Below are 230,686 nucleotides of genomic sequence, written 5' to 3' on the forward strand. Positions count from 1 at the left end.
AGTAAATGGTGAAACTATTTCAGTACTTGATGGTGTAAGTGCTTCACAATCAGGATTAAATGCAGGAACATATACAGCAAAAGCTTCTGGAAGTGATGAAAACTATAATCTAACATTTAAAGATGGAAGTTTAACAATTGAAAAAGCCAATGCAACAGTAACAGCAAACTCAGATACAGTAACTTATAATGGTTTAACACAAACAGTATCAGGATTTACAGCATCAGGATTAGTAAATGGTGAAACTATTTCAGTACTTGATGGTGTAAGTGCTTCACAATCAGGATTAAATGCAGGAACATATACAGCAAAAGCTTCTGGAAGTGATGAAAACTATAATCTAACATTTAAAGATGGAAGTTTAACAATTACTCCTAAAGCAATAACAGTAAGCGCAGATGATTTAACAAAAGTATATGGACAAACAGATGAAACATTAACATATACAACAACTGGATTAGTAGGAGAAGATACATTAGTAGGAAGTTTAAAAAGAGCAGCTGGTGAAGATGTTAGTGACTATAGAATTTCACAAGATACAACTTTAACGAACTCAAACTATACTGTAATATTTACAGATGGGAAATATACAATAACTCCAAGACCTATAACATTAATTGCAAATGAGACTTCAAAAGTATATGGAGGATCAGAAGTAGATTTAAGTGCAAGTGTAAGTAATACAAATGGATTAGGCTTAGCTTCATTTGATTCTATAAATGATATTATTGGAATACTTTCAAGAGAAAGTGGAGAAGATGTAGGAAGTTATGATGTTCTTTTAGGAAATGGAGAAAAAGCTAGTAATTATTCAATTTCTTATAATAGTGATAATAATTCATATACGATTACTCCAAGTACAACAAATTTGGCAAACGTATCAATACCAGATACAATAATACCAGTACCTACAAACAATAACCCAATTATTGTATCAAAACCTGAACAACAAGAAGTGGCTTCAAGAGTAATTACATTAAGTGAAATAAGAACAAGTCAAGATACTACGCAAGTAAATGAAAGTTCTCAAACACCACAAGATATAAGAGTACCTCTTTCTAGAAATTCTGTAATAGAATTAGTAAATGGAGGAGTTAATCTTCCTCAAGGTGTTGATCAACAATTCTTTGTTTCATCAAATGAAACTGAAGAAAACTAAAAGAATAAGGAAATAAAAATGAAACAAATAAATAAAATAATAACAATATCAGTTCTAAGCTCTTCTATTCTTTTAGGAGCAACTATCCCAAATATAGGTGATATTCAAAAACAAGTAGAACCTCCAAAAGATTTAATTAAGCCAAAAGAAACTCCACTAATAGAATTAGGTGGAGTTAAAAAATATGCTGCACCAATGAAAGATGATAAAAGTGGAAGAACAATCTTTGTAAAAAGCTTTAAAATAGATGGAGCACTTCATGTAAATGTAGATAAATTACAAAAACTAATTTCTTCATATACAAATAAAGATTTAACTTTCAATCAAATTCAAGAAGTAACAAGTGTAATCACAAAAGAGTATAGAAATCAAGGTTACTTTGTTGCCCGTGCATATTTACCCGTGCAAAATATAAATAAAAATAATGGAGTAATCATAATTGCAATTATTGAAGGAAGTTATGGAAAGTTTAAACTTGAAAATAATTCAAAAGTAAAAAACTCTACTGTTCAAGGAATGCTTGATAATGCAAAGCAAAGAGATAATGTAATTTCGACAAATACATTGGAACGAGCAATGCTTATTATAAATGATACACCAGGTGTAGTTGTAACTGCTGCAGATGTAAAACCAGGTAAAGAGGTAGGAACATCAGATTTTGCAATTACAACACAAGAAGGTAGCTTATATAACGGATATGTAGTAGCTGATAATACAGGAAGTAAATATACTGGTAAAAATAGACTAATGGCAGGGGTTGATTTTAACTCTCCATTTAATATTGGTGATAAAATTTCATTATCAGGATTAGTTTCAAATGGAGCTGATTTAAAAAATGGAAGAGTAGCTTATAGCTTACCATTAGCATCAAATGGTTTAAAAGGAGAAATATCTTATTCTCAAACAAACTATTCACTTGTAAAAGACTATGAAGCATTAGATGCATTAGGTACTTCAAAAACTTTAGATGCAACAATAACTTATCCAATAAAAAGAACTAGATTAGAAAATCTAAACTTATCTTTAAATATTGCTAATAAAGATTTAAAAGATGAAGTAAGAAGCACAAGTGTTATTACAGAAAAAGATACTCAATCTTTAAACCTTGGTTTGGATTATGATAAAAACTATTTAGCATTTGGGAAAAATACACAATCACAAATAAATCTAAACCTTACATACGGTAGATTAAACTTTGATAATGCAAGTGATAAAATATCAGATGAAGCAGGAGCAGATACAAATGGTAATTATTCAAAAGTAAATATAGAACTTTCAAATACAATAGCATTAACAAATAAATTAACATTTGATTCATCTTTAAAAATGCAATATGCACTAGGAAATAAAAACCTTGATGGAAGTGAAGACTTCTCAATTGGTGGTTCCAATGGTGTTAAACTATATCCTAATGGTGAATTAAGTGCAGAAAATGGTTATTTGTTAAACCTTGAAGCAAAATATAGATTACCAAATCTAAGTAAACTATCAAATACTGTAGGAATATTTTATGATAGAGGAAAAGCTTTTATGTCGGATAACAAGGTAGACTTTGAAGCGAAATCGTTACAAGATGTTGGAATTGGATATTATGCTTCTTATGATAGTTTTTTCGGAAAACTTCAAGTAGCATGGAATACAAATAGCGATGATATAACTAGTGAAGAAAATAGAAATTCTAGGATTTTATTTCAAGGTGGCTTAAGTTTTTAAGTAATTAAAAGTAAGTAAGAAAGTAAATCCTTACTTACTTTAAAATTTGATATATAAAAGTACTATAATTATTCTTTATTAATTATTTAATATAATCGTGATAGAATCAAAGGAAAAAGGCTTTGTCATGAAAAATAATTTTTATCTTATTTTGTTTTGTTTACTAACACAATTATCACTAAATGCTCAAGAATTAAGAATAAGTGTTGATCAATTATCAGAAAACATTACTGATTACAAAATTATTGATGTAAGGAATCATGAGGATTTTTCTTTTAGTCATATAAATAGCTCTCTAAATTTTCCTGTTTCCAAAAGTTATGAAAATAAAAAAGTTGATGGTAAAATTGTTAAACCAAACAAAATGCAAACTCTAATAAGAGATTTAGGATTAAATGTTGATGATAATATAGTTATATATGATGATGGTATTTTTTATGATGCAGCTAGAGTATTTTGGACTTTTGAAGTTTATGGATTTAAAAATGTAAAATTACTTAATGGTGGTTTTGATACATGGGAAAAGAAAGAACTTTCTGTTTCTTCTGAAATATCAAAGGTTAAACCAAGTAATTATATAGCTTCAATTAATAATAAAAGATTATCTACAAAATTTACAACACAAATTGCTACAAAAAACCCAAACCAAATTGTTATTGATGCAAGAGGCTATAACTCTTTTATAGGTAAAGAATCAGTAGCAAAGAGATTTGGTCATATACCAAATGCAATACATATACCAGCTAATTACAATTTAGAAAAAGAAAATGAATTATTAAAATTAAAAGAAGTTACGACATTAAAAGAGTTATACAAAGATGTTAATAAAGATAATAAAATCGTAATATATTGTAAAATAGGAAGAGTTGCAGCTACTAACTATTTTGCATTAAGAGAGCTTGGATACAACGTTTCTAATTATGATGCTTCATGGAAAGAATGGGGTAATGATATAAATTTACCAATTATAAATAAATCTAAAGTACTAAATTAAATGTGGAATCGATTTAGAATAAAAACACAATTAATTGTTTTTATGACTCTAATTGTAATTGTTGTGGAAGCTAGTACCTTATTTTTTATATTAAATGTACAAAAAAAAGAGAATCAGAAGAATGCTCTTTCGCAAACTAATGCAATTACTCAATCTTTAAATAATGACCTTCTAAATTTTATATTAAACCCAAATGCAGATGTTTTATCTGATATAACATTTAGATTATCAGCATTTAAAGAAATAAGTGGAGTTATTCTTTATGATGAAAATAAAAAAGCAATTTTCCAATATGGAAATACAAAAGAATTAATAAAAGAAGAATTGTCTATTTTTGAAAAAAAGACTATATTTAGAGATGAACATCTTTTTGTAAAAAAAGACATATCTGCAGATAATTATACCTTAGGGTTTGAATTGATTAATGTTGATTTATCTTCTTTTAAACAGAAAGAAAAACAAATCACTTACACCCTACTCGCAATATTTCCTTTGGCCTTACTTTTTGGATTTATACTAAGTTTATTTTTAAGTAAAAGTTATATAAAACCATTTATAGAACTATTAGATGCAATAAGAAAAAGTGACCCTACTAATAATAAAATTACTGCAGTTAGTACTAATGCAAATAATGAAATTAAAGAGCTATTTGATGGCTTTAATTTACAAATGGAACAAATAGGAAAGTCATCTAAAGAGCTAAAAATTCAAGCTAGTCATGACCAACTAACAAATATTTATAATCGTTTTTTTATGAAAGAGGAACTCCTAAATGCTTTAAAAAATGATAATCCAAATATTAAAGGATACAACTACTTACTTATAAATCTAGATCAATTTAAATTAGTAAATGATTCAGCAGGATATCAAGCTGGTGATGAACTACTAAAAATGATAGTGACTCATTATCAAGCAATCCTACCAAAAGATACACCTTTTGGTAGAATCGATGGAGATACCTTTTCGGTACTTTTAAAAGATTCAAATGAAAAGTTTGGAAAAAAATTTTTAGAAGAAAGTCTAAAAAGACTCCATGATTTTAGATTTTCATATAAAGGTGAAACATTTAGTGTATCTGCTTGTATCTCACTTGTATTTTTTAAACCTTTTGAATTTACGCTAAAAGAGCTTTTAAAAGCAAGTACAACTTCTCTTTATACAGCTAAACAAAAAGGACGGGGTAAATCACAAATCTTTGACCCAAGTGATGAAATTGCAAAAAGAGTATCTATGGAAATTGATACTGCAAAACTTATAAAAGAAGCACTAGCAGATGGTCCAGCTAGATTTGAACTTTTTGCACAAGATATAGTTCCACTACAATATAACACAGATAAGATAAGTTATGAAATACTTATACGTATGTGGGATAAAGACAATAACTTCATACCACCTGATAGTTTTCTTCCAACAGCTGAGAGATATCAACTTATGGCAGATATTGATATGCATGTTTTATGGACATATCTTGAAACTGTAACAAAAAATAAAAACCATATAGAAAAGCTACACTCTGCACATATAAACTTAGCAGGTTCAAGTCTAAATAACCCAGACTTTCAAGCAAAAGTAAAAGAAGCTATTGAACATTTTGATTTTCCTTGGGATAAACTAGAATTAGAGATTACAGAGAGTTCAGCAATTGGTAATTTTAATATGGCAAATGAGTTTATAACATGGCTTAAAGAACAAAATATTGGACTTGCTCTTGATGATTTTGGTACAGGTATGGCTTCATTTGAATATCTTAAAAGTTTACCATTTGATGTAGTAAAAATAGATGGAAGTTTTGTAAAAGATATGCATACTGATCCTATAGACAAAGCGGTAATTAAATATATTCAAGAAATTGCACAACTTAAAGGTCAAGAAACAGTTGCAGAATATGTTGAGACAAAAGAGGATGTTGAAGAATTAAGAGCTCTTGGTATAACTTATGGACAAGGTTACTTCTTAGGAAAACCTAGAGCTTTAAATTCATGGCTTAATTAAATAAACAAATTGACTATTAGAAAATTAACACCTTTACTTACCTAAAGTAAAGTAAGAATACTTTAAGTCTCATGAGATTATAATTCCTTTTATTAAAAGGATAATTTATGAGTAAAAAAGTATTAATATTAAATGGACATCAACACTATGATGTTGTAGCAAAAGGTGAGTTAACTCAAAACTATATTGATTATGCAAAAAGTTTTTTTGAAGAAAATGGTTTTGAAGTAAAACATACTCATATTGAAAAAGGTTATGAAACTAAAGAAGAGTGTGATAAGTTTCAATGGGCTGATTATATTTTATTTCAATATCCAGTTTATTGGATGAGTCTTCCTTGGATTTCAAAGAAATATATAGATGAAACATTTACTCAAGGTGTTCACTATACAAGTGATGGAAGAAGTAGAAGCGATGCTTCAAAACTTTATGGAAGTGGTGGCTTGCTACAAGGTAAAAAGTATATGCTATCTTTAACTTACAACTGTCCCGAATCTGCTTTTAACAATAAAAATAGTTTATTTGATGGTTTATCATTAGATGAAGCGCATGTTGCTGTTCATAAAACATTTCAATTTTGTGGATTAGAGCCTTTAGAAACTTATGCTGTTCATGATATTTTTAAAGGTGATTTAGATTTAGAAAAAGAATTAACTAAATTTAAAAATGTACTAACAAAAAACTTTTTAGAAAAATAGGAATAGTCATGAATCAATCTAATAATAAAATTATAAATCAACTAAGTCAAAGAAAATCTATAAGACAATTTACAGGCCAAAGTGTAAGTAATGAAGACCTTGATCTTATTCTAAAAACAGCTCAAAGATGCCCTACTTCTATAAATGGCCAACAAATATCACTTGTATATACAAGAGATAAAGAAAAAATAAAACAACTAGCAAAAATTTGTGGTGGACAATTACAAGTTGAAACAGCTGATGTATTTATAACTATAGTTGTAGATTTTAATAGAACTAGTTTTGCAGTTGAACAAGCAGGTGAAGTACAACAAATTGATAAATCAGCAGAAGGTGTTTTAGTAGGTGCTGTTGATGCAGGTATTATGCTAAATGCAATTCAAATATCAGCAGAATCATTAGGATATGGAACTACTGCTATTGGTGCTGTTAGGAACGATCCTGAAGCTATGATTGAGTTATTAAATCTTCCTGCAAAAACTTTTCCAATAGTAGGAACAACAATTGGTTTTGCTACAAAAGAAGCAAAAGAAGCTCCTTTAAAACCAAGAGTTCCACTAGAAAGTTTTGCTTTTGAAGATACTTATAATGATAAAAAAGTTAAAGATGGTGTTTTAAAATATGAACAAGATATGAAAAAATATAGAGAAGAAAATAATATGGATTATCTTCAATCTTATTGTACACAAACAGCAACTTATTATAAAAATATTTATTTTAGAAAAATAGCCCAAAACTATGAAAAACAAGGTTTTGTATTTAAAGATTAAGAGAGTTTTACTCTCTTTATAACTCAATATTTTCCTGTGTAATTATCCTCATACTAGGAAACTCTAGAGCACAAAGTCTAGGGTTTCTAATCCTATCGTTTGTTTTATAGCAGCCTAAATCTATTGCGCAACTGTATTTAGTTATTATTGGTTCTTCAAATATTGTATGTCCGTAAACATTGAATATATCTTTATTATCATAATCTTTATATCGACTCCAAAGTAGTTGGATTTTAAAAAGTTCTTTTTCTTTTTTATTTTCTCTACGTCTTAAATGCCATTTTCTACCGATACAGGAATGAGAAACAACTAAATATCTCCCATCTGTAGTTTTATAATCTTTGTACTCTTTATATAAAGGTAATTTTTCGAGAAACTCTATTTGTTTATAAAATTCTTCTTTTGAAGTATATGAATTTAATGTTTGTTCTCCACCTGTTTTAAAAAGCCATTTGGCTAAAGATGGATTATTTCTATCATTTTCAAGCATAGGAGCGTGGTCTATAAATACTTGCTCATGATTTCCTAAAACACAATCGTAGTTATTATTCATAATCAAGTTAATAACATCACAAGAATTTTTTCCTCTATCTACTAAATCTCCTACAAAACATATTTTTGATTTTTCTTTATTTGGAAACTTTTTAATCAAAGCTAATAAACTTTTATAACAACCATGAACATCACTTATGATATAAATATTTTCATCCATTTTATTTCTTTTTTTTTGGAATTTTAATTGTAAACTTTGAGCCTATATATTTTTTGTTTTCATATTCAAATTTTTCATTATCCTGTGTTAAGAAACCACCTAAGTTCTTAATTATATTTAAACTCATATATAAGCCAACACCAGTACCTTTTACTTTTGTGGTAAATCTTGCATCAAATATTTTATCTGCAATATTTTTAGGAATTCCTCCTGCATTATCTTTTATACAAAGAACAATAAATTCATCTTCTTCATAAGTATTTATAAATATATATTTAAATTTTTCATTCTTTGTTTCAAGTACTTCAATAGAATTATTAACTATATTCATCAAAACTTGAACCAATTCATTTTCAATACTTGTAATTTTAATATTTTTAATATTTTTTATAATTTCAATATCTACATTTTGTAGTCTTGCTTTTAAAATAACTAATAGTTTATTTATACTATTTTCAATGAAAAAGTCTTTTTCTTCTTTATCATCTTTAAAAAAGTTTCTAAAGTCTTCAATAGTTTGAGATAGATATTGAGAAGATTGATTTATAGTCTCAAGAGAAGTAATAAGTTCTTTATCATCTAATATATTCATCTCTTTTTGCATTTTACATCCCGTTGCAGACATTGAAATAATACTAAGTGGCTGTCTCCATTGATGAGCGATATTATCAATCATTTCACCCATTGCAGCTAATCTTGATTGATATAGTAACAATTGTTCTTTATCTCGTATATCACTTACATCTATTATTACACCGATTTTTTGTTTAACCTCATTTTTCTCATTATAAGAGAAAACTCTTTCATAACCATGTAAAGTAAGCCATCGAGAATCTTTAGTTCTCATTCTATATTCTATTTCATAGGTATCTTCTTTTCTAGCATTTTTAATTTTTTTATTATGTAAAAATAGTTTTTTGCTATCAGAAGGATGAATCAAATCATTAAAGGAATCTTTTTCAACTTTATTTAACTCATCTAAAGAATATCCAAGTAACGTTGAAACATTTTTATTTATATAAATGTTTTTTTTCTTTTCAAAATCATAAACATACATCAAAGCAGGAGTTGTATCAGCTATAGCTTTGATAAAAGCTTCTTGTTCTAAGTGCTTAGATATGTCAATTACTGATGTAATATAATATCTTTTATTTTTAGAAAATACATTTTTTGCAACCATAAAAGCATCAAAAATAGTTCCATCTTTTCTTTTAGCTTTAAACGTAGAAAGATATTCTCCATCCTCTTTAATTGTTTGAATAATAGCACTTGGTATGTTAGGATCAGCACAAAATAAATCAGGGGAAGTACCAATAATCTCTTCTTTATTATCATAACCCCACATTTTTACATATGCATCATTTACGTATGTAAATAATTTATTTTCGTCTACAATTGAAGTTGCTGATAAAGATTGTTCATGTAATAATAACTGTAATTCAAGTTCCTCTTTATCCTGCTTTTCTTGAGTAACCTCACGTACGATTACCATAATATTTTCATTGTCAGATAATAGTGCCATACGTGATTCATAGTGTTTGATTTTATTTTCTAATTCAATTTCATAATTAAAAATTGATAATTTTTTTTCTTTTAATAAAGTCTGTATTTTTTCATAAAAAAGCTGTCCTAAATTATTGGGTAAAACATCTTGCATACGTTTTTGTAAAAAAACTTCTTTTGGAACATACAACTTAGAGCTTTCTTGTGCTCTATAATCAATAATCGTGCCATCTTTTTTTGTAATAAATAAAATATCAGGAAGTACTTGAAAAATTGAGCTAATTAGTTTATCATTGTTTTTAAATTCACTCTTTCGTTCATGCATTTTTAAAAATATATAAAATAAAACTATTGTAATAAATATAAAGCTCAAATCTTTATATGTTTGGTAAGTATTAAGATTTATAGAGTCATCAGTAAAAGAGGCTAGTAAATTATCAGAAAAAACAAGCCACAAAATACTAAATAATATATAATAAATAAGCACTAAAGAGGTAGAAAACTTATCATATTTTAATTTCATTGCATAAATCCTATTTTTTATACACTAATAATACAATAAATTAGCATATAAAATAGTAAGATACTCTATTTTTTATTACTATATATTATCCTCCCTATATAGAATAATAAGTTCATTGAAAAATCACTTCTTTATTTATCAACTTTATAGTAAGAATTCAGTATTATGTTTAAAATTTATATAGAACAAAAAGTTTAAAAGGATTATTAATTTTGAAAAAGAATAATAATATTAAAAAAATATCAAATTACGCAATAGTTGGTGGACTAGGAGCTATTTTAGTATCAGGTCTAGTTGGATGTGAAGATAAATCAAATAATCAACAAAACTTTGAACAAAGTGAAGCTTTTGGAAATGCAAGTCAAAGACAAGCAGCTTTCGTAATTATAGAAGAATCAAAAGATGGTAAATATGCTATCGTTGATGAATTCCCTGCATCTAAAACTACAATTGTTTTAAGAAAACCAGATGGAACTGAAAGAATTCTTACAAAAGAAGAAATTGATAAATTAGTTAAATTAGAAGAAACAAAAATTGATAATGGAACTTCAGGATTAACTAATCCCAACTCAGAAGAAGCTAGTGCTGGTATGGGTCTTGGTGGAGTTTTAATGTCTTCAATAGCAGGAGCTATGTTAGGTTCTTATATTGGAAACAAACTATTTGGTAACCAAAACTACCAAAATCAAAGAAAAGCACAATATAAATCTCCTCAAACTTATAGTAAATCAAAAAGTTCATTTTCTAAAGCAGCATCAACAACTAATAAATCAAGTGCTTCTAAAAAAAGTGGATTCTTTGGAAATAAAAGTTCTTCAAGTACAAAATCTAGATCTTCTTTCTTTGGTGGTTAAAAAATGAATCTATTAAAATTAGAACCATTAACAGATGAATACTTAGAATCAATAGGTTTTAAATGGCATACAGATGAAGATAATACTTCTTATATAGCAAATGAAGTAGTAGAAGTAAGCGAAGATGAAGCAAATGCTTTTTATGAAGCTACAAACGAATTATATGATATGTTTTGTGAAGCAGGTGAATATGTAATTGAAAATGATTTATTTCATGAAATAAATATTCCTTTTAATCTAGTTGAAACTATCAAAGAGTCTTGGGAAAATGACGTTCATTGGCATCTATACTCAAGATTTGATTTAGCAGGTGGACTTGACGGAAAACCTATTAAATTGATTGAATTAAACGCTGATACTCCAACTTCTCTTTTTGAAACTGCTATTATTCAATGGGCTTTATTAAAAGCAAATGGTTTAGATGAGGCTAGTCAATTTAATAATCTTTATGATGCCTTAAAAGATAACTTTAAAAGAATCATCACTTTAGATTCAGATATTGAAAAATTTGAAGAATATTATAAAGATTTAGGGTGGAAGATATTATTTTCTTCAATATCCTCTTCTGATGAAGATGAAAATACAACTAAACTTTTACAGCATATTGCAACAGAAGCTGGTTTTAATACTGACTTTGAACATATTGATAAAGTTGAATTTAATGACGAAGGAATTTTTAAAGATGAAGAAAGCTTTGAATTCTGGTTTAAATTAATTCCTTGGGAAGATATTGCTATTGATGAAAGTGAATTAGCTCTTATTTTAGCAGAAATTATAAAAGAGAAAAAAGCAATTATTTTTAATCCTGCTTATACTTTAATGTTCCAATCAAAAGGTTTTATGAAAATTCTTTGGGACTTATATCCAAATCATCCTCTTTTACTTGAAACTTCTTTTGAACCTTTAGAAGGGAAAAAACAAGTTGAAAAAAGATGTTTTGGAAGAGAAGGTGCTAATACTAAAATTATAAATGAAGATGGAAGTATTGATGTTGAAACTCCAGGTGAATATGAAGGTCATAAAGCAATTTATCAAGAGTATGTAGAGCTAAATACAGACTCAAATGGAGTAACTTACCAAGCTGGCGTATTTTATGCTTATGAAGCTTGTGCTTTAGGATTTAGACGTGGTGAAAAGATTTTAAATAACACTTCTAAATTTGTAGGTCATATAGTAAAATAACTAAGATTTTCTTAGTTATTTACTCCATTTTAAAAGTAAATATTTATTTACTTTAACTCTCTAAATTTTTAAAAACTCCTGAAAATAGATTTAATACTAACTTTTTAAAGTAAATAAATTTTTACTATTATTCTAGATGTCATACTAAAGTCATATTGCAAAGACATAATTTTACATAATTTATAAAAACAGGAGTACCTCATGTTAAAGATATTATTAATACTTTTAGGTCTTAGTTCTATTGCTTTTGCATATACAACAGTTAGTGAAGCAAATCAAGACTTGATTTTTACGATGATAGCTTATGGAAAAGAAAGTAGTGTTTATTTAGATGAAGTTTTTGTTGCCTTACAAACAAAATTATTTAAAAATACTTATTTAGGAATTATTGTAATTATTCCATTAATTTTTTTAGTTCATTATCTAATCATTGGTCCAAAGAAGTTTAGTCATAAGGGGAAAAAGTATTATATATTTTCTTTATTTAATAGGATAATTCATGGTATCTCAGCTGTATCATTTATGATTTTAGTTCCAACTGGTTTGATTATGATGTTCGGTTCATACTTTGGTGGTGGAGAATTTGTAAGAATTTCTAAAGATCTTCATGCAGTTTCAAACTTCTTATTTATGATAAGTGTTATTCCTATGTTTGTAATGTGGGTTAAAAATATGTTATTTACAGGTGATGATATAAAATGGTTTATGATTTTAGGTGGATATTTATCTAAAGAGAAAAAACCAATTCCTGCTGGAAAATTTAATGCTGGTCAAAAAATGTGGTTTTGGGTATGTACAATAGGTGGTATCGTAATGATTTTTACAGGTATTACAATTTATGTGCAAGATTTAAACTTAGGTATTTTAGCTATGTTTGGATTTACTAAAATTGAAATGTTAAGATATTGTATTATTGTACATAATATTGTAGGTATGGCTATGGTTGCACTGTTTTTTACACATGTATATATGTCAATGTTTGCTATTAAAGGTGCATTACAAAGTATTATAAATGGATACAAAGAAGAAGAGGAAGTGAAGATTTTACATAGTTCTTATTATAAAGAATTAGAAAAAAGCAATATAAAGTAACTAAGGGATTTCCTTAGTTATTTAATAAGGTTTATTCAATATCTTCTTTATAATTTCGCAACTGATCTAACAATAATTCAAAACATAATTCTAAGACTTTTAAATTTTTTAAAAGTAACATAGGCTTATGTATTAAAACTGTTTTACCCTCACCTAATTCAACATTTCTAATATCTATTTCACCATCAATTAATACTAAATCAAATCTAACTTTATCATTTGAAAAGCTTAAAGATATTGGTAAATAATACTCTTTGTCATTATCATCTAAATACCAATTAGAACCTTTTTGTATCATTACATTTGGCATAGGAGAATTATAAACTATATGTTCATTCATATGTTTATTGAAAATGATTTCTTTCAAAGTTAAAGGGTTAATAAGTTTTGTATTTAAGTTTTTCTTTACTCTTTTATACATCGCTTTCCATAATAAAGAATTAGTTCTTTTTGTTGAATCCAAATGAAATAAGGCTTCATCATCCAAATAATATATTTTAGTCATAGCTTTTTATGTACTCTTTCATTAAAGAAAAATCTATAGTATCTTTTATTTTAATATCCAAATCCATTAAATATAAATTCTTGATATTAAATTTTTCAAGTTTTACTAAATCTTTTCCTGTTGTTAAAATTTGATAATTTTTATATTTCTCTCTTAGCTCATTTATTTCATCTTCTAAAAAAGTATGATGATCAGGATATGCTAAGAGCTCAGTATTCTTTGGTAAAAACTCTAAAAGTCTTTTTGGTTTTGAAATAGCAGTTAAAACAATAACTTTTTCGGCTAAAGTAACTTCTTTATCATCTTTTTTAATAGTTATAATTCTATTAAAATCCCTACTCTCTTTTAATTCTAAATCTGCATAAGAATATAAACCTTTAGGTTCTCTATATCCACCACTTGGAAGACAATAAAAATTTGTTGGTTCATCTTTTGGTCTTAATAAAATATTAAATTTTTTAATATTATATTTTGAAAATCCATCATCTAAAAATACAATTTTACAATTCAATTCTTTTGCTTTTAAAATAGCTTTACTTCTATCTTCACTAACAATTACAGTAGCCTTAGGTAGTGACTTTGCTAAAAGCATAGCTTCATCTCCACTAATACTTATATCTTCTAATATTTTACCTTGCTTTGAGATTACATATAAACCTTTTGAAGCTCTTCCGTAACCTCTTAAAATTATACAAGAGTTTTCATATGAACTTGCAAGTTTAATTGCAATAGGAGTTTTTCCACTTCCACCTACTATTATATTTCCTATAGAAATTACAGGTATACCAAAATCTCTTTGCTTTGCAAAAGTACGTTTTGTTAAAATAATAAGTATATAAATAAAAGTAAGGGGAAGTAAAAGGTAAGCTATTATTTGCTGAAAAGCATTTGGAAAGAAGAGATAATCTTCAATCCATAAGTAAAGTTTTTGTTTCAAAGCAGATTAAATCCACTCAGAAGCTACATCAATAACTTGATCACAAACATAGTTAACTTCATCGTCTGTAAGACTTGCATACATTGGAAGTGATAAAATTTGTTGATAGTTATTCAGCGCATTTGAAAATGCAGTAATTTTTATAGAATACTTTGTTTTATAATAAGAAAGTAAATGTAATGGAATATAGTTAAGTCCAGTAGCAACTCCTCTATCTTTTAAAGCTCTAGCAAAAGCATCTCTATTTCTTGAAACTTTTACAATAAACTGAGTGAAAATATGTTCATCTTTATATGAAGGTATTTCTATATGCTTAACCCCTGTTAATCTTTTTTCATAAAGTTTAGCTATTTCTTTTCTTCTTTTAATAAATTTTTCAGTTTTATTCAACTGTGCAAGCGCGTAAGCTGCATCTAATTCAGATAAATCATATTTGTGTCCAATATCAACTACATCATATACATAATCCAAGTTTCCATAACTATCATAAGTTGTTGTTAAGGCATGAGTTCTAAGAAGTTTTGCTCTAGTTGCTATTTGTTCATTATTTGTAATAATAATACCTGATCTTGAAATTGCATATTTACTATTTGATGGATTTGTAGAGAAGATAGTCATATCAGCTCTTAAATTCCCTACTTTCTTTCCTTTATACATAACACCAAGTGCTGATCTACAATCTTCAATTAAAATAATTCCATACTTTTGAGCTATATCATAAATTCTATCTAAATCAGGAGTTTGTCCTGCGACAAAAGTGATGATTGCACCTCTTAATTTTTTCGATTCATTTGCAGCTAAGGCTTTTTCAAACTTGTCAACATCAATATTCATATCTTCCATATTAATATCTATAAATACAGGTTCAGCATCAAAATGTCTTACAACTTCAGGTAGATTAACAAAAGAGTTTACAGACATTAAGATTTTATCTCCTCTTTTAAGTTTTATTGCACTTAAAGCAAGATGAATAGCAGCAGTTGATGTAGCAGTAGCAACTGCATATTTAGAACCTATAAATTTAATCATATTTTCTTCAAATTCAATGGCTTTTGATAAGTCATCTTTTGATTCTAATACGCTTCTAATTTGAGTTAATTCTTCATTATCTAAAGATGCTTTATAAATAGCAATATCTCTTTTCATTATTTTAGCTCCACCTAATATTTGCAATTGTTGGTAATTTACCTTTAAAGGCATTTGATTTCATTCTATATTCTAACATATCTATTAGTTTACTTTCAAAACCTAAAGATATTAATTCTTCTTTAGATTTTTTCTCATCAACAAAAAGTTTTAAAGCGTCATCCATTTGTTTATATGAATATCCAAGTTCATCTTCATCACTTTGACCTTCCCATAAATCAGCACTTGGAGCTTTTGTAAGAATTGAATCTACAACACCTAATAGTTTTGCAAATTCAAATTCATCACTTTTATACATTTCTCCAATTGGATTAATAGCACAGGCAATATCTCCAAAAATAGTTCCATATCCTAATAATAATTCACTTTTATTTGAAGTTCCAACTACCAAAGATTTTTCACGAGAAGATACATCATATAAAACTGACATTCTCATTCTTGCAGAAAAGTTTCCTATTCTTAGTTTATCTTCATCCATATTATTTATAAAAGACTCAACCATAGGTGCGATTGAAATAATTTCATATCTAATATCGAACTTCTCACAAAGTTCAACTGCGTGGTCTGTTGAGCTTTGTGAAGAGAATTGAGATGGCATTAAAACACAGTTTAATTTATCTCCAAAAGCTTCTTTACATAATACTGCTACAACAGCAGAGTCTAGTCCACCTGATAATCCAACTGTAACTTTTTCTAAACCAGATTTTTTAACTTCATCTTTTAAGAAGTTTATTAATTGTATTTTTATATTTGGCCAATTTATCAATTATAATCCTTTATATAATAATTATATCTCATCTTTTTTTGTTTTTTCATAAATCTCATCTAAATATTCACCTGTAATAGCCAATACGTTCTTTTTCCTGCCATTTAATTGACTTATAATATCTTCAAGTTCTTCTTCTTGAAAATATTCAAGATAATTTGGATTAATATCAATTACTTCATCTTTATTAATCTTTAGTAACTCTTTTATTTGGGCTATTAATTCTTCTTTCATCTTCTATTTCTTTACAAATTTATTTACTATTTCATCTAAATAAAGTTCCATTTTTTCAACACCTTTATCATGATTAGCATTGATGCATGACTTACAACAAGTTCCCGCATCGGTTAACTCACCTACTTCTTTTATATCAGAAGCTCCTCTATCTTTTATTGCATGAATAATTTCACCTAATGTTGTATGTTTACAAGTACAAACTTCATATGAATGTTGAAACTTTCTAGCCATTATACTCTCTTACTTTTAATTTCATTCAATATATCCTTACAATATATTTTCTTTTTCATTTTCCCATTATCACCTTCTTTAAAAATACAATGTCTACATTCAGTACCAGCTGTTGTTAAATCTTGGATATCACTTAAAGTTGGTTTATTTCTATCTTCTAATGCAATAATTATTTGTTCAATTGAAACATTTTTACAATTGCAAACTTCATATGAGTTATCAAAACCAAGCATTAGTTTCCTCTATCTTTTTTGATTAATTCATAAGCCTCATTTATTTCTTGAAGTTTTTTTGTTGCTTCATCAATTATATTTTGAGACTCGCCTCGTCCAGACATAATATCAGGATGATGTTGTTTTACTAATTTTCTATAATTTTTCTTAATAAGCATATCATCATCACTAGCTTTTGATTCTAAAACTTCGTATGCTTTTTCTAAAGAAAGTGCATTTGATGAGGCTTGATTTGAATAAAAAGCTTCAAAAGTATTGATTAAATTATCAAAATCATGTTTTTTAATTTTTAAAGCATTTGAAATATCCTCAACAATCATTCTCTCAGTTGGTGAAAACTCTTTATCTATAAATGCAAGATTTAATAAATACTCCATAATTTTAACACGTTTAGAATAATCAAACTTTGTTAAAGTGTATAAACTTTGACAAATATCTAAGGTATTATCAAAACTCTCTTTTTGTTCTTTATATAATATTTTTAATTTTTCTCGTACCTCTTCATTATTTTCAAAATGACTTGAAATATCATTAAAAGTGTGTTTTAATAATTCAGCTTCTAGTTCACATACTTTTCCATCTGCTTTTGCAACTTTAGCCATTAAAGCTATTAATAAACCTGCTTCATGATTTAATAAATCACCATCGAAATTTTCTTTATATTTTAAATTAATATTTTTAAACTTTTCTGTTTTATAGTTTTTTGCAATTATATATAATATAAACCCAATAATTAGCAATACAATTATTTTCATACTTTTCCTTAAACTTCTAATTTCTCATATTTTTAATGATTTTATCAAAAAGTAAGTAAAACTACAATCTTGGGAATAAATTCATTTATAATTGATTTATATAAGCATGATATAATTTATTAAATTATTCAAAAGGATTGATTATGAAAAAATTGATTATTATTTCCCTCTTAATTTTTAGTTCTACATTGTTTGCAGATACTAATATTGGAGTAAGAATTCAAGCACCCATAGGAAATAGCGTAAATGTAAATTTAGATTTTAAATCTGACAACCATAGATATGATAAAAGATATAAAAATTTTGATTACCAAAGAAATGGATATTATGATGATTATGGATATTTTTTTGGATATTTTGATAGTAGAGGATATTTCTACAATAATATATTTTTTACCTATAACAGTAAATACAGATATAAAGATAGAATAAATCACAAAAGAAATTTTAGTCCAAAGCATGTTCATTATAGACCTTATAAATATCACAAAGTAAATAATTGGAATAAAGCTAGAAATTATAGAAAAGAAAATCAAACAATTTATGGTAAATATTATGATAGAAATCATCACAGAAGAAATAAATAGAAATTAATTAATATTTTTGCTCAAATTAGATAAAATCTCAATCTTAAATATACACTGGAGTTATATAATGTTTGGAATGGGCTTTATGGAAATCTTTCTAATCGCAATTGTTGCGATTATTGCACTTGGACCTGATAAATTACCTACAGCTATGGTTGAAGTAGCAAAGTTTTTGAAAAAGTTTAAATCAGGTGTTGATGATGCTAAATCAACTCTTGATAATGAATTAAATATAACAGAGTTAAAAGAAGAAGCAAATAAATTTAAAGCTCAAATATCAGACACAAAAATGTCAATGACAAGTAGCTCTAAAGTAAATTTAGGTCTTGATGATATTATGAATGATGACTTAAAAAGTGATAAACCAAAAATTAAAAAAGAAAAAAAGAAAAAAGTTGAGAAAACTGAACAAGTTGAAAAGATAGAAGAAAGCACAAAAGAAGAAAATCCAGCTAATAAATTTAAAGTTAATTTTGAGGATAAAAAGAAAGAGGAAAAAGCTTAATGTTTGATGATTTAAAACCACATATTGCAGATTTAAGAAAAAGGTTGATGATCTCTGCATTATCACTTTTTGTATTTTTTATAGCATGTTTTTTCTTTTATGAACCAATTTTAACATGGATGATGGTTCCAGTTGAAGCGGTACTTCCACCTGATTCAAAAATGGTTGCAGTTGAAATTCAAGAGACATTCTTTACAGCACTTAAAGTTGCATTCTTCTCAGGATTTATACTTTCACTTCCTGTAATATTCTGGCAATTATGGCTATTTTTAGCACCAGGACTTTATGAGCATGAGAAAAAACTTGTTGTTCCTTTTGTATTCTTTGCAACACTAATGTTTTTAATTGGGTCTTCTTTTGCTTACTATGTTGTTGTACCTTATGGTTTTGAATTCCTTGTAAACTTTGGTTCTGCTGTTGTTACAATCTTACCAAGTATTGGTAAATATGTTGGCTTCTTTACAAAACTATTATTTGGTTTTGGTATTGCATTTGAATTACCAGTAATAACATTTTTTCTAGCCAAAATTGGTCTTGTTGATGATAAAATGTTAAAAGATTTCTTCAAATATGCAGTTGTTATTATTTTTGTAGTAGCATCACTTCTAACACCTCCTGATGTAATAACACAATTTTTAATGGCTGGACCATTAATTATTCTTTATGGAGTATCAATTTATATTGCTAAAGTTTTCAATCCGGCACCTGTTGATGAAGAAGATGACTTTGATGATTTAGATGAAGAGAGTGATGAAAACGAAGATTTAGATGAAATAGACTTTGATAACGAAAAAAAGAGAAAATAAAATATATGTTAGACCCTTTAAAAACTTCAAGCTATGACTATTTTTTACCAAAAAAGCTCATAGCTTCAAAACCCGTATCCCCAGCAGACAGTGCAAAACTTTTAGTTTATAATCGAGCTACAAATACAATCACTCACTCTACATTTAAAAACCTTATGGATTTTTTACCTGAAAATATATCAGTTTTTTTAAACGATACTAAAGTTATAAAAGCAAGAATATTTGGTAAAAAAGAATCTGGTGGAAAAGTTGAGTTATTATTAAATAAACCTCTTTTTATGGACAGATATTTAGTAATGATTAGAGGGAAAGTAAATATTGGTATGGTTTTATATTTTGAAGAAAATATAACTGTTAAAGTTTTAGAAATAAATGAAGATGGTACTAGAGTAGTAGAGTTTTATCAAAATGAAGAAAAACTAGATTTTTTAACATTAGTAGAAACTTTAAATAAAATAGGACATTTACCACTTCCTCATTATATGAATAGAGAAGATAATGAAGAAGATAATACAAATTATCAAACACTTTTTGCAAAAAATTATGGAGCAGTTGCAGCTCCAACTGCATCATTACATTTTACGCAAGAGCTATTAGAAAAAATAAATGATAAATTTGAGGTAAACTATTTAACTCTTCACGTAGGAGCAGGTACTTTTAAACCAGTTGATGCAGAAGATATTTTAAGCCATCCAATGCACAGTGAATATTTTGAAATAGGAAGAGAAGCAAAAGAGTCTTTAGATAAAGCTTCTAAGGTTCTAGCAGTTGGTACTACTGTTACACGAACAATTGAATATTATGCAAGAAAGAATATGATTGCAGGTGAATGTGATTTATTTTTAAATCCTTCTAATGAACCTATAAAAGTTGATCATTTACTTACAAATTTTCATCTACCAAAATCAACACTTATTATGCTAATTGCATCATTTGTAGGATTAGAAAAAACACTAGAGATATATGAAGAAGCTATAAAAGAAGAATATAGATTCTTCTCTTATGGTGATGGAATGTTAATAATATAAAGAGGAATTTACAAGATGGCACATTACGTACTATTTGATACGGAAACTACAGGTAATAAAGACGACGATAGAGTTATTCAATTTGGTGCAATGATAATTGACCAAAAAGGAAAAGTTGAAGCATATGATGAATTTTGTTCTACTGATGTTGGAATAAAAATTGAAGCTATGGAAGTACATAACATTACACCTGATATGATTGAAGGTAAAGTAACTGCTACGCAAACAACTTTTTATAAAAAACTTGAAGAGTTAAATTCAAATGAAAACTACCTAATTGCTCACAATATTGCTTTTGATATGGGTATGATAAAAAAAGAAGGTTTTGTTAATAACTATAAAGAAATTGATACTTTAAGATGTGCAAAACACTTATTTTCAGACCTTCCATATCATAGATTACAATACTTAAGATATGCACTTGATTTATATAAAGTAGAAAAGGCAGAAGCAGCAAAACTTGGTATTACAATAAAAGCTCACGATGCATTAGGTGATGTTTTAGTAATGAAACTATTTTTATCAAAACTAGTTGGAAAATGTAGAGAAATTTATCCTGATTATAATCCAATGGAAAAACTAGTAGAACTTACAACAACTCCTGTATTTATAAAAACATTTAAATTTGGAAAACATAAAGGCAAAGACGTAGCAGAAGTTGCAAAAGAAGATTCAGGATATTTAAACTGGATGAGAACAAATATGGATTTAGATGAAGATTTAAAATATACACTTGATAAAGTTTTAGGAAGTGCAAACCCTTACTAAAACTAGCATAATTTTATTTGAAGTATATATATAAATAAGATTATATAAATTTCATATAAATTACACTATAATTTCTTAAAAAGGTAATTTAGTGAATAGATTCTCAAGAATTGGTTTTATCCTCGCAGCTGCTGGATCTGCTGTAGGGTTAGGAAATATATGGAAGTTTCCTTATGTTACAGGTGAATATGGTGGTGGAGCTTTCGTAATAGTTTATTTACTAGCTATTTTATTTATAGGTCTTGTTGTTTTTTTAGCAGAAGCTGTAATTGGACAAAATGCACAAGCAAATGTTGCAACATCATTTATTCAAACATCAAAATCTAAAAACCCCAAATGGAAATTTGCAGGAATTATTATTATCACAGGATTAATAATATTATCTTTTTATTCAGTTGTTTTAGGTTGGATATTAAATTATGTTTTTACTTCCTTTTCAGCTCTTCCAACTGATGCAAAAACTGCTGGTTTAGCTTTTGAAACATTAATATCAAAAGATATAGGACTGCAACTATTTTATCATACTCTAATAGCTGGAACTGTTATTTATATAGTTTTAAAAGGTATTAAAGATGGTATTGAAAAAATAAATCTAATTTTAATGCCTTTATTAGGGATAATTCTATTTGGTCTATTATTATATGCATTATCTCTTGATAGCTTTACAAAAGCTCTTAGTTTTATGTTTACACCTGATTTTTCAAAGATAGATGAAAATGCATTACTTGCAGCTTTAGGACAAGCCTTCTTTACTCTTTCTTTAGGAGTTGGTACTATTATGACTTATTCAGCTTCACTTGATAAAGAAGTAAACTTTGTAAAATCTTCTATTCTTGTGGCAATTGTAGATACTTCAATTGCCATAATAGCTGGACTTATAATCTTCTCATTTCTTTTTGAAGCTGGAGCACAAAGTGCAGCGGGACCGGGACTTGTATTTATATCATTACCTGTAATTTTCTCAGGATGGGGAATATTAGGACAAGTTATTGCTGTTTCATTTTTCATTGCACTTGTCTTTGCAGGTATCACATCTGCTGTTTCTATGATTGAACCATCATTAATGTATTTTATTGAAAGATTTAATATGACAAGAAGAAAAGCTACTATTTTATGTGGTGGGACTTTTTATATTTTAGGTATTGTTGCATTACTTTCAATGTCTACTAAATATGGAGCTGATTTAACTTTCTTTGGGAAAAATGCTTTTGATTTAATGGACTTTATTACATCATCAATTATGATGCCACTTGCTGCAATTGTGACTTGTATTTTCTTAGGATATTATGTTGATAAAGATTTACTTGAAGAAAAGTTTTTAAAACACACTACAAAATTTGTATTTAATATTTGGTATATATTAGTTAAATATATTGTGCCATTTGTTATATTAATATTGTTATTAAATAAATTGGGAATCTTAAAATAAAGAGAGAAATAAAAAAAGTAAGTAGATTTTAATCTACTTACTTAGAAAAACTTACAGAATTGTAACGTTTTGAGCTTGAGGTCCTTTTTGACCTTCACCGATTTCGAAAGACACTTTTTGTCCTTCTTCAAGAGAAACTCTACCATAACCAGTGTTATTGATTTGTCTAAAGTGTACGAATACATCATCGCCACCAGTCTCTTGTTGGATAAATCCAAAACCTTTTTCACTATTGAACCATTTTACAGTTCCGTTAACTTGTTCTGCCATTGCAAAATCCTTATAATTGTAATACACCTTATTTCTAAAGTGGTCGAAAATAAAAAGTAAATACTATCTATATTTCAGTTAATAAAGTATAGCAAAAAAAAATCACAATATCAATATTTTTTCACTTTTATAGCAAAAAAAGGCAATAATTACACTTTTTATGCATAAAAATCGTATATTTTGCTATATTTTGATTAGTTCTTTATATTCATTATTATTAAATCTTTCTTCAAACCATGAAGGAAGTATTTGAGTTAAGAAGGGGTAAGTTATAAGCATATTACAAAAAACATCATATACACAAGAGGCATCTTCACTTGCATATTTAACTTGAATATCAGTTAGATTAACATTTTCCCAGTTTGATCTAGAAATTCTTTTAGATTTTTGTAAGTTTTTATTTAAAAAAAGTAATACACTCTTTTTTGCTCCAATATCATTTGGATATGCCATTTTTGATTTAAACAGCGAACCAAAATCAATACAACATCTAGGTCTTATCCTAAATTCTTGATATAAAGCCGAGTTATCACCATTTAAACCAATCCCTACTTTTACAATATTTCTATTCGTTAATATATTTAGTAAGGGTTTTATATTTCTAATTAAATGAACTTGGAATAAGTAACAATCTGTTGCATTAGACATTTGAATAATTGCTATTGGACTTGGAGGAACACCTTTTTGAAAAATAGGTTTTTGTTCTGTATCAAATCCAAGAATTTTTGAAGTATTTAATTCTAGAACTGCTTCATTCAGACCTTTTTCATCCTTAATAACATGAACTTTTTTATTTTTCATTGTGTAGCTAGGTAAGTTTTCATCTGTATAATTATTGATATTATCTAGTTTTGTAATAAAATCAATTAACTTATATGTTTTCTCATCAAAAGATTCTGACACATTTTCAAAAGCATTTGAAACAGCTTTTTCTATTTCTTCACCAGCTTTAGTACCACAAATTTTCTTTATTAAATCTACTCTACTCTTGTTTATAAATGACTCTGATATATCTATCTTCAAAAAATCTCCAAAATTTATACTTTAATGCAATAATATCTAAAACTATTTAAATAACACGCTTAAGTTCTATATTTATTAACTAGTTTTTAAAAGTCTAAATAAATGGGGCATTAAAAAAGGGAGATTAACATATTTAGTCAATCTCCCTTTTATTCATACTCTAGTTAAATAAGACATTTATTTAACTTATCACTACTACAGTGATTTAAATTATTATATTAGTTTGTAACAATACTAAAAATGTGAAACCTTCGTCATTTGCACCTCCGTATTATTTGTGTATTGACATTATAACATCTTTTTAAATTAAAGTTAGCTTAAATTTAGTATTGTTTTTATAAAATACTAAAAAGGATTATAATGTTTTTAAATACTATTAAAAAAATATTTACAAAAGAAGAGGTATTTGAATGTATCATTTGGGATGGAAAAACAATGAAATATCAAGATCTAACTCAAAAACAAATCGATGAAATAAACAATAACCCAGAATGCAAAGACTGGACAATTACACTAAAAGATGAGTGTTAATAATAATTAAGATAAAATAATATCATGGAATTACTAGATAAAGATGAAAAGGTTTACCTTTTAGAAGAAAATAACTTTGCTTTTCCAAGCTTAGAAATGATGAAGGGAGACCTAGTTGCAATAGGTGGAGATTTTCATCCACAAAGATTAATAAATGCTTATAAAAACGGAATATTTCCTTGGTTTATAGATGAAAATAATTATATCCATTGGTTTAGTCCCCAAGATAGAATGATTCTTTATCCTGATGATTTTAAACTATCAAAGAGTCTAAAGAAAAGTATTAAGAACAAAGGGTTTGTTATCAAATCAAATGAGAACTTTGAAGAAGTGATAAAAAACTGTGCAAATATAAAAAGAAAACATGAAGATGAGACATGGATAAGTGATGAATTTATACAAGCTTATAGTAATCTTTTTGAATTAGGTTATGCATTTTCAATAGAATGTTACTTAGAAGAGAAATTAGTAGGTGGATTATATGGGCTTCTAATTAATGATGTTTTTTGTGGTGAGAGTATGTTTGCAAAAGTAACTGATGCTTCAAAAGTAGCTTTTTATCATTTATGTATGCAAGCAAAAACAAATGGAATTAAAATGATTGATTGCCAAGTTCATAATGATCACTTAGCTTCATTAGGTGCAAAAGAAATAACTAGAAAAGAATACTTTGATATTTTAAAGGTTTAAAATGAAAACTAAACATGATTTAAATGAACTACACAACTTTATTGAACTTATGTCTGATTTAGTTTTTGTAAAAAATATTAAAGGACAATATACTCATGTAAATAACGCATTTCTAAAGTTTATGAATAAAAAAAGAGAAGATATTATTTTTAAAACTGATTATGATTTATTTAGTAAAAAGATGGCTCTTTATTTTACAAAAACTGATAATGAAATATTAAAAAATAAAATAAACAAAGAAAACTTTGAAGATACAGTTATAAGAGAAGATAATACTATCTCTTATTTTGAATCTACAAAACAAATTCTTTATGATTTAGAGGGTAAGGAAGCTGGTTTATTTTGTACAGCAAAAGACATTACTATAAAAAAAGAGTATGAATTAATATATCAAGATAATAAACTACTTTTAGAAAATATTGCAATTGAAAAGAACTTATATAAAATATTAAATAAAATAGTTACTTTTGCAGAAAGTAGAACAAAAGATACAAAATGCTCTATTCTACTACTAGATAAAACTAAACAACATTTAATAAAAGGAGTTGCTCCAAGTCTACCTGCTTTTTATAATGATGCAATTGATGGAATAAAAATTGGCGAAAAAGTAGGTTCTTGTGGAAGTGCTGCCTTTAAAAAAGAACGGGTTATTATTGAAAATATTGACACACATGAAAATTGGCAACCTTATTTAGAATTAACACGAAAAGCAAACTTACATGCTTCTTGGTCACAACCTATATTCTCTTCTAATAATGAAATACTTGGTACTTTTGCTATGTATAATAGTATTCATAAATCACCTTCTGATTTTGAATTAAAATTAATTTTTGCTTATTCAAATATGGCTTCAATTGCCATTGAAAAAGATACTACATATAAAAAGATTATTCAAAATGAACATCAACTTACTCAATTATTTAATAATACTCAAAGTGGATTAATCCACATAAACAAAAATAAAAAGATTATAAAAGTAAATGAACGTTTTATAAATATATTTGGATATGACTCAGTAAATGAAATAATAGGAAAGAATACTAGGGAATTACATTTATCAAAAGAAAACTATAATGACTTTAGAAAAAAATTTATTGAGATATTTAAAGAAAAAAAAGTCATTAATATAGAATACCAATTTAAGAGAAAGGATGGAACAATAATCTGGTGTGAAGTTTCAGGAAAAACTTTAGATAAAACACTTCCTTTTGAATTAGAAGAAGGTATCCTTTTTACAATAAATGATATTTCTTTACGAAAATCTTATGAAATAAAACTAAAAAATAGTAAATTATTAAATAAAAATATTCTAGAAACAATCCCAGATATGATTTGGTTAAAAGATAAAAATGGTGTATATATAACATGTAATCACGAATCAGAGAAGTTCTTTGGAGTAAAAACAGAAGAGATTATAGGTAAAACTGATTATGATTTGATTGATAAGAAAACTGCAGAGTTATTCAAAATAAACGACCAGCTAGCAATGAATTCATTTGATCCTATAATAAACGAAGAATTAATATCTTATGTTTCTAATAAAAAGAAAATATTATTAGAAACTACAAAAACTGCAATGAGAGATAATAATGGAAATATTATAGGTGTTTTAGGAATTGGTCATGATATAACAAAAAGAAAAAAAGAAGTAGAAGAATTAGAAAGATTAAATAAACTATCTTCATCTTTAACAGAATCTCAAGCTACTTTATTATCTTTATTTGATAAAGGTGATTCCGTACTTTTCAAATGGAAAAATAATGCTGATTGGGAAATTGAATATATCTCTAGTAATATTGTAAGATTACTAGGTTATAGTAAAGAAGATTTCATGACTAACAAAATAAAATATGGGAATTGTATCCATCTAGAGGATATAGAAACTGTAAAAAAAGAAGTTACTAATGCACTTGAAAATGATTTAAATTATTTTAAACATGAACCATATAGACTTATACATAAAAATGGTGAAGAAAGATGGATTTTAGACTATTCAGTTTTACAAAAAGATTCAGACAATAAAGTTACTCATTTTATAGGTTATGTAACAGATATTACAGAACAGAAACAACAGCAAGACCTGATTTTTCAACAATCAAAAATAGCTTCAATGGGTGAAATGATAGGAAATATTGCACATCAATGGAGACAGCCATTGTCTATTATTTCTTCAATTGCAACAGCTTCTAAACTTGAAAGAGAATTAGGAGTTTTATCGGATGAACAGTTTGATAAACATATGGAAATTATAAATAAAAACACTCAGTATCTATCAGAAACAATTGATAACTTTAGACAATTTATTAAAGCAGATAGAGAGCTAAGTGATTTTAATTTATCTAGTACAATAAAAAGTTTTTTAAGTGTTATTGATAGTTCAATTGTTAAAAATAATATTAAAGTTCTATTAGATTTAGATGATAGTATTATTTTAGTAAATTATCAAAATGATATGATTCAAGCTTTTATAAATATATTAAATAATTCAGTTGAAGCATTTGAACAAAGTGTAGAAAAAGAAAAATATTTCTTTATTACTACAAAAAAAGACAATAAAAGAACTATTATAAACTTAAAAGATAATGCTGGAGGAATAAAAGAAGAGCTAATATCAAGAGTTTTTGAGCCTTATACTACAAGTAAAAACAAAAGTCTAGGAACAGGATTAGGATTAAATATTACATACAATTTTATTGTTGAAGGTATGAAAGGTGAGATATTTGTTGAAAATACAAATTTTCAATATGAAAATAAAAAATACAAAGGTTGTGAGTTTACTATAATCTTCAATAACTAATTACGATAATTTACCTTTATCTTCACTCCTAATACTTTTGGTTTAGTCATCAAAATATTTATATCTAAAAAAGCTTTTATTTGAGCCAGTTCTTCTCTTTCTTCCATCTTTTTAAAAGCCTTAGATCCTTCAATTACTTTTGCAGCAAAACCTATAGCTTTTTGACCTTTTTCTTGGGCTAAATAAAGAGCACGATTTAAATGAAACTTCTGAGATACAATAATATAATCATCTAAATCAAATACTTCTTTAGCTCGAACAATTGAATCAAAAGTTCTATACCCAAAATAATCCTTTGTGATATATTGTGATGGAACCCCAGCTTTAATTAAATCTCTATACATATTAGTAACTTCATCATAATGATCGCTCTTATCTCCAGAAACAACAATAGCATCAATTTTTTTAGCTTTCCAAAGTTTCACCGCTGCTTGTATACGATAAGTATAAAAATAGTTTTGTTTTCCCTTTGAAACATATTTTGCAGTTCCCAAAACTAAGGCCGCCTTTTTAGCTGGTATTTTTTTAATATCTTCATAAATTTTATACTTACTATCTTCTGCGCTAAGATTTAAAACTCCTATACATAAAAATAAGATAATAAATAGATTTAAAGAGTTTATAGACTTATTTGTTTTTAAACCATTCATTTTGCTCTTCTTTTGTAAGAAAAGTCCAAATTATAATTCGACTAATCTTTTGACCATGTTGCATCTGTATTGTGTCATATGAAACTGGTTTAATTGCATCTAAAGCATCATAAATAAAATCTAAGTTATCTTTTCTTGAAACTATTGTTGTAAACCAAAAACAATTCTTTGCATACTTCTTGCTTTGTTTTATCATAGCTTTTACAAAAGCAACTTCTCCACCTTTACACCATAATTCATTGTTTTTTCCACCAAAATTTAAAGAAGCTTTTTCAATTACAGTTTTTGTAAGATTTTGAACTTTTCTTTTACTTCCAGCTTCAGCTTCTTTTTGTGACTTATGAAAAGGAGGATTACACAAAGTAAAATCAAATCTATCCTCATCTTTAATAATTCCTGTAAAAATACTGTCATAATTTAGTTGCAATCTACATTCAACATTACCTTTTAAAGAAGGATTTGCTTCTATAATTTTTTGTGATGATTCAATAGACTCTTTTTCTATATCACTTCCTACAAAAGACCAGTTATAAACACTATTTCCAACAATAGGATAAATACAGTTTGCACCAATACCAATATCTAGTCCTTTTACTTTTGAACCTATTGGAATTTTATCATCATTAAATTCAGCTAATAAATCAGCAATATAATGAAGATAATCAGCACGGCCAGGAATTGGAGGACAAAGATAACCATCAGGAATTGACCACTTTTTAATACCATAAAAATGTGATAATAAGGCCTTATTTAGAGTTAATACAGCCTCTGAGTTTGAAAAGTCAATTGAGAGTTCATCATATTTATTTTTAGCTACAAAATCACCTAACTTTGGTAAACTTTTGATTAGCTCAGGAAAATCATATCTTTTATTATGTGGATTACGTTCGTGTAACCCTTTTTTGTGTTTTTTATATGCCATATTCTTTATCTTCATAGTTAATTTTTTGTATTGTACTATCATCTTGCTAATTGTGAGTTAATCTATAAAAATATATCTTTGTTTTAAAGTAACTATTTATATAGATATAGTAATATATCACCAGTAATTGCCCGCGTGGAGAAATTGGTAAACTCAGTTGATTCAAAATCAACCGCTTCACGGCTTACCGGTTCGAGTCCGGTCGTGGGTACCACTTTAAATACCCTATTTTACTTTTAGTAAATCTATACTATAATATTTTAAATTATTAAAAAGGATATAGTAACTTATGTTTAAAACAAAATTTCTATTATTATTTATAATCTTCGTATCTTCATTAGCTAATGGAGCAACTAATTATGTTTCAGATGATTTACATACTTTCATACACTCAGGTCCTGGCACTAAATATAAAATTATTGGTAGTGTTAATACAGGTGAGCATATTAAAATAATCCGAAAAGATTCAAATTTTACACTAGTAAAAGACTCAAAAGGTCGCAGTGGTTGGATAAATTCAAAATATGTATCTAATCAACCAGGATTAAAAGAACGTTTACCAAAACTTGAAAATGAACTTATAAAATTAAAAACACAACTAGACGAATATAAAGGGAACTTAGGCTCAAAAGCTAGCCAAGTTACGAACTTAGAAAATACAAATTTAAAGTTAACTCAACAATTAGAAGAAGTTCAAGCACTAAATGATAGTTTAAATGAAAAGCTTGATACTAAGAGAACTGATTTATTGATGCGTTGGTTTAGTTATGGTGGAATGGTTGCAGGTGCTGGTCTTATCTTAGGACTAATTATTCCTTTATTAATTCCAAATCGTCGTAATAAAAGTCGTTGGTAGTTTATATTCACTAAACATTAATCTACTATATTCATCCTATGCTATATTAATTTTATAAAAAAAGGATGATTTATGAAATCTTTTGATTTCTTTAATACACTAATGCCCTCAAGTAAACAGCAGCTTCTTGACAATTGTGAATTTAAAAAAATTTCTCAAGGTATACAACTTTATGCCCAAGGTGATATCTGTAATGGAATACTCTTTCTTACAAAAGGAAGAGTAAGAGTAGTTCGCCAAAATGAAAATGGACAAAGTGTATTACTCTACTATTTTTCTCAAGGAGAACAGTGCAACGTTAACTTTACAAGTTCTTATAATTCAGCTCCTGCTGTTGGTACTGCGATTGCAGAGACAGAACTAGAAGGTTATGATGTACCTGTAGAATTAGTTGCAAAACTTTTTATTGAAGATAAAGACTTCCAAAGATATGTATTTGATCAATATGTAAACCGTTTAGAATCAATGGCTACAATAATTGAAGAAGTAAGATTTTTAAGTTTAGATAAAAGATTACTTCATTGGCTAAAATCTCAAGAACAAAAAGAAATTCATATTTCTCATGAACAATTAGGTGAAATAATTGGAACATCAAGGGAAGTAGTTAGTAGATTATTAAAAAGTTTTGAAAAAAACAATATCCTAAAACTCTCACGAAAAAAGATAGAACTTTTATAAAGTTCTATCTTTTTCTTAATCTATCTATTGAAAATTTATTCAATTCAATAAAATAAGAAAGAATAAAAAAGAATACTGCATATATCATTTGAGAAGACATTACATTCCAGTTTTCTTGTAATCCTGAACCAAATACTAAAAGTACTATTAATAGTCCTCCTACTAAGAAAGCTCTACTTGTAAATAATCCTAAAATCAGTAAAATACCAAGGATTAGTTCAGTAAATGGAATCATATAAGATGAAAAACTAACCATAAATTCTGGCAAAATAGTATTTGAAAATTGCCCTATCATCCATGAATTAAAACCTTCTAAATTTAACATTCGGGCAATACCATGAGTAAGCATATTTACACCCATAGTAAGTCTTAATATCAAATAAGCTAATTCTATTGTTCTTTGTTTTGATTCATTCATAATTACTCCTTTTTAAAATAATGATGATTGGTAATAAATGATATAAGCCCCTGCTACGATAAGGAAAACAGCACTTATTTTTTGCATATGAGGTAAAATAGAATTAATTTTTCTACTTATAAAATCTTTTGCAAAAATTGAACTCATAATTGTGATTAGCATTAATAAACTAATACCAACAAAATAAGCCACAATATAACTCACACCTAAAGCCGTATTAGGTTCACTAAAAGCTTGTGTTGCTACCACTAAAAAAAGTGGGAATAAACATCCTAAAGCACCAATAGCATATGCAATTCCAAAGAAGAAAGCTTCTTTAACTTCATTTTCATGCTTTTTTTGATTCATGTGAATATTTACACTAAAATCTTTTCCAAATAACATTAATATAGCAACTATAATAAGTATAGCCCCTAGTGAAACTGCTACATATTTCATGTAACTTTTTATTAGTTCTGCTGCTAAGACAATAAAACCACTTGCAATTGCATATATAACTAAAATACCTAAGATAGAAAAAAATGCTAATTTTAAACCTCTTAATAAAAGATGAATTTTACTTTGATTTGATACATTATTTCTAGAGATAAAAGATACGATATAAGCAGGAAGAAGTGCAACGGCACAAGGGGCAAAGAATGCAAATACCCCTTGAAGAAATGAAAAGTATATAAAACTATTCATTTCTTAGTGAATCATCTAACAGCTTAGTATAATCTTCTAATGTAAGATGCCCTCTTTCCTTAAATGTAATTTCACCTTTTGAGTTAACCATAATTGTTGTAGCTTGTCCTGTTACTCCAAAATCAACCATAAGCTTTGGATTCCCCGCAACTGAAGGATAAATTAAACCATGTTTTTTTGCTAATTTTGTAAGTACTTCATTTGTATCAGTTGGATCAATACTAATTGATACAAAATTTACTCTATCTTTATATGTTTTATAAACACTATTAATTGATGGCCAGTTTTTTGCACAAGTCGGGCACCATGATGCTGTAAAATATACCAATGTTGGCTTTTTAGTTTCTAGAAAACCATCTAAACTAACTTTTTCACCTGTAATTGTTGTTACTTGAAAATTGGGAGCCATTGTAGGAGCTGCAAACATAGTCCCAATAAATAGCGCTAAACTTAATATTATTTTTTTCATAATTTTCCTTTAAATTTGATAAGATGCAGTAATTATACATAATATTAAAAAGTTTGTATGTGATAAATGTCACATAAGACTTCAAATAGCTTTAGTATGATAAAATCAACCATTAAAACAATATATATTTCAAGGTGTCATTTGTGTCTATTTATACTTTACAATCTTTAGCTGGTGGATTTCTAGATGAAGATTTAGAACATTTTAATAAATTTTTTGATGACTGGTGTATTCAATTTGAAAGTTATGATGAAGCAAAAGATATAGTGGAAACTCTTGCAAATCCAGAGACAATTGATATTGTTGAAATAACACCATTAACTTATCCCAAATATTTCTTCTCAACTTTAAAAGGTACTATTTATACTACACGACAGATTGAAGATAAAATCATCTGTGTTGTGGAACCATATATGGGTTCTAGTTTTAAAATTGCAGTATGTGATCTTAAAACGAAAAGAGTGAAATTATCAAAAACTAGTTATAAAAGTATTCCAAGTGTTGAAGGTGCTTTTGCTAGTTTTACAAGTGAATAACTTATCATTTAATTTATTAGATATAATACTTCAGTTTATTTAAAAGGCAAGATTATGGCATTACAAAAGTGGGAAATATTCCAAGATGAAGCAACAGATTTTTTAAACAATTATTTTAATGCTAACTTTTCAATGGACGGTGGATTAGATGCAACAACATCTTATATAACAGTAAGAGAATCAATTCGACTTATTACAACTATAGAAGCTAAATTTGGGCCAACGCAAGCTGGACAAATAGTACTATTACCAGAAAATGGCAAGTTTATATTTTGCGATAAAAGTAAAAATGAATCAAATAAATATACAGAAGAAATAATAAAATATTTAAATTCAAACTATTCATCATTTGCAGGCTCAAATACTGCAAATATTCATGTTGAGATTCCTAATAATATACTATTTAATTGGGTAAAAACAATATATGAAGATAAAAATGTTGAGTGGATTATATCTTCACAAAAGTTTAATAACTTAGCTTTAAAAGATTTACTTTTTATACCAATAAATGAACTAGAAAACTACTTTGATATTAGCCTAGTATTTAGAAGAAAAAAAACTGGAAATACACAAATTCCAGGTAAAGACATAATAGATTTTAAAGAACAACTGGATGAAATAACAAAAGATTACAAAATAAAAAAAATGAATAACAAATATTTATTAACTACAAGTTCAAGATTATCTGATTTTAATATTGGTAGCAGATATTTAGTTAGTATGACAAATGTAGATTGTCAGTATTATATAAAGAAAAAAGATATAAACACTAACCCTAATATTATGTTTCAATTGAATTTGAAAGATAATATTGAATTTAAGGGTGAGCTTTTTAAAAAAACTTATGACTTATAGTACTGTTAATATTTTATTAATATTGCTTTGTTAAAATTTCTAATATTTTAATAAGGCAAAAAATGAATACTAGTAGTTTATGTAATTATACAAATGATGATTTAGCGAAGTTAATATTAAGATTAATGGTTGGCTTTCTAATGCTTTTTCATGGTATTTCAAAAGTTTCACATGGTGTTGATGGAATGATGGTTATGCTTGGGAACAATGGTATACCAGAGTTTATAGCTTATGGTGTTTATATTGGTGAAATTGTTGCTCCATTGATGTTAATACTTGGATATAGAGTAAAATTAGCTGCAATTATTATGATAGGTATGATGATTTTTATTTTGGCTGTACCATATGCTGATAAGATATTTACACTTACAAAAAATGGTTCTTGGGCTATTGAACTTCATATGTTTTATATCATGAGTTTACTTTCTATATTCTTCTTAGGCGCAGGGAAATATAGTATAAGTAAGAAATAATATTTATTTTATTATTTATTAGAGTTTATTACTTCTATCATATGTCTTATAGTCTTTTTAAAGTATGGATTCCAAGTAAGTCTAGCAAAATATTTGCCCTCTTCTTGTAATCCCCAAGCTGAATACCAAAGTTGATCTTCTTGGCTATTATAAATCTTATCTTGTCCATTTCTATACATTTTAAATTGACTGTTTTTTCCATAAAAGAAGTTGTCTTTTTTAAATAACACACTTAAATGAGAAAAGTTAGCAATATTTTCAGAAGGAATATAAGAAGGTAAATAAGTAATTCTATTATCACTAAAACTCTTATCTTTTCCATACCAAATAAGTTGACTTTTTGGATTTTTAAACTTATTTGTAAAAATTGATACTATATCTTCTGAATTTATAACACTGTCATCTTGGCTAATAGTTATAAATACTGGTTTTGAAAAACTCTTAGAATCAAAAGCCTCTTCAACTTTTTGTAAAGATTTATAGTACAAATTTGAAGCATTCATAGATAAAGATTCATATCTCAAGATATTTTGACTATAGTCATTTTGAAATAACCATGTTTTGAAAAAAGAACCAATTCCAGAAAAAGGTAATAATGTACTTTGATTTGATGAAAATCCAGGTGAAAAAAGCAATAAACCTGAAATATCCTCTTCATTTTGTAAAGCATATGAAGTTACAAGATTAGCTCCTGTTGAAAATCCTCCAAGCCATAACTCATCTACTTCTTTCTCTAATAGTTTTATATGATGTTTTACTAGACTTTCCCATTGATCAAACTCTACGTTTATTAAATCAGCAGGTTTGCTACCATGACCTGTTAGTAAAACAGTTCTTACTAAAAAACCTTGAGAAACTAGTTCTTGTGCTAAATCCTGAAAATAACCAGGCGAATCACCAAGTCCATGAACTAGTAAAATTCCTTTTGATGCTTTTTGGTTAATAGGTTTCTTCTCAAATGGTGAATTTAAAAAAAGTTCTAACTGCGGACTTTTTGTCAAAAATACACGATTGTTTTCTAGCCATCTTTTATTTTCATTTATATATTTTGAAAAATCTTCTTGATCAAAAGAAGGAAGTGTTTTAGAAGAAATATATAAAGGGTTTTCATTATTTGCAAAACAAAAATTAAAAGTTAGTATTAGCAATATAAAAAATTTAGTCAATATTTTTAGCCTTTATCATTTAGTATCTTAGCAACATATCATTCCATTGTGAACCACCATGGCTTGAATCTGATACACCTTGATGAATAAAGCCAAAACCTTGATAAAACTTTACAAGATGATCTTTACAAGTAAGTACCATTCCTTTATGTCTACGATTTTTACTAAACTTAATAAAATGTTTTGTAAGTGCCGATGCATAACCTTGATTTTGATATTTAGGATCAACTGCTAATCCAAATACTGTTTGGTATTCACCTTGAGGACAATGAAGTTTACTATTTGAATAAAGAGCATCAGGAAGTTCTGGAGTATTGTTGATACAACCATTAATATGACCAACAATAATACCATCACTTTCTAATACAAAAAAACATTCAGGAAAAACTGAAAATCGATTTTGAAATGATTCTAATGACGCAGCTTCAGACTCAGAAAAACAAATTCCTTCTATTTCAGCCATACGACTGATATCTTCTTTTAAAGCTTGACGAATTTTGTACATTTAAATTCCTTATTTGTCATTTTAACTCTTTTAGACTTAAAAATTCCGTGTCTCTTATTTATTTTTTCGCTATTATTCTTATTATGATTAGTTAGTAAAAAGGACAAAAAAGTGAAAGTAAATATTCCAGGAAGAGAAGAACTAGAAATTCAAAACATCGTATTTGATTATAATGGTACGATTGCAATTGACGGTAAACTAATTGAAGGTATTAAAAAAAGTATAAATGAACTTTCAAACTCTTTTAAGTTTTATGTAATCACAGCTGATACTTATGGAAGTGTAGAAAAAGAACTTGAAAATACAAAGTGTGAGATTATAAAAATAGCAAAGTCATCTCAAGATATTAATAAGTTAGAATTTATTAAAAATTTAGGCTCTTCTACAACTTTAAGTGTAGGAAATGGACGAAATGATAAATTGATGCTAAAAGAGTCTATTTTGGGTATTGCTATCTTGCAAGATGAGGGTTTATGTACTGAGACTTTGTTGAATTCTGATATTTTAGTAAAATCAATTTTTGATGTATTCTCTTTTCTGAAAGATTTAAATAGATTAATAGCTACATTAAGGAATTAAAGTACTTTATATTTGAACGTAATATCCCTTTTATTTTGAATTGACATTTGTAGCACAATAATGCTGCAATTATTACTTAAAGAATAAGGAGTATCAAATGTCATTAGATGCAACAGTTAGAGCAAGAGTTGATAATAATCTTAAAAAAGATGTAGAACATATCTTTGATGAACTTGGAATTAACACATCACAAGCGATAAATATGTTTCTTAAAAGAGTAAAATACGAAAATGGAATTCCTTTTGAACTAAAAATTCCAAATGATAAAACTATACAAGCCATGGATGAAGCAAAAAATCTTATAGGTGAAGAAACTACACTAGAAGAATTAACAAAATAAATGTTAAGACTTTTTCGTACTAAGACTTTTCTAAAAGATTACAAAAAAGCAAAGCTTACAGACCAACACTATAGTAAATATATTCAATACCTTTCATTATTGATAAAAGAACAAGCCTTACCAGAAGAAGCACTTGACCATGCTTTAAAAGGTGACTATAAAAGTTTTAGAGAATTTCATATTAGTGGAGATATGTTGATTATCTATATAATTGACTAATATTAATTTATTTGTTATAATAGCATTCTAAATTCCTTCGGGACGACCCATCTTTCATGATGGGGTTTAATCAATCAAACTTTTAAATTTATTTTTCATTTTTTCAAAATCTTCTTTTGACATCATTCCTATTTTATTCAAAAGTCTTTTTGTACTAAACAATCTCATTTGAGATAATAATGCAATATTTGTTATCAACTCATTTTTCTTTTGAAATTCAAACTTATAATAATATCTTCCCTCTTTTATTTTAGTAGATAGAGGAATACCAAAAAATATATCTTTATTAAAACCTTTAACTAGTACAATAGGACGAACAAAATTATCACCTTTACCATCTTGTTCATATCCTATATTCTTGCCCATCTTCATATAAAAAATATCTCTATCTTTAAAGCCTACAAATAAGTTTTCATTTTCGACTGATTTTTTAATTTCATTCCAATTGTTATATTTTGAATTCATATATTAGCCTTTATAAATAATAATAATAAACTATTATATATAATTTTTTTAGCTTTTATTTAATGTATTACATTTTGAAAGATAATACTTTTTTGAATAATTTAGTACCCTGTCCCAAGATTTTTAGAAAAGTGGCAATTCATGACCTGACCCCTTTTTTTCTTGACCATGCTTTAAAAGGTGACTATAAAAGTTTTAGAGAATTTCATATTAGTGGAGATATGTTGATTATTTATATAATTGAAAATAACTATTTAAAACTAGTTCGAATTGGAACACATTCTCAATTATTTGAATAATTAAGTATTTTATCTAAGTCATTAAGGGGTTTAATTTTTAAAAAAGTTAAAAATTTAAAGGATGACCTATTTTTATTTTTTAAACTTATTTACACCATAATAATCCAATAAAAATATAGGGAAAGCACTTAAAACAGAAACTCTATTTTCTACATTTATGTATTTTGTTTTTTGATTATTAAATATCTCTAATTGCTCAATTATATTAGTTGGGAAAATAAAAGTATTATTTACAATAAAATTAGCTTTTTTAGAGTTTTCATTAATAATAAAATTCCAATCAGTAAAGCAAAGCTTATCTAAATGCTGCAAATTATTATTACAATTTTGAGATACAATTATTTTATAGTTTTTATTTGATTCCACAACAGTATTTTTAAAATCAATATCATTTTTTAAGTGTTTAATAGCTTCCACCATAGGATAACTAATATATAACTTGCCATAATCACTAGTTTCATCGTTAAATAAGTTAAGCATATATTCAAGTTTTCTATCATCGGCACTTATAGCATGCCCATCATAATCAAAAAATAAGTACAATTCAGAAACTTGATTTCTCTTTATATTTTCTAGTTTTTTATTAGTGTCTTTTAAATTTTCCTTTAACAAAGTAAAAAGTTCTAAATCTTTATCATTTTCCAATTTATTGTATAAACTATAAATTTCACCACAATGAAAACCGTAAACTATAGTATTTGAGTTTTCATTTAAAAAGTATTGCTTTAAATTATTAAAAATTTTTTCTTCGGTTTTTAATCCCTCAAAAACTACTAATATATAATTTTTATTCAAAAGAACCAGCTCTATACATTTTTTCTATATTATGAGCTTCTCGTAACTCTTTATTTGTTCTATCTTTTAATGATGTTATTTTTTTATCATCCATAATAAAATAGCAATCAGGTCTTAAAATATCATTTGAAATATTTGAAGTATTATGTGTAGTTAAAATAACTTGCGTATCGGTCATCGCTTTTAGTTTTTCAACAATAATTTCTGATAAATTATGATGATAATACGCATCAAACTCATCAATAAATACAAATTGACAATTGTTATTTTCCATGACTTTTTGCCACACATAGAACATAGCCAAAGCTCTTGTGCCTGATGATGCAATCGAAAAGAATTCAATCTCTTTATTCTCAAATTTAAAAAAGAGCTGATGATTTTCATCAACTTTTCTTGATATTAATTTACATTTAATTTCAGCTTTATTTAAAAAAGATTCAAAATCTTTTAAGTAATTTTGATTAACTATATAATTAGCATAATTAGAGTGACGTGCTTCCCCTTGTTTAAATCCTATATAAAAGTTATCATCAATATCTTTATAAAGTAACATATTATTTACAAATTCAATAAAATCTTTAAATACGTTATTTTCAATATTTTTTTCCAAAATAGTATTTTTAGATATATATGAAATAATAGAAATATTAGAATCTTGTATATCTTTGTTAAGACTTTCTGCACCTTTTGCAGATGTAGTAAAAATGGAACTTTTATCTTTATTTATATTTATATATATATTACCATTAATAGTAACTTGTTCATTTACTAAAGTTTCATAGTCTTTTTTTGTATATTGGTATTCTACAATATCTTCATCAAATTTAAAAGTAAATTTAAAAGTAGCTTGTGTATCTGAATTATTTGCATTTAGATAATTATTATATTTTTTATGAGCAAAATTTTTATCTGTTAAATGTGATACTAAATCAAATATAGCAAGTCCCAAATTCGATTTACCACATCCATTATGACCATAAATAAGACCTGTATTTATTATTCCATTTTGAATACACTCTTTATTAAATTCAAAATTATTTGTATCACTTAAATCAAATATGAATTTTTCATTAAAATTTTTGAAGTTTGTTATTTCTATTCTTTTTAACATCTTTTACTCTTTTTAGTTTATTAGTTTATTAGAAATATTTTATCGTATATAAGCTAAATTATCCGTAATAAAATTACGGCAATATAATTTTTGTATTTTTATTCCTTACAACTCTACAATACTCTCAAACATCTCTTTAACTTCAATTTCATGACTTATCAAAAATATCTGTCGATACTGTTCTTTTATAGTATGAAAGGCTTCTAGTATTTCTATACGTCTGCTTTCGTCTTGACTTCCAAATACTTCATCAAAAGCTAGGAATCCTATCGTACTTGTTCCACTTAGCTCTGTTAGTGTTTTTGATATGGCAATACGAAGTACTAAATTTGCTAGGTCAATTTCTCCACCTGAAAATCTCTCGATTGGATATTTTTTACCTTCATCATAGATATAGAAATCAAAATCATTTGATACTTCTATATGTTGGTATTTGCCTTTTGTGATTATTGAGTACATTGAAGATGCAAAGCTTGATATCCTTGGAGCTATTTTTGCATTTAATTTTGTTTTAAAATCCCCTAGGCTTAGTTTGATTTTTTCATAGTCTTGCAAGTCATCTTTTTTGATTTGTACTTTTGCTAGTTGTTTATTATTATCATCTAGTGATTGTTGAATTGTTTGGATTTGACCTTGGATTGTGGCCACTTGTACTTTTAGCTTATTTAAAACTGTGATTTTATCTTCTTTTTGTTTTTTAACCTCAGCATATTCTTTTTCTTTTTCTTTATGTTTTACCTCATCATAATCTATAGCTTTATATTCTAACTCTAAGTCATTGTATTTTGTACTTAGGCTTTCTATTGTTTGAGTTGTAGTTTTAAGTTCATCTTTTATCTTATCTAGACGCACTAACATAGTCTCTAAACTTAATACATATTCATATTTTTCTTTTAACTTTTTTTGTTGTTCTATTAGGTTTAAATGAAATGAACTATCATAAGAATACTGCTCTAATTTTGCTAATTCTGCTTTATTTTTAATTCCATGTTTCTTGATTTTTTCAAAGTATTCTTCTTCTTGGATTAAGTCTCTTTTCTTACTTTCTATTAGATTAACTCTCTTTGATAGTTCAAAATGTTCATGGTTTATCTTCTTAAAACGTTCTTCAAGTTCTTCTCTTTGTTTTACAATATTTTCTAGCTGTTCTTTAGATTTTTGAATTTTATCTTTCTTTGTTTGTTCGATTGTACTTTGTAGTGAATCTAATACCTTATCATACTCATCTCTCAAAGGTCTAGTACAAGTAGGACAATTTGAATCTCTTCCAAGTTCTTTTATAGTTTCTATTTGATTCTTTGTATTTGCTATTAGTTTATCTTCACCTGCTATTTCTTGAACTAGTGTTTTTTCTTCTCTTTGTTTTGCATATATCTTTTGCTTTAACTCTTCTATTTCTTTTTCTAAAGCTTCTTCTTTTTGTATTAGCTCTTTATGCTCTTTTGTTTCTTCTTTTAATAAATCAACTTTATGTTTTGATTTAAGATATTGTTCTCTTAGATTTGTTTGCTCTTGAGTTAAGCCCTCTTTTCTTATATGATGTCCTTTTAAGCTCTCCTGCTCTTTTAGTACATCATGTAAGGAAATGTATTCTTCTTTTATACTTTGTAAGCCCTGTAGCTCTTCTTGTCTTTTTACTAAGGTATTTACATCTTCATTTAGTTTTGTTTTGTTTCTTATATGTGAATTTATACTATTTTGCAAAAGCTCACACTGTGATGCGTAGTTTCTTTTCTTTTCTTTTGTACTTTGATGTATTTTTAACTCTTCTTGTATTTGTACTTCTTCTAGTTTTAAACTATTTACTTCTTTAGCTCTTTGTATAGACTCTTTTTCATAATCATTTTTATTTACAGTGTATTGCTCTATATACTCTTTTTTAACCTTTACCTCATCATCGCCAAGTAATACTTCTGCAAAAGCTGTGATTTCTCGCTTTAGGTCCCTACTTTGTTTGATTAGTAAGTCTTCTATAAAATCAATCTTCTCTAAACCTAATAACTTCCTAATCATCTTCTTTCTATCTTCAGGTTTTCTAGTACTTAGGTTTGTTAGCTCTTTTTGTGAAGCAAAGAGTGTATGTAAGAAAGCATCCTTGCTCATCTTTGTTAATGATACAATTGAAGCAGTTACTTCTTTAGCTCCTGTTGTTATAAGCTCATTCTCTTTATAAAACTTTGCATTAGCACTTAAAGCCTTTCCTCTAAACTCTCTACTTACTTTATACATAACACTTTCAAACTCAAACTCTAATTCTACTAAAACTACATCTTTTGTACTTGCATTACTATTTCGTATTACTTCTTTATAGCCTTTATTTTTAAGCTCGCCATATAGTGCAAAAAGTATTGCTTCAAAGATAGTAGACTTTCCACTACCATTTTTTCCTACTATTCCTATAAGTCCTTCTTGGAATTCTAAATAGTAGTTTTCATATCTTTTGAAATTTTCTAGTTTTAGATTAAGCAGGATCATTATTACTCTCCTCGTATATAGAGAAAAGCTCTTTTACTTTTAACTTTAATCTATCATTTTCTTTTTCATCTTTTACATCTTCTTTTATATGCTCTAAAAAATAATCCTCTAAAGATAAAGCCTCTATATCATCTACACTTACATCATTTGTATTTGCTTTAAACTCCCTTTTTATACTAACACTCATAGCATCACTAAATAGCTCTTTTATATCTTTGTTTGATATATCAATAGATTGTAATGCTGATAAGTTAATTAGCTTTACCTCTACTATTGCATCTTTAGTATCAGCTACATCTAAATTAGTAATTGAGTTTTCATAATCTTCGCAATCTATTTGCTTTTGTCGTATGGGTCTTATATCTATTTGTTTATACTCTATATGTAAGGTATTTAATAAATCATTTTCAATATCTAAAACTATAAAACCTTTTTCATTTCTTTTATCATTTAAACTAGTTCGCTCTAAGCTTCCTGAGTAATATACATTTTCATGCTTTCCTACAGATCCAAAACCGTGCCAATGTCCAAGTGCTACATAATCCATCTTAGAAAAGATATACTCTTTGTCTGTTGGATATACCCACTCTCCAAACTCTTGCATCAAATACCAAGCACCAACACTACAATGTAACATCATGATATTTTTCTTTGTACTATCTATATTTTGCTCGCATTTTTCTATTTGACTATTTGCTATTGTTTCATCATTCATATGTGGTAGCGTATGAAATACTATATCTTCAAACTCTATTTTTTTATATTCTTGTTCATATGAAACAAAAATGTTTTTAAAGTTTTCAAATATCTTTAATATTGGTGAACTAAGATTTGTTCTTGGAGTTGAGTGATTACCTGCTATTAGTATAAAAGGAATATCTAAAGCATCTATTTCATTAAACTTTTCAAGTGCATAGGTAATAGCTCTGTTACTAGGAGAACTCCTATGAAATAAATCTCCTGTATGTATTATATAATCTGGTTTGATTTTTTTGATTTGTTCTACTACTTGAGAGAAAGCATCATAAAAATCTGCTTCTCTTTGATTTATGTTGTTTTCATCTAAAATATCAAGGTCGTTATACCCTAGATGGGTATCACTAAAATGTAGTATTTTCACTTTTTTCCTTTTGTATTATATTTTACTTTCTAAAAGTTTTCCATTTTCTACTTTATATACTCTATTAGCTATTTTTTTACAATCATCTAAATCATGTGTAACCATTATAGTAATTAGTTTTCGTTTCTTTGAGATATCTTTTACTAAGTTGAGCATTTTTTCTCTTGTATGTATATCTAGTCCTGTAAAAGGTTCATCTAAAAGTAAAATTGGTTTTTTTCTTATAAGTGATCTAGCTAATGCAACTCTTTGGCTTTGTCCACCTGAAAGAGTTGAAGCTAATTTATCTTCAAAGCCTTCTAATCCTACTTCTTTTAAAATCATTTTTGCTTCTTCTATTTCTTCTTTTTTAGGTTTAAAAGAAGTACTAATACCTAAAAGTACATTTTTAATAACACTTAGGTGTTCAAAAGTATTGTATTTTTGGAAAAGTGTAGTTAGTGGTCTATCTTCTGCACTTAATGTACTAATCTTAATATCATTAAGAGTTATACTTCCACTTAAAGGATTTAAAAAACCTGCTATTAAATCTAGTAGTGTTGATTTACCACTTCCACTTTGACCTATGATTCCTACAATTTCATTTTCTTTTACATATAAAGAAAAATCATAATCATTTTTTATATCATTTTCTTCATAACTATATTTTAGATTGCTGATATTAAGCATTGGTTTTCCTTGTAAAGATTCTTGGTAAAAGTATAAAAATACTAAGTGTTAAAACAAGAAGTATCAAAGCTACCCCTGCTCCATCTTTTGTTTGATATGAACCCATTAGACTATAAAGATACCAAGGTAGTGTTGTTATTTCATCACTTCCAAATAGTGCAATAACTCCTAAATCTCCTAAAGAAAGACAAAAAGAAAGAGCAAAAACATAGAGAACTGATGATTTTAAATATGGCCATTCACAGTAAAGCCATCTTTTACTTCCTTTTAAATTCAAAGAAAAACAAAGCTTGTCATATCTTTGAGCAATATTTAACATAGGTGGATAAAGGATTGAAAGTGCAAAAGGTAATGACATCAAAATATTTGCACATAATACTGAAGCAAAAGCCCAAAGATATAAAGGAGCTTCAAACTTTTGTGAAAATAGAAAAAAGCCTAATCCTAAAATAAGTGAAGGAATTGCTAAGTATATATTTCCAGAGAAAGCTATTAGGATATTTATAAAACTTCTGAACTTTGATTCTTTTATTCTATGGTTAATATTAAAGTTTCTTCTTGTATCACTAATTAAAAGAGCAAAAAACACAGTTAGTATACTAGAAACCGTAGCTATTGATAAACTTGTAAGAAGTGACTTTAAAAATACCTCATCAGAAAAAATCCTTTTAAAATCCGCACCTAAACCATCTACAACAATGGAGATAAGAGGTAAGATAAAAAGAAGTGTTGAAAATGTGATAATAAAGATTTGAAAAATTCTTAATTTTTTTGTTTCATTCCAAGGTATAACTGTACTACTTGTTTTAATATTTGAAATACCTGCTTTAAAGTTTGCAGATAGAAAAACTAACACCATTGTAATACTAAGCTGTATTAATGCCAATTTTAAAGCTAAAGGTATATCAAAATCAAGTTTTACTGCTTCATAAATAGCAACTTCTAAAGTATTATAAGAAGGCGTTCCTCCAAGTGTTAACACTATAGCAAAAGATGTAAAACATAATAAAAATATAGTTGAAGAAATACTTCGTAAAGAAAGTTTTATAGCTGGATACTCTATAAGTCTAAATCTTTGAATAGCTGAGAAGTTTAAACTTTTTGCTAGTTTATATCTTTCTTTTGGAATAGACTCAAATACATGTAATAAACTTCTAGCTGCAAAAGAAGCATTTAGATAAACATGAGCTATTAAAATACCTCCTAAGCCATAAATAGAGTTTTCAAAAGAGTAATCAAAAAGATATAAAAGCGTTCTATTTAACCAACCATTTTGTCCTAAAACTGTAATAATACCAAATACCACTATTAATGTTGGAAGTATAAGTGAAGAAGAAAGAAGTGCTATAAGATAACTTCTTCCTTTAAATGATTTTTGATGAGCTAGCGCCCATGCTAAAAGTGTTCCAATAATAATTGATAAAACAGTTGATAAAAAAGCTTGATAAATAGTGAATTCTATGAGTTCTTGGATTCTATTTGTAATTAAAGATGAGAAGAAGTCATTACTATTTATACTTAAAAATAGTATATAAAAAACTGTAAAAGCTAGAAGTAAAAGGAAGATTGATATAAGACCTCCTGGTATTACAGAAAGTCTGAATCTATTTATATTATTTAATAGCATCTAACCATTCGTTTTGATATTCTTTTCTATTTTGCTCTATTTCTTTATCTTCAAGAAGAAGCATTTTTGAAGGAACACTTAAAGAATCAAAGCCTGCAGGAAGTCCTTTTTGTGTTTTAAGTACTGGATATGACCAGTTTGTAGTTGGAATAATATCTGCAAAAGTTTCACTATTTGTAAACTCTAAAAATTGCTTTGCTAAATCTTTTTGTTTTGATGATTTTAAAATAGCTGAAACTTCAACTTGTCCATAATGGCCCTCTTTAAAATCTGCTGTTTTATAGTTTGTTTTATTTTCTGCAATTATATGATAAGCAGGAGATGTAGTATAGGAAAGAACCATATTAGCTTCACCTTTTAAAAACAAGCTATAAGCTTCAGACCAACCTTTTGTAATTGTGAGTATTCTAGGTGCAAGCTTTTTCCAATAAGCATCAGATTCACTGCCATATATTTTTTTTATCCAAAGTAAAAGTCCAAGTCCTGGAGTTGAAGATCTTGGGTCTTGAATAATGATTTTAAAATCTTTTGGCATTGATAATAACTCATCAAAAGAGTTTGGAACTTTTTTAGTTTTTAAACTATCATAAACAAAAGCGAAATAACCATAATCATATGGTAAAAACTCTTTATCATTCCATTTTGTAGGAAGATTTAATTTTGAAGTATCAATATCATGTTCAATAAATAAATTTGTTTTTCTAGCTATTCCTGCTGAGCTTTTATCTAGTCCTAAAAGTACATCTGCTTTTGTATTTGAACCTTCAAGTTGAATTTTTCTTAAAGCACCAATTGCACTTGAAGTTGAAACAAACTTTACATTACAATTACAAGTCTTTTCAAAAGCTTCTTTTACCTTAGGTGCAGGTCCCCACGAAGCTGTGAATGAATCATAAGTATATACAACTAATGTTGGTTTATTTTCTTCTGCTTGGATTATTGTTGTTAAAAATAAAAGATATAAAAAATATTTTAGTAATTTTGTCATAAAAGCCCCTTTTTATTCGTGTGATTATACAAATATTGATTAAATTCAAACTTAACAAAGAATAGGAATACATAGCTAAAGTTCTGTATTTTCTTTTTTTACTTCTTTAGCTTTTGCTCTTTCTTTTTCTTTTCTTTCTTTTTCTTCTAGTTTTCTTTGTTTTTTATCATTAATTTTTTCCAATAATGCTGAGGTAAAGATACTGCCTGGAATTGCATAAAAGGCGATTCCTAAAAAGCTTACAAAAGTTGTAAGTATCCTTCCCATTAAAGTAACTGGATACATATCTCCATATCCAACTGTAGTGAAGGTAATAACAGCCCACCACATAGTTGTACCCATACTAGTAAAGACCTCAGGTTGTACATCTTTCTCAAAATAATATACTAAAGGTGTAATAGTGATAATTAAAACTAAAAGTGTTATAACAATAAAAATAAATTCTTCTTTTTTCTCTTTTAAAAGTGTTAAAACCAACCCATCAAACTCAGCAAATTTTGCTAATCTAAAAAGTTTAAAAATACGTAAAATACGAAGTGCTCTTAAGAAACCAAAATCTATATTAAAGAAAGTAATATAAAAAGGTAAAATTGCAATTAAATCTATTAACATCATAGGTCTAGTCATATACTTAATTCGTTTAACTCTAGGACTAGAACCAACAGCATAAACTCTTAAAATATACTCAAGTGTAAAAAGAATAACATTCCACATATTTATAATCTTAAAAATATCAAAATATTCAGATAAGTTCTTTTCTGTTTGTAGAAACATTACGATTATACTTATAGCTATATTTAAAAATATCAAAGATTGAATTAATATTCCATACTTATGATTTCTTGGATTTTCAAATATTGTATATAGTTCTTTTTTTATATTCATTTAAACTCTTTTACTGTTTTACTATGTTGTTTTATTCGATAAACTATTATTTGACTTTAATCTTTTAATTTTTAATAGTCTTCTATATGCTTTGAACTGAAAAATAAATCTATACTGTTTATTTCTTTTGAATTTATTTTTTATTTTTGAAAGAAACAGTTTTAACTTATAAAAAAGTTCTTTTGCTTTTTTATAACTTGATGTTGTTTCAAACCATAATAAAAAAGATACAAAAAGTTTTTTTCTTCTATCAAACCAAGGAATTTCAACTAACTTATCATGACCTTCTTCATATAAAACTTTCACGGGAAAAACCATTAGGAACTTAGCCATATAAGACAAAATTGCTAAGATAATATGTCCTTGAATAGTTAGTATTCCAGAATAAACACCAAAGGATTCCATAATTACAAATAAAAAAATAAAGATAAGCAAGACAAAATACTTATTAGCCTTTTGTCTTATATATATTTTAAACTTATCATATATTCTTAAAGAATGTAAATAAGAAAAAATTCTTTTAAAAAGCATATGCCAGAAAAAATCCCAGAAAACAATAATAATAAAGGCTAAAGATAAAAAGATTGTTCTAAAAAACCAATTAGAAACCTTTTTGATTTTTGTTCTTTTACTTTTTTGGGTTTTATAATAATCTATATTTTCAAGTTGAATTTTTGAATCAACTTGCTCATAAATACGTGCAAGCTTTCTTACTATATTTAAGGCAAAATCTAGTATATTTTTTGGTAATAATTCGTAAGAACAAAAAAGAACTAACAAAAAAATTATAAAATAATGTAACATCAAACTCCCAAATATCTTTTAAGTATATAAATATACACTAAAAGCAATCAATAAAACATTTAGTAAAATAAAAGAACTCTTACTTACAATTGAAGCAAAAGATAAAAATATATATAATAAAAAGACAAATAATGAAGTAGAAACATCAAATACGATAAACTCTTTTGCTAAAAAAATCTCTAAATAGCTATCAAAAACTTCTGCAAAGCCAAATATATGCGCAAATAATTCGAGAGGGTAAAAAAAAGTAAAAGCTATAGTAATAAATGGTGAATACAACTGTTCATAAGTAGTATTAGTAAAAAAGTAATGAACTATTGGATTCATAGCAAAATATATCCAAAAGTTAAATAACAAAAGTTTTATTACCATGCTTTTTAATTCATTAAAATATTTTATATAAAGAAAAATATAAAATACTCCAGAAAGTGAAAACCATAAAGAAATAGAAAATATATATTTAGGTAAAAATGCAATTATTATTAAAAAAGTAAGCAGCAGGTTTGTAAAAGAGATTAGTTTTATATTTGAGCGCAATAAAAATATACCTAAAGTCAACATAATAAAAGCTCTAAGCAAAGAAGCAACTATATCAGTTAAAAGTAAATAAAGAAACAAAAGTACTAAAGTGATTAATAATAAATCAAACTTTTTATTTCTATAAGGAAAGTGTCTTTTATGGAAAAAGTCATAAGGAAAATAAATAATCCAATAAATCAAAAAAGATAATACAGATAAATGAAAGCCTGAAAGAGCAATTAAATGAGTTATTCCATAGTTTGCAAAAGTATCTCTTAATTCACTTGACACAGGAATGGCTAAAAACAAGGCATTGAATACTTCTTTAATTTCAGGATTTTGATGATTTTCATTGATTTTTTGTGAAATCTTATCTTTAAAAGTATTATCTCTTTGAAGTTTATCAAAGTAAATATTTTTTGCATAAAAGCCTTTTAAATATGAAATAAAATCTATTCTTTTTGTTAAGAAAGCTATTTCAATCAAGTCTAATTTATTCAAATCATTATCTTTATTTACTGATGTAAAAAACTGAAAATTACTATTTTTTAATCTTAAAACATCCACTTTTTCTTTTTCATAAATATTTACAATCTCAACTTGTGTTTCATAAAGTTCTTCATATACTACTTCTTGATATTTGCTATATTCTATTGAGATATTAATTAGAAATATTATAAATAATATTCCAATAAATGCTAAAAGATTTTTAATTGTTTTTGTTTGTTCTAAAATAACCATCTAAATTATTATAGTCTATTATTTATATGTTATACTATATTTAATAACTTATTTATTTATAATAGGAGTCGACATGAGTGAAAAACTAATTCTAGGTCCTTTATTATCAGTAGAAGCTGATAATAAATACGTTGTGTGTTTTTTAAGTAAAACTGACTTAAATTTTTCTATTGAGTTTAATAATACAATAGTAAAAGCTAATAAATTAACAAAACTAAATAGTGGATATTTTTATAGAGCTGAATATATTATGAAAAGTTCAAAAAAACCAAGAACTGTCAAATACAAAATACTAAATGAAAATGGAATACTTCAAGATATTCATAAAAGAGAATCTTGGGAGTTTTATATTCCTGCAAAAGATGAAAAAGTAAAATTTGCCTATGCCTCATGTAATGGCTTTTCAAGCCCAGACTTACTTGCAAAAATCAATGAACCTTATAAATTATGGGAAGATATAATCTCTATGCATGAAAAAGAAGCTTTTGCAGTTTTAATAATGGGTGGAGATCAAGTTTATGCAGATGAGTTATGGTCAAAAGTTGATGAACTTGAAGAATGGTCTAAACTTAAAATGGAAGCTAAAATAAAGAAAAAAGCTACAAAAGGCATGATTAAACATCTTAATGAATTTTATGAAAAATTATATATAAGAAAATGGAGTGATAAAAATATGTCTTTAGCACTCGCAACAATTCCAACTGTAATGATGTGGGATGATCATGATATATTTGATGGTTGGGGTTCATATCCAAAAGAAATCCAAGAGTGTGAAGTTTATAAAAATATTTTTAATGTTGCAAAGAAATATTTTGAGATATTTCAAATTAGAAGTATTAAAAATACAACTTTGATAAACAAAGATAGAACACATTATTCCTTTTCATTAAAATTTAGAAACTTTCATATTTTAGCCTTAGATAACAGAACACAAAGAAGTATTCAGCAAGTTATGTGTAACTCGCAATGGAATGATATAAACACTTATTTAGACACAAATATCCTTAATGATAATGTATTAGTTTTATCAGCTGTTCCAGTTGTTTATAGAGATTTTTCTTGTACTGAAAATTTAGTTGATTTCTCATCTTGGCAAGAAGAGTTAACTGATGATTTAAAAGACCACTGGAGAGCAAAAGATCATCAAGGGGAGAGAATGCGTTTGATTATGAGATTATTTATGAACATCAAAAAAAGAAAATCTGCAGAAAATAATACAAGAACAGTAATATTATCAGGTGATGTTCACGTAGGCTCGCTTGGCGTTATAAATGATCATTTAAATAATGATAAAATTCATCAAGTTGTATCATCAGGAGTTGTTCATACACCACCATCATATATAGAATGGTTAGGAATAACTGCAATTACAAATGATAAAAATGAATTTTTAAATGAAGATAAAACAATAGAAACATCTATGTTAAAACCAATTGGTTCAGCAAAATATTTAAGAGTAAGAAACTTCGTAACTTTAAATGAAGGAACAGATGAAAAACTTTGGATAAACTGGGTTTGTGATAATGAGGATAAACCTTGTTATGCTTTGAACTAAATATTTAAGAAAAGTTAAAAGAAAGAAAAAAGCCTAAGCTTTTTTCTTCCATATTGACATTTGAGAAACTGAGTGTTGGTATTTTCTATTTGTTTCTTTAATTACAAAAGGAACATCTATAGTTTTAAGTAATTCAAAATCTTTAAGTTCATCTTTTAAAGTATCTAATGTTGAAACTTCTTTATTATCTTTGATATATCCACCAAGCCAGTTTTCTTTTGGTGTATACTCTTCAAGCCATGTATATGGACTTAAAAGAACTAATAAGCCCTTATCATTTACTCTTGAAGGAATATCTTCAATAAATTTTTGAGGATAATATAATCTATCAATTAAGTTTGAACAAAAAATCAAATCATATCCTGTATAATTATCTTTTAAATTACAGGCATCACCTTGCATAAATGAAACTTTTTCTTTTATATCATCTAAACCAAAGTCTTTTAATGAAACTGTTCTTTCATTAAAAATATCACCCTCTTTTTTAATATTAAAAGTTAAAGTATCATATTCTTTTAATTTAACTCCGACATTAATAAAGTTTGCAGAAAAATCAATTCCAGTAACTTCATCAAAAGTTTTAGCTAATTCAAAAGTACTTCGTCCTACTGAACAACCTAAGTCTAAAGCTTTTTTTGTTTCAATATTTTCTAAATATGGTTTTAATAGATCAACTGAGTTAACACAAAAGTTTTTAACACCAAAGTTCTCTTCGCCATAATGAAACTCACAATACTGAGCAATTGACTCATCTGTTTCATAAACATTATTATTTAATTTTGTTCTATATTCGTTATCTGATTTCACGTATCTAAATCCTGCATGTTGGAAGAAATGCTTTCTAAAAGCATATCTTGCTTCTCTTAAGATCTCATTTCCTAAAGAAATAAAAGATCCACCTTTCATTAAAGCATGTCTATCATCAAATGTTGGCGTTGTAAAATCGTCATAAATAGGATGTGTTTGGAAATCATCAAAAGGATACATAGGAGTTATACTCCATTGCCATATATTTCCTCTTACATCATAAAATTCATCAAATTTATATTTATCAACAGGTGATTGATTAAACTGTTTTAATCCTATATTCGCTTCTTTTTCGTTTGCATTTACATAATCAAATAATCTATAATATTCATCTTCACTTGGAAGTCTTACTTCATATCCCAACTTAGCACTTTTATATTTACAAAAAGCCTCTGCTTCATATACATTTATATCCACAGGATAGTTTAATGGCAGAGAAATTACTCTACTTATTTCTCGTAAGTAATACTTACCATCTTCTTTTATCCAAAAAGTTGGGTGCTTAGCTTGAGAAAAATCTAACCACTCTTTTCCTTCTTTTGTAAACAGTTCAGGTTTATTATATCCACCTTCTTTTACAAACTCTAAAAACTCTCCATTTGATACTAAATATTTAGAAGCTTTAAAATCTTTTACCGTAGATTTATGAAAAGAAAATTCATTATCCCATCCATAAAAAATAGGATTTTCTCTATCTTTTTGGATAATTACCTCTCCACCTTTTACATCTAGTAGTTCATTTTGGGGAAATATTTCACTTTCTTCATTTACATATTCAAAAATTTCTTCATCTATTAATCTTTTATTATCAAGTTCACGTAGTAAAACAGAAGATGTTTCAATATGAATATTTTCATGTTCAATTCCCATAAGAATAATCCACATAGGACTTTCCCAATTTATAGGTATTGTAAATTCTATTGTATCAATTAGACTTAAAACCATTTGCTTTACTTCTAATCTATATTTTTTTGTTTCTTCAAGTGTAGGCCAAGTATAATTATTTGATTCTAAATCATCCCATGACATTTCATCAACACCAATTGCAAATTTAGATTCAAACTCTTTATTTACTCTTGTTGTTAAAATATTTGCTAAAGTTAATTTATTTACAAAAAATGTAGCCGTATGACCAAAATAAAAAATCAACGGGTGTCTTAGTCTATTTGGTTGTTTATATATACATTTTTCATCTTTTAATAATTCAAATAGCTTTTCATCTAATTCATAAGTTTGAAGAAAATATTTTTTAATCTCTTCTCTTTTTTCTGCAACAGTACCTTGGTTTAAATTTATAGTATTTTTAATATAGTTCAAAATTTTCCTTAATAATTTTATTACTCTTTAGACTTCTTTTATATATTACTTTCTTATAGTATCAAGGTTTTGTGTATAAAAAGTTAAGTGCTAAACTAACTTTTCTTTTGTAATTACAATTCCATCAGGATCAACATAAATATAATCACCTTCAACAATTTCTACATTATCAATAGTAATTGGCACATTTATTTGTCCTTCTTGAACTGGAATATATTTTTTTGGACAAGTTCCTTTTGCAACTAAACCAACTTTGAAATCTTTTGTTGTAACAGTATCTCTTACATATCCATTTACAATAATTCCTTCATATTTATTATCACTTGCAAATTTCATTAAGTTATCACCTACAACAGCGTAGTATTTCACATCAACATCAACTACTACTATTTTACCATCACCTTTTTTTTCTTTTAATAATTGCGCTAAATCTTTATTGTTTTTATCTAATTTTACTGTAATTGCACTACCTTGAAACTTTACAATTCCACCATATGATTTAAAATCTGGTCCTAAAACTTCTGTCTTATCACTAAACTCATCACATAAATCTGCTGTGAAAAATTCCATATTAATCCTTGTTTTTAAAATAAGATAGATTATCTCATTTTACTATTAATCTATTCTTATTTGTTCACTTTAATTACACAAAAAGGATATAATATTTCTTAGAAAAAAGGAATATCTATGCAAAATATTTATAAATCAATCTTACTTTTACTGTTTTTAGTTTTATTAACAGGATGTGGTTCAAAACAATTAACTGTAAAATCACTTCATCCATCAAAAATTCCAAATGAAAAAATTTATTCACTTTATATAGAGGATTTTTTTAATGATGATATTTATCAAAGTTTAAAAATTCAAAGTAAATTGGCAAATAAAACAATTGAAGGTAAAAAAGTTTTTAGAGTTTTAAATGATTATGGAAATGTTGATGCCGTAGTTCAAGGTTCACTTAATTCGACATTAAACTATTCCACTTATTATGAAGAAGAGATTGATTATAGAAGATGTAGATATTATAGATATGAAGGAAAAAAGAAAACAAAAAGATGCATGAGATACCATGTTCGACTAATTCCATGTGAAAATAGAGAATATACAGTTCAAACTAACCTGAAACTTTTAAAAAAGAATACAAATGAGATAGTGTTTGCAAAAACATATAATAAAACGCGAAATATTCGAGAATGCTTTAGATATCACTATTATCCTTATCATACGATTCCAAGAGATAAAAGAGAAGTAAATATAAAACTTGCATCATTAATAGCTGATGAATTTTTAGACGATATTTCTCCTCATTATGAATATTGGGATATTAATATAATTGAAGAATTAAATGAAGATAGCTTGGTTTTTACAGATGAACAAAGCAGTAAATTTGAAAAAATTGTAGAACTAATGGAAAAAAGAAATCTAGATTTATCTCTAGATGGACTAAATAAATTAAGCCAAGAGCTTGATAATAAAAGTTATGAAGTTCTTTATAATATGGCTTTAATTTATGAAGCAAAAGCAAATTTATATGAAGCAAATAAATTATATAAGCAAGCTAAATACTTTGTAAAAGATTTAGATGATTTATCACTTATAAATAATGGAATAACTAGAACAAAAAAGAATTTAGAAGAAAAAATAAAAGCAAAATCACAATTGCCTTGATTTAACTCTTTTGAAAAGTATAAGTAAACGCACTTCCGATATTTGGTTTTGAATTTACTTCAATTTTTATTTTATTTTTTTTACAAATATTTTTTACAATGCTAAGACCAATCCCAAAACCACCTGTTATTTTATCACCTCGATAATATCTTTCAAAAATCTTTTTAGTATTTTTTATTCCAATACCTTCATCCCAAAAAGCAAGTTTTATTTCATCTTCATATTTTTCTAAAAGTACTTTTATAGTTGAGCTATCTTTTGAGTATTTTATTGCATTTGAAATATTATTATCTATTATTCTAAATAATTCAATTTTATTGAAATTAATCAAAATATTTTTTTTAATACTAGTCTCAATTTTAATATTTTTTGATATTGCTAAATCACTAAAGAACTCTATTCTTTTTTCTAAAAACATTGAAAAATCAATATTCTCTTTTTCATCTTTAACAGCATGTTGTTGCATATAATATTCTAAATCTTCATATATTACAGTCATGTTTTTCAAAGCAGATTTTATTCTCAAAATATACTTATCATTTTTCAATCTTAGTTGTAACATATCTACATTTATTCGAGCAACACCAATTGGTGTTTTTAACTCATGCATTGCATCTTTTAAGAATTCATCTAAATATTGATTTAATTTTCTGTATGGTTCTACACTTTGTTTAATTACAAAAAAAGATGAAAGAAAAATAAAAAAACTAATTGATAAAAGTAAAATAATTGCATTATAAATAACTTGAGAATTATCTATGTCTTTACAAACAATCAAACTATTTGCATTTAATATATTTAAAGCAAGATACTCTTTATAACAAATTTTATCTTTCGATTTTTCGAAATCATTATTAAAACTTCTTTTTTCGTTTTTTAAAAGTGAAAAAATCACCCTATTCTCTTTATCAAAGATTCCAGAACTATAAATATTTGATCTTGGAAAATAAAAAACTGTACTATTCTCTTTCTCAAAATCTTCAATTTTAGAAAATACAGAAGAAGCATAATTTTTTAGATTCATTTTATCTTTTATATTTTGATTTTCAAAAGAAGCATCTAAATAAAAATATATGGGAATAAAAGCTATTAATAAAGTAAGAATTACTTGTATTATTATGTATTTTATTTCATATTTATAGTTTATCAATTTTATATCCTACAAATCTTTTTGTAATTATAAATTCTTTGCTGGTTTTTTCTCTAATTCTTTTTATGCACATTCTAATATCAGAATATGAAATTTCTTTATTTTCCCAAACTTTTTCATGTAAAGTTTCAATAGAGACAAAAAAACCTCTATTTTGAACTAAAAAAGAAACTACTTCACTCTCTTTATTACTCAAATCAATATGTTTATCTTTTTTTAGTAAAAGATTCTTTTTAACATCAAAACTAAAATCTAAAGGGAGTTCTACTTTATCATCTAGAGTTTTAAAACAACTATTTTTAATTAATTGTTCTATTCTAAACTTTAATTCAATCATATCAAATGGTTTTCTAATATAATCATTACATCCAAGTTCATAACCATGACTAAGATTTGAAATATCAGTTAATGATGTTAAAATTATTATAGGAACATTTAATTTTTCTTTTCTTATATTTTCAACTAAAGAAAAGCCATCCATTCCAGGAACTCTAATATCTAAAAGTAATAAATCATAGTTACATTCAAAAACTGCATCAAAAGCATCATCACCATTTTCAAAATCATCTACAAGAAAATCCAATTCTTCTAAAAACTCTTTTATTGATACTTTATATAAATAGTCATCTTCTAATAATAATATTTTCATCATTTTATTATGATCTCTCTTTTTTGTTTTATATTAGAATTTTTCAAATCTGTTTTTGTATTTATCTCACCTAAATATTCATATCTTGGTAAATATTTATAATCTTGTTCATTTTTATCAAAATAAATCATTAACTTACCAATACTTTCTAAATCCATATTCTCTAAAGGTATCTGTGTTACTATTTTATTTTTAATTTCATAATAGAAAAATTCATTTGAAATATAGTTTTTATTTTCTTGTAAAATATGAAAAAAGTTTTTATCATATTCCTCTTTTAAGACAACATAATCATGCAAAAGTTGATTTTTTTTATGATATTGAGCAATTTTTAAGTACTTTTTCTCTAACAAAGGAATTATTTCTATTCCCATATATTTTAAACGATTTTTTAAATCACTATAATCGATAATTACTTCAATAGAACCTATATACTTTTTATTTCTATCAAAAATAGGTGAAATAGCCTTGATATTAAATCTTTTTCCTAATTCATTTGAAACAAAAGGTTCTTTAGTCTCTTTAACCTTTACTAGACCTTTTCTAAACTCTTTTAAACTAAGTCCCAAATCCTCATCTTCCCAAGATCTTACAAATACTTCTAATTCTTTAGTATGAACTTGCACTTGAATATTGTATATATTTGTATAATTTTTAATATTTGAAAGTAATTTTAATAATTCAACTTTTAATTTCTTTTGATCATTTTTTTCTAAAAAATTTACTACATTTTGGTTTTGTGAGAAAAGAATTGATAAAGATAAGGCTTGATTTTTTTGATGTAATAATTCATTTTCAACAAGTTTTATTTTATTAGATACTAAGATGTCAGTTTGGTTTTGTTCTATTATATTGTTGTATTTATTTAAAAAGAAAAGTAGAATCATCATTACAATGATGAAAAGTAATATAAAGTTTCTGTAAGTTTTATTCATGTGTAATTTTATCTAAAAGTAAAAGAGAATATCCTTTGATATTCTCTTTTAAATTATTTTATAATTTTTCCATAAGGTCCAACTTGATGTTCTTTTGTTTCAATATTAGGTCTATAAACATCTGGAGCTTTAACTATTTCATCAGGAAAATCATTATTTCTATTTATTTTTTCTGGTCTATAATGAGAATCTTGATTCATAAATGCAGCTACATTATAAGCTTCTTCATCAGTTAAAATTGGATTTTCATGTGTTGCCCCTAATGGCATATTACTTTTTATAAAATCTGCAGATTTTAAAATTCTATACATTCCTGCACCTTTATTATAAGTATCTTCTGTACCCCATAATGCAGGGAACATGAAGCCATTTGCTTTTCCAGGATTTTTAATTCCTTCTCCATTAGCACCATGACATGAAGCACATTGATTTGCATAAACTATACTTCCTTTTTCAAGATCTGCAGCTTGATTTTTAATCATTTTTCTATCAATTTTTGCTAGACCTCTTCCTTTTAGTTTTCCTCCCCCAGCAACAGGAATACCCATACTTAACCAGTGCATATAAGCTTGCATTGCAGCCATCTCTTTACTTTGTGCAGGAAGCTTATACCCATTCATACTTCTTTCCATACAACCATTAATTCTTTCAACTAAAGTACCAATTTTATTTTCTCTTGGTCTATATTGTGGAAATTCTGCAGTTGTTCCAATAAAAGGTGCAGAATAAGCTTTAGTTCCTGCATCTAAGTGACAGTTTTGACATTGGTTATTATTTCCTGCAAATCTCATTTTTGGATCATCCACTTCAGGACCTATATATTTAGAAGTATGAACAATAAGTTCTCTACCATATTTTACAAGCTCCCCAAATTTATTATCTGGAATATTTTTAACATCAGGAATTATATATTCTAATTTCACATCAGATTTATATCCCTTATTTGATCTCTCTTTAAGTTCTTTTCCATCAAAAGACATTAACGAACTTACACATAATGCAGATAAGCTTGCAATTAAAACTACTTTTTTCATAATATATCTCCTACTTTTTGATTACTGAAAGTATATAATTTATAGGTAACTTGAAAGTAACAAAGCATAATTAAAAAAATTTAATATTTATTATATTTATATATGCTAATATAATTTTAAATATTAAAAAAAGGCAAGAAAAAATGCAAAATAAAAAAGTTGTACTAATATCATTACTAGTTTTACTAGTAGTATTTTTAGGTGGTACGTATATTTTTAAAACAAATAAGACAGAACAATTAATAGCAAATACAAAAGCAAACTATTCAGCACTAATTAGAGAACACTCAGTAATTATTGGAAATAAAGATGCAAAAGTTGAACTAGTAGAATTCTTTGACCCAGCTTGTGAAACATGTGCACAAATGCATCCATATGTAAAAGAGATTATGAAAGAAAAGGAAGGCAATATCAAACTTGTTTTAAGATATGCACCTTTTCATAAGGGTTCTACAAATGCAGTTATATTACTAGAAGCTAGTAAAGAGCAAAATAAATTTATTGAAGTTTTAGAGTTACTATTTAATACACAAAATGTATGGGTAATAAATCATAGTGTAGATTTAAATAGATTATGGGCAGTTGTAGCATCATCTAAACTTCTAGATATGGATAAATTAGTAAAAGATATGAAAGATCCTAAGATTATAGAAATCGTTAAACAAGATATAGAAGATGGAAAAGCTTTAAAAGCTACAAAAACACCAGCTTATTATGTAAATGGTAAGCCTTTAGAAGTATTCGGATTAGACAATTTAAAAGATTTAATAAACTCTGCATTATAAAATACAAATAACTTACATACAATAAATAAGAAACTATTGAATAATTTTTTATTCAATAGTTTTATTATAATTTTTCCTAATTAAACACTAACCATTTTTTAGATAATATAATTGCCTTTAATAAATAATAAACTAAAAATAATTAGGTAGTAAATATATGAAAGTAGTTACAGGAGTTGTAGGTAACGATATACACGTAGTTGCAAATAGACTAATAGATATATCATTACAAGCACGAGGATTTGAAGTATTTAACTTAGGTGTTAATACTTATTTAGAAGAATTCTTTGATGCTGTTATTGAAACAAACGCAGATGTTTTACTTATCTCTTCACTAAATGGTGAAGCTGAGGGTTGGTGTAGAGAAGTTAAAATTTTAAAATCAAAATATGGAAATCTTTTAGATGAGGTTGTATTTATGATTGGTGGTAACTTAGTTGTAGGAACTGGAGCTGCTGAAGATATTGTGCCTAAATTTAAGGATTATGGTTTTGATTTAGTATTTCACCAAGTTGACTTAAATACGGGACTTGATGCATTACAAAAATACTTGAAGGAGAGAGAATAATGAGCTTACTTCAAGAAGAGCGAGAAATTATTGTTCAAAATAAATATGCAGATAACTTTGATTTTGCAGAGATAGAAGAGTTTGTAAAAAATGCTTCAAAAGATTTATTTATTTCGCACAACTTTAAAAATGCTAATAAAATGTTAGTTCAACCTCGTGGTGGTTTTCCAACTTATCAAAAACAATATGATTTATATGAGTTTTTTGTAAATGCAAATGTTGATGTTTTACCTTTAACTATTGATTCAAATACAAGATTAAATGATTATGCAACATCTGCAAAAATGCTTAAGCTTTCTGAAGAAAATGAAGTTGATATGTTAAATGGTTATCCTTTAGTAAATCATGGTTATAAAACTACTAGAAAAATGATTACTCACTTTAATAAACCAGTATCATTAAGACATGGAACTCCTGATGCAAGACTTTTAATAGAAACTGCTATTGCTTCAGGAATCTTTGAAATTGAGGGTGGTCCAATTACTTACCTATTACCCTACTCTAAAAACTTCCCATTAGATAAAGCTTTTTTATATTGGAAATATGTTGAAAGAGTTTGTGCAAATTATTCAAAACTTAATGAACCAATTAATAGAGAATCCTTTGGTCCTTTAACTGCAACACTTGTTCCTCCTTGTGTAACAATTGTAATACAGTTATTAGAAATGCTTCTTTCACTTGAAGAAGGTGTAAAATCCTTTTCTGTATCTTTCTCACAAACTGGTTCTATGAATCAAGATATTGTAACAGGGGCAGTTATTAGAAAAATGGCTAAGCATTACGCAGAAGAAATCGGATGTGGTGACGCATCTGTACATCTTGTATATCACCAATGGATGGGAGCCTTCCCAACAGATAAAAATTTTGCAGAATGTTTAATTAATACTTCAACTGTAATTGCAGCTATGGTTGGTGCTGATAAAATTATTACAAAAACAAGAGATGAAGCATCTGGAATTCCTACAAAAGAATCAAATGCTAAAACAGTTGCAAATACTCAATACACTCTTAGAATGCTTCAAGGTTTACCAAATATTGTAGATAAAGAAGAGGAAGAAATACTAACTGAAGAAGTTATGAGTATTATGGAAGCTGTGTTTAATGACCCTGCTGATACATTATGGAGAAAAGTATTTAACTCTATTAAAAATGGAACGATTGATGTTCCCTTCTCTCCACATATTATAAATCATAATGAAGTAGTAACAGTAAGAGATAAAAATAAAAACATTAGAATTATCAAAAAAGGTAAATTACCAATAAGTGATAGATGTTTTGAATATGAAAAGAAACAATGTGATTTAAATAAAGATGCCTCATCAATAGTAAATGACATCATCCATGATATAGGAATTATGCAATGGTAGAAAATAAACTTTTAATCGATATAGGAAGTACATACTTTAAAGTTGCCACTTCTAACAATGTTGAACAACACTTTAGAGATTTTAACAAAGACATTTATGATGATTTAGTTAGTAAATGTTCAAGTACACTTGAGAGCTTTAAAAAAGAAGAAATATTTATTTGTTCTTCTGCAAATGGTGGATTATCAACATTAGTAATTGGTGTTACTAACTCTTTTTCTTTAAAATATGCTACAAATATTGCATATAATTCTGGTATTAATATTATTGATACTGTTTTATATCAAGAGATAGATAAAGCTTCAGTTCCAAGTGATTTAATTGATGTTGTAATAATTGTTGGTGGAATTAATAGTGTTGATAATATCTTTAAAGAAGATTTATTTAAATATTTAGAAAATGTAAATTATTCAAATGTAGTTTTTGCAGGTTCAAGCAAAGATGCTGAGTATTTAAGTTCACATATAGAAAACTTAGTATTAATTGATAATGTAATTGATAATAAACTCCATGTAGTTGAAGAGCCTTTAAAAGAGTATTTAACTAATCTTTATCAAGCTGATATTATGGGTAAGGAAGATATTAAACATTTATATGATTTAACATCAAATCAAATTTATTCAACTCCTTATATTGTAAATAAAACATTGCCACTAATTGATTCAAAATTTGCAGCTGTTAATCCATTTATTTTAATTGATATTGGAGGAGCAACAACGGATATTCATTATTCTAAAGATTTATCTTATGATAATATTGTTACTTCTAATGAATATGATAGATTAGTATTTAAGAAACTTGGTGTTTTTAAATCAAAAGAATCATTAATTTTTGCAGCTCAAAATAATGAATTTGTATATGAATTATTAGCTCATTTAAAAGTAACTGAAAATATTTTTAATGAAGATACTAATAAAAGTCTACGAATTTTAATGCAACTTGCAATCTTCTTAGTTTTATATAAAGTATCAGAAGTTCATCCTTTATATATCAAACTAAAATTACACTTATTAAAATCTGTTGTATTAACAGGTGGAATTACTAAAGTATTAAGTTTTGAAGAAGTAGAAGATATTATTGCATTTTTCTATAAGAAAATTTTAAACAGTGATATTCATCCTGCAATCATTTTAGATTCAAATTATGATATTTGGACTCTTGGAATAACTCAAAAATAAAGGAAATAATATGTCAATAAATTGTATAAGAACATTAGTAGAAGAAGCAAATATTTCAAATCCAGAAAAAATTGCTTTAACATTTGGACATGAGAAAATTACATATAGCGAATTATTTACTAAAGTAAATCAAATTGCTTATTATTTAGATGAGTTAAATATGCCAAGCAAAAGTAGAATTGGTATTTATTCAAATAAAGGAATAGATCAAGTTATTGCAATACTTGCTATTTTATCAACTGATTATATTCTAGTTCCTTTAACAAAATTACTTAAACAAGAACAAGTAAAATATATAATTGATGATTGTGATATTGCTTGTATTATTACAGATAAAGTAAAACTTGAAACACTTGAAGAAATAAACTTTACAGGTACTGTTATTTCATATGAAACAGCACATAAAGAATTACCATCATTTGAAGAGATTTACAAATACTATAATAAACCTTATGAATGTAATATTTCAGGACATCAAAATGCTGCTATTACTTACTCATTTGGAATAAGTGGAAAACCAAAAGGTATTGTGATTTCACATAGAAACTTTATAGATTCAGCTCGTGTTGTGTCACAATACTTAAAACTAAAAGAAGAAGATGTAATTTCAGGAACACTTGTTTTTAATCTTGATTATGGATTAAATCAAATCTTTTGTTCTTTATATAAAAGAGCAACATTAGCACTTCACAAATTTGTTTTACCTAATGACTTTTTTAATCATATTATAAATGATAAAGTTACAGTATTACCAATTATGCCTATTAATTTAACAGACATGTTTGATGAAGAAGAAAATAGACTTCCAAGTAGTGAATTATTACAAAATGTAAGAATTATTACATCATCAGGTGGTAATGTTACAAATAAAATGATTACAGACGTAGAAGAGTACTTTTCAAATGCAAAATTTTATTCAATGCATGGATTAACAGAAGCATTTAGATCAACATACCTAGATCCAACTCAATTAAAAATAAGACCTGATTCAATAGGAAAAGCTATTCCTGATGTTGAATTATATGTAATTGATGAAGAAGGTAATGAATGTGCCCCTAGAGTTGTTGGAGAGTTAATTCATAGAGGTGGATATATTTACCAAGGTTACTGGAAAGGTCCAAAAGAAACAAAAGAGAGATTTAAATCTGCTCAAATTTTAAAAAATATAATAAATCTTGATGGTGATTTAAATGATGAAATAGTTGTTGCAACTGGAGATTATGTTTATAAAGATGAAGAAGGTTATTTATACTTTGTTTCAAGAAAAGATAATATGATTAAAACTAGAGGATTTAGAGTAAGTCCTCATGAAATAGAATCTGTAGTTTACAAAAATATTTCAGAAATTGAACAATGTGCCGTTTTTTCAATTGAAAATGAAGAGATTGAAGAAGAAATTGTTTTAGTATATAGTGCAAGTAGTGAGATAAGCTCAAAAGAAATTACTTTTGAATTAAAAAAACATTTAGCTTCATATATGATTCCTAGTAAAATTATTTATAAAAAGTCTTTACCTCTTATTCCTTCCGATAAAAATAAAATAAATATTGATGAGTTAAAAAAAGAACTACTCATCAAATAATAAATATAGCGTTTTCCGCTATATTTTATAAAAAAACTTTTTTTATTGATTTACGTCAATTACTTCTAATATAGAATATCATATAATTACAACATAATATAAAAGAAGGAACGAAACAATGAAAAAAATTATAGCATTATCACTTATTACAGCATGTGTTGCACTTGCTAACCCTTACGCAAAATGTGCAGGATGTCATGGAGCTGATGGTGGAAAATCTGCTTTAGGTAAATCAAAAATTATTAAAGATATGACAAAAGCTGATTTTGTTGCTTCTTTAAAAGGTTACCAAGATGGTTCTTATGGAGGTCCAATGAAGGGTCTTATGAAAGGTCAAGTTAAAGGTATGGATGAAGCAACTATGCAAGCAATTGCAGATAAAATTGCTAAGTAATTTTTAATAAACTTCTATAAAATAGTAGCTAAATAATTTAGCTACTATTTTAACTACTTAATTATGTAAATTCAACTCTATCTCTACCTTTATTTTTTGCTCTATATACTGCAAAATCAGCTCTTTGAATCATTTCATTTGCATCTTTACAATCAGTAAAAAAAGAGACTCCCATACTAACACTAATAGAGATATCTCTTATAGAATGATATATTTTTTTTGATTTTATATCTTCTCTCAAATCATTAAGTTTTTGTACAATATGTTTTTTTGTAATAAAACAAAGAATAATAAATTCTTCTCCACCATATCTATAAACTTCACCATTTAATATTTCAGCATGTTTTTTTAACTTCTCAGCAAGATAGACTAAAACCTTATCTCCTGTATCATGACCAAAGGTATCATTTATTCCTTTGAACCTATCAGCATCAATAAATATAGCACTTAAGAAACTTGAATTACTCTGTCTTGAAAAGACTTTCAAATCCTCTTCCATTTTTCTTCTATTATAAATTTTTGTTAAGTGATCTCGATTCATACTATCTTTAAGAAGTTCTTTTTCTTTTAATAATTGCTCAATTAAATTGTCTTTATAGTTTTCTTCTAAGTTTGTGTTCTTCTGTTCTATTACTTTTCCTAAAGTAAATTCAAAACAATCCTTAGAACTTGAATAATCAATTTTTTTACACTCAATTACTAAAGATGGATTATCTTTTCCTAATCCATTTGTGATAGTTAAAGTATCAAATTGTTTTATTGAGTATTCAATCTTATCATTAATAATCTTAGGTTCTAAAAGTACTTTCTTCCAATATTTATTATTTTCCTTAGAAAGAACAGATACTTTTTTTAATAAAATATTTTCAAATAATTCTTTTGAAAGTGAAAACTTATGCATATTATATAATTCCTAAAATAAACTATTGAAACTATATCAAGTAATAACTTAGCTATATATTTAAAAAATATTTTTAAATTATAAACATAAGATTAACTTATATTATTTTCATAAGTATTTAATATAATATATAGTAATATTTATGAAATTTATTTAAGGATTTAAAAATGACTTTAAGAGAAAAATTCTCTCCAATGTGTTTTTTAGCAGCATTAGGTGCTGGTGGTTTATCAGTTTCATTCTTTATGTATTTAATGTTCTTAGTACCACATAAAGGTGCACCTATGGCTACATTTGATTTTGTATATTCACAACTATTAAAAGGTGATTGGCTATCTTTTGTTTCAGCCTTTGCGCTTGTTATGATTATAGCTTTTGCATTTTTGCATTTTAAACTTTTAATTTGGAATACTAAACAATTTAATATGTATAAAAAGTCTGATACTTATAAAGAATTAAAAAACTCAAATGCTGAGATTACTTTAATGACAATACCTCTTACATATACAATGACAATAAACGTATGCTTTGTTTTAGGAGCAGTATTTGTTCCAGGACTTTGGGGAATAGTTGAGTATTTATTTCCATTTGCTTTAATTGGGTTTATGATTACAGGTTTTTATGCTTTAAAAATATTTTTCAATTACTTTTCTAGAATTATAATAAATGGTGATTTTGACTTTACTAAAAACAATAACCTTTCACAAATGATTTCTATTTTTGCTTTTGCAATGGTGGCAGTTGGTTTTGCAGCTCCTGGAGCAATGAGTCATAATATAGAAATAAATGCAATAGGTATTTTTGGTGCCCTATTCTTTACCTCTTTATCTCTTTTATTATTAATAATAAAACTTACAATTGGTTTTAAAAATATGTTTGAACATGGTATTTCTATTGAAGCTTCTCCTTCATTATGGATTATTATTCCAATTTTAACTCTTTTAGGAATTACTGCTGTACGAGTATCTTTTGGGCTTGATCATAATTTTGGTGCTATTGTTGATAAATCTTCGCTATTTACTTTAACTTCTATTATTGTTTCACTTCAAATTATATTTGGAATATTAGGATATAAAATTATGAATCAACTTGGATATTTTGAAAAATTCATAGATTCAGAAGAACGATCTAGTGTATCTTTTGCATTAATTTGTCCAGGTGTTGCATTTTTTGTATTTGGTATGTTTTTTATTAATTTTGGGCTTACTTTTAATGGAATAATTGAAAAATACTCACTTGCATATTTTATAATTATGCTTCCATTTATGTTTGTTCAATATAAAACAGTTATTTATTTTTTTAAATTAAAGAAAAAGTTCTTTTTTTAATAAATAGAAAAATTATAAAATGATACAATCTCTAAATTAAATTTTAGAGGTTATATCATATGATAAAAATAAAAAAACTAAGTAATATTATTCTTCTCTCAACAACACTACTTTTTACTGCCTGTTCAGTAAAAGAGCCTATTATAAAAGTTGAAAAAAGTGATTTAAAAAATACGACGAAATATGCAAATAACAACTTCATAGATCAAAATCAAGAAACAAATAAATACCTAAAAAGATATTTTACTCCATGGGAACAAAATAAAGTTACTTACAGTAAGGAAGAAGCTACTTGGGGCTTTTCATATAAAAATAAAACTGTTTACTTAGAAAACCATAGACTAGCTAGTCAAACATGGTTTGAAAAACAAATAGAGAATTCAAACTTTGATTCATATAATACTCTTTTAAAAAAAGCAATTACATTAAAAAATAGTGATGTAAGGGTTTTCCCAACATCCTCACCTATGTTTTATAATCCATCAAAAGCAGGAGAAGGTTTTCCTTTTGATTATAATCAAAACTCAGCAATTAAAATAAATACACCAATTTTTTTATCTCATTATTCAAAAGATAGAGCATGGGTTTATATGCAATCAAGTACAGTTGGAGGATGGATAAAAACAAGTGATATTGCTTTTGTAAATGAAACATTTATTCAAAACTTTAAAACAGGTTCATATTCAGTTGCTATAAAAGAAAAGTTTCCTATTTACGATAATAGTTTTAGAGAATATGTAAAACTAGCAACTATTTTTCCTAAGTTTGAAGATAAATATATTATTGCAAAAAAAGATTTTCAAAATAACGCAATAATTGCATATATAAATTTAAGTTCACAAAGTGTTCAAAATATGCCTATAAAATTTAACTCAAAAAATAGAATCAAAATTGCACAAGCGTTACTTGATGAACCTTATGGTTGGGGTGGATTATTAAATAATAGAGATTGCTCAAGTTTTACACAAGATTTCTTTGTTCCTTTTGGAAAGTTTATTTCAAGAAATTCAAGAGCACAAACAAAAAATGGGAAATATCATGATATCTCTACTTTTTCTAAAAAAGAGAAAAAAGAATATATAAAACAAAATGGAGTACCTTTTTCTACACTTATTTATTTAAAAGGTCATATCATGTTATATGTAGGAGTTAAAAACAATGAACCTCTTGCTATGCATAATATGTGGAGTGTAAGACTTAAAAATAAGTTTGGAGAAAAATATAGACATATAGTTGGGAAAGCAAGTATTACAACTTTGGAACCTGGGAAAAATTTAAAAGATTTTGATGAAGAAAATAATGTTTTAAGACAAATACTAGGGATCGTAGTTTTATAATCATAACCCCATAAAATAACTAATAAGATTATATGTTATGTGTCTAATCAAAATAAAATAATTTTTTAAGTAAACTTTCAATAAGAATTTTTATAAGGTGAATTTTTATGGAAGAAGAATTAAAATTAACAACTGACTCTTTTTTATTATCAGAAACAGATGAAAAAGGAATTATTCGATATGCAAATGATGAATTTTGTCATTTTGCAGAATATTCACTAGAAGAACTTGTAGGTCAACCACATAATATGGTTAGACATCCTGATATGCCAAAAGCTGCATTTAAAGATTTATGGGAAACTGTTCAAAGTGGAAAACCTTGGAAAGGTTTTGTTAAAAACAAGACTAAACATGGAAAGTGTTATTGGGTTTTTGCAACCATATTTCCTTTTACTTCATGTGATGAAACAAAAGGTTATATTTCTTGCCGACGAATGGCTTCTCAAAATGAGATTGATAAGTATGAAGCTCTATATAAAACAATGAACTAGGAATTATTATGTTATTAGCATTAAAAAGAATATCAGTTGAAAATAAGATGAAGTTACTTGTTCTCTTTCCCTTACTTTTTATTATTGGATTATCAATATACATAACAGTAAGTTCTTATACAAAAGTAAACAAACTTGAAAAAGTAGACAAATTAGTTATTTTAAATACTAAAATTTCATTATTATTACATGAAACACAAAAAGAAAGAGGTGCTAGTGTTGGGTACTTAGGAAGTAAAGGTGATAAATTTAGAGATATTTTAGTAAAACAACGAAACCTTACAGATACAAGAATAAATGAATTTAAAACTTACATAGAAAATTTTTCTTATTATCCTACAAAAGGGAAAGAAAATATAGAAAAAGTAATTAATGAGTTATCAAAAATTCAAGGATTTCGAACAAATATAGACAATTTAGATATAGAAATTAAAAAAGTAATAAATTATTATACAGATATAAATAGATACTTATTAAATTTTGTTGCAAAATCTTCATTAATTGCAGAAAATGAAATAATCATCAAAGATATAACTGCATATTATAACTTTTTAATGTCAAAAGAAAGAGCTGGAATTGAAAGAGCTGTTGGTTCAAATATTTTTGCTAAAAATGCTTTTACGACAGACTTATATTTAAAATTTTTGACTCTAATAAATGAGCAAAATGCTTATATAAATACCTTTTATTTATATGATTCTGGAAAAGAGGACTATGTAAAAGAAAAACTAAACAACCCAATTGTAACAGAAGTTCAAAGAATCAGAAATGTTTTATTATCTTATAATGAAAATAAGAATACTTCATTAAATGTAGATTCTACTTATTGGTTTAATACTATTACAAAGAAAATCAATATTTTAAAAGAAATAGATGATTATCTTTCAAAAAATATTATTAATGATATTTCAACAATGAAAGATAAAGAATATAATCAAATGATATTTATTGCCTCTTTATCACTTTTAATTATCCTTCTTGTTATTACATTTGTAATTCTATTTGTAGGAAGTATTAATAAAGCTATTGAAGAAATTTATTTTGGTATTGAAAATTTTATTAAATACTTAAATAAAGAAAGTAATGAAATAGAACATATAAAACTAGAAACAAAAGGTTCCTTAGGAAATCTTACAAAAATGATAAATACTAATATTGATAGAATGAATAATAATTTAGAAAAAGATTTATTATGTGTAGGAGAAGCTACTATTACACTTGATAAGGTTCAAAAAGGTTATTATGGATGTAGAGTACATTCTGTTGCAGCAAACCCACAAGTTAGTATCTTAGCAAAAACTATTAATAAAATGCTAGATGTTCAACAAAAAGTAATTAATGATATTTTAACAATTTTAGATGAATATACAAACTATAACTATTTAGGTCTTATAGATATTAAAGGTTTAAATGGTGAATCTAAGCAAATGATTGAAGGTATTAATAGCTTAGGTAAATCAATTACAACTATGTTAGTTCAAAACAAATCCAATGGCGAAACTTTACAAGAAGGTTCAAGTCAATTATTAAAAAATGTAGATGAACTAAATAGAGCTTCAAATGATGCAGCAGCAAGATTAGAAGAAACAGCAGCTGCAGTTGAAGAGATTACAAGTAATATTGCCTCAAGTAGTGAAAATATTGCAAAAATGGCAAAGAATGCAAATGAATTAAATGTATCTGCAAATGAGGGAGAAAAGTTAGCAAATCAAACTGTTTCTTCAATGGAGGATATAAATACTCAAGTAAGTGCAATTAACGAAGCTATTTCTGTTATTGATCAAATTGCATTTCAAACAAATATTCTATCACTAAATGCAGCTGTGGAAGCTGCAACTGCTGGTGAAGCGGGAAAAGGTTTCGCAGTAGTTGCTGCAGAAGTTCGAAACCTTGCAAGTAGAAGTGCAGATGCCGCTAATGAAATTAAAACACTTGTTGAAAATGCAACATCAAAATCTAAACAAGGTAAAGATATTGCAGCTTTAATGATTAATGGTTATCATAATTTAAATGAAAATATAACTAGTACTTTATCACTGATTGATGAAGTTGAAAATGCTGCAAAAGAACAAAAGTTTGGAATTGAGCAAATTAGTGATGCTATTAATAGCTTAGATAAACAAACACAAATAAATGCAAATATTGCTAATGCTACAAATGATATTGCAGTTGAAACATCAAGTTTAGCTGATAATGTAGCAGATGCTACAAATGAAAAAGAGTTTAGAGGAAAATAAAGATTTATTAGACTAGATTATAAATAAACTAGTCTAATTTAAATAAAATCTTTTAAAACTTTCTCAAATAAATAATTCGATAAACCATAGGTACATAATATAGATTTAATACAGTTGCCCATAAAATTCCAAAGCCTAAAGATATAGCCATAGGTTGTAAAATCAAAGCTTGACCTGAAGCAAAGAAAATTAAGCTACTAAGACCTAATACTGTTGTAATAGAAGTAAGTAAAATAGGTCTTAATCTCATTTTTGCATATTTTTCTAGCTCTTCCATATTTTTAGCTTTTTTTATAAAGTCCATCATAATAATTCCATCATTAACTATAACTCCAGCAAGTCCTACCATTCCAATCATACTCGGCATTGTAATATTTATATCCATAATTAAATGCCCTATTAAAACACCTAAGATAGATAAAGGAACAGTACTTATAATAATCAAAGGTTTTACTAAAGAGTCAAACATCCACACAAGAGCAATAAAGATTAAAATAATAGCTATTAAAGCAGCTTGCCCCATTTCACTTTGTACTTTTTTATTTTCTTGTTGTTCACCTTTAATATCTAAAGTTACTTTACTTTTTAAGACATTTAACTCTTTATCTAACTTTTCAAAAACTTCAGCTGATGTAATATCACTTAATGATGCTGTTACACTTATAATTTGTTCATTATTCTCTTTAAATATCTGAGAATATGCAGGTACTTTAATAAAATCAACTACTTGAGAAAGTAAAACTTTTTGATTTGAAGAAGTTGTAACTTGGAAGGTATCTAAACTACTTAGCATATCTTTTGATTTACTTTTAAATACAATATCAACAATACCTTCATCATCAAACATTTTTGAATAAGTTGCTTTAAAATAATATGGTCTTAATTCATTTAAAACTGTTTGTTCACTTATTCCTAAATCACTTCCATAAGAGTTTACTTTAAACTTTAATTCATAGTTACCTATTAATGCATCATCTGCAATATTGGATACACCATCAATTGAGTCTAAATGTTCTTTAAGAGATCTTACAGCTTGTGTAACCTTGCTTTTATCCCCTGATATAGCAATTTCAACATCATTTTTTACAATTCCTGCTTGTGGTACAAATATTTTCAATTCATCATAAACACCAGAATTTACATCATCTTTTAAAATCTCTTTTAATTGTTTTTCCATATCCTGAGCACTTGATTCTCTTATCATATTTGAATCATCATATTTAGGTGAAAGATAAGGGTTTATATACTTTTCAAAAATATTAATAGGTGCTCTTTCGTTTAAATTTATAAATAATTGAAAATAAAACTCTTCATAGTGAGGTTGATTTTTACCGTCTAGTTTTAAACCAGTTACAGAAGTAACTGAACTTACTACATTTTTAAAATCAACATTATCCAATATCTTTCTTTCTATATCATAAACTAACTGCTCAGTTTGTTCTATCTTTTTTCCAACTCCAACTGAACCTGTTATATAAACTTGTGTAGAGTCAAAAGCTGGCATAAATTCAAATTTCTGAGATTTAAAAACTATAACACTTGCACCTAAAATAGATACCACCATTAAAAATATTGCTAGATATCTACCTTTTAATAAAAAGTCTAAAATATTTCCATAAAGCTTATAATTAAACTCCCATACCTTATGTGATTTTCTATCTCCTTTACTAACTCTAAGAATCTCTTTTGAATGTAAAGGAAGAAAGAAAAAAGCTTCAAGAAGAGAACTTAAAAGAAGTACAGAAATCATAATAGGAAGGATTTGCATAAATTTACCAGTTTCGCCAGTCATAAGTAAAATTGGTAAAAATGCAAAAATAGTTGTAGCCGTTGCTGTTAAAACAGCTGGATACATTTCCATTGCACCATCCCTGGCTGCTGTAAATTTATCTTTTCCCATTTCGAGGTGTCTATAAATATTTTCACCCACAACAATAGCTTCATCAACAAGCATTCCTAGTGCTATTAAAGCGCCTAAAAGTGAGAGCATATTTAGACTATAACCTAAGTAATCAGCAGCAATTAAACCTATCATAAATGAAGTTGGAATTCCAATTGCAATTACAATAGCAATTCTAATATTTATAAATATTAATAGTGCAATAAAAAGTAAACACAATCCAAATAATATATTTGATACGACAGTATTTAGTCTATTTTTAATCCAAATAGAAGTATCAATATACGTGCTAAACTCTAAATTTTCATATTTTTGTTCAAACTCTTTTGTGATTTCTTTAATTTCTTTAACAAGTTCAATAGCATCACCACTAACACCTTTATTTATTCCAACAGCGATATTTGGTTTAGCATTATAATGTGAGATATCAACTACATCTCCCAAAGAAAATTCAACATCAGCAATATCTTTTAAATAAAACTTTTTACCATCAACTTTGATTAATGTATTTTTGATTTTATCAATATTTTTTTCACCATTAAAAGTAGATAAATAATAGTGTCTTGTGCTATCTTTTATTATTCCTATTGGGAAAATTGAGCTTAAAGATTGAACTGCTTGAATAACCCTACTTTTATCTAAACCATAAGCATTAATTTTTTCATCATTAAAGCTTACAAGTAATTCTTTATCACTTTTCCCAAAAACAGAAACTTGAGATAAGTCTTTTAATTGCATTACTTTTGATTTTACTTTATCAGCAACTTCAAGTAAATATTCCCTTGAATCATCTCCTTTAGAATAAACAGCAACTGTTATTAAAGGAAAAGAGTGTTCAATACTTTTTACAACTGGTTCGTCCATATCAGAAGGAAGATTTGTTTTGATTTTTGAAATAATATCTTTAACATCAGATATTTCATTATCAGCTTTATATCCATCTTTCAAATCAACTTTTATAGTAAAAAATCCATTTTTAATTGTTGATGATATTTTATCAGCGGCACTTAAACCTAATAATTCATCTTCAATATCAGCAACAGCAATCTTATCCAAAAGCTCAGAACTAGCACCCGCATATGAGCCTGAAATAGAAATTGCATCAAGAGAGGAAGGAGGAAATATCTCTTTTGGAATTTTAAAATATGAAAAAATAGCAAGTAAAAAAATAAATAGAAGTAATAAGTGATTTAAAATAGGTTTTCTTAGAGCAAATTCTATAATGCCTTGAATCATTTTACTTCTTTAATTAAAGGATTAAATAAAAGAGAATCAATAATTTGATTTTTAAATTTCATATCTTCTAGTTGTTGTGCGAGGAATTTATTCTCTTCTTGTAATGAAATATAATGGGCATAAAGTTTATTTATATCTTTACTAATATAGTAAATATTATTTCTAAAATATATCTTAGGAAAATATAAAACAATAGCAAAAAAAAGTATTGTAAATACAATTATTAAAGTGTTCAAAGCATTTAATCTAATCAAATTTAAAAATCCTTAATTTAGAACTTCTACTTCTTGGATTTTGTTTAATTTCCTCTTTAGTAGGAATAATTGGTTTTTTCGTAATTACTTTTCCTAAAGCATGATTATTTCCACATTCACATCTAAAAGCTTCAGGTGGACAAATACATGATTTTGTCCATTTTTTAAAATAGTTTTTTACAATTCTATCTTCTAAAGAATGAAAAGAGATAATTGCCACGATACAATTTTTTAATTTTGCAGTTTCAAGTGAATCAAAAAGTCTTGTTAATACTCCAAGTTCATCATTTACTTCAATCCTTATACCTTGAAAAGGAAGAGTTGCTGGATGTATTTTACCTTTGGACATTTTTCTTGATAGTAAAGTTGCTATTTTTTTAGCTGATGTAAAGGGTCTATTATTTACAATTAGAGAAGCTACTTTTTTATATTCTCGAACTTCTCCACATTCTTTGAAAACTCGTTCTAACTCACTTTGAGAATATGTATTTACAACTATTGAAGCATCTAAACTTTGATTTTGATTCATTCTCATATCTAAGGTTTCACTTTCAAAACCAAAACCACGATCAAGTTTATCTAACTGTAAAGAAGAAACACCAATATCAGCTAAAACACCTCTAATATTATATTCTTTAAAGTTATCAAGAACATGTTCAAAATTACCTTTGTTAAATGTAACTCTTGAAGAAAAAGGTTCAAGTCTTTTAGCACAAAAAGCTAAAGCTTCGTCATCTTGGTCATTACATATTAAATTCACAGTTTCATTTTGTTCAAGTAAACCTTGAGTATGTCCACCAAAACCAGTAGTACAATCTATTATATAGCCCTCTTTTATATCAGAAAAAGCATTTAGTGTTTCATTAAATAAAACGGGAACATGAGGTATTTGCATTCAAACAGTCCTTATTAAAATTAGTATATAATACCCAAAAATATATTTAAGGCTTTTTAAAATGGTTGACAAGGCTACAGTTAAACAATTAAGTAATTTATCACTTACTATGTTTAGAAAGAACTTTTTTGGGATTTACCATGGAGCAATTTCTGCAAAACTTGATCAAGATAATTTTCTGATTAATACAAATGATGCGATATTTGATGAAATGAATCCAAACTCATTTTGTACTTTAAATATTAATAAGCAAGATTATAGATGGAAAATAGCAAGTATGGAATCACATATTCATGCAACTATTTATACAAATATTCATGAAGCAAAATATATAGCTTTTGGAATGCCAATTTACACAACAGCATATACTTTTGATCATGATACAATTATTTTTGAAGATTATTTTGGAAAAACTACGTTTAATGAAATTCCAATTTATGATCCAGGAGATTCTGAAACTTGGTATGATAGAAATGCACTTGAAATTACTAAGTACCTAAAAGAGTCATCAAATAATGTAATGGTTATAAAAGGTGTAGGAGCTTATGTATACGATAGAGACCTAAATGAACTAGTAAAAAAGATTGCTATCTTAGAAAATTCATGTAGATTACTAAGCATTAAGACATCATTTTGCTAAAAAATCTTTTATTTCGTTATTAATTAAGTTATTTCTCAATATAAAGCCCTAGTTTTAGCTATTTCAAAGCTTAAATACTATAAAGTTTAATCAAATTTATTTTAATTAAGGAGTTCATTCATGAACAAAGCTGAATTTATTGACGCAGTAGCTGCAAAAGCTGGATTATCTAAAAAAGACGCAAAAGGTGCAGTTGATTCTGTATTAGAAACAATTACTGAAACATTAGTAAAAAAAGAATCTGTAAGTTTCATTGGTTTTGGTACATTTACAACTGCAGATAGAGCTGCAAGAACTGCTAAAGTTCCAGGAACTGATAGAACTGTTGACGTTCCAGCGACTACTGTTGGAAAATTCAAAGTTGGAAAAGCTTTAAAAGAAGCAATTGCAAAAAAATAATTTATTTATTTAAATAACTTAAAAAAGGATCTGTTTTTAACAGGTCCTTTTTTTATATCTAAAATGATTTAATTTAAATACAATAAAAAAAGTATATAATACTTTCCATTCTAAAATAGTCACAATAAATAGTTTTAATAATTTTAAAATGTACTTGATTCAAGGAAAATAATTATGAAATTTACTAAAAAAAAGTTCTTCATATATATAATAAGTATTATATTTATTTTACTATTTACATTATTTATATATTTAATTAAAATACAAGATAATATTAAAGACTATACTATTTATAAAAATCAATTCACAAATCTAATTCATATAGAAAAAGAATTTAACTATTTATTTTCTGAAAAAAATAAAGCAATTAATATTGAAAAAATTGAAAAGCAATTATTAAGTTTTAAAGAAATATTAACTTTATTAAATAATAATAATCTAAAAAAAGATTTTGGAAATAAATTGTTATCAAAACTTAATTTAATAAACTCAGAGTATGAAAAAAGATTAAAACTAATTAAAGATTATAAATCTTCAATAGTTTCCTCTTCAACAGAACAATTAAACTTAAAAAATAACTTATTAGAACAGTCCCAAGAAATATCACTTGAAGACTCAACTATTAGTGCTTCTATATTATTAGATAAAAAACATAATGATTATTTACAAGAATTAGTAGTGATATCCTTTTTATTTTTTATAGCTGCTATTAGTATAATAATAATCTTTATAAGAATATCATTTAAAAATATTAAAATAAACAATGAACTTTTAGCTTTTAAATATGCAGTGGAACATAGTGACAATTCAATAGTTTTAACAGATGAAAATAAAAATATTGTATACCTAAATGAAAATGTTGAAACGAATTCAGGTTATTTAAAAAATGAACTTTTAGGAGAAAACCCAAGGATTTTAGCATCTGGATTAACTGTAGATACAACTTATGTACAAATGAATAAAAGACTTGAACAAGGGTTAAAATGGGATGGAGAATTTATCAATAAAAGAAAAGATGGAACTTTATATTATGAAAAAGTTTCTATTGTACCTATTTTTATAAATGGTAAAATACAAAATTATCTTGCTATTAAACTTGACATAACAAAATATATTAAGCAAAGAGATCAACTAAAAGAGTCATTAATTCTTTTTGAAAATACAGAAGAAGGTATTTTAATTACGGATGAAAAACAAAAAATTATATCAGTAAATAAAGCATTTGAAAAGATATCTGGATATAAAAAAAAGGAACTAATAGGAGAAAAACCTTCTTTATTTAAATCAAATAAACATGATATAATTTTTTATAAAAGAATGTGGGCTAGTATAGAAGAAAATGGTCATTGGAAAGGTAAAGTTTATGACAAAATAAAAGATGGTTCTATTATTCCAACATGGCTTAATATCACAGCAGTTAAAGATAAAAATGGGAAAATTATAAAATATATTTCTATTCATACAGACTTACAAGAAATAATTGATACTCAAGAAAAAGCTGATTATCTTGCATATCATGATAGTTTAACAAACCTACCAAATAGAATTAAACTTGAAGATCATTTATCTCATGTAATTTCAGTTGCAAATAGAGATAATCTTAGTATGAGTATTCTATTTATTGATTTAGATAGATTTAAAATTATAAATGACACTCTTGGTCATCAAATTGGGGATAGACTTTTACAAAATGTAGCCAAAAATATAAAGAGTGTTTTAAGAGATACTGATATGGTAGCAAGAATGGGTGGTGATGAATTTATTGTCGTTCTAGAAACAGCAAGAAATAAAAAAGAAGCAGCTTACGTATGTGAAAAAATCCTTAATATTCTTAAAGAACCAATCAAAATCAAAGAGCATATACTTAATACAAGTGGAAGTATTGGAGTTGCTATGTTCCCTGATAATGGAACAAATATGACAACGCTAATTAAAAATGCTGATACAGCTATGTATCATGCTAAAAGTCTTGGTAAGAACAATTATCAATACTACAATGAAGAATTATCTATTAATATACACAATCAACTAAAAATTGAGCAAGCTTTAAAACACTCAGTTTCAAATAATGAGCTATATCTAAACTATCAACCTCAATATGAATTAAAAACAAAAAAAATCATCTCACTTGAAGCACTAGTTAGATGGAATAGTAAAATAATTGGATTTGTTCCTCCAAATGAATTTATTCCAGCAGCAGAAGATTCAGGAATGATTGTAGAAATAGGAGATTTTGTCTTTGAACAAGCATCTATTGATTTCAAAAAGTTTAAAAAAATCCATAATGAACTTCAATATATAGCAATTAATATTTCTACAATTCAGTTCAAAGATAAAAACTTTATAAATAAAATAAAAGAGATTATAAAAAGAGTTGATATAAAACCTTCACAAATAGAACTGGAGATTACAGAAAGATATATAATGGAATTTAATGAATCTAATATCACAATTCTTGAAGATTTAAGAGCTTTAGGTTTTAGAATGTCTATTGATGACTTTGGAACTGGTTATTCATCTATGAATTACTTAACTAAATTACCAATTGATATTATTAAAGTAGATAAATCTTTTGTAAATGGAATACCAAATGACAATAATAATATGCAAATATCAAAAGCAATTATTGCACTATCAAAAAGTTTAGGCTATAAAACAGTAGCTGAGGGTATAGAAACAAAAGAACAAGAAGAAACACTAATTAGCCTAGATTGTAATATCGGACAAGGATATCTATTCTCTAAACCATTAAACTATGAAGATGCTGTAGAGTTTTTAAAAGAAAGAGTATAAATAAATAGGTAGCTACATAAACTTTTTAGTTTTCCGTGTAGCTATTGCTTCTAAAGGATTTTCCGGCCAGTAATGCTTTTTATATTTTCCTCTTAACTCTTTTCTTACTTCACTATATGAATTTGCCCAAAAGCTTTCTAAGTCATATGTAATTTGTATTGGTCTTAAAGCTGGTGTAAGAAGATGTATTTGTAGTAGAATTTTATTATTTAAAATTTTTGGTGTGATATTTAAACCAAATATTTCTTGAATTTTTACAGCTAATACAGGAGTTTTTATATTTGAATAATCAATATTTATATTTGAACCACTAGGAACTTTAATACTACTTGGAGCTAAATTATCAAGCTTTTGCATACTATCCCAAGGAATCAAACTTTTTAACATCGAAAAAGTATCTATTTGTTCTAAGTGTTTTATTGTTCTTACATTCTCTAAATATGGACCTAAATAGTCACTAATATTTTTTAATAAATTTTCATCATCAAAATATGGCAAGCTTATATCTAATTCAAACTCTTTTTTATTTTCATTAATAAAATTAACTCTTAATATTAAATCCTTTGCTTTTTTATTCCAAGTTAAAAGTTTTAATCCCTCTTTTTTTATTAAATCAATAAATAAAAGAGGATATTTATTATTTGCAATATTTGTACTTATAGATGAAAATATTTCAAGTTCAAAAAAATATGTAACAGTTTTTATATCAAGTTTATTTAACTCTTTCTTATAAGCGATTACATCTTTGTTGTAAATATATGAAGAAAAATATTTCTTTATATCTTCAAATAAAATAATAGAAGCTAGATGAATAATAGAATCTTTTTCTTTTGCATTTATATTAGGAACTACTAAATATTCACTATTGAAAAGTGTATCTTTTAGATTTATAATAGCACCTTTACCATTACTTAGTTTGTATTTATTTTCATTTTTAACTCTTAATTTTGCTAATCTATTTGGATATGCAAAAAGAAGTAAAACTCCTATTAAATTTTTAGCCAAAGACTTTCTTTCATCTTTAATTCTTTTTAATTTTTTTAATTTTTTATAAAAATATTCTGCTTGATTTAAAACTTCTTTCGCTATATAACTATTCGCATTATAAAAATCTTTTTCTTTTAAAACTATATATCTTTCATAAATATCACAAGAAGAGAATTGTTTTGAAAAAATATCTTTTTCAATTAACATAGAAGCTAATAAACAAGCATCATAAGCAAAACCTAATTCATTTGCTTTTAATATCATATTTGCAAACCTAGGATGAATACCTAAAGATATAGCTTCTTTTCCAAAGTTTGTAATATTTTTTTTATCATCTAGCATATTAATGTTTTGCAATAGTTTTGAAGAAGATTCAATAATCTGTGAAGATGGGATATTCAAAAACTTCAACTCTTCAAAATCTTTAACTCCAAAAAAAGCTAAGTCTAAAAGTAAACTTGACAAATCAGCTCTTAGTATTTCAGGTTTACTTGAATCTTCTAAAACCCTATTTTTATGCCATAACTTATAACATTTTCCTTTGCTTAATCTTCCTGCTCGTCCTTCTCTTTGAATTGATGAATCTTGAGAAATAAAACTATATTCTAAATGATCCATATCATTTGAAGGATTATATCTTATTTGTTTTTCCATCCCACTATCTATTACTACTTTTATACCTTCAATTGTAAGTGAAGTTTGAGCTATATTTGTAGATAAAATTACTTTTCTATTTTCGCGATTATATATTGCTTTTTCTTGCCCTTCTTTTGAAAGATTTGAATATAAAGGAAAAACCTTTATCTTTTCAGACTTTAATTTCTCTTCTAACTCTTTTATTTCTTTAACTCCTGCTAAAAAAACCAAGATGTCGCCCTCATCTTCTTTGATTGATTTTAAAATTGTATTTAAAACTATTTTATTTAAATCATTTTTACTAGGATGTTTTATATTTTCAGATAAATATATGTTTTCAACATCATACATTTTTCCTTTACTTGTAATTATAGGAGTATCTTCAAGTAAAAAAACTAATTCTTTTGAGTTTAATGTTGCTGACATAAGCATGATTTTCAAATCATCTCTTAATATTTCCTGTACTTGTAAAGACAAAGCAAGTGATAAATCTGTATATATACTTCGTTCATGAAACTCGTCAAAAATTATTAAAGCAACATTTTCTAAAGCTTCATCACTTTGTATTTTTTTTACTAATATACCTTCTGTTACTACTAATATTTTTGTATTTTTAGAATAACAAGAATCCATTTTTACTTGATACCCTACACTTTCACCTACTTTTTCATTAAGTAATTTTGACATTTGAAAAGCAAGTGCACGTGCTGCCATTCGTCTAGGTTCTAACATGATAATAATCTTATCGTTAAGCCATGTTTCTTTAAGTAAAGAAATTGGTACAAGAGTACTTTTTCCAGCACCTGCTGGTGCTTCTAAAATTAATCTTGCGTTTTTATTTAATACATTTTTTATATCATCTAAGACATCATTTATTGGTAGTTTTTTCATATAAAGTATTATATGAAAATATCCTTATAATCTAACTTTTTTAAACTTTGGTTAAAAATCTTGAAAATTTGGATATAATCGCAAAATATATAAAACAAAGGAATTGTTATCAAAACATTTACTTCTATGAACTTAAATTCTCTATTAATCGATGCGTTAAAAGATTTAGAGTTTGAAAAAGCAACGGAAATACAACAAAAGTCTATACCAATAGCACTAAAGAAAAAAGATATTCTAGCAGCCGCACAAAGTGGTACTGGAAAAACAGCAGCATTTTTATTACCTATTTTAAATGAAATACATGAAAATGAACAAGGACTTAAAGATAAGACTTTAAGAGCATTAATTATTGTTCCAACAAGAGAACTAGCAAACCAAATATCAAAAGTAATTGAAGACTTCTCAAAATACATCAGAATTGAAAAGACTGTTGTATATGGTGGTGTTTCATCTACTACTCAAGCTAAGAAAATTGCTCGTGGATTAGATATTTTAGTAGCAACTCCGGGAAGATTACAAGAGCATATTAGAAATAAAACTGTTGATTTATCTTCTGTTACAACTTTAGTTGTAGATGAAGTTGATACTATGCTTGATATGGGTTTTTTACATGATATTGAAGCAATTTTTCTAGAAGCAAACCAAACTAGACAAATTTTAATGTATTCAGCAACAATGACACAAAATGTTAAAAAACTTGCAAAAGAGTTTTTAAAAGATCCTGTTGTTGTGGAAGTGTCATCTCAAAGATCAAGTGTTAAAAAGATTGTACAACGAGTAATTGAAGTAGATCCAGATAAAAAAGCTGAATTATTATCTTATATTATAGGTTCAGAAAACTACTCACAAGTTTTAGTTTTTGTAAATACAAAAAAAGAAGCAGATGGTTTAGTAGAGCACTTAAATCTTGATGGTTTACCAGCTTCTTGTATTCATGGAGACATTAGACAAACAGCACGGGCAAAAGCTTTAAGAAAATTTAGATCAGGGGATAACAGAGTTTTAGTAGCAACTGATATTGCTGCTCGTGGGATTGATATTCAAATGCTTCCACTTGTTGTAAACTTTGAATTACCAGAAACAGTAAGTGATTATACACACAGAATCGGAAGAACAGGTCGTGCAGGACAATCAGGATTAGCAATTACATTATTAAGTGTAAAAGATTATAAGATGATGAAAGAAATTGAGAAAGAGTTAATTCTTGACTTAGGAAGAGAAACCGTAGATGATTTCGAACCTTCAGAGAAAAAACCTAGAATATTTGTACATAAAAGAAGACCTTTAAGTCAAAAAAAGGGTTTAAAAGATAAATTTGGGAAACCAAAGACTACTAAGAAAACTACACAAAAAGCAAAACAAAAAGTATCTAAAAAAACTACAAAAAGAGATGAAAACAGAAATTTTAGAAAATAAAATATCGTAAAGATATTTTATTTTTATACTACTTTAACTATTTCATATTACTTTCATTCTTTTTAATATCTCATAAGTTTTAGAAACATCATATGTAGCACTATGATATTTTACAGTATCAAAATCAATTTCATAAAAGATACAAGTTTCATCCAATTTGGGGTTTTTAATATTTCCATTTTTATTTAAAGCTTTTACTATTTTTTTGTTCTCTTTCATCGTACAAAAATGATTTTCAAATTTTACCATTCTATTTAAGTGTCTTAATTCAAAAGAGATATTATGTGCTACTAATGTCTCACAATCATCACAAAATTCAACAAAATCTACATCCTCAGTAAAATATGAAGAATAATCCATATCTTTTCTATGTTCTAATATAAGTTCAGGGGTGAGTTTATGTACTTCATATGAATATGGATTTACACTATATCTAGATAGATAATATCTATGGAATTTATCTATTATTTTAAAAACTCCATCTATTTTTTTTAATTTTACAGCTGCTACTTCTATTACATCACCAATATTTTGTGAATTTGTTTCAAAATCTAGTATTATCATATTTTCTTTTTCTTCTTTTTTTATAAATTAATTCTTGTATATTTTTATATTCTAGTATATTTATTGAGTTTAATTCATCTATTAAAGGCTCATATTTCTTAAAAAGTTGCCATATTTTATCTGCATGCTCATATCTTTGCATACTTATTAATTCAAAAAAAGCAAAGGCATTTACAAAAGCTTTTAATATAAATGATTCAGTTCTTGTATTCTTATTATTTTTATACTCTCTCCATAAATCCTCAGTTTTATCATGAGCAATTAGGAAATAATTTTTATTTATTAAAAGTATAATCTCATCTAATTCTTTTTTTATATTCATCAGTAACCTATATAATATACTTTTAATATTATATCGAAGTAATTTTAAAATAATTTCAACAGTTAATAATATTTTAATATTACTAGTTATACAATGTGTAAAGGTAAATAAAGGAGTCACTATGCAAGTAGGAAACAACTCTCAAATAAATGCAGATGTATATTTAAATGCAAATCAATCTTTAAATAGAATTGCAACAGGTATTACATTAAATCAAGCAAGTAATGACGCTTCAAGTTTAGCAATATCAAATAACTTACAAGCTCAGGCAAATGGATATACTCAGGCAATTGAAAATAGTAATTCAGCAATAGCTTTAACTCAAATAGCAGATGGTGCTACTAAAGAACAATCAAGCATTTTAGATAATGTTAAAGAGAAATTGTTACAAGCCTCAACTGACACAACTAGTCAAGAAGGTCGAGATGCTATTTTAAAAGATGTTAAAGGATTATTAGAACAATTTGATAATATTGCTAGTAGTACAAACTATAATGGTAATACTTTATTACAAAATAGCCAAACAGATAATAGTGCAAGTAATGATTTACAATTTCAAGCTGGAAATGAAAATTCTGATATAATTGATTCAACAGGAATTCAATCAAATACAGAAGGTCTTGGATTAAGTGCTCTTTTAAATCAAAATGCTAGTAGTTTTAGTGCAAGCGATGCTAGAGCTTTCTTAGATGATGTGGATGAAGCTATTACGGGATTAAGTGATATAAGAAGCGAATTTGGAGCAGTTACTAATCAATTGGAAAGTTCAACAAGGAACTTATTAACTCAGAAAAATCAAACTCTAGAAGCAAACTCTGTATTTGATACAGATTATGCAAAAGAATCGGCTAATTTTTCTAAACAAAATGTTTTAGCACAAATTGGAGCTTTTGCATCAGCACAAGCAAATAATATAAATCAACAAACTGTTGGAAGATTGCTAAGCTAAAGTATTTTAAATCACTTTAACTCAAGTTAAAACTTGAGTTAAAAGTTTATTGTTTCTGTGATTTTTATTCTATTTTTTCTATGATTTGAAAATTTATGAAATTCTCTATTTTTATAAACAAAATAGTTTTTATATCCTACTAAGACTTTTTGTTTCCCATTTCTTTTATATCTATTATAATTATCACCATAATTTGTAATCTCATATCTTGTATTATTAAAATTCTTTTTATTATGATTTCTATTATCTCTATATTCATATACAGGTTCACTATGCGTTACGTGAGCATGAAAATAAGTTGTATGTTGTTTTGCAAAAGCAAAAGAGCCACATATTAAAAGTGATAGCAATATTTTATTCATTTTGAACTCCTTTTGTAATTAAACTTCAAGAAGTATATTTTTAAATAGTGTACTTATTGTGGAGATTTTTTATTTTAATTTTCCAAAAACTTTGTATTTTTCCCAGTAAATATCTAAGGCTTCATTTAATTTTTCATCACTTAGTTTACTCTTTTTCTTAATACCAAATCTTTTAATAAAAGCTTCAGGCATTATAGTTCTGTCTTTTTCTGGTTTTTTTAAAAAAGAGAACATTGCATTTTTTACATTTTTTTCACTACTATATTTTAATAAATATCTATAAAAGTATTTATCAATTGAAACAGGAAGTTTTTTATGACACTTAATACAATTACTTTCATATATAGTTTTAATCTTTGCAGCTTGTAAAAAAGAAGAAAAAAGAATTATTCCTAGTATTAATTTTGCCATATTACCTCCACTTTTGTTCCTTTTGTAAGTTCAGATTCTACTTTAATATCTAAGTTATACTCTTTAGCTATTAAAGAAACTATATTAAGCCCTATTCCAAAGCCTCCAACACTTTTATCAAACCTTGAATATCTTTCAAAAAGATTTGATAAATTTTCTTTACTCATACCTTTTCCTGTATCTTCTATACTTAAAAGATTATCATTTAATATAACAGTTATTGTTCCCGCAATTTTATTATATTTAATTGCATTTGATATTAGATTATCTATTAGTTTTGATATCTTTTTTACATCAGTATTTAAATAAATATCTTCTTTTATATTTAAAATAAAATTTATTTTCTTAATAGTTGCTAAACTTTTAAAATATTCAACTCTTTGCTCAATTATATTTGATAAGTTTAACTTTTCATTTTGTGATATGATTTTATTATTTAGTGTTAAAAATGTTAAGTCTTCATAAATATTGGATATCGTTTTAGCACCAATATCAATACGATTTATCTTTCTTTTTAATTTTTCATCTAATCTATCTTTATCTATCATTTCAATATTTGTAATAATGGCAGAAATAGGTGTATTTAGCTCGTGAGTAGTGTCTTTAATAAAGCCATCTAATAAATGTAAAGCATCACGCATAGGTTTTAAAAATAGTTTTGAGATAAAATATCCAAGTATTAGCATAAAGACAAAAGCAATAAGAGAGTAAGTAATAATCTCTTTTTTTACTCGAATAAACCATAAATTTTCGTCAGGTACTTCAATAATCACATATTTTGCACCTAAATAGTATGATTCTGGTTCTTTTATAAAATGAATCATTTTATTTGAAATATATGTTACTTTGTCAAACTTTATATCTTTTTCTTTTAGTGTTGAAAAGATAAGCTTTTTATCACTATCAAAAATTGCTGAATTAAAGTGACTAACTCTTGGATAAAATTTATATTTATCAAAATTTACATGTAGATCTTTTATTTTAAAAATAAAATCATTTGAATATTCTTGAAGTATATGACGTTTTTCTTGTAACATTAAATCTTTTTGAAACTTATAATAAGTAAAAGAAATGCCACCAATTATTACAAGAACTAAAAAAGAGTAAAGAAGACTGAATCCAAGAAGGGTTCTAGCCTCGCTCTTGGTTAAATCGATATCCAAGCTTTTTAAGACTAACAATTTTATCTTTTCCTAATACCTTTCTAAGGTTTTTTATATAAGTTCTCAAAGAATTATCACTATATTCTTCATCATATTCCCAAACATAATCATAAATTCTATCATGAACTAAAAGTTCATTTGGATGTTGTAAGAAAAACTTTAAAAGTTTTAACTCTTTAAAATTAATCTTAACAATTTCACCATTTGATATAAGTTCATTTGCAATTGAATCAAAAGTAATATTTTCATCAATCTGTATTAAATCATTTTTCGCAGAGAATTCTCTTTTAATGATTGTTTGAACTCTAATTAGAAGCTCTTTTAATGCAAAAGGTTTTCGAATGTAATCATCACAACCACTTTCATAGCCTTCTTCTAATGAATCCATTGAGTTTAATGATGTAATAAATATTGCAGGTGTTTTATTTCCTTCTTTTCTTACTTGTTTTAAAACTTCAAAACCATTTAAAGAAGGAACATTCACATCTAAGAGTAATAAATCAAAACTATTTTCATAAATAGCAGAAAGAGCATCATCACCATCATAAACACTAACTATCTCATAACCTTCATCTTCAAAATATTCAACAACAGTTTCATTTAAAGTTAAATCATCTTCTAATAATAACAATTTCGTTTTCATTATTTATTCAACTTTGGTAAATTATTTTCATAAGATTTTTTTTCATTTTCACTCATTGTAGAAACTCTAGATTTTAGTTCTTGAACAAATTTATTCTTATTTTCAGCCTTAACATAGCCCATAATTGCGATCAATTCTTGAGTACTCATTTCTGAATAATCCTCCTTAGCAAAAAGAAAACTTATCATAAGTAAAAATAATATTAATGTCTTTTTCATTTTTGATACTTTATTTATTTTATTATTATTATAGCATAACAACTGTGTAATAATTGTTAAAGACCTAAGTATAGCGAAAATAGCATCTTTATATCAATAAAATAGCTCTTTCATAGCATACTAAGAATTACTGTAATTTTTAACAGTTTTTTACTCCTTTTGTCCATTTTTTAATGATATAGTAAGTGAAATCATTCATTTCTTATGTATAATATAGGTATAAACACAACTAATAGATTTAGGATAAATCATGACACAAATAGGAAAACTGTTTAATAAAACACCATATTTAGTAAGAGATATCGATAACACTTATAAAGATATAAAATATGTTGAACAAATTGTAAATACCTTAATAAAAAAATATTCTATAAAAGCAGAAAACATTATAAATATTTTTTCTAATAATAGAGACAATATATTACATTTTCATATCGTAATTAAAACAAATATGCCAAAAGAGAATCTTTGTTTAGAATATCAAAATGAAGATATAGAGTTTACATTTGAGGAATATAAAGAGTCTAAAACTAAAACTAAATACATCAATTCATTTATGTTTATTGAAACATTTAAGCATTTAAATGAAAAAAGCTTAGTTACAGTATTTGATGAAATGATTGGATGTGATGGTAAAAAACTGTTTATCTCAGTTTTAAAAGAGAATTTAAAATTATTTCAACCAAGTTCTAAACATTACTATTATAGAAACATTCTAATTCTTAAAAAAGATATAATTTGTAATACTGCAAATACATTTAGTATTAATACAGATGAATTATATGAAGATTTACATCCAAATGTAATAAAACAAGTTTGTAAAGATTTAAATCTTACTTATAAAAAATTATCTTATGAGTTAGGTTATAAACCTGATACGATTAATAAAGCAGCCTCAACGGGAAAAGTAAGTGATCAATTAAGCAAAGCAATTGAACTTTATTTAGAAAATTTAAGATTAAGAGAACAACTTAAAGATTTTGACGTGATTAAGCAAACACTTCAAAATGTTATAGTTTAAGCTTTTCTAAATATAATTTTACTACAATCAAATGAAAAAAAGAGTCTTAATGTATAAACACTTATTAGCACTAACAGCAATTGCTTTTCTATTTACAGCATGCGGAGAAGAGAAAGCAGAAGAAAAATGGAATTCTTTTATTTATCCTGATAAAACAAACAATAAAAGAAGTATTAAAAGCCCAGTATTTTTCAAAACTCTTCAAGAGTGTCAAAAAGAGTCTGAAAATCAATTAGTAATTCTTAATATTACTGATAATGGTACATATAAATGTGGTCTTAACTGTGAATTTCATGATGGTATGAAACTAGAAGTTTGTGAAAAAATGTTAGCTGCACCTGTAAAATAGTAAGATTTTTTACTATTTTACAATCTCCATAAAAAATAATTTAAATTATTTTTTATACTCTTTATGATATAACTCTACTTATTATTAAAAATAGGAATATAAATGAAAGAGTTAAAGTACTTAAATGTACTATATATATCAAATGGTTTCAATCAAGAAACTATAATAGAATATCTAAATATCAAGGCTAAAGACTTCTTTCTAACTAATGATTTAAATGAGGCATTAAATATATTAAATACAAAGAAAGTGAATATTATATTCTCAGAATACAATAATCTTGAATATTTTAAAGAAGTTAGAAAAAAATATGAAAAAATCCAAATTATAATTATAAGTAATCTAATAGAAAATATACAATTAATCGAAGGAATTAAAATAGGTCTTTTAAAGTTCTTACAAGCACCTATAAAAAAAGAAGAATTAATCTCATCTTTAAAAATCTGTATCCAAACATACGATGCAAATAAATCTAATATTATAAATTTACAAAATGGATATTCTTATGATTACTATAATCAAGTTCTTTTAAAAAATAATAAAATAGTTATATTATCAAAAAAAGAAAATGATTTTTTTAAATTCATGTCAAGCAAAGCTAATAATACAGTTTCATATGAAGAAATTAATAAAAGTATTTGGGAAGGCTCTATGACACATGATGCACTAAGATCACTTGTAAAAGAATTGAGAAAGAAAACATATAAAGATTTAATTAAAAATATTTCAGGAATTGGATATAGATTTAATTTAAATTAAGGTATTTATAGTAAAACTTAACTCTAATTTAATTAAGAAAGACTACTATGAATAAACACATTTCCTTTAAAAATATATTTAAACTACTTTTAGACAATAAAAAGCACCTACTTTTAGGTCAAGCTATAACTTTTATAGCTATTTTAATAAGTATTCCAATTCCTTTAATGCTTCCAATTTTAGTGGATGAAGTATTACTAAAGAAACCAGATTTCTTTATAAATATAATAAATGATACCTTTGGAATTGGCAATGCCTTTTACTATATAGCAATAGTTACTCTAGTTGTTATTCTTCTAAGATTAATTCATTTTGTTTTTACAATAGTAATCACAAAACTTTTTACCTATATTTCAAAATATGTAACTTATAAATTAAGAGTAAAAGTACTAAGTCACTTAAAGTTTGTTAATATGAATGAATATGAAAGCCTAGGTTCAGGTGCAATATCATCAAACTTAGTGACAGATATAAACACACTTGATACTTTTATAATATCAATCGCAAGTAAGTTTGTAGCTTCTGTTTTAACACTAATAGGAGTTGCTATTGTTATAATAGCAATTGACCCAATATTAGGTTTAATGATTCTATTTATTCAACCAATTATTATGCTTTTATCTAAAAAAATATCTAAAAAAACTGGTGCTTTAAAAAAAGAAGAAAACCAAGCAATTGAAGAATTTCAAGATAATGTGGGAGAAACACTAGATTTGTTTGGACAAATAAAAGCAAGTAACAAAGAAGAGTATTTCTTTAATGAAGCTATAAAAAAAGCCAAGAATATCCAAATAGCTTCAAATGAATATAATTATAAAAGCGTTGCTTATGAACGATTATCATTTACTGTATTTTTAATTGCCTTTGAAATTTTTAGAGCAACTGGTCTTATTTTAGTTGAATATAATGATTTATCAATTGGTATGATGTTTGCAATGTTTGGTTATATCTGGTTTATTATGACACCAGTACAAGATATTTTATCAATTCAATACTCATATGCAAGTGCAAATGCTGCAATAAGTAGGATTAATCGAATTTTAGATTTAGATATAGAAAAAAGTGGAGATGAAGAACTTTGTGTTAAAAATAAAGAAGTAAATATCTCAATAAAAAATCTTAACTTCTCATATACAGAAGAAAAAAACATACTAGATGACATCTCTTTAGATATTAATACTGCAGATAAAGTAGCATTAATTGGTGCAAGTGGAAGTGGAAAAACAACACTAGCACAAATAATCTCAGGTTTTTATTCAAAGAAAAATGGTGATATTTTTTATAATGGTGTAAGTATTGAAAAACTAGATAAAAAAAGTTTACGAGAAAATATATTTTTAGTACTTCAAATGCCAATACTTTTTAATAATACATTAAAATTCAACATCACAATGGGAAATGAAAATATAAGTGATGAGCAAATTCATAAGGCTTTAAAAATAGCACAACTTGATGATGTAATAGCAAAAATGACTGATGGCTTAGAGACAAAGGTAGGACGTCATGGTGTTAGATTAAGTGGTGGGCAAAGACAAAGACTCTCAATTGCTAGAATGATAATTGCAGACCCTGCTGTTGTTATCTTTGATGAATCAACATCAGCACTTGATGTTCATACAGAAGCAAAACTATTTATAGCGTTAGAAGAGATTTTAAAAAATAAAACTGTAATTACAATTGCTCATAGATTAAGTACAGTAAAAAATGCAAATATAATTTATGTTTTAGATGAGGGTAAAATCGTTCAAAGAGGTAATCATAAAGAATTAGAAGAGGAAGAAGGACACTATTTAGAGTTTGTTAAAAATCAGTTAATTTAGAAAAAAGGTAAGCTCATAAGCCGAGTTTTGTTTTAAAGACAATAATTTATCTAGCTACTAAATTACTTTAGTAGTCGAGCAAAGACCAAAAATGTGAAGTAAATACCAGGTCTTTTTGCTGCAAGTTGGGTTTACAAAGCACTAATGATTACTCAAAAGTCTGGTGAGCTCTTACCTCACCGTTTCACCATCACCAAAAAATTGGCTGTCTATTCTCTGTTGCACTATCCCTTAGGTTACCCTAGCCATTAGTTAAATGGAACCATACTTCACTGCAGCCCGGACTTTCCTCTTGAATATTTTAATTCAAGCTATTGTCAAGCTTACCTTTTGCGTATTATATCTAAGTTAGCTAAAAATTTACTTTCTAATAATATCGTAGTGTTCAGGTGCAGAAAATTTAAAAATATCGTCATTTATTTCTTTATTTGATATTTGATTTTCAAATTTGATTTCAACACTATTATCCAGTTTATCTTTATATTTAATTATTTCAATTTCATCTGAATCTTTTGACCCTTCTATTAAATAATCAATATCATCAATATTTGCAATATATGAATTTTCATTTATCTTTTTAGATGTGTTTAATAATTTTATTATATTTATTTCACTTTGTAATTGAGTATAAATTGCTTGTTCTAACTCTGGTTCATCTACAATTGCAAAATCATTTAAAATATAAACATTCTTTTCAATTGGTGTTTTATATTTCCATAAAATTTTTCCAGTATTTTTTATAAATACTTCACCTTTATATTCAATAATTTTATTATTAATTGACTTGATACTTTGTGTAAAATCAGCTTTAAAAGTCTCTAATTTTTTAATATCAGCAGCTGCATTAAACGTAGCAAAAAAAACTATAAATACAAATATCATCTTATAAAACATATTTTAACCTTTATTTTTATATAATCTAGCGATTATAACAAAAAGGAATTAATTTTATGTTAAATGTTTTTTCAAAGATTTTTGGTACTAGAAATGATAAAGAAGTAAAAAGATATAGAAAAAGAGCTCAAGAAATAAATACACTTGAAAGTAAGTATGAAGCAATGAGCGATGATGAATTACAAAATAGTTTTAATAAATTAAAAGAACAAGTACAAAATGAAGGAAAATCATTAAATGATGTATTAAATGATTCTTTTGCAATTACGAGGGAAGCTAGTAAAAGAGCTTTAAATATGAGGCCATATGACGTTCAACTAATTGGAGCTATGGTTTTACATGATGGAAGAATTGCAGAAATGAAAACAGGTGAAGGAAAAACACTTGTAGGTTCATTAGCAGTAGCACTAAACGCATTAACGGGCAAAGGTGTACATGTTGTTACAGTAAATGATTACTTAGCTTCAAGAGATGCACAAGAACTAGAACCTTTATATAACTTCTTAGGTTTTAGTGTTGGTGCAATTATTGGTACTTTAAAAGATGATGATTTAAGAAAAGAGCAATATGCAGCTGATATTACTTATGGTACAAATAATGAGTTTGGATTTGACTTCTTAAGAGATAATATGAATTATGATGTTGAAGAAAAAGTTCAAAGAGAACATTCATTTGTTATTGTTGATGAAGTAGATTCAATTTTAATTGATGAAGCTAGAACTCCCTTAATTATAAGTGGACCAACAAATCAAAAAAGTGCAAACTATGCAAGAGCAAATGAAATAGCAATGACTTTAGAAAAAGGTGAGTTAATCGAACCTAAAAAAGCTGATGAAAGACCTATAACAACAGGTGATTTTACAGTTGATGAAAAAAATAAATCTGTTGTTTTAACAGAAGATGGAACTACAAAAGCTCAAGAATTATTTGAAGTTGACAACTTATATTCTTTAGAAAATGCATCTTTATCGCATAATTTAGACCAAGCCCTAAAAGCTAACTATATTTTTGAAAAAGATGTAGATTATGTAGTTAAAGATAATGAAGTAATTATTGTAGATGAGTTCACAGGAAGATTAAGTGAGGGGAGAAGATTCTCTGAAGGTCTTCATCAAGCTTTAGAAGCAAAAGAAGGAGTTTCAATTCAAGATGAATCTCAAACTTTAGCTGATATTACTTTCCAAAATTACTTTAGAATGTATGATAAACTAGCGGGAATGACAGGTACTGCACAAACTGAAGCTACTGAGTTTGCAGAGATTTATAATCTTGATGTAGTTTCTATTCCTACAAATGTACCAGTTACAAGACTTGATAAAAATGATTTAATCTACAAAAGTGAAGCAGAGAAATTTGAAGCTGTTTGTAATAGAATTAAAGCTTTAAATGAAAAAGGACAACCTGTACTTGTGGGTACTGCTTCAATTGAAAAATCTGAAAAATTACATAAAATTTTAAAAGATAAAAAAATACCTCACACAGTTTTAAATGCAAAACAACATGAAAAAGAAGGTAAGATTATTGAAGATGCTGGTCAGAAAGGTGCAGTTACAATTGCTACAAATATGGCTGGACGGGGAGTTGATATTAAGCTTACACAAGAGATTCTTGATCTTGGTGGATTAGTAATTTTAGGGACTGAAAGACATGAATCAAGAAGAATTGACAACCAATTAAGAGGAAGAGCAGGACGGCAAGGTGATGCTGGAGAATCTCAATTCTATTTATCATTAGAAGATAACTTATTAAGAATCTTTGGATCAGATAAAATCAAAGGTATCATGGAAAGACTAGGTATTGAAGATGGAGAACATATTGAATCAAAAATGGTAACACGTGCAGTTGAAAATGCTCAGAAAAAAGTTGAGCAAATGCACTTTGAATCAAGAAAACATTTACTTGAATACGATGATGTAGCAAATGAACAAAGAAAAGTTATCTATAAATTTAGAAATGATTTATTAAGACCAGATTATGATATTGATACTAAACTTAATGAAAATAAATTAGAATATGTACAAACAACACTTTTAAATGCTGAAATAATAGATGGTATGCCAGCTGAAGATTATAATTATGAATATATACTTGCTAAGTTTAAAGAAGAACTTCGATTAATTATTACACTTGAAGATATTAAATCTGAATCTTATGAAGAATTAGAAAAGAAACTTCTTGAAATAATTACAGATGTATATGCTAAGAAAATGGAAATGGCAGCACCTGAACAAAAAAGTGAAATAGAAAGAATTCTTTACTTACAAATTTTAGATAATGCATGGAGAGATCATTTATACTCTATGGATACATTAAAAACAGGTATAGGACTTCGAGGGTATAACCAAAAAGATCCATTAGTTGAATATAAAAAAGAATCATATAATATGTTTATTGAATTAATTTCAAATATTAAACATGAAATTATTAAAGTACTATTTACTATTCAACTTCAAAATCAAGAAGATGCAAAAAAAGAGCAAGAAGCTGTTGAAAAAATGAAAGAACAAATGGAAGAAGCTACTGAAAATATCACTACTAATGTTGCTCAAAAAGAAGTAATGGCAAGTGAAAAGAAAATTGCAAGAAATGACAACTGCCCTTGTGGTTCTGGGAAAAAGTATAAACAATGTTGTGGGAAAAGCGGACCTAAAAGAGGTTTAGCAGCAGGGAACTAATTTGAATAAAAAATTAGTTAATTTTATTGTAAAAAAATATTTACGATTTGACAAAAAAAATCCTTTTATATCTATAAGTGCTATTTTAGCATTTGTAGGTGTAGCTATTGGGGTTATGGTTTTAATTCTTTCTATGGCGATTATGAATGGTACGGCAAAAGAATTTGAAAAAAAACTTTTTACTATGAACTACCCTCTTACAATTTACTCTAAATTTAATAATTCAATAGATAAATCACTTTTAAACCAATTACAAAATAAATATCCCAATTTAAAATTTTCACCTTATATTTCATCTCAAGTAATTGCACAAAGTGGTGAAGATATGAGTGGGGGTATGATTTTTGGAGTAATTCCAGAAAAAGAAGCTTCAATAAATGATATTTATAAAAAAGCCTTAGGTAATTTAGAACTTAGTAAATATGATATTATCACTGGTGTAGGAATTTCTTCTAAACTATTTTTAAACAAAGGAACTAAAACAACTCTATATTTTACATCATTAAATCCAACAGGATTTTCTATGATTCCAAAGATGAAAAGATTTACTTTCCAAAATTCATTTAAATCAGGTTTAAATGCTTATGACCAAGCTTATATGTATACTTCTATTGAAGCTTTACAGACTTTATTAAAAAAGCCTAAAGATACTTATGATGGTATTCATATTTTCTCAAATGATGCTTTTAAAGATATTGAAAAGTTAAAAGAAGATTTAAAAGATACAGGTGCTGGAGTTTTAGGATGGTGGCAACAAAATGGAAACTTCTTCGCTGCAATGAAAATGGAAAAAACAGCCTTATTTATAGTTTTAATGCTAATTATTCTAGTAGCTTCATTAAATATCATATCATCACTTTTAATGACAGTAATGAGCAGAAGAAAAGAAATCGCCCTACTTTTATCAATGGGTGCCTCTAATAAAGAGATTAAATCTATCTTTTTAAGAGTTGGTATAATTATTGGTTTTTCTGGAATTTTGAGTGGGATTGCTTTAGGATTTATTGGGTATTGGGCTTTAGACACTTTTGATATTGTTTCTCTTCCTGCTGATGTTTATGGAACAGCAAAACTTCCACTTGATTTAGCATTAAGTGATTTTATATCTATTGTAATAGGTGCTGCTGTTATTGTAACCTTATCATCATATTATCCAGCAGCAAAAGCTACAAAAATAGATGTTATTGATGTACTAAGAAATGAATAAACCTAATTTTTTTAGGTTTATTTCTTTGGTTCTTCTTTCCCTAAATCTTTTAAAAAGTCTACAAATTCAGAAGGAGATGTTAAAACTCTTTTTGCAATATTTAAAGGAACAGAGAAGGCATCTTTTGTTAAGTTTGTAGATATTTTTGGATTCTCTAAAGGTCCAAAGATATTAACTTTTGTTTCAACTCTTTTATCTTTTCCCAATAACACATAATTTACTATAGGAATAGCTCCTACAATCTTTGAATAATCTTTTAAAAATATCAATTTTACATGTGAATCTAATGTTCCTTTATCTACATCAATAATTCCTGAACCATCAAAATCAATACCATTTCCAACTGTAACTAGTTTTTCAATATTAAAAAGTTTTTTATCTTGATTATAATCAAAAGTTAAGACTCCATCTATTATTCGATATCCTGTTAAATTAAAGCCTCCACTTGTTGTCATACCTACAACTGAAGGAATCGCTAATAAAGGATTAATTAATGCAGGAGAAGTATTTATAAACAATAATAAGTTATTTAAAATTGCTAAATCTTCAACTTTTACATTTTTAAAAATCATTTTTCCTTTTATTGATTCTGATGTACCTTTTGCTAAAAATAATATATTATTACCTTTTAAAATCTCTTTATTAAATATAGTATTAATAAACTCATCACTTATATCATTAGCATAAATATCAATTTCTTTATCTTTTGATTCCTTAAATGTAAAATCTGTTTTTTTATGATTTAAATGAAAATATTTATTCTCATCACGTAATCTTAATGAGAAGCTATCAGCTAAAAATTTGAATTTTTCATTTATTATTATGTTTGAGTTTTTTCCCTCAATATTTAAATCCTTAATTTTACTTTCTTCTTCTTTATTTGTATTTACTAAAACATCATAATCATCAATTTTTATATCTGCTTTATTATTTTGAGAATATTTTAAAATGATCTTTTTATCTAAACTCTCAATATTTACACTATTTTTAGTGTAATCACCTTTTATACTAAGAGAAGACACCTTCTTCCCATCTTTTAGAATTGGTAAATCTAGATTTCTTACATCAGCCCAAAAACTAATAAGCTTTGGCTTTAAAATAGCCTTTGCTGTTTTTAAATTATATACCTCATTATCAAGTTTAAATTTTGCATTTTTAGCATTAATATTTAATAATGGTAAATCGTTATTTGATGATTCTTTTGTATTAATCACTATATCTGTATTATTTAAAGACACAAATATCTCTTTATTTTTAACTTCTACTTTTATGTTATTATCAAGAGAATTTACTTTTACATAATCATTTTTTATTAAACCTTTTACTTTTAATTCTGTAATTTTTTTAGAATTGTTTTCAATTGGAAAATCAAGTCCTTCCATAGAAGAAGTAAAAGAGATATTATTTTCATCTTTAATTTTTAAAGATAAATCCCCCTCTTTTATATTGATTTTTTTTAAAAGGTCTGAATACTCATAGATTGAAGATATTTCATCAATATCTACGTAAATATAATCACTAATTTTAATATCAGTATTTATTGCATCAAGTTTTATATTTACATCATCTTTATAAGAGAAAAATAGTGCTGATTTTTTATTTGTTATATGCACTATTTTATCAGTTTTATCTTCTATTAAAAAAGATTTAATTAAAGCATTTCCTTTTGCACTTGAAGTATTTGTATCAATAACAAAATCTAAATTTGCATGAATCATATTTTTATATTTAATATCAGCATTAGAAATTTTGACTTTTGAATTATCCAAAACTACTGTCGCTTTTGTAGTAGAAAAAGGAAAGTTTTGCAATAAAATATCAGATTTAGAAAGGATAAATTTACCTTTAGTATCCATCTTCTTATTTTTTGCATAGGGAATTATTAATTTAACAGTTGCATTTGTAGTACCTGTTTTTTGGAGTATTGGAAGATTTATATTAAACTCTTTTAATATATTTAATATTCTATTATCTAATTTAGCTTTTTTTGCTTCAATATTTACAACTACATTTCCATTTTTAGAACTTGCTATATTATTAATATGAACATAACTTCCATCAATTTTAATATTATCAAATATAGGTTCTATCAAATCTAAAGTAAGTTTATTATCTTCAAAACCTACATCAATTTGCTTTGTATTGATTTCTTTTACATTTTTATGAAACTTAATTTTTGCATCTTTTATAACAGCTTGACCATATAATGATTTTTCAATTATTTTATTTTTTACTAAATCAAAACTTCCATAAAATTCTTTTAATTGTATTTTTCCATCAACATTATCATACATCCAAGCTTCTGCAACTTTAGATAATCTAAAGAATTTTTTTAAAAATTTTAAACTTTCAAACTCCTGACTATTCAAATAAAAGTTTGCTAACTTTTCATTTATATCTAAAGTTATCTCACCTTGAATATCTTGATAATAATATTCACCTAATAAATCTAATTTTTCATTAAAATAATCAACTTTTACTTTTCCAGTTAACATTAAATCAATATCTTTTAAATATAAAGAATATAAATCAAAAATAACTTGATTAGATACAAAATCTAAACTTGATGAAATATTAATAAATTTATTATCCAAATATAAAGATTCGTCATTTAATGCAATAGTGAATTCATTTCCATCGATTTTTAATCTTCTAACATCAATTTGTTTAAAGAATTTTAAAACAGTAGGAAGTAATTCAATATTCTTTTTTAAGTCTTCATAAGAGTTGTTTACACTAGATTTTTTAGATTTTATTTCTATATTTTCTATGTCTACAATAAGCTTTTTATCAAATTTTATATAGAATTGCGAGATTAAAACATTTCCAAAAGAAAAAGAGTTTATTTTTATGCCCAAAAACAATGCCGAAGATATTAGTACAACAATAAGTAGTAAAAAGAAAAATAGAAGTTTAATTGCCTTTAACATTATAGAGGTTTTCCTTGTAGCTTGTATTATAATTTTATTTTATATAACTATTCCTATGAGTTCAACAAAAGTGTTATTTATTCCTAAAGGTAGTACGAATGATACTGTATTTTACCTAAATAAAACAGGTTACGAACTAAATGTAATTGATAAAGTTATTTTAAGATCTATAGGTTTTATCCAAAGTGGATGGATTAGTATAGATGAAAACAGATTAACAAAAATGGACTTTTTATACAAATTAACAACATCTAAAGCTGCATTAAAAAATATAACTTTAATTCCAGGTGAAACTTCATATGTATTTTTAAAACAATTAGCTAAAGAGCTTAACCTTTCAGAAAAAAAACTACAAGAAGTATATAAAAAGCATTCATATAAATTAGACGGTAATATTCTTGCAGATACTTATTCTTTACCTTATGGAATGAATGAAGATCATTTAATATTTTATTTATTATCTCAAAGTAATAAGAAATATGAAGAATTTTCTAAAAAAATATTTGGCTTATATGATAAGAAAAAATGGTATCACTATTTAAGTTTAGCATCTGTGATTCAAAAAGAAGCGGCAAGCATAGAAGAAATGCCAATTGTTTCAAGTGTAATTCATAATAGATTAAGACGTGGGATGAAACTACAAATGGATGGAACTTTGAATTATGGAAAATATTCCCATGTAAAAGTAACATCACAAAGAATAAAAGAAGATACCTCTTCATACAATACTTATAAACATAATGGTTTACCAAAAAATCCAGTATCAGCAGTTAGTTTAAATGCAATAAAAGCAGCAATTTTTCCTGTTAAAAGTGATTATCTATATTTTGTAAAAGATAATAAAACTGGTTTACATACTTTTTCTAAGTCATATAAAAAGCATGTGAATAATATTAATGCAAATAGAGGTGTAAAGAAAAGTTACACAAAAATAAAAGCAAAAGAGACTCAAATTGATAAAGAAGCTAAAATCATCATGAAGACCGATGTAAAAGAGCAAAAACCGACTTCTATTAAATCACTTTGGGATAATGTAAAATAAGAACTGTGAAAAATTGAAACATACATCTTTTTGATATAAAATTAAACCTAGCTTTAAATAGCTCTAAATTCAATTAGTGCTAATATACATCCAGTATAAAAATTTAAATTTAGGAACTAAACATGTCAAAGATTATTTACACAAAAGTTGATGAAGCTCCAGCTTTAGCAACATACTCTTTCTTACCAATTATTAAAGCTTTTACAAAAAGCTCTGGTATTGAAATGGTTACAAAAGATATCTCATTAGCAGGAAGAATTCTTGCAAACTTTCCTGAGAACTTAAAAGAAAATCAAAAAATCGCTGATCATTTAGCTGAATTAGGTGAATTAACTCAAGATCCAAATGCAAATATTGTTAAATTACCAAATGTTTCAGCCTCTGTTCCACAATTAAAAGCTTGTATTGCAGAATTACAATCAAAAGGTTACGATGTGCCTAATTATGATGCATCACCTGAAATTACTGCACGATATGCAAAAATTACTGGTTCTGCAGTTAATCCTGTATTAAGAGAAGGAAATTCAGATAGACGAGCTCCTGGTGCAGTTAAAAACTATGCAAAAAACAATCCTCATAAAATGGGTGAATGGACAAAAGATTCTAAAACGGATGTTGCACATATGGATCATGGAGATTTTTATGATACTGAAGTTTCTAAAACTTTTGAAGCAGCAGATGATTTAAAAACTACTTTTATAGCAAAAGATGGTTCAAAAACTGTACTTAAAGAATCTTTACCTGTATTAAAAGATGAAATTATTGATGCAACAGTTATGAGTGCAAAAGCTTTACAAGACTTCTATCAAAATGCAATTAATGAAGCTAAAAAAAGAGATGTATTATTATCATTACATCTAAAAGCTACAATGATGAAAGTATCTGATCCAATTATGTTTGGATTTGCAGTTAAAGTATATTTCAAAGATTTAATTGCTAAACATGGTGAATTATTTGATAAATTAGGTGTTAACTTTAACAATGGTTTAGGTGATTTATATTCTAAATTAGAAAATGTTGATGCTGATAAAAAAGCTGAAATTGAAGCTGATATCGAAGCTGTTTATGCAAAACAACCAAGACTTGCAATGGTTAACTCTGCAAAAGGAACTACAAACTTACATGTACCATCTGATGTTATTATTGATGCATCTATGCCTGCTATGCTTAAAGGTGGTGGTAAAATGTGGAATGCCGAAGATAAAGAAGAAGATACTCTTGCAATGATTCCAGATAGATGTTATGCACAATCATTTAAAGCTGTTATTGAAGATTGTAAAAAGAATGGTAAATTAGATGTAACAACAATTGGTACAGTTCCAAATGTTGGTCTTATGGCTCAAAAAGCAGAAGAGTATGGTTCACACGATAAAACTTTCCAAGCTGCTGGTGAAGGTAAAATCGTTGTAACTGATAAAAATGGAGATACTGTATTCTCATTTGATGTAGAAGAAGGTGATATTTTCAGAATGTGTCAAGCAAAAGATGCTCCAATCCAAGATTGGATTAAATTAGCAGTTTCAAGAGCTAGATTATCTAATACTCCTGCTATTTTCTGGTTAGATGAAAATAGAGGTCATGATAGAGAAATGATTAAAAAAGTTAATAAATACTTACCTGATCATGATACAAGTGGTTTAGATATTTCTATTATGAATCCATTAGAAGCTACTACTTACTCTTTAGAAAGAATGAGAAAAGGTCTTGATACTATTTCTGTAACTGGAAATGTTTTAAGAGATTATAATACTGACTTATTCCCAATTTTAGAGCTTGGAACATCTGCAAAAATGTTATCTATTGTACCATTAATGCAAGGTGGTGGATTATTTGAAACTGGTGCTGGTGGATCTGCTCCTAAACACGTTCAACAATTTGCACAAGAAGATTACTTAAGATGGGATTCATTAGGTGAATTCATGGCTTTAGCTGCATCTTTTGAGCACTTAGCAAATACTCAAGGAAATAAAAAAGCACAAGTTTTAGCTGATACCTTAGATAAAGCTACAGGGACTTTCCTTTTAAATGATAAATCACCTGCTAGAAAATTAGGTTCAATTGATAATAGAGGTTCGCACTTCTATTTAGCAATGTACTGGGCTCAAGAATTAGCAGCGCAAAATGATGATGCAGAGCTTAAAGCTGAATTTACTCCAATTGCTGAAAGTATGACTTCTAATGAAGATAAAATTGTATCTGAATTAGTAGCTGGTCATGGTAAAGAAATTGATATGGGTGGATACTACTTACCAAATGATGATTTAGTAAGTAAAGCGATGAGACCATCTCCAACTTTAAATTCAATTATTGGATAAAATAAACAAATTCATTTGTTTTATTTAAAAAGGCAAGACTTAAAAGTCTTGCCTTTTTTTATTTAAAATCAGTATACTTTAATCAAATTAGATTTAATATATAAATAAAACAATATAGAAGGTATAAAAATGAAACAAACATTTGAAGTAGAAAACGTAAAATGTGGTGGGTGTGCTAATACATTGATTTCATCATTAAAAGAAGAGTTTGGTGAAGTTTCAGTAGATTTAGATGTTCATCCAAGAAAAATTACATTAGACTTAGAAAATGAAAAAAAAGATTCTTTAAAACTAAAATTAAGAGCTCTAGGATACCCTTTATCAAGTGATGAGCTCTCTGGTTTACAAAAAGCTACAACAACAGCTAAAAGCTTTGTATCATGTGCTATTGGTAAGGTTAATGTTGCTACAGGGAAAACTGAATAATTAAATAAAAAAATAACTACTTTGATTAAAACTTCATAATCTTTTTCCAGCTTTAAATTCTGGAAAAAGATATGTCTTTTAATTTAAGAAAAACTATAAAATACACAATTAGTAAACTTTTAAATTATAAACTATTATATATAAAGGATTATTAATGAAACTATTGACATTTATTATTACTATCTCAATTTCACTTCTTGTACTGTATATAAGTTTAGAAACATCTAGTACTATTGGTGATATTTTTATTACACCAATTACATATATAGCAACTCTTTTAGAGCAAAATTTTTCTCATTTGCCATATTTTATTCATGCATTATTAATTTTTACTATGGGAGTTTTTTATATATTATTATTTATATTATCTTCAAGGTTTTTTATGAGAAAACTTTTAAGTAACTAACTTTAGATACTTAAAAGCTAAGCTAATTTAACTTCTAATTATTTAAAAATTTTTACCATTAAAGTTATTCTTATTTACATTTTGAACAACATCTAAAGCAATATCATTTGTTTCATTAGCAATTGTATTTGCTTTATCTGCTACTACTGCATTTTCTTGAGTAAATCTATCTAATTGATTAATAGCATCAGAAACTTGAATCATTCCTTGACTTTGTTCTTTAGCAGCATTAGTAACATCATCTATTAACTTATTAGTAGTTGATATTTTTTCTTCTAAAGTAGTAAACCCTTCAATCATTTCTATACTGATTTTTTTACCTATATTTGTTTTATTAGTTGCATTTTCCACTAACTCTTTAATCTCTTTTGCCGCTTCAGCAGATCTATTTGCTAAGTTTCTTACCTCTTGGGCTACAACTGCAAAACCTTTTCCTGCTTCACCTGCAGTTGCTGCTTCAACAGCTGCATTTAATGAAAGAATATTTGTTTGAAATGCAATTTGATCAATAACTGAGATAGATTCATTAATATAAAGAACTGTGTTATTAATATCTTCCATAGCTTTTACAGTGTCACTTGCCAGCTTTTGTCCATCATTTGCAGATGATTTAGTATCATTTGATATATTTGACATCTCTTGAGCTTTTAAACTTGTTTTTTCAATATTACTTGTGATTTCATCAATAGATGCTGCAGTTTCTTCTAAGCTTGCAGCTTGTGATGTAGCATTATTTGATAATGTATTCACATTTTTTGTAAGCTCTTGAGCGCTTAATTGAAGAGAAGTTCCATCTTTTTGATTTGTTTGTAAAATATCAGTAATCATTTTATTCATTTCAATAATCTTAATACCTATATCTCCTGATGTTTTTGGATCTAAGGTTGCTGTAAAATCTCTTTGAGAATATTTTGAAAGAACAGTAGTAAGACTATTTATATCTTTTCCTACCAAAGATTCTAAGTTATTCAACATATCATTTAAAAGATTTTTTAATAACTCAACATTTTCATTTGAAGTTGAACCTTCAATTCTATTTCCCATATTACCTTTATTTACTTCTTTTACAATATCAATTGTTGAGCTAATAATTACTTCACTCTCTTTTTGTTCTTCATTTATTTTAGCTATTGATTTTTCAGATTCAAACTGTAAACGCTTAGCTAATATAAATTGTTCAATAGTTGAAAATACAATATAAGCTAATAAAACCACTTCAATTGCAAACATCACAACATGTAAGATTGTAATTTCCCAACTACATCCATAACTAAAATACATCAGTTGATAACCATTTATATCTATTTTATTTAATTGAATAAAGGTAAATATAATATGCCCAAGTGCAGCTGTAACCGTAGCAGCTAATATTGCAGTTAAATCTTTATATACAGTTAATGCCGCAGCTAAGATAAAGTATCCAAAATGCATTTCAATCATTCCCATATTTTGGATAATCATAATTGAAGGATAACTCATTAAAACAATACCTGCAACTATTCTTGAAACGGCAGTACCTTTAAAAAACTTATATGAAATAAAAGTAATTAATAACAATGGTATACCACTTACAATACCTATTGCATAAGTATTATATGGAATAGAGGAAACTGCTGTAATAATTACAAATAAGACAATAGAAAGTATTAATATATATTTATCGCTTTTAATATAATCAACAGTCAATGCATCTTTTATTTTTACATCTAATTTTCTAGACATTGGGAAAAAAGTAAATAATTTTTCTAACATTAATCATCCTTTAATATATTAGATATATCATTAGTAATCATCTTAAAATCATATGAATTACTTAGATATACATATTTTTGTAAATATTTGTCTTCTTTTTTTTCTAGAAGGTATAAAAAACTTGAATGATTCATTTCTTCTTTATTAAATATTGATTTAGAAAAGCTTACTTTTAATTGACTCGTAACATTTAAAAGTTCCTTTTTATCAAGTACAATTGCATTAAAGTTTTTGTTAAATGAATGAACGTAATCTTTTGTATCTTTAGAGGATACTTCATCAAGCAGGTTTATAAAATATATAGAAACCTTATTCTTATCAACTTCCGAGTAGAGTTGATTAAGTCTATTTAAAGCTAAAACACAAACATCTGGACAATAAGTGTATCCAAAATATAAAAGAACAATAGGCTTATTCTCTTTTTGTAAAAATTTAAAATTTGTTGCTATTTTTTTTTCTACCTTTCCAGTATTATCGAAAAATACCAAAATGGAGTTTATAAGAAAGAACATTAAAAAAGTAATAAGAATTAAAAGTATTCCATATAACTTTTTTGATTTAAATATATTCATATGTTGAAGCCTTTAGAAACAAAAGAAAAATTATAATTGTTTTAATAATTAAATCTTAGCATTATTAGACTTCAAATTCAAGTTTTTGTAAAATAAATAATTTTATCACTATAGTAGATTAGAAATTAGTGTTCCAATATAGTTATTAGCTTCTTCTTTTGTTATACCAAACTCTAAGGCACCTTTTTTTACTTCTGCTTCTTTTAACTTAACTATTGAATTATCTTCATTAATCTTAAAAATAAAATATTTAGTTTGCGTATCATCTGTAATATTAAGTAATTTAGTAAAATTTCCACTTGAATCATTTACCATAGGAATATTAGAATTTATATTTAATTCTTCAAGTTTTCCATCTACTGCTAATTTTTTTATAAACCATGGAGTTTTAGAGATATTAGCAACTAATACTATATCTTTTCTATCCACAGTTTTTAAAGGCTCTATAAGAGATAGTGCATCATGGTTTAACACAATAATATATTTTCTATTTGCATTTTTAAATAAATCATTCTTTTTCATATATCCACCAACACCAATAACCTCAAAATGACTTGGAAATAAAGAAGTGTTTAACTTCATACTTTTATCGATTTTTGTATCTTTACTCGCTTGTTTAGGAGCAGTTAAGTATACTAATATACCAAAACCTATGATTGCTAAAAAAACTATTTTTAAAATATTTGCCATTAATTGTATTCCTATTCTTATAATTATTTTTAATTAAGATTTTCTACTTTTTTGTTTCTTTGCCCATCTTTTAAATAAGCGATATATTGATATTGTGTCTTCAATTTTTTTATTATTTATTATATTTTCAACTAATTCATTTGCTAAATAAGGGGATAATACAAAACCTCTTCCGCCAACACCATTTAAAACATAAAGGTTTTCTATTTTATCTAACATCTCTTCTTTTATATGTGTTCCATTTATTAGATGAGGGAATTTATCAAAACTTTTTTTTGAATCAATTAGTCTCCCAATCATTGGAAAATAATCAGTACTTGAAGCTCTTGCTCCAATTTTAACATCTATAACATTTACATCTTCTAATTTCATAATATCATTTGCTTTAGCTATTAATTCTAGTGAATCCTTATCTGTAATATCTTTTGTATAACACTTAGAACAATCTTTATTCAGGTTTGCAACTTCTACACAATAATTACAAATACTCTTATCACAGTTAAATCTATGATGAGTAGCACCTATTGACACTTTATATAAATCTTTTTCTTTAGTTTTAAAAGCTTTTGAGAGTGAACACTCTTTATGGTAGTTAAAATCAACGCAAGTGCTTGTTGTAATATCTATTTTTTGTCCCCAAACAGCTCTTATATCAAAATATTTTTCTTTGATTAATTCTGTATTAGCACCAGTACAAAGTATTAATTTTTTAGCTTTAATTTCATTGTTTAAAAGCCATGATTCATTTTCGTTAGCTATTGAAATTACATTATAGTTTAACTTCTGTTTAATATCTTTTGTTAGTAATTCACAAATTTCAGAAGGGTTAATCCACGAACCAATATCAAAAAAATATCCATCTTTTAACTCTTTATATTCAAAATCCATATAAGGTTTATAAGAATTAAACTTTTCTCTATCTTCATTATTTTTAGGAATTCTACATACTCCATCATTTGTAAAAGATTTACTATTAACTTCTTTATAAAAAGAAGTAGAAAAGTTTAAAGCTTTTCTTATTAAGTCTTTAAATTTATTAGGCTTACCTAATAATGGTGACAAAAAAGCACCAGCTGCACCACTTGCACCAAAAGCTACTTTATCATTTTTATCAAGAAGTAAAACTGATGCTGAATATTTAGATAAAAAATATGCAGTAGAACTTCCAGCAATTCCAGCACCAATAATTACATAATCATATTCTTCAATTTTAGACATTTTTATCCATTTCATCAAGTAGCTGATAATTAGGTCGCCAGTACCCTCTTCCTCCTCTTAAACTAATACATTTATAATCAGGAAATTTCTTTTTATAATAAGACAATCTCTCTCTTGTAGTTTTTCCAGTATCACAATAAAAGACAAAAACAGAACCTTTTGGCATTAAATTCATTTCATAAGGATTATATGTAATTGTTTCTATTCTATCAAGTGGCTTTAAAATAGTATCAATAAGAACAACTTGAATATTACTTTCTTCTAACTCTTTTGAATATTTATATAACTCATTTTGTGTCCACTCATCTTTATTAAACATTTATAATACCTATTTCTTTAATTGGTAAAATCCTAACTAAATACATAGAAAATAAGGCTTAAACACTAAAGTTTTTCTATTAAATTATCAATTAACAGATATAATTGCTAAAAATATTCACAACCTTGATTGACTTAGACTCAAGTTTTAGATATAATACATTTAAAAATTAACATATATATTAAAATACCATAGGAAAAAAAATGGCTAAAAGTTTATACGAAACATTAGAAATAAGTGAGAATGCATCAAAAGATGAAATTAAAAAAGCATATAGAAAATTAGCAAGAAAATACCATCCAGATGTAAATAAAGATAAAGATGCAGAAGAAAAATTCAAAGAATTAAATGCTGCATATGAAGTTTTAAGTGATGATCAAAAGAAATTACAATACGACCAACATGGTGACTCAATGTTTGGAGATCAAAATTTCCACGACTTTGCACGAGGACAAGGTTCAAATGCTGATTTAGATGATATTTTAAGACAAATGTTTGGTCAAGGTGCTGGTGGATTTGGAGGAGGAGGCTTCTCACAAGGTGGATTTGGTGGTTTTAACGAACCAGATTTAGATACAAGTGCTCAACTTACTATTGCATTTGATGTATCGGTTTTAGGTGGTAAGCAACACGTAACATTAAATAATGACTCATTTGACATAAAAATTCCAGAAGGAATTCAAGATGGCCAAAAAATTAGAGCAAAAGGAAAAGGTAAATCTTACCAAGGACAAAGAGGAGATTTAATTTTAAAAATCAATGTTGCTCCTTCTCCTGAATATGAAAGAGAAGATGATACATTGATTAAGAAATTTGACATCCCTTTAAAAATAGCTTTATTTGGTGGAAAAGTTGAAATCAAAACAATTCATAAAGATATCACATTAAAAGTTCCTCAAAATACTAAACAAAATCAAAAGTTTAGAGTTAAAGAGCTTGGAGTTTTAAATAGAAAAGCTGGTGTTAAAGGTGATTTATATTTAAAAGCAAATATTATATTACCTAAAGTTGAAGACTTAGATGAAGACTTAGTTGAAGTTCTAAAAGAGAAACTTCCTGAAAATTAAAAGGATTGATGAATGGAAACAAATAGTTATATTGAACCAGTTTTTTTAATTTCGGCTGTTGCAGAGATTTTAGATATTCATCCTCAAACATTAAGACAATATGAACGAGAAGGATTAATTACACCTTCTCGAACAAATGGGAAAATAAGACTTTATTCTCAAAAAGATATAGATCATATTAAATACGTTTTAACGCTAACTAGAAAGCTTGGAGTTAATTTAGCAGGTGTTGATGTAATTTTACAATTAAATGAAAGAATAGCAGCATTAGAGGAAGAAATACAAACATATAAAGTAAAGATTAAAAATATTAATAATTTAGCAGTAGTTCCAGATACAAAAGCATTAGTTGTTCAACAAACGTCATTCGATATTGTAATTATAGAAAAAAATGAAGAAGATTAATTCTTCATTTTTTTAGTAGTTTAAATTTGATATTGTACTACGTAATCTCTCATTAAAGGTGGTACATCTAAATAGTTGTCATCGGCAGAAGACATAGTATTTTGAGTTCCATCTTCTGTATTTTCACTAGGTTCTTCGTGTTCATCATTTTTAGATTCAAAACCAGTTGCTACAATTGTAATTTTAACTTCATCTGTTTCAAGTGTAGAATCAGATGTTGTTCCAAAAATAATTTCTGCGTTTGAATCCATTCTATCATTAATAGTTCCCATAACATCATTAATAGCAAATAAGGATACTTGAGGATGGATATTAAAATGTATTAAAATACCTTTTGCACCATTTAGTGATACTTTATCAAGTAAAGGAGAGTCAATAGCATCTTCTAATGCTCTTTGTGCTGCATCTTCGCCTTTAGCTTTACCAATTCCCATTAAAGCCATACCACGATGTTGCATGATTGTTTTAACATCAGCAAAGTCTGTATTGATATCTGAATTACCTGGATTTAAAATAACCTCAGACATTCCATTTACTGCTTGGAAAAGAATATTATCAATAATTTTGAAAGCATCTTTCATTCCAACATTTTCATCAATAATTTCTAATAACCTATCATTTGGCACTACAATAATTGAATCTGATACTTTTTTAAGTTCTTCAAGGCCAAGGTTTGCTAAACCTGCTCGTTTCTTACCTTCCCATGTAAATGGTTTTGTAACAACTGAAACAGTTAATGCACCGATTTCTTTTGCAGCTTTTGCAATAATAGCAGCAGCACCAGTTCCAGTTCCACCACCAAGACCAGCAGCAATAAAGATAATATCTGCACCCTTAAGTGCAGATTTGATATCTTCATATGATTCAACTGCAGAATCTCTACCAATTTCTGGCTTCATTCCTGCGCCTAAACCTTTTGTTAATTTCATTCCAAGTTGAATTTTCTTAGGTGCTTTTGAAATATGTAAAACTTGCAAATCAGTATTTGCAGCGATTAAATCGATTTTATGAGAACCTTCTTTAATCATATGGTTAATCATATTACAACCACCACCACCAACACCAATAACTGCAATTTTAGCTACATTATCTGATAAAACTTTATTTGGCATATCCACTTTTATATCATCCACTTTAAATAAGTTATCCATTAAAACCACTCCGATACTTTACTCCAGAATTTTGAAACACCTTTTTTCTTATCTTTTCGTAAAGGTGTTAAAATTGTGGGGTCATCTTTTAAGTTTAAATCTTCTCTATGTTTATTAGAAGCAGATTTAGTATTAATTGAATTATTGTTTATTGCTTTTTCTTCAGCAATAGCCTGTTTTTTAACTGGTTTCATTAGTTTCTTACTTGAGTCTAATTCGTAACTTCTATTAATTCCTAAAGAGTATACAAGTAAGCCTACAATTGTAGACATCTTAGGATCATCAAAACTCATATAACCATTTTCAATATTTTTAGGATTTGATAAAGAAATAGGAATACCATCATAGATTTTTATAGCAAGTGCTTTAATACCTTCTAAATTACTCATACCACCTGTTATTACAATTCCAGAACCAACATTATCTAAAATTCCACTTTTCTTTAACTGATTTTTTACAAGTATTAATATCTCTTCAATTCTTGCATGGATTATTGTTTGGATACGATTTAATGCAATTTCAGAATGCATTTCTTCATCTCCAATTCTAGGTATTTTAACTTTAGTTACACCTAAATCTGTTGCTGAAGAATAATCTTTTGTTAAAGAACCATATTCTGTTTTAATTTTTTCAGCAGCTGCTGGTGGAGTATGAAGCATTACAGATAAATCATTTGTTATATGATTTGAACCAACAGGAATAAATCCATTATAAATTAATGAATTACCTTTATAACATACAAATTCTGTAGTTGTAGAACCTATATTAATTACAGTTGCTCCAAACTTCTTTTGTTGTTCGTCCAATATAGAAATGGCAGATGCATAACCATCTAACACAAATCGTGTTACATCAACACCTGATATTTTAAGAGCTGATTTTATATTTGTAAGAGCTGTTCTTTTTGCAGTTACTATATACACAGAAACTTCAAGTCTAGAACCATTCATGTTAAGAGGATTATCAACATCAACAGAATCATCAACTTTAAAGAAAATAGGTACAACATGAACTACTTCATATTCAGGAACTATAGTGGCGTTATATAATGCCATTTGCATTACTTGGTTAATTTCAGTTTCAGTAATAAGGCCATTAGGAACATTTACAGAACCTGAACTTCTAATACTTTTTGTATAAGAACCTGAAATAGAAACAACTGAAGTGTCAATAACTTCAGTTGTACTTCTTTTTGCTATATTAATTGCGTCTTTAATAGCTTTTGAAGCCTCTTCTATATTTATGATTATCCCTTTATTAACACCCTCACTCTTTTGTACAGCAGTACCAAGGATATTAATATTAGACTCTAAATCATGCTTCGCAATAACTGCTGTTATTGAACATGAACCAATATCAATTGCTAAAAGAGTATTATTCAATTGTTATTCCTTTGTTTGTATAGATGACTGTACTTCGTATTTATTTTCTAATCTTTTTACAAGATTATTCATTAATTCTTCGCTTTGTAATTGTACAATAGTGCTTTTTACAGATTCATCTCTTGCTTTATCATAAGTTCCTAATTTAGAATTATTTATTCTAAATAATACAACTTTATCATTTATTTTGATTGTACCAGTTTTTGTTGTTAATGAAAATAATTGGCTTAAAAAATCAGCAGTTTCTTGTGGCTGTAAACCTACAATTTTATCTATTGATTGTCTTGATACACCTTTAACATCTGTTCCAACAAAATTTTCTAATTCTGTTTTTGCTAGTTCATCAAGTTTTTTAGCTTTAGCAACTTTTTCATATGAAACTTTCACATTTTCTAAAGCATCTTCGTAAGATAAAGGTTTAGATTCATTTTTTGCTAAAACTTTTACAATAACAAACTTATCACCATCTAAGAATGGTTTTAATAAATCACCTGGTTTTGCATCAATGATTTGCTTATTATTTTCAGAACTATAAGGAAGTTTACTTTCATCCAAAGTACTTGATGAAGTTAATGTTTCTTCAGCTTTCTTTATTTTAAGATATTTTTTTAATGCTTCTTTTTTAGTAAATTTATTATCTAATTCTTTTATAACTTCAGCTTTTGCTTCATCAAATGATTTAATTTTTCCATCTTCTTTTTTATAATCAATTTTAAATTTACTATGATGTTTTAAAATATCTTCTTCACTAGAATTTGCAGAGACTACTGGAACCTCACTTGTTTCAAAAATATATGAAACTTCTGACATATATGCATTTTTATTTGCTTCCCAATATTCTTTTAATTCTGTTTCAGTAGGAGATACTGTAATATCTTTCATACTTAAGATTTTGTAAGTAATATCATCCTCTACAAATAATAACTTATTTAAATTTTCTATTTCATTTTTATTTGGTTTAATTTCAAATAATGATTGAACTTTTTGTAATAAAATATTTCTCTTTAATGACTCTTCGAATTTAACAGGTGTAGTTCTATTTTGTGATAAAACATTAACATAAGTAGGTTTGTCAAACTTCCCATCTTTCATAAAAGCATTATATTTTAATAATTCTTTAGCGATATCTTGATCTGTTACATCTAAACCTAAAGAATCAGCATAAGTTAAAATTAAATTCTTTTGAATAACTTGATTATAAGCAAGATCTCTTAAGTTTAATTTATCTGCCATATCTTTGTTAAATGTGCTACCAAATAATCTTGCATATTGATCATAAAGACTTGAATATTCTTCTTGATATTCTTCAACAGAAACTTCTCTATCAGCTACAACTGCTACAGTTCCGCCCTCTTTTCCAAATTCATAAGAACCCCAGCCAACAAAACCTGCTCCTACAAACGCAATAGTACTTATCCAAATTGTAATCACAAGCCATCTTTTATGTCTTTGCATCCACGTAATCATAAAATATAATCCTCTTAAAAATTTTAGTTATATTACTAAAGATTTGCTTGAATTTTAGTTAAATATCTATTAGTTTATTTTTAATTGCGGCCTTAGATAATAAATCATTTATAACCGATTCGCGTATAGTAATCTCAAGTTTCTTACATGCACTTACAAAAGCTTCCTCTTCTCCTACAATAAAACACATACTCTTTGCCCTTGTAATTGCAGTATAAAGTAGTTTTGTATTATGCATGATATAGTGAGAAAAGCTCATTGGAATTAATGCATTTTCATACTCCATCCCTTGTGTTTTATGAATAGTTAAACAATATGCTAAAGACAATAATGATGCAATTGTATCAAAGTCATAAAAAACTACCATATCATCATTTGGATATAATACAATACACTTATTTTCATCAAAATCTAGCTTTATTATAAGCCCTAACTGACCATTAAAAACTCTTTTTTCTATAAAATCACTTGAACCACTTTTATACATAGTCATAGTCTGAGATCTCATATTTTCATTTTTAATATGTATTACTTTATCTGTAATTTTATACTCATAAAGTTTGGTAGAATATGCCTTACCTTTTGTATGATTAAAAAGTTTTTGAAGCTGCATATTTAAGTTCTCAACACCTAATAATCCACCTTTCATTGGTGTAATTACTTGAAATAAAGTTAGTGCTTTATTTATTTTCTTGTCTTTAATTAAATCAAAATAATTTTGAATATACGTTGCAGAAATATTTAATATATTATTTAAAATATGTTCTGAGTTTTCACCTCTAATATCTGCAAATTCATTTGAAGAATTAGAATTTTTTTGTGAATAGTAGTTTGAAATAGAAACATTCACAAACTTAAAATCCTCATATTCTTGGTCATATTTAGGGACTTCACCCTTTCTTATATCATTTGCAATAACTGCTATTGCTTGATTTTCATTTTGACGATAAATTTTTGTTAGTTTACAAACTGGAGCTAAGTCATACTTTATTGAATCAGCTAATATATTTCCTGCACCAATTGCAGGTAATTGACCATCATCACCTACGATAATAAAAACGGTATCATCATCAATTTTTGAGATAATTTGATAAAAGGTAACAGAATTAACCATTGATGCTTCATCTAATAAAATAACCTTATGTGGAAAAAAATCTTTCTCTTTATATTTCATTAAAAGAGATTGAATAGTTGCAGAATTATATCCAGTTGTATCAGAAATCCGCTGACTTGCTATTCCACTTAAAGCAATAGTAATAATATCATCATAAGAAACCACTTCTTCAAGTAACTGTAAGATTGCTTTACTAGATGTTGATTTACCCGTTCCAGCATAACCAATCAGAAAAAGTGTATTATGACCTTCATTTATCAACTCTACTGCTTTTTTTTGTTCGGTACTCAATTCAAAACCTAAAGTTAGTTGCTTTTTTACTAGATAATCATCAAAAGAAGCAATAATTTTTCGATTTAGTTCATTTTCTCTTCTTTGAAAAAATTCTAAAATTCTTTTTTCTGCATAATAAAGAATAGAAGGTGCATAACGATTTTCTTTTGTTACAAAAATATCTTCGTCAACTAACATTTTAGTTAATGATTCTTCGTATAAATCATTTTTATCATTAAACCTTAAAGAATCATCTAAAAGCTTATATAAATGAAACTTATCAATAGATGAGTTACCATTATTATCACAGTACTCTCGTAGAGTGTAATTTAAACATGCCATTATTCTAAACTCAGAGAAAGGGTCTATTCCTAAAGCTTTTGCTATCTCATCTGCACGTTTAAAACCTATTCCTTTTATGTTTATTAGAAGGTATGGGTTTTTTTTAATTTTTTCTATTAGGTTATCAACTTCACCTAAACTAGAATATATTCTAGTAATTAGGTTTGAAGTCACTCCGAATTTTGCTAGGAAAGATCCAAGTTCACGTAGATGTTTAAATTTTTGCCAAGAAGAGACAATCATTTTAAGTTTTTTTTCTTTTATTCCTTTAAATTTCAATAATTCTTCAGGTTTTTCATTTAGTATTTTTACTAGCTCTTCTTCTTTGTATTCTTCTAATAATTCTTTAGCAAATTTTTTGCCAACACCTTTTACTATTTTTGTAAGAAAAAAGAACATTTCTGCTTCTTTTAACTCTAAGGTATCAAATTCAAATTGAACTCCATATTTCTTATGAGTAGTCCAATTCCCTTTTAATACAACTTCTTCTCCAACAATTTTTTCAATATCTGTGTCAAAATAAGCACCACAAATCTTTTGATTGTTTTCTAAAACAGCAATTACATATTTTGTTTCTTCATTTGTATAAAGAACTTTTTTTATAACACCTGAGAGCTTGAAGGTTTTATATTCTTCTTCTTTGGCCATTAGTATTCATCATTAAATTTATTGTTTTTATGTTTATCTTTACTATAAGATTGGTTATTCTTCTCTTTTTGTAAAAGATTTGCATCTTTTAATAAAATAGCTCTTTCATCTTCAAAAGTTTTTGAGTGTTCATTTACAAACATCATAGTTTTCTCAATAAAATTTTTTATGTCAGTCATATAAGGAGAGTATAATTCCATTTCTTCAGCTTTTTTAAAATCTTCATAATTCTTTAATGTTCTAATTTTAAATTTTTCATGGTCAAAATTCTCTAATTTTAATAAAGATACAGTTCTAGTAAAGAATTTTTCTGAAACTCTTATATATCTAATTCTTAGTTGTTTTACATGTATTTCTTTAATAATAACTCCATATTTTCAATTGGTCTTGCAATTACTGCTTCATCTCCATCTATAATTATAGGTCGCTCTATTAGTATAGGGTTTTCTACCATTGCATCAATGATTTTATTTTCATCATTCTCTTCTTTTAAATTCAATTCTTTATAAATTGTTTCACTTTTTCGTAAGAGATCTTTAGCATTTATACTTAATAGTTCTAAAATATTTGTGATTTCTTTTCTAGTAGGTTTAGATTCTAAATAGTCAAAAACTTTTGAATCAATATTTTTTTCTTCTAATAAATTTAAAGCATTTCTAGATTTTGAGCATCTAGGATTATGCCAAATTACTACTTCTTCCATATGTATAAACCTTTTTATTATAATTAGCATAATTATAGCTAAAAGTTTTTTATACTATATGAAATTATTGCATTTTGTAATATTTATATAATTTAGAAATTTACATTAACACCAATAAATGGCCCAGCAAATTCAACTTTTAATTCATCATTAATTATATTTTTAATATTAAATGTTCTATTTTTATACCCAACAACAAAAGATTCATCACTATGTATAGATGGTTTAATATTTATATTAAAGAAATATTCATATGAATAGTCAATATTATTTCCTATTCCTACAGAACCTCCATATTCAAAATCAATGTAATCTAAACTGTTTTTGAAATCTATTTCTAAAGAAGGAAAAGTTTCCTTTTCTTTTGAAAATAAATCAGTATCAAAAATTAAATGATTAAATGCAAGACCAAAATTTACATTTTTATAATTATGTTTATAAGCTAATTTATACCAAATAGTTTCTGTATTTAAAAGATCTGAGAAAAAACCATTTTCACTTTTAAAATAATTAGCTTCAATTTTATGATTTCCAAAACTTACAGACCCACTAGGCTCATACAAAGTAGAATTATCTTTTTCTAAATCATCTAACTTAGTGCTAAGAGGAGAGTATGTTAATCTTGCAGAGTATAATATATCTTTGTTATATCTTGTTTTTTGAATAGTATTATTTTTCGACGTTTCTTTTTCTAATTGTTTTTCATTTACAGGTTGATGTATTTGTTCTTTTTCCACTACTAAGTTTGTTTCTTTAGTCTTAGTAACTTCTTGAACTATTGGTTTTCCAATTTTAATATTTTTACTATAATCTACTTCAATTTTATTAAAGTTATACTTTATTTGGTCACTTTTAGAAAACTTACTAAAAGGAACATAGTCCGAATTTGCGTATAATGTTGCACCAATTGATAATAATAAAAAAACTCTAATCATAGTAACTCCCTAATAAAAATCACAATATATTAACATAAAGTGAAAAAGAAAGATATTAAATTAGAATTTAGGAAGTATTTGATCAAAAAGTTCTAAGCCTAACATAGAAGAATCTAAATGAATTTGACCCATTTTTAGATTTTTATTATTTAGAATTATAGGAGAGAAAGTATTTAAAGAATTTTCTGTATTTACCCCTTGAAGAACAAACACATAATATATTGAGATATCATCAAAACTAGCGATTTCTAATTTTTTCATAAACTCTTCAGGTAAAGTGAATGCTACTTTTTTCAAAGCTCCAAAGTTCATAAGTCTTATTTCTTTTTGGCTTTCAACTGCTGTAATTGTAGAAAAGAAATCATCTACTTTAGTGAAAATAAATTCTTTTTCATCTTTAAAACCATCAATTGGTACTGCAACATCAAACTTCATCTATTTACCTTAGAATAATTTCATTTTTATATTGTATTAAAAATACTCTTATATATTCTAATAGTAAATTTAAGAGTTATTTCTTTTTTAACTTTATATTTTATGATATACTTCTTCTATGTTAGTTGCAGATAATCCATTATTAAATATACTTATTCCAAAAGATAATAAAGCTCTTAAAACTGTACTTAAAGAAGCTGATACAAAAACACTTCAACAAATGCCGCAGAATAAATCTAACTCTGCTAGTGAAGTATTGAAAAATTTATTTGATCAAGTAAAAAGTGGAGGTAAATCAAACTCAACAATTGAGAATATGATAAAAAACTCTTCTTTATTTAAAGATTTAGGTTCTTTCTCAAAATCAACAACAACACTTTTAAATCAAATAGATTCAAATAGTAATCTTGCTAAATTCAAGCCATTATTAGAAAACTTTTTAAAAGATATAAAAAATCTAGATGCAAATAGTTTAAAAGAACAATTAGGAAAATCAGGAGTATTTCTTGAATCAAAAATTGCTCAAAACACTCAAAAAGGAACAGGTTTAAATGTAGGACTTGATAAACTACTAAATCAAATTCAAAATATTATGAAAGATATAAATTCTCCTCAGGCTAAACAAATTAGTGATTTAATTACTAAATTAGTGAAACCAAATACTCAAATATCAAGTACAAATCAAGCATCAAATATGAAAAGTTTAGTTTCATTATTACAAAACCTAAGCACATCCTTAGCAGATAAAGGAACACAAAACTTATCCAACTTAACAAATCAATTAAGCTCTTTAATAAGTAAGGGTTCTCTTGTTGAATCAAAAATCCAAAATACACAATCACAAAACCCTCAAGTTTTAGAAAGTAAAAATGCGATTAATACCCAAACTAAAGACTTATTAGTACAAATAAAAAATGAAGTTTTAAATAATAACCCTCAAAATCAAACAAAGAATCTTCTATCTCAAATTGATTCCTTGATTAAAACCAATGACTTATTTACAAAAAACGATAAATTAATTGAGCCTAAAGCCCTACTTAATCAACTAATAAACTCTAATGATATTAAAAATGCAGCAAATACAAATAATAATATTTCAACACTTGTTTTAAATCTAAAAAATATTGCTAGCGAAATTACAAATTTAGAACAAAAAGTATTAAATTCCCAAACAATAGTAAATGATAAAAGTTCATTGATTGATAACTTAAAACAAAACTTGGGACAATTAAAAACTGAGTTATCTAATTTGCCCAATATAGATAATAAAACTTTAAATCAAGTAATTTCAAAACTAGAAAACATACAAACACTTTTTACAAAAGTAGAAAACCCAATTTCTAATTTACAAACAAATATTGCAAATAATATAAGTACTTTTACAAATAATTTCACTTCAAACCTATCAACTTTATTAATGTCACTAAAAGATGACATTACAAACTTATCATCAAATCAAAATAACTCCAATATACAAAACAATTTATTAAAAGTTGTAGATAAAATTGAAAATATTTTAAAAGAGAATATTGTAAATGTAAATCTAGGCCAAAATCCAGTAAAAAATGAAACAAGTCAAATCTCAAATGATATGAAATCTGTTTTATTACAAATGCAAGATGACTTAGCTTCAAAAACAGATCCAAAATCACAAGAGATGTTTAAACAAGTTGATAAAATGCTAACACAAATAGATTATCATCAACTTTTATCTCATACGGGAAATTCAAATAATGTATATGTTCCATTTTTATGGGATATGCTTGAAGATGGCTCTATAAATATGAAAAAAGTTGATGAAGAAAAGTTTTATTGTCAGATTAATCTAACACTAAAAGATTTTGGAAAAGTTGATTTAATGCTAGCTATGTATGACAAAAATAAAATTGATTTAACTATTCATGCGCAAAGAGAACATTTTAAAGTAGCTGTAAAAGATAATCTTATAAACTTGAAAAAAGCTCTAAATGATGTAGATTTAATTCCTGTAAATATTAAACTATTAGACTTAAAAGAAGAAAGTGAAAAAACACAAGTAGAGAAAAAAACTGATGTATTTGTAAATCCTTACAATAATCAAAATACAACAAGTGTCGATATAAGGGCTTAAAATGGAAGATAAAAATATAGAACAAGCGCAAGCCCCAGTTGTAAAAGCAGTCGCCTTAAAATATGATATGGAAAAAGACAGTGCTCCAAGTCTTATAGCTAAAGGAAAAGGAGAAACTGCTTCAAACATCATAAAACTAGCAAATGAACATGATATTCCAATTAAAAAAGATGAAGATTTAGTTGAACTTTTATCTCAAATAGATATTGAAAAAGAAATACCAGGAAGTATGTATAAAGCTGTTGCCGAAATATTCTCTTTTATATATGACTTGTCTAATAAAAATAAAGAATTTAAAGATAGTTATGAAGAGAAAAATTTAAACTAAATTGATATGAATATAAGAAATTTTATAATATAATCGCGATAAACTATAAGAAGTATTATATTATATGACTCGAAACAATTTAGATAATCCAATTTTTCTATTCACATTATTATTAGTAATTATTACTATAAATACAATATCTTCTATACATTTTTTATTGATTATGATTGCAGGTATTACTTTTATATCATTTTATGTATGTCTTAAAAGAAAATATCTATATTCACTCATTTTTGTTGTTTTTACATTTATTTTTATTGAAATAAACTCTGGTTTAAAGCCTTTGTCTTTAACTTTATTATCATTATTTATTTATATATTTATTATTCCAAATATTGATAGGATGATGTCTTTTAACAAGTTGAATGAATATATTTATATATTAATCTTTTATCTTGGAGTATTTTTAATATGGGTTATGACAATTGGAATGTCTGATAGTTTTATTGCTATAATATTTGTAAACATCATCATTGACTTATTATTTTTTGGAGTATTTATTTGATTAATAGACTAAACATTATATTTTTATTCATTATTGTAATTATGATAACTCTACTTTCTAGAGTATACTTTTTAAGTATAAAATCAAATACATATTATGAAGAATTATCAAAAAGAAATTATATTAGTAGAGTTAAGAAAATTCCCGTTAGAGGAATTATCGAAGATAGAAATGGTAAAAAACTTGCTGTAAATCAAATGGGGTTTTCGATTTTAATCAAGCCACATTTAAATTCAAAAAAGAACAAAGATAAACTTGAAAAAGCAATTGATTTAATAATTAAGCATTTTCCTGATTTTGAAAAGAAAAAACTACTAAGGGCATACAATAGAGAGAATTCAGCTTATAATCATGATTACGTAAAAATAGTTGATTATATCCCTTATGAAGATTTTTTTCCTAAATATACTCTTTTTGCATCAAAAAATAGTATGAAAATAGAATCAGCTGTAAAAAGATTTTATCCTTATAGAAAAGCAGCTTCTCATGTGATTGGTTATGTAGGAAAAGCCTCAAGATTAGATATTTTAAAAAATGAACTTTCAGCACATAATGGAATTATTGGTAAAAATGGTTTAGAAAAATTTTATAATGAAAAACTACAGGGTGAAATTGGCTATAAAGATATAAAAGTAAATGCTTTAAATCAAGAAATCGCAGTAATTGACGAAAAAGAACCTTCTATTGATAATAGTATTAAAATATCATTAGATATTGAATTACAAAAATATATACAAGAAATTTTTGGTAAAAAAAGTGGTGCAATAATTGTAATGGATGCGAATAATGGTGAAATATTATCAGCGGCTTCGATGCCTGAGTTTGATAATAATATCTTTGCTTCTGGTATTTCTGTAAAAGAGTGGAATGTAATGAGAAATGATCTTAGCCATCCTTTTACAAATAAACTTATCAACGGATTATATCCTCCAGGATCTATTATAAAGATGGGTGTTGCTTTATCATTTTTAGAAAATGGTATAGATGAAAACTACACAGTAAACTGTTCAGGTTCTATAAGAATTGGAAACAGAAACTTTAGATGTTGGAAAAGATTTGGGCATGGCAAAGTAAACTTTAGAAAAGCAATTAGAGAAAGTTGTGATGACTTCTTTTATAAAGGAAGTCTTAGAATTGGAATAAATAAAATATCTCAAACTTTAGATAAATTTGGATTTGGTAAACAAACAGGTGTTGATCAAGTAAATGAATTCTTTGGTGTAAACCCAAATAAACTATGGAAAGAAAAAAAATTCAAACAACCTTGGTATGTAGGGGAAACTGTAATTACATCTATTGGTCAAGGAAATATGCTTGTAACTCCTATGCAAATGGCAAGATACACTGCATTTATAGCAACAGGGAAACTTCCAAAACCACATTTTTACAAAGCTAATTATGAAGAGCCTGAAGATTTAAAAGTACCAGAATCACAATTAAATATATTAAGACGTGGAATGTATGATGTAACTCATCACATTAAAGGTACCGCTACAAAAAATATTAATTCTAAAATAACAATTGCAGGAAAAACAGGAACAGCACAAGTTGTTAGTATTCCTCAATCTGAAAAAGTAAGAATGAAAGAAAGCGAATTAAAATATTATCAAAGATCACATGCATGGCTTACAACATATGGACCATATAAAAATCCTAAATATGTTGTAAATGTATTAGTTGAACATGGTGGACATGGTGGTACAGCAGCGGGTGAAATTGTGAGTAAAATATACGATAAGCTTTATGAAATGGGATATATCAAAAGTAGAAACTAACTATTTTTTTGATATTATGATTTTAATTATTACATAGGATTATATTTGAAACTTTTATTAACATTATTACTTTTTACTGTATACGTATTTGCAGAAGATACAGCTCCTATTGTAAACCTTTCAGTCGCAGGTCTTGATGATCCTGCACAGTTTGTAAAAACAATCAATATTGCTATTATTTTAACACTATTTGTATTAGCTCCAACACTGATTTTAATGGTAACTTCATTTACAAGAATTGTAATTGTATTTTCTCTTTTACGACAAGCAATGGGATTACAACAAACTCCTCCAACTCAAATTGTAATTTCACTTGCATTAATACTAACTATATTTATCATGGAACCATATGCAAAAAAATCATGGGAAGATGGGGTTCAACCATATATGAATGAACAAATAGGTTATGAACTTGCTTTTGAAAGAGGAATTAAGCCTTTTAAAGAGTTTATGATTAAAAATACTAGAGAATCTGATATTGCCCTATTCTACCGTATTAAAAAAGAGCCAAATCCTAAAAATATTGATGATGTTCCTTTAACATTATTAATGCCTGCATTTATAGTAAGTGAGCTTAGGACAGCCTTTGAAATAGGTTTTCTAATATTCTTACCTTTTTTAGTAATAGATATTATCGTAGCATCTATTTTAATGAGTCTAGGGATGATGATGCTGCCACCTGTTATGATATCTCTACCTATTAAAATCATCTTCTTTATTGTAATTGATGGATGGCAGTTGATTATTGGAAATCTAGCTCAGTCCTTTAAGTGATGGGATTAGCTGCTTTAAAAATTGTAATCTAATGTTTTTAGAGTATCCTTGTATAAAAAATTGTATATTTAAATAAGGAGTAATATATGGCTGTAGGAAAAGTTTGGTTCCCTAAAGAACTAGAAAATCATCTTAAAGAACTTCTAACTAAAACGGGAGGGCAACCTCCTTTCTTAAATGTCACAGATTCAGATTGTAATATCTCATCTTCTATTCACATTCCAACTCATTATCCTCAACTAACTGTTCCTAGTAAGAAAGATGGTGACTGGAATAAAGTTGCACTACATATAAATCATCTTAATAGAGCACTAGAAGGAATACCAGAGTTACGAGCACAAGGTACTCAAGAAGAAATGAAGATAGCACAATCATTAAATAACGAAATTGAATGGCTTGCTTCTGTTTCTATGTCTCTAATTAGTGATAAAAAACATAATAAACTTTTACTATCACAAGTTAAGGAATTTATAGAATTAGATCATTCTAACAGTATAGAGGCTTCTCGTATATTTTTTGCATTTAGAATAAACAATAAAAGAGAACTGGGAATACCTCTATACGATGATGCATTCAAGCTATTCTCAAAGCATTTCAGAAATGAAACTGATAAAGCACTTCTTATAAATAAACGTATTAAGGAAGTAGAAATAAGTACTTTACTAGGTAAAGTTAAAGCTTGTAAGATTCTTATAGAAGAACTCAAGTTGGATAAAAGTAAGTTCTATTTCAAAGAAACAAAATTCGTCAAAGGTATTTCAAACTTAAAAAGTATAGACTACTATGATAGATTAGAGATTCAAAGACATAATACTTTTAACTCTTTTGATGATGCTTTTATTATTATAGATATTCAATTACCATTTCATATACCAATATCAGCGGGTGCTTATAAACTTAAAGAAGGTACGATCGTTTTAGAAAATAAAACCATTAGTAATATTAATGCTTCTTTCGAATCAGAAGGTGAAACAAACATTGAATGTATGATGGATACAAATGGACTCTACAAAAACTCTTTCTTACAAGTTTTTATTAAAGGTATATATACCACAGATTTGAATCTGCCACCTACAAGTGACAAACTATATAAAAACTATAAAATATATCCTTCTTATATTAAAGATAGTGTAATTCTTATTAACAAACTTATTGACTACATTCGTAAAGATAATGAACGATGTGATATTCCTGATGTAATACCTTCACATATTAATAAGATAACATTCACACAATACAATGAGAAAAAAGAAATTATAAAAAGACTTACACAAAGCTTGGAGTTTGTCAAGATTACTACAGGTATTCCAAATTTGGAATCTGAGATATTAAAGAATGAACAAATTGTTACAGAACAACCTTTTCATACACAACTTCTAGAATCTGCAAAACTACATTTACTTCAACATAACTTTAGAAGGTCAATACTGGATTTCTGTGGTGCTTTCGAATCTTTTGTTTCTACTTTTATTGTAATAAAGTTACATTCATCAAAAGAAACTCTAAAAGAAAAGTTTCTTAGAACGTATAAAGACTCTTTAGATTCTGATGTTGAAGAAATGATAAGTAAGTTAAGTTCCTCTAATGACAATCCTTTTCATTTACCAATCAGAAAGCTAATTAAAAACTATATAAAAGAAAATCATAAACCAAGTATTTGTAAAAAAGAAGTAGTAAAGATAACAAAAGTATTTGACTATAGAAATGATGCTGCTCATGGTAGACCTATAACAGGATTAGATTTAAATGAACTTGAATTGGCAATTGATACATTTGAAGAAATAGAAGAGTTATTTATAAATGAGTAATAATTAGTTAATAGAGATACAATAAAAGGAAGATAACTATGTTATTCCCTCTTTTATCTAATGATACTTCTAATTTAATCTTAATAGCATATGATGTAAAGTTAATAACGTGATTTTTATACATAAGTTCTTTTACATTTCTAAACTCTATTTATATACAAGGAGTTTAACTTGGCTTCAATTTATACATACAGAAATATACTTCATATGAATGTAAGAATAGATGGAAAACAATACAGAAAATCAACAGGACTAGTTGATACAAAAGAGAATAAACAAAAAGTACAGTTTGAAATTATGCCAGGTTTTATAACTCAACTAAAAGAACCAACATCAAATACTAAGCTAAAGTACTATATTGATAAGTTTCTTGAAGATAAAAAACATCTCTCTAAAGAAATACTTACAATAGGTAATAAACACACCATTGAGAAGTTGTCTAATAATCAAAGAATGTAAACTTATTAAAAACTTAGAGCTAAGCTAAAAAATATCTAAATTAAACCCTTTAAAAGGTTTAATTTAGTAAATAAGCCAAACTAGCATGCTCCATGTTCACATAAAAATTTATTATTAAAAAATAACACTACTCATGCTTTAAAGTATAACTGTGTAAGCTAATTTATAAAATAACTTAGTTTAACATCTAAATAAGTTTATTAATAACTTTAATAATATATAATTATTAAATAATTTATTAATAAAAGGAAGTATCATGGCTTTTTCAGAAAATCAAAGCTCTATAGCAGAATTATATATAGCAGCTTTAGGAAGATCACCAGAGAAAAGCGGATTAGATTATTGGGTAAGTGAATTAGAAGCTGGTAGAAAAACACTAATTGAAATTCAAGATAATTTTTTTGACACAAATATTTCTGAAGTTGCTGCAAGATTCCCAGTAGGAACTACTTCAACACAATTTGTTGAAAGTGTTTATGTAAATGTATTTGGAAGAGCCTCTGATGAAGGTGGATTAAATTATTGGGCTAATCGATTAGATTTACCTGCAAGTGATGAAAATCATTTATCAACTTCTACATTAATGACTACAATGTTATCTATAGCTAAAGATCCTGCTAATTCGATTGATGGTGCTGTTCTTGCTGATAATCTTTCTGATGCTCAAACTTCTTATGAGAACTCATTAATTTCAGTTGAAAATGGTTTTATTGAAGAATGGATAAATGGTAAAACATTATATGGTGCATTTGATTGGGGTTTAGATGGCTGGACATACGCTGAAACAAGTTTTGAAAATGGTATAGTGAGTTTTGCCCAAACAATTGATGGTAATTTTAGTGAAAATTATACATTAACAAGTAATGGAGGAATTTATGTAACGAATAATGAAGGTAGTTTTATTTGGAGTATAGAAGAAATTACGAATGATTATATTCGGGTAACACCTCAAGCAGCAGAAAAAGATTATTTATTTTTTGAACCTGAAGGAGCCTATGATTTGGTTGAAAATAATGGTATTCTTGAGTTAGTTGATTCTATAATACTATAGAGAAATAAAAATAATCTAAACTCCTATTCTTAATAAATAAAAAGACATAGTCCAATCCTTCAAATGATGGGCTTTAAAAATTAAAAATAATTAAATTAAAAAAAGGACTGAACTTGGTACATGAATTAGCAGGAAAGAAAGCACCTAAAGAGATACTTGAAAATATAGACGCATTAGTAGAAGCTTATTATACTAATGAACCAGATGTAAAAGAACAAACACAAAAAGTAAGTTTTGGAACTTCTGGACATAGAGGAAGCTCAATAAAATCTAGTTTCAATGAAAATCATATTTTAGCAATAACTCAAGCACTTTGTGAATATAGAAAAAAAACTGGAATTATAGGGGTGATGCATATAGGAATAGATACTCATGCCTTATCAATACCTGCTCAAATTACAGCATTGCAAGTATTTCTAGCAAATGAAGTACCATGTAAAATAGCAGTAAATAAAGAATATACACCTACTCCTATTTTATCTTTTACTATTTTAGAATCAAATAAAAATAGTAATGTTTTAAATGATGGTGTTGTTATAACTCCTTCACATAATCCACCATCAGATGGGGGATTTAAATATAATATGCCAAATGGTGGACCAGCAGATACTGATGTAACTTCTCTTATTGAAAATAGAGCAAATGAAATACTTTTAAACGATCTAAAAGACGTTAAAGCAATAGATAAAGATAAAATATTTACATCTAAGTTCTTAGAATTATATGATTTTATAACACCTTATGTAAAAGCATTAAACACTATAATTGATATGAATAGTATTAAAGAGGCTGATATTAAAATTGGAGTTGATCCCTTAGGTGGTTCGGGACTAGAAGTTTACAAAAAGATAAAAGATATCTATAAAATTGAGCTTGATATTGTAAATGAGAAAATTGACCCTACTTTCTCTTTTATGTCTTGTGATCATGATGGTAAAATAAGAATGGATTGTTCTTCTCCATATGCTATGTCATCACTAATTGCACTATCAGAAAAATACGATATTGCCTTTGCTAATGATCCTGATTTTGATAGACATGGGATTGTTACAAAAAGTGTAGGACTTATGAATCCAAATCACTATTTATCAGTTGTTATTTGGTATCTATTTTCAAGTAGAGACTGGGGAGAAGAAGCAGCTGTTGGTAAAACTTTAGTTTCAAGTTCAATGATTGATAAAGTTGTTAATTCTTTAGAAAAAAAGCTCTTTGAAGTGCCTGTAGGTTTTAAATGGTTTGTGGAAGGTTTATACAATGGGACTTTAGCTTTTGGTGGAGAAGAAAGTGCTGGAGCATCATTTTTAAGAAAAGATGGAAGTGTATGGTCTACTGATAAGGATGGAATTATTTTAAATCTTTTAGCAGCTGAAATAACTTCAAAATTGAAAAAAGACCCGGGTGAAATTTATAAGGAGTTTGAAGAAAGATTTGGAAAGTCTTATTATAGGAGAGTTGATGCTCCCGCTAGTTTTGAACAAAAAGCAAAATTAAAAAATCTTAGTGTTGAAGATATTACATCTAAAATTTTAGCAAATGAAAAAATAGAAAATATTTACACAAAAGCAAGTGGAAATAATGCAAGTATTGGTGGACTTAAAGTTACTACTAAAAATGGCTGGTTCGCTGCACGTCCTTCAGGAACAGAAGATATATACAAAATATATGCTGAGAGTTTTATAGATGAAAAACATCTAGAACTACTAATTAAAGAAGCCCAAGATTTAGTTAATAAAAGCATAGAGTCTGGTAATTAGAGATAAAAAAAGTCCATCTTTAGTGATGGGCTATATTTAAAATATAAATTTAAAGAAGAAAATCAATTTTCACTTTATAATCTAAATCTTTTCCTGTTAAGGGATGATTAAAATCAACAGTTACTTCTTTGTCATTAATTTTTTTATAATAATCTGAGTAAGCTCGCCATCTTTATCTTCACCTTGAATTTGCATACCAACTTTTAAGTCTTTCATATTTGCAAACTCTTCCATAAGCTTTAGCAGATGGAACTCCTATAGTTGCCCTACTCCAAATGAGAATTCAAAAGATTTATTACTTCTACTTCCATCAACTAGCTCACCATTAACATATTAATTAGATAAATCTTTATATAAGAAACTTATTTAGATTTAAAATAAGTAAATTTTATAATATAAATAACAAGTAGATATATAACTTTTTTTAATAATAAACAACTAGGATTTGACTCTATATTTTACTTATTTACTGTATAATCTTACAAAAACATACATAGGAAAAATTCAATATGCATAAGATATACTTATCATTATTACTTACATCATTTACTTATGCTCAAACAATTAATTTTAATGATGCTTTAACCCTTACTTTTAAGAATAATAAAGACTTAAAAAAACAAAAATTAAATATTAATTTAGCAAAAGTAAACATAGAAAATGTAAATGCACTTTCTTATGGAAAACTTTCATTTGAAGAACAAGTCAATAGAACAAATCATGCAGGCTATGTTTTTAACTCAAAACTTTCCTCAAGAGAGGCTAGTTTTAATGATTTTGGTGCAATTGAATATATAGGACCAAACGCAGTAACTGTTCAACCAGAAAATCTAAACAATCCAAAAGATAGAAATAACTTCAATACAAAATTAAATTATGATGTGCCATTATTTACAGGGTTCAAACTTTCAAATCAAAAAGAGATATTAAAACTTCAACATAAAGCAAATGAAGTAAAATATAACCTAAACAAAAGACAAGTATCTTATGAAGTTTTAAAAGCTTATAATAGCGCTGTAGTAGCAAAAGAGTTTATTCAAGCTTCAAAAAAAGCTAAAGAATCAATATCTTTTATAGTTAAATCAGCAAATGCCTTTCATAAAGAAGGTTTAATTACAAAAATTGATGTTAAACAGGCCCAAGTTCATAACTTAAATATAAATGCAAAATACCTAGAAGCACAAAATAAGTTTGAACTTGCTCTTGCTTATCTTAAGTTTCTAACATCAAAAAATGAAATAAACGATGTAGAAAACTTAACATATATAGAAATAGAAGATTCAAATTTTGATAACTTATATAAAAAAGCTTTAGAAAATGCAGATGAATTAAAAATGCAAAATATAAATAATAAGGCAAAAAAGAAAAATATAGAGATTTCAAAAGCTGATTACTATCCTACAATTTATTCGCATTTAGAATATGGTTTTAATGATGATAAATTAACACTAGATAGCCAAAAAGATTATTACAATGCAGTAATAGGACTAAAATATACTATCTTTGACAATACTAGAGATATAGAAAAACAAAAGAGTCAAATAGAATATAAAAAATCTCTTTTAGATTATGAAAAATTACAAGAAGCAATTAAATTAGAATTAAAAAAATCACTTCTTGATTTAAATTCAAAAGAAAAAATTTTGAAAGAAAAGAAAGAAACACTTGTTTTAGCAAATGATATTTATAAACAATCACAGCTTATGTATAAAAATCACTTAATAGCAATGACAGACTTATTAGCTCAAGAAGCAAGTTTAAGAAATATACAAGCTGAGCTAATAGTTGCAAAATATGAAAAGTCTTTAGCTCTTGCTAAAATAAATCTCATAAGTGGAAATAGTTTTGTAGAAAATAACACAATTTTAAAGGTAATAAAATGATAAAAAGTATATTAATAATTTGTATTTCATCTGTTTTTATTTTTGCAAATAATATTGAGTTATCAGGAACAGTAATTTCTGATAATGAAAAAGTAATTACAAGTAGAAATATGGGTTTTATAAAAGAAGTATATGTAAGTGAAGGCTCATTTGTAAAAAAAGGTGAGTTACTTTATGAAATTGATTCTTCAAGTGTTGATTCTTCAAAACAAGAAGCCTTGCTAAATCTTAAAATACAAGAAAATAAACTTAACAATATTCAAGTAAATTACAATAGATATAAAAGATTATATGAACAAGATTTAGTTCCTAAATATGACCTTGAGCAATTAGAACTTAATCTTTTAAATATAAAAAATATGATTTTAATTGCAAAAGCAAAACTAAAAGAAGTAAATTTTCAATATAACTACTTAAAAATAAAAGCACCTAATGATGGATTAATTATAAAAAAATCCATAAAAGCAGGTGAGATGTCTATGCCAAGTGCCCCTGCACTAATTCTTTCAGATCTTTCAAGTTTAAAAATAAAAACTGATATTTCAGAAAATAACTTAAGTAAAATCAAACTAAAACAAGAAGTAAAAGTTTATATACCTTCAATATCTTTAGAAACGACTGGTAGTATTGATGCAATAATTCCAAGTATAAATACAGTTACTCACTCTTTTATCTTAAAAATTTCATTTGATAAAAAAAAGTCTGTGATTTATCCTGGTATGTATTCTAAACTAATTATTGAACCTTTAAACTAAGGCTTTAAATGCAAAAAATTGATAAAAATTTAAACATAGCAGGAAGATTATCTCTTTCTTTTATAAATCATCCATTAACACTAATACTTGGTGTATTTATTTTAGTTCTTGGATATATTTCTTTAGTATTTATGCCAAGAGAAGAAAACCCGCAAATAAAAGTAAGTGGAGGTGCAGTTATAGTTGCACTTCCAGGTGCAACTCCTAGTGAAATTCAAAAGGTAATAATACAACCTTTAGAAAAAAAGATAAAAGAGATAAAAGGTGTTGAGCATATTTATTCTTTTGCAAAAGATTCAGTAGGAATCGTACAAGCTCAATACTTTATAGGCCAAGATAAAGAAGAATCAAATCTTAAACTTTATGACCAAGTTATGAGAAATATGGATTTAATGCCAAGTGGAGCTATGCAGCCTATTATAAAAACTATGGATATTGATACAGATATTCCAATTGCAACTATGGCATTTTATTCTATGAAAAAAGATGGAAAAGATTTAATTAGCCAAACACAACTTTATAAAGAAGTAAATAAAATCACAAGAGATGTAAACAAAATCCAAAATGTTGCACTTGTAGATTTAAAAGGTGAGAAAAAAGAGCAATATAATATTTTAATTGATTCAAATAAAATCTCAGCTTATAATTTATCTATTGGTCAAGTTATGAAACAAGTACAAGCCTTATCTTATAAAATAGCAGATATCAATGGAAATACAAAAACTGGGGATGTAGTTGTATTTGGAATAAAACAAGCTATTGAGTCTAAGAAAGATATAGAAAATATAATTATTTCATATCAAAATAGTGTTGCTATTTATTTAAAAGATATAGCAAGTGTACAAAGGTCTTATGATATTCAAAATAATAAAGAAGCGCAACTATATCAAAAAGATGCACAAGGAAACTTTGAAGAAATAGAACAAGTTACTATGAGTATATCAAAGCTAAATGGCTCAAACTCTGTTATTATAAATGAAGAGATATTTAAATATATGGATTCAATAAAAGAAGAACTACTTAATAAAAATATTGCATTTACAATTACAAGAGATGATGGATACACAGCTAATAATGCTGTGAACTCCCTTGTTCAAAACTTATTGATTTCTATTGTAATTATTGCTATTTTACTTATTTTTACTTTAGGCTTTAAAGAAGCTATGATTGTTTCACTTGCAGTTCCTATGATTTTATCACTTACTTTATTTGCTGGATTTTTATTTGATGAAACAATTAATAGAATCACACTTTTTGCTCTTTTAGTATCCCTTGGAATGTTAGTAGATGCTGCTATTATTGTAATTGAAAATATTCATAGACATAGAAAAGAAAATCCAAATACAGACATCTCAATAATCTCCATAAATGCAACAAATGAAATTGGAAATGCAACAAATATAGCAACACTAGCTATTGTAATGACTTTTATTCCTATGTTCTTTGTAGGTGGAATGATGGGTCAATTTATGCACCCTCTTCCTATTTTTATATCTATTTCTCTTGTTATGTCTTTATTTGTAGCTTACGCATTTACTCCATACTTAATGAAAAAAATTTATAAGGTTAAAAAATGAAATTAGAAAACTTTATATTTAATATTTTAGAAAGTAAAGTTAAATCCTTTCTCGTTTACTTTATTGCATTTATTTTATTTGCCTTAAGTATTGCTACTTTTCCAACAGAAATTATAAAAGCAAAAATGCTTCCAAGTAAAGATTCAAATACATTTTCAATTTATGTGGATTTAAAAGATGGTTCAAGTAAATTACAAACAAAAGAAGTAACAAGATGTATTTCTTCAAATCTTCAAAAAAACGAACTAGTTACAAATGTTTCAGTGTTCATTGGGGAAGGTCAGCCTTTAGATTTTGCAGCAATGGTTAAACAAAGTGCTTTAAAAGACAAACAATCTCAAGCTGAAATAATGGTAAATATTAAAAAAGTAGAAAATAGAGATATCACAAGTTATAATTTAATAAGCAATTTAAGAGAAAATATTCAAAGAACCTGTTCTTTATATGATGCAAACATAAAATTTATAGAACTTCCAGCAGGACCACCTGTCCTTGCTTCAATAGTTGCTGAAATCTATGGTGGAAATACTTTCCAATCAAGAAGAGATTTTTCACAAAAAATAGCATCTATTTTAAAAGAGCAAGCTACTTTAGTAGATATTGATATAATGGCTGATAAGGATTATATTAAATATCAATTAGAACTTGATAATAATAAAATCATTAAAAGTGGCATTAATTTGGAGCAAATAAAAAATATTCTTTATTTAGCATATGAAGGTATGGAGATTTCTGTTGTTAATGAAGAAAAGGCAGAAAACCAAATACCTATATTTTTAAGATTAGATGATTCAAGACTTTTAGAAAGCTCAACAAAACAAAGTTTAGAAAGTAAATTACAAACATTAAAAGTAGTAAATAAACAAGGTCTTATGATTAGTTTAGCTTCATTTATTACTATTAAAGAAGTAATAAATGAGCCTACATTGACATCAAAAAATTTAAATATGATGATAAATGTAATAGCTGAAACAAACAAAGATAGTCAAATCTACCCTCTTTTAGATGCTAGAAATCAAATATTAAATGATTTAAAAGAAGATTATATAATCACTAAAACAAATATGTTAAATCTCTTATTTAAAGATAAAATTACAGATGAAGAGTTTGATTTAGTTTTTGATGGTGAATTAAAAGTTACAATTGATACTTTTATAGATTTAGGGGGAGCATTTATTATTGCTTTAGTTTTAATCTTTTTCTTAATGGTAATGTATTATAAAAGTTTTGCTCTTTCAGCTGGAATTGTATTAGCTAGTTTTATATCAATTGTAGGAGTTATTTTTGCCCATGTACTTATGGATATTATTACAGAAGATACATTTTACTTAACAGCCACATCATTGATCGGATTTATTGGACTAATTGGAATAAACTCAAGAAACTCAACTTTAATTATAGATTTTTCAAAACAATTAGTAGTTGAAAAAGAATTAAGTATAAATCATGCTATTGCACAAGCAACGTCAACGCGTTCTAAGCCCATAATCTTAACAGTTCTAACAATGGTATTTGCAAGTTCACTTCTAGCTACTGATGCTGTTTTTGGAGGCTTAGGAATTGCCTTGATAGGTGGAACATTGATATCATATATTGTATCAATGTTCTTTGTTCCTGTAATTATAAAAAATCAATTATATAAGATCGTTTAAATATGATAAAAAAAGTCTTAGAAGCCTTGTTCCTCTAAGGCTTTTGCATAAGAACAAGATTTTTTAGACCCAAGTTCACAAGCTTTTTTAAATAATGCCTTTGCACTAACTTTAGATTTATTTACACTTCTTCCTTCATAATAAGAAACACCTAAATTCATACAAGCACTTGCTATATTATTTTCACAAGCTCTAAAATAAAGTTTATTTGCTATATTATAGTTTTTTTCTACACCATTGCCTTTTGCATATAATAAACCTAAGTTATAACAAGAAATATCAATCCCAGAATTACAAGCTTTTTCATATAAATCATGGGCCATTTTATAATCTTGTTTTACACCTAGACCTTGTTTATATAAAACTCCTAAGTTCATACAAGAGTAGTTTACATCATTATCACAAGCTAGTTTAAAATAAATACTTGCCTTTTTATAATCTTGATACTCTTTTTTTGTATATAAAGAAGCTAAGTTATGACAACTTCTATAAGCACCACCTTCGCAAGATTTTGTATATAATTTAATAGCTTTAAGTTTGTTTTCTACAACACCTTTTCCTTTGTCATATAATAATCCTAAATTGTAGCAAGCATTAAAAACATCACCATTACATGCTTTTTCATAATACTCAGATGCTTTTAAATAATCTCTTTGTTTTGTATGTCCACTTTCATAAGCAAAGCCAAGGTTATAACAAGCTACATATCTATTTTCATTACAAGCATCTTCATAAAACAAATATGCTTTTTTATAATCAGCTTTTAAATAAGCTTCATTTCCCATTGTTAAATTGCTTGAATTCAAATTTAAGATAAATAAGAATACAAGTATTATTATTTTCATATCTATTTCCTTGCAAAAAATTATTAATAGCAATTAGCTATCTTTTCTTATTCTAACAAATTATAAATAAGGTTTAAATTTAAAATATATTATTATATTATTAATTTTTATATAAAAAAGTAAGATATTTGTATTAAATAAAAGCATTTAATATTTCTTATGTATTTAATACTTTTATCTGGTATATTTTAAGGATATTATTATTTTTTTAAATTTGTAAAAAAACTAATAATTCATAGTATTTTAAAGAGAGTATTAGTCTTTTTTTATAAATCTAAGACCATTGCAATTTCATCACATACAGGAAAATGCTTACAACGAATACAGTCAGCCCAGATTTTATGTTCTGGAATTGCTTCTTTTTCTATTACACGAAATCCAGATTTCTCAAAAAAACTTTGTGCATATGTTAAAGATAATATTTGTTCTAACTTATATTTTCTTCCTTCTTTTATACACTCTTCTACTAGTTTTTTTCCAAGATTTAAACCTCTAAATTTTTTAGATACCACTAAACTTCTAACTTCAGCAAGTCTTGCAGAATGAATATGTAAAGCTGTAAATCCAGCCATCACTCCATCTACTTCAACAACAGTATAAGATCTGATTGTATTAGCCATTTCATCTTCAGTTCTTAAAAGAATATTTCCATTTTCAACTTCTGCTTTCACAAGCTCTTGCATTAAAACAATTGAAGTTACATCAGGCTTATAAAAGTTAACTTCCAAATAAATACTCCGTAATTCTATTTTGAAGAGATTCTACACCTTTTTTCTTTAAATTTGAGATAAATATTCCATCAGGATTTTCTCTTTTTAATTTTTGTAAATCATTTTGTTTTAATTTATCTATTTTAGTGAAAGCATTGATAATAATTTGATCACCTCTTTTATTAGCCTTTAAAAACTCATCAACATTTTTATCAATAGCTAAATCAGTATGTCTAGAATCAATTAAATGTACAAAAATCTGTAAACATTGTCTTTGTTCTAAATATCCTGTTAAGTTTGAATTCCAATCTTTTTTTAAACTTTTTGAAACTTTTGCATAACCAAATCCAGGTAAATCTACAAATCTAGCATATAAAAAAGGTACTTCTTCTTTATCAGTTTTAAACTTGATATTAAAATAATTAATAAGTTGTGTTTTACCAGGTGTTGATGAAGACTTTGCTAAACCTTTTCTATGTGTTAATGTATTTAATAAAGATGATTTTCCTACATTAGATCTACCTAAAAAAGCCACCTCTGCCTTATCTGGACTTGGTGAATCATGAATACTTTGTGCTGATTCCATAAAATTTGCTTCGACTATTCTCATTTAATATTTTCCTTACTTTTGCGAGCCACGCTCAATATTTATTATAAATCTTACAGGTTTATTATCACTACCACTTACTTTTGCTTCACCGCTTAATTGATTTACATAAATTTTTTCGCCATAAATTTTTCTATCATCATTTTTTTCTTGTAAAAATCCATTCCCAAGTATTGTATATTCTTGCTTTAAAGGAGAATAAATAACTTTATTTCCTTTCCCTATATAATGCTTTACATCTGTTATAATTTCAAAATCTACATTACCTGTTGCTATATATTTTGAAGGAATCTTTCCTGAACTTTCTTTTTTAGTTACAAAATAAATATCAACTTTTTGTGCATTTAATTTATCTTTTCCCATTTGTATTTTTACATTTCCAGTGAAAGTTGAAATACCTTTTTTATCATTTGCTTCAAAATTTTGTGCATCAATTACTAATTGTTGAGTTTGTCCTAATAACAATGTAGAACATACTAATAAACCTGCTAAAAATTTCATTATTTACCTTTATTTTTTATTTTTAACTTCTATTTCAAAATGAACATTTTTAGATTTCATATAGTTTTTTGTTCCATCTAAATATAAGTCTGTACCTTTAATAGTATTATTATAATAATAACCATCATAAGGTACCTTATTTGTTGCTAATTTAGTTTTTATATTATAATCCATTGAATTAGTATTTAAATTTATAAAATCATCTCTATTGTATTTTACATCTCTTTGTAAAGTTAAGTCATCACCTTTTTTTATAATAACTTGAGCTTCTAAAGTTTCAATTTTATAATCTTTATTTTCTAAATTATTTCTTAAAAGAATATTTGCATCATACATTTCATCTCTTGTTTTATATTTTATAGCATGACTTCCTTGAACAACTCTTGATACATTTTTATCCGTTACAGTATACATTAATGGTTTTTCAAATACTACTAATGGAATATCTTTAATATCACTATTATTTACTCTATTCTCAACAGGAATAAAATATGACCCAATTGCTAAAAATAATAATGAATAATTAAAAAGTTTTATATCCATGCGTTTAGAAAATCCTCTTCAAGTCCATCTTCTTTACAAATATACTCAATCATTTCTCGAACAGCTCCACTTCCACCTTGATTTTTACAAACTACGTGCACAAAATCTTTTAAATATTGTGTACCGTTTAAAGGTGTGAAAGAGAGTCCTGCTTTTTTAAGCATTTTATAGTCATTTAAATCATCCCCAATGGCTGCAACTTGATTCCATGAAAGTCCTTCATCATCAAGTATCTTTTGTAGAACTTCATCTTTGTTATGAATACCTTGATGTAAGTGTTCAATTTTTAAATCTTTTGCACGTCGTTCAACTATCAAAGAATTTCTTCCTGTTATAATTGCAGCTTTTTTTCCAAGCTTTTTTGTCCAAGTAGCAATTGCTAAACCATCTGCTACATCAAAGGATTTTAATTCATCACCTGAATTAGTATATGTAATCTGACCATTTGTTAATGTACCATCAACGTCTAAAACAATAAGTTCAATCATAGAACACCTTCATAGAACACCTTTTGTACTAGGAATACCTAATCTTTCATTTTTAAGAAGTGCACGTCTAAGTGCCACAGCAAAAGCTTTAAAACTAGCTTCTAAAATATGGTGTTTATTTCTTCCTCTTTCTTGAATAATATGAACTGTTAATCCAGCATTTCCAGACACAGCATGAAAGAATTCTTCTGCTAATTCAACATCAAAATCTCCCACTTTTCCTGAAACATTTACTTCATAAACTAAATAAGGTCTATTTGATAAATCCAAAGCACACGTAACTGCTGCTTCATCCATTACAACAGTTGCATTTCCATATCTCTCAACTGCTTCAATTGGGAAGATTTCTTGTTTTAAAGCTTTACCCAATACTATCCCACAATCTTCAACTGTATGGTGTGCATCAATATGTAAATCTCCATCACATGATAAATCAATATCAATTCCACTATGCTTTGAAAAAGCTTCTAACATATGATCAAAAAAACCAACACCCGTATTAATATTAGATTTACCACTTCCATTAATATCTAATTTACATTTAATATCTGTTTCTTTTGTTTTTCTATTTTGTTCTACCATTTTAAACCCTATTTTCTAATTATAATTGCACTATTTAAACCATTTGAATCTTTAAACATCTGTGCTTGATTTTGTGAGCTAAAACCTCTAATTAATACTTTATGCAAAAATCTATTATTTGAAACCACTTTTACTACATCAACATTATATTGATTATTTATCATCGTTTCATATTTTCTTTTTGTTTGCATTGCTCCTTCTAATTTACTAAAAGCACCAACTTGAATATTATAGTTATCATGAACTATAGTTTTTTCTTCTATTTCCATTGAATCCATAAGAGTGATTGGTTCTACTTTAACTACTTCTTTAGTTACAATAGGTTTTTTATATACTTGTTGTACAGGTGCATTATAATTTTGTATTTCGCCATTATATCCTAAAACAGTTATTTTTACCCTTGCTGTTCCATCTTTTACCATATCGATTTTATGAGCTGCTGTATTTGATAAATCAATAATTCTTCCATCAACAAAAGGACCTCTATCGTTAACTCGGACAACTACACTTTTACCATTTTCAAGATTATCAACTCTAACTACTGTATTCATAGGTAAGGTTTTATGTGCAGCTGTTAAAGCATACATATTATATGTTTCACCATTTGAAGTTTTTTTAGCATGAAAATTAGGTCCATACCAAGATGCGATTCCACTGAACTGATCATTTATATTTGGAATAAATGGATAATAATCTTCACCAAAAACGGTATAAGGTCGAAGGGTAGCTCTATGCATTGCTTTAGAGTTTCTTATTTGGCTATTTGATGTATTTTTATATATTTTATTTATATCTGAAGATTTAACACTTTGTTTTTTTGAAGAACATCCTGTTATTAAAAGTGCACCAGCTATTAAACTAGTAGTTATTCCATATTTAAAAATTTTATTTATATATTGCAATTTTATCTCCAACTTTTATTTTATTCGATTTCAAATTATTATCTCTTTTTATTTTCTTAATATTAAGTTTAAATTTATGTGCAATTGTACTTAAAGAATCACCTTTTTTAACTTTGTATATTATCTTCTTTGTGCTTTTTCTTGTTTTTTTATTTACTTTATATTTATCAACAGGAATAACAAGTTTTTGTTTTAATGATAATTTATTTGATTTTAAATCATTAAATTTTTTGATTAAACCATATTTTACTTTATATTTATGAGCAATACCTGATAAAGTATCACCTTTTTTAACTCTATAAATTACAAAAGAATCATTTTTTATTTTATTTTTATTTTTATTATAAATACCTAATTTTGAATAAGGAATATTTAAATCATAACGTTTTACATCAAAAGGTACAATTTCTTGTTTAATATGTATATTCATTTTTGCTAAAGTATTATGTTTCATATTTAATACTTTTGAAATACTTCTTAAATGTAATCCACCTTTTACTTTTACAGTAGTAATTGTAGCATTTATATCTCTATCAAAAATATAACCTTTTTTAAGAAAATTTCTATTAGCAATCATTGCTAAAATTACAATTTTTCTTAAATAACTACGACTTTCACTTGGTAAATATTGTCTGTCTACCTTTTCTTGTATTTTTAAAAGATCTCTTGCTGTAATTGGAATATTCCACTGTCTAATATCTTTATATATTCTATTAACTTTATAAAAATCTTTTCTCGTACTTAAGTATTCTTTTATTGTATTTCTATACTCTGTAATTCTTTTAGAATTCTTTTTATTCGGATAAAGCTGTATATATTTGTCTATACTTGCTCTTGTAATTGCTTCAATTACTCTACCTTCCCCACAATTATAAGCTAAAATTGCTAAATACCATTTATCAAATCTTTTATGATGTGATTTTAAATACTTTGAAGCTGCATGTGTTGATTTTATAAAATCTAATCTTTCATCAACATATTCATCATTTCTTAATTTATGAATTCTTGCAGTTGTTGGCATAAATTGCCATAAGCCAAGAGCATTCGTAGAAGATTTAGCATCTATTCTAAAATTCGATTCAGCCATTGATAAAAATAAAAAGCTTGAAGGTAACCCTTCTTGATTTAAAACTTCTTTAATTTTTGAAATATAAATAGATGATTCTCTTAAATTTCTTTTATATACATGTATGTGATTTTTATCTGACAATTTATCATATAAATCTTGAAGATGTTCATCATGAACAAAAGATTTCTCGATATCTAAGTCTTTTAAGACTTGAAGATCTTTTTTTGTGAAGCTTACTGCATTTAAGTTAGTATAAAAAAATGTAAAAACTAAAAATACAATTAATATTATTTTATTCAAGTAAAATCCTATTTTCTTATATAACTAGATATCTTGGTTAAGATAAACTAGAAAACTCTTTAAATAATTTAATAGCATTCTTTGTAGTAAGATTATCAATCTCTTCTCTTGACATTTCTAATAATTCAGCCATTTTATCAGCTACAAAAACTGTATAATATGGCTCATTTCTTTTTCCTCTAAAAGGATGTGGAGTAAGATAAGGAGCGTCTGTTTCTATAATTAATTTATCTTTTGGAATTTTAGTTAAGATTTCTACTAGTTTTTTTGCATTTTTAAAAGTTAAGACACCACCAATACCAAAGTAAAAATTATGATCAGAAAGAGGTAATAAATGCTCACTTGCATTAAAACAGTGAAGAACTCCACCTACTTGTTTGGCATCATAATCTATTAATATTTGTCTTGAATCATTTGAAGCTTCACGAACATGAACAATTAGAGGTTTATTTACTTTTTTTGCAAACTCTATTTGAGCTATAAAAACTTCTTTTTGTTTTGCAATATTAGCTTTTTTTTCTTCCTCATCTTCAGGAAGTCTAAAATAATCTAAACCACACTCTCCAACTGCTATACATTTAGGATGATTTATATATTTCTCTAAAACTTTTTCATCATACATATCTATATCATAAGGATGAATACCTACAGCAAAAAATACTTCATCATATTTTTCTGCTAATTTAATAGCTTGAGGAAGATCATTAAAATCAGCTCCTGGAATTAAAAAGCCTTTTACATTATGCTCTATTGCATTCTTAATTACGGCATCAATATCTTCATAATATTGTTTGTTGTCTAAATGACAATGAGTATCTATTATTATGTTAAAAACCTTTTTTCTACTAAATTTAGTAATCCATTTATTTCGGATAAATCTGAAACTTTTATCCAAGCATCAATGCCAAAGTTTTTAAATGCATCATAATCTTCTTCATCATCAATAATTGCAACTGAAACATATTTTTCATTACATACTTCAGCTTTATTTTCTTCAAATTCAAAAATTGAATCAATATTTATAATGATAATATCAGCTTTTTCACTTATTCCACTATGAAAATGTTCAACTTTATGTTCACTATCAATCAGTGAATCATCAACTTCACAAAATGTAATTATATTCATATAAAAACTCCTAAATTTCTTTAATTCTTTATTCTATCTAAAAAATTATTAATTTCAAAACTATAGTATATACCTAGCTGTATCTACGTTATCTACAATCTCATCAAGTTTATCTTCAACTAAAGTTTTTGTTATAATTACTTTCTCGCCTTTTTTCTCATCAGCATCAAAAGAGATATCTTCAATTACTTTTTCTATAACAGTATGTAATCTTCTAGCACCTATATCTTCTGTCATCTCATTTGCAGTTACAGAATACTTTGCAAAGGCTCTAATAGAACTATCATCAAACTCTAATTCAACTTCTTCAACAGCTAAAAGGGCTTGATACTGTTTTAATAAAGAGTTTTTAGTATTTGTTAATATTTTATATAAAGCTTCTTCATCCAAAGATTCTAATTCAACTCTTAATGGGAATCTTCCTTGAAGCTCTGGTAATAAATCACTTGGTTTTGATACATGGAATGCACCAGCTGCTATAAATAAAATATGGTCAGTTTTAACTTGCCCAAATTTAGTTTGAACAGAACTACCTTCAACAATAGGTAATAAATCTCTTTGAACACCTTCTTTACTTGGGTCTTGATTTTGATTAGTTTTACCAGATGCAATTTTATCAATTTCATCTAAAAATATAATTCCACCATTTTGAGCTCTTTTAACAGCTTCTATTTTAATAGCTTCTTGATCTAATAAAGATTCACTAGCTTCATCTCTTAATAAAACTTTTGCATCTTTAATACTTACTTCTTTTTTTATTTTGTCTTTATTAAGACCACCTAACATTTTATTTAGGCTTTCTTGCATTGAAGACATATCCATTGGCATATTTGAGTCTAAAATCTCTACATGAGCTTTTTTAGAAACTTCTATTTCAATTTTTTTATCATCTAATGATCCATCAAGAAGTTTTTTCTCCATAGTATTATATGTTTTAATAAATGATTCTTTTGCACTATTGCTTGCAGTATCAGGAAGTGGAGGTACAAGTATTTCAATAATCTTTTTATGAACTTCACCTTCTATTTTATCTTTAATTTTATCTTCATATTCTCTTGATACAATATTTATTGATTCATATACTAAATCTCTAATCATTGATTCAACATCACGACCTACAAAACCAACTTCTGTATATTTACTAGCTTCAACTTTTACAAAAGGTAAAGACATCATTTTTGCTAATCGTCTTGCAATTTCTGTTTTACCAATACCAGTACTACCAATCATAAGAATATTTTTTGGCATTATTTCTTCTTGTAGTTCTGGTTCTACTTTCATTCTTCGATATCTATTTCTTAAAGCTAATGCAATTGTTTTCTTTGCATTAGCTTGTCCAATAATATAATCATCTAAGTATGCAACAATTTGCTTAGGTGTTAAATCCATACTTTTTTAATCCTCTATTTTCAATAATTTAATATTTTGATTTGTATAAATACAAAGTTCACCTGCAATCATTAAAGATTCTTTTACAACTTGTTCTTCATCCAAATCTGAGTGTTTTGCTAAAGCCCGTGCTGCAGAAATAGCAAAGTTCCCACCAGAACCAATTGATGCAATGCATCCATCTTCAGGTTCGACAACATCACCATTTCCACTTAAAATAAAAATATGGTCTTTATTTAAAACTATCATCATAGCTTCTAGTCTTCTTAAAACCTTATCTTTTCTCCACTCTTTAGAAAAAGCAATAACAGCTTTTAATAAATCACCTTTCGTACTTTCAAGATGAGTTTCAAACATATCATAAAGATTAAAGGCATCAGCAGTACTTCCTGCAAATCCAGAAAGTATCTGATCTTTATAAAGTTTTCTAATTTTTGTAGCATTACCTTTTAAAACTGTATTGCCAAAAGTAACTTGTCCATCACCTCCAATTACAGCCTTGTTTTTCCCTTTGTAAGCTAATATCGTTGTAGCATCAAACATCTAATTATTCTCCAATGATTATAACTTCTAAAGAGGCATGAACTCCATAACCTAATTTACAATCAACTATAAAAGTACCTTCTGCTTTGATTTTCTTCTCTAATGATAAGTTCTTTTTATCAATTTCTATAGAGAATTGAGTATTTAATTCTTCTGAAATTTCTTTATTTGTAACAGAACCAATTAAATGACCATTTGCACCAATTTTATGTTTAATAGTAAGTTTTGTAGCATTTAATTTTTCTGCTAATTCTTTTGCATCTGCTAATTCTTCAGCTTCTTTAGCTTCTCTTCTTTTTTCATCCGCTTTATATTTTGCTAGTACTGCATTTGTTGCATGTAAAGCTAGGCCTTTTCCAATTAGAAAGTTTTTTCCATATCCATCTTTAACTTCTTTAACTTCACCTGCTTTTCCTGTACCTTGAACATCTTTAATTAATAAAACTTTCATATTTACTCCGTATATCTAAAATTGGCAGTATTTTACTATAACTTATATGAAGTAAGAATAAATTTGAATTTATTTAAAAATTAAGAACTTGATATTAGTTTGTTAACGAACTATAATTCCACCCAAAAAGGATTAAGAAAAACTTTATGCGAATAAAGATGGCTTAACTATGAGTGAGATATCAGAATTAATAAATAAAGTGATAATAGAAGTACTTTAACTCTTGATAATATAGATATATTCTCTTAACTTGCAATATCAAGAGTATTTGGCAAATTTTGTCTAATATTCCTTTTTTTAACATAATTATTTAAACCTATATGATTGTTGTATCCTAAAAGTTTTGCAATTTTTCTAACAGATAAACCAACAGATAATAATTCTTCAATTTTATCTCTTTGCTTATCAAATTTAGATTTTTGAATAGTTCCAACAGGTTTTCCTAAAGCAACACCTGATAATTTTTTTGCACTTAATGCCTCTTTTGTTCTTAAACTCATTAAATCTTTTTCTAATCCAATAGTCATAGAAATCATTCCTAAAATCATTTGAGTTAACATATCTTTATCATCAACTAAATCAAGGTTTTGTTTAACTACTAGTATTCTTATTTTATTAGATAAAAGAAATTTAACAATTTCTAAAATTGTTTCAATTGTTCTTCCAAAGACATTTAAATCATAAACAATAAGTGTTGTATTTTTTTCACAATTTTTTAGTAATTCTAAAATATTTTTTTCATCACTTGGAGTACTAATATCTATCTCTATATTTTTATAAATATCAATATTATGTTTTTTTACATAATTATTTAAAATATCTTTTTGTTCTTCTGTATATTTTTCATTATTCTTATTTATCCTCGTGTACGTGAAAATATTTGACATGATTTAATCCTTAACATTAAGTATATTTTTAATATATAAATTTACAATATGTTTTATTTTTACATATAAAGTTTATACATTATGTTAACAATTTTATTATTAACATAACCTTAAAAATTATCTAAATGAGACTATTTTTCGTATTTGTAGGAATATGTCTTTACACATATAATTATACAGTTTGAATTAAAAGCCTTTTTTAGATATTATCTTTTTAAATATATGTAAATAGAAAGGTATCTTTTGAAAATTACTGTAGGAATCTCAGGAGCAAGTGGAGCTAATTTAGGTCTTACTTTTGTTAAAAAACTTCCTAAAAATATTGAAGTTTTTTTAGTACTTTCAAAGAGTGCAAAAATTGCATTAAAACTTGAAAATGGAATTTCTGTAAAAAAAACTTTTGAACAATATCCAAATGTCAAAATATTTTTAGATACAAATATTGCTGCACCAATTGCATCTGGTTCGTTTAAAGTAGATAAAATGATTATCCTTCCATGCTCCATGAATACACTTGCAAAATGTACCGTAGGAATTTCTGATTCATTGATTACAAGGGCTTTTACAGTGATGTTAAAAGAAAAAAGAGATATAGTTTTAGCACCTAGAGAAATGCCCTTTAATTCAATTGCTTTAGAAAATATGTTAAAATTATCTAACTTGGGAGTGATAATTGCTCCTCCTGTTCTTGGATATTATTCAAGTCAACAAACATTAGAAGAAATGGAAAATTTCTTAATTGGTAAATGGTTTGATTTACTAAAAATTGACAATAACTTATATGAAAGATGGAAATAAAAATGCCTAAAGAATTAAATACAAGAGAGTCAAATAGAAAAGCTATATATAGCGGTACTTTTGACCCAATTACAAATGGTCATTTAGATATTATAAGTCGTGCTGCGAATATATTTGATGAAGTAATAATTGCAGTTGCTAAAAGTGAAAGAAAAAAGCCTATGTTTTCTCAAGAAGAGAGAGTAAAGTTTTCAATAGCAGCAACACAACATTTACCAAATGTAAGGGTTGAAGGATTTGATACACTATTAGTTGACCTTGCAACACAATTAAATGTAAATACTATTATTAGGGGTCTTCGAGCTGTTTCTGACTTTGAATTTGAATTACAAATGGGTTATGCTAATGCATCAATTAATAATAAAATTGAAACACTTTACTTGATGCCTACATTAGAAAATGCTTTTGTCTCTTCAACAATAGTCCGAGAAATCATAAGATTTGAAGGGAAATTCCAGCATCTAGTTCCTAAAGAAGTTTTGAAATGTATGTAGTTGTTGAAGGAATTGATACAGCTGGAAAATCAACACAATTAGATTTATTACAAAAAAAATACGAAAATGCTGTTTTTACAAAAGAGCCTGGGGGAACTGATATTGGTCGTAAATTACGAACTATGGCATTAAATGGTGAAGCTAAATCGCCAATTGCCGAAATGTTTCTATTTTTAGCAGATCGTGCAGAACATATTGAAGAAGTAATTCTTACTAATAAACAAAACATAATAATTTCAGATAGATCAATGATTTCAGGAATTGCTTATGCTTCTACATTTCCATTAGAAAAAATGATTGAACTTAATTTATTAGCTACAAATAATGTATTACCAAGTCATGTAATTTTATTAGAACTATCTGCTTCAGAGCTTGAATATAGGCTTTCTCAAAAAGAAAATGATGCAATTGAATTACGAGGAATTGAGTATTTAATAAATATTCAAAATAGAATGAAAGAAACAATAATTAAGCTTGGATTAAATCATTTGTTTATTGATGCAAGTTTAAAAATAGAAGAAATAGAAAAACAAATAGAGGATTTTTTAAATGAGTAAAGTTGAAAAAAAAGCGATAATACAGAGTCTTAGAGGTATGAAAGATATTGTAAATGATGAAAGTGCATTATTTACATATTTTGTAGATAATGCATCTTCAATTGCTAAAAGATATGGATTTTCATATATGGAAACACCGATTTTAGAAGAGACCGCTTTATTTAAAAGATCAGTAGGTGAGAGTTCAGATATTGTAAATAAAGAGATGTATAACTTTACAGATAAAGGTGAACATGAAGTTTGCTTAAGACCAGAAGGAACAGCTGGTGTTGTTAGACATTTTGTACAAAAGAAACTAGATCGTGCGGGTGGAACACAAAGATGGTATTATTATGGGCCTATGTTCAGATATGAAAGACCACAAAAAGGAAGATTAAGAGAATTTCATCAATTTGGTTGTGAAGTATTTGGAGTAGCTTCTGTAATTGAAGATGCGAATATAATCATGATGATAAAAGAGATTTTAGACTTCTTTGAAATTGGGTTTAAACTACAGTTAAATTCGCTTGGAGATGAAAATTGTATGCCTCAATATAAAGAAAATCTTGTAAAACATTTATCTTCTTTTAGAGAAAAATTGTGTGCAGACTGTCAGGTAAGAATTGATAAAAATCCGATTAGAGTTCTAGATTGTAAAAATGAAAACTGTCAATTACAGTTATCCAATGCACCCAAAATCACTGATAACCTATGTAATGCATGTAATACTGACTTTGAAAAACTAAAAGAAATTCTAGACTTTAATGGTGTTGAATATGAAATTGATACAAATTTAGTTCGTGGTTTAGACTATTATTCAAAAACAGCATTTGAGTTTGTTTCAGATGAGATTGGTGCTCAAAGTGCAATTGCTGGAGGGGGAAGATACGATAAGTTAGTAGAATACCTAGGTGGTCGTCCAACTCCTGGTATTGGCTTTGCTATTGGTATTGAAAGATTACTTGAACTTATTAAAATGAAAGAATCAAAAGAAGATATTGTTTATATTGGTGCTTTAGATGAAACTTCCATTAATACAGTATTAAAAACTGCAAATATTAAAAGAAAAACAACAAAAACACTTGTAGAGTACACACCAAGAGCTTTTGGAAAACACTTTAAACTTGCAGAAAAAGTAAATGCTAATATTCTTGCATTAATTGGAGAAAAAGAGCTAAATGAAGGAACTATCTATATTAAAAATTTAGATACTAAAGAGGAAAAAACTATAAAGATAGAGGACTTTTAATTTTGAATGATTATGGAATTGATATATGGAGTGATGATAACTTTATAGTAGAAAATGGATATGCAAAAGTAAACCATAAGAGTAAGCCATCTTTAATCTCTATTGTAAAAGAAGTTCGAGAGCAAGACTTTAAAGGACCCTTACTTTTAAGATTTCCTCATATAACAAAAAAACAAATAAATACACTTTATGATACATTTAACACAAGTATTGATGAGTATAAATACCAAGGAACATTTAATGCTGTCTTTCCTTTAAAGGTAAATCAACTACCAACTTTTATTCATCCACTTATACAAAGTGGTAAAGAGTTTAATTATGGTTTAGAAGCAGGAAGTAAAGCAGAACTTGTTATTGCAATGACATATAATAATCTTAATTCCCCTATAACAGTTAACGGGTTTAAAGACAAAGAAATGATTCATTTAGCTTTTATTGCAAGAAGTAAAGGCCATAATATAACACTTATAATTGAAGGCATCAACGAATTGGAAACAATTATAGGTATTCAAAAGGAAACAAGTCTTCCCTGTCCAAATATCGGATTAAGAGTTAGACTTCATAGTGGAGGAAGTGGTATTTGGGCAAAAAGTGGTGGAATTAATTCTAAGTTTGGATTAACATCAACAGAAATACTTCAAGCTTATGAAATGATAAAAGCAAATGAAATGATAGAGTATCTTACTATGATTCATTTTCATATTGGTTCTGCTATGAATTCAATAAAACCTTTAAAAAAAGCATTAAAAGAGTCTGGACATATTTATGCTGAACTTAAGAACTTGGGAGCTATTAATTTAAATGCAATTAATATTGGTGGTGGATTAGCTGTTGAATATAGTGCATATGAAAGAAATAGATTTTATTCATTAAGAGAATTTGCAAGTGATGTAATATTTACATTAAAAGATATTGCTAAACAAAAAGGTGTTGAAGAGCCTAATATTTTCACAGAATCTGGACGATTTATTTCAGCTGCATCAACAGTATTAGTAACACCTGTTTTAGAACTTTTTTCATCTGAATATGATTTATGCAACTTAAAATTAAAAGAAATAAACCCTCCTTTAATTGAAGAATTAAATTTACTTTTTAAAGATATGATTAAAAAGACATCTTATGAATATATGCATGATGCAATTGATTATATGGAGTCCTTATTGACACTGTTTGATTTAGGATATATTGACTTACAAGATAGATCTAATGCTGAAATATTAACTCATCAAATTATAAAGAAAGCAATTTCTCAGCTTGAAGTTGAAGATTATGAAGAGTTAAAAAGATTAGATGAAAATATACAAGAAAAATATTTATTAAATTTCTCTATGTTTCAGTCTCTTCCTGATTATTGGGGGATAGACCAAGAATTTCCAATCATGCCTTTAACACATCTTGATAAAAAACCAACAAGATCTGCTTCATTATGGGATATTACATGTGATAGTGATGGAGAGTTACCTTTTGATTCAAAAAAAGCTTTATATTTACATGATATTGATTTAAATAAAGAAGAGTATTTTTTAGGCTTCTTTAATGTTGGAGCATATCAAGATACTTTAGGGATGAAACATAATCTATTTTCACATCCAACGGAAGTAAATGTAGTATTTAAAGAAGGAAAAGTAGCTCTTGAAAAAATTATTGAATCTCAAACTATTATAGATATTCTTGAAGATATTGATTATGACACTTCTGATATTAAGAATAAACTTAAAGAAAATTTGGATATAAACACTTATAAAATATTAGAAAAATATTTAAATGAAAACAATTATTTAAAAACAATTTGGAGCTATAATGACTAAAGAAAATGAGGAAGAAGAAAAAAAAGAAAATAGTATTTCTTTTTGGGCTCAAATAAAAGAGGACTTTGTTGTTCCTAAACTAAATGACCCAGCACTTGATTCTAGTGTAGAACTGTTTTTTAATTACCCAGGTGTTTGGGCTATTATTAACCATAGGATTACAAATAAATTATATATAAATGGTTGGAGAAGAACAGCAAGAGTATTAGGAGGAATATCCTCTTTATTCACAAAGACAGATATTCACCCAGCTGCAACGATAGGTAGACGAGTATTTATTGATCATGCAATTGGTGTTGTAATTGGTGCAACTACTATTATTGAAGATGATGTACTAATATATCAAGGTGTAACTCTTGGTGGTGTTAGTTTAGATAAGGGTAAAAGACATCCAACTGTAAAATCAAATGCTGTTATTGGAAGTGGTGCGAAAGTACTTGGAAATATTACAATTGGAAAAAATTCTAAAGTTGGAGCTAATTCAGTTGTAGTTTGCGATGTTCCAAAAAACTCTACAGCTGTTGGGGTTCCTGCAAAAATTCTTAAAAGAGATAATAAAGACTGTAAATTTACACATGATGATTTACCAGATATCAATAAAGAAATGTTTAAATATTTAATTGAAAGAATTCACGTTTTAGAAACTGCTGTTAAAGAAGAAGATGGAATTGATGTAAGTAAAAAAGATAAAAAACTTGAAGATGATTATAATAAGTTCATTAATGCAATGAACTCAATAAAAAAGAAATAATGTAAATGTATGATTTAGCTGCTTTTGGAATTATAACTGGTTTTATATCAGGCTTTTTTGGAGTTGGTGGAGGTATGATTTTAGTACCAATGCTTTTACTCTCTGGCTTTGTAATGAAAGAAGCAGTTGCTATTTCTATTATGCAAATGGTATTTTCATCAATATATGGTTCATTTCTAAACTCAAAAAAAGCTACTAATGTTATAAAAGACGGAATTATGCTTGGTATTGGTGGTTTTGTAGGAGGTCTACAAAGTGGATATATTGTAACAAATGTATCTAATGAATTCTTACAATATCTATTTATATTAATTTTATTTTATTCAATTATAAAAATATTTATAACACCTGCGGAACATGATTGTGATCAAAGATCAAAAAATAAACTTACTTTATTTATTATAGGTTTTTTTACAGGACTTATAGCTATGAGTATTGGAGTTGGTGGTTCAGTAATATTAATACCTATTTTAATAGGATTTTTAAAGTATGACTTAAAAGCAGCCACTGCTCTTAGTCTATTTTTTGTAATTTTTTCATCAATTGCAGGATTTACTTCTTTATCCTTAAGTGGTCATATGCTTTATACAGAAGGTACTATTATTGGCGTTTTTTCTTTAATTGGTGTTTATTTTGGAATTATTGTTAAACATAAAGTTCATTCGAACTCTTATAAAAAATATATATTAGTTTTAAATGCTATTATTTTAGTAACTATGATTTATAAAACATTTTAATTAATTTTGTAACCATTTTGTAATTAAAACTTCTTATACTTTCATTACAGACATTAATTTAAATAAAAAAGATTACGCGAACAATCTTTTTTATCTTCTTTTTAAATACAACTGCAATTGTATTTAATTTAAATTATCTTTTAGTAAATACTCTAAAAGTCCACCGTTTTTATAATACTCTATTTCTATATTTGTGTCTAATCTAGATTGTAGGGTAAGTACCCTACTTTGATTGTTTTTAAAAATTTCTATATCTATTTTATCATTTATTTTTAATCTATTAGTTTTTATATTTATAAGCTCGTCACCTTTTAATTTTAAAGATTCAATATCATCATCAATAAATTCTAAAGGTAAAATTCCAACTCTTAAAAGATCTTTTTTATACTCTTTAGAAAAAGATTTAGCAATAATTACTTCAATACCTAAAAGTTTTAATCCTTTTACCGCCCAATCATTAATCTCACCTATTCCAAATCTACTTCCAGCAAAAATCACTAAAGGAGTTTTATTCTCTTTTATCTTTAATGAAAAGTCATATATTGACATAATTTCACTACTTTGGAAATCCTTTGTATATCCACCCTCTTTTGGACTTACTATCTTATTTTTTAGTTTATTATTTGATAAGATTGATTTTATAATTACAAATGAACTAGCATATCTATTTTCAAAAGTATCAAACTCATCAGGTCTTAAACCTTTTGATTGAAGAAATAAAGCAGTTGGAGAGTAAGAAGGTATTTTACCTTTTGGTGAGATATCTTCACTTGTAATATTATCACCTAAAAGTGCTAATATTCTTGCATTTTTAATATCAATATCATCTCTATTCTTTTTATTAAAAATATCTGTTTTACAAATATATGTAGAGGTTTCATCCCAAGTGTAGTTTTCATCTTTTTCATATGCTAAATCTTGCCAATAACTATTTCCTACAAAAATATTTTTATATAAATCTTTATAAACTGAATAATCAAGCTTTTCTAAGTATTCATTTACTTCAATCATACTTGGCCAAATATCACTTAAGTAAATATCTTGAATAATACTCTCTTTTGTAATATCAAAATCTAAATTACCTTTTAAACAATAAGCAATTAATAATGCAGGTGAAAATATCCACTTAGATTTTGTAAATCTATTTTTTTTGATTTTCTCAATATCATTTGAATAAGAAATACATGATACATTTAGATTAAATTTCTCAATATCTAAAGAAACACTTTCACTTAAAGACATATCTTTTTTTTCTCTTAAAATAAAACCTAATTGTTCTAAATACTTATATAAATCTAGTTTTTCTAAAAACTGCTTTTGTACTTGCGAATCAAAAGTTATAAACCTAGAAATATTTTTATTTATACTAATTCCTAAATCACATGCATTTTTTGCAACTAAGGAAGCTTGTATTAGTAAAGAAGGATTTGTTGTATTTGAACAAATTTCAATAAAAGCTAAAACAATATCATTATCTTTAACAAAATTTCCTTTTTTAAAAGTTTTTAATTTACTAGTAATTTCTTTTACTAAGAAATCTTCTTCAAGTGTTTTTAAAGCGATTCCCATAGGCTTAACTTTTGATAAGTCTAACTCTAAATTTTCTTCATATTGAGCATGATCATCTAATAAATATAATGCTTGTTTTTCATAATAGTTTTTTATAAGTGAAGCATCAACACCTCTTGTTTGTTCAATAAAGAAGATTGTATTAGCATCAATGGGAAAATATCCACAAACTCCCTTATACTGTGAAACAAGTTTTGATAATATTGTTCTATCTTCTAATGATATATTTTTTAAACCTTCTCCATAAAATTCAATAATCTTTCCGTTTATAGTATTCTCTTTAAATATGTTTTTTAAACTTAAATGAACATCATTAAAGCTTGTACCTTGTCCTAGCGAGCCTTTAACTTTTATACCAATAACTTTAGGAAGATCAAAAGTAATCGAAGAATTTAACATAACAGATTGTATTTCAAGTCTTCCAACGTTTAAAGAAAGAACACCTAAAGAATTAAGCATTGAACTATGTAAATCTGTGCCAATTATTGCTTCTGGAAGAACTACAACCTTATCATTTTTCATTTTCATTGAAAGCATAGTTGATAGGTATTCTAAATTTACTTGATTTAAGAGATTACTATTTGGAGGAATTATAGATATATTTTCAAAAGTATTTCCTACATATTTTAAAAAAGTATATCTTTCTTTATTTTTTTGTTCATTTTCATCAATATTATCAACTACAATATCAACCATCATTTTAGGATTTACATTTTTACTTGCAGAAATAAAATCAACTAAAGTAGGGACGGCATTGAATTCATTCATAATGATTCTATTTGCAAAAAACTTTATTTGCTTTAAATGATTTCTATTAACAAAAATGTTTATAATCTCTTCAACATCATTTTCATCAGCATTTCTAATATTTGTTTCTAATAATATCTTTAGTGAATATGGAAGTTTTTTTAGTTTCGAAGAATATTCAAAAACTTTTTTTAAGTCACAATAATAATATTTTTTTTCATTAAATTCAAAACTATTTAAAAATCTATTCAAAGCTCTTTACTCCGTTATTTTTATTAATTAAAAAGTATCTAAATTTCCTTTAATAATTAATTATAAATAATTAAAATTCTTCGATTAAAACTTAAGTTTATAATTTATATAAAAGCATAAGAGATTTAATCCATAATTATCTAAGAGTATAATATAATATTAGCTTCAAAAATTTAAAGGCTAATATAATTATGACTGATACTATAAAGATTTTTAACGCTAAAGAGAACAACTTAAAAAATATTAATTTAGAAATACCAAAAAATAAACTAATCGTATTTACAGGACTATCAGGTTCTGGGAAATCTACTCTTGCATTTGATACACTTTATGCAGAAGGACAAAGAAGATATATTGAATCTTTATCTGCTTATGCTAGACAATTCTTAGATAAAGTAGGAAAACCTGATGTTGAAAGAATTGAAGGATTAACACCTGCAATTGCAATTGACCAAAAAACAACTTCAAAAAATCCACGTTCAACTGTTGGAACAATTACTGAAGTTTATGACTACTTAAGACTTTTATATGCAAGAATTGGAAAACAACACTGTCACAAATGTGGTAAGCCAATTTCTCAAATGAGTGCATCTGATGTAATTTCACAAGTTTTAACACTTCCAGAAAACTCAAAAATTGTAATCCTTGCCCCACTAATTAATAGAAAAAAAGGTACTTTTGCTGATTTACTTGAATCTTTAAGAGGTAAAGGTTATGTAAGAGCTATGATTGATGGAGTTATGATAAGACTTGATGAAGAAATAGAACTTGGTAAATCAAAAATGCATACAATAAAAGTAGTAATTGATAGAGTTGTAGTAAAAGAAGAAAATAAAGAAAGAATTGCACAAGATGTTGAAAAAGGTTTAAAAGAGAGTTTTGGGGAACTTGAGATTGAAGTATTAAATCACGAAGACGTCGGAGTTGAAAAGCATATTCATTATTCTGAGCATATGGCATGTTTTGATTGTAAAATCTCATTTGAACCTTTAGAACCTTTATCTTTTTCTTTTAACTCACCAAAAGGTGCTTGTAGTTCTTGTGATGGTTTAGGTATTAGATATGCGCTTGATATGAAAAAAGTGATAAACGAAGAACTTCCAATTGAAGAAGGTGCTGTAAGAGTAATCTATGGTTTTAACAAAGGATTTTATTTTAAAATGCTTACTGCTTTTTGTGAAGCAGCTAATATTGATATGACCATTCCATTTAAAGAGTTAGAAGAATACCAAAGAAAAGCAATTTTACATGGTGGTATTGAAGAAGCAAAATTTGTATGGAAAAAACATACTCTTAAGAGAAAATGGGAAGGTGTTGTAAAAATTGCTTATGACATGGTAAAAGATGAAAAAGAGATGGCTGAATACATGACTGAAAAAGCCTGTGATGATTGTAATGGAAATAGATTAAAACCTTCATCTCAAAATGTTTATGTTGCAGGTAAAACAATAGGAGATATTTTAAATATTCCAATTGAAGATTCTCATAAATTTTTTCAAGATGATGAAAACTTTAAATATTTATCAGAGCAAAGTAAATTAATTGCAAAACCTATATTAAAAGAAGTTCAAGAAAGAGTCTATTTTTTATATGATGTAGGACTTGGATATATTACATTAGGTCGAGATGCGAGAACAATTTCTGGAGGTGAGGCTCAAAGAATTAGAGTTGCCTCACAAATTGGTTCTGGACTTACTGGTGTTATGTATGTTTTAGATGAACCTTCAATTGGCTTACATGAAAGAGATACTAACAAGCTTATTAAAACACTTCGTGCCTTACAAGAAAAAGGAAATACTGTAATTGTAGTTGAGCACGATAAAGAAACTATTGAAGCCGCTGATTATATTGTAGATATTGGTCCCTTTGCAGGAAAATTTGGTGGAGAGATTGTATTTGATGGAACATTAAAACAAATGTTAAAAGCTAAAACTTTAACTGCAAAATACCTAACTGGTGAAAAACAAATTTCTTATATTCACAATAGACCTCAAGAAGATTTTATAAAAATCAAAAATGTAACTATTAATAATATAAAAGATTTAAGTCTTCAAATACCTCTTAAAAATTTATGTGCAATAACCGGTGTTTCAGGAAGTGGTAAATCATCACTTATTTTACAAACACTATTACCTGTTGCAAAAGAGTTGTTAAACCATGCAAGAAAAGTTAAAAAAGTTGATGGTGTTGAAATAGAAGGTTTAGAAAAATTAGATAAAGTAATTTATCTTGATCAAAGTCCAATAGGAAGAACTCCACGTTCAAACCCAGCAACATACACAGGTTTAATGGATGAATTAAGGCTATTATTCTCTAAAACAAAAGAAGCAGAAATTAGAGGTTATAAAATTGGACGTTTTTCTTTTAATGTAAAAGGTGGAAGATGTGAAAAATGTCAAGGTGAAGGTGAAATTAAAATAGAAATGCACTTCTTGCCAGATATTATGGTTAAATGTGATGATTGTCTAGGTCAAAGATATAATGCACAAACTTTAGAAATTTTATACAAAGGGAAAAGTATCTCTGATGTTTTAAATATGAGTGTAGATGAAGCTGTTGAATTCTTTGTAAAAATTCCAAAGATTCATGCAAAACTTCAAACATTAAGTGATGTTGGTCTTGGATATATTACTTTAGGACAAAATGCTGTTACTCTTTCAGGTGGTGAAGCACAAAGAATCAAACTAAGTAAAGAATTAAGTAAAAAAGATACAGGAAACACTTTATATATTTTAGATGAACCAACAACTGGACTTCATTTTGCTGATGTTGATAGACTTACAAAAGTATTACACCATCTTGTTGATTTAGGGAATTCTGTTATTGTTATTGAACATAATTTAGATGTTGTTAAAAACTCTGACTGGGTAATAGATATGGGTCCAGAAGGTGGAAATAAAGGTGGTTTATTAGTTGATGAAGGAACACCTGAACAAGTTGCTGCAAATCATAAAAAATCTGGTTCACATACTGGATATTATTTAGCAAAAGAAATAAAATAAATGTATGATAAAACAAAATTTACACAATTACTTGCTATTGATAGGTTTATTTATGCAGTTGAGAATAATTTTTTTGTTGAAGCACATGAATTATTAGAAGATGACTGGAATATGTATAAGAAACTTGGAGAAAAAGATAAAGCCCTAGTTTTAAAAGGTTTAATAAATGGTGCAACTGCATTAGCATTATATTTTGAGAAGAATAGACCTTCTGGATATCAAAAAGTCTGGCCCGTTTTTAATAAATATATGCCATTATTAGATAAAGTTTCATTGGAAAATAAAAATAGATTTTATGATGCAAAAAAATTATTAATTATGAAAAATGCTTCAGTTAAAATCTAAATTTATTTTAAATATGCTATAATCAAAGATTAACTCAAAGGTTCAATTATATGAATAGAATAAAGATTTTATTATTATTTTTAATATTATCAAACTCATTACTAGCAGATGAAACAATAGATTATGTAAAGCTTACACCTAAAGAAGAAGCTTTTTTACGAAATACAAAAGTAAAAGTTATCACATCAAATACATGGGCACCAATTAATATGTATAATGATAAAGATCAACTAGCTGGAATTGCTATTGATTTTTGGAATATAATAAAAGAACGCGCTAATATTAATTCTGAAATTATTACAGCAAGAAATTGGAATCATGTATTAGCTTCTATAAAAAACAAAGAAGCTGATATTACAATTGGTACATCTTATGATAGAAATAAATTAGAATATGCTAATTTTACTAGTGCATATATCTCTTTTCCTATTGCATTTGCAACACTATATGATAAAAGATTTATTCCTAATGCTTCTTTTTTAGAAGGTAAAAGAGTTGCTGTTGGAGAAAATTACAGTTCTCACAACATATTAAAAGAACATTTTCCAAAAATAGATTTTGTGTTAGTTAAAAATACTAAAGAAGCATTAGAACTTTTAAGTGCTGGAAAAGTTGAAGCAGCTGTAGATATTCTACCAACAATTGCACATTTAATTTCAGTAAATGGTTACTATAATCTTAAAATTTCAGGAACTAGTGAACATAAAGTACAAGTATCATTTATGATTAGAAAAGATTACAAAGAGTTACAATCCATTATGAATAAGCATATTGCTATGTTAAGCCCTGAAGATAAAAATAACATTATTAGAGAATGGCTTATTGTAAAGTTTGATAAGACTTTTGTAGGATATGAATATTTAATTCAAATATTAGTTTTAGTTTTACTTGCAATTTTATTTTATTCATTTAAACAAAAAGATTTAAGAAAATATAATAAAAAGCTAAAAAAACTTTCAATTACTGATTCATTAACAGATCTTCACAATAGAAGAAGGTTAGATGAGCTTTTAAATGATTCAAAAAACCAAAAGTATTCATTAATTCTTTTAGATATTGATCACTTTAAAGAAGTAAATGATATTCATGGACATTTAGAAGGAGATAAAGTTTTAATTGAACTTTCAAAACTATTAAAAAATAGTCTTAATAAAAATGATGAAATTGGTAGATGGGGTGGAGAAGAATTCTTAATCATTTGTAAAAATACTACGGAGAAAGATGCTTATTTAATTGCTTTAAGACTTAAAAAACTTATTGAAGGATATGATTTTAAAATAAGAAAAATCACAGCCTCATTTGGAGTTTCTGAAGCACAAAAAAATTTAACCTTAAAAGAAATTTTAGCAAATACAGATAATGCACTATATAAAGCAAAACAACAAGGTAGAAATCAAGTTGTTTTAGCTTCTAGTTTAAAAACTTAATTGGATTAATTTAATCCCATTAAGTAAGTTTTTAATCGCATCATATCTTCAGTAGGATATTGATTCTCACTATTTCCTCTAACTGCTTTTACAAAAAAATCTTTTGAAGAATCATTAAAACCAAAATTTGTATTTGTTAAAACTATTTCATGATGTTCTTTTGTCGCTTCACTTGTTGTTTTCTCTACATTTGAAAGTGAACTAGTATTTAAAAAAACTTCTTTTTCTACTTCTTCTAATTTAGATTGTTGGTCAAGTTTAGAACTCGTATTAATTGATTGAATTTGTTGTGCTTGTAAAAGTTTATTGTCACTAAACTGATCAATATTAGATATTAATCCATACTCCATAATAAGCTCCTATCTTTAAAAGAATTTAACTCTTAATATAATTATACATCATTTTCAAATATTTTGTCAAAAAAAATATTTATTAAGCTTATTTTGATATTATTAGCTATTAATTTTCGGATAACAAAGGAGTTTTTATTGGAAGATAGTTCCCAGAGGTGTGATTTTATCATAAGTGAGAAAAAATGGATATTTTAATCTTTCTATTTGTTGCTGTTGTAGGAGTGTCTTTTTTATGTTCTATTTTAGAATCAATTCTACTTTCTACAAATCCAGCATATGTTTCTGTTCTTGAAAAAAAGAATAAGGTTGCAGGACAATTACTAAAAAAACTAAAAACTGACATAGATGTTTCAATTGCTTCAATTCTTATACTAAACACCATTGCAAATACTTTAGGTGCAACTGCAATTGGAGTTCAAGCACAAAATGTTTTTGAAGGTGATAAAACACTTGTAATGGTTGTTTCAATTGTTTTAACATTTATGATTTTATTTTTTGCAGAAATAATACCTAAAACAATTGGAGCAGTTTATTGGAAACAATTAGCACCATATGCAGCAAGAATTATTAATATATTTATATTTATTACATATCCAATTATTTTAATTACACAATTTGTAACAAAAAAAATTGGTTCAAACATCACAGATACAATATCAAGAGAAGAGTTAATTCACTCTACATTGTTAAGTGAAGAAGAAGGTATAATTGGTGATTTAGAATCTGATATTATTGAAAATACACTTACTTTAAATAATATGAAAGTAAGAGAAATTTTAACACCTAGATCTGTAATGTATGCAATAGATAAAAATACACCAATTAAGGATATTATTGAAGATAAAAGAACTTTTAAATTTTCGAGAGTTCCTGTTTATGCAGATACTATTGATAATATCATTGGTATTGTATTAACAAAGAAATTGTTTAAACAAGCTCTTATAGACAAAGATGTTTTGGTTGAATCTATAATGAAACCAGTTATTCCAATTAATGAGAATATACCAGTATCAAAAGCTTTAAACATGTTCATTCATAAAAAAGAACATATGTTTGTTGTTTACGACTCATATGATCAAACGGAAGGAATTGTTACTCTAGAAGACTGTATTGAGACATTATTAGGTTTAGAAATTATGGATGAATCAGATACAACTGCAGATATGAGAATCCTTGCTTTAAATAAAATGAAAGCAAAAAGAAAAGAAAAAGAAAAGGAACATAAATGAGCTTAAAGAACACTATAATTAGTATTTTTATTGTAGTTATAATTGCCCTTATGGTAAGTGGTGATAAACATGAAGAAAAAGGTGCACATTGGGAATATGCTGAAGATTTAGGACCAAAAGAATGGGCAAATCTTGATGAAAAATATAGAATGTGTGAAGATGGATTAAACCAATCACCAATCAATATTACTAATGCCATAGATGCACAATTAAATCCATTATCATTTGAAGGTACTGCAAAAGCTACATCATTCGCTAATAATGGGCATTCTGTACAGGTAAACTTTACTAGTGCAAACTCTTTAACTATAGATAATCAAAAATACTATTTAAAACAAATTCATTTTCATACACCTAGTGAAAATCAAATTAATGGAGTTTCATATCCAATGGAAGCACACTTAGTTCATGCAAATAGTGCGGGAAATTTGGCTGTTGTTGGTGTTATGTTTGAATTAGGTGAAGACAATATTGTTTTAAATAAATTATTAAGAAACATGCCAGAAAATGTAGGTGACAATAATAAACTTAAATCTGAAGTTTTAGGATATGATATTTTACCATCAAATCAAGACTACTATAGATTCAATGGTTCATTAACAACTCCTCCATGTTCAGAAGGTGTTAAATGGTTTGTATTAAAAACACCAGTATCAATTTCAAAAAGTCAATTAGCTGATTTTGATGCTGCGATGCCTACTAATAATAGACCTATCCAAAATATTAATTCTAGAATTATTCTAGACTAATCACTTCTAATATATACAGATTAATTTCTGTATATATTATCTTTATAAAACACTTAATACACAATTATCATACTATTATTATGTTATAATATTTTTAATTATAAATTTAAAAATTAGGAGAATATAATGAGTTTACTTTCTTTCGCACTAGATGCTGGGAAAAAATTACTAGGTCTTGGTAATGATGAAGAGAATATCAAAAAAGAGATAGAAGAAAATAGTTCAACAATGCCAATTGAAGGTCTTGATGTAAAAATTGATGGTGATACAATTGTATTATCAGGAGATGCAGATGCTAATACAAAAGCAAAAGCTGCTTTAATTGCTGGAAATATTAAAGGAATAAAAGAAGTTACATTTGAAGGTGCAAATCCTGAAGATCAATATTATGAAATTAAATCAGGTGATAATTTATCAAAAGTTTCTAAAAAATTCTATGGTAGTTCAAATCATTATAATGCAATATTTGAAGCAAATAGAGAAGTTATTAAAGATATGAATTTAATATATCCTGGTCAAATGATCAGAATACCAAAAATATAAAAAGGTATCTTATGAATATTTTAGAAACAATTTTAAAAAATGGTTTAGATGAAAATATATTAGGTACTATTTCTGCAAAGACTGGAATTGATACAAATTCAATTCAAGATATAGTATCTCAAGTAGCTCCACAATTAGTTGATGGTGCAAAGCAAAATTTAGCTAGTGAAAATGATTCTGGAAATTTAATTGATATGATTTCTAAAACAGATTTAGATTCATTAAAAAACAACCCTGAAGCAATTGATAATTCAGATAACTCAAACATGTTAGGTGAATTATTCTCATCATTAAATACAAATGAAAGTGATGTTGCAAATGAATTAAGTGCAAAAAGTGGAATAGATTCTTCATCAATAGCATCTTTACTACCTATGTTAGCACCTCTTGTAATGGGTGCGTTAAATCAAAAAACAAATTTAGGTGCTACAGATACATCTAATACAAATGATATTACATCAATGTTAACAAACTTTATTGATCAAGATAATGATGGTTCTGTTGTTGATGATTTAATGGGAATGGCTAAGAAGTTCTTTTAAATAAGAAATTTTTAAATTATTTTTAACTAGAATAAATATATACAATATAAAAAAACTAAGGAATATAATATGACTATTAACTTAAGAAAAAGTGATGCAAAAGAACCATTCTCATTTATTTTTGTAAATGCAGAAGGTAAAACAATTGTTAAGAGTGAAAACTACGCTCAAAAACCAAGTGCTAAAAATGGTATTGAATCTGTTAGAAAAAACTGTCAAGATGATGCTAGATATGAATTTAAAGAATCTACAAATGGAAAATTTTTCTTTAATATTAAAGCAACAAATGGTCAAATTGTAGGAACTAGTGCTTTATTTGTAAATGAGCAAGAAAGAACAGCAGCAATTGCTGAGCTTAAAGCAGATGCTGCTGATGCGGAAGTTACTGAAGCATAAAAGAATTCTAAATTAACTGTATAATAAAAGTGGATGTCTAGACTTTAGGCATTCACTTTTTTTTTGCTATAATATCAAAAAATTACACTAAAAACTTATAAAAGGTCTATTATGAATAGCACTATTGATTATGAAAAACTAAAACTTTTTTATATTGGAAAAGAAAAAATTGATGAGCAAACAACTGTTCCTTTAATTTATAAAAATAAAGATTTAAGAACACATGCTGCAATTATTGGAATGACAGGAAGTGGTAAAACTGGTCTTGGAATTTCATTATTAGAAGAAGCTGCTATTGATAATATACCTTCAATTATTATAGATCCCAAAGGTGATATGGGAAATTTACTTTTAACCTTTCCTAACTTACAAGCAAAGGATTTTAAGCCATGGATTGAAGAACAAGATGCAATTAATAATGGTATTAGCCTTGATGAACAAGCAGAAAAAACTGCTAGACTTTGGGAAAATGGAATAAAAGGAGACTTTCAAAATAAAGAAAGAATTCAAAAGTTAAAAGATTCTGCTGATTTTACTATTTATACACCTGGAAGTACTGCTGGCGTTCCTATTTCTATTTTATCTTCATTTAAAGCGCCAGGAAAAGAAGTATTAGAAGATCATGATATTTTAAGTTCACTTATTACTTCAACTGTTTCTTCTTTATTATCACTTGTTGATATTAAAAATGATGCATCATCAAAAGAGAGTATTTTATTATCTTCCATTTTTATGAATGCATATTCTCAAAGTAAAGACTTAACACTAGAAGAGTTAATTTCTTTGATTGTAACACCTCCTTTTTCAAAAGTTGGAATTTTTGATTTAGAAACATTTTTTGCACAAGATGATAGATTAAAATTAGCATTAAAACTAAATACAATTATTGCAAACCCTTCTTTTAAAAATTGGATAGAAGGAGAAGCTTTAAATATTTCAAATTTATTATATGATGAAAATGGAAAAGCAAAAGTTTCAATCTTTTCAATTGCACACTTAAATGATTCTCAAAGAATGTTTTTTGTATCACTGCTATTAAATCAAATGGTTTCATGGATGAGAAGACAAGAAGGAACATCTTCTCTTAAAGCCCTACTTTATATGGATGAAATATTTGGATATTTTCCACCATCAAAAAATCCACCATCTAAACAACCAATGCTTACACTTTTAAAACAAGCTAGGTCATTTGGTGTAGGAGTTATTCTTTCAACACAAAACCCTGTTGATATTGATTATAAAGGTTTATCAAATATTGGAACATGGTTCATTGGACGACTTCAAACAAAACAAGATATAGAAAAAGTAATTGATGGATTAAGTGGAGCTAGTGATGGAGTAATTGATAAAAAAGAGTTAGAAAGAACTATTTTAAATCTTGAAAAAAGAACATTTATTATGAAAAATATAAATGAGGAAAATATAAAGATATTTAAAACTAGATGGGTTTTATCTTATTTAAAAGGTCCAATTTCTAAAGATGATATTAAAAAATTAATGAAAGATAAAATTGAAAAACTAAAAACAGCTAAAAAAAAGAAAACAATAGCTGTAAAAGAAAGTAAACATACAAAAACTAATACATCATCAAAAGATTTTACAAAGCCAATTTTACCAAAAATTATAGAAGAAAAATATTTATTTAATTCACAAAGTAATGAGTATTCACTTCAACCTTATTTACTATGTTCATGTAGTATTAACTTTGTAAATACAAGTAAAAATATAGATAAAAATGAAGAATTAAGTTATAAAATATATTTAGATGAAAGAATAAGTGAAATATCTTTTGAAGAAATAGAAGATACGAAAGGTTTGGTTTTTGATACAAAAAGTAGAATCAATTGTACATATTATGAAGTTCCAAGCTTTTTACAAAATGAAAGAGAAATCAAAAAAGTACAAAAAGATTTCTCTGACTATGTTTATAGAAATAATAAACTTATTTTATTTAAAAATACAACACTAAAACTTACTTCAAAACAAGATGAATCTATAAAAGATTTTAAATTAAGAGTGCAAGATAGATTAAATGAAAAAATGGATGAAGAAGTGGAGAAACTTCAAACAAAATTTGAAAAAGCAGAAAACTCTTTAGAGAAAAAACTTGAGAAACTATTAGTAAAACTTGAGAAAGAGAAGAATCAAGCAAGTGCAAAAACAACAAACACACTTATTTCAATTGGAACATCTATTCTTGGTGCGTTCTTTGGAAAATCAATATTAAGTAAAACAAATATTGGAAAAGTAGCAAGTAGTGCAAGAGGGGCTTCAAGTATTTTAAAAGAGAGAGCTGATATTAAATTTGTTGAAGAAGATATTGAAGTTTTATCAAATGAAATGGAAGAGTTAAAAGAAAAATTAGAAGTTCAAATAGCAGAAATAAATGAAGAGTATTCAATAAATAATTTTGAAATTGAAGAATTTAGTTTAAATCTAAGACGAAAAGATATATATAATACAAAAATAGAGATTTTATGGGAAGAAATATAATGGCAAAAAACTTAAACGAATTTTTAGAAAATATACAAAGTCTAACAATAAGCTCACTAGATGAGAAAGGTAATCCTTTTTCATCTTATGCTCCTTTTGTTAAATATAATCATAAATACTACACATACCTTTCACTAATGGCAAAACACTCTACAAACTTAAGAGAAAATAGTACTTCATCTATTTTCTTCTGTGAAGATGAAAAAGATTGTTCTAATATCTTTGCTAAAAAAAGAGTATCAATTCAATGTGAAACATTAATGTTAGAACAAGATACAAAAAAAGAAGAAGAAATTTTAAATGAATTTCAAGCCAAGTTTGGTGATGATATGGTAAATATGTTGAAAAATATGGGTGATTTCTATCTTTTTGAATTTACACCATTTTATGGTGAAGCAGTTTTTGGATTTGGAAAAGCTTATAATCTTGGTGGAGAAAACTTTGAAGAGTTTGTAACCAGAGTTAGTTCAACTTCTTCAGGCCATGGGCATGGAAGCAAAAAGTAAAAGTACTTAATCCTAGGCAAGAAATGAAAATATCTTATCATAGAAGAAAAAAAATAAAAACAAGAAGAATAGCTCTAAAAGAGTTAATTCAAAATGGAATAGAAGACCCAAAAGAATTAGCTCTTCTTCTAAAAGTTACACCTCCTACAATAAAAAAAGATATTCAAGCACTAAAAACAATGACTAAAGAAGATCTAACTTTTAAAACAAAAGCTACGTCTGAAGATATTTTAGAAAAAAAAGATTTGATTTTAAAAATGCTTGATGATGAAAACTATTATAATGAAACTGGAGAGATAAAGATAAAAGAGATATGCTTAGAGCTTAAAACTAGTAGATCAACTGTTTTAAGCGTCTTAAATGGAGAATAAACTATGGTTTTAGGTATTTGAATATATTTTTCCATCTCCTGAGATTAAAATAGCCATTCCTTTTGTATTTTCAAATTGAGAAAGTATAATTAAAAGAATCATCATCAGGGGAACTGATAAAAACATTCCTACAGTCCCCCACATAGCTCCCCACATTACAAGTGATAAAATTACAACAAATTGAGATATATTTAATTTATTTCCCATTAGTTTTGGATAAATTACATTTCCAATAATAAACTGTATAGCTGTTAAAGATATAAGAAAAAATATAACTTCAGAAAGTTCTGCAAATTGAATAAGTGCAAACATAGTAGGAATTATAACTGCAATTATACTTCCAATTGAAGGAATAAAGTTTAAAATAAAAGCTAAAAATCCCCAAAGAACTGCACCTTGTAAAGAAAAAAATTCACAAATTAAATATGTTAAAAAACCTGTACTTAAACTAATGATGGTAGTAATTGAGATATACATTCTAATAGTCTTTGAAACACTAGATAAAACTTCCTTAGCTTTTGCCCTATTCTCATAATTAGGAAAAAGTGCATTTATTTTTGCATTAAAAAACCTTTGATCTAAAAGTAAAAATAAAACATATAATAAAATTTGCATAATATTACTAACAATTGAACTAAACGCTGCAATTACTTTATTTATTAAAGAGGCAATACTAAACTGCTCAAATAACTTCTCAAATTTATCTGATAAATCAAAACCAGTTGACACTGAGAGTTTTTCAATTATTGCATAGAATTTATCATCTAGTTGGGCAATAGTAGAACTTAATTCAACCATGCTAGTAGCAATAAAACTTCCAATTTGGAGCATAGAAACTACTATTATTATCAAAGATAAGGGTATGGAGATAAATTCACCAAAATTTGAAGTCATAAAAGGAAGTCGTTTTATTTGATTTGCAAGTGCATTAATTAAAAACCAAATTAGAATTGCAATTGCAATGGGTGTTAAAATATTACTTAAACTTGAAAAAGCAAAAACAATTAATGAAAGAAAAGCAAAGAAATAAAATGCTGATGCAAAATTTGTATTATATATCTTTGAAGAAGGATTATTTTTAGTTACTATATTTTTGTTTAAATGGTCCAAATTCTACCTTTTTAATTTATTGTATATAATAACTAATAGTTTATTTAAACTTCTTTCTCTAAAGCTTTTTCTGAATCAGTTTTTAATAATTCTGCAATTTTAGCATCAATTACTTCTAAACTTTTTTCTTGTGTTTTAACAGAAATATCAGGAAGTTCTCCACCGAAGAGTTTTTTAGCTTCTTCAAAACCTTGAACTAAACCTTTTCTGCTTTCTTGAAGTGCTTCTAAATTATCTCCAGTCATATTTAAGACAAAAGAAGTAACTCTTGCAGATGTTTCATCTATTCCAAAAAAACCACCTTTAGAAACTAAAGCTTTTGCTTCACCTTGTGTAAGTTCACTTAAAGCTTTACCTTCATATCCAATTGATTCTAAAGATAATCCACTTTCAGTCGTTTTTCCATTAAAAAAATTTATATAATCATCGTTTCCATTAACTAAGTTTGTTAAAATTTGCTGTGCATTTGTATTACCCTGGATAGATTCTGCACTTTTAACTTTTAGATAATTCATAATACTATGCGTTGAAATTGAAACATTAACGGCTGCATGATGAAGTTTAGTATCATTTTTATTCTCAACTATATCGGTATATCCTTCTTTAGAACTAGCTATTTGCTCAGAAGCTTTCGCCATATTTTCATTGAATGCATTCAAATATTGATTAGTTTGACTCGGATTTATAGTATTCATTATTTATCCTTTATAATCATTATTATACTTATACAATTCTTAATTTTATCTTAAAAATAATATATGAGATTATATACATATATTTGCTCTTTATTAAAGGATAAAATACAATATAATTATAGTTTTTTATATTTATCAAGAAGTATATTAATTTCACTTCTCATCGTATTGTAATAACCTTTTGAACTTGTGTATATAAAAAATACTGATTGAACCATAAAAAAGTAATATGTATTTGTATAACCTATATATACAAAAATAATATCAGCTACAAAAAAACAAATAAAAGCGTAAGATCGAATTATATGATTTGGACTTGAAAGTAAAAAACTTCCAACTATGGCAATTAAAGAAGCTATTAAATCTATAATTAAAATATTAAAATCAATATTTTCAATTTTTGGTAAAATTGTGGAAATTAAAATTAGACTATAAATAATAAGAATTATACTGATAATAGAGACATCTCTTCTTTTGTTTTTTGTTAGTTTATAAATTCCTAAAATTGCAGTTATAAAAAATAAAATCATTTGTATTATTACAGGAACTTTCCCATTTAAAACAAAAAAAGTTAATAATGCAAGATTAGAAATAAAAAAACTAATAAATCCAAAATATAAAGGTCTTGTATTTTCTTTAGAACTTAAAGACATTAAATATGCACCTGCTATAGAAAAAATTGCACCAGTTGCTTCTAGAATTATCATTGGTTCTCACTTTTTTAAATTTATGCAATTATATTCATATAATCCAAAATACTTATAAATATAATAAATATTTGACTATAATTTCATAAATTAATTAGAAAGTTCAATTTGCAAGATTTTAAAAATAGAGAAAAATGTTATAAATGTTATAGACCCAAAAGTTCGTGTATGTGCGAACATATAATAAAACCTTTAAAAACAAATACAAAATTTGTAATTCTTATGCATCCAAAAGAGTTTAAAAAAACAAAAAATGGAACAGGACATTTAACAAATAATTCAATAGAAAATTGTGAACTTCATGTAGGAATTGACTTTACAAATAATGAGAGAATAAATACACTAATAAATAGTAATGAATATGAACCTTTTGTTTTATACCCTAGTAAAAATTCTATTAAACTAAATGATGAAAAAATAGGTTCAAAAAAAAATGCATTGATTTTTATAATCGATTCTACTTGGCCTTGTTCTAAAAAAATGCTAAGACTTAGCAAAAACCTTGCCTCTTTAAAGAAAGTTAGCTTTACTCACGACAAATCTTCAATTTTTACTATTAAAACTCAACCAAATGAACACTGTTTATCAACTATTGAATCAACTCTTTGTGTATTGGAACAATTAAATAAACATGATATTGAAAATATTAAAAACATATATCTTGAAGAGTTCTTGAACCCTTTTAAAAAGATGGTTGCCTTTCAAATTTCTTGCACAGATGAAGATAAAAAATATATAAGATTTAAAACAAATTCTTCTTATAAATAAATTTAATCCATATAATTATAAGTAAGAATAGCTTTTCTTTCAAGTTTATTAAATAACCAAATTTTTTGCACAAACTTATCTATTAAAACAATAACAATATCATCTCCATGTGGAACAAGATAAAGTTGAGGAAGAGGAGAAGTCTTTTTATAATGATAGTTAAATCCTAGTAACTTATCATCTAAATTATATTCTGTGTTAAAATTACCTTTTTGATCAAAAACAAAAATTCCATTTTTTTTCCAATTTGAAGATAAAAAAGTATTACTTAAATTATCATAAGATAGAGAATTAATAGAAAAGTCATCAATATATTTTCTAATTGATTTCCAAGATTCATCTAAAGCATCAAAAATATAAAATTCTCCATTTCTATTTGCAATATAAACCATATCAGATAAGTTATCATAGGCAATTCCTTTGGGTTTAGTAATTCTTCCAAGAATAGGCATAAGTTTTATCACTTCTTTTTTTGTTGCTGTATTTATTATTTTTAAGCCATTTTTTATTATTTCATAAATTTTTGTTTTATCAGGTGAACTTGTTACATTATTTTTAATTTCAGTTAATATATTTTTATTATTCATAGGTCCTTGTAAAGTAAAGGGGATAAAATCATAATTATTTGAGATTAAATTAAATGTGAAATTAACCTTTGGTTCTTTTGAATTTAAATAATTTAATGAAAATTTTGAATTAGAATCAATATTATCTATTTGTATTTTAGAATCTATTATTTCACTACCATAAAAATAATCGATATTATCTTTTTGACTTATTTTTCCTATATATTTTAGTAATTCTACAAATTCAATATTTTCTACATTTAAATCTAATTTTAATTCTTTTTTATATTTATAAATTACTTCCTTTGAAACTACTGTATTTTGATTATTATAAACGATAAGCTTTATATTTGTAGTATCACTAGGAATTATGTTCCATTTAGTTTGATCCTTTGAACTTAATATTAAAATAACATCTTTATGAGGTCTATTAATATTAATAGTTACTACTTTTTCATCTTTTTCATCACTTATAGTTTCATTTCCACTTATAACAAAAACTTCATTATCTTTTTTTAAAGAAAATTCAATAATATCATCTTTATCTTCTACATTTTTTGCAGAATAAATTATATTTTTCTCATTTTGAGAAAGATTAATTAGTCCATTAATAGCTATAGTTTTTTCTAAATTCAAATTTATATAATAAAAAGTGAACAGCACCAAAACAAATAAACTAATACATCCAAAAAATAACTTCATATAACTCCTAATTTTTTATTATTTTATATTATAACTTCTTTTTATAAAATTATTATTACTAAAAAGTATTTTTTGTATTTTTATTAATAATTGTAATAAATTTATAATATTTTTTTATAAAAATACTCATTTACTCTCAAAAAATAAAAAATATTATTAGCAATAAGATAAGATATCTAATTATTTATATTTTTACTAAAATATATCATAATCATTAAAGCTATTTTAGTTGTTTTTTCACTATAATAGGCAAAAATTATAAATTTATTTGGAGATAAACCCTATGTACAATTCTAAGTTTGTATTTACTACTTTATTTCTTTGTACTTCACTATTTGCTGCAACAGATATTAAACCATCTCAAATAGAAAAAGTAGTACAAATTGAGAAATATAAAAAAGTAGAAAATATATTACCAAGTGAAGAAGAAGTCTTCGTCAGTAATAGTACTAAAACTGTGAAAGAACTACTGTCTTATAAAAAAATACCCAACTCATTCTTATCTAAAACATCAATTAGAAATTACTATAAAAATTTTGATAATCAATTAATCTGGAGTGATATAAATGGCATAAAAGATATTTCACTTTCTTTACTAGAAACAATTAAAAAAGACCCTGTATTAAAGCCAAATGTAAAAAAAGCATTTAATCTTGACAGAATATTAAAAGAACTGAAAAGTCTAGAAAAAACTAATGATTCATACATGGAAAGTATGGCAAAAATAGATTTTATGCTAACTAGTATTTATGATAAATACATGAGCTATTTATCAAAGGGATATATTAATTGGAAAGGTTTTAAAAGAGAACTTAGAAAATTAGACCAAAAAGAAGAAATTCTTGCTGATTGGGAAAAGTTTAATGTAAATAAAAATTCTGCAAAACTTTTAAAAACAGCAATACTAGAGAATGATCTATCAGTTGCTTTTAATGAAGTAAATTATACTTATCCCAAAGCAAAAGAGTTAGCTAATACTATATTAGAGTTTGAAAAGTTAGCAAGTGAAGGTGGATATATAAAACTTCCAAAATTTAAAGTACTTAAAGTTGGAGATAGTTCAAGTATTGTTAAAATTTTAAGAGAAAGATTATTACAAAGTAAAGATTTAAAAGTAAATACATGTGATATGCAAACTACTATTACACCGGATACAATTTCACAAGTTAAAAGAGATGTACAATTAGATGAAGGAATTATCCCTTATCAAATGGAAACTTCTTTAGTTGATAATTGTGAAATATATGATGAAGACTTAAAAGAAGCTGTTATCTCATTTCAAAAAAGTCATGGACTACTAGCTGATGGAATTATTGGTTCTACAACTAGAAAATATTTAAATATCTCAGTTGAAAGTAAAATTCTTAAAATGAGACTTAATTTAGAAAGAATGAGATGGCTACCAAGAGCATTGGGTGAGAAATATTTATTAGTTAATATCCCTGATTTTAGGCTAAAAATGTATGAAAACAATGAAGTAAAATTAGATATGAAAACTGTAGTTGGAACTAGAAAAAATCCTACTCCAATTTTTTCAAATAAAATGTCTTATATTGTTTTAAATCCATATTGGAGAATACCTCCTAGAATTGTAAAAAGAGAGATAATTCCTAAACTAATAAAAAATCCTTCTTACTTACATGGTAAAGATATTAAACTATTTGAAAGCTGGGACCATACTTCAACTGAATTTGATTTAGATTCAATTGATTGGAGTCTATATGATGAAAATAGAGTTGCTACTACAAACCTAACAACTACAATGATTGATGGAGAAGAAGTACAAATTGAAGAAGTTATTGAACCACAAAAAGGTCCTACAATGAGATTTATACAAATGCCAAGTGATAGAAACCCATTAGGAAGAATGAAATTTATGTTCCCTAATAAATATGCCGTCTATTTACATGATACTCCTGCAAAAAGATATTTTAACTATACAAAAAGAGCTCTTTCTCATGGTTGTATAAGACTGGAAAGCCCAAAAGAGTTATTAAAAGTAATTGCTTCTGAAGATAATAATTTTGACTTTACAAAAGCTTCTAGTATTTTAGAAGATGTTGAGAAAACACAAATTGGACTAAAGAAAAAAATACCTGTACATATGGTATATTTAACATCTTGGGTTGATGAAAATAACAATATACAATTTAGAGATGATATTTACAGATATGACAGAATTCAAAAAAGGTTAATGTATAAATTGTAAAGTGGGCATAAAATAAAAAGAGTTTAACTCTTTTTATTTTATTAATTGTAAATTATCTTTTATATGATTTATATTTGATACATCTAATATATGTTCGGGTTTTAAAACTTTCATAAAGAACCTAACTTCAGCATTTGTAAAGCCATCTAACTCTTTATCTTTAATAGAAACTTCATCTTCTTGAAGTCTAATTCGTTTTAACTTACCATTTTCTTCTTTAGCATAATATACTAAATCAAGTTCAGATTGATTAACTTTTTCTATAGTTACAATAATCCTATTTGTTCTAACTTTAAGATTAAACTCTGGATATAAAATCAAAAAGTCATCTTTTAAAATATAACCTATATAAAGTTTTGTATAAATATCAAAAAACAATCCAAGTTTAGCAGAAGAGAAAAACTTTAAATCAACAGTAAATTTAGGATGAGATCTTGATTTATTTAAAATCCATTCTAATGTTGGAAAATATTGAAATTTTTGATATTTTACTCTATATGTTTCAATATATTTTTTATGTTTTTGAGCTATTAATGTTGTATTGTTCTTCTTAGTTTTTTTAGCAAAGATAATTCTTTTAATTAAATCATCATCATCTAAATCTTTAGTAACCCAAACAGTTGCATAATCAGGAAAATTCCGTAAACCTACAGATCCTTTTGTAACTATGATAAGTGCTCTAATTATTAAAGTAGGAAATATCATCTTTAAAAGTGCGTACTTTTTTACAAGCCGTTTATTTAAACTAGCTGTTTTTTTTGATGTACTCATTTCCACAAAGTAAACTGAATCCTTAGTAAAGAATAAAGCATCAAACTCACTAATATCTTTGTAAGCCGATTTATATACTATTTGAGCACTTCTATCTATTAAAAGTCCACTTTTTATAAAAGCATTCTCTTTATCTTGATATGGACCTTTTAGTACAAATCTAGTAATCAGCTCTTCACTATAAGCATATTGAAGTAAGAGTTCATAAACTACGTTTTCATAAACCTCACCTCTAAAACTGCTATATGAAGATATATAAGCTGGATTATCTTCAGAAATATTATTTCTGAATAATGATTTTAAACTTTTACTATCGTATGGATAATGAAATAGATTTTCTTCTAAGTCATGTATATCTAAATTTTTTATTTTTTCTGTAATATTAAATTGTTGCAAAATTATTAAAGTAAATAAATACTTTTTTCCTTTATTTATAAGTAAAAGGATTATATCTAAATAAAGATTAATCAAGTTTAATTTAGTATATAATATAAATAATTAATAATTTATTCTAAAAGGAAATAATCCAATGTCAAAAAATATTCTAATAACAGGTTGTAGTTCAGGATTAGGACTAGCTCTTACAAACTACTATTTAGAAAAAAACTATAAAGTTTTTGGAATTGGTAGAAATAAACCGGATATCAAAAATCAAAACTTTTCATTTTATTCTTTTGATTTATCAAATACCTCTTTAATTAAAAAAGAATTAAACGATTTTATAATTTCAATAGGAAATATTGATACTGTATATTTAAATGCTGGCAGACTAGGAGAAATTAAAGAATTAAATAAATTAGCTATAGAAGAGATACAAAAAGTTTATGTATTAAATGTATATGCAAATAAGGAATTACTAGATATTTTAGCGAACACTAATACAAAAAATATTATAGCTTTATCCTCAGGAGCTTCAAAAAATGGCTCTAAAGGATGGGCTTCATACTCTTTATCAAAAGCTGGTTTAAATATGCTTGTTAATCTTTATTCAAAAGAGTTAATAAATACAAAAATTTTAGCAGTTGCCCCAGGTGTTATTCAAACACCTATGACAGATTACATTCGACATGAAATAGATGATAATATCTTTACATCAGCAAAAGTTTTAAAAGCAGGAGTTATACAAAAACCAAGTGAAGCTGCTCAAAGATTAGATAATTTTCTTACTAGAATAGATGACTTTGAATCTGGTTCATTTATTGATGTAAGGCAAATATAAATATAGAAATTAGATATTATTCAGAAAGAAACATTGAACTTGAAGTGTTTCTTCCTTTTTCTTTTGATTCATACATTGCGATATCTGCTCTATCTATAAATTTTTCAATAGTATCATTTTTATAATAAACTGTAACACCAATACTAATAGTAAATTTTATATTTTCCTTATTATTATATTTTATTTCAATATTTTCTATTAACTTTCTTATTTTCTCAGAAAAAAGAAGTAATTGTTCTTTAGAAATATTAGGTAAAAGAATAATAAACTCTTCTCCACCAAACCTTGCAAAACAATCTGTATCTCGAATAGAAGATGATACTTCTTTTGATATTTTTTGTAATACAATATCTCCAATATTATGCCCATATTTATCATTAATCTTTTTAAAATAATCAATATCAAATATAAGTAATCCTAAGTCATTTCCATAACGATCTGATAGTTTTGTCATTTCATCAGCCTTTTTATAAAAAGCCCTTCTATTTAAGATATCAGTTAAAAAATCTGTTTTTGATAAGTGCTCTAACTTTTCTTCTTTTTGTTCAATTTCTTCTAAAAATGCATTAAATAAAATAATAAATACAAAAAAAAGTATTATTAAAGTAAGTACATATAGTGTATTCAATATACTTTTTTCTAACTCTAATATATAATAGTTTTCTCCAAAGAAATGAGTAATAATTAATAAAAGTAATGCTAATAAAGATAAAGAAAGTCTAAGCTCTTTTTCTTTACTAAAAACTAAATATGCTAAAGGAGGAACTAATAAAAGATAGTATTGAATACCACTTTTACTAGATACAAAGAATATTACAATTGAAGATATTTGAATAAATATTGTCAAGAAAAAAGAAAGTCTTGCTTTAAATATTTCCATTTTTGATAAAAAGTAAAAATATCCTAAATAAAAAATTGCAAAAACTAAAGTTAGAAAAAAAGCTGCAAAAGAATTAATGTAAAATAAATAAAGAAAACTATATAAAATAGATACACCAAAACCTAACACAGCAAGTAAATTACCAATTCTAATTCGAACTATTTCATTCTCATCAAAATCATTGATTTTATAATTATAAATTCTTTTTAAAATTCCAATCAAGATAATCTCCTTTCCTATTAGAAAGTGTAGCATATTAATAAGAAATTTAAATACCTAAGTTCCTCATAAAATTTCCTGCAATTATTGAACTTCTTTCTTTAAATTTATTTGCAATATTTTCAGTAAAGATTTTATCAACTGAAGCAAAGAAAAGTCTTAACCAAGTAGCAAAAGCTTCTTTATGTAAGCCTTGAATCTGCATATGAGGAGCAAATGGAGAACCATTATATTCTCCATATCCATGTGATATTGTATACCAAAAGTTTGTAAGAAGAGTAATATGTTTCTGCCAAATATCTGATTTCATATCATCTCCTAACTTTTCTATAAAAAAAGGAGATATTGTTTCATCTTTTAAAACTCTCGTATAAAAAGTAACTACTAATTTATTTAAATTCTCTTTTGTTATTTCATTTTCTAACATAGATATCCTTTTATTTTTGTTTTTTCTTTTCTATTGATTTGATATTTACTAGCATTAAAATTGAAATTATAAGTGCTACTATAAAAAAACCTGCAAATACATATAATGTTTGAGAATATGAACCTGTTGAATCTTTTACCATTGATATGATTAAGGGACCAACTAATCCTGCTGCTGCCCATGCTGTTAAAATATAACCATGAATTGCACCAAGTTCTTTTGTTCCAAAGATATCTCCAATGTAAGCTGGAATTGATGCAAAACCACCACCATAACAAGACATGATAAAAAATAATAAAAATTGGAATACAACTATTTCAGTAACAGTTGGTAATATATAAAAAGCAATTGCTTGTGTTGCAAAGAAAATTATATAAACAACTGGACGTGTTAAATAATCAGATAATGAAGCCCAGAAAATTCTTCCAGCTCCGTTAAATATTCCCATTAAACCAACAGCTGCTGCTGCTGCAATTGCTGATAATCCAATTACTTCTTGAAGTAATGGTGATGCTACACCAATGATTGCAATTCCACAAGTTACATTTATAAATAACATTAACCAAAGACCATAAAATCTTGGTGTTTTAACTGCTTCATTTAAACCTAAAAGTGCTAAATCTTCTTTTAGTTTTTTCTTACCTTCTTTAATCTTCTTCTCAAATTTCTTAGGTAAATACCCCTCTTCTGGCTTTTCTAAATACAAAGCAGATACAAACATAACTACAAAATAAACAGCACCTAAGATAAAGAATGTTCCAGAGATTCCTACAGCTTCAATTAAAATTTTAATTGTTGGACCCCAAATTGCAGAGGCAAAACCAAATCCCATAATAGCTAAACCTGTAGCCATTCCTCTTTTATCAGGAAACCATTTTACAAGTGTAGAAACAGGTGAAATATATCCAATTCCCAAACCACAACCACCTAATACTCCATAAAAAAAGTATAAAAGCATTTTTGATTCCATCATAATAGCAAGGCCAGAACCCATTGTTCCTAAACCAAATAAAGATGCAGCAATAATAGCAGATACTCTAGGACCATTTTTTTCAACAAATTTTCCCATTAATGCAGCACTTAATCCTAAAAAGAATATTGCGATACTAAAAGCAATTGTTACATCAGTTAAAGTCCAATCCATTTGTTCTTGGATTGGTTTTACATAAACACTCCATGCATATGCAGAACCAATACAAATATGAACACCAACAGCGCTTAAAGCCATTAGCCATCTGTTTTTTTTAATCAAAATAATTCTCCCCAATTTTCTTAAATTAGACGAATTGTATCAAAAACTATTTAGATTTGATTAAAAAGAGTGCTTACTTTTAAAGGAACTTGGACTTTTTATAAACTCTTGCACACAAGATTTACATATACAAGATTTGTTTTTTTCTAAAGTTGGAACTAAAAGCTTTAGTTCCTCAGGAATTTTTGTCTTCATACACCAGCATGAAGAAGAAGTTAAAACTTCACAATTGTTATCTTTTTTACAAAAAGGGCAAAGTTTAGCTTTAAAAGTCATCTTAATCTTCTTTATGACAAGCTGCTGTAAAGATTACATCTGTTGAAGAATTAAGTGCTGTTTCCATTGAGTCTTGAACAACACCAATTATAAATCCAATTGCAACAACTTGAAGAGCTATATCATTTGAAATACCAAATAATGAACAAGCAAGTGGTATTAAAAGTAAAGACCCACCAGCAACTCCTGATGCTCCGCAAGCAGCAAGGGCTGAAACAAATGATAGTAATAATGCAGTTCCTAAATCAATACTCATACCAAGTGTATGAACAGTTGCAAGTGTTAATATAGTAATAGTTACTGCTGCTCCTGCCATATTTGTTGTTGCTCCTAAAGGAATAGAAATAGAATAAGTATCTTCTCTTAAACCTAATTTTTTACATAAATTTAAATTAACGGGAATATTTGCAGCTGAACTTCTTGTAAAAAAAGCTGTTATTCCACTCTCTTTTAAACATGTAAAAACAAGAGGGAAAGGATTTTTCTTAGTTTTAATAAATACAATTATAGGATTAATAATTAAAGCAATAAAAAGCATAGTTCCAACAAGTACAAGTAAAAGTTTTGAATAACTTAAAAGTGCTTCAAAACCTGTTTGAGCAAAAGTATTCGCAACTAAACCAAAAATACCAAAAGGTGCAAGTTTGATTATAAATTTAACAATTTTTGTAATACCAGTTGATACATCAAAAAATACTTTTTTAGTCTCAGGTGAACTATAGTGCATAGCAAAACCAATAGCAATAGCCCAAACTAAAATACCAATAAAGTTACCAGTTAAAAGTGCATTCACTGGATTATCAACCATATTATTTAATACAGTTTTTAATACATCAATAACACTATCAGGCGGTGTTAAAACTTTATCTGCTGCATTAATAAGTATAAGTTCAACAGGAAAAATAAAACTTGCAATTACCGCAACTAAGGCTGCTAAAAAAGTACCAATTAAATATAAAAATATAATTGGCTTCATTCCCGTATCAACACCAACTTCTTTTGTTGCAATTGCTGTTGCTACTAAAACAAAAACTAAAATAGGAGCTATTGCTTTTAAAGCACCTACAAAAAGTGTTCCCAAAATAGAAAAAGACATGGCTAATTCCTTTGAAATCATAGCCACAACAACACCTAGTATAATACCCACTAATATTTGTATTACTAAATTACCATCTGCATATTTAGTAACAATACTTTTCCTATTTTCCATTTAATAATCCTAAAATTAATATCAAAACGCGAAATTATATCAAAGAAAGTTTTCAAGATAGGTTATGTCTTAATTGCTTTTTAATTTCAAATTAATTACTTTGTTTAAAAATTAAATTTTTTAAAGATTTTTCTTCATTATTTGAGGGAAAAGTTTCTAAGTTATCTAACCTTTCTACAAATTTAAAAGAAGGTGCAAACTCTTTAAATATATTTTTTATAAAATCACTATCAAGTTCAGGAGCATTAAGTGCTGAAAATACAATACATTCTTCGCTTGCTAGTTGATCAAGTTTTTTGATTATCTTTTCATAATCCTTACTTGCTGCAAAACTTCCTTTTTGAAATGAAGGTGGATCAATAATTATAATATCATAAGGACCTTGTTTTTTAATTCTATTCCATGATTTTAAAATATTATAAGGCATAAAATGAATATTTGAAGTATTTAAACCATTTAAGTGATGATTTACTCGGCCAGTTGTTAAAGCACTCTTTGACATATCTACATTAACTACTTTAAAAGCCCCTGCTTTAGCTGCACTTAGTGAAAAAGCACAAGTATAAGAAAATAGATTTAATACATTTTTATCTTTAGCTATTTTAGATATATACTCATGCCCTATTTTCATATCAGGGAAAAAACCAATATTCTTATTTGTAAAACTAATTTTATATTTTATTGAATTTTCAATTGCAATATTTTCTTCTTCTAAAGTTCCAATTAATACTTCGCAAGGAGATTTATCTAAGTATCTTCTTTGTAGTACTAATGTTTCATATTTTAATGTACTAAAAACTTCTTTAATCATTTTTAATACTTGATTTTCTAGTTCTATTTCAATCTGCTCAAATAAAACAATAAATAAAATTCTATCAATAGAGTCAATTGTTAAATAATTATAATCCTCGTAGAAATTTCCTCTTCCATGAAAAACTCTTTTAAACTCTTCTTTTTCATCTTTAATATCTTCCATATTTTTTACTATTAAATCTTTTAGTTCTTCAATTTTCACTGCTTGTCCATTTTATATTGTTCTATTTTTAACACTTCAAATTCTTTTATATTTTCATTTATTCTAAATTCAAACTCCTCATTTAACTCTTTTCCTAATAAAGCCTTTCCTAAAGGAGATTTATTTGATATTTTATTTTCATTAGGGTTTGTTTCATGAGTTCCAAGTATTATAAATACTTTTTCTTTGTTTTCATTAAAATCAAAAAGTGTAACTTGTGAACCAAAATTTACTTTTTTATGAGGAATTTTACTAATATCAATAACTTCACTATTATTTATAATCTTATTTAAAAAACGAAGTCTTTTATCTAAGTTTCTTATTTCTGCTTTAGCTGTTATATACTCAGCATTTTCACTTCTATCACCATGTTCAGCAGCTATTTTCTTTTCTTTCACCCAATAAGGTTTTTCAATTTCGAGTAGCTGTTTAAACTCTTTTACAATATTCTCAAATCCAAAACTTGTGATTAATTCTTTTGCCATTTGATATTAAAGCACAAAAAGCCTATTAGTTTTATTATTTATCTTTTTAAAATATATTGTATAATCACAAGAATTAATTATTAGGAATAAATTTGCCATATGTACTAAAGAAATTTGATGTTAAAGAAAAAAAACTAATTGATGATTTTTTAGTTGAAGATGCCAAACTATCTTTAAAACTATCCCAAAGTTTATTAACAAAAGGAAAAGTTTTAGATCATAAAAATAAAAGATTACAAAAAAAACAAACAGTAAAATCAGGATTTATTCAAATAAATATCTATGAGCCAATAACTAAAGGTTTAAAACCACTCTTTCAAACAGATCACTTTGCAATTTTTGATAAACCATCAGGATTATTAGTTCATCCTACAACTATAAATGATGAATATACACTATTAGATGAAATTAAATATCACTTTAATGATGATGCCTCTTTAGTTCATAGAATTGATAAAGAAACTTCAGGACTAGTATTAGTAGCAAAAAATAGATTTTCGCAGATGATTCTAAATGAAAAGTTTGAAAACAGAGAATTTAAAAAAACCTATAAAGCAATAGTTCAAGGTCAAATTAAAAACGATCTAGAAATAAATACTCCAATTACAAATGATACAGGTCTTATCAAAATAAAAATGAAAACACATACAGATGGAAAAGAATCAACAACTTTTATAAAACCTATTTCTTTTGATAAAAATAAAAATCAAACTTTAGTAAAAGTTAGCCCAATAACAGGAAGACAACATCAAATAAGAGTACATTTAAATTCAATAAATCATCGAATTATTGGTGATCCTATATATGGATTAGATGAGAAAATAGCAGATAAAATTTTAGGTAAAAAAGTAAATCAAGAAGAAAGAATCTCTTTATCAGGAGATAAAAGACTTCTTCTTCATGCTTACTCTTTAGAGTTTGAATATTTAGATACTAAATATATGTTTTGTTCAAAACAAAACTTTAGTTTATAAATCTTTTAAAATCTTTTGGATAAGGAGGTTTTAGAAGATCTCCAGTTCTTAAAGGTCTATATAATTCATCATATCTTTTATATTTAGTCTCATCTAATCTATAAAACACATGTTTTCTTGTTAATTTTTCAAAATCATCTAAACCAGAAGAAGCCAATAATTCTACAAAACTTTCAATAGTTCCTTGATGATAATTTGCAACTCTTTGTTTCTTATCTTCAACTATCAAAGCGCTTGATAATCTTTTATTTTGAGTAGCAACTCCTGTTGGACAAGTATTTTTATGACAATCTAAAGCTTGAATACAACCAAGAGAGAACATCATACCTCTTGCACTTGCACACAAATCAGCTCCTAGAGATAATTTCTTTAAAATATCCATTCCATTTAATATTTTTCCAGAAGCGATAACTTTAATATCTTTTTTTAAATCAAAACCTATTAAAGCATCAATTACAAATACTAAAGCTTCTCGTAAAGGCATTCCTACAGAATTTGTATATTCTAATGGAGCAGCTCCAGTTCCACCTTCACCACCATCAACTGTAATAAAATCAGGTTTTAATCCAGTTTCATGCATAACTTTACAAAGGTTTATAAACTCTTCTTTTCTACCAATACAAAGCTTAATACCAATTGGTTTACCACCTGATAATTCTCGTAAAGTTGTAACAAATTCCATCATTCCTTTAGCATCATTAAAAGCTGAATGAATAGGAGGTGAATCAACCTGAGTATGAGGTTTAACACCTCTACCTTCAGCAATCTCCGGAGTGTTTTTATTTGCAGGTAAAATTCCACCATGTCCAGGTTTTGCACCTTGAGATAGTTTTACTTCAACCATTTTTACATTTTCATTTTTTGATTTTTGCTCAAATAAATCTGCATTAAAAGTACCATCTTCATTTCTACAACCAAAATAACCAGTTCCAACTTGCCATATTAAATCACAGTTTGCTTCGAGATGATATTTACTTATTCCACCTTCACCAGTATTTAGTGCAAAGCCACCAATTTTAGCACCATAACCTAAAGAACGCACAGCTGCAGAACTAAGTGCTCCAAAACTCATAGCAGATACATTAAAAATACTTGCACTATATGGTTTTGAACATAAAGTTTTACCAATTAAAACTCTAGGATTATGATTTAAATCTTTTGCTTTTAAAGCACTTAAAGAGTGTCCAATCCACTCATATCCTGCTTTATAAACATCCATTTTTGTTCCAAAGGGAATTGTACTTACTAATTTTTTAGAACGTCTGTATACTAAACTTCTTTGCTGTCTATTAAAAGGAACACCATCAATATCTGATTCCATAAAATATTGTCTCATAGGTGGTCTTAAATCTTCTAAAAGCCATCTTAATCGTCCAACAATAGGAAAGTTTCTCCACAAGGAATGCTTAATTTGATTTGAATCGTAAATTGCTAAAGCAATAAGACTTGTAACAATTATAGTTACCCATAAAAATGAAATTTTTATAATTAACCATATTCCAATTAATATGCACAAGGATATTAAGATAATTTTTGCATTTTTTTTCATGTTCTCTCTTTTTTATTTATATTTTTATTATTATATTCAAATGAGTTTAAAAAGAGTAAACAAATAGTAAATAAATTTTATTTATAATACAATGAATAAAAGAAAAAGGAATATTATGAAAAATTTTGATTTAATTATAATAGGAGCTGGACGAGCAAGTAATCTTGCAGCAAAAGCTGGAAAAATGGGAAAAAAAGTTGCCATAATAGAAAAATCTAAATTAGGTGGAACTTGTCCAAATAGAGGATGTGTTCCTTCAAAACTTCTTATTGGTTATGCTCATGTAGCAAGGGCAATTAAAGAATCAGACAGACACTTCATAGATTCAAGTATAAATAGTATTAATGTTGAAAAAATATTTGAAGAAACAAATAACTATGTTTCTAAAATAGACCCCGTATACAAAAAGAAATTTAATGAAAATGTAGAAGTAATTTATGGAACAGGAAAGTTTGTATCTAATAATATAATTAGTGTAAATGGTGAACAACTTACAGCACCTAAAATAGTAATAGCAACGGGAACAAAAGCTATTGAAGCACCACATCCAAAAGCATGGACTAGTGATAATATTTTTCCTTTAAAAGGTACTATTCCAAAATCAATTACAATTGTAGGTTCTGGATTTATTGCTTGTGAGTTAGCTAACTTTTTTGCAGCCGTTGGAATCCAAACAAAACTTCTTGTACGAAGTCAAAGGATTTTAGGAAATGAAGATAGTGATATTTCTGCAATTTTTAAAGAAGAATTTGTAAAAAATGTAGATATTTTATTTGATACAAGTATTGATAAAATAGAATATAAAGATAAACAATTTAATCTTGAACTACTAAACAAAGATAATCAAAAAACACATCATACTTCACAAGCCCTACTTTATGCAACAGGAAGAGAATCAAATACAAATAGCCTAGATTTACAAAATACAGATATTGAAGTAAATGACAGAGGATATATTAAAAGAGACAAATTCTTTGAAACAAAAGCAAAAGGTGTTTACGTTGTTGGAGATGCAAGTGGTGAACATATGCTTCAACATGCAGCAGCACAAGAAGTAAATCACTTAGGAAAGATTTTATTAGAAGATGAAAAAGAACCTTTAAAATTTAAGTATATGCCTCATGGTGTATTTACAGAACCGGAAATAGCAAGTGTTGGGATAACTGAACAAAAAGCAAAAGAACAAGGTATATCTTATGTTACAAGTATTACTCCATGGCTTGCAAGTGCAAAAGCTATGTCAACAAGACTAAAATATCCACGTACAAAACTTATAATAAATCCAAATACTTATGAAATTTTAGGATGTCATATGATAGGTCCAGAAAGTACAACTATGATGCATCAAGTACTTGCTGTTATGCATTTAGATAATGATATTAGACACTTAAAAGAGATGTTATATATCCATCCAGCTTTAAGTGAAGCCCTTCTTCCAGCTGCTGTTGAATCTGTAAAAGCGGTAGAAGATTACAATAAAGATAAATAGGAAAATCATTTCGAACAGTCAGTGAAGAAGAATTAACTTCTCACTGAGAATTATTAAATTTAACTATTAAAATATTATATTTATTAATAATATGTAATTCTAACTTGATTACGACCATTTTCTTTAACCTCATAAAGTGCATCATCAGCTTTTTTTATCAAACTATCTATATCATCACCTTTATTATATACGGATATACCAAAACTAGCAGTGATATTTGTAACTGTAGGAAATATATGTTTCTCAATTATAATTCGCAATTTTTCTGCCAATATTTGTTTACTTTTAGTATCTCCTTGTGGTACAATAATCAAGAATTCTTCTCCACCCCATCTTCCTAACGTATCAGAAACTCTAATATTTTTTTTAAGAAGCATAGCTAACTCTTGAAGTATATTATCTCCAATATTATGTCCATAAGTATCGTTAATTAACTTAAAATTATCAATATCTAATATAATTACTCCAAATGAGTAGTTAATTCTTTCTGCACGATAGAATTCATTTTGTAATACTTCATGCAGCTTGTGACGATTATATAACTTAGTTAATTGATCAGTTACAGATAATTTTTCAAGCTCACTTTTTTGCTTTAAAATACGTGTATAATGCTTCAAAATTATCCAAGCCATTATCCATACTAAAAGTGTAATCAATATCGAAATATACAGTTCTTTATACCAACTATTTAACCAATCTCGATGTGCTTCACCAACAACAACAATAAAAGGTAAGTTATCAACTTTTTGGACACTATACAATCTATTTTCATTATCTATAGGTGAAATATTCGAATAAGAATATTGTTTTTTATTTAAACTTATAAAGTTTCTAACTATCGAAGAATTAACTTCTTTTCCTAAAGCTAGAGGCAGTGATGGTTGACGAGATAGAAGTTTTAAATTATTATCAGCAATAGCAATTACACCATATTTTCCTATATTAACTTTTTTAAGCCATTGAGAAAAAAAAGATAAATTTACTCCAATTCCTGCTAATCCTTTATTATTAGGAAATTTTCGTACTTGAATAACCATCATTTGATTAATATTACTAATAAACATATTTGAAACATAAGTTTCCATTTTAGGGTTATGCATAGGTTCATAACACCATTCACGTTTACTGGCATTAAAACCAACAATAGAAGGAGAATGAGTAATAATACAATTTTCATCATTTAACCCTACACCATTTGAATGAGCTAAAGTATTACGTTTTTTATCAATAAGTTTAGATATTTTATCATGTTCAAGAAGATCAGTTGCAGGATACTTTAAAGCTGAAGTGGGGACACGATCAATAATATCGCGCAATACATAATCAGATGCATTAAATGCGCCTTTTATCCATTCACTTACTAGAAGACTTGTCAATTTAGTATGTTCAAGTACAAGAGATTTTTTTTGATTATATGAAATATATAAATAGATACAGAAAAAAGAAGCAACAAGAATATTGAATAGAATATAATATGTTACAAATCTTTTTTTCATAATCTTCCTATGTTAATATTTTACTAAGTATACTCAATTATTTTTATATAAAAGCTATTCTATCTATGATGAACCATGTATATACAAGTACTTAATTCCATACACATCTCGTTGATAAAATATAATTATATGCAATATAACCTGAAAAACCAGCAGATAACAGATACAAGAATATTCTTTAATAATTTTATTTCCTTATTTTTGTTATTAAAATGTAACTTTTAAATATTATCATTCAGAAAATATAATTAAGGGGAATATATTGGAAGCCGTATTAGAAAAAGAAAATATTAATGTTGAATCACAGAATTGGTTTAAATGGATTTTAATAGCATTATTAGTTTATGGATTATTAGTTGCAGTTAGTATGATTGGGAGTGGATTTAAAATAGCAGCAGGAGATCATGCAAAAGAACTTTTTTCATTTGCAAGTAATCCTATTACTGCTTTAGTTATAGGTATTGTTGCAACTGCATTAATCCAATCATCAAGTACAGTTACTTCAATTATTGTTGGTTTAGTTGCAGGTGGGTTACCTATTTCCATTGCTATTCCTATGGTTATGGGTGCAAATATTGGTACTACTATTACAAATACTATTGTTAGTTTAGGTCACGTAAAAGCAGGAGCAGAGTTCAAAAGAGCATTTGCCGCAGCTACTATTCATGATTTTTTCAATTTAATTAGTGTAATCATTTTTTTACCCCTAGAAATAGCATTTGGGTTCTTAGATAAAGTAGGAGCATATTTAGCCAATTTTTTAGTTGGTGGAGTTCCTATGAGTGTGGGTGGATTTAATTTTATTAAGCCTATAGTAAAACCAGTTGTAGGAACGTTAAAAGATATTTTCATTAGTATTGGCATGCAAGATATATTCCTTGGAGTATTTATGATTGTATTTGGTATTAGTCTGATTTTTGTAGTTATTACATATATAGGGAAAATACTGAAAGTTCTTATGGTTGGTAAAGCTAAAGATGTACTACATAAAGCAGTTGGGAAAGGACCTATTTCAGGTATTGCCTCAGGTACTTTAATCACTGTTTTAGTTCAATCTTCATCTACAACTACAAGTTTAATTGTTCCCTTAGCAGGAAGTGGAGTATTTACTTTAAGACAAATTTATCCATTTACATTAGGTGCTAATATTGGTACAACTATTACTGCATTATTAGCAGCAACAGCTGTTAGTGGACCTTTAGCTATTTTTGCACTGCAAATTGCAATAATCCATTTTATTTATAACTTACTTGGAGTTATTGTTATATATGGAATACCTTTTCTAAGAAATATACCTATAAAAGCAGCAGAAGGTTTAGCGCAATTAGCAGTTAAAAGAAAGTTATATATCGCTGTTTATGTACTATCAGTATTTTTTATAATACCTGCACTTTTAATAGCATTTACTTAAGGAGAACAAATGTCAAAATTAACAAGAAAAGCTTTATTAGAACAACAAATTGGGGACTTAGAAGATTCTTTAAAAATGCTAAGACAACAATTATCAGTTATTGAAGAAGAAAAACAACATGAGCAAATTGATTTAATAGAAGATTACTTCCATACAATAAATAATAGATTTGCAAACCTTCAAGGTTTTTGGCAACTTCTAAAAGAAGAAATAAATGAATTATTTAATAAGAAGGATAAATAATGAAAATTTTATTATATATAGTTTTACTAGTTTCTTTTGCAATTGCTGGAGAAGAAAAAGTGATTTCATTAAGTGAAGTTCCTTCTGAGTTATTAAAAAAAGCTAAAAAAATACTACCTGAAATAGAATTTGTATCTGCTAATACAGAACAAGAAGAAGACTATTTAGTTTATGAAATACAAGGTATCTTTCCTGATAATAGAAAAGTAGAAATAGATATTTTATCTGATGCTAAAGTAGAAGAAATAGAAGTAGAATTCCCGTCGTATATGGTACCTAAAGCAGTATTCATACAAATAGAAAAAAAATACAATGGCTTTAAACCTACATATATAGAAGCAAGTCATTCAGAAAGTATGAAAGTTGTTAAATATGAGTTTGAAGGTATATATGATAATAATAAAATAGATATTGAAGTTTCAGCTAATGGAAGAAAAATTGTAGAAGCAGATAAATAATGCTATATTAATTCAAAGAAAGAAGGTTTAACCCTTCGTTAAAAACTAACTTGGTTGCGGAAACAGGATTTGAACCTGTGACCTACGGGTTATGAGCCCGTCGAGCTACCGTGCTGCTCTATTCCGCGATCTTTAAGTTAGGTAAGCATGATAGCTGATTAACCTTAATTGAATATTGCATATATAAAAGATTAAGAGTTTTCATTTTTTATAACTCCATTTAAAAACATATCTAATGTGATATCAATAATATTTTTCGTCTCAAATTCTTCTGTAATATAACTTTCTATAAACCCATCAGAAAACTTTTTAAATAAAATTGCAAGATTCCGATGTGAAATATGTGGTTCTTTTATAATATGTTTAAATTGTAATTCCAAATAAATATAAATTTCTTCAACGACAGGATTACTTGAAATATCTAGTTTATGAAAAAAGTAAGGGTCGTTAATTATTGGCAAGTTTTTATTCTCATCAATTTGTATAAAGATTTCATATTTATATTTTAAATAGTTTTCTAAATTTTTTAATGGGATATTCGTTTTTTTAGAATTTAATATTCCCATAAAAACTTTTAGTTTGTAAATTAAATATTCTAAATATAATTCTTCTTTCGAATTAAAAAGGTTATATATTGTTCCTACTGAGGTATGTAGCTCTTTTGCGATTTCTGATATTTTAGAATTTTTAAATCCTTTTTTATCAAAATATGATATAGATTCTTCAACATACAATTCTTTTTTTATTTTATTAATTTCTATACTTATCTTTTTTTTCATAATAAACTTTTTAGAAAGTATATCCTATTAAAATTAATATTTATTTATTGTAAATTAATCAGTTATTTATAATAAATTCTATAAAATGAACTTAATTCAAACTTTAACATAATAAAAAAGTTAAAGATAAAAAGAAGAAAATATGAAATCAAATTTATTTTCAGGTATTGTTGTCGGAATTATTTCATTACCCTTGTCAATGGCATTATCTATTGCTATTGGAACACCTCCAGAAAATGGAATATATACAGCTATTATTGCTGGAATATTAACTGCAATATTTGGAAGTAGTAAGGTAAATATTAGTGGACCAACAGCTGCATTTGTTGTTATCTTAATACCTATTGTTCAGCAATATGGATTAAAAGGACTACTCGTTTGTGGTATTTTATCAGGAATTTTTCAGATTATTATGGGATTATCTAAATTAGGAAGTTTAATTGAGTTAGTACCCTATCCTATTACAGTTGGATTTACATCTGGAATTGCAATAGTAATTGCAACTTTACAAATTAAAGATTTTTTTGGTTTAAGTATAGAACATTTTGAAGGTGATTTTTTAGAAAAAGTTTATATCCTTTTTAAATCTTTACATACCTTTAGAATTGAAGAGTTTACAATAGGCTTACTAACAATTTTGATAATTGTTTTTTGGAAAAAGAAAAACTATAAAACACCAGCTTCTCTTGTTTCTCTTGTTGTAGTTACTTTATTAGCTTACCTTTATAATAATTATTCTGATGCATATCAAATTTTAACAATTAATTCAAATTTTTCTTATATAGTAAATGGTGAAACATTTTCCGGAATACCTTCAAATCCTCTATCTTTCACTATTCCTTGGGCAGACCTTACAATTACAAAAGAGTTGATTAAAGATTTGATCCCTCATTCACTTGCAATTGCTGTTTTAGGCTCTTTAGAATCATTATTATGTGCTGTTATTTCAGATGGTATGACAAAAAAAAGAACTGATCCAAATAGAGAATTAATTGGACAAGGTATTACAAATGTAGTTTTACCATTTTTTGCAGGAATTCCTGCTACTGCTGCTATTGCTAGAACTGTTGTAAATATTAAATCAGGTGCGACAAGTCCTCTTTCTTCAGTTTCAAATTCTATATTTATTTTCATTGCAGTTATATCTATTGCTCCAATTTTATCTTATCTTCCAATGGCTTCATTATCAGGGTTATTACTTATAGTTGCATGGAATATGTCAGAATATAAACACTTTATCAATATTGTAAAAAATGCTCCTAGAGATGATATATATATTTTACTTACTTGTTTTATATTAACTGTTTTATTAGATATGCAAATAGCAATTGGTGTGGGTATGATTTTGGCTTCTGTTTTATTTATAAAAAGAACTATCGATTTATACTCAATTGAATTAGTTAATCAAAATCATAATCTAGATTTAGATATTCCAGATAATATTTGTATTTATGATATTAATGGCCCAATGTTTTTTGGTGCAGCACATCATGCCTTAAAAACAATATTAACAACTGATGAGGAACAGTATGATGTAATTATTTTAAATATGGAAAATGTATCAATGATTGATATGACAGCTATGGTTGCCTTAAAATCTATTTTAGAATCCGTTAAAGAGAATAATAGATTATTGATATTATCAGGACTCCAAGATAGAATGTTAGTCAAACTATCAAAAATTGGTATTATACATGAAAGAGGAAGTATTGAATTTTATAATAATATTCAAGCAGCTATTAAATCAATAAAAGCTAAGTAAATATTTAGATGAGTTGAATTATGATAATTCAACTCCACAAGAATTGCACTCTTTTCTAAACCAGCCTCGACCTGGAAACTTTCCACACTTTGGACACTTCCATAAAAAAATTGTAAATCCCATATATATTACAAAACCTGCAATTGCAGCATTAAACCATGTTTGTTCATTAAAACCAAATAATTCATCTAGTTCTTTTACTTTCATTACAATACTTGGTGTTAATAATGCAAAAAACATAAAGGCAACTATTTTAGCATTTAGTATAACTTTTGCAAACTCTTTTTTCACGTCTTCATTTTTCATTTTATATCCCTAAAAATTAGTACTTCATTATATGTTAAATATATAAAAAAATGATAAAATTTTAAATATAAAAGGATAATTAATGGCAAAAAGTGCAACAGCTAGACATATTTTACTAAATACAGAGAAATTAGCAAAAAAAATAAAAAAAGAGATAATTCAAAAAGAGATAACATTTGAAAAAGCTGCTAAGAAATTTTCAAAATGTTCTTCAGGTAAAAGAGGTGGTCATTTAGGTACTTTTTCAAAAGGTGATATGGTAAAAGAATTCGATGATGTAGTCTTTACAAAAGAATTATTAAGAATTCATGGACCTATTAAAACTGAATTTGGATTTCATTTAATAGAAATAACTTCAAGATATTAAACCCTCCAATAATGATTTCTATTCCCAAATTCTAATTTTATATTTACAATATTGATAATAATTATCTTAATTAATTAAGATCTAAGATTAAGTTAATATATTGTTAAAGAAGATGAAATATAATTTTAGAAAAAGGAATATAATTGAAAAGAATTATTATTTATTCTCTTTTATGCAGCTGCGCATTTTCAAATGAATTAAATTTATTAGAAAATGAAAAAAAGAATTTAAGAGAAATAGAAAAAAAGATTATTCACGAGAACTATAATACTTTAAAAAATGACTGGATAGGAGGAGTAGATTTAAATTCAAGTGTAAGTAGAGATCATTCTTTTTCATCACAAAATGACAATTTTACAAAAAGTATATCTATTGGATTTTCACAAAGTATATATGAGTCTGGAGGTATTGAGTTTTCAATAAAAAAAGCTAAAGACACATTAAGTTATGATTTAATTGAGTGGGAAAATGAAAATATTTCAATTTTACAAACTATATATCAAACTCTTTTAGAAATCAAAAAGTTAAAATTAGAAATTTTACAAAATGATTTTAATTTAGAGAATAAAAAAATAGAATTAATCCTAAAAAGGATTCAATATAAAGCAGGGAAAGTCGATATTATAGAGTTAAACAATGCCATAATGTCAAAAAACACTCAATTTAAAAGTAATATTTCTTTACAGAATTCATTAAAAGATAAAGAGCATGAATTATCTAAATATACGCATCTAAAATACGATGAAATTGAGATTATTGATTTTAAAAAACTTAATAAAGATGAATTTATAAAAAATAGTATTGCCCTGAGATTATCAAATTCAAAAATAGATTTACTAAATACTACGTATAAACAACTTAAAAGTTCTTATGGTCCTCAAGTAAACTTATCTTCAAATTTATCTTATTCAAATAATGATGATTTAACTAATAATACAAACAAAGACGCTTCATCTGGAAATATAGGACTTAAACTTTCAATGCCATTATTTGATATGACTAAAAAATCAAAACTAGAAAAATCAAAACTAGAAGTATTAAAAGAAAAAATAAATTTTAAAGATACAAGAAATGACTTAAGTCATACTTTTGAGCAAATTTTAACCCAACTAGATACATACGAACAATATGAAAAAACAATAATTGAAAATCTAAGATTATATGATGATTTAATTTCTGTAAATAATACTTCAAATAACGCAGGTATGACTTCAGGTTATGACTTAGAAATACTAAAAAACACTAAAAAAATAAATGAATATGATTTAGAAATAAATGATATTAATACAAAACTTGAATACTCAAAACTATATTTTATGACAAAGGCTAAAAGTTAATGGAAACAAATTTACAAAATGAATTGAATAATTATTCAAATAAAAAATCTAGTAGCAAATTTATTTGGATAATATTTTTACTATTAATAATTACAGCTGGAGTTTACTACTATTTTGTAATAAACAAAGAAAATGAATCAACAAAAGTACAGTTTACTACAAACCTAATTAAAAAAGGAGATGTTTTAGTTACTGTAATGGCAACAGGAAATACAGAACCTACAAATAGTGTGGATATTGGTATAGAAGTTTCAGGAACTGTAAAAGAAGTTTATGTAGATTTTAATGATGAAGTTAAAATTGGACAAGTACTTGCAAAACTTGACACAACAAAACTACAATCAAAAGTAGATAGCTCAAGAGCTTCGTTAACTATTGCAAAGGCAAATCAAAAAGAGAGCTTAGTAAATGTAAAGAATAAAAAACTAAATTATAATAGAACATTAAAAATGTATGAAGAATCAAAGGGTAAATATCCTTCACAAAATGAACTAGATGATACAAGGTTTTCGTATGAAAGTAGTCTAGCAAGTTATGATAGTGCAAAAGCAAAAGTCTTGCAAGCTCAATTTAATTTACAAACAGATGAAGAAAATCTTCAAAAAGCAGTAGTAAAATCTTCAATTAATGGAATAGTTTTAAATAGAGAAGTTGAAGTAGGACAAACAGTAGCAGCCTCAATGTCAACACCAACACTATTCACACTTGCAAAAGATTTATCAAAAATGGATTTAGTTGTTAGTATAGATGAAGCAGATGTTGCAGATATTAAAAAAGATTTAGATGTAACTTTTACAGTTGATGCTTATCCAAATGAGACTTTTAAAGGAAAAATCAAACAAGTAAGATATAACCCAGTTGATGTAAATGGAGTTGTAACATATGAAACAGTTGTTTTAGTAAACAATGAAAAACTACTTTTAAGACCGGGAATGACATCAAGTGCAAAAATTTTTACAAAACAAATTAAAAATAAATTACTAGTACCAAATGCTGCATTTAGATTTAAACCTAAAACTAATAAAGTTAAACAAAAAAGTGGAATGAATAGTCTGGTATCACAACAAAGAAGACCTAAAAGAGAAGCTAAAACAAAACAATTAGGTAAACCAAAAGATATCAAAGCTATTTGGATACTTGAAGATGGTGAACCTAAAAGGGTTAGAGTTAAAACTCTTGCTAGTGATGGCAAATTTACAGCAGTTGAATCAAAAGACTTAAAAATCGATGACAATATAATTATATCTCAAAGTAGTTCTAATGGTTAAAGAAAAAGCACTAATTGAGTTTAAAAATATTGTTAAAACTTATGGAAAAGGTGATGCTAAAACTTATGCATTAAATGGGGTTGATTTATCTATTAAAGAAAGTGAATTTGTTGCAATTATGGGAGCAAGTGGTAGTGGAAAGTCAACAGCTATGAATATGATTGGATGTTTAGATAATCCAAGCTCTGGACAGTATTTATTTAATGATATTAATGTTGAAAAATTAAATAGAAATCAAATGGCACTAATTAGAAGAAATTACATTGGTTTTGTTTTTCAAAGTTTTAATTTATTAGGAAGAACAAGTGCTTTAGAAAATGTCGAACTACCTTTAGTTTATAGAAAAATACCAGCAGCAAAAAGAAGAGAATTAGCTTTTGAAGCTTTAAAAAAGGTGGGTTTAGAAAGTGTTGTTCATCACGCTCCATCTCAGCTATCAGGAGGACAACAACAAAGAGTTGCAATTGCAAGAGCAATTGTTACAAATCCATTGATATTATTAGCAGATGAACCTACTGGAAACCTTGATAGTATTAAAAGTATAGAAATAATGAATTTGCTAAAAGAGTTAAATGAAGAATCAAAAATAACTATTATTATGGTAACACATGAAGAAGATATGGCCCAATATGCAAATAGAATAGTTTATTTTAGAGATGGACATATTTCAGATAGCTTAAAAAAAGGATTTAAATAATGTTAATAAATGCTTTTTTAATTGCTATAAAAGAAATAAGAAGAAATATTTTACGATCAATTCTTACAATTTTAGGAATAGTAATTGGTGTTGCTTCAGTTATTGCAATGGTAATGATTGGTGATGGGACAACTGAAAATGTAAAGAAAAACATCCAAAAACTTGGAACTAATATGTTAACAATTAGAGTAGGACAAGAAAGAAGAGGACCTCCACGAAGTGATAATACTGCAAGATATTTTAAAGATGATGATTTAGAATCTTTACGATATGAAATAGAAAATATTTCAGGAGTTGCAACTGAGGATGATACAAATATTAATGCTATATATGGAAATAAAAGTCATGCAACCGAAATAGTAGGAACTAATAATGATTTCTTTTTAATCAAAAATTGGGAATTAGAAAGTGGAAGACTTTTTGATGAAGATGAATTAGAAAGTGGTAAAACAGTATGTATTTTAGGTGCAACTGTTGTAAAACAAATTTTTGAAGATATAAATCCAATTGGAGAAAAACTTAGATTAAAAAGTTTTTCTTGTACGGTTATTGGTGTTTTAAAAGGAAAAGGAGCTGCTGCATTTGGTAGAGATCAAGATGAAATAATTGTTGCACCTTTAAGAATGTATCAAAGAAAAATAAAAGGGAATAAAGATATTAGAACAATTATTGTTTCCATTAATGAAAGTAAAAATATAAAAAAAGCAAAAACTGATATTTCAGCATTAATGAGAGAAAGAAGAGCAATAGGAATAGATGAAGAAGATAATTTCAATATAAGAGATATGGAAGATTTATTATCTACAATGACATCAACAACTAAAACTTTAACCTATCTTTTAGGGTCAATTGCAGCTATTTCTTTATTAGTTGGAGGTATTGGAATTATGAATATAATGCTGGTATCAGTAACAGAGAGGACAAGAGAAATAGGAACAAGACTTGCAATTGGAGCAATGGAAAAAGAAGTATTATTACAGTTTTTAGTTGAAGCCATTGTTTTATCAACATTAGGTGGTATTATTGGAATATTGTTAGGTTTAAGTATTGGTTATACTAGTGTTAATATCATGCAATTACCATTTATAATTAATCAACAAATCATAGTAATAGCTTTTGTTTTTTCAACATTAATTGGTGTCATATTTGGATATTTCCCAGCAAGAAAGGCTGCAAGATTAAATCCAATTGATGCATTAAGATATGAATAGAGTTAAGAAACCTATTCATATCAAAAAAATCACTTTTCAAAGAATAATGATAACAATTATCAATCTTAGTTAATTTTAAGATTACATTTGTTAATATGCCGTTAATATTTTGTTAACAATTAGTAAATAAGTCTTTAATTAATTAAGACCTATCAAAAAGAAACTACTTTTAATGAAATAAAAAATTATTCAGCTAGCCACAATCTAACTATTATTCAAAATAAATAGCCAGCCACAATTTTAACTTAAATATTCACTAAGGAAAAAAATGAACATAAAAATTGCAAAAACTGTTGCAGCATTATTGCTGGCTAATATTTCTGTACTTGCAGAAGAGACTCAATTATCAGATGTAAATGTAAACACATCAGCATTTGATGCCCAAGTAAAATCTATTTCATCTAAACAATTAGAAGAAGAGCAAGCAAGTGATGTAAAAGATGTTTTAAAAGCACTTCCAAGTGTTACGGTTGATGGAAATGCTAGATATGGGCAAAAAGTTTATGTAAGAGGTTTAGAAGATAAATTTGCAAATATTACAGTTGATGGAGCTAAACTTGGAGGACAATTATTTCATCATTCAGGTGATCAAACAATTGATGCTTCATTATTAAAAATCTCTTCAGTTGAACTGGGACCAAACTCAGCTTTAAGTGGACCTGGTGTTGTAAATGGTTCATTTAAATATGAAACAAAAGATCCAAGTGATTTTTTATCTGAAAATGAAGTTTTTGGAGGAAAAATATCTTTAGGATATGAAACAGCAAGAGAGAGAAAAAAAGGTAGTGTTGCTGTTTTTGGAAAAATTAATAACAAAGTAGAATTTGTAGGAATGGGTTCGATTTCAAATGATGGAACTTTAACTTTAGGAAATGGCGAAGAAATCAATAATAAGGAAAGTAAACTAAAAAGTGGTTTAGCAAAAATTGTAATTAAACCTGATGAATATAATACTATTAAACTAGCTTATAATAAATATGAAGATGGTGGAGATAGAGCTATTTCAGGTGAAAAGATTGGAAGTGAAACAGACGAAGAAGATTACAGTTCAATCAATAGAGATACTTATACATTAAACTATAAATATACTCCTGATAATGAGTATGTACAAGTTGAAGCAAATGTATTTACTAATAAACAATATATGGAAAGAGAAGCAAGTGACACAGCAGGTTATCGAGAATATGAAAATTCTTCAAAAGGTTATGATTTAAGAAACACTTCTTTACTTGGAATAAATAAATTAACATATGGTACTGATTATACACATGAAGAGCAAGAGAAAACTGATTCAGGTGTTTCAATTAATGGTGGTGAAGTTGATAATATTGGATTATACCTTGAAGATGAAATAGCCTTTGATAGATTAACACTTACACTAGGTGCAAGATATGACAAATATGAATTAGGTGGAATTTATGATGGAACATTTAATCAACTTTCTCCAAAAATGAAATTAAAATATCAAGTATCAGATAATTTAGCTCTAAGAGCTGCATACGGTAGAATATTTAAAGGTCCAGCACTTGGTGAAACTTTAATGTTAAATGATACTATTGTTCAAGATGCAGATAGTACACCACAAACAGGTCATAACTATGAAGTTGGGTTAGATTATAATTTAACAAAAGCTTTAGATGCAGATGATTCAATTATTGGCTTTAATGTGTATAGATACAATGTAGATGAATATGCACATACTACAAAAAATACTGCATTAGCTTCTCATGGAGATATGGTAATTTGGGGAACAGAAACAATGTTCTCTTATAACAAAAATAAATTAGGAATTACAGCAAGTCATACTTATACAGATGGTGAACAAACGAATTCTGATGGTATTAAATATGATCCTAAAACTGCAAAAATACATGTATTTAAAGTTGGAGTAAATTATCAAGTAACTAATGAATTTAAAGTTAATTATAATTCTCAATTTGTACCAGGTAATGAATGGGACACATATTCTTCAAGAAGTAATAGTATTACTTCAAATGAAAGAAAAGGTTATGCAGTTCATGATGTAAACTTTACATTTAAGCCTACACCTTTAAAAAACACTACTTTTAACTTTGGAGTTGGGAATATCTTTGATAAAGCATATGTAAGACATACTGCTTTTGGTTCTCAAACAACTAGTACTAATAAAGCCTATGAAATAGGTAGAAACTTCAAGTTTCAAGTTTCATATAAGTTTTAATTAAAATGATGGATATTAACTTTATTAATAAATTTTAATATTGTTAATACACCATCATTTTACTTTTACATAATTTTAAAGAGAGTTTGATATTTATGCATAAAAAAATATGGTTTAAAATACATTTATACATTGGATTAACTGCAGGAATTATTCTTATGGTTATTGGAATTACCGGGGCTATGATATCTTTTCAAAAAGAGATTTTATGGTTAATTAACAAAGATAGTAATGTAGTTAAAGTTAATAACACAAAACTAAGTGAAAAGCAACTTATAGATAATTTTAAATCAAAATTTCCAAAATCAAATATTAGAGCTTTAACAATAAATAGTGATCCAACATCATCTGTAATAATAAATATAGCAAGTAATGCTAAAGGAAAAGCTGGAAGAAGAGGAATTAATTACTATATAAATCCATATAACTCAGAAATTTTACCTAGTGTAAAAGGAGCAAAAGTATTTAAATTTATTGAAATAATACATAGAGGACTTGTTGCTGGAGAGATTGGTAAACAAATTGTAGGTGCCTGTACATTAGTACTATTAGTCTTAATGATAAGTGGAGTTTTAGTTTATCTTCCTAGATTGAAAAGAGCATTTTTTAAAAGTTTTACATTTAAGTTTAAACAAAAAGGTAGAAGTTTTCTATCAACAATGCATAGTTCACTTGGAATGTGGGTAATTCCATTTTATCTTGTATCAACGATAACTGGACTATCCTTGTCTTATCATTGGTTTAATGATATTCTTCATACAATAACAGGTGTTGAAAAAAGAGCCCAAAAAAGACCTGCTGTTGCATCTAGCAAAGTACAAATGACTAAAAATACTAAAAAAAGTATAAATAAAAAGAATAGTCAAGAACCTGTATTATCTTCAGAAAAAGTACAAAATATTTTTGATTTATTTAAAGAAAATGTTACAGATTATTCAAGCGCTAGTCTTAGACTTGAAGAAAAGAAAGGTATTTATACTTTTAATTATATGAAGAAAAATCCAATTCATTATAGAGCAAGAAATCAAATTTCTTTAAATTTAAGAAATAATACAGTTGTTAAGCATGATGAATTTTCAAAAAAACCTTTAGAAGAAAAATTATTGAAAAGTATTATACCTCTTCACACAGGAGAGTATTTTGGAAGAATAGGTCAAATTTTAATGCTTATTGCATCTTTAACTATGCCATTATTTACAATTACAGGATTTATGATGTATTTCCAAAGAAAAAGAAAAAGCAAGAATAAGTAAAATTTACTCTTGCTTTTTTTCTCTTAATTTATCTTTCTTACTTTTCCTTTTTCCTTTTACTGGCGCTTTACCTTTTTCTCTTTCTAAAGGAATACCTATTAATTCAAAGCCTTCAATCTCTTCTCTCTCAAGTTTTATATTTGAACGTTTTTCAATCAATTTAAAATGTTCTTCATTTTCTAAAGTAATAAAAGAAATAGCAAGACCTTCACTTCCTGCTCTTCCTGTTCTACCAATTCGATGTATATAATCAGCTGGAGATCTTGGTAAATCATAGTTTACAACACATGAAATATCATCAATATGTAAACCACGTGATGCAATATCTGATGAAAAAAGAATATCTATTTTAGAAGTTTTAAATTCATCTAGAGTATAAATTCTATCTTCTTGTTCTAAATTTCCATGAAATGATTCTGCTTTAAAACCATATTTCCTAAATTTTGCAGCTATATTATCTGCTGCTCTATTATTTGCCATAAAAACTAATACTTTTGAGAAGCTGTTTTCTTTTAGAATCTTTTGTAATAAAGCACTTCTATTTTCTAAGTTTACACTTATTGCTCTTTGCTTTATTAAATCAACTGTTGGTTCTTCATTTTCTATTTCAATTGTTATAGGATTATTTGTAATCTTTTGAGCAATTTTTTGCATTTTAGGAGGATAAGTAGCTGAGAAAAGAAGGTTTTGTCTTTGCTCTGGAAGATTTGCTAATATCTTTTCTAACTCTTCTTCAAAACCTAAATCAAGCATTTTATCAGCTTCATCCACTACAAAAAAATCTAAGTTCTCTAGATTTATTTGTTTTTTATCTAAAATATCTAAAAGTCGTCCAGGAGTTGCAACTACAACATCACAACCTTTTTGTATATCTAAAAGTTGGTCACCAATACTTTGTCCACCAATAACACTAACAACTTTTATCTTTTTTTCAAAAGATGATGAAAATTTATTAAAAGTATCTGCTACTTGAAGTGTTAATTCTCGTGTTGGTGTTAGAACTAAAGTTTTGATTTTTGATTTACCAAGAGGTACATTATTTAGCCAATGATTTAAAATAGGAAGAACAAAACTAGCAGTCTTTCCACTTCCAGTTTGTGCACGAGCAAGAATATCCTGTGATTTAAAAACTAAAGGTATAACTTTTTCTTGTATTTTCGTAGGAATTTCATAATCATTCTTTTTTAAAGCTTCTTGTATAGGAGCTAATAGATTAAATTTTGTAAATGACATGGGTTTTATCCTTGGTAATATTTATCGTATTTTAGACAGTTTTGGCTTTAGAAAAGGTTTCTTTGATTTCAATCAAGGTATTAGAGAAAAGTTTTTAGTATATTTTCATATTATTAAGACTAAAGGATTTATTATCACTTTTACATTTATACATTTAATTCATTTTTTCTCAGTATTTATTTATGGTGGCTTTTTATTTGTAGATAACTTATTTCTATCAAAAATTTCTCAAACTTTAAATGAAGAAGAATCTACAAAAGCAAGAGAAGCTTTTATGATGCACGTAAGAAAAGTTGTACCTTGGTCACTTCTAGTTGCTGTTGCATCAGGTTTATATTTAATTACACAAGTATTTGGACCTATTAGTGATGATGGTTTAAATAGCTTTCAAATCATGTTAAGTATAAAAGCATTTTTTGGTTTATGGTTAGGTATTAGAGGATTTAATCAGAAGTTTTTTAAGATAAATCCATTTGTATTTACATCACATTTATTTCCATTTCTTTGTGTGATACTTATTATCTTTATTTCTCAGATTATGTATATGTAAAACATCATATTTCAATCTATCTTTAGATAAAATAAATAATTATATTTTACATAAGGTAAACGATGGCATTAAGTTGGAATGAAATAAAAAATAGAGCAATAACTTTTTCAAAAGAATGGGAAAGTGAAGAACGTGAACATGCAGAATCTCAAAGTTTTTGGAATGACTTTTTTAATATCTTCGGTATTAGCCGTAGAAGAGTAGCTTCTTTTGAAGAACCTGTTAAAAAACTAGGAGAAAAAAGAGGTCGTATTGACCTTTTTTGGAAAGGTACAATTCTAGTTGAACATAAATCAAAAGGCAAAGACTTAGACAAAGCCTATACTCAAGCTCTTGATTATTTCCCAGGTCTTAAAGAAGATGAACTTCCTAAATATGTTTTAATATCAGACTTTGAGATATTTAGACTTTGAGATATTTAGACTTTATGATTTAGAAGAAGATATTTCTACTGAATTTCATATAAATGAACTCTATAAAAACATTTCCCTTTTTAGTTTTATAGCAGGTTATACAAAACACAAAATCATTGAAGAAGATCCTGTAAATATCAAAGCCGCTCAACTTATGGGAAAACTACATGATGAACTAAAAGATACAGGTTATGATGGACATGCCTTAGAATTGTTTTTAGTAAGAATTTTATTTTTACAGTTTGCAGAGGATTCAAATATCTTTGAAAAGGGTATATTTACTCAATTTATTGAAGATAGAACAAGTAAAGATGGAAGTGATTTAGGAGCAAAACTAACAGAACTTTATCAAGTTTTAAACACAAAAGAAGATAAAAGACTAAAAACAAGAGATGAAAGTTTATCAAACTTTCCATATACAAACGGAAAACTATTTGAAGAGTTTTTACCAATTCCAGCTTTTGATGCAAAAATGCGAGAAATACTTTTAGAGTGTTGTTATATTGATTGGTCAAAAATATCTCCTGCAATTTTTGGGTCATTATTCCAATCTATTATGAACAAAACTTTACGAAGAAATTTAGGTGCACATTATACAAGTGAAGCAAATATTTTAAAACTGATAAAGCCTTTGTTTTTAGATGATTTATATTTAAAATTTGAAAAAGTCAAAAAGAACAAAAATAAACTTCAAGAGTTTAATAAAGAACTATCAACTTTAAACTTTTTTGATCCAGCATTTATATTAAGTTTATTAAAAAATACAATATATTCTAATTATAAAAATATACTATACAGCATTAAAAGTACTTCTTTGGTTTATTTTAATTGTACTAAAGTATATAAATTTAATTGTACCTTGTAAAATGTGTTTATTTAATTCCTCAATCTATAATAGTGGATCTTTTACTAATTGTACTAATGGTAAATCAAATAAATCAGTTAGTGGTAGTGGAAATTTCTTGATTATTGCATATAGGGAACTGAGAATCTTAGAACTTGAAATACTCAAAATACTTCATACCCAAAGTGTACTTGATATTTCTTCAATTGTTTGGTGTGATGTAGATCAATTTCATGGAATAGAAGTAGAAGAATTTCCAGCACAAATAGCACAAGTTGCAATGTGGTTAATAGACCACCAAATGAATATGATGATAAGTGTATATTTTGGGCAATATTTTGTAAGACTTCCTCTTGTAAAATCTGCAAATATCATTCATGGGAATTCTCTTCAAGTTGATTGGCAAGAAGTTGTGAAAAAAGATAAACTTTCTTTTATTCTTGGGAATCCACCGTTTTATGGAAAACAGTATCAAAATAAAGAACAAAGAAAAGACATGGAACTTGTATTTGCAAAAATAAAAGGTGCAGGAGTTCTAGACTATGTAACTGCTTGGTATTTAAAAGCTTCAATATATATAAAAAATACAAATATTAAAGTTGCTTTTGTATCAACTAATTCTATTGCACAAGGTGAACAAGTAGGAATATTATGGAAAGAACTATTTACAAACTATGGTATTAAAATACATTTTGCACATCAAACTTTTAATTGGTCAAATGAAGCAAAATCAAATGCAGCAGTTCACGTTGTAATTATTGGCTTTGGTAATTTTAATATAGATAAAAAAAGAATATTTGAATATGAAAATATAAAAGCAGAAGCACATGAAAAAGAAGTTGAAAATATCAATTCTTACTTAGTTGAAGGAGATGACTTAGTCATTGAATCAAGAAGTAAACCTTTGATTGATGTTCCTAAAATTGCTTTTGGAAATATGCCTTTAGATGGCGGTAACTTATTAATTGATGATGAAGAAGTAGAAGAGTTTTTAAATAAAGAACCAAAAGCAGAAGAATTTATTTTATCATTGATAAGTGCGAGAGAATATCTTAACAATAAAAAAAGATGGTGTTTATGGCTTGAAGATGTAAGTCCTAAAGACTTAAGAGAGATGCCAACTGTTTTAGAAAGAGTTCAAAAAGTAAAAAAATTTAGAGAAAGTAGTAAAGCACCATCAACTCAAAAACATGCTTTAACCCCAACACTTTTTAGGGATAGAAAAAGACCCGAAACTTTTATCGTTGTTCCAAGTACAACATCTGAAAATAGAGCATATATACCGATGGGTTTTTTTGATAAAAATAATATTGCTAATAATAGTTGTCATATGATTCCAAATGGAGATTTATTTTTATTTGGTCAATTAACCTCTCTAATGCACATGGCTTGGGTTAAATATACTTGTGGTAGATTAAAAAGTGACTATAGATATTCAAAAGATTTAGTTTACAATAATTATCCATTTCCAAAAGATGTAAGTGATAAAAACAAATTAGAAGTTGAAACAAAAGCACAAAAAATCTTAGACATAAGAGCAGAATTTAAAGACAGTTCTTTAGCCGATCTTTACGACCCACTAGCAATGCCACCAAAACTAAGAAAAGCACATCAAGAACTTGATCGTGCAGTTGATAAATGCTATACAAAAAAATCATTCAAAAATGATAAAGAAAGAATAGAGTTTTTATTTGAATTGTATGAGGAGTATTTAAATGAGTAGCCATACTAGATATATTAAAGCTCATAATCTTTATAATGAAAGTTTTATAAAAAGAAAGTCTGGATATATTGAATATGATGAAGAAGAGAATTGTAAGGTATTTTCAAATATATACTTTGAAACTTTTAATTTAACATCAGAAAATAAAAGAATGATTGTTCAATTTAGCGATTATAAATATAATACATCTGAATTAACTGATTTTTCTGGAACAAAAGAACTAAGTAATTTAGCGATTAAGTTCAAAAACTGTAAATTTAAAAATCTTAATATTAAATCATTATTTTACTCAAGTATTACCTTTGATAATTGTGAAATAGATGCAATTGAAATAAATCATAACTTGAGAGGAGATAAAGAAAATAAGTATTTTCCTATTATAATTATTAATACAAATATCACCACTTTAAAAATAAATAATTCTATACTTGAATGTAAATTCTACATTAATCCTCAAAGTAAACTAAATAAAAACGAGATAGAAATTCAAAAAGTAGAAATTACAAATTCTGTATTTAAAGAGAATTTTAAACTTCATCATGCCAAGATAGAAAGATTCGAATTAGAAGATATTGATTTTGAAAAGAATGCAGATTTTTTTAAAAGTTCTTTTATTAAAGGTATTCTTGAAGAGAACAAAGAAGAAAATACAAAAACAGATGACATTGGTTTTAAATCAATCAACTTTAAAAAACTAGCACTTTTTGGAGATACTAAATTTTTCAAAAAAATGGTATTTCGTTATGTGACTTTCGAGGGTCATAATCATTTTAAAAGTGCAGAATTATATAAAGGTATAGATTTAGAATATACCAATATACAAAAAGAGATTAATTTTTATGGAATAGATATAAAAGATAAAAAAACAACATCTCAAGAAACATACAGAATAATAAAGCATCAATTTGAAAAGCTTGGAAATAAAATAGAAGCAAATAAATACCATGCTTTAGAACTAGAACAAAAAAGAATTGAACTAGAAAAAGAAAAAGGAAAAAACTGGAAAGAATACATTGTCTTTAAACTACATGATTTAAGTTCTCAACATTCAACAAATTGGTTTAGAGCAGTAACTTGGATACTAATAGTTGGATTAATTACAAATTTACTTCATAATTCTATGTGGTATCTCTTGTCTTTTCCTATTATTGGTTTAATATCTTATACGTACCCAGATGATTTAGAAAAAAAACTATTTATTCCTATAATTCTATTTTTGTCTATGATATTTTTAAGTAATGAACTTAAATTTAATGATATTTTTAAATATATTAGTATTCTTACAAAAGAGAATGATTTTAATTACAATTATTTTTTGATGACTTTAAATAAAGTATCATTAGGTTATTTATACTATCAATTTTTAATGTCAGTTAGAAAAGATACAAGGAAATAAAATTAAAGAATTTATACCAAATCAAAGAATAGTTATAAATTCACTATTATAAAGATACTTTATATTTAGGCTTTAAAATTATAAAAAGCAAAAAATATTAACAGTAAATCATATAAAAGAAAAATGAATGGATATTGTTTATGCTAAAAGGTATAGAAGAGATAGCTAAAGAAACAATACAAATTATTAAAGATATAGAAATTCTTATGAAAAAGACTAAAAATAAAATACAAGAGAACAAACCAAAAATATATAGTAAAGATTTACTAGAATCATTATTTTATCATCCATATACAAAAATTTCATTTATCGAAGGTATTCTTAGTGTTACTAGAAAAACAGCCTCTAGTTATTTGACTTATTTAGAAATGGGTAGAAAATAGTAAAAAGTACTCATATTTCAAAGATATGGGTAAAATATAAAGAAATTTATCCATATTAATAAAATATAGGTAAAAATAAAATTCTTTTCAAGAAGTCCAAGCGTTCAAGTATTTTGAGCTGCTTGTCTGCTTTTTTTCATTTCCTACATTTGTAATAATTTTTATATTTAATTTCTCACAAATATCCCACTCAGCAATAGTTTTTTTATCATGCCTATCACCACCTTTTGTAAAAAAGTTTGGTTTGATTTTTTCTAAAGCTTTTATAACTGTAGAGTCATTTTTTATTTCAAAAGGTATAACATAATCTACATTCTTAATTGAAGATACAATAGAACAACGCTCAGATAAATTCATAAAAGGTTTACCTTTTTTATCTTTTAAAAAGTTATCTCCGTTTACAATTACAACTAAGGTATTTGCATATTGTTTTGATTCTTGTAAACATGATATATGTCCAGAGTGAATTGGATCAAAGCCACCAGAAGTACATACAATAGTTCCTAATTTTTCTTTTAGTTTATCAAACTCTTCAAATGAAACTATTTTTGCTAACTCTTCCAACTATAAATTCCTATATATAAATAGAATCATCATCAAAGTGTTCTGTTGATACTTCAAATATTTCTGACTTTTCTGCAATTCCTGTAAATTGATGTTTTGTTCCTTTTGGAATATCTAAAACATCTCCTTTTTTCATTTCAAACTCTTTTTGTATATTATCTTTAGAAACTACTTTTACTAGTATTTTTCCTTCTTGTATATAAAAAGTTTCATCTTTTAGTTTATGATAATGGAAAGAGGAGCTTTTATTCGCATCTATTACCAATATTTTTCCGCAATATTTATCTGAGTTATGAATCCAGATTTCATGTCCCCAGCTTTTATTTTTAAATTTTATTGGTTTACTTACTTTCATCTAGTTCTTTTTCTAAATCTTCATCACTAACTGTGTCTAACTCATCATAAAGTTTATCTACAGATTTTTTATAATCTTCATAACTTTTATGAGGTAAATTACCACTTTTTAGTTCTTCTTCAAATCTCTCTTTTGTCATATATACTCTATTAATCATATCTTGTCCTATTTGTTTTTATTCTTTTCTTCTATCCATTGAGACATATACTTTGTACTTGCCATGGTATGATGTTTTAGCATTGAACCTATGAAATTATCTAATCTATGTTCTTCTAGATTTTTATATACCTCATCAATTTTTTCAATTAACTTCTTTGATAATATTTCTGCATCATATTTTGATTTTAGCAATATAGTTGAATTTACTTTTGCTTCATTCCATAATTTTTCATTATTATACAATTCAACTGCCTTTTTTGCAAATTCTTCTACCTCATCACTTATAAATCCAGGCCAAGCTTCACTTTCATACATACCTTCACTTCCAACACTTGTTGTAACACTTGGTGTTTGCATAATCATTGCATCTAAAAGTTTTCCTTTTATTCCTGCACCAAATCTAATAGGAGCTAAGCAAACCTTAGAGTTTTCCATAACTTCATAAGCATCATTGGCCCAACCTTTTATTAAAAACCCTGTTTTTGGATTATTTAAAGCTGTTGCTTTTGGTGGTGGATATGAGCCATATATGTGAAGCTGTGCATTTGGTAGTTGCTTTTTTATAAGTGGCCATATTTTTTGAAGATACAAAACTACATCCCAATTTGGAGCATGACGAAAGTTTCCAATAGTCATAAAGTGTTCTCTTTGCTCATAAGCTTTTGTCTTATTTGGAATTGTTTTTAAATCCACCATAAAAGGTAAATGATGAAGTAATGAGCTATCTATTTTAAAAGTCTCTTTTAGTAATTGCATTTCATAAGAAGATATTATCAAAGAAATATCACATCTTAAAATTGCAGATATCTCTCTTTTTGCTAAAGAAGAAAATAAATCTGCTTTTGTAATATCTCTATTTTCTTTTAAAGCTTGATGTCTTGCATTTCTTAATAATTGTAAATCTTCAGTATCAAGTATCTTTAAAGCCTTTGGACAGTTTAACTCAACTCTCCAAGCAAACTGCTCTTCCATCATAAATCTATCAAATAATACAATATCAGGATTATACTCTTTTACATACAAATCAAAACTATCAGAGTTTAACTCTATACTTGAAGAGCTAATTCCTTCATCATTTAAATCAATACTATGCTCAGATATAGCACAAGGTGTACAAAACTCTACTTTATAGTTGTTTTCTTTAAATAGTCTCATTATAGACATTATATGAGTACCTGCTGCTGAGGACTTTGGTTCTGGCCATACATATCCTATAACTAATATTTTTTTTGTATCTATTTGCTCATCCACTCTTTTATTTTAGTACTTAACTCTTTGGGAGATTCAAGAGGTATATTATGACTTGTTCCCTCACGTGAGATTAAAGTCATATTATGTTCTATTTTTTGTAGTTTTTCCATTGACTTATGATTTAACAATCTATCTTTTGTACTATAGTAAAACCATATATTTAATTTTAGTCCAACTAAGTCCTCAAGTAAATCTACTCTATTAAACGTACTTGTAAGTTGAGTAATAAAAGTCTCTTTTCCCAAATCCATAAACATATCTTGGATTGTTTTTATTAGTTCAATATCATCTTTGTTTTGCTCTTCTACAAGTGTTACTGCTTTTTCATAAGGTAAGCCTTTAAAGCCTTCTTTTTCTATTACAGCAAACTTCTCTCTTCTTCTTTCAATCTCAGCTTCTTCAGAAGCTCCTGGAGTTGCTGCTACCATAAATAGTTTGTTTACTCTATGTGGATATGTAACTGCAAAGTAAGAAGCTATATATCCACCTAAAGAAAATCCTAAAAGATTTACTTTCTCTTCTTTAAAGATATCTAATAATATATCAAGAATCTCATCAAAGTCTTCACTATGTGGAATTGGTATATGGACTAATTCATATTCATCTAAAAAAGGTTTAATTCTACTCCAAAGTCTCTCATCAGTCATAAGACCTGGGATTAAATATATTTTTTCTTTCATTTCTTACCTATGTTTGTATACTAGATTTTATTTTTAGTATGATATCTAAAATATTTTTATTTAATGATTTATTAAAGCTTCTGTGCTACCATACAGAATGAATAATAACTTACAAATGGTTTATACCTATCATAATGAAACAAAACACTCGCAACAAAGATACGCAAGGTCTTTAGGTTATATGGATTGGGCAACACAACCAGACCCATATAGAACATATAGTAGTACTAAAACAACTCTTCCTTTATCATTTGATAATAATACTTTAGAATATAGTCAAATATTTACTCAAGCAAATGACGAAAAAGAAAATAAATTAAGTGCACCTTTATGTCTTGAATCAATATCACAATTTTTTCAGTTCTCTCTAGGACTTGCTGCTATTAAAGAGTATGGTGAGCAATCATGGGCTTTAAGATGTAATGCTTCTAGTGGAAACTTACAACCAAGCGAAGCATATATATTAGCAAATGAGATTCAAGGAATCAAAGATGGTTTACATCACTACTCTCCTAAAGAGCATGAATTAGAACTTTTAAGTTCATCAAAAGAGAATCTAAACTTACCAAAGAATAGTTTTTTAGTATGTTTATCTTCTATTGTTTGGAGAGAAGCTTGGAAATATGGAGAGAGATCTTGGAGATATACGCAACTTGATTGTGGACATGCACTAAAAGCTTTAGAGATTTCTGCTTTAATTTTAGGATGGAAAATAGAAGTTTTAAATACAAAAGATTCGCAACTTGAAAGCTTAATAGGTTTTAATCAAAGTAGCAGATATGTTCCAGAAGAAAGAGAATTAGCTGATATGTTAATTCTTGTATCAAAAGATACTAACGTTGCTTTAACTAGTCAAGATATAGATATTTCTCTTTTAAGAAAAAAGCTTCAAGAAAAGTATGAAGGGAAAGCAAATCAATTAAGCCAAAATTGGCATAAGTGGGATATTTTAGAAAAAATCGAAGATGCAACACTAAGTGATGAATTAGATATAAAAAAATATGTCAACGACAAGTATGAATTAAATCCATATAGAGAGCCTTCTTTATTAGCTAAAGATATAGTTTTAAAAAGACGTTCAGCACAAGTTATGAATAAAGAAGATTGTACAATTTCTAAAAAAGAGTTTGAAACAATTCTTGGTTCTGTTAAATGTGATACTTCAACTATAAACTTAGTACTTTTTGTACACAGTGTTGAAGAACTTGAGTCTGGTCTTTATATTTTAATACGAAATAAAGAGCATAAAAGTAAACTGCAAACTTTACTAAAAGATGAATTTTTATGGGAAAAAGTTGATACAAAGGCAGGAGAGTTATATAAACTTCAAAATGGAGATTTTAAATTTTTAGCAAAAGCAATCTCTTGTAATCAAGATATAGCAAGCGATGGTGCCTTTACTTTAGGAATGCTAGCAGAATTTACAAGCCAATTAGAGAAATATGGTTCTTCAAAATATAAGCACTTATACTGGGATTGTGGAGCTGTTGGACAACAGCTTTATTTAGAAGCAACATCATTAAACTTATCAGCAACTGGTATTGGATGTTTCCTAGATAATATTCTTCATGAAACGCTAGGTTTAATTTCAAATCAATTTCAAACGCTATATCACTTTACAATAGGACGTGGATTAGTTGATAGTAGATTAACAACTTTAAAACCTTATAAAAGATTAAGAAGAGTTTAATGCAAATCATAATGCCACCACGAAATCTATTTATATTAAGTTTAATTGCAATTATCTCAGTCTATTTATATGTATTTGGACAAGAAAAAACTATTGAGCTAATAAAAGAAGAGTATTTATTTATTTTAGCATTACTTCCTATTACTCTTACACTTTTATATTTTAAGATGAAAGTAAAAGGAAAAGATTTAATAGATTTTAATAAAAACAATAGTTTTTCTTTAAAAAATACAATTGTCTTTTTTCTTATTTTTCAAGTAGTTGATTATATAGGAGAAGATGGCTTTATTGGAATGATTAGTATGTGGTTTTTATATTGGATAATGGGATTAATTGCACTATTAATAATGGAAACTATTAATTATTACAAGAATTATAAATTACTTTATAATTCTTGATTTACTCTTACTCTTTAAAATCAACAAGATAGATATTCCCACTATCTGTTGATATATATATTTCACCATTTGGAGACTCAATTACATTTCTTATTCTTTCATGTAAATCTTCTAACAGTCTATTTTCTTTTATTACATTATCATTTTTATCTAAGATTATTTGATTTAAATGTTGAAGTTTAAGTGCTCCAGAAAACAAGTTTCCTTTTAAGTTTTTATATTTCTTCCCACTATATGAGAGTAATGAACTTGGAGCAATTGAAGGAATATAAACTTTTATACCATCAATATATTCTTTTTTACTACGATATTCACCTACATACATTGGATTCCAATACTCTTTTCCTTGTGAAACGATTGGCCAACCATAATTAGCACCTTTTTCAATGATATTAATTTCATCACCACCTCTTGGACCATGTTCATTTGAGTATAGTTTTTTACTATTTATGTCATAAAAAAGTCCTTGAGGATTTCTATGCCCGTAAGAATATATTTCAGGTAAAGCATTTGTATCATTTAAAAAAGGATTGTCTCTTGGAACTGAACCATCTAGATTAAGTCTAATAATTGAACCTGCATGAGTTTTTAAATTTTGTGCGTTATCTCTAGTCCCTCTATCTCCTATTGAAAAGTACAAATGTCCTGTATCATCAAAAGTAATTCTACTTCCAAAATGATGTGAAGCACTTGAGATAGATTTTGTTACAAGTAAGTCTTTAAAGTCTATTAATTTATTGTTTTCAAGTTTAGCTCTAGCTAATGTAGTAGCACCCTCACCTTTGACACTTTTTACATATGTCAAATATATCCATTCATCTTTCTTTTGAATATCTAGCAATCCACCTTGACCTCTATTTAAAATCTTTGGTACATTTTCAATATTTTTAATCTCTTTTGATTGTAAATTTAATAATGATATTCTTCCATCTTTATGTGAAAGAAGTAAATTATTTTCATCTATGAAAACCATTCCCCAGACAATACCTTGGTTTGATGATATTTTTGTTACTGTTGTACTTGCTGTTACAAAAATGCTAAAAATACTTGTAATTATAAAAAGAAATACTACTCTCATACCCTCTCCTATAAATGTTTTATAATATTATAACATTTAATATGATGAGCATATTAAATGTTATGATTTTTCAAAATAGAAGAGCTTGATTAGCTCTTTTAATATTCTATATATTCTAATCTACTATTTATTTTATTTTTATAGGAAGCAGACTTAAAAAGCTCAAAGCCTCAGGAAGTGAAAACTGTGCTTTTTTTATATCATTGTGTTTTGGATCTATTAAATAATTTTTCGATGTTTCAAAATTTGCTTTTTGTAAGTTATTACTTATAAAAATAGTTTGCTCTAAATTGCATTTATCAAAAATAGCAGCTTCAAGATTACACTCTTCAAAACCTGTATCTATTATCAAAGAATTTATAAACCTCATTTTTCGTAAATCTAAAAGATGAAAAGAATTTTGAGAAAGATTAGATGCTTCAAATTTCACATCAAAAGGTTCTTGACAATTACTCCACGAAATTCCAATAAGTTTGCAATTATCAAAAGTAACATCATTAAAAGTACAAGATATTAATTTAGATAAAGACAAATCACAATTTTTAAAAGTGCACTCAGTAAACTTACAATCACGAAATGAAGCTTTTGAAAAGTCACATTTTATAAAAGTACAGTTATCAAAATAAATAGAATCCAAAATTTTATCATCAATTTCTACAAACTCTTCTTCCCAATAATCATTAGTTTTAAACATAATCTTCTTTTTTATTTTGATTTTATCATATTTGAAATAAAGAGGACTAGAAGTATATGTTAAACTGCTTGAATATATCTAGGAGTAAATATGAAAGCATTCCATTTTAAAGACCAATTTTCTTCACAATTATTACATGAAACAGTTAAACATCCAAATATTGAAGTAGGGAAATTTTCTTATTATTCAGGGTATCATCATAAACATGATTTTGTTGAATGTGTAAGATATTTACATGAAAAAAGAAAAGATGTAGATAAACTAATTATTGGAAATTATTGTTCAATTGGATCAGGAGCAGTATTTATAATGGCGGGAAATCAAGGACATAATACTCAATGGATCAGTACTTTTCCTTTTTATTTCCAAGCCAATATTTTCAAAAATGCAAAAAATGGATTTGAAAGAGCAGGAAATACTATAATTGGAAACGATGTATGGATAGGTTCTGAAGCAATGATAATGTCAGGAATTACAATAGGTGATGGAGCAATTATTGCTGCTCGTGCAGTAGTTGCAAAAGATGTGGCTGCTTACGAAGTTGTAGGAGGGAATCCAGCAATAGTAATAAAATCACGTTTTAAAGACAAAGAAATAGAACAATTACTCTTAATAAAATGGTGGAATTGGAAAGAAGAAAAAGTAAAAGAATGTATGCCTTTTATTTGCAGTTCTAAAATTGAAGGCTTATGGAAATATTGGAGTGAAAATAAAAAAGACTTATGATTTTATAATATGATTTTATATTTAGCCTCTGCCTCTTTTTTAAACTCCCAAGTCGAAGTCACAACTGCTTCTAAAAAAGGATGGACTCTCTAATAATCCTTTAGCAATTATAAGTTTACGTACCTCTCCAGGACTTGGAATAAAGCTATCTTGTAATTTTATAGGATCTGATGCTAGTTTTCTTACGATGGTATATATTTCACCCTTAATATCATTTTTAAGAGCATTTATTTCATCAAAAAGTTTTTTACTCTCATATTCTGTAATCTCTTGTGGTATATATAAATACTCATTTTTTAAATCAACTGCAGATAATAAATGATTTAAAAAACTACTTTTCCCCGCACCATTTTCACCAATAATTCCAATCTTATCATATTGGTTTATTAAAAGTGATTCATATGATAACTTTTTAATTTCTCCTAGTTCTAATATATTCTTTTTTATAACAATAGGAAAAATATTTTTAGCAGAACTCTTATGAAATTCAATACCAAGCTCAAAAACTTTATCAGTTTTAACTGCATTTGATAATAGTTTTGTCTGCTTTGATTGTAGCTTTGATAAGGCAGACCCATCATTTTTATCTTTACCAGTTAATCTAGCAAGATTTATTTTAGTTTTGGAATCAGTATCATTTTTATTTAAACCTTTTTTTGACATTCTTTTTTTTGATTGAGAAACTTTTTCATATTGCGTTTGTATTGATTTTTTTAGTTTCTTTATTTCACTATATTGTTTACTTTGAGTTTTTTCTAAAAATTCCATATTAGTAAGATATTCATTCATTGCTTTTGAAAATGAAGTTCTAAAGGTAAAAATATTTTTATTTTTTAAAATAATTGTACTTTGTGATAAACTATCTAAAAGTTCTCTGTCATGGCTTACTAATATCCCAATACCTTTAAAACTTTTCAGTGCATTTAAAACTATATTTTTACTTTTTGTATCTAAATGATTTGTAGGTTCATCTACTAATAAAACATCAGGTTCTTCAAAAATTGCAAGAGCTAATTGCATTCTTTTTCGCTCACCAAAAGAAAGTGTATCCCACTGATATAACCATTCATCATTGATATTTAACATATCTCTAATTCTAAAAGATTTACTTGTATATGTGTTCATAAAATCTTCAAGATTTTTTGGTATTTCTTCTGTACTTTGCATACAATAATGAGTTAATTCATTACGTTTATACTTCCCTCATCATAATTCATTTGTTTTGAAATAAGTTTTAAAAGTGTACTTTTCACAGAACCATTTGAACCAACTATACAAGACCATCCTTGTTCGAATTCTAAATTTAGATTTTCAAAAATAGGCATTGCTGAATTTTTATATTTATAATATAAGTCTTTTATTATTAAGTGTTGCACAAGAATATCCCTTGACTATTATTATAGATTAAAATACCTAAGATTTTATTAACTGAAGTTTTTTCAATCTTGAAAGTTTTTTAATTTCATATTCACGTTTTGAAGCAGTACTCCTATTCTCAGAAGTCTCTTCATATATTAATTTAACAGGGCGCCTTGCTTTTGTATATTTTGCACCACTATCTTTTGTATTATGTTCATCTAATCGCTTTGTTAAATCTTTAGTAATTCCTGTATATAAACTTCCATCATTGCACTCTAAAATATAAACAAAATATGACATTATAATTCCTTACTTTTTACTAACTAAAATACCACCAATTATAATAAGTACAATACCTAAACTTGCATACATATCAGGAAAAGAATCACCAAGCATTACACCAAAACCTACGGCAAAGGGAATACTTGAATAACCAATAACACCAATAATACTAGCTTTACTTAAACTATACGCACGTGTAAGAAACCACTGAGAAGCAGTTGAAAGAACTGCCATTAATGCAATTAAAGACCAAACAAAAAAGCTTGTGTGTATTTGAAATTGAGCATAAGGTGTAAATAAAAAAATCAATAAAGGAATAACCACACCAATTCCCATAAAAGAAAGCATAATAACTCTTGCGTCATAAATATCTTTTATTTTCTTTATCGTAGCATAAGCAGCTGCAGCAAAAAAACCGCCTAAAACTCCATAAATATGCTCAATAGAAATCTCTATACCAAAGGGTTTTATAATCAATATTATACCAATAAATCCTATTATTAAAGCAATAAAAGTTTTAAGAGAAATAGATTCTTTCATAAAATAATAAGCTAAAATTGTTACAAAAAATGGAGATGTTTTATTTAATATAATTGCTTCTCCCAAGGGAATAGTTGCAATTGTATAAAAGAAAAATAACATTGCAAGTGTTCCGAAAAAACCTCTTAAAAAAAGTAAGTGTAATTTTGAAGTATCAATAGATACTGAAACCTTTTTAAAACTATATAGAATTATCATTACACCTAATAAATTCCTATAAAATACAATCTCAATAGGATCCATACTATCTGATAATACTTTAGCAACTGCACCACTAAGTGCTGCTATCATTGCACTTAAAAGCATAAAAAACACACCCTTGTCTATTAGTTTTAATTTTGATAAAAATTTATATTTATTTAACATTTAATTCCTTTGTGCGCATTGTAGTTGAAATTTATAAAAAAGGATTTAAAATAGATTATAAAAAGCTAATACACACTAAAGTTCATGTATTATTCCAAAAATATTACTTCAAGGAAAACAGTGGCAATAAAATATGCAAAATACCAAGATATAAATAAAGAGCAACTTCAAATTGATATTGAAAAAATCAAAAATTCTATAGGAAAAGTTAATCAAGATGATTTTAAACATCTATTAAAACTAGAAAGATGGGGAAGAATATTAAGTTTTAGTGGATATTTAATCATTTTTATTATAAGTTTTTTAGAAATAACTTCTTATGCTTTAGGAAGTATTAGTTTCTGGATTTGTGCACTTTCAGCTGCCTCATTATTAGGAATAGGAAATGTATCTCGCTGGGCGAACGTTGCGCATCCAATACTTCATGGAGCTTATGATAGAGTACCCAATATTCCCAAAAGATATACAAAAGCTGGTTTTGCAAAAAACAATAGACGATATTTAGATTGGTTAGATTGGATTAAACCTGAGGCGTGGATTTATGAACATAATATTATGCATCATTATCACTTAGGAGAAGACGAAGATCCTGATAATGTAGAAAATAACCTTCAATGGCTTATTCGTTCAAAAACACCAATGTGGCTTAGATATTTATTTGTTTATGCATTTGCTGGAACATGGAAGTTTACATATTATGCACCAAATACTCTTAGAATTTTAGAAAATAAAAAACGTCGTAAATTAAAAATGCCAGCAGTTAATAATTATGAAATAAATCCATTTAAAAAAAATGGAGCTATTTTATGGAAACAATATATTCTTCCATATTTTTCTATAAGATTTATTTTTATTCCTTTACTTTTTATTCCTTTAGGATTAGAAGCTGTATTTAATGCTTTTATTATTACTTTAATAGCTGAATATATAGCAAACTTACACTCTTTTTTAGTTATTGTACCAAATCACTCTGCTGAAGATATTTATAGATTTGATACACCTCATAAATCACAAGGGGAGTTTTATTTACGGCAAATTATGGGAAGTGTAAACTATAAAACAGGTACAAACTTAATTGATTTTTCACATGGCTGGTTAAATTATCAAATAGAGCATCATCTATTTCCAAACTTACCGTTAAGCCAATATCAAAAAATTCAACCTTTAATGAAAGAATTATGTGCTAAACATAATTTAGAATATAGACAAGAAAATGTTTTCAAAAGAATGAAAATGACAGTAGAACTAATGGTAGGGAAAACACAACTTTTAAAAGTAGGAAGTATCTAAGAATTACTCTTACAATAAAAAAGATAAATCAATCTTCTAATTCTTCAAAATCTTCTTTAGCTGAACCACAATCAGGACACTCCCAATCTTCAGGAAGCTCTTTAAAATCAGTTCCAGGTTTTATTCCAGCATCCGGGTCACCTAGCCTTGGTTCATAAATATAACCACGTATAGTACAAACATAATCTTTCATATCAATTCCTTTTCTTCATCAAGCGTTAAATATCGCCATGTTCCACTTTCAATACTTGGTTTAAAACTACCAATACTTACACGAGTAAGAGTTATCACTTTTAAAGGAGTCCCAAATTTTGGGTCTTTTAATGCTCCAAAAAGACGACGGATATGCCGATTTTTTCCTTCTTCTAGTTCAACTTTTAATTTTGTCTTAGCCCCACCTATTCCAAGTTTTTTAACCTTTGCTTTTAGCAATCCAAATTTACTTTCAACACCAGCATTCGCTTGAGAAATATGATCATTTGTTACATGACCTCTAACCCAAACTTCATATATCTTTTTACAATTTCCAGGCTTTGTAAGCATATCATTTATTTTACCACTTCTTGTAAACAATAAAAGTCCCCTAGATTCTAAATCAAGACGACCAATGGGCATCCACCCATTATCAAAAGCCCATTGTGGTAAAAGACTATAAACTGTTTTTCGTCCAAGATCATCAGACCTTGTTACTAAGTAAGCCTTAGGTTTATTTAGTGCTAAGAGTAATTGAGAATCATTTGTAGTTTTATTCATTAAATATATTCCTTAAAACTCTAAGTAGAGTATAGTATTCTCTTTCTTAAAATCCATAAACTCTTATAACTTTGGTAGAAAATAACATTTATTAAGCCTCCAATAATTGCAGCAAGTTGATCTTTATGAGCATCCCAAATATCTCCTTGAGTTCCTAAAAAAGCCATACCAAGTTCTGGATATAAAACGACTACTGCTAACCATTCAAGTATTTCATAAATTGCTGATATTGAAACAATTATTAAAAAAGTAAAAAATAAAGTAGCTTTTACTGTATTAAGACTTGGAACAATCATCTCAAATAATATCCTAAAAAGAAGTAATCCAAAAAGGAAATGTACCACACGGTCAAAATGATTTCTCTCAAAACCAAAGAATTGTGTAATAACATCAAAATGTACCATCTCAGCATAAGTATAATGAGCACCCAAGGAATGCAAACTTGAAAATATTAAAATAAAAATCATACTTAAAAGTGTATAATTATATTTCTTATCCATCCAGATAATAAAAGGAAAGAAAATAAATACCAATATATTTTCAAGAAACCAATCTTCTGGATATTTAGGATTTATGGCCATAATAATCCAAACAAATATATAAATACCATAAATAATTTTATGTGATTTTTTCATCATGACTTCCTATTTAATTTTAAACTAAACTTTTATTAAAGCATCATGCATTTGCATATAAGCAATCAGAAACTCAAATAACATTCTCTAAAAAAGTTCCATGAAAAAAAATGCTAAAACAAAGAAAAGAAGAAATAAAATTTTTTGCTTTTTACTTAGAAGTTTCCATAAAAATACTTTTCCATTATTATATGAAGTATTTAATAGTTTATATTTTTGAGTACCCCAAATAAATATAAACCATAAGCAAATAGGTAAAATAATCGCACCAATATAATAAAATAGTATTAAAGCATCAGTGCTAATAAAAGTTTTAAATGTAAGAAAATTGATAAGACCTGAATTAAAGATACTAACTTCCAAATAAAACCTTTCTATAAATAAGAAATATTATATCTAAAAGCAGATAACTAAAGATTTAATTATTCATTAACGTTTTTACTTTATAATATACAATAATTAAGGATTACAATGAATAATTATTTAAAAATCTTACAAGAAAAAGCTAAAAAAATTGATGCAGATATAACAATATGTGGTTATGATAAAGAATGTATTAAAGATACTCTAGCTGCTAAAGTACGCTCAAACTTAGAAAAGGAAGACATCTCCATAATTAAAGAAAAAGCCTTGCAAATCGATGCTCTTACAAATACTACTAATATAGATAAAACATTACTTCTAGATGCAATAGAAAGAAGAATCAAAGAAATTTTGGAAGAAGAAAATGAACGATATACAAGTATGGAAATACAACAAAACTTTATGCCTTTAGATTTAGGCTAAAATGATTTACCTAGTGCAAATTTTATATTTATCTTTTCTCTTCAATTTGAATTTTATTTTCAATTTTTTGGATAAGCTTTTTAACTATTTCGACTTCTTCTTTAGAAATACTATCATCTTTAATTTTTAGTTTTTCCAATTTTATATTAAATTTTAGTAATATCTCTTCATATTTAGTTGTTTTTTTATTTTTATTAATTAGTTTTTGTAGTTTAATTTTAAGTTTTTCATACATAATATTCCTTATTCAAGGATATTACATAAATACTGTTACATTTTAATTACATTGTTTATTTTAGAGGATTTTAACTTTTTTTAAATTTGTATCAGAAAAAATTATTTGTGATAATTTGCATATTTTCCTTTTAAATACTTATACTAATCGATATATTATCGATTAAGGATACCGTATAATTTAAACTTTCATTCAATATATTTAGTTTAAATTCATAACAAGTTTTATGTAGATTTCGTCAAAATCTGACTTCGACGTACTAAAAGTACGCCTTTGTCAGATTTTAGTGGAAGATTCGTGAAATTCTTAAGAAATTATTCCCACTCAATTGTTGCTGGTGGCTTAGAAGAAATATCATACACAACTCTATTAATTCCATCAACTTCATTAATGATTCTTCTTGAGATTGTTTCTAATATTTCATGTGGAATATATGCAAAAGTTGCTGTCATTCCATCTGTTGCATTTACTATTCTTACACAAACAGTATTATCATAAGTTCTATTATCACCCATAACTCCTACTGATTTTACATTTAGAAGTACTGTAAATGCTTGCCATGTTTTATCGTAGTAACCAGTTGATCTTAATACATCTAACATGATAGTATCTGCTTTTCTTAAGATTTCTAAATCAGGAGTATTAACATCACCCATGATTCTAATAGCAAGACCGGGTCCAGGGAAAGGATGTCTTCCTATCATATCTTTAGGAAGTCCAAGTTCAAGTCCTAAAAGTCTTACTTCATCTTTGAAAATTTCTCTTAAAGGTTCGATTAATTCAAAAGTCATCCAATCAGGTAAACCACCAACATTATGATGTGATTTGATTGTTTTAGAAGGTCCTTTAACTGATACAGATTCAATAACATCAGTATAAAGTGTACCTTGTGCTAAGAACTCAATACCATCGTGTTTTTTAGCTTCTTTATCAAATACTTCAATAAATGTTTCACCAATAATTTTTCTTTTTTTCTCAGGATCAGTTACACCTTCAAGTTTAGTAAGAAATTCTTCACTTGCATCAACTGTAATTAAAGGAACCCCACGAGCTTTAAACATAGCTTCAACTTGAGGTCTTTCATTTGCTCTTAATAATCCATTATCAACAAATACAGGGACTAACTGATTACCAATAGCTTCAGCTAAAAGCGTAGCAACTACAGAACTGTCAACTCCACCTGAAACACCACATAATACTTTTTTATTTCCAACTTGTTCTTTTATTTTTGCAATTTGTTCTTTTGCAAAAGAACCCATATTCCAAGTTGATTCACAATGACAAATATGTTTTGCAAAGTTTTTAAGAAGTTTACTTCCTTCATCTGAGTGATATACTTCTGGATGAAATTGGAAAGCATAGATACTTCTATGAGTATCAGCAATTGCAGCATATGGTGAGTTTTCACTAGTTGCAATTTTTTCAAAACCTGTAGGAATATTTTCAACTCTATCTCCGTGAGACATCCATACAGTTTGTCCATCTGTTGTATCTTTGAATATTGGATTTTCTTTTTCAAAGTTTAACTTTGCTTTTCCATATTCATGATGATCAGCAGGTATTACAGAACCTCCAAAGTGTTGTGAAATTAATTGCATACCATAACAAATTCCTAAAATTGGAAGACCAAGTTCAAAAATTGTTGTATCTGGATGGTAAGAATCTTCAGCATAAACAGAAGCAGGACCTCCCGAAAGGATAATACCTTTTGGTGTTCTAGCCATTATATCTTCGATACTTTCACTATAAGGTACTATTTCAGAATAAACACCTGATTCTCTAAGTTTTCTAGCAATAATTTGTGTATATTGACTACCAAAATCTAATACTACAATTGGTACATGTTTCATATATTAATATCCTCGTTTGATTTTATATAAATCTATTATTAGTTGCGATTATATCTAAAAAGTTGTAAATATTTAGTTAAGTAGAAGAATAAAGAAGTTTAATTTTTTTACAAAAAAAAAGCTACCAAAATAAATTGATAGCTTTTAAAAGTTAGATTTAGAAAAAAGACTTAACTTAGTGCCCTATTCCTAACATTTGATATTGAACATACCAAACTCCAATAGATACAAAGTAACCTATTACAATAATCCAAGCATATTTCATATGTGCACCAAATGTATAAATACCATGTAGTTTACCCATAACACCTACACCAGCAGCAGATCCGAATGAAATCATAGATCCACCAACACCAGCTGTAAGTGTAACAAGCATCCATTGTTCAAGACCCATAGTTGGGTTTGCTTTTAGAACTGCTGACATAACAGGAACGTTATCAACAATTGCTGATAAGAATCCTACACCAATATTTGACCATGTAGCTCCTAACACTGAAGGATCATAAACAATAGCAGCTAAACCTAACCAACCAATAAAGTATAAAGCACCTACAGCTGCTAAAATACCAAAGAAGAACATTAATGTATTATTTTCAATTTTAGCCATTGAATGGAAAATATTAAAGTGATCTACACCATATTTTCTTTTTAATCCATAAGAATAAATTTTTAATAATGAAAGACCGAACATCATTCCCCACATTGCTGGAAGATGTAATACTTGATGTGACATAACTGCACAGAAAATTGTAAATACACCTAAAAACATAACAACTTTAGCACCTTCACTCATTACAGGTTTAACTTCTTTTGTAACATCAAATTCAGGAACTTCATCTGGAACGAATCTAGCTAAAATAAATGCTGTTACTAAGTAACCAATAATTGAAGCTGGAAATAAGAATAAGAAATCAGTAAATGAACCTTTTCCTGCTGTCCATGCCATAAGCGTAGTAATATCACCAAATGGAGACCAAGCACCACCAGCATTTGCTGCAACAACGATATTAATAGCACCTGGTACTAAGAAATCTTTTCTTGTTTTTTCAATTGTAATTAATACAGTTGATAAAATAAGAGCAGTAGTTAAGTTATCTGCAATAGGAGAGATAAAGAATGCTAAAATACCAGTTACCCAAAATAACTTTCTGTATGTATATCCCTTTGAAACTAGTTTATATTTTAATGCATCAAAAACACTCATATGGATTAATGACTCAATATATGTCATTGCAACAAATAAGAAGAAGAAAATCTCAGCAATTTCTAAGATAAGATGTTGTGCTTGTGTATGAACTAAGCCCATATCCATATTATTTAAAGAATAATAAATCGCAACTAACATAAACATAAATGTACCTATAAATAAAGCAGGTTTTGCTTTATCTATCTCGTATTTTTCCTCAGCTGCTACAAAATAGTATCCAACTATGAAAATAAATAGACATGCGAATCCAACCCATGTCATTGTAACATCAGGTATTGCACCAGTACTTGCAGAACTTGCAAATAAAGAAACTGATGATACCAGTAATGTCAATAATAATTTTAACATTAATTCTCCTTAATATAATGCGCTCCAAGTAAAGTTACTTGTGAGCTGTTTGTAAATAGATTTTGCCGTAAAAAGCCTTAAAAATAATACAAAATGTAAATTTTCTGTCAAGAAAATGTCAACTTTTTTTGAAGTCTTCAGATTATCATTTATTTTTAATAAAATGTGCGCCCATAGATTCTTTCCTATTAATAGCACTTTGAATAATAGCTTTTGCTGTAAGCAATCTTAAAAATAATAATCTTCCCACATCTTTTTGTAAATATTCTTCAATCTCTAATAATGCAGATTCCAATTCTTTAGGATCTCTTACAATTGAAGCTGCTTTCCACATAATTTTTCTTAGATTGTTTTTAATTTTTTTATCTATTTCTTGATTTCTTGTGTATAATTTTATTGTTTTTGTATAATTTTCACGTGATATTTTAAAATTTTCTTTTAAAGAATTTTCAACTGCAATTTGAGAGAAAACAAGCCCTTCTAATAATGAATTAGAAGCTAATCTATTAGCCCCATGAACACCTGAACAAGCCACTTCACCAACTGCATAAAGATTTTTTATACCTTTTACCTTTGCATCAAGAGTTGTTTCAATTCCTCCCATTGCATAATGAAAAGCAGGAGAAATTGGAACTTTTTGCGAAGGCAAGTTATAACCTAAATCTTTTAAATTTGAATATATATTAGGAAATCTTTTCATAAAGTATTTTTTTGTAAACATATCTAAAGATAAAAAAACACCTAAGCCAGTTTTTTTATGATAATCAAAAATAGAACGACTTACAATATCTCTTGGAGCTAGTTCTTCATCTTCATGATAATCTTTTAAAAATCTATAACCATTTTCATCAACAATATGTGCACCTTCACCTCTTAAAGCCTCTGAAAGTAAAGGTTTTCTAGCAAAGTGAGTCCCTTTTACAACTGTAGGATGAAATTGCATCATTTCCATATCTTTTAAGCTTAGACCTTTATGTGAAATTAAGCCTTGGATTTCCCCAGCAATTGCAGTAGAATTAGTATGATATCGATAAAGAGAACCAATACCTCCACTTGCAATAATAGTATTATGAGCATAAACAACTCTTTGTTCAGTTTCAGAAGTAAAAAACTGAACTCCGTAACAAATACCATCTTGAATTAATAAATCATTTACAACTGCATTAGTTATCATCTCATGTTTACAATGTTCAAGTAAAAAAACATGAATCATTCTTCCTGTAGCATCACCATCAGCATGAAGAATTCTACTTCTAGAATGTGCTGCTTCTTTTGTATATGCTAGTTTACCCTTATCATTTAAATCAAACTTTAAACCTGATTCAATTAGATTTTTTACAGCTTTTAAAGATCTTTTACTTAAAAGTTCTACTGCTTTAACATCATTATAATTAACACCAGCAGTCATTGTATCTTGAATATGAACAGGAATATCAACATCATCAACAGCAGTTGCTATTCCACCTTGGGCCCAAAAAGTATTACAATCCCATGGAGATTTTTTACATAATACTAAAACTTTTTTATCTGCAGGAATAAGTCTTGCAGCATTTAAACCTGCAATTCCTGTTCCTATTATTATATAGTCATATATCATTATTTTAAAACTTCTTTATTACTTTTTATTTTTGTTGTTTTATCCGACACATAAACAGGGTCGCCCTTATAACCACAAGCACTAAAAGATAATACAAAACCTGCTATAATTAACATATGAAAAAATTGAATGAAATACTTAGTCATCTTAAAAATAATCCTGAATTCAGAAAGATTAACACATCATCTACAGTAGAAAAGTTCGTAGATGTACTTCCTTTAAAATTGAAAAAGGGAGTTAAGTTTGGCTATATAAAAGGTCAAACTCTATATTTTGTACTAACCCATCCTGTTTATAAAATGGAGTTTGAGTATAACAAAGCAGATATAAAATCATTATTAAAAAATGCAAATTTTAAAAATGTAAATGAAATAGCTTTCTTTGTAACAAACAAAATTGAAAGAAAATCAAAAAAAACGATTGAAGAACCTTTATATGAAGAGCGTTCAAATGGAGTATTTATAAATAAAGCAAAAAATCAAACTCTTTATAAAAAATTTGAAGATATTAGAAATATTATAAAAAAGTCTTAAATAAAGCTTCTCTTTCTTTATAATTGGGACAGTAATTTTCCACTAAATCCCAAAACTTTTTTGAATGATTTTTATGTTTTATATGTGCTAACTCATGTATTACTACATATTCAGCAATTTGTATTGGAAACTTACATAATTGTGTATTAAAATTTAAGCCATTTTTATAATTACAAGAGCCCCACGTTCTTTTATTTTTTCTATATTTTATTGATGTTGGATAAAGTTTCATTAGTTTTGAGTATTTTTCTACTAAAGGAGGAATTATTTCTTCTATTTTATTTCTGTAAAACTTATCAATATTTATGATTTGATAATCATTTAATTTCTGTATTTTACCAAAATATAAAAATTCATCTTCTGCTAAAGTATTTGAAGTAACTTTATTTAAGCCTTTTATTAGCCATATTTTTTTTCTTTCAAGTAATTCTTTTGCATCTTGTATTGAAAAATAGATATTTGCCTTAATTTGTATTTCTTTTTTATTTACAATTCTTAGATAACAATGTTTAATACTCTTTTTATTTACGAGTTTAACCGTAACTACCAAAGAATCAAGATTATACTGAAATTCCAAGCTTTTCCTTAAGATTATTTTTGTTATAATTTATGAATTATATCATATAAATATGATCAATATTACATAAGAGGAAACATTAATGAAAATTGCAAACAGAATGGAGAATCTATCTCCATCAGTTACTATGGCAATTACAGCCCTAGCAAGAGAGCTAAAAGCTCAAGGTAAAGATATATTAAGTTTTAGTGCAGGAGAACCTGATTTTAATACTCCAGAAGTTATTAAACAAGCAGCAATTCAAGCTATTATAGATGGACATACAAAATATACAGCCGTTGAGGGAATTACTCAAACCAAACAAGCAATCATTAATAAATTAAAAAGAGACCATAATCTAGAATATAATTTAGACAACATTATCATTAGTAATGGAGCAAAACACTCACTATTTAATCTTTTTCAAGTATTAATTGAAAAAGGTGATGAAGTAATTATTCCTGCACCATATTGGGTTACATATCCAGAGCAAGTAAAATACTCTGATGGAATTCCTGTAATTATTGAGACAGATGACTCAAATGATTTTAAAATCACTGCAGAGCAATTAAAAAATGCAATTACTGATAAAACAAAAATTTTACTATTAAACACACCTTCAAATCCATCAGGTGCTGTTTATACAAAAGAAGAATTAGAAGAAATTGCAAAAATTCTTGAAGGTACGAATATAATTGTTCTATCTGATGAAATGTATGAAAAAATCATGTACGATGGTAAAAAATTTACAGCAGTAGCTGAAATATCAAAAGACATGTATGAAAGAACTGTTACAATTAATGGTTTAAGTAAAGCAGTTGCAATGACTGGATGGAGATTTGGATATTTGGCAACTCCAAATGTTGAACTTGTAAAAAATATGACAAAATTACAAGGTCAAGTAACTTCAAATGTAAACTCAATCACACAATATGCTGCTATTCCAGCTCTTGAAGGTGAAGCTGATGAAACAATGGAAATCATGAGAAAAGAGTTTGAAAAAAGAAGAAATGTTGCAGTTAAATCTTTTAATGATATTAAAGGATTAACTTGTTTTAATCCAGATGGTGCATTCTACTTATTTATAAATATTCAAGGTGTTACGTCTGATTCTATGAAGTTTTGTGCAGATTTATTAGAAGAAAAAGGAGTAGCTTTAGTACCAGGACTTGCTTTTGGAACTGAAGGTTATGTTAGATTCTCTTTTGCTACAGATTTAGAAACAATAGAAGAAGGAATTAGAAGAATCAAAGAGTTTGTAGAGAATAAATAAGTATGACTTTACAAAAAAAAGCTACAGTCGTTTCTTCATCAGTTGCGGCTTTACTCACTATTATTAAACTGATAATAGGAATAGCTAGTGGATCAGTTGCTGTTTTAGCTTCGGCAATTGATTCTATTCTTGATATGTTTGTATCACTTTTTAACTATTTTGCCATATCAAATTCTGAAAAACCAGCAGATAGAGAGTTTAACTATGGGAGAGGTAAAATTGAAGCATTAGCTTCCGTAATTGAAGGTTCAATTATTACTGTATCTGGATTATTCTTACTTTATCAAGCAATACAAAAAGCAATAAATGGTGAAATATCTAAATATGTTGAAACATCAATTATTGTTATGATTATCTCACTTATTATCACAATATTTTTAGTAATTTATTTAAATAAGGTTGCTAAAAAAACCAACTCAATGGTTATTAAAGCTGATGCATTACACTATAAAACAGATGTTTATTCAAATATTGCAGTTTTATCATCATTAGTTCTTGTGCATTTAACAGGTTATGAGTTAATTGATGTACTTGTAGGAAGTGGTATTGCTTTATATATTATTTATTCTGCTTATGAATTAATTCATGATGGTGTTTTAGTTTTATTAGATAGAGCAGTTGATAGTGATTTAGTTGAAAATATTGAAAATATTATTAAACATGATGATAATGTAAATGCATATCACCTTTTAAAAACAAGAGAAGCTGGTCATCAAACTTTTGTTGAAGTACATTTAGTTTTTGATTGTATTATTACACTTATGAATGCTCATAAAACAAGTGATAGAATTGAACAACAAATAGAAAACTTAGATAAGAATAGAGACTGGATAATTAATATTCATATGGATCCTTATGATGATTCCCAAATTAATAATGAGAAGTGATTAGCATTTTTTTAATAAAAATTATAAGTTTTAGGTAAAAAATAACTTTTAGTAATAGAGGTGTTTCCAAAAATAAAATCATTAGTTAACTTATCAGTAGAATAAAGATTTAGAGGCCAAGATGAGATATAATAAGCTTCTAGGTATTATAAATATAATATAAAACACTCCAAAAAAATAATAAATTTTTTATTCTTTAACTATTTTACTTAAATAATAAAGTTTCTTTAGATATACTTAGTCTTATTAAAGGAATTTTTATGAATTTTATTAAAATATTAGGTGCAAGTGGAAGTAAAGCTAAAGGAATGGGAACAACATCATTCCAAATTTTTAAAGATATTATAGTTGATGCAGGAAATGTAATAAATTCATTAGGAGAAGAAGCCTCTGAAATTAATCATATTTTCATAACGCATTCACATGTAGATCATATATCTGATTTACCTTTTATAATCGAAAGCTATTTTGAAAAAAGGAAAATCCCCTTAACAATTTATGCACTTAAAGAGACTATTGATATACTAAAGAATCACTCATTTAATGATTTGGTATGGCCTGACTTTACAAAAATAAACCTAATTAATTCAAATAAAAGTTCCCTTGTATTTAAAGAATTAGAAATAAATGAAATTGTAAAAATACATGACTACGAAATTAAAACATTTCCTGCTGTACATATTAAAGGAGCCTGTGGATTTGTAATTACTAAAGGTGAACGAGGGTTTATCATAAGTGGAGACACTTACAAGAATCCAATTTTATGGGAAGAAATTAATAATAATAGTAAAATTAAATCTCTTCTTTTAGAGTGTTCATTTCCCGATAAATTAACAGACTTTGCAAAGACTACAAATCATCTTTCTCCACAACTTATAAAAGAAGAACTTGAAAATCTAAAAAGAGATGATGTAACTATTTTTTTATATCACATAAAACCTCTTTATGATAAAGAGATTAAAAATGATATTAAAAAACATGAAATCCTAAAAAATGCAGGTAAAATTTTAGTACAAGGTGATGTTATACATATCGATAATGGGACTATTGAACATAACCTAATTAGTGAAGATATGTTTCAAGAAATCATGAAAATTAATCTTGCATTATCTTCAGAAACAGATAGAAATGTTCTATTAGAGAAAATTTTAACACTCCTTCGTAAACTCACTTCCTCAGACGCAGGAACACTATACATTATGTCAAAAGATGAAAGCAAACTTGACTTTAAAGTTGTACAAAACAACTCTTTAAATATAAATATTGGTGGAGCAAAAAAAGATCTTGATTGGGCACCCTTGCCTTTTGTTTTAGAAGATGGATCATTAAATAATCAAATGGTTGCTATTGTTTGTGCTAGTGAAAAAAGAATTATTAATATTAAGGATGTTTACAAAACTACAAAATATAATTTTAAAGGAACAAAAGAGTTTGATAATACTACAGGTTATAGGTCAAAATCTATGCTTGTTATTCCTTTAATTGATCATGAAAATGATGTAATTGGTGTTTTACAATTAATTAATAAAATGGATAAGCGTGAAATTGTGGAGTTTAACAAAACGGATGAAAAAATTATAAAATCATTAGCTTCACAAGCTGCTATGTCACTTACAAATACACAATTAATCTTAAGTTTAGAGGAGTTTTTAAATGCTTTTGTTGCAACTATTGCAAAAGCAATAGATGCTAAATCACCTTATACTGCTGATCATATCGGAAAAGTAGAAAAAATAGCACTACTTTTAGCAAAAGCTGTAAATGATGATAAAACTATTTACAAAGATATCAAATACAATGATAGAGATTATAAACAGATTGCTTTAGCTGCATGGATGCACGATATTGGTAAGATTTCAATGCCTGATCATATCATTGATAAAGCCACAAAATTAGAAAAAATAT

General features: G+C 26.6%; 235 protein-coding genes, 2 tRNA genes and 1 other RNA gene (1 of these 238 cut by a window edge). 119 read left to right on the forward strand and 119 right to left on the reverse strand.

The window, feature by feature from the left end; genetic code table 11:
* From KO488_RS01855 to KO488_RS01880, 6 genes are all read left to right on the forward strand, one after another.
* A partial coding sequence (locus tag KO488_RS01855) for an MBG domain-containing protein (RefSeq protein ID WP_266099284.1) occupies positions 1-1,159 on the forward strand: 1,159 nt, incomplete at its 5' end.
* Between the two features lie 18 nt (positions 1,160-1,177).
* Complete coding sequence (locus KO488_RS01860) at positions 1,178-2,872, forward strand: ShlB/FhaC/HecB family hemolysin secretion/activation protein (RefSeq protein ID WP_216057090.1); 1,695 nt, start codon at positions 1,178-1,180, stop codon at positions 2,870-2,872.
* Between the two features lie 127 nt (positions 2,873-2,999).
* Positions 3,000-3,866 (forward strand): sulfurtransferase, encoded by an 867-nt coding sequence (locus tag KO488_RS01865; RefSeq protein ID WP_216057091.1) that lies wholly within the window; start codon positions 3,000-3,002, stop codon positions 3,864-3,866.
* A complete protein-coding gene (locus tag KO488_RS01870; protein ID WP_216057092.1) occupies positions 3,867-5,858 on the forward strand; it encodes an EAL domain-containing protein in 1,992 nt (663 codons plus the stop codon). It abuts the gene before it with no gap.
* A 107-nt stretch (positions 5,859-5,965) separates the two neighbouring features.
* A complete protein-coding gene (locus KO488_RS01875; protein WP_216057093.1) occupies positions 5,966-6,556 on the forward strand; it encodes an NAD(P)H-dependent oxidoreductase in 591 nt (196 codons plus the stop codon).
* An 8-nt stretch (positions 6,557-6,564) separates the two neighbouring features.
* Entirely contained in the window at positions 6,565-7,326 is a 762-nt protein-coding gene (locus KO488_RS01880) for a nitroreductase family protein (RefSeq protein WP_216057094.1), read from the forward strand.
* A 16-nt stretch (positions 7,327-7,342) separates the two neighbouring features.
* Here KO488_RS01880 and KO488_RS01885 read toward each other — a convergent pair whose 3' ends face one another.
* Both KO488_RS01885 and KO488_RS01890 read right to left on the reverse strand, forming a co-directional pair.
* Entirely contained in the window at positions 7,343-8,038 is a 696-nt protein-coding gene (locus tag KO488_RS01885; protein ID WP_216057095.1) for a metallophosphoesterase, read from the reverse strand.
* Position 8,039: 1 nt separating this feature from the next.
* The gene (locus KO488_RS01890) at positions 8,040-10,064 is read right to left on the reverse strand and encodes a PAS domain S-box protein (protein ID WP_216057096.1); all 2,025 of its coding nucleotides are present in this window, start codon (positions 10,062-10,064) and stop codon (positions 8,040-8,042) included.
* Positions 10,065-10,276: 212 nt separating this feature from the next.
* Between KO488_RS01890 and KO488_RS01895 the strand changes: the two genes are divergently transcribed.
* The 3 genes from KO488_RS01895 (at position 10,277) to KO488_RS01905 (ending at position 13,192) form a co-directional block, all read left to right on the forward strand.
* Complete coding sequence (locus KO488_RS01895; RefSeq protein ID WP_216057097.1) at positions 10,277-10,918, forward strand: UPF0323 family lipoprotein; 642 nt, start codon at positions 10,277-10,279, stop codon at positions 10,916-10,918.
* Positions 10,919-10,921: 3 nt separating this feature from the next.
* A complete protein-coding gene (locus tag KO488_RS01900) occupies positions 10,922-12,100 on the forward strand; it encodes a glutathionylspermidine synthase family protein (RefSeq protein WP_216057098.1) in 1,179 nt (392 codons plus the stop codon).
* 201 nt (positions 12,101-12,301) lie between these two features.
* Complete coding sequence (locus KO488_RS01905) at positions 12,302-13,192, forward strand: formate dehydrogenase subunit gamma (RefSeq protein WP_216057099.1); 891 nt, start codon at positions 12,302-12,304, stop codon at positions 13,190-13,192.
* A 31-nt stretch (positions 13,193-13,223) separates the two neighbouring features.
* Here KO488_RS01905 and KO488_RS01910 read toward each other — a convergent pair whose 3' ends face one another.
* The 8 genes from KO488_RS01910 to KO488_RS01945 are packed head-to-tail and all read right to left on the reverse strand — an operon-like array spanning position 13,224 to position 18,002.
* Positions 13,224-13,697 carry a hypothetical protein gene (locus tag KO488_RS01910; protein WP_216057100.1) on the reverse strand — a complete coding sequence of 158 codons (474 nt, stop codon included), beginning with the start codon at positions 13,695-13,697 and terminating at the stop codon, positions 13,224-13,226.
* Positions 13,690-14,634, reverse strand: coding sequence for a tetraacyldisaccharide 4'-kinase (locus tag KO488_RS01915; protein ID WP_216057101.1), 945 nt, complete (start codon positions 14,632-14,634; stop codon positions 13,690-13,692). The genes KO488_RS01910 and KO488_RS01915 overlap by 8 nt, the downstream gene beginning before the upstream one ends.
* A gap of 6 nt (positions 14,635-14,640) precedes the next feature.
* Complete coding sequence (locus KO488_RS01920) at positions 14,641-15,780, reverse strand: DegT/DnrJ/EryC1/StrS family aminotransferase (RefSeq protein WP_216057102.1); 1,140 nt, start codon at positions 15,778-15,780, stop codon at positions 14,641-14,643.
* 4 nt (positions 15,781-15,784) lie between these two features.
* A complete protein-coding gene (locus tag KO488_RS01925) occupies positions 15,785-16,546 on the reverse strand; it encodes an NAD+ synthase (RefSeq protein ID WP_216057103.1) in 762 nt (253 codons plus the stop codon).
* A 21-nt stretch (positions 16,547-16,567) separates the two neighbouring features.
* A complete protein-coding gene (locus KO488_RS01930; RefSeq protein WP_216057104.1) occupies positions 16,568-16,780 on the reverse strand; it encodes a hypothetical protein in 213 nt (70 codons plus the stop codon).
* 3 nt (positions 16,781-16,783) lie between these two features.
* Positions 16,784-17,014 carry a (2Fe-2S)-binding protein gene (locus tag KO488_RS01935; protein ID WP_216057105.1) on the reverse strand — a complete coding sequence of 77 codons (231 nt, stop codon included), beginning with the start codon at positions 17,012-17,014 and terminating at the stop codon, positions 16,784-16,786.
* Positions 17,014-17,247, reverse strand: coding sequence for a (2Fe-2S)-binding protein (locus KO488_RS01940; RefSeq protein ID WP_216057106.1), 234 nt, complete (start codon positions 17,245-17,247; stop codon positions 17,014-17,016). The genes KO488_RS01935 and KO488_RS01940 overlap by 1 nt, the downstream gene beginning before the upstream one ends.
* The gene (locus tag KO488_RS01945) at positions 17,247-18,002 is read right to left on the reverse strand and encodes a TerB family tellurite resistance protein (RefSeq protein ID WP_216057107.1); all 756 of its coding nucleotides are present in this window, start codon (positions 18,000-18,002) and stop codon (positions 17,247-17,249) included. Before KO488_RS01945 ends, KO488_RS01940 begins: the two co-directional genes overlap by 1 nt.
* Before the next feature lie 143 nt (positions 18,003-18,145).
* Between KO488_RS01945 and KO488_RS01950 the strand changes: the two genes are divergently transcribed.
* The 6 genes from KO488_RS01950 (at position 18,146) to KO488_RS01975 (ending at position 23,125) form a co-directional block, all read left to right on the forward strand.
* Positions 18,146-18,589, forward strand: a complete 444-nt coding sequence (locus KO488_RS01950) for a hypothetical protein (RefSeq protein WP_216057108.1) — start codon at positions 18,146-18,148, stop codon at positions 18,587-18,589.
* 67 nt (positions 18,590-18,656) lie between these two features.
* A complete protein-coding gene (gene tatB, locus KO488_RS01955) occupies positions 18,657-19,094 on the forward strand; it encodes a Sec-independent protein translocase protein TatB (protein ID WP_216057109.1) in 438 nt (145 codons plus the stop codon).
* Complete coding sequence (gene tatC, locus KO488_RS01960; RefSeq protein ID WP_216057110.1) at positions 19,094-19,900, forward strand: twin-arginine translocase subunit TatC; 807 nt, start codon at positions 19,094-19,096, stop codon at positions 19,898-19,900. The genes tatB and tatC overlap by 1 nt, the downstream gene beginning before the upstream one ends.
* 5 nt (positions 19,901-19,905) lie before the next feature.
* Entirely contained in the window at positions 19,906-20,928 is a 1,023-nt protein-coding gene (gene queA / locus KO488_RS01965) for a tRNA preQ1(34) S-adenosylmethionine ribosyltransferase-isomerase QueA (RefSeq protein ID WP_216057111.1), read from the forward strand.
* 15 nt (positions 20,929-20,943) lie between these two features.
* Positions 20,944-21,696, forward strand: a complete 753-nt coding sequence (locus KO488_RS01970) for a 3'-5' exonuclease (protein ID WP_216057112.1) — start codon at positions 20,944-20,946, stop codon at positions 21,694-21,696.
* A 91-nt stretch (positions 21,697-21,787) separates the two neighbouring features.
* Entirely contained in the window at positions 21,788-23,125 is a 1,338-nt protein-coding gene (locus KO488_RS01975; protein ID WP_216057113.1) for a sodium-dependent transporter, read from the forward strand.
* Positions 23,126-23,176: 51 nt separating this feature from the next.
* Here KO488_RS01975 and KO488_RS01980 read toward each other — a convergent pair whose 3' ends face one another.
* Both KO488_RS01980 and KO488_RS01985 read right to left on the reverse strand, forming a co-directional pair.
* Entirely contained in the window at positions 23,177-23,395 is a 219-nt protein-coding gene (locus tag KO488_RS01980; protein WP_152190409.1) for a cold-shock protein, read from the reverse strand.
* A gap of 183 nt (positions 23,396-23,578) precedes the next feature.
* Positions 23,579-24,418 (reverse strand): 3'-5' exonuclease, encoded by an 840-nt coding sequence (locus tag KO488_RS01985; protein WP_216057114.1) that lies wholly within the window; start codon positions 24,416-24,418, stop codon positions 23,579-23,581.
* 360 nt (positions 24,419-24,778) lie between these two features.
* Between KO488_RS01985 and KO488_RS01990 the strand changes: the two genes are divergently transcribed.
* Genes KO488_RS01990 through KO488_RS02000 form a run of 3 tightly spaced genes read left to right on the forward strand, consistent with a single transcriptional unit; the run spans position 24,779 to position 28,436 of the window.
* Positions 24,779-24,949: a hypothetical protein gene (locus KO488_RS01990; protein ID WP_216057115.1), complete on the forward strand. Its 171-nt coding sequence runs from the start codon at positions 24,779-24,781 to the stop codon at positions 24,947-24,949.
* Between the two features lie 24 nt (positions 24,950-24,973).
* A complete protein-coding gene (gene aat, locus KO488_RS01995; RefSeq protein WP_216057116.1) occupies positions 24,974-25,639 on the forward strand; it encodes a leucyl/phenylalanyl-tRNA--protein transferase in 666 nt (221 codons plus the stop codon).
* Position 25,640: 1 nt separating this feature from the next.
* Positions 25,641-28,436: a PAS domain S-box protein gene (locus KO488_RS02000; RefSeq protein ID WP_216057117.1), complete on the forward strand. Its 2,796-nt coding sequence runs from the start codon at positions 25,641-25,643 to the stop codon at positions 28,434-28,436.
* Here KO488_RS02000 and KO488_RS02005 read toward each other — a convergent pair.
* Together KO488_RS02005 and rlmF are read right to left on the reverse strand one after the other, a co-directional pair.
* Positions 28,433-29,086, reverse strand: a complete 654-nt coding sequence (locus tag KO488_RS02005; protein WP_216057118.1) for a SanA/YdcF family protein — start codon at positions 29,084-29,086, stop codon at positions 28,433-28,435. The two genes, KO488_RS02000 and KO488_RS02005, sit on opposite strands and share 4 nt — an antisense overlap.
* The gene (gene rlmF, locus KO488_RS02010; protein ID WP_216057119.1) at positions 29,064-30,008 is read right to left on the reverse strand and encodes a 23S rRNA (adenine(1618)-N(6))-methyltransferase RlmF; all 945 of its coding nucleotides are present in this window, start codon (positions 30,006-30,008) and stop codon (positions 29,064-29,066) included. The genes KO488_RS02005 and rlmF overlap by 23 nt, the downstream gene beginning before the upstream one ends.
* Before the next feature lie 129 nt (positions 30,009-30,137).
* Here rlmF and KO488_RS02015 point away from each other — a divergent pair.
* The 3 genes from KO488_RS02015 to KO488_RS02025 all read left to right on the forward strand — a co-directional run bounded on the left by KO488_RS02015 (position 30,138) and on the right by KO488_RS02025 (position 31,542).
* Positions 30,138-30,222 (forward strand) — tRNA-Leu (locus KO488_RS02015).
* Positions 30,223-30,297: 75 nt separating this feature from the next.
* Positions 30,298-30,864 (forward strand): TIGR04211 family SH3 domain-containing protein, encoded by a 567-nt coding sequence (locus KO488_RS02020; RefSeq protein WP_216057120.1) that lies wholly within the window; start codon positions 30,298-30,300, stop codon positions 30,862-30,864.
* A gap of 72 nt (positions 30,865-30,936) precedes the next feature.
* The gene (locus KO488_RS02025) at positions 30,937-31,542 is read left to right on the forward strand and encodes a Crp/Fnr family transcriptional regulator (protein WP_216057121.1); all 606 of its coding nucleotides are present in this window, start codon (positions 30,937-30,939) and stop codon (positions 31,540-31,542) included.
* Positions 31,543-31,546: 4 nt separating this feature from the next.
* Here KO488_RS02025 and KO488_RS02030 read toward each other — a convergent pair whose 3' ends face one another.
* From KO488_RS02030 to KO488_RS02040, 3 genes are read right to left on the reverse strand one after another with little or no spacing between them, the layout of a single operon-like run.
* The gene (locus KO488_RS02030; protein ID WP_216057122.1) at positions 31,547-31,960 is read right to left on the reverse strand and encodes a DoxX family membrane protein; all 414 of its coding nucleotides are present in this window, start codon (positions 31,958-31,960) and stop codon (positions 31,547-31,549) included.
* Positions 31,961-31,972: 12 nt separating this feature from the next.
* Positions 31,973-32,644, reverse strand: a complete 672-nt coding sequence (locus KO488_RS02035) for a cytochrome c biogenesis CcdA family protein (protein WP_216057123.1) — start codon at positions 32,642-32,644, stop codon at positions 31,973-31,975.
* Complete coding sequence (locus KO488_RS02040) at positions 32,637-33,113, reverse strand: TlpA family protein disulfide reductase (protein WP_216057124.1); 477 nt, start codon at positions 33,111-33,113, stop codon at positions 32,637-32,639. Before KO488_RS02040 ends, KO488_RS02035 begins: the two co-directional genes overlap by 8 nt.
* 143 nt (positions 33,114-33,256) lie before the next feature.
* Between KO488_RS02040 and KO488_RS02045 the strand changes: the two genes are divergently transcribed.
* The 3 genes from KO488_RS02045 (at position 33,257) to KO488_RS02055 (ending at position 34,977) form a co-directional block, all read left to right on the forward strand.
* Entirely contained in the window at positions 33,257-33,649 is a 393-nt protein-coding gene (locus tag KO488_RS02045) for a hypothetical protein (protein WP_216057125.1), read from the forward strand.
* Positions 33,650-33,703: 54 nt separating this feature from the next.
* The gene (locus KO488_RS02050; protein ID WP_216057126.1) at positions 33,704-34,504 is read left to right on the forward strand and encodes a hypothetical protein; all 801 of its coding nucleotides are present in this window, start codon (positions 33,704-33,706) and stop codon (positions 34,502-34,504) included.
* A 62-nt stretch (positions 34,505-34,566) separates the two neighbouring features.
* Entirely contained in the window at positions 34,567-34,977 is a 411-nt protein-coding gene (locus tag KO488_RS02055; protein ID WP_216057127.1) for a DoxX family protein, read from the forward strand.
* An 11-nt stretch (positions 34,978-34,988) separates the two neighbouring features.
* On the opposite strand, the gene KO488_RS02060 is transcribed toward KO488_RS02055, so the two are convergent.
* Both KO488_RS02060 and KO488_RS02065 read right to left on the reverse strand, forming a co-directional pair.
* Positions 34,989-36,143, reverse strand: a complete 1,155-nt coding sequence (locus KO488_RS02060; protein WP_216057128.1) for an alpha/beta hydrolase — start codon at positions 36,141-36,143, stop codon at positions 34,989-34,991.
* Positions 36,144-36,162: 19 nt separating this feature from the next.
* Complete coding sequence (locus tag KO488_RS02065; RefSeq protein WP_216057129.1) at positions 36,163-36,648, reverse strand: GNAT family N-acetyltransferase; 486 nt, start codon at positions 36,646-36,648, stop codon at positions 36,163-36,165.
* Between the two features lie 111 nt (positions 36,649-36,759).
* Here KO488_RS02065 and KO488_RS02070 point away from each other — a divergent pair, with 111 nt between their 5' ends.
* The 3 genes from KO488_RS02070 (at position 36,760) to KO488_RS02080 (ending at position 37,786) form a co-directional block, all read left to right on the forward strand.
* The gene (locus KO488_RS02070; protein WP_216057130.1) at positions 36,760-37,227 is read left to right on the forward strand and encodes an HAD family hydrolase; all 468 of its coding nucleotides are present in this window, start codon (positions 36,760-36,762) and stop codon (positions 37,225-37,227) included.
* A 97-nt stretch (positions 37,228-37,324) separates the two neighbouring features.
* Positions 37,325-37,567: a type II toxin-antitoxin system RelB/DinJ family antitoxin gene (locus KO488_RS02075; protein ID WP_216057131.1), complete on the forward strand. Its 243-nt coding sequence runs from the start codon at positions 37,325-37,327 to the stop codon at positions 37,565-37,567.
* The gene (locus KO488_RS02080; protein WP_216057132.1) at positions 37,568-37,786 is read left to right on the forward strand and encodes a type II toxin-antitoxin system YafQ family toxin; all 219 of its coding nucleotides are present in this window, start codon (positions 37,568-37,570) and stop codon (positions 37,784-37,786) included.
* Positions 37,787-37,852: 66 nt separating this feature from the next.
* Here KO488_RS02080 and KO488_RS02085 read toward each other — a convergent pair whose 3' ends face one another.
* The gene (locus tag KO488_RS02085) at positions 37,853-38,251 is read right to left on the reverse strand and encodes a type II toxin-antitoxin system PemK/MazF family toxin (protein WP_216057133.1); all 399 of its coding nucleotides are present in this window, start codon (positions 38,249-38,251) and stop codon (positions 37,853-37,855) included.
* 92 nt (positions 38,252-38,343) lie between these two features.
* Here KO488_RS02085 and KO488_RS02090 point away from each other — a divergent pair, with 92 nt between their 5' ends.
* Positions 38,344-38,550 carry a type II toxin-antitoxin system YafQ family toxin gene (locus KO488_RS02090; protein WP_228318967.1) on the forward strand — a complete coding sequence of 69 codons (207 nt, stop codon included), beginning with the start codon at positions 38,344-38,346 and terminating at the stop codon, positions 38,548-38,550.
* A gap of 72 nt (positions 38,551-38,622) precedes the next feature.
* Here the strand turns inward: KO488_RS02090 and KO488_RS02095 are convergent, their stop codons facing one another.
* From KO488_RS02095 to KO488_RS02140, 10 genes are all read right to left on the reverse strand, one after another.
* Positions 38,623-39,345, reverse strand: a complete 723-nt coding sequence (locus KO488_RS02095) for a hypothetical protein (protein ID WP_216057135.1) — start codon at positions 39,343-39,345, stop codon at positions 38,623-38,625.
* On the reverse strand, positions 39,338-40,456 hold the full coding sequence (locus tag KO488_RS02100; RefSeq protein WP_216057136.1) for an AAA family ATPase: 1,119 nt from the start codon (positions 40,454-40,456) through the stop codon (positions 39,338-39,340). Before KO488_RS02100 ends, KO488_RS02095 begins: the two co-directional genes overlap by 8 nt.
* Positions 40,457-40,561: 105 nt before the next feature.
* Complete coding sequence (locus tag KO488_RS02105) at positions 40,562-42,931, reverse strand: AAA family ATPase (protein ID WP_216057137.1); 2,370 nt, start codon at positions 42,929-42,931, stop codon at positions 40,562-40,564.
* Positions 42,918-44,051, reverse strand: coding sequence for a metallophosphoesterase family protein (locus KO488_RS02110; RefSeq protein WP_216057138.1), 1,134 nt, complete (start codon positions 44,049-44,051; stop codon positions 42,918-42,920). Before KO488_RS02110 ends, KO488_RS02105 begins: the two co-directional genes overlap by 14 nt.
* Before the next feature lie 15 nt (positions 44,052-44,066).
* Positions 44,067-44,720 carry an ATP-binding cassette domain-containing protein gene (locus KO488_RS02115; protein ID WP_216057139.1) on the reverse strand — a complete coding sequence of 218 codons (654 nt, stop codon included), beginning with the start codon at positions 44,718-44,720 and terminating at the stop codon, positions 44,067-44,069.
* On the reverse strand, positions 44,713-46,347 hold the full coding sequence (locus KO488_RS02120; RefSeq protein ID WP_216057140.1) for a thiamine/thiamine pyrophosphate ABC transporter permease ThiP: 1,635 nt from the start codon (positions 46,345-46,347) through the stop codon (positions 44,713-44,715). The genes KO488_RS02115 and KO488_RS02120 overlap by 8 nt, the downstream gene beginning before the upstream one ends.
* Positions 46,334-47,335, reverse strand: coding sequence for a thiamine ABC transporter substrate binding subunit (thiB, locus tag KO488_RS02125; protein ID WP_216057141.1), 1,002 nt, complete (start codon positions 47,333-47,335; stop codon positions 46,334-46,336). Before thiB ends, KO488_RS02120 begins: the two co-directional genes overlap by 14 nt.
* A 75-nt stretch (positions 47,336-47,410) precedes the next feature.
* Positions 47,411-48,220 carry an ion transporter gene (locus tag KO488_RS02130; RefSeq protein ID WP_216057142.1) on the reverse strand — a complete coding sequence of 270 codons (810 nt, stop codon included), beginning with the start codon at positions 48,218-48,220 and terminating at the stop codon, positions 47,411-47,413.
* Between the two features lie 21 nt (positions 48,221-48,241).
* Positions 48,242-49,024: a hypothetical protein gene (locus tag KO488_RS02135; protein ID WP_216057143.1), complete on the reverse strand. Its 783-nt coding sequence runs from the start codon at positions 49,022-49,024 to the stop codon at positions 48,242-48,244.
* 18 nt (positions 49,025-49,042) lie between these two features.
* A complete protein-coding gene (locus KO488_RS02140; RefSeq protein WP_216057144.1) occupies positions 49,043-50,284 on the reverse strand; it encodes a ComEC/Rec2 family competence protein in 1,242 nt (413 codons plus the stop codon).
* Positions 50,285-50,357: 73 nt separating this feature from the next.
* On the opposite strand from KO488_RS02140, the gene KO488_RS02145 reads away from it, so the two are divergent.
* Positions 50,358-51,839 (forward strand): alkaline phosphatase D family protein, encoded by a 1,482-nt coding sequence (locus KO488_RS02145; protein WP_216057145.1) that lies wholly within the window; start codon positions 50,358-50,360, stop codon positions 51,837-51,839.
* Positions 51,840-51,872: 33 nt separating this feature from the next.
* Here KO488_RS02145 and ovoA read toward each other — a convergent pair whose 3' ends face one another.
* Together ovoA and rraA are read right to left on the reverse strand one after the other, a co-directional pair.
* Positions 51,873-53,963 (reverse strand): 5-histidylcysteine sulfoxide synthase, encoded by a 2,091-nt coding sequence (ovoA, locus tag KO488_RS02150; protein WP_216057146.1) that lies wholly within the window; start codon positions 53,961-53,963, stop codon positions 51,873-51,875.
* Positions 53,964-54,053: 90 nt separating this feature from the next.
* Positions 54,054-54,533, reverse strand: coding sequence for a ribonuclease E activity regulator RraA (rraA, locus tag KO488_RS02155; protein ID WP_216057147.1), 480 nt, complete (start codon positions 54,531-54,533; stop codon positions 54,054-54,056).
* Between the two features lie 117 nt (positions 54,534-54,650).
* Here rraA and KO488_RS02160 point away from each other — a divergent pair, with 117 nt between their 5' ends.
* Positions 54,651-55,631, forward strand: a complete 981-nt coding sequence (locus KO488_RS02160; RefSeq protein WP_216057148.1) for a hypothetical protein — start codon at positions 54,651-54,653, stop codon at positions 55,629-55,631.
* Position 55,632: 1 nt separating this feature from the next.
* On the opposite strand, the gene KO488_RS02165 is transcribed toward KO488_RS02160, so the two are convergent.
* Genes KO488_RS02165 through KO488_RS02180 form a run of 4 tightly spaced genes read right to left on the reverse strand, consistent with a single transcriptional unit; the run spans position 55,633 to position 59,399 of the window.
* Positions 55,633-56,781, reverse strand: a complete 1,149-nt coding sequence (locus KO488_RS02165; RefSeq protein ID WP_216057149.1) for a sensor histidine kinase — start codon at positions 56,779-56,781, stop codon at positions 55,633-55,635.
* On the reverse strand, positions 56,768-57,433 hold the full coding sequence (locus KO488_RS02170) for a response regulator transcription factor (RefSeq protein ID WP_216057150.1): 666 nt from the start codon (positions 57,431-57,433) through the stop codon (positions 56,768-56,770). Before KO488_RS02170 ends, KO488_RS02165 begins: the two co-directional genes overlap by 14 nt.
* The gene (locus KO488_RS02175) at positions 57,430-58,365 is read right to left on the reverse strand and encodes a cache domain-containing protein (protein WP_216057151.1); all 936 of its coding nucleotides are present in this window, start codon (positions 58,363-58,365) and stop codon (positions 57,430-57,432) included. Before KO488_RS02175 ends, KO488_RS02170 begins: the two co-directional genes overlap by 4 nt.
* A 53-nt stretch (positions 58,366-58,418) precedes the next feature.
* Complete coding sequence (locus tag KO488_RS02180) at positions 58,419-59,399, reverse strand: c-type cytochrome (protein WP_216057152.1); 981 nt, start codon at positions 59,397-59,399, stop codon at positions 58,419-58,421.
* A gap of 143 nt (positions 59,400-59,542) precedes the next feature.
* On the opposite strand from KO488_RS02180, the gene KO488_RS02185 reads away from it, so the two are divergent.
* From KO488_RS02185 to KO488_RS02210, 6 genes are all read left to right on the forward strand, one after another.
* Entirely contained in the window at positions 59,543-60,184 is a 642-nt protein-coding gene (locus tag KO488_RS02185; protein WP_216057153.1) for a DsbA family protein, read from the forward strand.
* A gap of 157 nt (positions 60,185-60,341) precedes the next feature.
* Positions 60,342-60,752, forward strand: a complete 411-nt coding sequence (gene glmS, locus KO488_RS02190; RefSeq protein WP_216057154.1) for a methylaspartate mutase subunit S — start codon at positions 60,342-60,344, stop codon at positions 60,750-60,752.
* Positions 60,752-62,119: a methylaspartate mutase gene (locus tag KO488_RS02195; RefSeq protein WP_216057155.1), complete on the forward strand. Its 1,368-nt coding sequence runs from the start codon at positions 60,752-60,754 to the stop codon at positions 62,117-62,119. The genes glmS and KO488_RS02195 overlap by 1 nt, the downstream gene beginning before the upstream one ends.
* Positions 62,113-63,297, forward strand: a complete 1,185-nt coding sequence (locus KO488_RS02200; protein ID WP_216057156.1) for a glutamate mutase L — start codon at positions 62,113-62,115, stop codon at positions 63,295-63,297. Before KO488_RS02195 ends, KO488_RS02200 begins: the two co-directional genes overlap by 7 nt.
* A 10-nt stretch (positions 63,298-63,307) precedes the next feature.
* A complete protein-coding gene (locus tag KO488_RS02205) occupies positions 63,308-64,879 on the forward strand; it encodes an AMP-binding protein (RefSeq protein ID WP_216057157.1) in 1,572 nt (523 codons plus the stop codon).
* A gap of 118 nt (positions 64,880-64,997) precedes the next feature.
* Positions 64,998-65,273 carry a c-type cytochrome gene (locus KO488_RS02210; RefSeq protein ID WP_216057158.1) on the forward strand — a complete coding sequence of 92 codons (276 nt, stop codon included), beginning with the start codon at positions 64,998-65,000 and terminating at the stop codon, positions 65,271-65,273.
* 61 nt (positions 65,274-65,334) lie between these two features.
* On the opposite strand, the gene KO488_RS02215 is transcribed toward KO488_RS02210, so the two are convergent.
* Positions 65,335-66,174, reverse strand: coding sequence for a GGDEF domain-containing protein (locus KO488_RS02215; protein WP_216057159.1), 840 nt, complete (start codon positions 66,172-66,174; stop codon positions 65,335-65,337).
* A gap of 167 nt (positions 66,175-66,341) precedes the next feature.
* Between KO488_RS02215 and KO488_RS02220 the strand changes: the two genes are divergently transcribed.
* The 4 genes from KO488_RS02220 to KO488_RS02235 all read left to right on the forward strand — a co-directional run bounded on the left by KO488_RS02220 (position 66,342) and on the right by KO488_RS02235 (position 71,567).
* Positions 66,342-67,502 (forward strand): TsoY family (seleno)protein, encoded by a 1,161-nt coding sequence (locus KO488_RS02220; RefSeq protein WP_216057160.1) that lies wholly within the window; start codon positions 66,342-66,344, stop codon positions 67,500-67,502.
* Between the two features lie 59 nt (positions 67,503-67,561).
* On the forward strand, positions 67,562-68,839 hold the full coding sequence (locus tag KO488_RS02225; RefSeq protein ID WP_216057161.1) for an SH3 domain-containing protein: 1,278 nt from the start codon (positions 67,562-67,564) through the stop codon (positions 68,837-68,839).
* Positions 68,840-68,946: 107 nt separating this feature from the next.
* On the forward strand, positions 68,947-69,330 hold the full coding sequence (locus tag KO488_RS02230) for a PAS domain-containing protein (RefSeq protein WP_216057162.1): 384 nt from the start codon (positions 68,947-68,949) through the stop codon (positions 69,328-69,330).
* Between the two features lie 8 nt (positions 69,331-69,338).
* The gene (locus tag KO488_RS02235) at positions 69,339-71,567 is read left to right on the forward strand and encodes a methyl-accepting chemotaxis protein (RefSeq protein WP_216057163.1); all 2,229 of its coding nucleotides are present in this window, start codon (positions 69,339-69,341) and stop codon (positions 71,565-71,567) included.
* A gap of 52 nt (positions 71,568-71,619) precedes the next feature.
* On the opposite strand, the gene KO488_RS02240 is transcribed toward KO488_RS02235, so the two are convergent.
* The 3 genes from KO488_RS02240 to rsmH are packed head-to-tail and all read right to left on the reverse strand — an operon-like array spanning position 71,620 to position 75,852.
* The gene (locus tag KO488_RS02240; RefSeq protein WP_216057164.1) at positions 71,620-74,703 is read right to left on the reverse strand and encodes an efflux RND transporter permease subunit; all 3,084 of its coding nucleotides are present in this window, start codon (positions 74,701-74,703) and stop codon (positions 71,620-71,622) included.
* Positions 74,700-74,957 carry a hypothetical protein gene (locus KO488_RS02245; RefSeq protein ID WP_216057165.1) on the reverse strand — a complete coding sequence of 86 codons (258 nt, stop codon included), beginning with the start codon at positions 74,955-74,957 and terminating at the stop codon, positions 74,700-74,702. Before KO488_RS02245 ends, KO488_RS02240 begins: the two co-directional genes overlap by 4 nt.
* Positions 74,950-75,852, reverse strand: a complete 903-nt coding sequence (gene rsmH, locus KO488_RS02250; protein WP_216057166.1) for a 16S rRNA (cytosine(1402)-N(4))-methyltransferase RsmH — start codon at positions 75,850-75,852, stop codon at positions 74,950-74,952. Before rsmH ends, KO488_RS02245 begins: the two co-directional genes overlap by 8 nt.
* 61 nt (positions 75,853-75,913) lie before the next feature.
* Here rsmH and KO488_RS02255 point away from each other — a divergent pair, with 61 nt between their 5' ends.
* The 3 genes from KO488_RS02255 (at position 75,914) to KO488_RS02265 (ending at position 79,684) form a co-directional block, all read left to right on the forward strand.
* Entirely contained in the window at positions 75,914-76,492 is a 579-nt protein-coding gene (locus KO488_RS02255) for a class II aldolase and adducin N-terminal domain-containing protein (RefSeq protein ID WP_216057167.1), read from the forward strand.
* A 120-nt stretch (positions 76,493-76,612) separates the two neighbouring features.
* Positions 76,613-76,891 carry an HU family DNA-binding protein gene (locus tag KO488_RS02260; RefSeq protein ID WP_152192087.1) on the forward strand — a complete coding sequence of 93 codons (279 nt, stop codon included), beginning with the start codon at positions 76,613-76,615 and terminating at the stop codon, positions 76,889-76,891.
* Positions 76,892-77,065: 174 nt separating this feature from the next.
* Entirely contained in the window at positions 77,066-79,684 is a 2,619-nt protein-coding gene (locus KO488_RS02265; protein ID WP_216057168.1) for an EAL and GGDEF domain-containing protein, read from the forward strand.
* 12 nt (positions 79,685-79,696) lie between these two features.
* Here the strand turns inward: KO488_RS02265 and hrpB are convergent, their stop codons facing one another.
* A complete protein-coding gene (hrpB, locus tag KO488_RS02270) occupies positions 79,697-82,198 on the reverse strand; it encodes an ATP-dependent helicase HrpB (RefSeq protein ID WP_216057169.1) in 2,502 nt (833 codons plus the stop codon).
* 126 nt (positions 82,199-82,324) lie between these two features.
* Here hrpB and KO488_RS02275 point away from each other — a divergent pair, with 126 nt between their 5' ends.
* Entirely contained in the window at positions 82,325-83,614 is a 1,290-nt protein-coding gene (locus tag KO488_RS02275; protein WP_216057170.1) for a DEAD/DEAH box helicase, read from the forward strand.
* Positions 83,615-83,656: 42 nt separating this feature from the next.
* On the opposite strand, the gene KO488_RS02280 is transcribed toward KO488_RS02275, so the two are convergent.
* Positions 83,657-84,178: a 3'-5' exonuclease gene (locus KO488_RS02280; protein WP_216057171.1), complete on the reverse strand. Its 522-nt coding sequence runs from the start codon at positions 84,176-84,178 to the stop codon at positions 83,657-83,659.
* Positions 84,159-84,500, reverse strand: a complete 342-nt coding sequence (locus KO488_RS02285) for a DUF309 domain-containing protein (protein ID WP_216057172.1) — start codon at positions 84,498-84,500, stop codon at positions 84,159-84,161. Before KO488_RS02285 ends, KO488_RS02280 begins: the two co-directional genes overlap by 20 nt.
* 121 nt (positions 84,501-84,621) lie before the next feature.
* On the opposite strand from KO488_RS02285, the gene KO488_RS02290 reads away from it, so the two are divergent.
* The gene (locus KO488_RS02290) at positions 84,622-85,449 is read left to right on the forward strand and encodes a flagellin (RefSeq protein WP_216057173.1); all 828 of its coding nucleotides are present in this window, start codon (positions 84,622-84,624) and stop codon (positions 85,447-85,449) included.
* Positions 85,450-85,487: 38 nt separating this feature from the next.
* Here the strand turns inward: KO488_RS02290 and KO488_RS02295 are convergent, their stop codons facing one another.
* The 5 genes from KO488_RS02295 to KO488_RS02315 form a co-directional block, all read right to left on the reverse strand.
* Positions 85,488-85,811 (reverse strand): hypothetical protein, encoded by a 324-nt coding sequence (locus KO488_RS02295; RefSeq protein ID WP_216057174.1) that lies wholly within the window; start codon positions 85,809-85,811, stop codon positions 85,488-85,490.
* Between the two features lie 69 nt (positions 85,812-85,880).
* Complete coding sequence (locus tag KO488_RS02300; RefSeq protein WP_216057175.1) at positions 85,881-86,222, reverse strand: hypothetical protein; 342 nt, start codon at positions 86,220-86,222, stop codon at positions 85,881-85,883.
* Positions 86,210-87,259, reverse strand: coding sequence for a sensor histidine kinase (locus tag KO488_RS02305; RefSeq protein WP_228318969.1), 1,050 nt, complete (start codon positions 87,257-87,259; stop codon positions 86,210-86,212). Before KO488_RS02305 ends, KO488_RS02300 begins: the two co-directional genes overlap by 13 nt.
* A 94-nt stretch (positions 87,260-87,353) precedes the next feature.
* Entirely contained in the window at positions 87,354-88,028 is a 675-nt protein-coding gene (locus KO488_RS02310) for a response regulator transcription factor (protein ID WP_216057177.1), read from the reverse strand.
* A complete protein-coding gene (locus KO488_RS02315) occupies positions 88,028-88,177 on the reverse strand; it encodes a DUF1104 domain-containing protein (protein WP_266099285.1) in 150 nt (49 codons plus the stop codon). The genes KO488_RS02310 and KO488_RS02315 overlap by 1 nt, the downstream gene beginning before the upstream one ends.
* A gap of 319 nt (positions 88,178-88,496) precedes the next feature.
* Here KO488_RS02315 and KO488_RS15160 point away from each other — a divergent pair, with 319 nt between their 5' ends.
* From KO488_RS15160 to KO488_RS02335, 4 genes are all read left to right on the forward strand, one after another.
* Positions 88,497-89,267, forward strand: a complete 771-nt coding sequence (locus KO488_RS15160) for a hypothetical protein (RefSeq protein ID WP_228318970.1) — start codon at positions 88,497-88,499, stop codon at positions 89,265-89,267.
* Positions 89,268-89,316: 49 nt separating this feature from the next.
* Complete coding sequence (locus KO488_RS02325; protein ID WP_216057179.1) at positions 89,317-89,616, forward strand: hypothetical protein; 300 nt, start codon at positions 89,317-89,319, stop codon at positions 89,614-89,616.
* Positions 89,617-89,718: 102 nt separating this feature from the next.
* Complete coding sequence (locus KO488_RS02330) at positions 89,719-90,375, forward strand: winged helix-turn-helix domain-containing protein (protein WP_216057180.1); 657 nt, start codon at positions 89,719-89,721, stop codon at positions 90,373-90,375.
* Positions 90,376-90,422: 47 nt separating this feature from the next.
* Positions 90,423-92,195 (forward strand): ABC transporter ATP-binding protein, encoded by a 1,773-nt coding sequence (locus KO488_RS02335; RefSeq protein WP_216057181.1) that lies wholly within the window; start codon positions 90,423-90,425, stop codon positions 92,193-92,195.
* On the opposite strand, the gene rnpB is transcribed toward KO488_RS02335, so the two are convergent.
* Positions 92,196-92,525: RNase P RNA component class A (gene rnpB / locus KO488_RS02340), an RNA gene on the reverse strand.
* 30 nt (positions 92,526-92,555) lie between these two features.
* A complete protein-coding gene (lolA, locus tag KO488_RS02345; RefSeq protein ID WP_216057182.1) occupies positions 92,556-93,089 on the reverse strand; it encodes a LolA-like outer membrane lipoprotein chaperone in 534 nt (177 codons plus the stop codon).
* A gap of 56 nt (positions 93,090-93,145) precedes the next feature.
* Here lolA and secA point away from each other — a divergent pair, with 56 nt between their 5' ends.
* Positions 93,146-95,764, forward strand: a complete 2,619-nt coding sequence (secA, locus tag KO488_RS02350; RefSeq protein WP_216057183.1) for a preprotein translocase subunit SecA — start codon at positions 93,146-93,148, stop codon at positions 95,762-95,764.
* Position 95,765: 1 nt separating this feature from the next.
* Complete coding sequence (locus tag KO488_RS02355; protein WP_216057184.1) at positions 95,766-96,971, forward strand: ABC transporter permease; 1,206 nt, start codon at positions 95,766-95,768, stop codon at positions 96,969-96,971.
* A 17-nt stretch (positions 96,972-96,988) separates the two neighbouring features.
* On the opposite strand, the gene KO488_RS02360 is transcribed toward KO488_RS02355, so the two are convergent.
* Positions 96,989-99,829 carry an AsmA-like C-terminal domain-containing protein gene (locus KO488_RS02360; RefSeq protein ID WP_228318971.1) on the reverse strand — a complete coding sequence of 947 codons (2,841 nt, stop codon included), beginning with the start codon at positions 99,827-99,829 and terminating at the stop codon, positions 96,989-96,991.
* On the opposite strand from KO488_RS02360, the gene mltG reads away from it, so the two are divergent.
* The 4 genes from mltG to KO488_RS02380 all read left to right on the forward strand — a co-directional run bounded on the left by mltG (position 99,822) and on the right by KO488_RS02380 (position 104,090).
* On the forward strand, positions 99,822-100,943 hold the full coding sequence (gene mltG, locus KO488_RS02365) for an endolytic transglycosylase MltG (protein ID WP_216057186.1): 1,122 nt from the start codon (positions 99,822-99,824) through the stop codon (positions 100,941-100,943). The two genes, KO488_RS02360 and mltG, sit on opposite strands and share 8 nt — an antisense overlap.
* A 122-nt stretch (positions 100,944-101,065) precedes the next feature.
* Complete coding sequence (locus KO488_RS02370; RefSeq protein ID WP_216057187.1) at positions 101,066-103,258, forward strand: NADP-dependent isocitrate dehydrogenase; 2,193 nt, start codon at positions 101,066-101,068, stop codon at positions 103,256-103,258.
* Positions 103,259-103,387: 129 nt separating this feature from the next.
* Entirely contained in the window at positions 103,388-103,684 is a 297-nt protein-coding gene (locus tag KO488_RS02375) for a heavy-metal-associated domain-containing protein (protein ID WP_216057188.1), read from the forward strand.
* Between the two features lie 154 nt (positions 103,685-103,838).
* Positions 103,839-104,090: a hypothetical protein gene (locus KO488_RS02380; RefSeq protein ID WP_216057189.1), complete on the forward strand. Its 252-nt coding sequence runs from the start codon at positions 103,839-103,841 to the stop codon at positions 104,088-104,090.
* 42 nt (positions 104,091-104,132) lie between these two features.
* On the opposite strand, the gene KO488_RS02385 is transcribed toward KO488_RS02380, so the two are convergent.
* The 5 genes from KO488_RS02385 to KO488_RS02405 form a co-directional block, all read right to left on the reverse strand.
* A complete protein-coding gene (locus KO488_RS02385; protein ID WP_216057190.1) occupies positions 104,133-105,842 on the reverse strand; it encodes a methyl-accepting chemotaxis protein in 1,710 nt (569 codons plus the stop codon).
* Positions 105,842-106,414 (reverse strand): SCO family protein, encoded by a 573-nt coding sequence (locus tag KO488_RS02390; RefSeq protein WP_216057191.1) that lies wholly within the window; start codon positions 106,412-106,414, stop codon positions 105,842-105,844. Before KO488_RS02390 ends, KO488_RS02385 begins: the two co-directional genes overlap by 1 nt.
* A 108-nt stretch (positions 106,415-106,522) precedes the next feature.
* Positions 106,523-107,104, reverse strand: a complete 582-nt coding sequence (locus tag KO488_RS02395; RefSeq protein ID WP_216057192.1) for a hypothetical protein — start codon at positions 107,102-107,104, stop codon at positions 106,523-106,525.
* Positions 107,105-107,137: 33 nt separating this feature from the next.
* The gene (locus KO488_RS02400) at positions 107,138-108,322 is read right to left on the reverse strand and encodes an FAD-dependent oxidoreductase (RefSeq protein WP_228318972.1); all 1,185 of its coding nucleotides are present in this window, start codon (positions 108,320-108,322) and stop codon (positions 107,138-107,140) included.
* Positions 108,315-108,641: a hypothetical protein gene (locus KO488_RS02405; RefSeq protein ID WP_216057193.1), complete on the reverse strand. Its 327-nt coding sequence runs from the start codon at positions 108,639-108,641 to the stop codon at positions 108,315-108,317. Before KO488_RS02405 ends, KO488_RS02400 begins: the two co-directional genes overlap by 8 nt.
* 203 nt (positions 108,642-108,844) lie before the next feature.
* Here KO488_RS02405 and KO488_RS02410 point away from each other — a divergent pair, with 203 nt between their 5' ends.
* Together KO488_RS02410 and KO488_RS02415 are read left to right on the forward strand one after the other, a co-directional pair.
* Complete coding sequence (locus KO488_RS02410; RefSeq protein WP_216057194.1) at positions 108,845-109,708, forward strand: DnaJ C-terminal domain-containing protein; 864 nt, start codon at positions 108,845-108,847, stop codon at positions 109,706-109,708.
* Between the two features lie 12 nt (positions 109,709-109,720).
* Positions 109,721-110,113, forward strand: a complete 393-nt coding sequence (locus KO488_RS02415; RefSeq protein ID WP_216057195.1) for a heat shock protein transcriptional repressor HspR — start codon at positions 109,721-109,723, stop codon at positions 110,111-110,113.
* Between the two features lie 20 nt (positions 110,114-110,133).
* Here the strand turns inward: KO488_RS02415 and ftsZ are convergent, their stop codons facing one another.
* From ftsZ to fliW, 8 genes are all read right to left on the reverse strand, one after another.
* Complete coding sequence (gene ftsZ, locus KO488_RS02420; RefSeq protein WP_216057196.1) at positions 110,134-111,264, reverse strand: cell division protein FtsZ; 1,131 nt, start codon at positions 111,262-111,264, stop codon at positions 110,134-110,136.
* Complete coding sequence (gene ftsA, locus KO488_RS02425) at positions 111,264-112,646, reverse strand: cell division protein FtsA (protein WP_216057197.1); 1,383 nt, start codon at positions 112,644-112,646, stop codon at positions 111,264-111,266. The genes ftsZ and ftsA overlap by 1 nt, the downstream gene beginning before the upstream one ends.
* 3 nt (positions 112,647-112,649) lie before the next feature.
* Entirely contained in the window at positions 112,650-114,113 is a 1,464-nt protein-coding gene (locus KO488_RS02430) for a peptidylprolyl isomerase (RefSeq protein ID WP_216057198.1), read from the reverse strand.
* Between the two features lie 58 nt (positions 114,114-114,171).
* Positions 114,172-116,490 carry an AAA family ATPase gene (locus KO488_RS02435; RefSeq protein ID WP_216057199.1) on the reverse strand — a complete coding sequence of 773 codons (2,319 nt, stop codon included), beginning with the start codon at positions 116,488-116,490 and terminating at the stop codon, positions 114,172-114,174.
* Complete coding sequence (locus KO488_RS15165) at positions 116,490-116,690, reverse strand: hypothetical protein (protein WP_228318973.1); 201 nt, start codon at positions 116,688-116,690, stop codon at positions 116,490-116,492. Before KO488_RS15165 ends, KO488_RS02435 begins: the two co-directional genes overlap by 1 nt.
* A 143-nt stretch (positions 116,691-116,833) precedes the next feature.
* Positions 116,834-117,193: an arsenate reductase (glutaredoxin) gene (arsC, locus tag KO488_RS02445; protein WP_216057200.1), complete on the reverse strand. Its 360-nt coding sequence runs from the start codon at positions 117,191-117,193 to the stop codon at positions 116,834-116,836.
* 92 nt (positions 117,194-117,285) lie between these two features.
* Entirely contained in the window at positions 117,286-118,128 is an 843-nt protein-coding gene (locus KO488_RS02450) for a hypothetical protein (RefSeq protein ID WP_216057201.1), read from the reverse strand.
* Positions 118,129-118,188: 60 nt separating this feature from the next.
* Positions 118,189-118,563 (reverse strand): flagellar assembly protein FliW, encoded by a 375-nt coding sequence (gene fliW / locus KO488_RS02455; RefSeq protein ID WP_216057202.1) that lies wholly within the window; start codon positions 118,561-118,563, stop codon positions 118,189-118,191.
* A gap of 118 nt (positions 118,564-118,681) precedes the next feature.
* On the opposite strand from fliW, the gene KO488_RS02460 reads away from it, so the two are divergent.
* From KO488_RS02460 to KO488_RS15290, 13 genes are all read left to right on the forward strand, one after another.
* Positions 118,682-120,673, forward strand: coding sequence for a hypothetical protein (locus KO488_RS02460; protein ID WP_216057203.1), 1,992 nt, complete (start codon positions 118,682-118,684; stop codon positions 120,671-120,673).
* Position 120,674: 1 nt separating this feature from the next.
* Positions 120,675-121,001 (forward strand): EscU/YscU/HrcU family type III secretion system export apparatus switch protein, encoded by a 327-nt coding sequence (locus tag KO488_RS02465; protein WP_216057204.1) that lies wholly within the window; start codon positions 120,675-120,677, stop codon positions 120,999-121,001.
* Positions 121,002-121,065: 64 nt separating this feature from the next.
* Positions 121,066-121,506: a hypothetical protein gene (locus KO488_RS02470; protein WP_216057205.1), complete on the forward strand. Its 441-nt coding sequence runs from the start codon at positions 121,066-121,068 to the stop codon at positions 121,504-121,506.
* Positions 121,503-123,281: a penicillin-binding protein 2 gene (gene mrdA / locus KO488_RS02475; protein WP_216057206.1), complete on the forward strand. Its 1,779-nt coding sequence runs from the start codon at positions 121,503-121,505 to the stop codon at positions 123,279-123,281. The genes KO488_RS02470 and mrdA overlap by 4 nt, the downstream gene beginning before the upstream one ends.
* A 45-nt stretch (positions 123,282-123,326) precedes the next feature.
* On the forward strand, positions 123,327-124,055 hold the full coding sequence (gene fliP, locus KO488_RS02480) for a flagellar type III secretion system pore protein FliP (protein WP_216057207.1): 729 nt from the start codon (positions 123,327-123,329) through the stop codon (positions 124,053-124,055).
* A gap of 86 nt (positions 124,056-124,141) precedes the next feature.
* Positions 124,142-125,863, forward strand: a complete 1,722-nt coding sequence (locus KO488_RS02485) for a hypothetical protein (RefSeq protein ID WP_216057208.1) — start codon at positions 124,142-124,144, stop codon at positions 125,861-125,863.
* 171 nt (positions 125,864-126,034) lie between these two features.
* The gene (locus tag KO488_RS02490; protein ID WP_216057209.1) at positions 126,035-126,322 is read left to right on the forward strand and encodes a hypothetical protein; all 288 of its coding nucleotides are present in this window, start codon (positions 126,035-126,037) and stop codon (positions 126,320-126,322) included.
* Between the two features lie 256 nt (positions 126,323-126,578).
* On the forward strand, positions 126,579-127,373 hold the full coding sequence (locus KO488_RS02495; protein ID WP_216057210.1) for a DUF4214 domain-containing protein: 795 nt from the start codon (positions 126,579-126,581) through the stop codon (positions 127,371-127,373).
* Positions 127,374-127,486: 113 nt separating this feature from the next.
* Positions 127,487-129,127 (forward strand): phosphoglucomutase (alpha-D-glucose-1,6-bisphosphate-dependent), encoded by a 1,641-nt coding sequence (gene pgm / locus KO488_RS02500; protein WP_216057211.1) that lies wholly within the window; start codon positions 127,487-127,489, stop codon positions 129,125-129,127.
* A gap of 509 nt (positions 129,128-129,636) precedes the next feature.
* Entirely contained in the window at positions 129,637-131,010 is a 1,374-nt protein-coding gene (locus KO488_RS02505) for a TolC family protein (RefSeq protein WP_216057212.1), read from the forward strand.
* Complete coding sequence (locus tag KO488_RS02510) at positions 131,007-131,765, forward strand: efflux RND transporter periplasmic adaptor subunit (protein ID WP_216057213.1); 759 nt, start codon at positions 131,007-131,009, stop codon at positions 131,763-131,765. Before KO488_RS02505 ends, KO488_RS02510 begins: the two co-directional genes overlap by 4 nt.
* Positions 131,766-131,773: 8 nt before the next feature.
* Positions 131,774-133,342 carry an efflux RND transporter permease subunit gene (locus KO488_RS15285; protein WP_216057214.1) on the forward strand — a complete coding sequence of 523 codons (1,569 nt, stop codon included), beginning with the start codon at positions 131,774-131,776 and terminating at the stop codon, positions 133,340-133,342.
* Positions 133,339-134,994, forward strand: a complete 1,656-nt coding sequence (locus KO488_RS15290; protein ID WP_216057215.1) for an efflux RND transporter permease subunit — start codon at positions 133,339-133,341, stop codon at positions 134,992-134,994. Before KO488_RS15285 ends, KO488_RS15290 begins: the two co-directional genes overlap by 4 nt.
* 17 nt (positions 134,995-135,011) lie before the next feature.
* On the opposite strand, the gene KO488_RS02525 is transcribed toward KO488_RS15290, so the two are convergent.
* The 15 genes from KO488_RS02525 to KO488_RS02595 form a co-directional block, all read right to left on the reverse strand.
* The gene (locus KO488_RS02525; protein ID WP_216057216.1) at positions 135,012-135,839 is read right to left on the reverse strand and encodes an SEL1-like repeat protein; all 828 of its coding nucleotides are present in this window, start codon (positions 135,837-135,839) and stop codon (positions 135,012-135,014) included.
* 266 nt (positions 135,840-136,105) lie between these two features.
* The gene (locus tag KO488_RS02530; protein WP_216057217.1) at positions 136,106-136,567 is read right to left on the reverse strand and encodes an N-acetyltransferase; all 462 of its coding nucleotides are present in this window, start codon (positions 136,565-136,567) and stop codon (positions 136,106-136,108) included.
* Positions 136,557-137,159: a ribosome biogenesis GTP-binding protein YihA/YsxC gene (gene yihA / locus KO488_RS02535; protein ID WP_216057218.1), complete on the reverse strand. Its 603-nt coding sequence runs from the start codon at positions 137,157-137,159 to the stop codon at positions 136,557-136,559. Before yihA ends, KO488_RS02530 begins: the two co-directional genes overlap by 11 nt.
* Before the next feature lie 12 nt (positions 137,160-137,171).
* Positions 137,172-137,657: a lipopolysaccharide transport periplasmic protein LptA gene (lptA, locus tag KO488_RS02540; RefSeq protein WP_228318974.1), complete on the reverse strand. Its 486-nt coding sequence runs from the start codon at positions 137,655-137,657 to the stop codon at positions 137,172-137,174.
* A gap of 9 nt (positions 137,658-137,666) precedes the next feature.
* The gene (locus KO488_RS02545) at positions 137,667-138,200 is read right to left on the reverse strand and encodes an LPS export ABC transporter periplasmic protein LptC (RefSeq protein WP_216057219.1); all 534 of its coding nucleotides are present in this window, start codon (positions 138,198-138,200) and stop codon (positions 137,667-137,669) included.
* Entirely contained in the window at positions 138,191-138,688 is a 498-nt protein-coding gene (locus KO488_RS02550) for a KdsC family phosphatase (protein ID WP_216057220.1), read from the reverse strand. Before KO488_RS02550 ends, KO488_RS02545 begins: the two co-directional genes overlap by 10 nt.
* Positions 138,689-138,697: 9 nt before the next feature.
* Complete coding sequence (hisB, locus tag KO488_RS02555; protein ID WP_216057221.1) at positions 138,698-139,270, reverse strand: imidazoleglycerol-phosphate dehydratase HisB; 573 nt, start codon at positions 139,268-139,270, stop codon at positions 138,698-138,700.
* A gap of 8 nt (positions 139,271-139,278) precedes the next feature.
* On the reverse strand, positions 139,279-140,172 hold the full coding sequence (locus tag KO488_RS02560) for a septal ring lytic transglycosylase RlpA family protein (protein WP_228318975.1): 894 nt from the start codon (positions 140,170-140,172) through the stop codon (positions 139,279-139,281).
* Positions 140,156-141,541 carry a lytic transglycosylase domain-containing protein gene (locus KO488_RS02565; RefSeq protein ID WP_216057222.1) on the reverse strand — a complete coding sequence of 462 codons (1,386 nt, stop codon included), beginning with the start codon at positions 141,539-141,541 and terminating at the stop codon, positions 140,156-140,158. Before KO488_RS02565 ends, KO488_RS02560 begins: the two co-directional genes overlap by 17 nt.
* A 37-nt stretch (positions 141,542-141,578) precedes the next feature.
* Positions 141,579-142,367 (reverse strand): TatD family hydrolase, encoded by a 789-nt coding sequence (locus KO488_RS02570; RefSeq protein WP_216057318.1) that lies wholly within the window; start codon positions 142,365-142,367, stop codon positions 141,579-141,581.
* Complete coding sequence (locus KO488_RS02575) at positions 142,364-142,669, reverse strand: hypothetical protein (RefSeq protein WP_216057223.1); 306 nt, start codon at positions 142,667-142,669, stop codon at positions 142,364-142,366. The genes KO488_RS02570 and KO488_RS02575 overlap by 4 nt, the downstream gene beginning before the upstream one ends.
* A gap of 60 nt (positions 142,670-142,729) precedes the next feature.
* On the reverse strand, positions 142,730-144,058 hold the full coding sequence (hslU, locus tag KO488_RS02580) for an ATP-dependent protease ATPase subunit HslU (protein ID WP_216057224.1): 1,329 nt from the start codon (positions 144,056-144,058) through the stop codon (positions 142,730-142,732).
* Positions 144,059-144,064: 6 nt separating this feature from the next.
* Complete coding sequence (gene hslV / locus KO488_RS02585) at positions 144,065-144,601, reverse strand: ATP-dependent protease subunit HslV (protein ID WP_216057225.1); 537 nt, start codon at positions 144,599-144,601, stop codon at positions 144,065-144,067.
* A gap of 4 nt (positions 144,602-144,605) precedes the next feature.
* Positions 144,606-145,052, reverse strand: a complete 447-nt coding sequence (gene rplI, locus KO488_RS02590) for a 50S ribosomal protein L9 (protein WP_216057226.1) — start codon at positions 145,050-145,052, stop codon at positions 144,606-144,608.
* Between the two features lie 245 nt (positions 145,053-145,297).
* Entirely contained in the window at positions 145,298-145,939 is a 642-nt protein-coding gene (locus tag KO488_RS02595; RefSeq protein ID WP_216057227.1) for a recombinase family protein, read from the reverse strand.
* Positions 145,940-146,182: 243 nt separating this feature from the next.
* On the opposite strand from KO488_RS02595, the gene KO488_RS02600 reads away from it, so the two are divergent.
* The 7 genes from KO488_RS02600 to KO488_RS02630 are packed head-to-tail and all read left to right on the forward strand — an operon-like array spanning position 146,183 to position 152,312.
* Positions 146,183-146,737: a UbiX family flavin prenyltransferase gene (locus KO488_RS02600; RefSeq protein WP_216057228.1), complete on the forward strand. Its 555-nt coding sequence runs from the start codon at positions 146,183-146,185 to the stop codon at positions 146,735-146,737.
* A 2-nt stretch (positions 146,738-146,739) separates the two neighbouring features.
* A complete protein-coding gene (gene coaD / locus KO488_RS02605) occupies positions 146,740-147,231 on the forward strand; it encodes a pantetheine-phosphate adenylyltransferase (protein WP_216057229.1) in 492 nt (163 codons plus the stop codon).
* Positions 147,222-147,788 carry a dTMP kinase gene (gene tmk / locus KO488_RS02610; RefSeq protein WP_216057230.1) on the forward strand — a complete coding sequence of 189 codons (567 nt, stop codon included), beginning with the start codon at positions 147,222-147,224 and terminating at the stop codon, positions 147,786-147,788. The genes coaD and tmk overlap by 10 nt, the downstream gene beginning before the upstream one ends.
* Positions 147,781-149,016, forward strand: coding sequence for a histidine--tRNA ligase (hisS, locus tag KO488_RS02615; protein ID WP_216057231.1), 1,236 nt, complete (start codon positions 147,781-147,783; stop codon positions 149,014-149,016). Before tmk ends, hisS begins: the two co-directional genes overlap by 8 nt.
* Positions 149,016-150,824, forward strand: coding sequence for a biosynthetic arginine decarboxylase (gene speA, locus KO488_RS02620; RefSeq protein WP_216057319.1), 1,809 nt, complete (start codon positions 149,016-149,018; stop codon positions 150,822-150,824). Before hisS ends, speA begins: the two co-directional genes overlap by 1 nt.
* Entirely contained in the window at positions 150,817-151,575 is a 759-nt protein-coding gene (cysE, locus tag KO488_RS02625) for a serine O-acetyltransferase (protein ID WP_216057232.1), read from the forward strand. The genes speA and cysE overlap by 8 nt, the downstream gene beginning before the upstream one ends.
* 5 nt (positions 151,576-151,580) lie before the next feature.
* On the forward strand, positions 151,581-152,312 hold the full coding sequence (locus KO488_RS02630; protein WP_216057233.1) for a sulfite exporter TauE/SafE family protein: 732 nt from the start codon (positions 151,581-151,583) through the stop codon (positions 152,310-152,312).
* A 123-nt stretch (positions 152,313-152,435) separates the two neighbouring features.
* Here the strand turns inward: KO488_RS02630 and KO488_RS02635 are convergent, their stop codons facing one another.
* Positions 152,436-154,880, reverse strand: coding sequence for an aconitase family protein (locus tag KO488_RS02635; RefSeq protein WP_216057234.1), 2,445 nt, complete (start codon positions 154,878-154,880; stop codon positions 152,436-152,438).
* A 191-nt stretch (positions 154,881-155,071) separates the two neighbouring features.
* Between KO488_RS02635 and uvrA the strand changes: the two genes are divergently transcribed.
* The 3 genes from uvrA to KO488_RS02650 are packed head-to-tail and all read left to right on the forward strand — an operon-like array spanning position 155,072 to position 159,654.
* Positions 155,072-157,882 carry an excinuclease ABC subunit UvrA gene (gene uvrA, locus KO488_RS02640; protein WP_216057235.1) on the forward strand — a complete coding sequence of 937 codons (2,811 nt, stop codon included), beginning with the start codon at positions 155,072-155,074 and terminating at the stop codon, positions 157,880-157,882.
* Positions 157,883-158,227: a DUF309 domain-containing protein gene (locus KO488_RS02645; protein ID WP_216057236.1), complete on the forward strand. Its 345-nt coding sequence runs from the start codon at positions 157,883-157,885 to the stop codon at positions 158,225-158,227.
* A 50-nt stretch (positions 158,228-158,277) separates the two neighbouring features.
* The gene (locus KO488_RS02650) at positions 158,278-159,654 is read left to right on the forward strand and encodes a diguanylate cyclase (protein WP_216057237.1); all 1,377 of its coding nucleotides are present in this window, start codon (positions 158,278-158,280) and stop codon (positions 159,652-159,654) included.
* 5 nt (positions 159,655-159,659) lie between these two features.
* Here the strand turns inward: KO488_RS02650 and KO488_RS02655 are convergent, their stop codons facing one another.
* On the reverse strand, positions 159,660-160,004 hold the full coding sequence (locus tag KO488_RS02655; protein ID WP_216057238.1) for a hypothetical protein: 345 nt from the start codon (positions 160,002-160,004) through the stop codon (positions 159,660-159,662).
* Between the two features lie 185 nt (positions 160,005-160,189).
* On the opposite strand from KO488_RS02655, the gene KO488_RS02660 reads away from it, so the two are divergent.
* The 8 genes from KO488_RS02660 to KO488_RS02695 all read left to right on the forward strand — a co-directional run bounded on the left by KO488_RS02660 (position 160,190) and on the right by KO488_RS02695 (position 166,836).
* On the forward strand, positions 160,190-161,236 hold the full coding sequence (locus KO488_RS02660) for a CNNM domain-containing protein (RefSeq protein WP_216057239.1): 1,047 nt from the start codon (positions 160,190-160,192) through the stop codon (positions 161,234-161,236).
* Positions 161,233-161,985 (forward strand): carbonic anhydrase, encoded by a 753-nt coding sequence (locus tag KO488_RS02665; protein WP_216057240.1) that lies wholly within the window; start codon positions 161,233-161,235, stop codon positions 161,983-161,985. Before KO488_RS02660 ends, KO488_RS02665 begins: the two co-directional genes overlap by 4 nt.
* Positions 161,986-162,111: 126 nt before the next feature.
* Positions 162,112-162,528 (forward strand): LysM peptidoglycan-binding domain-containing protein, encoded by a 417-nt coding sequence (locus KO488_RS02670; protein WP_216057241.1) that lies wholly within the window; start codon positions 162,112-162,114, stop codon positions 162,526-162,528.
* An 11-nt stretch (positions 162,529-162,539) separates the two neighbouring features.
* Positions 162,540-163,070, forward strand: a complete 531-nt coding sequence (locus tag KO488_RS02675; protein ID WP_216057242.1) for a DUF937 domain-containing protein — start codon at positions 162,540-162,542, stop codon at positions 163,068-163,070.
* 69 nt (positions 163,071-163,139) lie between these two features.
* Positions 163,140-163,466 (forward strand): YegP family protein, encoded by a 327-nt coding sequence (locus KO488_RS02680; RefSeq protein WP_216057243.1) that lies wholly within the window; start codon positions 163,140-163,142, stop codon positions 163,464-163,466.
* Positions 163,467-163,577: 111 nt separating this feature from the next.
* Positions 163,578-165,959 (forward strand): ATP-binding protein, encoded by a 2,382-nt coding sequence (locus KO488_RS02685; RefSeq protein WP_216057244.1) that lies wholly within the window; start codon positions 163,578-163,580, stop codon positions 165,957-165,959.
* A complete protein-coding gene (locus KO488_RS02690; protein ID WP_216057245.1) occupies positions 165,944-166,465 on the forward strand; it encodes a HugZ family protein in 522 nt (173 codons plus the stop codon). Before KO488_RS02685 ends, KO488_RS02690 begins: the two co-directional genes overlap by 16 nt.
* A 23-nt stretch (positions 166,466-166,488) precedes the next feature.
* Positions 166,489-166,836: a hypothetical protein gene (locus tag KO488_RS02695; protein ID WP_216057246.1), complete on the forward strand. Its 348-nt coding sequence runs from the start codon at positions 166,489-166,491 to the stop codon at positions 166,834-166,836.
* Positions 166,837-166,845: 9 nt separating this feature from the next.
* Here the strand turns inward: KO488_RS02695 and KO488_RS02700 are convergent, their stop codons facing one another.
* The 3 genes from KO488_RS02700 to KO488_RS02710 form a co-directional block, all read right to left on the reverse strand.
* A complete protein-coding gene (locus tag KO488_RS02700) occupies positions 166,846-167,946 on the reverse strand; it encodes an AI-2E family transporter (protein WP_228318978.1) in 1,101 nt (366 codons plus the stop codon).
* A gap of 44 nt (positions 167,947-167,990) precedes the next feature.
* On the reverse strand, positions 167,991-168,641 hold the full coding sequence (locus KO488_RS02705) for a hypothetical protein (RefSeq protein WP_216057247.1): 651 nt from the start codon (positions 168,639-168,641) through the stop codon (positions 167,991-167,993).
* 116 nt (positions 168,642-168,757) lie between these two features.
* Positions 168,758-169,348, reverse strand: coding sequence for a hypothetical protein (locus KO488_RS02710; RefSeq protein ID WP_216057248.1), 591 nt, complete (start codon positions 169,346-169,348; stop codon positions 168,758-168,760).
* Between the two features lie 108 nt (positions 169,349-169,456).
* Between KO488_RS02710 and KO488_RS02715 the strand changes: the two genes are divergently transcribed.
* Entirely contained in the window at positions 169,457-170,116 is a 660-nt protein-coding gene (locus KO488_RS02715) for a tRNA-uridine aminocarboxypropyltransferase (RefSeq protein WP_216057249.1), read from the forward strand.
* A gap of 2 nt (positions 170,117-170,118) precedes the next feature.
* Here the strand turns inward: KO488_RS02715 and KO488_RS02720 are convergent, their stop codons facing one another.
* On the reverse strand, positions 170,119-171,384 hold the full coding sequence (locus tag KO488_RS02720) for a hypothetical protein (RefSeq protein WP_216057250.1): 1,266 nt from the start codon (positions 171,382-171,384) through the stop codon (positions 170,119-170,121).
* A gap of 283 nt (positions 171,385-171,667) precedes the next feature.
* Between KO488_RS02720 and KO488_RS02725 the strand changes: the two genes are divergently transcribed.
* The gene (locus KO488_RS02725) at positions 171,668-173,593 is read left to right on the forward strand and encodes a L,D-transpeptidase family protein (protein WP_216057251.1); all 1,926 of its coding nucleotides are present in this window, start codon (positions 171,668-171,670) and stop codon (positions 173,591-173,593) included.
* A gap of 33 nt (positions 173,594-173,626) precedes the next feature.
* Here KO488_RS02725 and KO488_RS02730 read toward each other — a convergent pair whose 3' ends face one another.
* Positions 173,627-174,760 carry a hypothetical protein gene (locus KO488_RS02730; RefSeq protein WP_228318979.1) on the reverse strand — a complete coding sequence of 378 codons (1,134 nt, stop codon included), beginning with the start codon at positions 174,758-174,760 and terminating at the stop codon, positions 173,627-173,629.
* 133 nt (positions 174,761-174,893) lie between these two features.
* On the opposite strand from KO488_RS02730, the gene KO488_RS02735 reads away from it, so the two are divergent.
* On the forward strand, positions 174,894-175,583 hold the full coding sequence (locus KO488_RS02735; RefSeq protein ID WP_216057252.1) for an SDR family NAD(P)-dependent oxidoreductase: 690 nt from the start codon (positions 174,894-174,896) through the stop codon (positions 175,581-175,583).
* A 16-nt stretch (positions 175,584-175,599) separates the two neighbouring features.
* Here KO488_RS02735 and KO488_RS02740 read toward each other — a convergent pair whose 3' ends face one another.
* The 7 genes from KO488_RS02740 to KO488_RS02770 form a co-directional block, all read right to left on the reverse strand.
* A complete protein-coding gene (locus KO488_RS02740) occupies positions 175,600-176,685 on the reverse strand; it encodes a GGDEF domain-containing protein (protein ID WP_216057253.1) in 1,086 nt (361 codons plus the stop codon).
* Positions 176,686-176,731: 46 nt separating this feature from the next.
* Positions 176,732-177,109, reverse strand: coding sequence for a group III truncated hemoglobin (locus KO488_RS02745; RefSeq protein WP_216057254.1), 378 nt, complete (start codon positions 177,107-177,109; stop codon positions 176,732-176,734).
* Positions 177,110-177,119: 10 nt separating this feature from the next.
* Complete coding sequence (locus tag KO488_RS02750) at positions 177,120-178,361, reverse strand: OFA family MFS transporter (protein WP_216057255.1); 1,242 nt, start codon at positions 178,359-178,361, stop codon at positions 177,120-177,122.
* A 60-nt stretch (positions 178,362-178,421) separates the two neighbouring features.
* Positions 178,422-178,637: a cysteine-rich CWC family protein gene (locus tag KO488_RS15485; protein WP_216057256.1), complete on the reverse strand. Its 216-nt coding sequence runs from the start codon at positions 178,635-178,637 to the stop codon at positions 178,422-178,424.
* A 1-nt stretch (position 178,638) separates the two neighbouring features.
* A complete protein-coding gene (gene sstT / locus KO488_RS02760) occupies positions 178,639-179,847 on the reverse strand; it encodes a serine/threonine transporter SstT (RefSeq protein ID WP_216057257.1) in 1,209 nt (402 codons plus the stop codon).
* A gap of 91 nt (positions 179,848-179,938) precedes the next feature.
* Complete coding sequence (locus tag KO488_RS02765; RefSeq protein WP_216057258.1) at positions 179,939-180,862, reverse strand: class I SAM-dependent methyltransferase; 924 nt, start codon at positions 180,860-180,862, stop codon at positions 179,939-179,941.
* Positions 180,859-181,347, reverse strand: a complete 489-nt coding sequence (locus tag KO488_RS02770; RefSeq protein ID WP_216057259.1) for a GreA/GreB family elongation factor — start codon at positions 181,345-181,347, stop codon at positions 180,859-180,861. The genes KO488_RS02765 and KO488_RS02770 overlap by 4 nt, the downstream gene beginning before the upstream one ends.
* A gap of 92 nt (positions 181,348-181,439) precedes the next feature.
* On the opposite strand from KO488_RS02770, the gene KO488_RS02775 reads away from it, so the two are divergent.
* On the forward strand, positions 181,440-182,321 hold the full coding sequence (locus KO488_RS02775) for an RluA family pseudouridine synthase (RefSeq protein WP_216057260.1): 882 nt from the start codon (positions 181,440-181,442) through the stop codon (positions 182,319-182,321).
* Here the strand turns inward: KO488_RS02775 and KO488_RS02780 are convergent.
* Positions 182,311-183,870: an FMN-binding glutamate synthase family protein gene (locus tag KO488_RS02780; protein WP_216057261.1), complete on the reverse strand. Its 1,560-nt coding sequence runs from the start codon at positions 183,868-183,870 to the stop codon at positions 182,311-182,313. The genes KO488_RS02775 and KO488_RS02780 overlap by 11 nt on opposite strands.
* Before the next feature lie 115 nt (positions 183,871-183,985).
* On the opposite strand from KO488_RS02780, the gene KO488_RS02785 reads away from it, so the two are divergent.
* Positions 183,986-185,359, forward strand: coding sequence for a dihydrolipoyl dehydrogenase family protein (locus KO488_RS02785; protein ID WP_216057262.1), 1,374 nt, complete (start codon positions 183,986-183,988; stop codon positions 185,357-185,359).
* Between the two features lie 83 nt (positions 185,360-185,442).
* Here the strand turns inward: KO488_RS02785 and KO488_RS02790 are convergent, their stop codons facing one another.
* Complete coding sequence (locus tag KO488_RS02790) at positions 185,443-186,855, reverse strand: diguanylate cyclase (protein ID WP_216057263.1); 1,413 nt, start codon at positions 186,853-186,855, stop codon at positions 185,443-185,445.
* 262 nt (positions 186,856-187,117) lie between these two features.
* Between KO488_RS02790 and KO488_RS02795 the strand changes: the two genes are divergently transcribed.
* The 3 genes from KO488_RS02795 to KO488_RS02805 are packed head-to-tail and all read left to right on the forward strand — an operon-like array spanning position 187,118 to position 188,967.
* Positions 187,118-188,266: a Na/Pi symporter gene (locus KO488_RS02795; protein WP_216057264.1), complete on the forward strand. Its 1,149-nt coding sequence runs from the start codon at positions 187,118-187,120 to the stop codon at positions 188,264-188,266.
* A 9-nt stretch (positions 188,267-188,275) separates the two neighbouring features.
* Positions 188,276-188,509 carry a hypothetical protein gene (locus tag KO488_RS02800; RefSeq protein ID WP_216057265.1) on the forward strand — a complete coding sequence of 78 codons (234 nt, stop codon included), beginning with the start codon at positions 188,276-188,278 and terminating at the stop codon, positions 188,507-188,509.
* The gene (locus KO488_RS02805) at positions 188,509-188,967 is read left to right on the forward strand and encodes a PepSY domain-containing protein (protein ID WP_216057266.1); all 459 of its coding nucleotides are present in this window, start codon (positions 188,509-188,511) and stop codon (positions 188,965-188,967) included. The genes KO488_RS02800 and KO488_RS02805 overlap by 1 nt, the downstream gene beginning before the upstream one ends.
* Before the next feature lie 51 nt (positions 188,968-189,018).
* Here KO488_RS02805 and KO488_RS02810 read toward each other — a convergent pair.
* Together KO488_RS02810 and KO488_RS02815 are read right to left on the reverse strand one after the other, a co-directional pair.
* Positions 189,019-189,095, reverse strand: a tRNA-Met gene (locus tag KO488_RS02810).
* 63 nt (positions 189,096-189,158) lie between these two features.
* Entirely contained in the window at positions 189,159-189,746 is a 588-nt protein-coding gene (locus KO488_RS02815; protein WP_216057267.1) for a TetR/AcrR family transcriptional regulator, read from the reverse strand.
* 142 nt (positions 189,747-189,888) lie between these two features.
* Here KO488_RS02815 and dauA point away from each other — a divergent pair, with 142 nt between their 5' ends.
* Positions 189,889-191,508, forward strand: a complete 1,620-nt coding sequence (gene dauA / locus KO488_RS02820) for a C4-dicarboxylic acid transporter DauA (RefSeq protein WP_216057268.1) — start codon at positions 189,889-189,891, stop codon at positions 191,506-191,508.
* 18 nt (positions 191,509-191,526) lie between these two features.
* On the opposite strand, the gene KO488_RS02825 is transcribed toward dauA, so the two are convergent.
* On the reverse strand, positions 191,527-191,814 hold the full coding sequence (locus KO488_RS02825) for a hypothetical protein (RefSeq protein ID WP_216057269.1): 288 nt from the start codon (positions 191,812-191,814) through the stop codon (positions 191,527-191,529).
* A gap of 82 nt (positions 191,815-191,896) precedes the next feature.
* Here KO488_RS02825 and KO488_RS02830 point away from each other — a divergent pair, with 82 nt between their 5' ends.
* From KO488_RS02830 to KO488_RS02860, 7 genes are all read left to right on the forward strand, one after another.
* Positions 191,897-192,181 carry a peptidylprolyl isomerase gene (locus KO488_RS02830; RefSeq protein ID WP_216057270.1) on the forward strand — a complete coding sequence of 95 codons (285 nt, stop codon included), beginning with the start codon at positions 191,897-191,899 and terminating at the stop codon, positions 192,179-192,181.
* Between the two features lie 143 nt (positions 192,182-192,324).
* The gene (locus KO488_RS02835; protein ID WP_216057271.1) at positions 192,325-193,518 is read left to right on the forward strand and encodes a TolC family protein; all 1,194 of its coding nucleotides are present in this window, start codon (positions 192,325-192,327) and stop codon (positions 193,516-193,518) included.
* A complete protein-coding gene (locus tag KO488_RS02840; RefSeq protein WP_216057272.1) occupies positions 193,518-194,786 on the forward strand; it encodes an efflux RND transporter periplasmic adaptor subunit in 1,269 nt (422 codons plus the stop codon). Before KO488_RS02835 ends, KO488_RS02840 begins: the two co-directional genes overlap by 1 nt.
* On the forward strand, positions 194,779-195,483 hold the full coding sequence (locus KO488_RS02845) for an ABC transporter ATP-binding protein (RefSeq protein WP_216057273.1): 705 nt from the start codon (positions 194,779-194,781) through the stop codon (positions 195,481-195,483). Before KO488_RS02840 ends, KO488_RS02845 begins: the two co-directional genes overlap by 8 nt.
* Complete coding sequence (locus KO488_RS02850) at positions 195,483-196,694, forward strand: ABC transporter permease (RefSeq protein ID WP_216057274.1); 1,212 nt, start codon at positions 195,483-195,485, stop codon at positions 196,692-196,694. The genes KO488_RS02845 and KO488_RS02850 overlap by 1 nt, the downstream gene beginning before the upstream one ends.
* 268 nt (positions 196,695-196,962) lie before the next feature.
* Entirely contained in the window at positions 196,963-198,894 is a 1,932-nt protein-coding gene (locus tag KO488_RS02855) for a TonB-dependent receptor domain-containing protein (protein ID WP_216057275.1), read from the forward strand.
* A gap of 95 nt (positions 198,895-198,989) precedes the next feature.
* Positions 198,990-200,147 (forward strand): PepSY-associated TM helix domain-containing protein, encoded by a 1,158-nt coding sequence (locus KO488_RS02860; protein ID WP_216057276.1) that lies wholly within the window; start codon positions 198,990-198,992, stop codon positions 200,145-200,147.
* Between the two features lie 3 nt (positions 200,148-200,150).
* On the opposite strand, the gene KO488_RS02865 is transcribed toward KO488_RS02860, so the two are convergent.
* On the reverse strand, positions 200,151-201,380 hold the full coding sequence (locus KO488_RS02865; RefSeq protein ID WP_216057277.1) for a DEAD/DEAH box helicase: 1,230 nt from the start codon (positions 201,378-201,380) through the stop codon (positions 200,151-200,153).
* Here KO488_RS02865 and KO488_RS15175 point away from each other — a divergent pair.
* The 6 genes from KO488_RS15175 to KO488_RS02895 all read left to right on the forward strand — a co-directional run bounded on the left by KO488_RS15175 (position 201,379) and on the right by KO488_RS02895 (position 206,689).
* Positions 201,379-201,930, forward strand: coding sequence for a hypothetical protein (locus KO488_RS15175; RefSeq protein WP_228318980.1), 552 nt, complete (start codon positions 201,379-201,381; stop codon positions 201,928-201,930). The genes KO488_RS02865 and KO488_RS15175 overlap by 2 nt on opposite strands.
* Before the next feature lie 62 nt (positions 201,931-201,992).
* Complete coding sequence (locus tag KO488_RS02875) at positions 201,993-202,343, forward strand: type IIL restriction-modification enzyme MmeI (RefSeq protein WP_216057278.1); 351 nt, start codon at positions 201,993-201,995, stop codon at positions 202,341-202,343.
* Positions 202,324-203,208 carry a type IIL restriction-modification enzyme MmeI gene (locus KO488_RS02880; protein WP_216057279.1) on the forward strand — a complete coding sequence of 295 codons (885 nt, stop codon included), beginning with the start codon at positions 202,324-202,326 and terminating at the stop codon, positions 203,206-203,208. Before KO488_RS02875 ends, KO488_RS02880 begins: the two co-directional genes overlap by 20 nt.
* 1 nt (position 203,209) lies before the next feature.
* Positions 203,210-204,910, forward strand: a complete 1,701-nt coding sequence (locus KO488_RS02885; protein ID WP_323134167.1) for a class I SAM-dependent DNA methyltransferase — start codon at positions 203,210-203,212, stop codon at positions 204,908-204,910.
* Positions 204,903-206,306, forward strand: coding sequence for a hypothetical protein (locus KO488_RS02890; RefSeq protein WP_216057281.1), 1,404 nt, complete (start codon positions 204,903-204,905; stop codon positions 206,304-206,306). The genes KO488_RS02885 and KO488_RS02890 overlap by 8 nt, the downstream gene beginning before the upstream one ends.
* Before the next feature lie 140 nt (positions 206,307-206,446).
* Positions 206,447-206,689, forward strand: coding sequence for a hypothetical protein (locus tag KO488_RS02895; protein WP_216057282.1), 243 nt, complete (start codon positions 206,447-206,449; stop codon positions 206,687-206,689).
* Between the two features lie 87 nt (positions 206,690-206,776).
* Here the strand turns inward: KO488_RS02895 and KO488_RS02900 are convergent, their stop codons facing one another.
* The 5 genes from KO488_RS02900 to KO488_RS02920 are packed head-to-tail and all read right to left on the reverse strand — an operon-like array spanning position 206,777 to position 209,698.
* Positions 206,777-207,253, reverse strand: coding sequence for an adenylyltransferase/cytidyltransferase family protein (locus tag KO488_RS02900; protein WP_216057283.1), 477 nt, complete (start codon positions 207,251-207,253; stop codon positions 206,777-206,779).
* Between the two features lie 10 nt (positions 207,254-207,263).
* On the reverse strand, positions 207,264-207,608 hold the full coding sequence (locus KO488_RS02905; protein WP_216057284.1) for a cupin domain-containing protein: 345 nt from the start codon (positions 207,606-207,608) through the stop codon (positions 207,264-207,266).
* On the reverse strand, positions 207,595-207,765 hold the full coding sequence (locus tag KO488_RS02910) for a hypothetical protein (protein WP_216057285.1): 171 nt from the start codon (positions 207,763-207,765) through the stop codon (positions 207,595-207,597). The genes KO488_RS02905 and KO488_RS02910 overlap by 14 nt, the downstream gene beginning before the upstream one ends.
* A gap of 8 nt (positions 207,766-207,773) precedes the next feature.
* The gene (locus KO488_RS15365) at positions 207,774-209,018 is read right to left on the reverse strand and encodes a glycosyltransferase family 4 protein (protein WP_216057286.1); all 1,245 of its coding nucleotides are present in this window, start codon (positions 209,016-209,018) and stop codon (positions 207,774-207,776) included.
* Positions 209,003-209,698: an alpha/beta fold hydrolase gene (locus tag KO488_RS02920; protein WP_216057287.1), complete on the reverse strand. Its 696-nt coding sequence runs from the start codon at positions 209,696-209,698 to the stop codon at positions 209,003-209,005. Before KO488_RS02920 ends, KO488_RS15365 begins: the two co-directional genes overlap by 16 nt.
* A 97-nt stretch (positions 209,699-209,795) precedes the next feature.
* Between KO488_RS02920 and KO488_RS02925 the strand changes: the two genes are divergently transcribed.
* Together KO488_RS02925 and KO488_RS02930 are read left to right on the forward strand one after the other, a co-directional pair.
* Positions 209,796-211,388: a SagB/ThcOx family dehydrogenase gene (locus tag KO488_RS02925; protein ID WP_216057288.1), complete on the forward strand. Its 1,593-nt coding sequence runs from the start codon at positions 209,796-209,798 to the stop codon at positions 211,386-211,388.
* Complete coding sequence (locus tag KO488_RS02930) at positions 211,388-211,786, forward strand: hypothetical protein (protein ID WP_216057289.1); 399 nt, start codon at positions 211,388-211,390, stop codon at positions 211,784-211,786. The genes KO488_RS02925 and KO488_RS02930 overlap by 1 nt, the downstream gene beginning before the upstream one ends.
* A 7-nt stretch (positions 211,787-211,793) precedes the next feature.
* On the opposite strand, the gene KO488_RS02935 is transcribed toward KO488_RS02930, so the two are convergent.
* Positions 211,794-212,864 carry a PQQ-dependent sugar dehydrogenase gene (locus KO488_RS02935; RefSeq protein WP_216057290.1) on the reverse strand — a complete coding sequence of 357 codons (1,071 nt, stop codon included), beginning with the start codon at positions 212,862-212,864 and terminating at the stop codon, positions 211,794-211,796.
* A gap of 127 nt (positions 212,865-212,991) precedes the next feature.
* Positions 212,992-213,558 (reverse strand): pentapeptide repeat-containing protein, encoded by a 567-nt coding sequence (locus KO488_RS02940; protein WP_216057291.1) that lies wholly within the window; start codon positions 213,556-213,558, stop codon positions 212,992-212,994.
* Positions 213,559-213,648: 90 nt separating this feature from the next.
* Here KO488_RS02940 and KO488_RS02945 point away from each other — a divergent pair, with 90 nt between their 5' ends.
* Positions 213,649-214,284, forward strand: coding sequence for a CatB-related O-acetyltransferase (locus tag KO488_RS02945; RefSeq protein ID WP_216057292.1), 636 nt, complete (start codon positions 213,649-213,651; stop codon positions 214,282-214,284).
* Positions 214,285-214,323: 39 nt separating this feature from the next.
* On the opposite strand, the gene KO488_RS02950 is transcribed toward KO488_RS02945, so the two are convergent.
* Genes KO488_RS02950 through KO488_RS02965 form a run of 4 tightly spaced genes read right to left on the reverse strand, consistent with a single transcriptional unit; the run spans position 214,324 to position 216,831 of the window.
* The gene (locus KO488_RS02950) at positions 214,324-215,451 is read right to left on the reverse strand and encodes an ATP-binding cassette domain-containing protein (protein WP_216057293.1); all 1,128 of its coding nucleotides are present in this window, start codon (positions 215,449-215,451) and stop codon (positions 214,324-214,326) included.
* Between the two features lie 11 nt (positions 215,452-215,462).
* Positions 215,463-215,660, reverse strand: coding sequence for an ATP-binding cassette domain-containing protein (locus KO488_RS02955; protein WP_216057294.1), 198 nt, complete (start codon positions 215,658-215,660; stop codon positions 215,463-215,465).
* Positions 215,661-215,697: 37 nt separating this feature from the next.
* Positions 215,698-215,943, reverse strand: a complete 246-nt coding sequence (locus KO488_RS02960) for a GIY-YIG nuclease family protein (RefSeq protein ID WP_216057295.1) — start codon at positions 215,941-215,943, stop codon at positions 215,698-215,700.
* 9 nt (positions 215,944-215,952) lie between these two features.
* The gene (locus KO488_RS02965; protein WP_228318982.1) at positions 215,953-216,831 is read right to left on the reverse strand and encodes a DMT family transporter; all 879 of its coding nucleotides are present in this window, start codon (positions 216,829-216,831) and stop codon (positions 215,953-215,955) included.
* Between the two features lie 120 nt (positions 216,832-216,951).
* Here KO488_RS02965 and KO488_RS02970 point away from each other — a divergent pair, with 120 nt between their 5' ends.
* Complete coding sequence (locus KO488_RS02970; RefSeq protein WP_303571986.1) at positions 216,952-218,121, forward strand: fatty acid desaturase family protein; 1,170 nt, start codon at positions 216,952-216,954, stop codon at positions 218,119-218,121.
* Positions 218,122-218,149: 28 nt separating this feature from the next.
* Here the strand turns inward: KO488_RS02970 and KO488_RS02975 are convergent, their stop codons facing one another.
* The 4 genes from KO488_RS02975 to KO488_RS02990 form a co-directional block, all read right to left on the reverse strand.
* On the reverse strand, positions 218,150-218,314 hold the full coding sequence (locus KO488_RS02975) for a rubredoxin (protein ID WP_216057297.1): 165 nt from the start codon (positions 218,312-218,314) through the stop codon (positions 218,150-218,152).
* Positions 218,311-218,874: a pseudouridine synthase gene (locus KO488_RS02980; RefSeq protein ID WP_216057298.1), complete on the reverse strand. Its 564-nt coding sequence runs from the start codon at positions 218,872-218,874 to the stop codon at positions 218,311-218,313. The genes KO488_RS02975 and KO488_RS02980 overlap by 4 nt, the downstream gene beginning before the upstream one ends.
* A 20-nt stretch (positions 218,875-218,894) precedes the next feature.
* The gene (locus KO488_RS02985; RefSeq protein WP_216057299.1) at positions 218,895-219,509 is read right to left on the reverse strand and encodes a DUF2238 domain-containing protein; all 615 of its coding nucleotides are present in this window, start codon (positions 219,507-219,509) and stop codon (positions 218,895-218,897) included.
* Positions 219,510-219,596: 87 nt separating this feature from the next.
* The gene (locus tag KO488_RS02990) at positions 219,597-219,872 is read right to left on the reverse strand and encodes a DUF4282 domain-containing protein (RefSeq protein ID WP_216057300.1); all 276 of its coding nucleotides are present in this window, start codon (positions 219,870-219,872) and stop codon (positions 219,597-219,599) included.
* Positions 219,873-219,980: 108 nt separating this feature from the next.
* On the opposite strand from KO488_RS02990, the gene KO488_RS02995 reads away from it, so the two are divergent.
* Positions 219,981-220,295, forward strand: coding sequence for a hypothetical protein (locus KO488_RS02995; protein ID WP_216057301.1), 315 nt, complete (start codon positions 219,981-219,983; stop codon positions 220,293-220,295).
* Positions 220,296-220,323: 28 nt separating this feature from the next.
* Here the strand turns inward: KO488_RS02995 and KO488_RS03000 are convergent, their stop codons facing one another.
* The 4 genes from KO488_RS03000 to nadB all read right to left on the reverse strand — a co-directional run bounded on the left by KO488_RS03000 (position 220,324) and on the right by nadB (position 225,532).
* The gene (locus KO488_RS03000) at positions 220,324-220,530 is read right to left on the reverse strand and encodes a hypothetical protein (RefSeq protein ID WP_216057302.1); all 207 of its coding nucleotides are present in this window, start codon (positions 220,528-220,530) and stop codon (positions 220,324-220,326) included.
* A 314-nt stretch (positions 220,531-220,844) separates the two neighbouring features.
* Positions 220,845-222,380 carry a glutamine-hydrolyzing GMP synthase gene (gene guaA / locus KO488_RS03005; RefSeq protein WP_216057303.1) on the reverse strand — a complete coding sequence of 512 codons (1,536 nt, stop codon included), beginning with the start codon at positions 222,378-222,380 and terminating at the stop codon, positions 220,845-220,847.
* Between the two features lie 175 nt (positions 222,381-222,555).
* Complete coding sequence (gene nhaD / locus KO488_RS03010; RefSeq protein ID WP_216057304.1) at positions 222,556-223,935, reverse strand: sodium:proton antiporter NhaD; 1,380 nt, start codon at positions 223,933-223,935, stop codon at positions 222,556-222,558.
* Between the two features lie 145 nt (positions 223,936-224,080).
* Positions 224,081-225,532: an L-aspartate oxidase gene (gene nadB, locus KO488_RS03015; protein ID WP_216057305.1), complete on the reverse strand. Its 1,452-nt coding sequence runs from the start codon at positions 225,530-225,532 to the stop codon at positions 224,081-224,083.
* Between the two features lie 116 nt (positions 225,533-225,648).
* Here nadB and KO488_RS03020 point away from each other — a divergent pair, with 116 nt between their 5' ends.
* Entirely contained in the window at positions 225,649-226,065 is a 417-nt protein-coding gene (locus KO488_RS03020; RefSeq protein ID WP_216057306.1) for a DciA family protein, read from the forward strand.
* Here the strand turns inward: KO488_RS03020 and KO488_RS03025 are convergent.
* The gene (locus KO488_RS03025; RefSeq protein WP_216057307.1) at positions 226,049-226,642 is read right to left on the reverse strand and encodes a M48 family metallopeptidase; all 594 of its coding nucleotides are present in this window, start codon (positions 226,640-226,642) and stop codon (positions 226,049-226,051) included. The genes KO488_RS03020 and KO488_RS03025 overlap by 17 nt on opposite strands.
* An 82-nt stretch (positions 226,643-226,724) precedes the next feature.
* On the opposite strand from KO488_RS03025, the gene KO488_RS03030 reads away from it, so the two are divergent.
* The 3 genes from KO488_RS03030 to KO488_RS03040 form a co-directional block, all read left to right on the forward strand.
* Positions 226,725-227,894 (forward strand): pyridoxal phosphate-dependent aminotransferase, encoded by a 1,170-nt coding sequence (locus KO488_RS03030; RefSeq protein WP_216057308.1) that lies wholly within the window; start codon positions 226,725-226,727, stop codon positions 227,892-227,894.
* Positions 227,895-227,896: 2 nt separating this feature from the next.
* Positions 227,897-228,781 (forward strand): cation diffusion facilitator family transporter, encoded by an 885-nt coding sequence (locus tag KO488_RS03035; protein WP_216057309.1) that lies wholly within the window; start codon positions 227,897-227,899, stop codon positions 228,779-228,781.
* A 260-nt stretch (positions 228,782-229,041) separates the two neighbouring features.
* A protein-coding gene (locus tag KO488_RS03040; protein ID WP_216057310.1) for an HD domain-containing phosphohydrolase crosses the window boundary here: on the forward strand, positions 229,042-230,686 show its 5' portion. 686 nt of this gene lie beyond the right edge of the window; only the first 1,645 of its 2,331 coding nucleotides appear in the window; the start codon lies at positions 229,042-229,044; the stop codon falls past the right edge of the window.

It is taken from the genome of Poseidonibacter lekithochrous (genome assembly GCF_018861145.1).
Classification (GTDB): Bacteria; Campylobacterota; Campylobacteria; order Campylobacterales; family Arcobacteraceae; genus Poseidonibacter; species Poseidonibacter lekithochrous_A.

What these genes read in the sequence shown, in the direction of transcription:
- KO488_RS03000 (WP_216057302.1), bottom strand. Translation starts at nt 220,530, where the DNA reads ATGTATGAAAAACTTAAAATTAAACTACAAAAACTAATTAATAAAAAT.
- KO488_RS01920 (WP_216057102.1), bottom strand. Translation starts at nt 15,780, where the DNA reads ATGAAAAGAGATATTGCTATTTATAAAGCATCTTTAGATAATGAAGAA.
- KO488_RS02185 (WP_216057153.1), top strand. Translation starts at nt 59,543, where the DNA reads ATGCAAAATAAAAAAGTTGTACTAATATCATTACTAGTTTTACTAGTA.
- hisB (WP_216057221.1), bottom strand. Translation starts at nt 139,270, where the DNA reads ATGGTAGAACAAAATAGAAAAACAAAAGAAACAGATATTAAATGTAAA.
- KO488_RS01875 (WP_216057093.1), top strand. Translation starts at nt 5,966, where the DNA reads ATGAGTAAAAAAGTATTAATATTAAATGGACATCAACACTATGATGTT.
- KO488_RS02645 (WP_216057236.1), top strand. Translation starts at nt 157,883, where the DNA reads ATGTATGATAAAACAAAATTTACACAATTACTTGCTATTGATAGGTTT.
- lolA (WP_216057182.1), bottom strand. Translation starts at nt 93,089, where the DNA reads ATGTTTTATAAGATGATATTTGTATTTATAGTTTTTTTTGCTACGTTT.
- KO488_RS02405 (WP_216057193.1), bottom strand. Translation starts at nt 108,641, where the DNA reads ATGTTTAATAAAGATGAGTGGACACAAAATGAGTTATATAAATATTCA.
- KO488_RS02460 (WP_216057203.1), top strand. Translation starts at nt 118,682, where the DNA reads ATGTTAGTTGCAGATAATCCATTATTAAATATACTTATTCCAAAAGAT.
- KO488_RS02370 (WP_216057187.1), top strand. Translation starts at nt 101,066, where the DNA reads ATGTCAAAGATTATTTACACAAAAGTTGATGAAGCTCCAGCTTTAGCA.
- KO488_RS02825 (WP_216057269.1), bottom strand. Translation starts at nt 191,814, where the DNA reads ATGAAAAATGAAGACGTGAAAAAAGAGTTTGCAAAAGTTATACTAAAT.
- rsmH (WP_216057166.1), bottom strand. Translation starts at nt 75,852, where the DNA reads ATGCAAATACCTCATGTTCCCGTTTTATTTAATGAAACACTAAATGCT.
- KO488_RS01950 (WP_216057108.1), top strand. Translation starts at nt 18,146, where the DNA reads ATGAAAAAATTGATTATTATTTCCCTCTTAATTTTTAGTTCTACATTG.
- KO488_RS02135 (WP_216057143.1), bottom strand. Translation starts at nt 49,024, where the DNA reads ATGTTACATTATTTTATAATTTTTTTGTTAGTTCTTTTTTGTTCTTAC.
- KO488_RS02325 (WP_216057179.1), top strand. Translation starts at nt 89,317, where the DNA reads ATGTATAAACACTTATTAGCACTAACAGCAATTGCTTTTCTATTTACA.
- KO488_RS02020 (WP_216057120.1), top strand. Translation starts at nt 30,298, where the DNA reads ATGTTTAAAACAAAATTTCTATTATTATTTATAATCTTCGTATCTTCA.
- KO488_RS02240 (WP_216057164.1), bottom strand. Translation starts at nt 74,703, where the DNA reads ATGATTCAAGGCATTATAGAATTTGCTCTAAGAAAACCTATTTTAAAT.
- KO488_RS15285 (WP_216057214.1), top strand. Translation starts at nt 131,774, where the DNA reads ATGCAAAAAATTGATAAAAATTTAAACATAGCAGGAAGATTATCTCTT.
- KO488_RS02115 (WP_216057139.1), bottom strand. Translation starts at nt 44,720, where the DNA reads ATGCTTAATATCAGCAATCTAAAATATAGTTATGAAGAAAATGATATA.
- KO488_RS02120 (WP_216057140.1), bottom strand. Translation starts at nt 46,347, where the DNA reads ATGCTATTAAATAATATAAATAGATTCAGACTTTCTGTAATACCAGGA.
- KO488_RS02050 (WP_216057126.1), top strand. Translation starts at nt 33,704, where the DNA reads ATGGCATTACAAAAGTGGGAAATATTCCAAGATGAAGCAACAGATTTT.
- KO488_RS02140 (WP_216057144.1), bottom strand. Translation starts at nt 50,284, where the DNA reads ATGGTTATTTTAGAACAAACAAAAACAATTAAAAATCTTTTAGCATTT.
- KO488_RS02065 (WP_216057129.1), bottom strand. Translation starts at nt 36,648, where the DNA reads ATGTACAAAATTCGTCAAGCTTTAAAAGAAGATATCAGTCGTATGGCT.
- KO488_RS02805 (WP_216057266.1), top strand. Translation starts at nt 188,509, where the DNA reads ATGAAAATTTTATTATATATAGTTTTACTAGTTTCTTTTGCAATTGCT.
- secA (WP_216057183.1), top strand. Translation starts at nt 93,146, where the DNA reads ATGTTAAATGTTTTTTCAAAGATTTTTGGTACTAGAAATGATAAAGAA.
- KO488_RS02230 (WP_216057162.1), top strand. Translation starts at nt 68,947, where the DNA reads ATGGAAGAAGAATTAAAATTAACAACTGACTCTTTTTTATTATCAGAA.
- KO488_RS02400 (WP_228318972.1), bottom strand. Translation starts at nt 108,322, where the DNA reads ATGTCTAAAATTGAAGAATATGATTATGTAATTATTGGTGCTGGAATT.
- KO488_RS02495 (WP_216057210.1), top strand. Translation starts at nt 126,579, where the DNA reads ATGGCTTTTTCAGAAAATCAAAGCTCTATAGCAGAATTATATATAGCA.
- KO488_RS02085 (WP_216057133.1), bottom strand. Translation starts at nt 38,251, where the DNA reads ATGAATTCAAAATATAACAATTGGAATGAAATTAAAAAATCAGTCGAA.
- KO488_RS02840 (WP_216057272.1), top strand. Translation starts at nt 193,518, where the DNA reads ATGGAAACAAATTTACAAAATGAATTGAATAATTATTCAAATAAAAAA.
- KO488_RS02080 (WP_216057132.1), top strand. Translation starts at nt 37,568, where the DNA reads ATGTTAAGACTTTTTCGTACTAAGACTTTTCTAAAAGATTACAAAAAA.
- KO488_RS02025 (WP_216057121.1), top strand. Translation starts at nt 30,937, where the DNA reads ATGAAATCTTTTGATTTCTTTAATACACTAATGCCCTCAAGTAAACAG.
- dauA (WP_216057268.1), top strand. Translation starts at nt 189,889, where the DNA reads ATGAAATCAAATTTATTTTCAGGTATTGTTGTCGGAATTATTTCATTA.
- KO488_RS02865 (WP_216057277.1), bottom strand. Translation starts at nt 201,380, where the DNA reads ATGTCATTTACAAAATTTAATCTATTAGCTCCTATACAAGAAGCTTTA.
- KO488_RS02630 (WP_216057233.1), top strand. Translation starts at nt 151,581, where the DNA reads ATGTATGATTTAGCTGCTTTTGGAATTATAACTGGTTTTATATCAGGC.
- KO488_RS02410 (WP_216057194.1), top strand. Translation starts at nt 108,845, where the DNA reads ATGGCTAAAAGTTTATACGAAACATTAGAAATAAGTGAGAATGCATCA.
- KO488_RS02545 (WP_216057219.1), bottom strand. Translation starts at nt 138,200, where the DNA reads ATGGATATAAAACTTTTTAATTATTCATTATTATTTTTAGCAATTGGG.
- KO488_RS02210 (WP_216057158.1), top strand. Translation starts at nt 64,998, where the DNA reads ATGAAAAAAATTATAGCATTATCACTTATTACAGCATGTGTTGCACTT.
- KO488_RS02215 (WP_216057159.1), bottom strand. Translation starts at nt 66,174, where the DNA reads ATGCATAAGTTTTCACTTTCAAAAGAATTATTTGAAAATATTTTATTA.
- KO488_RS01880 (WP_216057094.1), top strand. Translation starts at nt 6,565, where the DNA reads ATGAATCAATCTAATAATAAAATTATAAATCAACTAAGTCAAAGAAAA.
- KO488_RS02525 (WP_216057216.1), bottom strand. Translation starts at nt 135,839, where the DNA reads ATGAAAATAATAATACTTGTATTCTTATTTATCTTAAATTTGAATTCA.
- KO488_RS02790 (WP_216057263.1), bottom strand. Translation starts at nt 186,855, where the DNA reads ATGAAAAAAAGATTTGTAACATATTATATTCTATTCAATATTCTTGTT.
- KO488_RS02685 (WP_216057244.1), top strand. Translation starts at nt 163,578, where the DNA reads ATGAATAGCACTATTGATTATGAAAAACTAAAACTTTTTTATATTGGA.
- KO488_RS02910 (WP_216057285.1), bottom strand. Translation starts at nt 207,765, where the DNA reads ATGATTAATAGAGTATATATGACAAAAGAGAGATTTGAAGAAGAACTA.
- KO488_RS02780 (WP_216057261.1), bottom strand. Translation starts at nt 183,870, where the DNA reads ATGAAAAAAAATGCAAAAATTATCTTAATATCCTTGTGCATATTAATT.
- KO488_RS02435 (WP_216057199.1), bottom strand. Translation starts at nt 116,490, where the DNA reads ATGGCCAAAGAAGAAGAATATAAAACCTTCAAGCTCTCAGGTGTTATA.
- KO488_RS02280 (WP_216057171.1), bottom strand. Translation starts at nt 84,178, where the DNA reads ATGATAATACTAGATTTTGAAACAAATTCACAAAATATTGGTGATGTA.
- KO488_RS02030 (WP_216057122.1), bottom strand. Translation starts at nt 31,960, where the DNA reads ATGAATGAATCAAAACAAAGAACAATAGAATTAGCTTATTTGATATTA.
- KO488_RS02890 (WP_216057281.1), top strand. Translation starts at nt 204,903, where the DNA reads ATGAGTAGCCATACTAGATATATTAAAGCTCATAATCTTTATAATGAA.
- uvrA (WP_216057235.1), top strand. Translation starts at nt 155,072, where the DNA reads ATGACTGATACTATAAAGATTTTTAACGCTAAAGAGAACAACTTAAAA.
- KO488_RS15175 (WP_228318980.1), top strand. Translation starts at nt 201,379, where the DNA reads ATGGGTTTTATCCTTGGTAATATTTATCGTATTTTAGACAGTTTTGGC.
- KO488_RS01935 (WP_216057105.1), bottom strand. Translation starts at nt 17,014, where the DNA reads ATGGCTAGAAAGTTTCAACATTCATATGAAGTTTGTACTTGTAAACAT.
- KO488_RS15165 (WP_228318973.1), bottom strand. Translation starts at nt 116,690, where the DNA reads ATGGAATTATACTCTCCTTATATGACTGACATAAAAAATTTTATTGAG.
- KO488_RS02040 (WP_216057124.1), bottom strand. Translation starts at nt 33,113, where the DNA reads ATGAAAAAAATAATATTAAGTTTAGCGCTATTTATTGGGACTATGTTT.
- coaD (WP_216057229.1), top strand. Translation starts at nt 146,740, where the DNA reads ATGCCTAAAGAATTAAATACAAGAGAGTCAAATAGAAAAGCTATATAT.
- KO488_RS02885 (WP_323134167.1), top strand. Translation starts at nt 203,210, where the DNA reads ATGTGTTTATTTAATTCCTCAATCTATAATAGTGGATCTTTTACTAAT.
- KO488_RS02745 (WP_216057254.1), bottom strand. Translation starts at nt 177,109, where the DNA reads ATGTTAGAAAATGAAATAACAAAAGAGAATTTAAATAAATTAGTAGTT.
- queA (WP_216057111.1), top strand. Translation starts at nt 19,906, where the DNA reads ATGTTAGACCCTTTAAAAACTTCAAGCTATGACTATTTTTTACCAAAA.
- nadB (WP_216057305.1), bottom strand. Translation starts at nt 225,532, where the DNA reads ATGATATATGACTATATAATAATAGGAACAGGAATTGCAGGTTTAAAT.
- sstT (WP_216057257.1), bottom strand. Translation starts at nt 179,847, where the DNA reads ATGGAAAATAGGAAAAGTATTGTTACTAAATATGCAGATGGTAATTTA.
- KO488_RS02395 (WP_216057192.1), bottom strand. Translation starts at nt 107,104, where the DNA reads ATGGCAAATATTTTAAAAATAGTTTTTTTAGCAATCATAGGTTTTGGT.
- KO488_RS02650 (WP_216057237.1), top strand. Translation starts at nt 158,278, where the DNA reads ATGAATAGAATAAAGATTTTATTATTATTTTTAATATTATCAAACTCA.
- fliW (WP_216057202.1), bottom strand. Translation starts at nt 118,563, where the DNA reads ATGAAGTTTGATGTTGCAGTACCAATTGATGGTTTTAAAGATGAAAAA.
- KO488_RS02470 (WP_216057205.1), top strand. Translation starts at nt 121,066, where the DNA reads ATGACTCGAAACAATTTAGATAATCCAATTTTTCTATTCACATTATTA.
- KO488_RS02055 (WP_216057127.1), top strand. Translation starts at nt 34,567, where the DNA reads ATGAATACTAGTAGTTTATGTAATTATACAAATGATGATTTAGCGAAG.
- KO488_RS02290 (WP_216057173.1), top strand. Translation starts at nt 84,622, where the DNA reads ATGCAAGTAGGAAACAACTCTCAAATAAATGCAGATGTATATTTAAAT.
- KO488_RS02485 (WP_216057208.1), top strand. Translation starts at nt 124,142, where the DNA reads ATGGCTGTAGGAAAAGTTTGGTTCCCTAAAGAACTAGAAAATCATCTT.
- KO488_RS01940 (WP_216057106.1), bottom strand. Translation starts at nt 17,247, where the DNA reads ATGCTTGGTTTTGATAACTCATATGAAGTTTGCAATTGTAAAAATGTT.
- KO488_RS02465 (WP_216057204.1), top strand. Translation starts at nt 120,675, where the DNA reads ATGGAAGATAAAAATATAGAACAAGCGCAAGCCCCAGTTGTAAAAGCA.
- KO488_RS02785 (WP_216057262.1), top strand. Translation starts at nt 183,986, where the DNA reads ATGAAAAATTTTGATTTAATTATAATAGGAGCTGGACGAGCAAGTAAT.
- KO488_RS02680 (WP_216057243.1), top strand. Translation starts at nt 163,140, where the DNA reads ATGACTATTAACTTAAGAAAAAGTGATGCAAAAGAACCATTCTCATTT.
- KO488_RS02075 (WP_216057131.1), top strand. Translation starts at nt 37,325, where the DNA reads ATGTCATTAGATGCAACAGTTAGAGCAAGAGTTGATAATAATCTTAAA.
- rplI (WP_216057226.1), bottom strand. Translation starts at nt 145,052, where the DNA reads ATGAAAGTTTTATTAATTAAAGATGTTCAAGGTACAGGAAAAGCAGGT.
- KO488_RS02735 (WP_216057252.1), top strand. Translation starts at nt 174,894, where the DNA reads ATGTCAAAAAATATTCTAATAACAGGTTGTAGTTCAGGATTAGGACTA.
- cysE (WP_216057232.1), top strand. Translation starts at nt 150,817, where the DNA reads ATGACTAAAGAAAATGAGGAAGAAGAAAAAAAAGAAAATAGTATTTCT.
- KO488_RS02705 (WP_216057247.1), bottom strand. Translation starts at nt 168,641, where the DNA reads ATGAATACTATAAATCCGAGTCAAACTAATCAATATTTGAATGCATTC.
- KO488_RS02950 (WP_216057293.1), bottom strand. Translation starts at nt 215,451, where the DNA reads ATGCAAAGTACAGAAGAAATACCAAAAAATCTTGAAGATTTTATGAAC.
- KO488_RS01910 (WP_216057100.1), bottom strand. Translation starts at nt 13,697, where the DNA reads ATGACTAAAATATATTATTTGGATGATGAAGCCTTATTTCATTTGGAT.
- KO488_RS01870 (WP_216057092.1), top strand. Translation starts at nt 3,867, where the DNA reads ATGTGGAATCGATTTAGAATAAAAACACAATTAATTGTTTTTATGACT.
- KO488_RS02845 (WP_216057273.1), top strand. Translation starts at nt 194,779, where the DNA reads ATGGTTAAAGAAAAAGCACTAATTGAGTTTAAAAATATTGTTAAAACT.
- yihA (WP_216057218.1), bottom strand. Translation starts at nt 137,159, where the DNA reads ATGAGAATAGTCGAAGCAAATTTTATGGAATCAGCACAAAGTATTCAT.
- KO488_RS01890 (WP_216057096.1), bottom strand. Translation starts at nt 10,064, where the DNA reads ATGAAATTAAAATATGATAAGTTTTCTACCTCTTTAGTGCTTATTTAT.
- KO488_RS02375 (WP_216057188.1), top strand. Translation starts at nt 103,388, where the DNA reads ATGAAACAAACATTTGAAGTAGAAAACGTAAAATGTGGTGGGTGTGCT.
- KO488_RS02035 (WP_216057123.1), bottom strand. Translation starts at nt 32,644, where the DNA reads ATGAATAGTTTTATATACTTTTCATTTCTTCAAGGGGTATTTGCATTC.
- KO488_RS02180 (WP_216057152.1), bottom strand. Translation starts at nt 59,399, where the DNA reads ATGAAAAAAGTAGTTTTAATTGCAAGCTTATCTGCATTATGTGTAAGT.
- KO488_RS02160 (WP_216057148.1), top strand. Translation starts at nt 54,651, where the DNA reads ATGCAAAATATTTATAAATCAATCTTACTTTTACTGTTTTTAGTTTTA.
- KO488_RS02450 (WP_216057201.1), bottom strand. Translation starts at nt 118,128, where the DNA reads ATGATTAGAGTTTTTTTATTATTATCAATTGGTGCAACATTATACGCA.
- thiB (WP_216057141.1), bottom strand. Translation starts at nt 47,335, where the DNA reads ATGACAAAATTACTAAAATATTTTTTATATCTTTTATTTTTAACAACA.
- KO488_RS01970 (WP_216057112.1), top strand. Translation starts at nt 20,944, where the DNA reads ATGGCACATTACGTACTATTTGATACGGAAACTACAGGTAATAAAGAC.
- KO488_RS01905 (WP_216057099.1), top strand. Translation starts at nt 12,302, where the DNA reads ATGTTAAAGATATTATTAATACTTTTAGGTCTTAGTTCTATTGCTTTT.
- KO488_RS01980 (WP_152190409.1), bottom strand. Translation starts at nt 23,395, where the DNA reads ATGGCAGAACAAGTTAACGGAACTGTAAAATGGTTCAATAGTGAAAAA.
- KO488_RS02670 (WP_216057241.1), top strand. Translation starts at nt 162,112, where the DNA reads ATGAGTTTACTTTCTTTCGCACTAGATGCTGGGAAAAAATTACTAGGT.
- KO488_RS02655 (WP_216057238.1), bottom strand. Translation starts at nt 160,004, where the DNA reads ATGGAGTATGGATTAATATCTAATATTGATCAGTTTAGTGACAATAAA.
- hslV (WP_216057225.1), bottom strand. Translation starts at nt 144,601, where the DNA reads ATGTTTGATGCTACAACGATATTAGCTTACAAAGGGAAAAACAAGGCT.
- KO488_RS02595 (WP_216057227.1), bottom strand. Translation starts at nt 145,939, where the DNA reads ATGTCAAATATTTTCACGTACACGAGGATAAATAAGAATAATGAAAAA.
- aat (WP_216057116.1), top strand. Translation starts at nt 24,974, where the DNA reads ATGGAATTACTAGATAAAGATGAAAAGGTTTACCTTTTAGAAGAAAAT.
- KO488_RS02895 (WP_216057282.1), top strand. Translation starts at nt 206,447, where the DNA reads ATGCTAAAAGGTATAGAAGAGATAGCTAAAGAAACAATACAAATTATT.
- KO488_RS02005 (WP_216057118.1), bottom strand. Translation starts at nt 29,086, where the DNA reads ATGAATGGTTTAAAAACAAATAAGTCTATAAACTCTTTAAATCTATTT.
- KO488_RS02265 (WP_216057168.1), top strand. Translation starts at nt 77,066, where the DNA reads ATGAAATTTACTAAAAAAAAGTTCTTCATATATATAATAAGTATTATA.
- KO488_RS02550 (WP_216057220.1), bottom strand. Translation starts at nt 138,688, where the DNA reads ATGATTGAACTTATTGTTTTAGACGTTGATGGTACATTAACAAATGGT.
- KO488_RS02205 (WP_216057157.1), top strand. Translation starts at nt 63,308, where the DNA reads ATGTCAATAAATTGTATAAGAACATTAGTAGAAGAAGCAAATATTTCA.
- KO488_RS02995 (WP_216057301.1), top strand. Translation starts at nt 219,981, where the DNA reads ATGAATAATTATTTAAAAATCTTACAAGAAAAAGCTAAAAAAATTGAT.
- KO488_RS01860 (WP_216057090.1), top strand. Translation starts at nt 1,178, where the DNA reads ATGAAACAAATAAATAAAATAATAACAATATCAGTTCTAAGCTCTTCT.
- KO488_RS02710 (WP_216057248.1), bottom strand. Translation starts at nt 169,348, where the DNA reads ATGATAATTCTAGAAGCAACTGGTGCAATTTTTTCTATAGCAGGTGCA.
- KO488_RS02305 (WP_228318969.1), bottom strand. Translation starts at nt 87,259, where the DNA reads ATGTTACAAGAAAAACGTCATATACTTCAAGAATATTCAAATGATTTT.
- KO488_RS02980 (WP_216057298.1), bottom strand. Translation starts at nt 218,874, where the DNA reads ATGAATAAAACTACAAATGATTCTCAATTACTCTTAGCACTAAATAAA.
- tatC (WP_216057110.1), top strand. Translation starts at nt 19,094, where the DNA reads ATGTTTGATGATTTAAAACCACATATTGCAGATTTAAGAAAAAGGTTG.
- KO488_RS01865 (WP_216057091.1), top strand. Translation starts at nt 3,000, where the DNA reads ATGAAAAATAATTTTTATCTTATTTTGTTTTGTTTACTAACACAATTA.
- KO488_RS02770 (WP_216057259.1), bottom strand. Translation starts at nt 181,347, where the DNA reads ATGGCAAAAGAATTAATCACAAGTTTTGGATTTGAGAATATTGTAAAA.
- nhaD (WP_216057304.1), bottom strand. Translation starts at nt 223,935, where the DNA reads ATGTTAAAATTATTATTGACATTACTGGTATCATCAGTTTCTTTATTT.
- KO488_RS02390 (WP_216057191.1), bottom strand. Translation starts at nt 106,414, where the DNA reads ATGAATATATTTAAATCAAAAAAGTTATATGGAATACTTTTAATTCTT.
- KO488_RS02310 (WP_216057177.1), bottom strand. Translation starts at nt 88,028, where the DNA reads ATGAAAACGAAATTGTTATTATTAGAAGATGATTTAACTTTAAATGAA.
- KO488_RS02275 (WP_216057170.1), top strand. Translation starts at nt 82,325, where the DNA reads ATGAACTTAAATTCTCTATTAATCGATGCGTTAAAAGATTTAGAGTTT.
- arsC (WP_216057200.1), bottom strand. Translation starts at nt 117,193, where the DNA reads ATGGAAGAAGTAGTAATTTGGCATAATCCTAGATGCTCAAAATCTAGA.
- KO488_RS02660 (WP_216057239.1), top strand. Translation starts at nt 160,190, where the DNA reads ATGGATATTTTAATCTTTCTATTTGTTGCTGTTGTAGGAGTGTCTTTT.
- KO488_RS15290 (WP_216057215.1), top strand. Translation starts at nt 133,339, where the DNA reads ATGAAATTAGAAAACTTTATATTTAATATTTTAGAAAGTAAAGTTAAA.
- KO488_RS02380 (WP_216057189.1), top strand. Translation starts at nt 103,839, where the DNA reads ATGAAACTATTGACATTTATTATTACTATCTCAATTTCACTTCTTGTA.
- ftsZ (WP_216057196.1), bottom strand. Translation starts at nt 111,264, where the DNA reads ATGGATAACTTATTTAAAGTGGATGATATAAAAGTGGATATGCCAAAT.
- KO488_RS02800 (WP_216057265.1), top strand. Translation starts at nt 188,276, where the DNA reads ATGTCAAAATTAACAAGAAAAGCTTTATTAGAACAACAAATTGGGGAC.
- KO488_RS02510 (WP_216057213.1), top strand. Translation starts at nt 131,007, where the DNA reads ATGATAAAAAGTATATTAATAATTTGTATTTCATCTGTTTTTATTTTT.
- KO488_RS02195 (WP_216057155.1), top strand. Translation starts at nt 60,752, where the DNA reads ATGAGCTTACTTCAAGAAGAGCGAGAAATTATTGTTCAAAATAAATAT.
- KO488_RS02000 (WP_216057117.1), top strand. Translation starts at nt 25,641, where the DNA reads ATGAAAACTAAACATGATTTAAATGAACTACACAACTTTATTGAACTT.
- KO488_RS01885 (WP_216057095.1), bottom strand. Translation starts at nt 8,038, where the DNA reads ATGGATGAAAATATTTATATCATAAGTGATGTTCATGGTTGTTATAAA.
- KO488_RS02315 (WP_266099285.1), bottom strand. Translation starts at nt 88,177, where the DNA reads ATGAGTACTCAAGAATTGATCGCAATTATGGGCTATGTTAAGGCTGAA.
- KO488_RS02220 (WP_216057160.1), top strand. Translation starts at nt 66,342, where the DNA reads ATGACTTTAAGAGAAAAATTCTCTCCAATGTGTTTTTTAGCAGCATTA.
- KO488_RS02170 (WP_216057150.1), bottom strand. Translation starts at nt 57,433, where the DNA reads ATGATGAAAATATTATTATTAGAAGATGACTATTTATATAAAGTATCA.
- KO488_RS03020 (WP_216057306.1), top strand. Translation starts at nt 225,649, where the DNA reads ATGAAAAAATTGAATGAAATACTTAGTCATCTTAAAAATAATCCTGAA.
- KO488_RS02300 (WP_216057175.1), bottom strand. Translation starts at nt 86,222, where the DNA reads ATGGCAAAATTAATACTAGGAATAATTCTTTTTTCTTCTTTTTTACAA.
- KO488_RS02285 (WP_216057172.1), bottom strand. Translation starts at nt 84,500, where the DNA reads ATGAATATAAAAAAAGAATTAGATGAGATTATACTTTTAATAAATAAA.
- KO488_RS02960 (WP_216057295.1), bottom strand. Translation starts at nt 215,943, where the DNA reads ATGTCATATTTTGTTTATATTTTAGAGTGCAATGATGGAAGTTTATAT.
- KO488_RS02925 (WP_216057288.1), top strand. Translation starts at nt 209,796, where the DNA reads ATGAATAATAACTTACAAATGGTTTATACCTATCATAATGAAACAAAA.
- tmk (WP_216057230.1), top strand. Translation starts at nt 147,222, where the DNA reads ATGTATGTAGTTGTTGAAGGAATTGATACAGCTGGAAAATCAACACAA.
- KO488_RS02145 (WP_216057145.1), top strand. Translation starts at nt 50,358, where the DNA reads ATGAGTGAAAAACTAATTCTAGGTCCTTTATTATCAGTAGAAGCTGAT.
- KO488_RS02860 (WP_216057276.1), top strand. Translation starts at nt 198,990, where the DNA reads ATGCATAAAAAAATATGGTTTAAAATACATTTATACATTGGATTAACT.
- hslU (WP_216057224.1), bottom strand. Translation starts at nt 144,058, where the DNA reads ATGGATTTAACACCTAAGCAAATTGTTGCATACTTAGATGATTATATT.
- KO488_RS02930 (WP_216057289.1), top strand. Translation starts at nt 211,388, where the DNA reads ATGCAAATCATAATGCCACCACGAAATCTATTTATATTAAGTTTAATT.
- KO488_RS02130 (WP_216057142.1), bottom strand. Translation starts at nt 48,220, where the DNA reads ATGAATATAAAAAAAGAACTATATACAATATTTGAAAATCCAAGAAAT.
- KO488_RS02935 (WP_216057290.1), bottom strand. Translation starts at nt 212,864, where the DNA reads ATGAGAGTAGTATTTCTTTTTATAATTACAAGTATTTTTAGCATTTTT.
- KO488_RS02940 (WP_216057291.1), bottom strand. Translation starts at nt 213,558, where the DNA reads ATGTTTAAAACTAATGATTATTGGGAAGAAGAGTTTGTAGAAATTGAT.
- KO488_RS02330 (WP_216057180.1), top strand. Translation starts at nt 89,719, where the DNA reads ATGAAAGAGTTAAAGTACTTAAATGTACTATATATATCAAATGGTTTC.
- KO488_RS02235 (WP_216057163.1), top strand. Translation starts at nt 69,339, where the DNA reads ATGTTATTAGCATTAAAAAGAATATCAGTTGAAAATAAGATGAAGTTA.
- KO488_RS01990 (WP_216057115.1), top strand. Translation starts at nt 24,779, where the DNA reads ATGTTTTTAAATACTATTAAAAAAATATTTACAAAAGAAGAGGTATTT.
- tatB (WP_216057109.1), top strand. Translation starts at nt 18,657, where the DNA reads ATGTTTGGAATGGGCTTTATGGAAATCTTTCTAATCGCAATTGTTGCG.
- KO488_RS01945 (WP_216057107.1), bottom strand. Translation starts at nt 18,002, where the DNA reads ATGAAAATAATTGTATTGCTAATTATTGGGTTTATATTATATATAATT.
- mltG (WP_216057186.1), top strand. Translation starts at nt 99,822, where the DNA reads ATGCCCAAAAACAATGCCGAAGATATTAGTACAACAATAAGTAGTAAA.
- KO488_RS02260 (WP_152192087.1), top strand. Translation starts at nt 76,613, where the DNA reads ATGAACAAAGCTGAATTTATTGACGCAGTAGCTGCAAAAGCTGGATTA.
- KO488_RS02200 (WP_216057156.1), top strand. Translation starts at nt 62,113, where the DNA reads ATGGTAGAAAATAAACTTTTAATCGATATAGGAAGTACATACTTTAAA.
- hisS (WP_216057231.1), top strand. Translation starts at nt 147,781, where the DNA reads ATGAGTAAAGTTGAAAAAAAAGCGATAATACAGAGTCTTAGAGGTATG.
- KO488_RS02815 (WP_216057267.1), bottom strand. Translation starts at nt 189,746, where the DNA reads ATGAAAAAAAAGATAAGTATAGAAATTAATAAAATAAAAAAAGAATTG.
- KO488_RS15485 (WP_216057256.1), bottom strand. Translation starts at nt 178,637, where the DNA reads ATGACTTTTAAAGCTAAACTTTGCCCTTTTTGTAAAAAAGATAACAAT.
- KO488_RS02225 (WP_216057161.1), top strand. Translation starts at nt 67,562, where the DNA reads ATGATAAAAATAAAAAAACTAAGTAATATTATTCTTCTCTCAACAACA.
- KO488_RS02975 (WP_216057297.1), bottom strand. Translation starts at nt 218,314, where the DNA reads ATGAAAGATTATGTTTGTACTATACGTGGTTATATTTATGAACCAAGG.
- KO488_RS02985 (WP_216057299.1), bottom strand. Translation starts at nt 219,509, where the DNA reads ATGAAAAAATCACATAAAATTATTTATGGTATTTATATATTTGTTTGG.
- KO488_RS02720 (WP_216057250.1), bottom strand. Translation starts at nt 171,384, where the DNA reads ATGAAGTTATTTTTTGGATGTATTAGTTTATTTGTTTTGGTGCTGTTC.
- KO488_RS02675 (WP_216057242.1), top strand. Translation starts at nt 162,540, where the DNA reads ATGAATATTTTAGAAACAATTTTAAAAAATGGTTTAGATGAAAATATA.
- KO488_RS02905 (WP_216057284.1), bottom strand. Translation starts at nt 207,608, where the DNA reads ATGAAAGTAAGTAAACCAATAAAATTTAAAAATAAAAGCTGGGGACAT.
- rraA (WP_216057147.1), bottom strand. Translation starts at nt 54,533, where the DNA reads ATGGAATTTTTCACAGCAGATTTATGTGATGAGTTTAGTGATAAGACA.
- KO488_RS02875 (WP_216057278.1), top strand. Translation starts at nt 201,993, where the DNA reads ATGGCATTAAGTTGGAATGAAATAAAAAATAGAGCAATAACTTTTTCA.
- KO488_RS02255 (WP_216057167.1), top strand. Translation starts at nt 75,914, where the DNA reads ATGGTTGACAAGGCTACAGTTAAACAATTAAGTAATTTATCACTTACT.
- KO488_RS01900 (WP_216057098.1), top strand. Translation starts at nt 10,922, where the DNA reads ATGAATCTATTAAAATTAGAACCATTAACAGATGAATACTTAGAATCA.
- KO488_RS01930 (WP_216057104.1), bottom strand. Translation starts at nt 16,780, where the DNA reads ATGAAAGAAGAATTAATAGCCCAAATAAAAGAGTTACTAAAGATTAAT.
- KO488_RS15160 (WP_228318970.1), top strand. Translation starts at nt 88,497, where the DNA reads ATGACACAAATAGGAAAACTGTTTAATAAAACACCATATTTAGTAAGA.
- rlmF (WP_216057119.1), bottom strand. Translation starts at nt 30,008, where the DNA reads ATGGCATATAAAAAACACAAAAAAGGGTTACACGAACGTAATCCACAT.
- KO488_RS02295 (WP_216057174.1), bottom strand. Translation starts at nt 85,811, where the DNA reads ATGAATAAAATATTGCTATCACTTTTAATATGTGGCTCTTTTGCTTTT.
- glmS (WP_216057154.1), top strand. Translation starts at nt 60,342, where the DNA reads ATGAAAGTAGTTACAGGAGTTGTAGGTAACGATATACACGTAGTTGCA.
- KO488_RS03030 (WP_216057308.1), top strand. Translation starts at nt 226,725, where the DNA reads ATGAAAATTGCAAACAGAATGGAGAATCTATCTCCATCAGTTACTATG.
- KO488_RS02665 (WP_216057240.1), top strand. Translation starts at nt 161,233, where the DNA reads ATGAGCTTAAAGAACACTATAATTAGTATTTTTATTGTAGTTATAATT.
- KO488_RS02830 (WP_216057270.1), top strand. Translation starts at nt 191,897, where the DNA reads ATGGCAAAAAGTGCAACAGCTAGACATATTTTACTAAATACAGAGAAA.
- guaA (WP_216057303.1), bottom strand. Translation starts at nt 222,380, where the DNA reads ATGAAACATGTACCAATTGTAGTATTAGATTTTGGTAGTCAATATACA.
- KO488_RS02175 (WP_216057151.1), bottom strand. Translation starts at nt 58,365, where the DNA reads ATGAATAAAACTTACAGAAACTTTATATTACTTTTCATCATTGTAATG.
- KO488_RS02385 (WP_216057190.1), bottom strand. Translation starts at nt 105,842, where the DNA reads ATGTTAGAAAAATTATTTACTTTTTTCCCAATGTCTAGAAAATTAGAT.
- lptA (WP_228318974.1), bottom strand. Translation starts at nt 137,657, where the DNA reads ATGAAATTTTTAGCAGGTTTATTAGTATGTTCTACATTGTTATTAGGA.
- KO488_RS02695 (WP_216057246.1), top strand. Translation starts at nt 166,489, where the DNA reads ATGAAAATATCTTATCATAGAAGAAAAAAAATAAAAACAAGAAGAATA.
- KO488_RS03035 (WP_216057309.1), top strand. Translation starts at nt 227,897, where the DNA reads ATGACTTTACAAAAAAAAGCTACAGTCGTTTCTTCATCAGTTGCGGCT.
- KO488_RS02100 (WP_216057136.1), bottom strand. Translation starts at nt 40,456, where the DNA reads ATGTTAAAAAGAATAGAAATAACAAACTTCAAAAATTTTAATGAAAAA.
- KO488_RS02920 (WP_216057287.1), bottom strand. Translation starts at nt 209,698, where the DNA reads ATGAAAGAAAAAATATATTTAATCCCAGGTCTTATGACTGATGAGAGA.
- KO488_RS02965 (WP_228318982.1), bottom strand. Translation starts at nt 216,831, where the DNA reads ATGTTAAATAAATATAAATTTTTATCAAAATTAAAACTAATAGACAAG.
- KO488_RS02945 (WP_216057292.1), top strand. Translation starts at nt 213,649, where the DNA reads ATGAAAGCATTCCATTTTAAAGACCAATTTTCTTCACAATTATTACAT.
- KO488_RS02415 (WP_216057195.1), top strand. Translation starts at nt 109,721, where the DNA reads ATGGAAACAAATAGTTATATTGAACCAGTTTTTTTAATTTCGGCTGTT.
- KO488_RS02335 (WP_216057181.1), top strand. Translation starts at nt 90,423, where the DNA reads ATGAATAAACACATTTCCTTTAAAAATATATTTAAACTACTTTTAGAC.
- KO488_RS02575 (WP_216057223.1), bottom strand. Translation starts at nt 142,669, where the DNA reads ATGAATATAATTACATTTTGTGAAGTTGATGATTCACTGATTGATAGT.
- KO488_RS02690 (WP_216057245.1), top strand. Translation starts at nt 165,944, where the DNA reads ATGGGAAGAAATATAATGGCAAAAAACTTAAACGAATTTTTAGAAAAT.
- KO488_RS02725 (WP_216057251.1), top strand. Translation starts at nt 171,668, where the DNA reads ATGTACAATTCTAAGTTTGTATTTACTACTTTATTTCTTTGTACTTCA.
- KO488_RS02105 (WP_216057137.1), bottom strand. Translation starts at nt 42,931, where the DNA reads ATGATCCTGCTTAATCTAAAACTAGAAAATTTCAAAAGATATGAAAAC.
- KO488_RS02430 (WP_216057198.1), bottom strand. Translation starts at nt 114,113, where the DNA reads ATGATTACGTGGATGCAAAGACATAAAAGATGGCTTGTGATTACAATT.
- KO488_RS02850 (WP_216057274.1), top strand. Translation starts at nt 195,483, where the DNA reads ATGTTAATAAATGCTTTTTTAATTGCTATAAAAGAAATAAGAAGAAAT.
- KO488_RS02505 (WP_216057212.1), top strand. Translation starts at nt 129,637, where the DNA reads ATGCATAAGATATACTTATCATTATTACTTACATCATTTACTTATGCT.
- hrpB (WP_216057169.1), bottom strand. Translation starts at nt 82,198, where the DNA reads ATGAAAAAACTACCAATAAATGATGTCTTAGATGATATAAAAAATGTA.
- KO488_RS02855 (WP_216057275.1), top strand. Translation starts at nt 196,963, where the DNA reads ATGAACATAAAAATTGCAAAAACTGTTGCAGCATTATTGCTGGCTAAT.